This window comes from Amycolatopsis sp. NPDC049253 (assembly GCF_040678995.1).
GTDB lineage: Bacteria > Actinomycetota > Actinomycetes > Mycobacteriales > Pseudonocardiaceae > Amycolatopsis.
This window is the reverse complement of record NZ_JBFAQX010000016.1, coordinates 1-192343: the sequence shown is the minus strand read 5'-3', so window position 1 is coordinate 192343 and position 192343 is coordinate 1. Positions and strand designations below refer to the sequence as shown.

At 70.5% G+C, this 192343-nt stretch carries 189 protein-coding genes and 4 pseudogenes; 109 read left to right on the top strand and 84 right to left on the bottom strand.

Annotation, left to right across the window (positions count from 1 at the left end):
* Positions 1 to 165 precede the first annotated feature (165 nt).
* Both AB0K15_RS30920 and AB0K15_RS30915 read left to right on the top strand, forming a co-directional pair.
* A pseudogene (locus tag AB0K15_RS30920) lies at positions 166 to 558 on the top strand (PGPGW domain-containing protein); the annotation flags it as partial.
* 634 nt (positions 559 to 1192) lie between these two features.
* On the top strand, positions 1193 to 1864 hold the full coding sequence (locus AB0K15_RS30915) for a TetR family transcriptional regulator (protein WP_364058193.1): 672 nt from the start codon (positions 1193 to 1195) through the stop codon (positions 1862 to 1864).
* Here the strand turns inward: AB0K15_RS30915 and AB0K15_RS30910 are convergent.
* The 5 genes from AB0K15_RS30910 to AB0K15_RS30890 form a co-directional block, all read right to left on the bottom strand.
* On the bottom strand, positions 1812 to 2504 hold the full coding sequence (locus tag AB0K15_RS30910) for an epimerase (RefSeq protein WP_364058190.1): 693 nt from the start codon (positions 2502 to 2504) through the stop codon (positions 1812 to 1814). The two genes, AB0K15_RS30915 and AB0K15_RS30910, sit on opposite strands and share 53 nt — an antisense overlap.
* Positions 2501 to 2899 (bottom strand): carboxymuconolactone decarboxylase family protein, encoded by a 399-nt coding sequence (locus AB0K15_RS30905; protein ID WP_364058187.1) that lies wholly within the window; start codon positions 2897 to 2899, stop codon positions 2501 to 2503. The genes AB0K15_RS30910 and AB0K15_RS30905 overlap by 4 nt, the downstream gene beginning before the upstream one ends.
* Before the next feature lie 45 nt (positions 2900 to 2944).
* Positions 2945 to 4702, bottom strand: coding sequence for a sugar-binding domain-containing protein (locus AB0K15_RS30900; protein ID WP_364058184.1), 1758 nt, complete (start codon positions 4700 to 4702; stop codon positions 2945 to 2947).
* Positions 4703 to 4765: 63 nt separating this feature from the next.
* Positions 4766 to 5371, bottom strand: coding sequence for a LysE family transporter (locus AB0K15_RS30895; protein WP_364058208.1), 606 nt, complete (start codon positions 5369 to 5371; stop codon positions 4766 to 4768).
* A gap of 228 nt (positions 5372 to 5599) precedes the next feature.
* Positions 5600 to 6748 (bottom strand): AAA family ATPase, encoded by a 1149-nt coding sequence (locus AB0K15_RS30890; RefSeq protein WP_364058181.1) that lies wholly within the window; start codon positions 6746 to 6748, stop codon positions 5600 to 5602.
* 485 nt (positions 6749 to 7233) lie between these two features.
* On the opposite strand from AB0K15_RS30890, the gene AB0K15_RS30885 reads away from it, so the two are divergent.
* From AB0K15_RS30885 to AB0K15_RS30850, 8 genes are all read left to right on the top strand, one after another.
* Positions 7234 to 9309 carry a fibronectin type III domain-containing protein gene (locus AB0K15_RS30885; RefSeq protein ID WP_364058178.1) on the top strand — a complete coding sequence of 692 codons (2076 nt, stop codon included), beginning with the start codon at positions 7234 to 7236 and terminating at the stop codon, positions 9307 to 9309.
* A gap of 56 nt (positions 9310 to 9365) precedes the next feature.
* Entirely contained in the window at positions 9366 to 10331 is a 966-nt protein-coding gene (locus tag AB0K15_RS30880) for a sugar ABC transporter permease (protein WP_364058175.1), read from the top strand.
* A 10-nt stretch (positions 10332 to 10341) separates the two neighbouring features.
* Positions 10342 to 11256 carry a carbohydrate ABC transporter permease gene (locus tag AB0K15_RS30875; RefSeq protein WP_364058172.1) on the top strand — a complete coding sequence of 305 codons (915 nt, stop codon included), beginning with the start codon at positions 10342 to 10344 and terminating at the stop codon, positions 11254 to 11256.
* 10 nt (positions 11257 to 11266) lie between these two features.
* Positions 11267 to 13636, top strand: coding sequence for a glycoside hydrolase family 95 protein (locus AB0K15_RS30870; RefSeq protein WP_364058169.1), 2370 nt, complete (start codon positions 11267 to 11269; stop codon positions 13634 to 13636).
* Positions 13636 to 14607, top strand: coding sequence for an alpha/beta fold hydrolase (locus AB0K15_RS30865; RefSeq protein ID WP_364058166.1), 972 nt, complete (start codon positions 13636 to 13638; stop codon positions 14605 to 14607). The genes AB0K15_RS30870 and AB0K15_RS30865 overlap by 1 nt, the downstream gene beginning before the upstream one ends.
* 109 nt (positions 14608 to 14716) lie before the next feature.
* Positions 14717 to 16078 carry a sugar ABC transporter substrate-binding protein gene (locus tag AB0K15_RS30860; RefSeq protein ID WP_364058163.1) on the top strand — a complete coding sequence of 454 codons (1362 nt, stop codon included), beginning with the start codon at positions 14717 to 14719 and terminating at the stop codon, positions 16076 to 16078.
* 27 nt (positions 16079 to 16105) lie between these two features.
* Complete coding sequence (locus AB0K15_RS30855) at positions 16106 to 18265, top strand: alpha-galactosidase (protein WP_364058160.1); 2160 nt, start codon at positions 16106 to 16108, stop codon at positions 18263 to 18265.
* Entirely contained in the window at positions 18262 to 18939 is a 678-nt protein-coding gene (locus AB0K15_RS30850; RefSeq protein ID WP_364058157.1) for a GntR family transcriptional regulator, read from the top strand. Before AB0K15_RS30855 ends, AB0K15_RS30850 begins: the two co-directional genes overlap by 4 nt.
* 69 nt (positions 18940 to 19008) lie before the next feature.
* On the opposite strand, the gene AB0K15_RS30845 is transcribed toward AB0K15_RS30850, so the two are convergent.
* A complete protein-coding gene (locus AB0K15_RS30845; protein ID WP_364058154.1) occupies positions 19009 to 19587 on the bottom strand; it encodes a snapalysin family zinc-dependent metalloprotease in 579 nt (192 codons plus the stop codon).
* Between the two features lie 142 nt (positions 19588 to 19729).
* Complete coding sequence (locus AB0K15_RS30840; RefSeq protein ID WP_364058151.1) at positions 19730 to 20218, bottom strand: helix-turn-helix domain-containing protein; 489 nt, start codon at positions 20216 to 20218, stop codon at positions 19730 to 19732.
* Positions 20219 to 20318: 100 nt separating this feature from the next.
* On the opposite strand from AB0K15_RS30840, the gene AB0K15_RS30835 reads away from it, so the two are divergent.
* The gene (locus AB0K15_RS30835; RefSeq protein WP_364058148.1) at positions 20319 to 21023 is read left to right on the top strand and encodes an SDR family oxidoreductase; all 705 of its coding nucleotides are present in this window, start codon (positions 20319 to 20321) and stop codon (positions 21021 to 21023) included.
* 374 nt (positions 21024 to 21397) lie between these two features.
* Here AB0K15_RS30835 and AB0K15_RS30830 read toward each other — a convergent pair whose 3' ends face one another.
* From AB0K15_RS30830 to AB0K15_RS30820, 3 genes are read right to left on the bottom strand one after another with little or no spacing between them, the layout of a single operon-like run.
* The gene (locus AB0K15_RS30830) at positions 21398 to 23899 is read right to left on the bottom strand and encodes a hypothetical protein (RefSeq protein WP_364058145.1); all 2502 of its coding nucleotides are present in this window, start codon (positions 23897 to 23899) and stop codon (positions 21398 to 21400) included.
* Positions 23896 to 24213 (bottom strand): type VII secretion target, encoded by a 318-nt coding sequence (locus AB0K15_RS30825; protein ID WP_364058142.1) that lies wholly within the window; start codon positions 24211 to 24213, stop codon positions 23896 to 23898. The genes AB0K15_RS30830 and AB0K15_RS30825 overlap by 4 nt, the downstream gene beginning before the upstream one ends.
* Before the next feature lie 16 nt (positions 24214 to 24229).
* Entirely contained in the window at positions 24230 to 24898 is a 669-nt protein-coding gene (locus tag AB0K15_RS30820; protein ID WP_364058138.1) for a YbaB/EbfC family nucleoid-associated protein, read from the bottom strand.
* A 116-nt stretch (positions 24899 to 25014) separates the two neighbouring features.
* On the opposite strand from AB0K15_RS30820, the gene AB0K15_RS30815 reads away from it, so the two are divergent.
* The 5 genes from AB0K15_RS30815 to AB0K15_RS30795 all read left to right on the top strand — a co-directional run bounded on the left by AB0K15_RS30815 (position 25015) and on the right by AB0K15_RS30795 (position 28731).
* Positions 25015 to 25641 (top strand): TetR/AcrR family transcriptional regulator, encoded by a 627-nt coding sequence (locus AB0K15_RS30815; RefSeq protein ID WP_364058135.1) that lies wholly within the window; start codon positions 25015 to 25017, stop codon positions 25639 to 25641.
* 155 nt (positions 25642 to 25796) lie between these two features.
* Positions 25797 to 27035: a cytochrome P450 gene (locus AB0K15_RS30810; RefSeq protein WP_364058132.1), complete on the top strand. Its 1239-nt coding sequence runs from the start codon at positions 25797 to 25799 to the stop codon at positions 27033 to 27035.
* Between the two features lie 24 nt (positions 27036 to 27059).
* Positions 27060 to 27254, top strand: coding sequence for a ferredoxin (locus AB0K15_RS30805; RefSeq protein WP_285970096.1), 195 nt, complete (start codon positions 27060 to 27062; stop codon positions 27252 to 27254).
* Positions 27255 to 27379: 125 nt separating this feature from the next.
* Positions 27380 to 27901 carry a hypothetical protein gene (locus AB0K15_RS30800; protein WP_364058129.1) on the top strand — a complete coding sequence of 174 codons (522 nt, stop codon included), beginning with the start codon at positions 27380 to 27382 and terminating at the stop codon, positions 27899 to 27901.
* A 44-nt stretch (positions 27902 to 27945) separates the two neighbouring features.
* Positions 27946 to 28731, top strand: a complete 786-nt coding sequence (locus tag AB0K15_RS30795) for a TetR/AcrR family transcriptional regulator C-terminal domain-containing protein (protein WP_364058126.1) — start codon at positions 27946 to 27948, stop codon at positions 28729 to 28731.
* 1 nt (position 28732) lies between these two features.
* Here the strand turns inward: AB0K15_RS30795 and AB0K15_RS30790 are convergent, their stop codons facing one another.
* The 7 genes from AB0K15_RS30790 to AB0K15_RS30760 all read right to left on the bottom strand — a co-directional run bounded on the left by AB0K15_RS30790 (position 28733) and on the right by AB0K15_RS30760 (position 36453).
* The gene (locus tag AB0K15_RS30790) at positions 28733 to 29482 is read right to left on the bottom strand and encodes a class I SAM-dependent methyltransferase (protein WP_364058123.1); all 750 of its coding nucleotides are present in this window, start codon (positions 29480 to 29482) and stop codon (positions 28733 to 28735) included.
* 10 nt (positions 29483 to 29492) lie between these two features.
* The gene (locus AB0K15_RS30785) at positions 29493 to 29729 is read right to left on the bottom strand and encodes a ferrous iron transport protein A (protein WP_364058120.1); all 237 of its coding nucleotides are present in this window, start codon (positions 29727 to 29729) and stop codon (positions 29493 to 29495) included.
* Positions 29726 to 29950 (bottom strand): glutaredoxin domain-containing protein, encoded by a 225-nt coding sequence (locus tag AB0K15_RS30780; RefSeq protein ID WP_364058117.1) that lies wholly within the window; start codon positions 29948 to 29950, stop codon positions 29726 to 29728. Before AB0K15_RS30780 ends, AB0K15_RS30785 begins: the two co-directional genes overlap by 4 nt.
* Complete coding sequence (locus AB0K15_RS30775) at positions 29947 to 32067, bottom strand: phage holin family protein (RefSeq protein WP_364058114.1); 2121 nt, start codon at positions 32065 to 32067, stop codon at positions 29947 to 29949. Before AB0K15_RS30775 ends, AB0K15_RS30780 begins: the two co-directional genes overlap by 4 nt.
* Complete coding sequence (locus AB0K15_RS30770; protein WP_364058111.1) at positions 32064 to 32657, bottom strand: VTT domain-containing protein; 594 nt, start codon at positions 32655 to 32657, stop codon at positions 32064 to 32066. The genes AB0K15_RS30775 and AB0K15_RS30770 overlap by 4 nt, the downstream gene beginning before the upstream one ends.
* A complete protein-coding gene (locus AB0K15_RS30765) occupies positions 32654 to 33442 on the bottom strand; it encodes an MBL fold metallo-hydrolase (protein ID WP_364058108.1) in 789 nt (262 codons plus the stop codon). The genes AB0K15_RS30770 and AB0K15_RS30765 overlap by 4 nt, the downstream gene beginning before the upstream one ends.
* A 776-nt stretch (positions 33443 to 34218) precedes the next feature.
* A complete protein-coding gene (locus AB0K15_RS30760) occupies positions 34219 to 36453 on the bottom strand; it encodes a family 2 encapsulin nanocompartment cargo protein terpene cyclase (RefSeq protein WP_364058105.1) in 2235 nt (744 codons plus the stop codon).
* 252 nt (positions 36454 to 36705) lie between these two features.
* Between AB0K15_RS30760 and AB0K15_RS30755 the strand changes: the two genes are divergently transcribed.
* Entirely contained in the window at positions 36706 to 37017 is a 312-nt protein-coding gene (locus AB0K15_RS30755; protein WP_364058102.1) for a GNAT family N-acetyltransferase, read from the top strand.
* 12 nt (positions 37018 to 37029) lie between these two features.
* Here AB0K15_RS30755 and AB0K15_RS30750 read toward each other — a convergent pair whose 3' ends face one another.
* Complete coding sequence (locus tag AB0K15_RS30750; RefSeq protein WP_364058099.1) at positions 37030 to 37464, bottom strand: SRPBCC family protein; 435 nt, start codon at positions 37462 to 37464, stop codon at positions 37030 to 37032.
* Positions 37465 to 37737: 273 nt separating this feature from the next.
* Here AB0K15_RS30750 and AB0K15_RS30745 point away from each other — a divergent pair, with 273 nt between their 5' ends.
* The 4 genes from AB0K15_RS30745 (at position 37738) to AB0K15_RS30730 (ending at position 41489) form a co-directional block, all read left to right on the top strand.
* The gene (locus AB0K15_RS30745; RefSeq protein WP_364058096.1) at positions 37738 to 38754 is read left to right on the top strand and encodes a S1 family peptidase; all 1017 of its coding nucleotides are present in this window, start codon (positions 37738 to 37740) and stop codon (positions 38752 to 38754) included.
* 69 nt (positions 38755 to 38823) lie between these two features.
* Positions 38824 to 39678, top strand: coding sequence for a hypothetical protein (locus tag AB0K15_RS30740; protein WP_364058093.1), 855 nt, complete (start codon positions 38824 to 38826; stop codon positions 39676 to 39678).
* 34 nt (positions 39679 to 39712) lie between these two features.
* The gene (locus AB0K15_RS30735; protein WP_364058090.1) at positions 39713 to 40681 is read left to right on the top strand and encodes a zinc-binding dehydrogenase; all 969 of its coding nucleotides are present in this window, start codon (positions 39713 to 39715) and stop codon (positions 40679 to 40681) included.
* A gap of 52 nt (positions 40682 to 40733) precedes the next feature.
* Entirely contained in the window at positions 40734 to 41489 is a 756-nt protein-coding gene (locus AB0K15_RS30730) for an SDR family oxidoreductase (protein ID WP_364058087.1), read from the top strand.
* On the opposite strand, the gene AB0K15_RS30725 is transcribed toward AB0K15_RS30730, so the two are convergent.
* The 6 genes from AB0K15_RS30725 to AB0K15_RS30700 form a co-directional block, all read right to left on the bottom strand.
* Positions 41486 to 41902, bottom strand: a complete 417-nt coding sequence (locus AB0K15_RS30725) for a VOC family protein (protein ID WP_364058085.1) — start codon at positions 41900 to 41902, stop codon at positions 41486 to 41488. The two genes, AB0K15_RS30730 and AB0K15_RS30725, sit on opposite strands and share 4 nt — an antisense overlap.
* A gap of 74 nt (positions 41903 to 41976) precedes the next feature.
* Positions 41977 to 42393, bottom strand: a complete 417-nt coding sequence (locus AB0K15_RS30720) for a hypothetical protein (protein ID WP_364058082.1) — start codon at positions 42391 to 42393, stop codon at positions 41977 to 41979.
* On the bottom strand, positions 42393 to 43211 hold the full coding sequence (locus AB0K15_RS30715; protein ID WP_364058079.1) for a heavy metal-binding domain-containing protein: 819 nt from the start codon (positions 43209 to 43211) through the stop codon (positions 42393 to 42395). The genes AB0K15_RS30720 and AB0K15_RS30715 overlap by 1 nt, the downstream gene beginning before the upstream one ends.
* Before the next feature lie 10 nt (positions 43212 to 43221).
* Entirely contained in the window at positions 43222 to 44022 is an 801-nt protein-coding gene (locus AB0K15_RS30710; RefSeq protein WP_364058076.1) for a heavy metal-binding domain-containing protein, read from the bottom strand.
* A gap of 100 nt (positions 44023 to 44122) precedes the next feature.
* Positions 44123 to 45361: a GGDEF domain-containing protein gene (locus AB0K15_RS30705; RefSeq protein ID WP_364058073.1), complete on the bottom strand. Its 1239-nt coding sequence runs from the start codon at positions 45359 to 45361 to the stop codon at positions 44123 to 44125.
* 1143 nt (positions 45362 to 46504) lie between these two features.
* Positions 46505 to 47707 (bottom strand): MFS transporter, encoded by a 1203-nt coding sequence (locus tag AB0K15_RS30700; RefSeq protein WP_364058070.1) that lies wholly within the window; start codon positions 47705 to 47707, stop codon positions 46505 to 46507.
* Positions 47708 to 47879: 172 nt separating this feature from the next.
* Between AB0K15_RS30700 and AB0K15_RS30695 the strand changes: the two genes are divergently transcribed.
* Positions 47880 to 49373: a serine/threonine-protein kinase gene (locus AB0K15_RS30695; protein WP_364058067.1), complete on the top strand. Its 1494-nt coding sequence runs from the start codon at positions 47880 to 47882 to the stop codon at positions 49371 to 49373.
* A 4-nt stretch (positions 49374 to 49377) separates the two neighbouring features.
* Here AB0K15_RS30695 and AB0K15_RS30690 read toward each other — a convergent pair whose 3' ends face one another.
* Both AB0K15_RS30690 and AB0K15_RS30685 read right to left on the bottom strand, forming a co-directional pair.
* Positions 49378 to 50019 (bottom strand): HAD family hydrolase, encoded by a 642-nt coding sequence (locus tag AB0K15_RS30690; RefSeq protein WP_364058064.1) that lies wholly within the window; start codon positions 50017 to 50019, stop codon positions 49378 to 49380.
* An 82-nt stretch (positions 50020 to 50101) separates the two neighbouring features.
* Positions 50102 to 51022 (bottom strand): SDR family NAD(P)-dependent oxidoreductase, encoded by a 921-nt coding sequence (locus AB0K15_RS30685; RefSeq protein ID WP_364058061.1) that lies wholly within the window; start codon positions 51020 to 51022, stop codon positions 50102 to 50104.
* 112 nt (positions 51023 to 51134) lie between these two features.
* Between AB0K15_RS30685 and AB0K15_RS30680 the strand changes: the two genes are divergently transcribed.
* From AB0K15_RS30680 to AB0K15_RS30650, 7 genes are all read left to right on the top strand, one after another.
* Positions 51135 to 51695 carry a helix-turn-helix domain-containing protein gene (locus AB0K15_RS30680; protein ID WP_364058058.1) on the top strand — a complete coding sequence of 187 codons (561 nt, stop codon included), beginning with the start codon at positions 51135 to 51137 and terminating at the stop codon, positions 51693 to 51695.
* A gap of 53 nt (positions 51696 to 51748) precedes the next feature.
* The gene (locus AB0K15_RS30675; RefSeq protein ID WP_364058205.1) at positions 51749 to 52435 is read left to right on the top strand and encodes a HEAT repeat domain-containing protein; all 687 of its coding nucleotides are present in this window, start codon (positions 51749 to 51751) and stop codon (positions 52433 to 52435) included.
* Positions 52422 to 53417 (top strand): HEAT repeat domain-containing protein, encoded by a 996-nt coding sequence (locus AB0K15_RS30670; protein WP_364058055.1) that lies wholly within the window; start codon positions 52422 to 52424, stop codon positions 53415 to 53417. The genes AB0K15_RS30675 and AB0K15_RS30670 overlap by 14 nt, the downstream gene beginning before the upstream one ends.
* Positions 53418 to 53652: 235 nt before the next feature.
* Positions 53653 to 53910 (top strand): hypothetical protein, encoded by a 258-nt coding sequence (locus tag AB0K15_RS30665; protein ID WP_364058052.1) that lies wholly within the window; start codon positions 53653 to 53655, stop codon positions 53908 to 53910.
* 10 nt (positions 53911 to 53920) lie between these two features.
* Positions 53921 to 54286, top strand: a complete 366-nt coding sequence (locus tag AB0K15_RS30660; RefSeq protein WP_364058049.1) for a hypothetical protein — start codon at positions 53921 to 53923, stop codon at positions 54284 to 54286.
* A 126-nt stretch (positions 54287 to 54412) separates the two neighbouring features.
* Positions 54413 to 55609 carry a DNA polymerase IV gene (gene dinB / locus AB0K15_RS30655; RefSeq protein ID WP_364058046.1) on the top strand — a complete coding sequence of 399 codons (1197 nt, stop codon included), beginning with the start codon at positions 54413 to 54415 and terminating at the stop codon, positions 55607 to 55609.
* 219 nt (positions 55610 to 55828) lie between these two features.
* Positions 55829 to 56638, top strand: a complete 810-nt coding sequence (locus AB0K15_RS30650; RefSeq protein ID WP_364058043.1) for a hypothetical protein — start codon at positions 55829 to 55831, stop codon at positions 56636 to 56638.
* A gap of 212 nt (positions 56639 to 56850) precedes the next feature.
* Here the strand turns inward: AB0K15_RS30650 and AB0K15_RS30645 are convergent, their stop codons facing one another.
* Positions 56851 to 57219, bottom strand: a complete 369-nt coding sequence (locus tag AB0K15_RS30645) for a VOC family protein (protein ID WP_364058040.1) — start codon at positions 57217 to 57219, stop codon at positions 56851 to 56853.
* Positions 57220 to 57281: 62 nt separating this feature from the next.
* Between AB0K15_RS30645 and AB0K15_RS30640 the strand changes: the two genes are divergently transcribed.
* Entirely contained in the window at positions 57282 to 57725 is a 444-nt protein-coding gene (locus AB0K15_RS30640; protein WP_364058037.1) for a MarR family transcriptional regulator, read from the top strand.
* 66 nt (positions 57726 to 57791) lie between these two features.
* On the opposite strand, the gene AB0K15_RS30635 is transcribed toward AB0K15_RS30640, so the two are convergent.
* The 4 genes from AB0K15_RS30635 to AB0K15_RS30620 all read right to left on the bottom strand — a co-directional run bounded on the left by AB0K15_RS30635 (position 57792) and on the right by AB0K15_RS30620 (position 63740).
* Positions 57792 to 60419, bottom strand: a complete 2628-nt coding sequence (locus AB0K15_RS30635; protein WP_364058035.1) for a PKD domain-containing protein — start codon at positions 60417 to 60419, stop codon at positions 57792 to 57794.
* A 117-nt stretch (positions 60420 to 60536) separates the two neighbouring features.
* Positions 60537 to 61748 carry a monodechloroaminopyrrolnitrin synthase PrnB family protein gene (locus AB0K15_RS30630; protein WP_364058032.1) on the bottom strand — a complete coding sequence of 404 codons (1212 nt, stop codon included), beginning with the start codon at positions 61746 to 61748 and terminating at the stop codon, positions 60537 to 60539.
* A gap of 22 nt (positions 61749 to 61770) precedes the next feature.
* Positions 61771 to 62169: a DUF742 domain-containing protein gene (locus AB0K15_RS30625; protein WP_364058029.1), complete on the bottom strand. Its 399-nt coding sequence runs from the start codon at positions 62167 to 62169 to the stop codon at positions 61771 to 61773.
* Between the two features lie 170 nt (positions 62170 to 62339).
* Positions 62340 to 63740: a sugar porter family MFS transporter gene (locus tag AB0K15_RS30620; protein WP_364058026.1), complete on the bottom strand. Its 1401-nt coding sequence runs from the start codon at positions 63738 to 63740 to the stop codon at positions 62340 to 62342.
* A 358-nt stretch (positions 63741 to 64098) separates the two neighbouring features.
* Between AB0K15_RS30620 and AB0K15_RS30615 the strand changes: the two genes are divergently transcribed.
* The 3 genes from AB0K15_RS30615 (at position 64099) to AB0K15_RS30605 (ending at position 66598) form a co-directional block, all read left to right on the top strand.
* Positions 64099 to 64398 (top strand): type VII secretion target, encoded by a 300-nt coding sequence (locus AB0K15_RS30615; protein WP_364058023.1) that lies wholly within the window; start codon positions 64099 to 64101, stop codon positions 64396 to 64398.
* Complete coding sequence (locus AB0K15_RS30610; RefSeq protein WP_364058020.1) at positions 64395 to 65981, top strand: alpha/beta hydrolase; 1587 nt, start codon at positions 64395 to 64397, stop codon at positions 65979 to 65981. The genes AB0K15_RS30615 and AB0K15_RS30610 overlap by 4 nt, the downstream gene beginning before the upstream one ends.
* A gap of 71 nt (positions 65982 to 66052) precedes the next feature.
* Positions 66053 to 66598 carry a hypothetical protein gene (locus tag AB0K15_RS30605; RefSeq protein ID WP_364058017.1) on the top strand — a complete coding sequence of 182 codons (546 nt, stop codon included), beginning with the start codon at positions 66053 to 66055 and terminating at the stop codon, positions 66596 to 66598.
* Position 66599: 1 nt separating this feature from the next.
* On the opposite strand, the gene AB0K15_RS30600 is transcribed toward AB0K15_RS30605, so the two are convergent.
* Entirely contained in the window at positions 66600 to 67370 is a 771-nt protein-coding gene (locus AB0K15_RS30600; protein ID WP_364058014.1) for an SDR family oxidoreductase, read from the bottom strand.
* Between the two features lie 85 nt (positions 67371 to 67455).
* Between AB0K15_RS30600 and AB0K15_RS30595 the strand changes: the two genes are divergently transcribed.
* The 3 genes from AB0K15_RS30595 (at position 67456) to AB0K15_RS30585 (ending at position 69364) form a co-directional block, all read left to right on the top strand.
* Positions 67456 to 68049 carry a TetR/AcrR family transcriptional regulator gene (locus AB0K15_RS30595; RefSeq protein ID WP_364058011.1) on the top strand — a complete coding sequence of 198 codons (594 nt, stop codon included), beginning with the start codon at positions 67456 to 67458 and terminating at the stop codon, positions 68047 to 68049.
* A 44-nt stretch (positions 68050 to 68093) separates the two neighbouring features.
* On the top strand, positions 68094 to 68408 hold the full coding sequence (locus AB0K15_RS30590; RefSeq protein WP_364058008.1) for a metalloregulator ArsR/SmtB family transcription factor: 315 nt from the start codon (positions 68094 to 68096) through the stop codon (positions 68406 to 68408).
* A 68-nt stretch (positions 68409 to 68476) separates the two neighbouring features.
* Positions 68477 to 69364: a TIGR03620 family F420-dependent LLM class oxidoreductase gene (locus AB0K15_RS30585; protein ID WP_364058005.1), complete on the top strand. Its 888-nt coding sequence runs from the start codon at positions 68477 to 68479 to the stop codon at positions 69362 to 69364.
* A 563-nt stretch (positions 69365 to 69927) separates the two neighbouring features.
* Here the strand turns inward: AB0K15_RS30585 and AB0K15_RS30580 are convergent.
* Positions 69928 to 70488, bottom strand: coding sequence for a YceI family protein (locus tag AB0K15_RS30580; protein ID WP_364058002.1), 561 nt, complete (start codon positions 70486 to 70488; stop codon positions 69928 to 69930).
* Positions 70489 to 70597: 109 nt separating this feature from the next.
* On the opposite strand from AB0K15_RS30580, the gene AB0K15_RS30575 reads away from it, so the two are divergent.
* From AB0K15_RS30575 to AB0K15_RS30565, 3 genes are all read left to right on the top strand, one after another.
* Positions 70598 to 71077 (top strand): MarR family transcriptional regulator, encoded by a 480-nt coding sequence (locus tag AB0K15_RS30575; RefSeq protein WP_364057999.1) that lies wholly within the window; start codon positions 70598 to 70600, stop codon positions 71075 to 71077.
* 28 nt (positions 71078 to 71105) lie between these two features.
* Positions 71106 to 72098 (top strand): glutathione S-transferase C-terminal domain-containing protein, encoded by a 993-nt coding sequence (locus AB0K15_RS30570; protein WP_364057996.1) that lies wholly within the window; start codon positions 71106 to 71108, stop codon positions 72096 to 72098.
* A gap of 107 nt (positions 72099 to 72205) precedes the next feature.
* Positions 72206 to 73120, top strand: coding sequence for a DJ-1/PfpI family protein (locus tag AB0K15_RS30565; RefSeq protein ID WP_364057993.1), 915 nt, complete (start codon positions 72206 to 72208; stop codon positions 73118 to 73120).
* A 70-nt stretch (positions 73121 to 73190) separates the two neighbouring features.
* On the opposite strand, the gene AB0K15_RS30560 is transcribed toward AB0K15_RS30565, so the two are convergent.
* From AB0K15_RS30560 to AB0K15_RS30550, 3 genes are all read right to left on the bottom strand, one after another.
* Positions 73191 to 73937 carry an SDR family oxidoreductase gene (locus tag AB0K15_RS30560; protein ID WP_364057990.1) on the bottom strand — a complete coding sequence of 249 codons (747 nt, stop codon included), beginning with the start codon at positions 73935 to 73937 and terminating at the stop codon, positions 73191 to 73193.
* A gap of 108 nt (positions 73938 to 74045) precedes the next feature.
* Positions 74046 to 74930 (bottom strand): LysR family transcriptional regulator, encoded by an 885-nt coding sequence (locus AB0K15_RS30555; RefSeq protein WP_364057987.1) that lies wholly within the window; start codon positions 74928 to 74930, stop codon positions 74046 to 74048.
* Between the two features lie 719 nt (positions 74931 to 75649).
* Positions 75650 to 78739, bottom strand: coding sequence for a BTAD domain-containing putative transcriptional regulator (locus tag AB0K15_RS30550; RefSeq protein WP_364057985.1), 3090 nt, complete (start codon positions 78737 to 78739; stop codon positions 75650 to 75652).
* A gap of 447 nt (positions 78740 to 79186) precedes the next feature.
* Here AB0K15_RS30550 and AB0K15_RS30545 point away from each other — a divergent pair, with 447 nt between their 5' ends.
* From AB0K15_RS30545 to AB0K15_RS30535, 3 genes are all read left to right on the top strand, one after another.
* Positions 79187 to 79807, top strand: coding sequence for a hypothetical protein (locus AB0K15_RS30545; RefSeq protein ID WP_364057982.1), 621 nt, complete (start codon positions 79187 to 79189; stop codon positions 79805 to 79807).
* Positions 79808 to 79878: 71 nt separating this feature from the next.
* Positions 79879 to 80436, top strand: coding sequence for a hypothetical protein (locus AB0K15_RS30540; protein WP_364057979.1), 558 nt, complete (start codon positions 79879 to 79881; stop codon positions 80434 to 80436).
* On the top strand, positions 80433 to 81419 hold the full coding sequence (locus AB0K15_RS30535) for a hypothetical protein (protein WP_364057976.1): 987 nt from the start codon (positions 80433 to 80435) through the stop codon (positions 81417 to 81419). Before AB0K15_RS30540 ends, AB0K15_RS30535 begins: the two co-directional genes overlap by 4 nt.
* Positions 81420 to 81429: 10 nt before the next feature.
* Here AB0K15_RS30535 and AB0K15_RS30530 read toward each other — a convergent pair whose 3' ends face one another.
* Genes AB0K15_RS30530 through AB0K15_RS30520 form a run of 3 tightly spaced genes read right to left on the bottom strand, consistent with a single transcriptional unit; the run spans position 81430 to position 82834 of the window.
* On the bottom strand, positions 81430 to 81834 hold the full coding sequence (locus AB0K15_RS30530) for a VOC family protein (RefSeq protein WP_364057973.1): 405 nt from the start codon (positions 81832 to 81834) through the stop codon (positions 81430 to 81432).
* A gap of 9 nt (positions 81835 to 81843) precedes the next feature.
* A complete protein-coding gene (locus AB0K15_RS30525) occupies positions 81844 to 82293 on the bottom strand; it encodes a helix-turn-helix transcriptional regulator (protein WP_364057970.1) in 450 nt (149 codons plus the stop codon).
* Positions 82294 to 82312: 19 nt separating this feature from the next.
* Positions 82313 to 82834 carry an N-acetyltransferase family protein gene (locus AB0K15_RS30520; protein WP_364057967.1) on the bottom strand — a complete coding sequence of 174 codons (522 nt, stop codon included), beginning with the start codon at positions 82832 to 82834 and terminating at the stop codon, positions 82313 to 82315.
* 43 nt (positions 82835 to 82877) lie between these two features.
* Between AB0K15_RS30520 and AB0K15_RS30515 the strand changes: the two genes are divergently transcribed.
* Complete coding sequence (locus AB0K15_RS30515; RefSeq protein WP_364057964.1) at positions 82878 to 83432, top strand: XRE family transcriptional regulator; 555 nt, start codon at positions 82878 to 82880, stop codon at positions 83430 to 83432.
* A 40-nt stretch (positions 83433 to 83472) separates the two neighbouring features.
* Entirely contained in the window at positions 83473 to 84090 is a 618-nt protein-coding gene (locus AB0K15_RS30510; protein ID WP_364057961.1) for a hypothetical protein, read from the top strand.
* Positions 84091 to 84270: 180 nt separating this feature from the next.
* Here AB0K15_RS30510 and AB0K15_RS30505 read toward each other — a convergent pair whose 3' ends face one another.
* From AB0K15_RS30505 to AB0K15_RS30490, 4 genes are all read right to left on the bottom strand, one after another.
* Entirely contained in the window at positions 84271 to 85260 is a 990-nt protein-coding gene (locus AB0K15_RS30505; protein WP_364057958.1) for an LLM class F420-dependent oxidoreductase, read from the bottom strand.
* Between the two features lie 54 nt (positions 85261 to 85314).
* A complete protein-coding gene (ligD, locus tag AB0K15_RS30500) occupies positions 85315 to 86901 on the bottom strand; it encodes a non-homologous end-joining DNA ligase (RefSeq protein WP_364057955.1) in 1587 nt (528 codons plus the stop codon).
* 37 nt (positions 86902 to 86938) lie between these two features.
* Positions 86939 to 88690, bottom strand: a complete 1752-nt coding sequence (ctaD, locus tag AB0K15_RS30495; RefSeq protein WP_364057952.1) for a cytochrome c oxidase subunit I — start codon at positions 88688 to 88690, stop codon at positions 86939 to 86941.
* 90 nt (positions 88691 to 88780) lie between these two features.
* Positions 88781 to 89305, bottom strand: a complete 525-nt coding sequence (locus AB0K15_RS30490; RefSeq protein WP_364057949.1) for a MarR family winged helix-turn-helix transcriptional regulator — start codon at positions 89303 to 89305, stop codon at positions 88781 to 88783.
* 84 nt (positions 89306 to 89389) lie between these two features.
* Between AB0K15_RS30490 and AB0K15_RS30485 the strand changes: the two genes are divergently transcribed.
* Positions 89390 to 90031: an NAD(P)H-dependent oxidoreductase gene (locus tag AB0K15_RS30485; RefSeq protein ID WP_364057946.1), complete on the top strand. Its 642-nt coding sequence runs from the start codon at positions 89390 to 89392 to the stop codon at positions 90029 to 90031.
* 152 nt (positions 90032 to 90183) lie between these two features.
* Positions 90184 to 90660, top strand: a complete 477-nt coding sequence (locus tag AB0K15_RS30480; RefSeq protein ID WP_364057943.1) for an MEKHLA domain-containing protein — start codon at positions 90184 to 90186, stop codon at positions 90658 to 90660.
* Positions 90661 to 91052: 392 nt separating this feature from the next.
* Here the strand turns inward: AB0K15_RS30480 and AB0K15_RS30475 are convergent, their stop codons facing one another.
* Positions 91053 to 91583 (bottom strand): GNAT family N-acetyltransferase, encoded by a 531-nt coding sequence (locus tag AB0K15_RS30475; protein WP_364057940.1) that lies wholly within the window; start codon positions 91581 to 91583, stop codon positions 91053 to 91055.
* A gap of 136 nt (positions 91584 to 91719) precedes the next feature.
* Between AB0K15_RS30475 and AB0K15_RS30470 the strand changes: the two genes are divergently transcribed.
* Together AB0K15_RS30470 and AB0K15_RS30465 are read left to right on the top strand one after the other, a co-directional pair.
* The gene (locus tag AB0K15_RS30470) at positions 91720 to 92316 is read left to right on the top strand and encodes a hypothetical protein (RefSeq protein WP_364057937.1); all 597 of its coding nucleotides are present in this window, start codon (positions 91720 to 91722) and stop codon (positions 92314 to 92316) included.
* Positions 92317 to 92335: 19 nt separating this feature from the next.
* Positions 92336 to 92692, top strand: a complete 357-nt coding sequence (locus AB0K15_RS30465) for an arsenate reductase family protein (RefSeq protein ID WP_364058202.1) — start codon at positions 92336 to 92338, stop codon at positions 92690 to 92692.
* 199 nt (positions 92693 to 92891) lie between these two features.
* On the opposite strand, the gene AB0K15_RS30460 is transcribed toward AB0K15_RS30465, so the two are convergent.
* Positions 92892 to 93593 (bottom strand): TetR family transcriptional regulator, encoded by a 702-nt coding sequence (locus tag AB0K15_RS30460; protein WP_364057934.1) that lies wholly within the window; start codon positions 93591 to 93593, stop codon positions 92892 to 92894.
* Between the two features lie 97 nt (positions 93594 to 93690).
* On the opposite strand from AB0K15_RS30460, the gene AB0K15_RS30455 reads away from it, so the two are divergent.
* Both AB0K15_RS30455 and AB0K15_RS30450 read left to right on the top strand, forming a co-directional pair.
* Positions 93691 to 94833, top strand: a complete 1143-nt coding sequence (locus AB0K15_RS30455; RefSeq protein ID WP_364057931.1) for an FAD-dependent monooxygenase — start codon at positions 93691 to 93693, stop codon at positions 94831 to 94833.
* 96 nt (positions 94834 to 94929) lie between these two features.
* Entirely contained in the window at positions 94930 to 95835 is a 906-nt protein-coding gene (locus tag AB0K15_RS30450) for an aminoglycoside phosphotransferase family protein (RefSeq protein WP_364057928.1), read from the top strand.
* A gap of 442 nt (positions 95836 to 96277) precedes the next feature.
* Here the strand turns inward: AB0K15_RS30450 and AB0K15_RS30445 are convergent, their stop codons facing one another.
* The 5 genes from AB0K15_RS30445 to AB0K15_RS30425 form a co-directional block, all read right to left on the bottom strand.
* Positions 96278 to 98146: a glycosyltransferase family 2 protein gene (locus AB0K15_RS30445; protein WP_364057926.1), complete on the bottom strand. Its 1869-nt coding sequence runs from the start codon at positions 98144 to 98146 to the stop codon at positions 96278 to 96280.
* The gene (locus AB0K15_RS30440; protein ID WP_364057923.1) at positions 98143 to 99108 is read right to left on the bottom strand and encodes a glycosyl hydrolase family 18 protein; all 966 of its coding nucleotides are present in this window, start codon (positions 99106 to 99108) and stop codon (positions 98143 to 98145) included. The genes AB0K15_RS30445 and AB0K15_RS30440 overlap by 4 nt, the downstream gene beginning before the upstream one ends.
* A 107-nt stretch (positions 99109 to 99215) precedes the next feature.
* The gene (locus AB0K15_RS30435; protein ID WP_364057920.1) at positions 99216 to 100199 is read right to left on the bottom strand and encodes an NAD-dependent epimerase/dehydratase family protein; all 984 of its coding nucleotides are present in this window, start codon (positions 100197 to 100199) and stop codon (positions 99216 to 99218) included.
* A gap of 28 nt (positions 100200 to 100227) precedes the next feature.
* Positions 100228 to 101511, bottom strand: coding sequence for a nucleotide sugar dehydrogenase (locus tag AB0K15_RS30430; protein ID WP_364057917.1), 1284 nt, complete (start codon positions 101509 to 101511; stop codon positions 100228 to 100230).
* 5 nt (positions 101512 to 101516) lie between these two features.
* A complete protein-coding gene (locus AB0K15_RS30425) occupies positions 101517 to 102209 on the bottom strand; it encodes a response regulator transcription factor (RefSeq protein WP_364057914.1) in 693 nt (230 codons plus the stop codon).
* Between the two features lie 180 nt (positions 102210 to 102389).
* Here AB0K15_RS30425 and AB0K15_RS30420 point away from each other — a divergent pair, with 180 nt between their 5' ends.
* The 6 genes and pseudogenes from AB0K15_RS30420 (at position 102390) to AB0K15_RS30395 (ending at position 107014) form a co-directional block, all read left to right on the top strand.
* A complete protein-coding gene (locus AB0K15_RS30420; RefSeq protein ID WP_364057911.1) occupies positions 102390 to 103907 on the top strand; it encodes a polysaccharide deacetylase family protein in 1518 nt (505 codons plus the stop codon).
* On the top strand, positions 103900 to 104751 hold the full coding sequence (locus AB0K15_RS30415) for a hypothetical protein (RefSeq protein WP_364057908.1): 852 nt from the start codon (positions 103900 to 103902) through the stop codon (positions 104749 to 104751). Before AB0K15_RS30420 ends, AB0K15_RS30415 begins: the two co-directional genes overlap by 8 nt.
* Before the next feature lie 102 nt (positions 104752 to 104853).
* Entirely contained in the window at positions 104854 to 105486 is a 633-nt protein-coding gene (locus AB0K15_RS30410; protein WP_364057905.1) for an ATP-binding protein, read from the top strand.
* Positions 105483 to 106151: a response regulator transcription factor gene (locus AB0K15_RS30405; protein WP_364057902.1), complete on the top strand. Its 669-nt coding sequence runs from the start codon at positions 105483 to 105485 to the stop codon at positions 106149 to 106151. The genes AB0K15_RS30410 and AB0K15_RS30405 overlap by 4 nt, the downstream gene beginning before the upstream one ends.
* 424 nt (positions 106152 to 106575) lie before the next feature.
* Positions 106576 to 106668: pseudogene (locus tag AB0K15_RS30400) on the top strand (hypothetical protein); the annotation flags it as partial.
* 61 nt (positions 106669 to 106729) lie between these two features.
* Positions 106730 to 107014 (top strand): hypothetical protein, encoded by a 285-nt coding sequence (locus AB0K15_RS30395; RefSeq protein WP_364058211.1) that lies wholly within the window; start codon positions 106730 to 106732, stop codon positions 107012 to 107014.
* Positions 107015 to 107092: 78 nt separating this feature from the next.
* On the opposite strand, the gene AB0K15_RS30390 is transcribed toward AB0K15_RS30395, so the two are convergent.
* A complete protein-coding gene (locus AB0K15_RS30390) occupies positions 107093 to 108667 on the bottom strand; it encodes a hypothetical protein (protein ID WP_364057899.1) in 1575 nt (524 codons plus the stop codon).
* A gap of 259 nt (positions 108668 to 108926) precedes the next feature.
* Here AB0K15_RS30390 and AB0K15_RS30385 point away from each other — a divergent pair, with 259 nt between their 5' ends.
* Entirely contained in the window at positions 108927 to 109757 is an 831-nt protein-coding gene (locus tag AB0K15_RS30385) for an alpha/beta hydrolase (RefSeq protein ID WP_364057896.1), read from the top strand.
* 45 nt (positions 109758 to 109802) lie between these two features.
* On the opposite strand, the gene AB0K15_RS30380 is transcribed toward AB0K15_RS30385, so the two are convergent.
* The gene (locus AB0K15_RS30380; protein ID WP_364057893.1) at positions 109803 to 110399 is read right to left on the bottom strand and encodes a TetR/AcrR family transcriptional regulator; all 597 of its coding nucleotides are present in this window, start codon (positions 110397 to 110399) and stop codon (positions 109803 to 109805) included.
* 126 nt (positions 110400 to 110525) lie between these two features.
* Here AB0K15_RS30380 and AB0K15_RS30375 point away from each other — a divergent pair, with 126 nt between their 5' ends.
* The 6 genes from AB0K15_RS30375 to AB0K15_RS30350 all read left to right on the top strand — a co-directional run bounded on the left by AB0K15_RS30375 (position 110526) and on the right by AB0K15_RS30350 (position 118484).
* Entirely contained in the window at positions 110526 to 111269 is a 744-nt protein-coding gene (locus tag AB0K15_RS30375; protein WP_364057890.1) for an SDR family oxidoreductase, read from the top strand.
* A gap of 17 nt (positions 111270 to 111286) precedes the next feature.
* On the top strand, positions 111287 to 112753 hold the full coding sequence (locus tag AB0K15_RS30370) for an AMP-binding protein (protein ID WP_364057887.1): 1467 nt from the start codon (positions 111287 to 111289) through the stop codon (positions 112751 to 112753).
* Positions 112743 to 114197, top strand: coding sequence for an NAD(P)/FAD-dependent oxidoreductase (locus tag AB0K15_RS30365; protein ID WP_364057884.1), 1455 nt, complete (start codon positions 112743 to 112745; stop codon positions 114195 to 114197). The genes AB0K15_RS30370 and AB0K15_RS30365 overlap by 11 nt, the downstream gene beginning before the upstream one ends.
* Positions 114198 to 114413: 216 nt before the next feature.
* On the top strand, positions 114414 to 116441 hold the full coding sequence (locus AB0K15_RS30360; protein WP_364057881.1) for a hypothetical protein: 2028 nt from the start codon (positions 114414 to 114416) through the stop codon (positions 116439 to 116441).
* A 14-nt stretch (positions 116442 to 116455) separates the two neighbouring features.
* Positions 116456 to 117586, top strand: coding sequence for a S8 family serine peptidase (locus tag AB0K15_RS30355; protein ID WP_364057878.1), 1131 nt, complete (start codon positions 116456 to 116458; stop codon positions 117584 to 117586).
* A 178-nt stretch (positions 117587 to 117764) separates the two neighbouring features.
* The gene (locus AB0K15_RS30350) at positions 117765 to 118484 is read left to right on the top strand and encodes an alpha/beta hydrolase (protein ID WP_364057875.1); all 720 of its coding nucleotides are present in this window, start codon (positions 117765 to 117767) and stop codon (positions 118482 to 118484) included.
* Here AB0K15_RS30350 and AB0K15_RS30345 read toward each other — a convergent pair.
* Positions 118459 to 119223, bottom strand: coding sequence for a methyltransferase domain-containing protein (locus AB0K15_RS30345; RefSeq protein WP_364057872.1), 765 nt, complete (start codon positions 119221 to 119223; stop codon positions 118459 to 118461). The two genes, AB0K15_RS30350 and AB0K15_RS30345, sit on opposite strands and share 26 nt — an antisense overlap.
* 83 nt (positions 119224 to 119306) lie before the next feature.
* On the opposite strand from AB0K15_RS30345, the gene AB0K15_RS30340 reads away from it, so the two are divergent.
* From AB0K15_RS30340 to AB0K15_RS30320, 5 genes are read left to right on the top strand one after another with little or no spacing between them, the layout of a single operon-like run.
* The gene (locus AB0K15_RS30340; protein ID WP_364057869.1) at positions 119307 to 120041 is read left to right on the top strand and encodes an acetoacetate decarboxylase; all 735 of its coding nucleotides are present in this window, start codon (positions 119307 to 119309) and stop codon (positions 120039 to 120041) included.
* Between the two features lie 9 nt (positions 120042 to 120050).
* Positions 120051 to 120971 (top strand): 3-hydroxyacyl-CoA dehydrogenase NAD-binding domain-containing protein, encoded by a 921-nt coding sequence (locus AB0K15_RS30335; RefSeq protein ID WP_364057866.1) that lies wholly within the window; start codon positions 120051 to 120053, stop codon positions 120969 to 120971.
* Entirely contained in the window at positions 120968 to 122473 is a 1506-nt protein-coding gene (locus tag AB0K15_RS30330; protein WP_364057863.1) for a CoA transferase, read from the top strand. Before AB0K15_RS30335 ends, AB0K15_RS30330 begins: the two co-directional genes overlap by 4 nt.
* Positions 122474 to 122475: 2 nt before the next feature.
* Complete coding sequence (locus AB0K15_RS30325; protein ID WP_364057860.1) at positions 122476 to 123774, top strand: aldehyde dehydrogenase family protein; 1299 nt, start codon at positions 122476 to 122478, stop codon at positions 123772 to 123774.
* 42 nt (positions 123775 to 123816) lie between these two features.
* On the top strand, positions 123817 to 124626 hold the full coding sequence (locus AB0K15_RS30320) for a hypothetical protein (RefSeq protein ID WP_364057857.1): 810 nt from the start codon (positions 123817 to 123819) through the stop codon (positions 124624 to 124626).
* Positions 124627 to 124640: 14 nt separating this feature from the next.
* Here the strand turns inward: AB0K15_RS30320 and dhaL are convergent, their stop codons facing one another.
* Positions 124641 to 125231 carry a dihydroxyacetone kinase subunit DhaL gene (dhaL, locus tag AB0K15_RS30315; protein WP_364057854.1) on the bottom strand — a complete coding sequence of 197 codons (591 nt, stop codon included), beginning with the start codon at positions 125229 to 125231 and terminating at the stop codon, positions 124641 to 124643.
* An 11-nt stretch (positions 125232 to 125242) separates the two neighbouring features.
* A complete protein-coding gene (locus tag AB0K15_RS30310; RefSeq protein ID WP_364057851.1) occupies positions 125243 to 126238 on the bottom strand; it encodes a dihydroxyacetone kinase subunit DhaK in 996 nt (331 codons plus the stop codon).
* A gap of 121 nt (positions 126239 to 126359) precedes the next feature.
* On the opposite strand from AB0K15_RS30310, the gene AB0K15_RS30305 reads away from it, so the two are divergent.
* Positions 126360 to 127112 carry an IclR family transcriptional regulator gene (locus tag AB0K15_RS30305; RefSeq protein ID WP_364057848.1) on the top strand — a complete coding sequence of 251 codons (753 nt, stop codon included), beginning with the start codon at positions 126360 to 126362 and terminating at the stop codon, positions 127110 to 127112.
* Between the two features lie 4 nt (positions 127113 to 127116).
* Here the strand turns inward: AB0K15_RS30305 and AB0K15_RS30300 are convergent, their stop codons facing one another.
* Positions 127117 to 127473, bottom strand: coding sequence for a hypothetical protein (locus AB0K15_RS30300; protein WP_364057845.1), 357 nt, complete (start codon positions 127471 to 127473; stop codon positions 127117 to 127119).
* A gap of 227 nt (positions 127474 to 127700) precedes the next feature.
* On the opposite strand from AB0K15_RS30300, the gene AB0K15_RS30295 reads away from it, so the two are divergent.
* The 6 genes from AB0K15_RS30295 to AB0K15_RS30270 all read left to right on the top strand — a co-directional run bounded on the left by AB0K15_RS30295 (position 127701) and on the right by AB0K15_RS30270 (position 134464).
* Positions 127701 to 129188, top strand: coding sequence for an alkaline phosphatase family protein (locus AB0K15_RS30295; protein WP_364057842.1), 1488 nt, complete (start codon positions 127701 to 127703; stop codon positions 129186 to 129188).
* A 285-nt stretch (positions 129189 to 129473) separates the two neighbouring features.
* Positions 129474 to 131093, top strand: a complete 1620-nt coding sequence (locus AB0K15_RS30290; protein ID WP_364057840.1) for an ABC-F family ATP-binding cassette domain-containing protein — start codon at positions 129474 to 129476, stop codon at positions 131091 to 131093.
* A 109-nt stretch (positions 131094 to 131202) separates the two neighbouring features.
* Complete coding sequence (locus AB0K15_RS30285; protein WP_364057837.1) at positions 131203 to 131637, top strand: hypothetical protein; 435 nt, start codon at positions 131203 to 131205, stop codon at positions 131635 to 131637.
* Between the two features lie 25 nt (positions 131638 to 131662).
* Positions 131663 to 132769, top strand: a complete 1107-nt coding sequence (locus AB0K15_RS30280) for a sensor histidine kinase (RefSeq protein ID WP_364057834.1) — start codon at positions 131663 to 131665, stop codon at positions 132767 to 132769.
* A complete protein-coding gene (locus AB0K15_RS30275) occupies positions 132766 to 133374 on the top strand; it encodes a response regulator transcription factor (protein ID WP_364057831.1) in 609 nt (202 codons plus the stop codon). Before AB0K15_RS30280 ends, AB0K15_RS30275 begins: the two co-directional genes overlap by 4 nt.
* Positions 133375 to 133489: 115 nt before the next feature.
* Positions 133490 to 134464, top strand: a complete 975-nt coding sequence (locus tag AB0K15_RS30270) for an NmrA/HSCARG family protein (protein ID WP_364057828.1) — start codon at positions 133490 to 133492, stop codon at positions 134462 to 134464.
* Between the two features lie 58 nt (positions 134465 to 134522).
* Here the strand turns inward: AB0K15_RS30270 and AB0K15_RS30265 are convergent, their stop codons facing one another.
* The 3 genes from AB0K15_RS30265 to AB0K15_RS30255 are packed head-to-tail and all read right to left on the bottom strand — an operon-like array spanning position 134523 to position 136484.
* On the bottom strand, positions 134523 to 135311 hold the full coding sequence (locus AB0K15_RS30265) for a MerR family transcriptional regulator (protein ID WP_364057825.1): 789 nt from the start codon (positions 135309 to 135311) through the stop codon (positions 134523 to 134525).
* Between the two features lie 14 nt (positions 135312 to 135325).
* Positions 135326 to 135814: a VOC family protein gene (locus AB0K15_RS30260; RefSeq protein ID WP_364057822.1), complete on the bottom strand. Its 489-nt coding sequence runs from the start codon at positions 135812 to 135814 to the stop codon at positions 135326 to 135328.
* A gap of 34 nt (positions 135815 to 135848) precedes the next feature.
* Positions 135849 to 136484, bottom strand: coding sequence for a zinc-binding dehydrogenase (locus tag AB0K15_RS30255; protein ID WP_364057819.1), 636 nt, complete (start codon positions 136482 to 136484; stop codon positions 135849 to 135851).
* Between the two features lie 538 nt (positions 136485 to 137022).
* Between AB0K15_RS30255 and AB0K15_RS30250 the strand changes: the two genes are divergently transcribed.
* From AB0K15_RS30250 to AB0K15_RS30240, 3 genes are all read left to right on the top strand, one after another.
* Positions 137023 to 138330, top strand: a complete 1308-nt coding sequence (locus tag AB0K15_RS30250; RefSeq protein WP_364057816.1) for a Bcr/CflA family multidrug efflux MFS transporter — start codon at positions 137023 to 137025, stop codon at positions 138328 to 138330.
* Between the two features lie 111 nt (positions 138331 to 138441).
* Positions 138442 to 143514 carry an RHS repeat-associated core domain-containing protein gene (locus AB0K15_RS30245; RefSeq protein WP_364057813.1) on the top strand — a complete coding sequence of 1691 codons (5073 nt, stop codon included), beginning with the start codon at positions 138442 to 138444 and terminating at the stop codon, positions 143512 to 143514.
* A 44-nt stretch (positions 143515 to 143558) separates the two neighbouring features.
* Positions 143559 to 144104, top strand: coding sequence for a type VII secretion system-associated protein (locus AB0K15_RS30240; protein WP_364057810.1), 546 nt, complete (start codon positions 143559 to 143561; stop codon positions 144102 to 144104).
* 18 nt (positions 144105 to 144122) lie between these two features.
* Here the strand turns inward: AB0K15_RS30240 and AB0K15_RS30235 are convergent, their stop codons facing one another.
* Positions 144123 to 144980 (bottom strand): sigma-70 family RNA polymerase sigma factor, encoded by an 858-nt coding sequence (locus tag AB0K15_RS30235; RefSeq protein ID WP_364058199.1) that lies wholly within the window; start codon positions 144978 to 144980, stop codon positions 144123 to 144125.
* A 64-nt stretch (positions 144981 to 145044) separates the two neighbouring features.
* Here AB0K15_RS30235 and AB0K15_RS30230 point away from each other — a divergent pair, with 64 nt between their 5' ends.
* Positions 145045 to 145518: a nuclear transport factor 2 family protein gene (locus tag AB0K15_RS30230; protein WP_364057807.1), complete on the top strand. Its 474-nt coding sequence runs from the start codon at positions 145045 to 145047 to the stop codon at positions 145516 to 145518.
* Here AB0K15_RS30230 and AB0K15_RS30225 read toward each other — a convergent pair.
* The gene (locus tag AB0K15_RS30225) at positions 145510 to 145965 is read right to left on the bottom strand and encodes a hypothetical protein (protein ID WP_364057805.1); all 456 of its coding nucleotides are present in this window, start codon (positions 145963 to 145965) and stop codon (positions 145510 to 145512) included. The genes AB0K15_RS30230 and AB0K15_RS30225 overlap by 9 nt on opposite strands.
* Before the next feature lie 173 nt (positions 145966 to 146138).
* Between AB0K15_RS30225 and wrbA the strand changes: the two genes are divergently transcribed.
* Complete coding sequence (gene wrbA, locus AB0K15_RS30220) at positions 146139 to 146789, top strand: NAD(P)H:quinone oxidoreductase (RefSeq protein WP_364057802.1); 651 nt, start codon at positions 146139 to 146141, stop codon at positions 146787 to 146789.
* Positions 146790 to 146805: 16 nt separating this feature from the next.
* Here wrbA and AB0K15_RS30215 read toward each other — a convergent pair whose 3' ends face one another.
* Complete coding sequence (locus AB0K15_RS30215) at positions 146806 to 148164, bottom strand: MFS transporter (RefSeq protein ID WP_364057799.1); 1359 nt, start codon at positions 148162 to 148164, stop codon at positions 146806 to 146808.
* Positions 148130 to 148954, bottom strand: a complete 825-nt coding sequence (locus tag AB0K15_RS30210) for a MurR/RpiR family transcriptional regulator (RefSeq protein ID WP_364057796.1) — start codon at positions 148952 to 148954, stop codon at positions 148130 to 148132. The genes AB0K15_RS30215 and AB0K15_RS30210 overlap by 35 nt, the downstream gene beginning before the upstream one ends.
* 83 nt (positions 148955 to 149037) lie before the next feature.
* Between AB0K15_RS30210 and AB0K15_RS30205 the strand changes: the two genes are divergently transcribed.
* The 3 genes from AB0K15_RS30205 to AB0K15_RS30195 all read left to right on the top strand — a co-directional run bounded on the left by AB0K15_RS30205 (position 149038) and on the right by AB0K15_RS30195 (position 152469).
* Positions 149038 to 150489 (top strand): aromatic amino acid ammonia-lyase, encoded by a 1452-nt coding sequence (locus AB0K15_RS30205; RefSeq protein WP_364057793.1) that lies wholly within the window; start codon positions 149038 to 149040, stop codon positions 150487 to 150489.
* On the top strand, positions 150486 to 151007 hold the full coding sequence (locus AB0K15_RS30200) for a hypothetical protein (RefSeq protein WP_364057790.1): 522 nt from the start codon (positions 150486 to 150488) through the stop codon (positions 151005 to 151007). The genes AB0K15_RS30205 and AB0K15_RS30200 overlap by 4 nt, the downstream gene beginning before the upstream one ends.
* Before the next feature lie 322 nt (positions 151008 to 151329).
* A complete protein-coding gene (locus tag AB0K15_RS30195; protein WP_364057787.1) occupies positions 151330 to 152469 on the top strand; it encodes a hypothetical protein in 1140 nt (379 codons plus the stop codon).
* Between the two features lie 55 nt (positions 152470 to 152524).
* On the opposite strand, the gene AB0K15_RS30190 is transcribed toward AB0K15_RS30195, so the two are convergent.
* Positions 152525 to 153283, bottom strand: coding sequence for an IclR family transcriptional regulator (locus AB0K15_RS30190; protein ID WP_364057784.1), 759 nt, complete (start codon positions 153281 to 153283; stop codon positions 152525 to 152527).
* A 142-nt stretch (positions 153284 to 153425) separates the two neighbouring features.
* Here AB0K15_RS30190 and AB0K15_RS30185 point away from each other — a divergent pair, with 142 nt between their 5' ends.
* Both AB0K15_RS30185 and AB0K15_RS30180 read left to right on the top strand, forming a co-directional pair.
* Entirely contained in the window at positions 153426 to 154136 is a 711-nt protein-coding gene (locus AB0K15_RS30185) for a CoA transferase subunit A (protein WP_364058196.1), read from the top strand.
* The gene (locus AB0K15_RS30180; RefSeq protein WP_364057781.1) at positions 154133 to 154759 is read left to right on the top strand and encodes a CoA transferase subunit B; all 627 of its coding nucleotides are present in this window, start codon (positions 154133 to 154135) and stop codon (positions 154757 to 154759) included. Before AB0K15_RS30185 ends, AB0K15_RS30180 begins: the two co-directional genes overlap by 4 nt.
* A gap of 65 nt (positions 154760 to 154824) precedes the next feature.
* On the opposite strand, the gene AB0K15_RS30175 is transcribed toward AB0K15_RS30180, so the two are convergent.
* Together AB0K15_RS30175 and AB0K15_RS30170 are read right to left on the bottom strand one after the other, a co-directional pair.
* Positions 154825 to 155091 (bottom strand): hypothetical protein, encoded by a 267-nt coding sequence (locus AB0K15_RS30175; RefSeq protein ID WP_364057778.1) that lies wholly within the window; start codon positions 155089 to 155091, stop codon positions 154825 to 154827.
* A gap of 133 nt (positions 155092 to 155224) precedes the next feature.
* Complete coding sequence (locus tag AB0K15_RS30170) at positions 155225 to 155350, bottom strand: hypothetical protein (RefSeq protein WP_364057775.1); 126 nt, start codon at positions 155348 to 155350, stop codon at positions 155225 to 155227.
* Between the two features lie 118 nt (positions 155351 to 155468).
* On the opposite strand from AB0K15_RS30170, the gene AB0K15_RS30165 reads away from it, so the two are divergent.
* Complete coding sequence (locus AB0K15_RS30165; RefSeq protein WP_364057772.1) at positions 155469 to 155834, top strand: glyoxalase; 366 nt, start codon at positions 155469 to 155471, stop codon at positions 155832 to 155834.
* Between the two features lie 15 nt (positions 155835 to 155849).
* Here the strand turns inward: AB0K15_RS30165 and AB0K15_RS30160 are convergent, their stop codons facing one another.
* A complete protein-coding gene (locus AB0K15_RS30160; protein WP_364057769.1) occupies positions 155850 to 156326 on the bottom strand; it encodes a TetR/AcrR family transcriptional regulator in 477 nt (158 codons plus the stop codon).
* Positions 156327 to 156335: 9 nt separating this feature from the next.
* Between AB0K15_RS30160 and AB0K15_RS30155 the strand changes: the two genes are divergently transcribed.
* On the top strand, positions 156336 to 156668 hold the full coding sequence (locus AB0K15_RS30155; RefSeq protein ID WP_364057766.1) for a hypothetical protein: 333 nt from the start codon (positions 156336 to 156338) through the stop codon (positions 156666 to 156668).
* A 38-nt stretch (positions 156669 to 156706) separates the two neighbouring features.
* Here AB0K15_RS30155 and AB0K15_RS30150 read toward each other — a convergent pair whose 3' ends face one another.
* The 3 genes from AB0K15_RS30150 to AB0K15_RS30140 are packed head-to-tail and all read right to left on the bottom strand — an operon-like array spanning position 156707 to position 160358.
* Complete coding sequence (locus AB0K15_RS30150; RefSeq protein WP_364057763.1) at positions 156707 to 157471, bottom strand: citryl-CoA lyase; 765 nt, start codon at positions 157469 to 157471, stop codon at positions 156707 to 156709.
* Between the two features lie 21 nt (positions 157472 to 157492).
* Positions 157493 to 159010, bottom strand: a complete 1518-nt coding sequence (locus tag AB0K15_RS30145) for an AMP-binding protein (RefSeq protein ID WP_364057760.1) — start codon at positions 159008 to 159010, stop codon at positions 157493 to 157495.
* 13 nt (positions 159011 to 159023) lie between these two features.
* On the bottom strand, positions 159024 to 160358 hold the full coding sequence (locus AB0K15_RS30140) for an MFS transporter (protein ID WP_364057757.1): 1335 nt from the start codon (positions 160356 to 160358) through the stop codon (positions 159024 to 159026).
* A gap of 98 nt (positions 160359 to 160456) precedes the next feature.
* On the opposite strand from AB0K15_RS30140, the gene AB0K15_RS30135 reads away from it, so the two are divergent.
* The 3 genes from AB0K15_RS30135 to AB0K15_RS30125 all read left to right on the top strand — a co-directional run bounded on the left by AB0K15_RS30135 (position 160457) and on the right by AB0K15_RS30125 (position 162928).
* On the top strand, positions 160457 to 161251 hold the full coding sequence (locus tag AB0K15_RS30135) for an IclR family transcriptional regulator C-terminal domain-containing protein (protein ID WP_364057754.1): 795 nt from the start codon (positions 160457 to 160459) through the stop codon (positions 161249 to 161251).
* A 13-nt stretch (positions 161252 to 161264) separates the two neighbouring features.
* Complete coding sequence (locus AB0K15_RS30130) at positions 161265 to 161513, top strand: hypothetical protein (RefSeq protein WP_364057751.1); 249 nt, start codon at positions 161265 to 161267, stop codon at positions 161511 to 161513.
* A 266-nt stretch (positions 161514 to 161779) separates the two neighbouring features.
* Entirely contained in the window at positions 161780 to 162928 is a 1149-nt protein-coding gene (locus AB0K15_RS30125) for a hypothetical protein (protein WP_364057748.1), read from the top strand.
* Positions 162929 to 162956: 28 nt separating this feature from the next.
* Here the strand turns inward: AB0K15_RS30125 and AB0K15_RS30120 are convergent, their stop codons facing one another.
* Both AB0K15_RS30120 and AB0K15_RS30115 read right to left on the bottom strand, forming a co-directional pair.
* Positions 162957 to 163538: a dihydrofolate reductase family protein gene (locus AB0K15_RS30120; protein ID WP_364057745.1), complete on the bottom strand. Its 582-nt coding sequence runs from the start codon at positions 163536 to 163538 to the stop codon at positions 162957 to 162959.
* Between the two features lie 308 nt (positions 163539 to 163846).
* Positions 163847 to 164710 (bottom strand): LysR family transcriptional regulator, encoded by an 864-nt coding sequence (locus tag AB0K15_RS30115; protein WP_364057742.1) that lies wholly within the window; start codon positions 164708 to 164710, stop codon positions 163847 to 163849.
* Positions 164711 to 164879: 169 nt separating this feature from the next.
* Between AB0K15_RS30115 and AB0K15_RS30110 the strand changes: the two genes are divergently transcribed.
* A complete protein-coding gene (locus AB0K15_RS30110; protein WP_364057739.1) occupies positions 164880 to 165917 on the top strand; it encodes a polysaccharide deacetylase in 1038 nt (345 codons plus the stop codon).
* A 178-nt stretch (positions 165918 to 166095) separates the two neighbouring features.
* Here the strand turns inward: AB0K15_RS30110 and AB0K15_RS30105 are convergent, their stop codons facing one another.
* A complete protein-coding gene (locus tag AB0K15_RS30105; RefSeq protein WP_364057736.1) occupies positions 166096 to 166281 on the bottom strand; it encodes a hypothetical protein in 186 nt (61 codons plus the stop codon).
* A 159-nt stretch (positions 166282 to 166440) separates the two neighbouring features.
* On the opposite strand from AB0K15_RS30105, the gene AB0K15_RS30100 reads away from it, so the two are divergent.
* Positions 166441 to 166569, top strand: a complete 129-nt coding sequence (locus tag AB0K15_RS30100) for a hypothetical protein (protein ID WP_364057733.1) — start codon at positions 166441 to 166443, stop codon at positions 166567 to 166569.
* Between the two features lie 54 nt (positions 166570 to 166623).
* Here the strand turns inward: AB0K15_RS30100 and rox are convergent, their stop codons facing one another.
* From rox to AB0K15_RS30085, 3 genes are all read right to left on the bottom strand, one after another.
* Complete coding sequence (rox, locus tag AB0K15_RS30095) at positions 166624 to 168039, bottom strand: rifampin monooxygenase (RefSeq protein ID WP_364057730.1); 1416 nt, start codon at positions 168037 to 168039, stop codon at positions 166624 to 166626.
* Between the two features lie 190 nt (positions 168040 to 168229).
* Complete coding sequence (locus tag AB0K15_RS30090; protein ID WP_364057727.1) at positions 168230 to 168832, bottom strand: response regulator transcription factor; 603 nt, start codon at positions 168830 to 168832, stop codon at positions 168230 to 168232.
* Positions 168829 to 169962, bottom strand: coding sequence for a histidine kinase (locus tag AB0K15_RS30085; RefSeq protein WP_364057724.1), 1134 nt, complete (start codon positions 169960 to 169962; stop codon positions 168829 to 168831). The genes AB0K15_RS30090 and AB0K15_RS30085 overlap by 4 nt, the downstream gene beginning before the upstream one ends.
* 166 nt (positions 169963 to 170128) lie before the next feature.
* Between AB0K15_RS30085 and AB0K15_RS30080 the strand changes: the two genes are divergently transcribed.
* The 5 genes and pseudogenes from AB0K15_RS30080 (at position 170129) to AB0K15_RS30060 (ending at position 174037) form a co-directional block, all read left to right on the top strand.
* Entirely contained in the window at positions 170129 to 171013 is an 885-nt protein-coding gene (locus AB0K15_RS30080; RefSeq protein ID WP_364057721.1) for an ABC transporter ATP-binding protein, read from the top strand.
* A gap of 24 nt (positions 171014 to 171037) precedes the next feature.
* Entirely contained in the window at positions 171038 to 171757 is a 720-nt protein-coding gene (locus tag AB0K15_RS30075) for an ABC transporter permease (RefSeq protein WP_364057718.1), read from the top strand.
* 28 nt (positions 171758 to 171785) lie between these two features.
* Positions 171786 to 173300 carry an alpha/beta hydrolase gene (locus AB0K15_RS30070; RefSeq protein WP_364057715.1) on the top strand — a complete coding sequence of 505 codons (1515 nt, stop codon included), beginning with the start codon at positions 171786 to 171788 and terminating at the stop codon, positions 173298 to 173300.
* A gap of 132 nt (positions 173301 to 173432) precedes the next feature.
* Positions 173433 to 173552: pseudogene (locus AB0K15_RS30065) on the top strand (dihydrofolate reductase); the annotation flags it as partial.
* A 308-nt stretch (positions 173553 to 173860) separates the two neighbouring features.
* Positions 173861 to 174037, top strand: coding sequence for a hypothetical protein (locus AB0K15_RS30060; protein ID WP_364057712.1), 177 nt, complete (start codon positions 173861 to 173863; stop codon positions 174035 to 174037).
* Positions 174038 to 174248: 211 nt separating this feature from the next.
* Here AB0K15_RS30060 and AB0K15_RS30055 read toward each other — a convergent pair whose 3' ends face one another.
* A complete protein-coding gene (locus AB0K15_RS30055) occupies positions 174249 to 174731 on the bottom strand; it encodes a MarR family transcriptional regulator (protein WP_364057709.1) in 483 nt (160 codons plus the stop codon).
* Positions 174732 to 174857: 126 nt separating this feature from the next.
* On the opposite strand from AB0K15_RS30055, the gene AB0K15_RS30050 reads away from it, so the two are divergent.
* On the top strand, positions 174858 to 175301 hold the full coding sequence (locus AB0K15_RS30050) for a nitroreductase family deazaflavin-dependent oxidoreductase (RefSeq protein ID WP_364057706.1): 444 nt from the start codon (positions 174858 to 174860) through the stop codon (positions 175299 to 175301).
* Positions 175302 to 175473: 172 nt separating this feature from the next.
* Here the strand turns inward: AB0K15_RS30050 and AB0K15_RS30045 are convergent, their stop codons facing one another.
* A complete protein-coding gene (locus AB0K15_RS30045; protein ID WP_364057703.1) occupies positions 175474 to 175881 on the bottom strand; it encodes a VOC family protein in 408 nt (135 codons plus the stop codon).
* Positions 175882 to 176304: 423 nt separating this feature from the next.
* Here AB0K15_RS30045 and AB0K15_RS30040 point away from each other — a divergent pair, with 423 nt between their 5' ends.
* Both AB0K15_RS30040 and ligA read left to right on the top strand, forming a co-directional pair.
* Positions 176305 to 176871, top strand: a complete 567-nt coding sequence (locus AB0K15_RS30040) for a hypothetical protein (protein ID WP_364057700.1) — start codon at positions 176305 to 176307, stop codon at positions 176869 to 176871.
* A gap of 268 nt (positions 176872 to 177139) precedes the next feature.
* A complete protein-coding gene (gene ligA, locus AB0K15_RS30035) occupies positions 177140 to 179131 on the top strand; it encodes an NAD-dependent DNA ligase LigA (RefSeq protein WP_364057697.1) in 1992 nt (663 codons plus the stop codon).
* Here the strand turns inward: ligA and AB0K15_RS30030 are convergent.
* Positions 179128 to 180099, bottom strand: a complete 972-nt coding sequence (locus tag AB0K15_RS30030; RefSeq protein WP_364057694.1) for a hypothetical protein — start codon at positions 180097 to 180099, stop codon at positions 179128 to 179130. The two genes, ligA and AB0K15_RS30030, sit on opposite strands and share 4 nt — an antisense overlap.
* Positions 180100 to 180322: 223 nt before the next feature.
* Between AB0K15_RS30030 and AB0K15_RS30025 the strand changes: the two genes are divergently transcribed.
* The gene (locus tag AB0K15_RS30025; RefSeq protein WP_364057691.1) at positions 180323 to 181267 is read left to right on the top strand and encodes a 5,10-methylenetetrahydrofolate reductase; all 945 of its coding nucleotides are present in this window, start codon (positions 180323 to 180325) and stop codon (positions 181265 to 181267) included.
* Between the two features lie 35 nt (positions 181268 to 181302).
* Here AB0K15_RS30025 and AB0K15_RS30020 read toward each other — a convergent pair whose 3' ends face one another.
* Positions 181303 to 182556, bottom strand: a complete 1254-nt coding sequence (locus tag AB0K15_RS30020) for a helix-turn-helix transcriptional regulator (RefSeq protein ID WP_364057688.1) — start codon at positions 182554 to 182556, stop codon at positions 181303 to 181305.
* 152 nt (positions 182557 to 182708) lie between these two features.
* On the opposite strand from AB0K15_RS30020, the gene AB0K15_RS30015 reads away from it, so the two are divergent.
* From AB0K15_RS30015 to AB0K15_RS30005, 3 genes are all read left to right on the top strand, one after another.
* Entirely contained in the window at positions 182709 to 183794 is a 1086-nt protein-coding gene (locus AB0K15_RS30015) for an S-(hydroxymethyl)mycothiol dehydrogenase (RefSeq protein ID WP_364057685.1), read from the top strand.
* A complete protein-coding gene (locus AB0K15_RS30010; protein WP_364057682.1) occupies positions 183791 to 184423 on the top strand; it encodes an MBL fold metallo-hydrolase in 633 nt (210 codons plus the stop codon). Before AB0K15_RS30015 ends, AB0K15_RS30010 begins: the two co-directional genes overlap by 4 nt.
* A 112-nt stretch (positions 184424 to 184535) precedes the next feature.
* Complete coding sequence (locus AB0K15_RS30005) at positions 184536 to 185165, top strand: DUF5134 domain-containing protein (protein WP_364057679.1); 630 nt, start codon at positions 184536 to 184538, stop codon at positions 185163 to 185165.
* A gap of 12 nt (positions 185166 to 185177) precedes the next feature.
* On the opposite strand, the gene AB0K15_RS30000 is transcribed toward AB0K15_RS30005, so the two are convergent.
* Positions 185178 to 186536, bottom strand: coding sequence for an MFS transporter (locus AB0K15_RS30000; RefSeq protein WP_364057676.1), 1359 nt, complete (start codon positions 186534 to 186536; stop codon positions 185178 to 185180).
* A 612-nt stretch (positions 186537 to 187148) separates the two neighbouring features.
* Here AB0K15_RS30000 and AB0K15_RS29995 point away from each other — a divergent pair.
* Positions 187149 to 187328: a hypothetical protein gene (locus tag AB0K15_RS29995; RefSeq protein WP_364057673.1), complete on the top strand. Its 180-nt coding sequence runs from the start codon at positions 187149 to 187151 to the stop codon at positions 187326 to 187328.
* 97 nt (positions 187329 to 187425) lie between these two features.
* Here AB0K15_RS29995 and AB0K15_RS29990 read toward each other — a convergent pair whose 3' ends face one another.
* Positions 187426 to 188022, bottom strand: a complete 597-nt coding sequence (locus tag AB0K15_RS29990; RefSeq protein ID WP_364057671.1) for a TetR/AcrR family transcriptional regulator — start codon at positions 188020 to 188022, stop codon at positions 187426 to 187428.
* A gap of 108 nt (positions 188023 to 188130) precedes the next feature.
* On the opposite strand from AB0K15_RS29990, the gene AB0K15_RS29985 reads away from it, so the two are divergent.
* Positions 188131 to 189012, top strand: coding sequence for an SDR family oxidoreductase (locus AB0K15_RS29985; RefSeq protein ID WP_364057668.1), 882 nt, complete (start codon positions 188131 to 188133; stop codon positions 189010 to 189012).
* Here AB0K15_RS29985 and AB0K15_RS29980 read toward each other — a convergent pair.
* Complete coding sequence (locus AB0K15_RS29980) at positions 189000 to 189452, bottom strand: hypothetical protein (RefSeq protein ID WP_364057665.1); 453 nt, start codon at positions 189450 to 189452, stop codon at positions 189000 to 189002. The genes AB0K15_RS29985 and AB0K15_RS29980 overlap by 13 nt on opposite strands.
* A gap of 583 nt (positions 189453 to 190035) precedes the next feature.
* On the opposite strand from AB0K15_RS29980, the gene AB0K15_RS29975 reads away from it, so the two are divergent.
* The 3 genes and pseudogenes from AB0K15_RS29975 to AB0K15_RS29965 all read left to right on the top strand — a co-directional run.
* On the top strand, positions 190036 to 190407 hold the full coding sequence (locus AB0K15_RS29975) for a DUF5684 domain-containing protein (protein ID WP_364057662.1): 372 nt from the start codon (positions 190036 to 190038) through the stop codon (positions 190405 to 190407).
* 313 nt (positions 190408 to 190720) lie between these two features.
* Positions 190721 to 190948 (top strand): hypothetical protein, encoded by a 228-nt coding sequence (locus tag AB0K15_RS29970; protein WP_364057659.1) that lies wholly within the window; start codon positions 190721 to 190723, stop codon positions 190946 to 190948.
* A 344-nt stretch (positions 190949 to 191292) separates the two neighbouring features.
* A pseudogene (locus tag AB0K15_RS29965) lies at positions 191293 to 191454 on the top strand (TetR/AcrR family transcriptional regulator); the annotation flags it as partial.
* Between the two features lie 196 nt (positions 191455 to 191650).
* On the opposite strand, the gene AB0K15_RS29960 reads toward AB0K15_RS29965, so the two are convergent.
* Positions 191651 to 192145 (bottom strand): hypothetical protein, encoded by a 495-nt coding sequence (locus AB0K15_RS29960; RefSeq protein ID WP_364057656.1) that lies wholly within the window; start codon positions 192143 to 192145, stop codon positions 191651 to 191653.
* Between the last annotated feature and the right edge of the window lie 198 nt (positions 192146 to 192343).

Here is a 192343-nt window from a genome sequence, read left to right as displayed (position 1 = left end):
GCCGGCGCGCCCCCCCGCCGCCCGGCGCGCCCCCCCCCGCCCCCCCCCCCCGCCGCCCGCCCGGCCCCCCCCCCCCCGCCGCCCCCCCCCCCCCCCGTCCGGAGTTTCTCCGGGCGTCCGGTCCGTGAGCCAGGCACACTGGCTGAAACGGACAGAGGGGGCCGCGTGGAACTCGGCAAACCGGTGAAGCAGGCGATGGCCGCGGTGGCGGGCGGCTTGCTGTTCCTCGTCGGGGTCGCGTTGCTGGTGCTGCCGGGACCCGGGTTGCTGCTGGTGCTCGCGGGACTGGTGGTGCTGGCCTCGCAGTTCCCGGCGCTGGAACGGTTCGTCGACCCGGTGCGCACCCGAGCGATGAAGGCCGCCGAGGACAGCGTGGCCTCGCCGCTGCGGATCGCCGGCTCGGTGCTCGCCGGCCTGGCGCTCTTCGCCGCCGGCATCGTGTGGGGCACGGTCGACTGGCTGCCGTTCAGCGGCTGGAGCACCGGGTCGAGCATCATTCTCTCCGGGGTCATCCTGTTCGCCCTGCTGATCTGGAGCTACCGGCGGGTCAAGTCCCGTGAGGGGGAGGCGCGTACGGCCCCCGCCGGGCAGAATCCGGGTATGACCACTTCGGACTCCTCGCAGGTGCCGGCCGCGATCCGGCAGTTCGTGGACGCCACCAACAAGGCCGACGCCGAGAGCTTCGTCGACGCCTTCACCTCCGACGCGTTCCTCGAGGACTGGGGCCGCAAGTTCCACGGCCACGAAGGCGTGCTGAGCTGGAACGAAACCGACAACATCGGGGTCGGGGCGAACTTCACGGTGAAGGGCATCAAGCCCGGCACGGGCGCGGACAACTACGTCCTCACGCTCGGCGTGAAGAGCAACCGCTTCAACGGCACGGGCACGATGACGATCGACCTGCGCGACGGCAAGATCGCCAGCCTCGTCATCTCCTGACCCGCTGTTACCAATTCGACCAAAAGCAGGCAGACCCCGGGCACCACGTGACCGTTGCTACGCAAGCCGCCAAGCCGTGACTGTGGTCGGATTGGTAACGAATGGCACGGCACCCTGGGCTCGCGGACGTTCGGGAAGCCGGACGTCGGCGAGTTCGTGGGAGTTGGACCACGGAGTTCGGCGCAAGAGGACGCTGGTTCCTTGCGGCCTTCCCGGCGGGTTAACAGACTGCTGGGCTGCTAACCTCGGGCCCGTGAGCACGGGTTTCCAGCGCGCCCGCCGTCCCGAGCAGGTCGAGGCCCGGCGCGCCACGATCCTCGCGACGGCCACGGCGATGCTGCGCGAACGGCCGGTCGCCGACATCAGCCTGCGTGAGCTCAGCGACCGCGTCGGTCTCGCGAAGTCCAATGTGCTGCGCTACTTCGACAGCCGCGAAGCGATCTTCCTCGAGGTGCTCGACGACGTGTGGCGGCGGTGGCTGGACGTCGCCGCGCGGGCGCTCACCGTCGTGTCGGTCGACGGCCCCGGCTTCGTGCGCGAGGAACGCGTGGCCGTGACGATCGCCCGCACGCTGCAGGAAGACCGGCTGCTGTGCGAGCTGGTCAGCTCCATGACGTCGGTGCTGGAGCGCAACATCTCCGTGGACACCGCGCGCAGCTTCAAACACCGCGCTGCCGCCAACCTCGACCGGCTGGCGGGGTTGGTGCGCGACCAGGTCCCGGAACTCTCACCAGCCGGAGCCGGGCACTTCGCGGGCGCGGTGTTCGTGATCGTCGCCGGCCTGTGGCCCTACGCCAACCCGACCGAGGCCGTCGCCACGGCCAGCGCGGAAATGGGCGTGGCGCCGGGCGTCGACCTGTTCGCGGAGAACCTCACCGAGGGCCTGGCGAACCTCCTGGCCGGTCTCGTCGCCCGGCGTCGTTGAGGTCGCGCGACTCCAGGATTCGCCGGGGGTAGCCCTCGGCGGCGACCGAGATCATCGCGCGCCCGAGCACCTCGGTCGTGATGAACATCGCCGGGAATCGTTGGAGCAGTGGGAAAATCGGTGTCGTGACGCGGTAGATCCCGCGGTACAGCGGCGTTTTCGACGTGATGCCGTGCTGCGGCTGGATGAAGCCCGGCCGGAACGCGTACGCGTCGAGCGGCAGCCGGGCCACCGCGTTTTCCGTGGCGCCCTTCACCCGCGCCCACCGCACGCGGCCGCGTTCCGTGCTGTCGGTGCCGGCGCCCGAGACGTAGATGAAGGTCGCGTCCGGCCGCGCGGTCGAATAGGTGCGGGCGACGGAAAGCGTGAGCCCGTAGGTGATCCGCTCGTACTCCTGCGCCGGCATCCCGGCCGAGGAGACGCCGAGGCAGAAGAAGCACGCGTCGTACTCCGCGAGCTCGTCGACGTGCGGACTCAGGTCGTCGAGGTCGCCGGGCACCAGCTCGGTCACCTTCGGGTGCCGGGTGCCGGTCGCCGTCCGCCCGACCGTGAGCACCCGCTCCACGCGGTCGTCGAGCAGGCACTCCCGCAGCGCGCCCTGGCCGACCATCCCGGTCGCCCCGAACAGCACGACCTTCACGCTTCACGCACCGGCAGCAGCCCGCGCTCGCCGAAGACCTTCTTCGCCACGGCGGTCGCGTTGAGCGCCTTCGGGAACCCGCAGTACCCGGCCGACTGCAGCAGCGCCTCGACGATCTCCGCGGGCGTCAGGCCGACGTTCAGCGCCGTCCCGATGTGCAGCTCCAGCTGCGGCTCGCACCCGCCCATGGCGGTCAGCATGCCGATCGTCAGCAGCTGCCGGTCCCGCGGTCCGAGCGCCGGCCGTGAGTAGATCTCCCCGAAGCCCCACGACACGATCTGCCGCGCCAGCTCGGGCGCGACGTCGCCCAGCCCGTCCAGCACCTTCTGGGCGCTTCCTTCGTTCACGGCGTTCATCGTCTCGAGGCCGAGTGCGTAACGCTCTTCTTCGGTCATGCTCCGACCGTATGGGATCAGGCGTGGGGAAGGCTGGCGAACGGGTCATCGGATCGCCGCGGATCGCATCGCGAGGTTCGCCCTCCTGGCCACCGCGAAGTCGAGCTTGCGGACCCGGCGGTCGTAGGTGAGGAAGCCGTTGACCTCCTTCTCGACGTCCGTGAGCTGCGTGTAGACGGCGGCGGACAGGCCGCGGCGGACCTCGGTGGCCAGCTGCTGCTGGAGCTGGACGTAACGCCTGGTCAGGGCCGCGCTGTCGGGTTCCAGTTCGTAGGCGAAGCTGCCGGACGGGTCGAACTCGTGGCCGCGGACCTTCAGGCCCAGGCCGCCGTATTCGCCTTCGACGGTGGCGCGGACCGGGTCCGGCGGTGGGGTGCCGGGGCCGGGGTAGGTGTGGTCGTCGCGGAGGTCGCCGTGGCCGGTGTCGGGTTGGGAGCGGCAGCAGTTGACGCCGGATTCGGCGTCGACGAGGCGCGTGGGGTCCCAGGCGGCTATCTCGTTGGCGACGCTGGCGACGTCGAAGTCGCCCCAGCCCTCGTTGAAGGGGACCCACGTGACGATGGAGGGGAACGAGCGGTGCTGGTCGATCACGCGGTACAGCTCGGACTCGAAGTTCGCCCGGGCCTGCGGGGTCGGCGTGACGTTCTCCGTCATCGCCGGCATGTCCTGCCAGACGAGGAGGCCGAGGCGGTCGGCGTGGTAGTACCAGCGGTCGGGCTCGACCTTGAGGTGCTTGCGGACCATCGTGAAACCGAGCGCTTTTTCCTGCTGCAGGTCGAATTCCAGGGCGGCGTCGGTGGGGGCGGTGTAGAGGCCGTCGGGCCAGAAGCCCTGGTCGAGCGGGCCGAGCTGGACGAACGGCTTGCCGTTGAGGAGGATGCGGTGGTTTTCGACCTCGACGGACCGCAGGCCGAGGTAGGAGCCGACGGTGTCTCCTGTGGACAGTGTGACGCGGAGGTCGTAGAGGAACGGGTCGTCGGGTGACCACAGGCGCGGGTGGGGGAGGGTGATCGTGGTGGGGTGGCCGGCGGTGCCTTCGGCCCGGGCGACGACGCGGCCGTGGTCGGAGGCGGTGGCCCGGAAGGGCGTGCCGTCGGCGCCCTGGACGGTGAGGGTGACCTCGCCGGTGGTGGTGTTCGAAGTGGTGTCCACTCGCGTGATGCGCACGGGTGCCACGGGTTCGAGCCAGACCGTCTGCCAGATTCCGGACGACGGGGTGTAGAAGACCCCGGCACCTGGCGCGCGTTGTTTGCCGAGCGGCTGCCCGTTGCCGGTCGTGTCGGTGACGCCGACGACGAGTTCCTGCGGGCCGGTGGTCAGGGCGTCGGTGAGGTCGGCGGTGAAGGAGTCGTAGCCGCCCGTGTGGTGGGCGACCTCGTGGCCGTTGACGAAGACGGTGGTGTCGTAGTCGACCGCCTGGAAGTGAAGCAGGATCCGTTGCGAGCGCCAGGTTTCCGGGACGTCGAAGGTACGGCGGTACCACATCCGCGTCTCGTGGCGCATGATGCCGGACAGCGCCGATTCGACGGGGTACGGAACGAGGATCCGTTCACCGAGCTGCCGTCCGAAGGGCGGCTCGGCGGTGCGGGCCGGCTCGAATTCCCAGACGCCGTTGAGGTTCTGCCATTGGTCGCGCGTCAGCTGCGGGCGCGGGTACTCGGGCAGCGCGTTGGTGGGCGAGACGGTGTCTGTCCACGGTGTACTCAACGGTGGCGTCTGCCGGTGCCACTGCGGCTGCGCGACGGGCGTCACCCCGGAAAGTCCGAACAGCAGCACCGCGAGAACTACGGCAGGACGCACCATCGTCGGAACCTCCGGGTCACTTGATGATCATCTCTACCGGCTGCCGGCGCGGATGTAAATCGCTCACTCAGGCAAGACCAGCCGGACGGCCAGTACGACGATCACGACACTCGACACCAGCGCGGTCCCCAACCGCCCGCGACGGCCGGCGAGCACGCGGCCCAGCAGCACGCCACCGCCCGCGAGCAGCAGCTGCCAGCTCGCCGACGCGACGAACGCGGCCAGCGCGAACACGGCACCCGCCGCCGTGCCGCCGACCACGAGGGCCGTGAAGTACACGATGGTCGCCGGGTTCAGCAGGGTGAGGCCGAGGAAACTCACGTACGCGCGTCCTGGACCGGGCGGCGCGGCCTCGGCTTCGGGCGTCTCACCGGCGCGGTACCTCCGCCACCCGCCCACCGCGGTGTGCGTGGCGAGCGCCACGAGCACCACCACGGACGCCCACCGCAACGGCCCCGCCACCGGCGCCAGCACCGGTGCGAGCGCCGCCCCACCGCTTACCGCGACGACGCCATACACCCCATCCGCAGTGGCCACCCCGAGCGCCGCCGCCGCGGCGACCCGCGGCGACGTCCGTGCCGCCAGCCCCACGAGCACCGCCCCGACCGCCCCCACCGGCACGGCGATCCCGTACCCCGCGAGAGCCCCGGCGACGACCGCCGACGTCACGACCGCGCCCGGCCGCACCCCCGTGGCGCGCACTGCTGCCCACGCCGCACCCGAACGGGGGCGATCAGCGTGGCGCGCGGTGCGGTGGTTGTGGTCATGCCGGGAAGCCTGACTGTGGACGGGGTGGTGGGCAACCGATTTTCGCCGCGCAGGGCCACGGCGGCACTGGCGCCTGAAAGGTGCGCGGAGTCGGAGATTGTTCCCGGGTGGGTTTCCGTGGCCGCCGCTTCACCGCTTCGGCCAGTGCCACGAAGGCCGATCCAGGCGAACCTGTCCGGAAAGGACAGTCGCGCCGAAGTCCTTTTCCAGTTCCAGCAAGGCCGCGCCCGTGGAGTCCAGGGCACGGACCAGTGGCTGGGAGTGCGACACCACCACCAGCTGCGTGCGGCGGGCTGCCCGGGTGATCAGCGCCGCCAGGGCCGGCAGGAGTTCCGGGTGCAGGCTCGTCTCGGGTTCGTTCAGGACCAGCAACTCCGGCGGCCGTGGGCTCAGCAACGCGGCGACCCACAGCAGATACCGCAACGTCCCGTCCGAAAGCTCGGCCGCCGTAAGGGGGCGGAGCAGCCCGTGCTGCTGAAACCGCAGCTCGAACCGACCGTCAGCCGAAGTGATGTCCACCGAGGCGCGAGGGAAGGCATCCTGAACGGCGGACTCCAGCGCCGCGGTGTCACCAGATTCCTGGATCGTGCGCAGCGCTGCCGCGAGGTCGGCGCCGTCGTGGTCGAGGACAGGGGTGCGGGTGCCGATGCGGGACTCGCGGGCCGGGGCGGTGGCGTCGGTGCGGAAGTGGTCGTAGAACCGCCACGCGCGGACGCGTTCGCGCAGCAACAGGAGCTCCGGGGCGGGGAACGAGCTCAGCATGCTGTCCGACAGCCCGATGGACCGCGGTTCGGACGGCCACGCGCCGGCCGAGTCGCGGACGCGCAAGGTCGGGCCCGCGCGATCGGCGAGCAGGGTGCGCGGGGACAACGCCGGGCCGGACCACACGCATTCGCGCTTGAACTCGGGGTCGAGGGAGAACATCGACGAGCTCGGGATCGGCAGACCCAGGTCCAGGGCGTAGCCGAACTCGTCGCCCGAGAAGCCCAGCCGCAGGCCGACCGGCTGGGTGCGGCGGGTGCCCTGCACGGGAGAGCGGCCGGAACGGACCGCGCGCCCGATGGCCTCCGGGCCGGCCCACAGCGTGGAGGGCAGGCCGCCTTCGCGGGCCAAAGCCGCGACGGCGCCGTTGTGCGCGGCGTCGGCCAGCAGGCGCAGGGCGCGGTAGAGGCTCGACTTTCCGCTCCCGTTCGCGCCGGTCACCACCGTCAGCTCCGACAGTGGCAGCACCAGATCACGCAACGACCGGTAGTTCTCCACGGCAAGGGTTTTCAGCACCCGGCCGACGCTATCCGCCGCCACCGACAGATAACGATCGTGACTACGAAGCGCCGGACCCCGGGTGCTCTCACCTGCGGCTCTCACCGTCAGTTGTCAAATTAATTCTGCCCGTGTTCGTGGCCACTGGACGCGGAGCCGTATTCGTCAGATCTTTGTCCCCGGCCTCGTTGACACCGCCGAAGCGCGAGGTAAGAATCTCGTTTCACATATCCTATAGGATCTTTGGTTCGGAAGAGGTGTCTGTGGTGGCAGCAGGGCGAAAGGACGGTGTCCCGGCACGCGGGACGGCGTTCCGTCGCTCCCTCGCACCAAGAGCCTCTTCGAGACGGACACCGTCAACGGGTGCCTTTCCGCGCCAGGACCTCCGATGTCTGGGTGCGTACAGCGACTGAAGCCCAACCCCCGAAGTGGCTGAAGTCAGCAGGAACGCCGGGCGGCGCGCGGGCCGTCCGGTGCCAAGGTCCGACCTCAAAGGAGTGGTCATGGTTGTCAGGCCAACATCGGGCAAAACCGGGAGACGGAAGTTCGCCGTGCTCGCCGGGATCGCCGCCTCGGTGCTGACGCTTTCGGCGATCCAGATCCCCGCCACCGCCGCACCGGCGGCTCCCACCCAGGACGCCGCCGCCCCGAACAACGCCGGCACCCAGATCGCCCAGAAGCCCTACCTGGGCTGGAGCAGCTGGAGCCTCGAGTCCACGAACTACCCCGGCGTGAACCCGACCGGCGGCGGCAGCTGGCTCAACGAAGAGCACGTGCTGCAGCAGGCCGACATCCTGGCGGCGAAGTTCAAGCAGCACGGCTACGAGTACGTGAACATCGACGCCGGCTGGGTCGGCTCCTTCGACCAGTACGGCCGCCCGGTCGTCGACGCGAAGAAGTTCCCCGACGGCATGAAGTACGTCGCGGACTACGTGCACAAGAAGGGCCTCAAGCTCGGCTCCTACCTCGCGGTCGGCCTGGACCTCAAGGCCTACAACGACGGCAACTCGCCGATCTTCGGCACCACCGACTGCCACACGCGCGACCTCGTCTACCCCGACCTGCGCCAGACCAGCGGGTGGGACAACCAGTCGTACCAGATCAACTTCGCCAGCCCCTGCGCCCAGGCCTACATCCAGTCCGAGGCCGACGTGCTCGCCGGCTGGGGCGTCGACTTCCTCAAGCTCGACGGCGTCGGCCCGGGTTCGTTCAAGGGTGACGCGGCGCACGACAACACCCCCGACGTGAAGGCGTGGTCCGCCGCGCTCAAGAAGACCGGCCGGCCCATGCAGTTCGTGCTGTCGTGGTCCCTGTCGCACAACCAGATCGACACCTGGAAGGCCAACTCCAACGGCTGGCGCATCGACACCGACGTCGAGTGCTACTGCGACACCCTCGTCACCTGGAACAACTCGGTGAAGGGCCGCTGGAACGACGTCGTGCAGTACATCCCCGACGCGGGCCCGGGCCACTGGAACAACCTCGACTCCCTCGACGTCGGCAGCGGCAAGATGGACGGGATCACCGAGGCCGAGCGCCAGAGCTACATGACGCTGTGGGCCATCGAAGCCGCGCCGCTCTACCTGGGTGACGACCTCACTCAGCTCGACGACTACGGCACCAAGCTGCTCACCAACGACGAGGTCATCGCCGTGGACCAGGCCGGCGTGCCGGCCAAGCCCGTGAGCCAGAAGAGCGACCAGCAGGTCTGGTACGCCCGCAACGCCGACGGCAGCTACACCGTAGCGCTGTTCAACCTCGGCTCGGCCCCGGCGTCGGTCACCGCGAACTTCGGCGACTTCGGCCTCACCGGCGCGGCCAAGGCCCGTGACCTCTGGAGCCACCAGGAGCTGGGGCTGAGCAACGGTTCCTTCACCGCGACCCTGCCCGTCCACGGCTCGAAGCTGCTGCGCCTGACCCCGGTCAACCCGGTGCAGGTCTCGGCTCCCGCCGTGGTCCACGGCACGGCCTCGACCCCGACCAGCGTCTCGCTGGCCTGGGACGGTTCGGCGAGCAAGCTCGCCCCGGTGACCGGCTACGACGTGTTCGCCGGCGGCCGCAAGGTCGCTTCCGCCACCGGCACCAGCACGACCGTCAACGGCCTCAAGCCCTCGACGTCGTACACCTTCACGGTGGTCGCCCACGACCGCCTCGGCCGCAGCTCCGCCGCGAGCACCGCGGTGTCCTACGTGACGCCCGCGGCTTCCGGCCCGGTCGTCTACGAGGCGGAGAACGGCAGCCCCGGCGGCGGCGCGACGGTGTACGACTGCGCCTGCTCCGGCGGCAAGAAGGTCGGCTACATCGGCGGCAGCGGCTTGCTGACCATGAACAACATCAAGGTCGCCGCCGAAGGCACGTACCTGGTGAAGCTCGGTTACGTCGACGGTGACACCAGCCGCTCGGCCGTGGTCACGGTCAACGGCAGCTCGTTCCGGCTGCCGGCGCCGGGCACGAACGACAACGACTGGAACACCGCACGCACGATCACGGTGCCGATCTACCTGATGGCCGGCAACAACCAGGTCATCTTCGGCAACCCGAGCGACAGCGTGTTCGACGTGGACCAGCTGACCGCCTGACAACCCCGTGGGTGGCGGTGAAAGCCGCCACCCACGGACACGAGTGAGGAGACGCCGTGGTGGTGACCACGCACAACAACAGCCTTCCCGTGCGAGGCGCCACTGCGGCGTCCCGGGTGGACAGACCGCGCAGGACCCGGCCCGGTGCGGCCGCGCACCGGCACGACGCCAAGATCGCGTGGCTGCTGGTGCTGCCCGCCATCCTCGGGTTCGGCGTGTTCTTCGCCTACCCGACCCTCCGCGGCATCTACCTGAGCTTCACCGAGTTCCACGTGCTGTCCGCTCCGAAGTGGATCGGCCTGACCAACTTCACCGAGCTCATCGCCGACGGCGTGTTCTGGAAGTCGCTGCTCGTCACGATCTACTTCGTGGTGCTGTCGGTGGTGCTGGGCATGCTGGTGTCGCTGCTGACCGCCGTGATCCTGCACCGGCTTTCGGCCTCCACGACCGTGCGCGGCCTGATGATCCTGCCGTTCCTGATCTCCGGTGTGGTCACGGCCCTCACGTGGTCGCTGATGCTCGACCCGAGCCTCGGCATCCTCAACGTGCTGATCACCAAGATCTTCGGCCACCCCGTGCTGTTCCTCGGCTCCGGTGGCTGGGCGGTGCCGACGCTGGCGGCGATCAACGTGTGGAAGTCCATGGGCTACAACGCGGTGCTGATCTTCGCGGGCCTGCAGACGATCCCGGCCACGATCTACGAGGCCGGCCGCATCGACGGCGCGAGCGAGGTGCAGATGTTCCGCCGGCTCACGATCCCGCTGCTGCGCCCGATCCTCGTGATGGTCGTGATCCTCACGGTGATCAGCTCGTTCCAGATCTTCGACATCGTGGCCGTGACCACGCAGGGCGGGCCGGAGAACGCGTCCAACGTGCTGCAGATGTACATCTACAACAAGGCGTTCCGCCAGTTCGACTTCGGCTACGCGGCCACGATGTCGCTGGCGTTGTTCGTCCTCCTCATAGCCATCACGTTCACACAGCTGCGCATGGCGCGCGCCAACGAATCCGACACGAACTAGGGCAGGGGACATGGTTACGCTGACTCGACCGGCACCCGCCCGCGCACGCAAGCACGTGTCCGTGGGCCGGATCCTCGCCTGGGCCTACGTCGTGGTGATCCTGCTGATCACGATCTTCCCGTTCTACTGGATGCTGCGCACCGCGCTGTCGAACAACTACGCGCTCTCCACCGACCCGTCGTCGTTCTTCCCGGTCGACTTCACCTTCGGCGCGTTCAAGCGCGCGCTCGGGCTGGCGTCACCGGCGGAAGCCGCGGCGCAGGGCGGGTCCGGCGCGTCGCTCGGCCTGACGCTGGCGCTGCGCAACTCGATCATCTACGCGGCCCTGCTCACCGTCTGCACGGTGTTCTTCTCCGCCATCGCGGCCTACGCCTTCGCGCGGCTGCACTGGCGCGGGCGCAACACCGTGTTCTCGGTCCTGCTGACCGCGCTGATGGTGCCGCAGGTGCTCACGCTGCTGCCGAACTTCGTGCTGGTGAAGGACCTGGGCCTGCTCAACACCTTCGCGGGCCTGGTGCTGCCCAACGCGTTCTTCTCGGCGTTCAACATCTTCTTCCTGCGCCAGTTCATGCTCGGGCTCTCCACGGAGATCGAGGAAGCCGCGATCATCGACGGTGCCGGACCGCTGCGCGTGTGCTTCCGGATCGTGCTGCCGATGTGCTCGGCACCGATCGCGACGCTCGCGTTGCTGACCTTCATCAACACCTGGAACGACTACTTCTGGCCCCTGCTCGTTTCCACCGACACGTCCACGAGCCCGCTGACGCTCGCGCTGGCGGTGTTCAAGCAGTCGTCGCCACAGGAAGCGCTCGACTGGTCGGGTCTGATGGCCGCGACCATCATCGCCGCGCTGCCGATGTTGCTCGTGTTCATGGTGTTCGGCAGGCGGATCGTGAACTCCATCGGGTTCACCGGGCTCAAGTGAGAGAACTGCTGTGACGAACGAAGATCTGTGCCTCGGCTGGGCCGCGCCCGCCCTCGAGTGGACCGAGGCGAGCCCTGTGGGCAACGGCCGGCTCGGCGCGATGGTGTTCGGCGGCGCCGGCCGCAGCCGCGTGCAGCTCAACGACGCGACGGTCTGGTCCGGCACTCCCGCCGGCCCGGTCGACGCGCTGGCGGACGTCGTTGCCGCCGGTGCCGGGCCGCGGCGGCTGGCGGAGGTCCGCGATGCGGTGCGGGCGCGGGACTACCGGCGGGCCGAAGCGCTGCTGATGTCGTTCGAAGGGCCGTACAGCCAGGAGTTCCTGCCGTGGGGCGATGTCTGGGTGACGCTGCCGGGCGGCGAAAGCGACGGCCGTCAGCTCAACCTGGCCAACGGCGTGGTCACTGAGCGGTTGTCGCTCGGCGAGACCACTGTGGATCGTTCGGTGTGGGCGAGCCGGCCCGCCGGCGCGCTGGTGGTGTCGCTGACGGCGTCGGCGCCCACCGACCTCGGCGTGGAGCTGAGCACGCCGCTGCGTGAGGTGACGCGGCTCGTCGAAGCCAGCGGCATCACGCTCGGGATCGAGCTGCCGGTGGACGGCGCGCCGAAGCACGAACCGGAGGTCGCCGAGCCGCTGCGGTACGCCGACCGGGCGCGGCCCGGCTACGACCCATTCGGCGCGCTCGCTCTGCGGGTCGACACCGACGGCCTGGTGTCCACCGTGGCCGGTGGGCTCAGCGTGACCGGTGCGACCCGGTTGCTGCTCACGGTGTCCAGCTCGACGAACGCCGCCGACGTCTGGACGGGCACGGCACCCCGTTCCCGCGAACGCCACCAGGCCGTGGCCGCCGGAACCGCCGCGATCGCGCTGGCCGAAGGCGCCGACGAGCTGCTGCGCGCGCACGAAGCCGACCTCCGGCCGTTGCTCGCGGCGGCGAGCCTGCAGTTCGGGCACCACCGCGCCGGCACCTACGACGTGGCCGCCGACGTCTTGTCCGGAAAGGACGAGCAGCTCACCGCCACGGTCATGTTCGCCTACGGCCGCTATCTGCTGGCCACGTCGTCCCGGCCGGGTGCGCCGCCCGCGAACCTGCAGGGCATCTGGAACGAAGAGCTCCGCCCGGCGTGGTCGTCGAACTACACGGTGAACATCAACACCGAGATGAACTATTGGGCCGCCGAGACGACCGGGCTCGGCGAATGCCACACGCCGCTGTTCGACCTGCTGGGCAAGCTCGCCGTGACCGGCGCCGACGTCGCGCGTGAGCTCTACGGCGCCCGGGGCTGGGTCACGCACCACAACACCGACCCGTGGGGCTGGGCGCTCCCGGTGGGCATGGGCCACGGCAACCCGTCGTGGGCGATCTGGCAGATGGGTGGAGCCTGGCTCGTCCAGCACGCCTGGGACCACTACGACTTCACCCGCGACACCGCGTTCCTGCGCGAGACGGCGTGGCCGCTGCTCAAGGGCTGCGCCGAGTTCTGCCTCGACTGGCTCACCGAGGGCCCGGACGGTTTCCTCGACACGATCCCGTCGACGTCGCCGGAGAACCTGTTCGTCTCGGCGGCGGGCGAGCCCGAGTCGCTGACCTGGTCTGTTGCGATGGACACGGCGCTGATCAGTGCGGTCTTCTCGCGCACGCTCGCCGCGGCCGAAGCGCTCGGCATCGAGCACCCGGTGACGGCCGAGATCACCGCCGCGGCGCCGCGCCTGCGCCCGCTGCGCGTGACCGCCGGTGGCTGGCTCGCGGAGTGGGCCGAGGATCTGCCCGAGCAGGACCCGAAGCACCGGCACATGTCGCAGATGATCGCCGTGTACCCGCTCGGCCAGATCACCGCCGGCACGGAGCTCGGCGCGGCCGCGACCGCCTTGATGGATCGCCGCGGCCCGGGGGCGATGGGCTGGTCGTGGGCCTGGAAGATCGCGCTGCGCGCGCGCCTCGGCGACGGCGACACCGCGCGCTCGCTCCTGTCCGAGGCGACGCAGCCGTTCACCGGTGACCGTCACCGCGACGCGCCTGTGGACGGCTCCGAGTGGGGCGGGCTGCTGCCCAACCTGTTCAGCACTCACCCGCCGTTCCAGATCGACGGCAACTACGGCTTCCCGGCCGGGCTGGCGGAGCTCGTGGTGCAGAGCCACACGGGCGCGATCGACCTGCTGCCCGCGCTTCCCTCGGCTTGGCCGGACGGTGCCGCGCGAGGGCTGCGGGCCCGGGGCGGGCTGGCGGTGGACGTCACCTGGCGGGCCGGGAAGGTCGTGTCGGCGAGCGTGACGCGGCTGTCCGGCGAGACCGGCGACGACGTCGTGGTCCGGTGGCCGGGCGGCGGCACGACGCTCAAGGTCGCCACCGGTGAAGTGTTCGAACTGGACGGTGAGCTCTGATGTTGACCGATCTGCCGCTGGCGCAGCTGCGTACCTACACCAGCTCGTACCAAGCCCCGGGGGACTTCGACGACTTCTGGCGGGAAACCCTCGCGGAAGCGGAGAAGTACGAACTCGACGTGACCGTGACGCCGGTCGGGACCGCGCTGCGGACGCTCGACGTGTTCGAGGTGACCTACGCCGGCTTCGGCGGCCACCCCATCCACGCCTGGCTGCGCGTGCCCAGGAACCAGCCCGGTCCGCTGCCCGCCGTCGTGCAGTTCCACGGCTACAGCAGTGGCCGCGGCAGCGCGCTCGAAGAGCTGGTCTGGGCCTCCGCGGGTTACGCGCAGCTGCAGGTCGACGTCCGCGGCCAGGGCGGCGCCCACGCGGGCGGCACCACCGGCGACCCGGTGGGCAGCGGCCCGTCGTACCCGGGGTTCCTGACCCGCGGAATCGAAAGCCGGGAAACGTACTTCTACCGCCGCGTGTTCACCGACGCCGCCCGGGCGGTGCAGGCCGCGCGGGCGCTCGACGTCGTCGACCCGGACCGGGTCGCGGTGGCGGGCAACAGCCAGGGCGGCGGGATCGCGCTGGCCGCGGCGGCGCTCGTGCCCGACGTCGCGGCGCTCTACGCGCAGGCGCCGTTCCTGTGCGACCTCCGACGGGCCTCGCTGATCGCGGGCAGACCGCCGTACACCGAGCTCGCCGGTTACCTGGCCGCACAACGGCACCAGGTCGAGCGGACGTTCGAGGTGCTGTCCTATTTCGACGGTGTCGGCTTCGCGAGCCGCGCCACCGCCCCGGCGCACTTCTCGATCGGGCTGATGGACGACATCGTCCCGCCGTCGACGGTTTTCGGCGCCTACAACGCCTATCGCGGCCCGAAGCACCTCGACGTGTGGGAGTACAACGGGCACGAGTCCGGCGGGGGCCAAGACCTGGAGAACGTGCTCGCCACGTTCGCGCCGCTGCTCAACCCGGGCAGCTGAAATCACCTTTTCGGAAGCTGCTGGTTATCCGCGGTTTTCGGATTCCGCAGTTTCGGATTCCACAGTGGAGTGGAGAAGCGTCCCGAGTGGCGCGGAAGCGAGGAAACCCATGAAGATCCGCACTTGGGCCGCCACCGGGCTGGTGGCGGTGCTCGGAGCAGCACTGGCCGGCTGCGGCGGTGGCTCGGCCGATGCCGGCGGCAACACCGTGAACTGGTGGACCTGGGACGACCACCAGGCCGCCGCCTACCAGGTGTGCGCAGACGCCTTCCAGAAAGCCAACCCCGGCACCACGGTGAAGATCTCCCAGTACACCGTGGCCGACTACTTCACGAAGCTCACCGCGGGCTTCGTCGCGGGTACCGCGCCCGACGCGTTCCAGGACAGCGTGCAGTACCTGCAGGCCTACGCGAGCCAGCACCAGCTGCTGCCGCTCGACGACTACCTCAAGAAGGACAACTTCGACCTCAAGAAGTTCTCCGTGGGCGTCGACTCGTGGAAGTTCACCGACGGCAAGCAGTACGGCCTGCCGCTCGACTGGGCGTCGGCCGGTCTCTACTACAACACCGACGCCCTCACCAAGGCCGGCTACACCCCCGCCGACGTGCAGAACCTCAGCTGGAACCCCGACGACGGCGGCACGTTCGACAAGATGGTGGCGCACCTGACCGTCGACAAGTTGGGCGTGCGCGGCGACCAGCCGGGCTTCGACAAGAACAACGTCGCCACCTACGGCATGGGCCAGCTCGCGGCGAAGGACTTCATCGGGCAGGTGACCTTCAGCGCGTTCGCCTCGACGCTGGGCTGGCGCCTCGGCGACAAGCCGGAATGGCCGACGAAGTTCAACTACAGCGACCCGCGGTTCGTCAAGACCGTGAACTACATCCGCACGCTGACCGACCGCGGCCTCGCGCCGAAGATCGGCACGTTCACCACCGGCGGCGGCCAGGCCACCGTCAGCGACGCCGACCTGATCGGCTCGGGCAAGGTCGCCATGGAGCTCTCGGGTTCCTGGTCCGCGCCGAGCTTCGCGAAGCTGCCGGGGGTCAAGATCGGGATCGCCGCGCCGCCCACCGGGCCCGACGGCAAGACCCGCGCGCTGACGTCGAACTCCAACGGCAACACGATCTGGGCCGGCACGAAGAACCCCGACCTGACCTGGAAGTGGGTCTCGTACATGGGTTCGCAGGAGTGCCAGACGGCCGCGTCGAAGACCGGCACGTTCTTCCCGTCGATCCCGGCCTCGATGGACGCGGCCACCGCGGCCATGAAGCCGCAGGGCGTGGACCTGTCGGTGTTCACGGCGATGCTGAAGAACGGCTCGCTCTACCCGGCCGAGGTGTACGCCAACGGTGCCGCGGTGCAGGCCGCGGAGGAGCCGCTGCTCGAGTCGTTCTACTCGCACAACCGCAACGACGACGTGTTCCCCGAGATGGAGAAGCAGAGCGTTTCGCTGCTCGCCAAGAACTAGGAACGCCCGGGAGTCAGGAGTGAGGACATGTCCAGCCCTACGGTGGTCGGCCTGCGGGCCGCCGGCACGAGTTTCGCCGTGGAACTCGGCCGGCCGGTGCCGCGCGTGCTGCACTGGGGCGCCGACCTCGGCGAGCTGTCCGAAGTGGACGCCGAGGCGCTGCGGCTGACCGCCGGGGGCGCGGTGCTCAACAACGCGCCCGATGTGCCCCGCCCGTTTTCCGTGTGGCCCACGGAAGCCCAGATGTGGTCCGGCACCCCCGCGGTGTCGGGCCACACCGCCGGCCGCGGCGCGGTGCCGCGGCCGGTGCTGCGGGACTTTTCCCAGGACGGCGGTGCGCTGACGCTGGAGCTCACCGACGCGTCGTCCGGGCTGGACGTGGAGCTGACCTACCGGCTGGCCCCTTCCGGGGTGCTGGAGGTCGCCACCACGGTGACCCGCCACGCGGACGCGGGCGCCGAACCGTACGACCTCGCCGGGGTGGTGGCCGTGCTGCCACTGCCCCGGCGAGCGGCGGAAGTGCTCGACTTCACGGGCAAGTGGTGCCGCGAACGCAGCCCGCAGCGGCTGCCGCTGTCGTTCGGCGGCCACGTGCGCGAAGTGCGCCGAGGCAAGCCGGGCGCGGACTCGCCGTACCTGCTGACGGTCGGCGAGCCCGGGTTTTCCTTCGCCTCAGGGGAAGTCTGGGGTATGCATGTGGCGTGGAGCGGCGACCAGAAGTGGTTCGCCGAGCAGCTGCCCGAAGGCGCCGGCGTGCACGCGAGCGTGCTCGGCGGAGGTGAGCTGCTGCGGCCCGGCGAGGTGCGGCTGGCGGCGGGGGAGTCGTACGTGGCGCCCGTGGTGTGTTTCGCCTGGTCGGACGAAGGCCTCGACGGGCTCGCCGCGCGGTTCCACGCGTACCACCGCGCGCGGGCCACGCACACGGGCAAACCGCGGCCGCTGACGTTGAACACGTGGGAGGCCGTGTACTTCGAGCACGACCTCGACCGCCTGCTGGAGCTCACCGAGCTGGCCGCGAAGGTCGGCGTGGAACGGCTCGTGCTCGACGACGGCTGGTTCCGCGGGCGCCGCGACGACACCGCGGGCCTCGGCGACTGGACCGTCGACCGTGCCGTGTGGCCGCAGGGCCTCACGCCGCTGGTGGAACGCGTGCACGCGCTGGGGATGGAGTTCGGGCTGTGGGTCGAACCGGAGATGGTGAACCTCGACTCCGACACCGCCCGGGAACACCCTTCGTGGATTCTCGGACCCGTTGATCTGGGCGCGCCCTCGCGCAACCAGTACGCGCTCAACATCGCGCACCCCGAGGCCTACCGGTACCTGCTCGAATCGCTCGACGCGCTGGTGGGCGAGTACGGCGTCGACTACCTCAAATGGGACCACAACCGCGAGCTGCACGAGGCGTACGACCGGGTCACGGGCCGCGCCGGCTCGCGCGCGCAGACGCTCGCGCTGTACCGGCTGCTCGACGAGCTGCGCGAACGCCACCCGTTGCTCGAGATCGAAAGTTGTGCGAGCGGCGGCGGTCGCGTCGACCTGGGAATCCTGGGCCGCGCCGACCGCGTGTGGGCGTCGGACTGCATCGACCCGCTCGAACGGCAGGCGATCCAGCGCTGGACCGCGCAGCTGATCCCGCCGGAGGTGATCGGCTCGCACGTCGGCGCCGAGCGCAGCCACACGACCGCGCGCGTGACGGACCTGTCGTTCCGGCTGGTCACGGCGTTGTTCGGCCACGCGGGGATCGAGGCCGACCTCACGCGCAGCGCGCCGGAGGAGCTCGCGGCGTTCACGGCGTGGGCACAGCTGTACCAGGAGTTCCGGCCACTGCTGCACGGCGGGCGCGTGGTTCGCGCGGACCTGGCGGACGCCGACGCCTACCTGCACGGCGTGGTTTCGGAGACGCGTGCGTTGTTCTGCTGGGCGCGGTTGGCGACGGGGGCGGCGGGACAGCCCGGACGCGTGCGGCTGCCGGGACTGGACCCGGCGCGGCGGTATCGCGTGCGGGTGCGAACTGAAGCCGGACTGCCGTCGTTGCGAGAGGTCGCGGCGCCGGAGTGGTTCACGAGGGCGGTCGAGGGGCCGGTGGAACTGCCGGGTGCCGTGCTGGTGGCGGCGGGCCTGCCGATGCCCGTGCTCGACCCGGCGCAGGCCCTGCTGCTGGATCTCTCCACTGTGGACCGGTCGTGAAGCCGGGCGCGGAGCGCGGGCTCGTCGCGCTGCCGGCCCGGCAGGTGCTCGCCGACGGCGTCTACGAGCAGCTCCGCGCCCTCATCATGAACGACGGCATCGCGCCCGGCGCCCGCGTGAACATCGACGAGATCGCGCGGGAGCTGGGCGTCTCGGGCACACCGGTGCGGGAAGCGTTGGCGCGCCTGGAATCCGAGGAGCTGGTGAGCCGCCTGCCGTTGCGCGGCTACCGGGTGACCGAGCTGCTGACGCGCCGCGAGGTCGACGACATGTACTCGCTGCGGATGCTGCTGGAGCCGCCGAGCGCCGGGCTGGCCGCGAAGGTGATGTCGGACGGGCATTCGGCGGCGTTGCGCGCGGAGCTGGCGACGTGCCCCGCCGCGCCCGCGCACGACGCGTACAGCGACTACAAGGCGCTGACCGCGCACGACGCGCGGCTGCACGAGCTGGTGCTGCGCATCGCGGGCAACGCGGCGGTGGAGCAGGCGTTCGCGCGCACCCACTGCCACCTGCACTTCTTCCGGCTCAACTACAACCAGCCGTTCGGCGAGCAGACGATCTCGGAGCACCGCGCCATCGTCGAGGCCCTCGTGTCGGGCAGCGCGGTGGCGGCGCGCAGGGCGATGGCCGCGCACCTGGAAGTGGCGCGCGACCGGCTGTTGTCCCGCATGTGACGCCCCCGATGTGGCGTTCGGTGCATCGACCGCTCCGAACGCCGCATCGGGGTGCTTGAAGCAGCAGGGTCAGTGGGTCAGGACGGGCAGCGTCTCGTAGATGCGCTGCTGCGGTCCGCCGGCGCCCAGCGTGCGGAAACCGTTGGCCCACAGGGAGTTCACGCGGGAGCGTTCCTGCGCGTTGGGGTTGGCGTTGGTGCACGACGGGCCGGGGCCGCCGCCGGACATCAGCTCGGAGCACGGGCCGGAGTAGTGGTCGGGCAGGCCGAGCACGTGGCCGGTCTCGTGGGCCGCGATGCGGGTGTTGTCGTACTGGCGGGCCTGGGTGTAGTCGATGAAAACGGTGCCGGTGCCGTGGCCGTCGCTCTGGGCGTAGGAGCCGCGCGGGTCGTTGCCCTCGACGTAGCGCAGCGAGGCCCCGGAGGAGCGTTCGACCAGCTTGACGTTGGTGACCGAGCGGTTCCAGTTGGCCGCGCCGGCGTTGATCGCCGCGCGGAAGGTCGGCGCGCCGGAGGTGCTGTAGTACACCGTGGCGACGGCTGCGGCCTGGTCGGTCGCGGCCGTGGCGGCGGTGGCCGTGCCCGCGACGAGCGGGGCGGCGGCGACGGCCAGCGCGATGGCGCCGGACAGCAAGAACTTCCTCGACATCGGAAAGCTCCTCGGGTGGGTGAGGGGAGTTTTGCCTGATTTGCGCGCGCTGCGCCGAATCTAGGCAATCACGCCCTGTTTGTGACCCGACTTTCGTACTGTCCGGAAAGTGGTGATTTACCAACACCATCCACGGGTTGACTCAGGCGATGGGTTCAGCCAGTGGGACCTGCTCGTGCGTGTCCTTCTCGAGGCGGCGCAGCTGCGCCCGGTCCACCTCGCCGCCGCAGTGGTCGCACTTCTCGCCGGGGCGGGTGAGCTCGCCGCACGGGGTGTGGACCAGCGTCATCGGCTCGCCCGGAGCGGGGGAGCTCGTGTATGTGTCGCCCCACGCGCCGAGCGCGTGGATAACCGGCAGTGTGGCGGCGCCGGCCTCGGTGAGGCGGTACTCGTCGCGGGTGCGGCCGCCGTCGCGGTAGGGGACGCGGGTCATCAGGCCGGTCTCGACCATCCGCGCGAGCCGTGAGGACAGCACGTTGTCCGCGATGCCGAGACGGCTGCGGAACTCGTCGAAGCGCGTGGTGCCCGCGTGGGCGTCGCGCAGGATCACCAGCGTCCACGGCTCGCCGAGCACGTCGGCGCCGCGGGCGATGGGGCAGGGCGTGCCTTCCCAGCTTGAACGTCGACCCATGGATTCCTCCCGTGCTGGCTTGCTTGAAGCAAGTTTAACCCGTATGGTCGGTGGCGGCTAACTTGCAGATAGCAAGTCAGGTGTGTTGGGAGTGGTTTTGATGGAGATCAAGGGTGCTGTCGCGCTGGTGACGGGCGCTAACCGCGGGCTGGGCCGGGAGCTGGCCGCCGCTTTGCTGGAGCGCGGGGCGGCGAAGGTCTACGCCGCCGTGCGCCGTCCGGAATCAGTCGATCTGCCGGGTGTCGTGCCGATTGCGGTGGACGTCACAGACCCTGCTTCGATCCGCGCGGCCGCCGAAGCGGCCGGCGACGTGACGCTGCTGATCAACAACGCCGGAGTCTCCACGGGCGCGTCGTTCCTCGACGGTTCGCTCGAAGACGTCCGGCTGGAGATGGAGACGCACTACTTCGGCCCGCTGCAGACGGCGCGCGCCTTCGCTCCCGTGCTGGCCCGCAACGGCGGCGGCGCGATCCTGAACATCCTTTCGGTGCTGTCGTGGTTCACCGCCCCCCACGTCAACGCGTACTCCGCGGGCAAAGCGGCGGGCCTCCAGCTGACCAACGGCCTGCGCCTCGCCCTGCACGACCAGGGCACGCTCGTCGCGGCCCTGCACGTCGGCTACATGGACACGGACATGGCGGCGGACATCACGGCCCCCAAGTCGGCCCCGGCGTCGATCGCCGCGCTGGCTCTGGACGGCATCGAGAAGGGTGAGTTCGAGATCGTCGCGGACGACGTCAGCCGTGCCGTGCGCGCGAGCCTGTCGGGCGACATCGCGGGGCAGTACCCGCAGCTGGTTTCCTGACTTTCGGTTCGCCTCGGCGGTTTTCCTTCGGCAGCCTTGCCGTCGATCCATGGCGGGTTCGTAGCCGGCCCTTTTGGTGGGCGGCTGGTGGGTACCGGCCGGTTGCCGCGGTGGCAGGGCGCTTCTCGGCGGCTAGGTGGTCTGGCGATGCGGTGTGCCGAGTGGTCCGGTCGGATGGGTCGCGCGGTGTCGTTGGTGTGTGGGCGATGTGCCGAGTGTTCCGGTCGGGTGGCTCGTGCCTTGTCGTTGGTGTGTGGGCGATGTGCCGAGTGGTCCGGTCGGGTGGCTCGCGCGGTGTCGTTGGTGTGCGGGCGAAACACCGCGCCCCTGGCGGCCTTGTGGGCTGCCAGGGGCGCGGTGGTTTTCGTGGCGGGTTAGTGGCCGCCGTCTGCTGGGGGCTGGTCGCCGCCGTCGGCGTTGGCGTTGGCCCAGCCGGTTTCGGCTGTTTTCTGGATGTCGAGCATCTGCTTCATGATCTCCTGGCCGCCCTTGACCGGCCACGCCCACATTTCCTTGGCGCTGTCGGAGTCGGCGACCCACTGCTTCAGGATGGAGAAGGCCTGCGGGTGGTTCGCCTTGAGCTGGTTCTCGAGGTACTTGTACTTGGCGTAGGCCTCCGGCTGGTGCTGCTTCAGCCAGTCCTCGTGCGCCTTCGTCCACGGGGTCTTGGGCGGCTGGTTGGCCGGCGGCGTGGTGGCGTCGTCTCCGTGGTGGCTCGCCGGCGGGGTGCCGTCGTCGCCGTGGTGGCTGCGGCCTGGGGGCGTGCCGTCGCCGCCGTGGTGACTGGCGGGCGGGGCTGCGTCGTCTCCGTGGTGGCTGCCTTGGGTGCCGCCGTGGCTGTTGTCGGAGGCGGCGGCGTCTCCGTGGTGGCTGCCCTGGGTGCCGCCCGCCGAGGCTGCGTCGTCGCCTGAGTGGGTGCCCGGCTGCGGGGTGGCCGCGTCGTCGCCCGCGTGAGTGCCCGGCGGGGGCACGTCGTCCTTGGGCGGCACGGGCGGCGGCACGTCATCGCCCGAGTGGCTACTCGGCGGCGGCGTCGCGGCGTCGTCACCGGCGTGTGAGGCCGGCGGAGGCGTGGCGGCATCGTCGCCGGAGTGCGTTGCCGGGGGTGGGGCGTCGTCCTTCGGTGGGACGGGTGGCGGGACATCGTCGCCCGTGTGGCTGGCGGGTGGAGGAACGTCGTCCTTGGGCGGTACCGGCGGCGGCACGTCGTCACTGGCGTGGGAAGCCGGGGGAGGCGTGGCGGCATCGTCGCCCGCGTGGCTTGCGGGCGGAGGCGTGGCGGTGTCGTCGCCGGAGTGCGTTGCCGGGGGTGGGGCGTCATCCTTCGGTGGGACGGGCGGTGGCACGTCGTCGCCCGGGTGGCTTGCGGGCGGGGGCGTGGCTGCGTCGTCGGTGTGGCTTGCGGGCGGCGGGACGTCGTCCTTCGGTGGGACCGGCGGCGGGACGTCGTCGCCGGCGTGGGAAGCCGGGGGAGGGGTGGCGGCGTCGTCGCCGGCGTGGGTGCCGCTGCCGGAGCCGTTGCCAGATCCGGATCCAGTGCCCGAGCCGCTGCTGCCGGCCGGAGGGGGGACGTCGTCCTTCGGGGGCACGGGTGGCGGCGCGTCGTCACCGGCGTGTGAGGCCGGCGGAGGCGTGGCTGCGTCGTCGCCGGTGTGGGTCGAGGGCGGAGGCGTGGCGGCGTCGTCGCCGGCGTGGGTGCTGCTGCCCGAACCCGAGCCAGAACCACTACCCGAGCCCGAGCCAGACCCCGAGCCACTACCCGGGCCCGAGCCAGAGCCCGAGCCACTACCCGGGCCCGAGCCAGAGCCCGAGCCAGAGCCCGAACCGCTACCCGAGCCAGAGCCAGAGCCAGAGCCCGAGCCACTACCCGAGCCCGAGCCCGAGCCAGAACCCGACCCGCTGCCACCCGCAGGCGGAGGCACGTCATCCTTCGGCGGCACCGGCGGCGGAGTGGCCGCATCATCGCCACTGTGCGCGCCGGAAGATCCTGCGCCGCCGCCGGAGCCGCCGCGGGTGGGGGCTGGGGTCAGGGGGATGTCGTCGCCGGCGTGGGTGCTGCCGGTGGCGCCGCCGGCGCCCGGCCGGGTCTTGAGGCCCTTGACGATGGTGCCGATGCGCGCGGCCGAGCGGGTGGCCTGCGCGACGACCGCCGCCAGTTTCGCGCCGAGCGAGGTGGCGGTGAGCGTCGCCTGCGTGACGCACCACCCGACGCCCGCGACGATGGACGCGCCGAACGTCGGGATGGCGGCGGCCAAGGCGATCAGCATCGTGGAGATCATGTCGCCCAGCACCGTGGTGATGAGGTCGCGGAACAGACCCCGCACGGCGGCGATGATGGCCATGTTCGTCTGGATCAGGTACGCCACGATGTCGGTGCCGTGGGCCTTGCTGTCCAGGTCGGCGGCGAGCTCCTGCATGCGCTGCCGGAACGTGTCGGCGGCGTTGCCCTGCCACTCCTTGATGTCACCATCCAAAGAGGACTTCTGGTCATCGCCGATCTGCCGGATGGTCTCGGCGATCGTGTGCACTTCCTGGCTCAGCAGCTGGATCTGATCCGGGTCGCCCATCAGCATGTCGAGCGGCTCGCGCAGGAAGCTCACGTGCTCGATCAGCCAGCCGAGCCCGGCGGAGATCAGGCTGCCCAGCGGGTTGAGCGCGAACTTCACCGTGTCCACGGCCGAAGCCACCACGCCGAGCCCGATCGAGACGCCCAGGGCCGCCTTGTCGGAGTCGTCGGCGGTCTTCATGTCTTCGCAGCTCTTGATCAGGAACGAGTACGAGTCGAGGAATCCCGCGCCGGAGAACTTGTTGGAGTCGGTGATCACCACCCCGGCGCCGAAGTCGGGCTTGGCGTTCGGGTCGAACGTCGTGGTCACGTCGGGGTCCCCGCTGTCGTGATGGCCTGCGCGTGGTTGGTTTCCGTGGTGCGGTACTGGTCCGCGGCCGTGCGCGTGTTGTTCGCCTGGTCCGTGATCGCCTTCGCGGCGCCGTTGACCTGGTCGTGCAGCACCCCGAGCGCGATGCGCGTCGGGATCCCCAGCACCTGCCCGACGACCACGCCGAACGCGTTGATGTCGCCGCCGTTGACCTCTTGGATGCGGTTGGCCGCGGCCGTCACCTTGCCGCCGCGGTCGTCCAGCCCACTCGCGTACGTCGTCAGCACGTCGGGTTCGACGGTGTACCCGTCCATCAGCGCATCTCCCTCGTCACCACGGCTGCATCTCGTCGTCGTCGCCGTCCATGCGGCGGCGGTGCGGGCCCGACTGCGGCCTCGGCTGCTGGTCCGGCCGCGGCTGCGGCGGCGCGGGCGGACCCGGCTGCGGAGCCGGCGGAACGGGAGGAGCAGGCGGCATCCGCGGCGGCACGGAAGGAGGCGCCTGCCGTGGCATGGGCGGAACCTGCGGCGGCATTCCGGGCTGCGGCGGCATCCCCCCGACGGGCGGCGTCCGCGGCGGCGCGGGCGGCGGAGTGCGGTCCTCGGCCTCGGGCTCACCGGGCTGGCGCGGCGCGTCCTGCGCCTCGTCCTCCTCGGGTTCCGGTGCGGGCAGGAAGGACCGGACCACGTCCATCATCTCGGTGCCGCCGGCCAGTGGCTCGAGCGCGTCGGCGACCTCGCGCGACACCTGTCGCTGGGCCTTGCCGTAGGTCTCCATGATGGCCGCGGTGAGCTGCGCCCCACCGGACGAACGCAGCGCCCGGTCGTCGATGTGCAGGTTCTTCAGTGCGCCGTTGGGGGTGACGGTGACCGTGACCAGGCCGTCCGACGAGCGGGCCTTGCCTTCGGCCTCAGTGAGCTTTTCTTGCAACGCAACGCTTTTCGCACGCATTTCGTCCACGCGCCGCTGGAAGTCGTCCAGCCACTCCTGCTCGTCCACCGGGAAAAAAATATCGAGATGTCCGGCCTGCCGGGGTGAACCACAGATGACGGGTCGACGACGAAACGAGGCGGCCCATCCGACGCCCGGGCAGGTCAAGCGGTAAGAATGGGCACGTGCCGGAAGAAGTCGAGGTCAGCGCCGGGCGCACCCGGAACAGGTGGGGCGAGGGCGACCGGCTGCGCGGGGAGATCCTCGACGCGGCCAGCCGGCTGCTGTCCGAACTCGGCGGTGAAGACGGTCTGACGATCCGCGGCGTCGCCCGCGCCGTCGGCATCGCGCCGGCGAGCATCTACCAGCACTTCACGGACCGCTCGGCACTCGTCGCGGGCCTGCTCGACTACGAGTTCGCGCGGCTGCGCGCCGCGATGGAAGCGGCCGAGGCGAGCGAAGACCCGGCGGACGTCGTCGGCCGCGTACGCGCGCTGATCCACGCGTACTGCCGCTTCGCCATGGACAACCCCGGCCACCACCGGCTGATGATGGCCAACGGCGCCACCCGCGCGACACCCGACGCGTACCCGAAGGGACCGTTGCCCGACCTCATCGAACTGCTCACGACCGGCTTCGCGCGGTGCGACGCCGCGGGCTTCTCGCTCAGAGTGCCCGCCGAGCGGGCCGGTGTGATCGCGTTCGTCGGCGCCCACGGCCGCGTCGCGCTGTTCCACAACTCGCCCGCGCGGGGCGGTGCCGACTCCGTCATGCCGTTCGTCGACGAGCTCATCTCGCTCGTTTTCGTCTGAGCCCCGGGCGTTTTCTCCCGTTTCCCCCCGGCTGGTCTCGGCCGTCCCGGTGATCTTGTCCACGAAGGTGGCCAACCTTCCACCAGATTGCCTAACATGTGTTCAGTAAGTATCCGAACAATCGTTTGGTAACTCTCCGTAGGAGGGGATTGTCGATGACGGAGGCCCTCTCGTCCTCGTCGCAAGCCGTTTCGGACGCACGTGAGCCCGAGTTCCCGATGTCGCGCGGGCGCTGCCCGTTCGACCCGCCGCCCGAGCTCGAACGGCGGCTGCACGACGAGCCGGTGTCCCGCGTCCGGATCTGGGACGGCAGCGAGCCCTGGCTGTTCACGCGCTACGAAGACGTCCGCGCGCTGCTTCGCGACTCGCGCGTCAGCGCCGACACCGACCTGCCGGGCTACCCGCCGCAGTCGCCGGGCGTCGCGGCGCGGCGCAAGCGCGCCAAGGCGTTCATCAGCATGGACGACCCCGACCACGCCAGTCAGCGGCGGATGCTGACCGCCGACTTCATGGTCAAGAAGGTGGAGCGCCTGCGCCCGCGCATCCAGAAGATCGTCGACGAGCTGATCGACGACATGCTGGCCGGGCCGAAGCCCGCGGACCTCGTGCAGGCCTTCGCGCTGCCCCTGCCGTCGCTGGTGATCTGCGAGCTGCTCGGCGTGCCGTATGAAGACCGCGCGCTGTTCCACCGCCTCAGCAAGGTGCTGATCTCGCAGGAGGCCACGCCGCAGCAGTCGCTGGACGCCGTCGAGGAACTGCTGGCCTACCTCAGCCGGCTGGTGGAGCAGAAGCTGAAGGACCCGGGCGACGACGTGCTGAGCCGGCTCGCGACCGAGCAGGTGGCCGCCGGGACCATGACGGCCGACGACGTCGCGGCGATGGGCCAGCTGCTGCTCGTGGCCGGCCACGAGACCACGGCCAACATGATCGCGCTCGGCACCGTGGCGCTGCTGGAGCACCCGGAGCAGCTCGACCTCGTCCGCGACGGTGACGCGGCGCTGATCGCCAACGCCGTGGAAGAGCTGCTGCGCTACCTCACGATCGTCCACACGGGACGTCGGCGCGTCGCCTTGGCGGACATGGAGATCGCGGGGCAGCGGATCCGCAAGGGCGACGGCCTCATCGCCGCTTCGGACGTCGCCAACCGCGATGCCGAGGCCTTCCCCGACCCGGACAAGCTCGACGTGACGCGCAAGGCCCGCCACCACGTGGCGTTCGGTTACGGCGTGCACCAGTGCCTCGGGCAGCCGCTCGCGCGCGTGGAGCTGCAAGTGGTCTACAGCACGCTCTACCGGCGGATCCCGACGCTCAAGCTGGCGGCGCCGTTGGCGGAGCTGGACTTCAAGCACGACATGCTGGTCTACGGCGTGCACTCGCTGCCGGTGACCTGGTGAAACCCTCGCGAAAGGACTGTTGAGATGAAGGTGGTCATCGACCAGGACCGATGCGTCGGCGCGGGCCAGTGCGTGCTCGCGGCGCCCGAGGTGTTCGACCAGCGCGAGGACGACGGCATCGTCGTGCTGCTCGACGAGAACCCGCCCGAGGAGCTGCACGACCAGGTCCGCGAGGCGGCACAGATCTGTCCCGCGCTGGCGATCGAGCTGGCGGGGTAGTTCCGGTCCATTGTGGAACCGGCCGGGCGCCACACGGTGGTGTGACGCCCGACCGGGGAATGTCGTGGTCGGCGCGGCGCTGGCTAGGGTGACTCGTCCTGGTCGCCGGGGAAGGGAAACCCGCCGTGTCGCTCCGCCGTCTCGTGTCCGTGCTGATCGCCGCGCCGGCCCTGCTCGCGGCGGCCGCCGTGCCCGCCTCGGCGTCCATCGCGCCGATCCCGCCGTCGCCGCTGCGGTGCGCCGCGGTCGGTGACGTCGCGGCCAAGCTGGACTCCCGCGTCGAGGCCATCGTCGCCGAGATGGGCGCCAACCCGAATGCCACGGCGAACCCGGTGGCCACGGCGTTCAACGACGCCACCGCCGGCCTGCCCGCCGCGCCGGCCACCGGCTGCGCCACCGACTCGGCCGCGGCCGACACCGTCGTGCACTCGGTCTTCACCTACGTGCGCGCCGTGAACCGCTTCTCACCCACGCTGACGCCGACGATCAGCCTCGTCGTCGACCCGAGCGTGAGCAACTTCGTGTACGCCGTGCAGACCGCGTCTCCGGGCACCTACACCGACACCTCGCGCGCCATCACGCCGGAAATGCGCGGCGAGCTGCTGCAGGGCAAGTACGTGCTGACGGTCACTGCGCTCGGCTTCTGACCCGGCTTTATGCTGTAAGGAGTCGCCGTCACAGGGGGTTCCTCGTGGTCGTCTTCGCCGGGCAAGGAGACGCCCGCCGCTCGATGGAGCTCCTGTGGCGCAAGGACGTCGCGCCTCGTGGCGGCGGGCCGGGGCCCAAGCCCGGGCTGAGCGTGGACGCCATCGTCGCGGCGGCCGTGGAGATCGCCGACGCCTCGGGAATGGGCGCGCTGTCCATGCGGGCGGTGGGTGAGCGGCTGGGCCGGACGGCGATGGCGCTGTACACCTACGTGCCGGGCAAGACCGAGCTCATCGACCTCATGTACGACCAGACCCTGACCGAGCTGCGCGACGACCACGACCTGTCCGGCGGCTGGCGCCCGGCGGTGGTCGCACTGGCGCGGGAGCTCTGGGACTTCCACCTGCGCCACCCCTGGCTGCTGCAGGTTTCCTACGCCCGGCCGGTGCTGGGGCCGGGGGAGTTCCGCATGCAGCAGCTGGTGTTGCGGGTCCTCTTCGCGACCGGTCTGCCCGCCGCGCGGGTGCGGTGGATCGTCGGCGCCTTGCTCAACACGGTCCGCGGTTCGGTGCAGATCGCCGCCGAATCACGCCAGGTCTCCCGCGAGACCGGACTGTCCGAAGAGGACTGGTGGTCCTCGCGGGCCGCAGTGCTGGGGGAGCTGGTGCCGGACTTGGTTTCGCGGTATCCGCTGGTGGGGCAGCTGGGTTCCGAGCAGTCGTCGGTTCCGTCGGAGGAGCCCTACCTCGAACGAGAGGCCCGGCTGAGCCTGGAGTCGGGCCTGGACCTCCTCCTGGACGGCATCGAGGCGGCTGTCGCCCGGGAGAGCTGATTCAGGGCTTGCGAGCCTCGATCAGGAACCGTGTGGTGGTGGCGACGAAAGGGCCGTCCTGCAGGCGGTCGTGGAGGGCGCGCAGCTGGGGCAGGTAGGCCTCGACCGTGAAGCCCGGGACCATCCAGATCACCTTGCGCAGGAAGTAGATCACCGCACCGACGTCGAAGAACTCGGTGCGCAGTTCTTCGAAGCGCAGGTCGACGACGTGCAGGCCGGCGCGTTCGGCGGCGGCGCGGGCGAGGTCGGGGTGGCGGCCGCCCCGGACGGCAGGTGGCTGCGGGCCCAGGAAGTGTTCCACGAGCTCGAAGACGCTGGCCGGGCCGACTTGCTGCGACAGGTACGTGCCGCCGGGGCGGAGGACGCGGGCGATTTCGGCCCACCACACGGTGACGGGGTGGCGGCTGATGACCAGGTCGAACGAGCCCGCCAGGAACGGCAGGGGCGGCTCGTCGGTGTCGGCGACGACGGTCGCGCCGCGGGGGTGCAGCAAGGCAGCCGCTTTGGCCAGGTTCGGGGGCCACGATTCCGTGGCGACGGTGAGCGGCGGCAACGCGGGAACTCCGGCGAGGACTTCGCCTCCGCCGGTTTGGATGTCCAAAGCGGACTGGACGTGGGCGAGCCGGGTGCCGATCAGGCGTTGGTAGCCCCAGGACGGGCGCTGCTCGCTGGCGCGGCCGTCGAGCCAGGAGAAATCCCAGCCCGCCACGGAAACGGACGTTGCCTCAGCCACCAGCTCGTCGAAAGACACGCACCGATCGTCACAAATCGCCGGGCGGCGGGCCACTCGATTTCGGGCGGCGGCGCGCCGGCGCGGGTGGCACGGGCTTGGCGGCGACCACCGCGTCCAGCGGCACCACCACGAGGCCGCGTCTCGTTTCCACCGTGCAGGAAGAAGAATCGCGGTCCCGCAGCTCCCCGAGGGCGTCGGTGAAGCCGCCCTCGACGCGGTAGCGGACCACGACGCGGGTGCCCAGCGGCAGGTCCAGCAGGATCACAGGCGCGCCGCGAGTTCGTCGTCCGACGGTTCCACCAGGTGGGTGCCGTCGGCGAAGACGATGGTCGGGATGCGGCGCGCGCCTTCCTGCAGGGAGCGCACCAGTTCGTCGGCGGCGGGGTCCGCCTCGACGTCCACGTAGTCGTACGCCACGCCGCGGGAGTCGAGCAGCGCTCGGCTGCGTTTGACGTCCGGGCACCAGCTCGCGCCGTACACGATCATGAAGCCACCTCCGAAACAGCGACCGACGCCGACGAAGCCGGCTCACCGTGGCCCAGGAACGTCAGCCAGTCCTTGAAAACATGGTGCACCGCTTCCGCGCCGACGGGTTCGCCGGGCGCCGGGAACGACCGCGGGTGCAGGATGAAGCCGCGCTGCTGCGGGCCGCCGAGGGCGCCGTGCGACCCGACGTGCCGCTCGAACGGCGACGACTGGTCCGACTCCGGGTCGTAGCGGCTGTTGATCATGATGTCCGCGCAGTGCGGGAACGTGTCGACGCGCTTCACCAGCTCGTCGGCGTACGGGCCGTAGTCCGCCAGCGGGTCCTCGCCGATGACGACGCCCGTCGCGAGGCGCTTCAAGCCGTCGCGCCCGAGGACGACGGGGCCGAACTCCGAGCTGTGCACCAGCATGAACCCGACGCCGTCGTGGTCGACCAGCGTCGGCAGCAGGTCCGGGTACTCGCGCTCGATCGTCTCCAGGTTCACGCGGCCCTCGTGCTCGGTGAACGACACCATCGCGAGGTGCCCGGACACCACGCAGACCACGCCGGGCGCCACGCGCGTGACCTCACCGGGCGAGCCGCTCGTGGTGCGCGGCCGGTTTTCGGCGCACTCGGCGTCTTCGACGCGCGAGCGCAGCCGGCGCGCGATCAGGCCGCCGGTGGTGGTCGCCTCGGCGAGCGCCGCGTTGACCTGCCAGCTCTCGGCCTGCCGGCGTTTGCCGTGCTCGGCCACGGGCGCGCCGCCGCAGAGGCGGCCGACCAGGGCTTCCATGGTCTCGCCGAAGCGGTCGACGAACGCCTGACCCTGGGTCTGGCCGTGGTCCGACAGCCCGACGATGTGGTAGCGCCGCGGCGCGATGCGGCTCGTGCGCAGCAGCCGCGCGAACTGCTGGTCGATCGAGCGCAGTACCTCCAGCGTGTCGAAGCGCTCGATGCCGGAGTGGTGCGCGACCTCGTCGTAGCCGAGGAAGTCCGCGTACACCACGGGCCGGCCCGCGAGCATGTCGCCGATGATCGCGGAGACGACCACGTCGCGCGCGATCACCGTGGTGCCCGGGCGCGCGAGCGGGTAGAAGCCGCCACGCGGGATCCGCGGCACCACGCCGGCGCGGCGCTGCTTGGCGGCCGCGGACAGCTCCCGGAAGACGTCGATGAGGGCGACGCCGAACGTCCGCAGCACGTTGACCGGGTTCGCGAAGTACGCGCGGTAGCCGGCGCCGACGGAGTCGTGGCGCGGGCCGCGGACCTTGCGCGGCACGAGGACCGGGATGGAGCTCATCGTGAGGCTCACGTGCTCGGCGTCGCCGGAGAACAGGTTGCCGTGGCTGGCACCGTCGCCCGCGAGCAGGCCGCGCCCGTTGGTGTGGCGCCGCTCGATCTCGGCGGCGTCGCTCGGGTGCGCGCACGCCATCACGTGGTCGCGGTCCTTCTCGTACCAGCGGAACCCGAGGATGTCGTGGTTGGAGCCGTGGAGGATGCCGCACACGCTGGCGCCGGTTTGCGAGCTCCAGTCGGTGTGCCAGCGCGTGAGCGAATGCGTACCTTCCTGCAGCCACGCGGCGAACGTCGGCATGTCCCCGTCCCGGACGGCGCGGCGCACGGTGTCGTAGCCCAGCCCGTCGATCTGCAGGAAGACGACGCCGGGTGGCTCCTCGGCGAGGTCCGCACCGGGCGCGTGCTTGCGCCGGCGGCGCGCCGCGCGGCGGAAGAAGATCTCGTCCTCGTCCACGGCGAGCGCGCTCGAGATCAGCGCGCCGACGGCCGACATCACCACCGTGATGATCACCGCCGTCCCGAACCCGGACAGCTCGACACCCGGCACGGCCTGCAGGATCGCCAACGTGGCCGCGCCCAGCAGCAGGTACGTGCCCACCCCGAGCGTGAAGTACGCGATCGGCCACGCGACCCGCACGACCCACGGCCACACCACGGACGTGAGCAGCCCGAGGATCAGCGCGCACACGGTGGGCTGCCACCACGACCGCATGCTGAACCCGTCGAGCCACATGTCGAGCAGCCGCAACGCGCCCGTCACCGCGGCCCACACCAGCACCACGCGGGCGACGACCCGGCCGCCGCCCAGCAGGCGTCCCTTCGACGGAGCGGGTGTCGTCACTGATGTCCTCCAGTCCGTTCGGCCGCCCGCGCGCGCAGTTTGCTGATCACCGTCAACAACACGGTCACCAGCAGCACGAGCACGGTGGCCAGCAGCGTGGCGATCAACGGCGAATCGAAGATGCCGCCGCTCAGGATGCCGAGCAGAGAATAGGCAACCGCCCACAACACGCAGGCCACGAGCCCCGCCGGCAGCAGCTTGCGCCACGGGTACCCCAACGTCCCGGCGGCCAGCAGCACCGGGATACGCCCGGCCGGCACCAGCCTGCCGATCACGACCAACTGCCAGCCCCGGCGCGCGAACTGCTCCCGCCCCTTGGCCAGCCGCTCGGCCTGCTGGCGCTTCTCCACCCACCGCAGCAACGGCTCACTCCCGAGCCGGGGCACCGCGAACGTCAGCACGTCCCCGAGATAAGCGCCGGCAATCGCCAGCACGATGACCAACGGCAGCGACAGATGATCCGTCGTCGTCGCGACGGCCGCCGCCGCCCCGACGAGCGCTCCCGTCGGCACGATCGGGATCACCGACCCCAGCAGGACCCCGCCGAACAGCGCCGGGTAGCCGATCGCCGACGGGTCCGCCCAGTTCACGCCCGTTCCTCGGGGGCGGGCAAGGTCACTTCGGCGCCGGGCCGCGTGATCAGGACGTCCGTCGGCAGGCCCGCTTCGACCACGTGCTCGGCGAACGTCTCCGGCGGTTCCACGAGGAGCTTCCTCATCTGCTTCGTCAGGTGGATCCCGGGCACGGCCAACGTGCCCCAATGGACCGGCACAACCGCCGCGGCCTTCACCAGCCCCGCCGCGACGGCGGCCCGCTCGGGCGTGAGGTGCCCGGGGCCGAGGTTGGGGCCCCAGCCCCACACGGGGAGCAGCGCCACGTCCACTGGGCCGAGTTGCTTCATACCTTCGAAGAGGTCCGTGTCTCCGGCCGAGTAGACGCTGGTGCCGCCCGCTTCGAGCAGGTGCCCGAGCGCTGGGCTCTGCGGCCCATGGGTGAGCCGCGGTCCCCAACGGTGCCCGGAGTGGACGGCCTCCGTCGCGGTGATCCGAAGGTCGCCGTCGCGAATAGTTTCCCCAGGCGCGATCTCTTCGACATTGCGGACTCCACGCTTCCCCAACCACGCGCCCGCACCCCTCGGCACGACGATCCGCGCCTCGCCGAGCATCCGGAGCGAGGGAAGGTGCAGGTGGTCGCCATGCAGGTGAGAGACCAGGACCGTGTCCACTCCTGCCCAAGCCGACGAGTCGGGCAGCGGGACCACCCGCGTCAACGGCCCCACCCGCTTCGTGAGCACCGGGTCCGTCAGCACCACCCGCCCACCGAGCTCCACTCGCGTCGTCGCGTGGCCGAGGAAGTGCAGGTTCAAGCCTCTCACGCCTCGAGTATCACCTGATGAGGGCGAAAACGCCCGGAGGAGTGGCGGGTTGCACCCTGATCGGGTTGACCTTGGGCACCCCTACCACCTGGCGGACGCGGCTCGACCACCTGCGAAGACCCCCGGAGGGACGGGGCCCCGATTCGGCCAACGATCACCTTCCCACCGTCACGCAACCCGACCATTCAGTGGACGCATCGGCCCGGCGGCCAGCCATCTGCGCAGTGGTCACCGATCGGCAGACACGATTCCCAACCCGACCATTCAGTGGACGCATCGGCCCGGCGGCCAGCCATCTGCGCAGTGGTCACCGATCGGCAGACACGATTCCCAACCCAACCCCCCCAACAAAGCCGTCGGTTTCTCCGGCTAACCTTCCCCCGGCCGGCCCCCGGCGAAGCACTTTCTTCTACGGGACTTGCTTTGTGTCAAGGTACTCTTTCCAGCCTTGACACAAAGCAAGTCCCGTAGAACCATTGAGCGCAGCGGGGGCTAGCCATCTGCATCTTATTTTGATCTTTAATCTTTAAAGATCAAAAGACAAAAACATGACCCAGGAATGACTCCCCGAAGTTTCAATTGTCACGAAGGCTCGGGGTAGCTTGTCAAGGCGGGAAAGAGTACCTTGACAAGCTACCCCGAGCCGTGTGGGTTCACCTTCGTCGGGACCGGCCGGGGAAGGGTCGGGGGGCTGGTTGAAGAGAAGCCAGGTTGGGTAGACCCGCTGTCCGCCAGGGAGATGGGTTTGACCGGCGGAAAGTGGGGGTTCGGCGCGGTTACCTGGCGGCCGGGAGGATGGACGAGATGCGCAGTGCGCCTGTCCCGAGCCCTGTCGGGCCTGTCGAGAAGGCAGGTGTGGCGGGTGCATCTTCCGGCATGCCGGGGCGGCGGCGGATTTCCTCTTCCGTGTACCTGGCGCAATCCTCGTGCCAGTTCAGGATTCCCGCCATCCAGTCCTTCAACTCATCCGCGTAGGCCGTTAGTGCGGCGCGGACGTCGTCGTCGAGGGAGAAGTCCGAGAACAGGCCTGGCAGGCCGACCTCGACGGCGTGTTCGAATTCTTTCATTCGGGCGGTCATGAGGTCGTTGACGATCTCGAATGCCGTTTGCTCGTCCACATCCAGGAAGTTGCGTACCACCAGCACCGAGTTGTGGAGCTCGCCCTCGTACTGGATCTCCTTCTTGTACGAGAAAACATCGTTCAGCAGGCACGCGTAGTCCATGGCCGAGTGTTCGATGGCCTGAATCGTCCGGGTGCGGTAGATCTCCGGTGGTACCGAGCGCCCGTGGGAAATGCGGGACAGGCTCATGGTCAGGTCCGAGCCGAAGGTCTTGCGCCGCATCTCGACGTAGTCGATCGGGTCCGGGATTCGGTTCTCGGCCTGGTTGGCCAGTTCCCAGAGCCAGCTTTCGCACATGTCGACGACTGACTTGCGGAAGGCGCGGCGCGCTTCCGGGCTCATCGGGCCGGCGGTCCGCAGCCAGAGGTCGGCGAGGCCGGTCTCCAGTGAGCCCTCGGGGACGGGCATGGGCTCGTCCTCCAGGGGCATGAAGAGCTTGAAGCGTTCCGTCGCGACCTTCGCCGCAGCGAGGTTCCGGGTGGCGCCGAAGACCACCGGGTAATAGTCGTCCCCGTAAGTGCCCCAGGCCAGCCAAGCGCTGGTCAGGTCCAGTTGCTCGGGGGAAGCGTCCGGGTGGATGCCGGCCGAGCACAGGGGGAGGTCCATGGCCCGCATCTTGTGCTCGTCCCAGACCACGCCGTCGAGGAAGCCCATGGAGGTGCACCACTCGGCCAGGTGGTCGCGGGCGGCGGCCAGGTGGGGGCTCAGGCGGAGGTCGAACGGCATGTAGATCTCGGGCCGGACGATGGGGCCCACGATCTCGTGCGGCTGGTGGGAGAAGGACCGCAAACGCCGGGGTGCGGTGGCCACCAGCGAGGAGAAGATCCGTGCGGCCGAGGTGCCCAAACCCGTGGGGCCGCCCAGCAACTCGGGGCCGCCGCGGGAGTCGAGGGCGCCTTCGTTCATGTAGCGGCTGGAACGCAGGTGCCATTCGTGGCCGCCGGACTGCCAGTCCTGCAGGCCCTTGACGTAGGCGAAGGTCTCGGCGCGGCCGGACGGATCGACGGCGTGCTCGTCGAAGAGGGCCGGCACCTCGGTGAGGGCGGTGTGTTCGAACTGGTGCAGCCGGGACGTGAGGAGGTCGTTGACGGCGTCGGCGGCTTCCTGGGTGGTGCAGCCGAGGAACTTCTCGAACACCAACACGCCGTTGGAGAGCTCGCCTTCGTCTTCGACCTCGCGCTGGTAAGAAAACAGGTCATTGCGGAGGTGGACGGCGTCGGCGAAGCAGTCGCGCAGGACTTCCATGGGACGGGAGGCGGCGATGGCGTCGGGCACTTCGGCGTGGACCGAGTGTTCGATGAGGTTCGCGGACCAGGGCGCGCCGCCGACCTTGCGGCGCATCTCGATGTACTCGATGGGGTTGGAGACGCGGCCCTCGTTGATGTTGGCGAGTTCCCACAGGGATTCGTCGAGCAGGTTGCGCGTGCTTTCGACGAACCGGCGGCGCCAGCCCTCCGAACGGTGCGGGACGGTGCGGTTCCACAGATCCTCGAGCCCGCGCTCCACGGGGTTCTCCGCGGTCGCCGTGATGGCGCCCGTGACCGGCATGAACAGGGCGATGCGGTCGAGGTAGGCGCGGGCGCTGTCGATGTCGCCGGTGCGCTTGAACAGCTCCAGGAAGTGGTCGTCGAAGTAGAAGACCCAGACGTACCAGTCGGTGATGAGGTCGAGCTCTGTCGCTCCGGCGTCCGGGTGGGTGTAGGCGCACAGGAGCGCGTAGTCGTGGGAGTCGAAGTCGTGCTCGTCCCAGATCACGGTGCCGTGCTGGGGGACGTCGATCATGTCCATCGTGTACGCCCACGCCTTGCTGTGCTCCCGCGCACCGTCGAGGTGCGGGTTCAGCCGGGCCGGGTAGGGCATGTAGAACTCGGGCAGAGCGAACGGCTGCACAGCGCGGTCCTGGCCTTCCCAGTGGTGGTCACCGACCCAGAGAATCAACCAAACGCGCCCGGCGCCCCGGAAGGTCCGCGCGGGCGTTCCACCCGATCGCCCGCACCGTGTCGCCCGGGCGGCCCAGCCCGGATCACGCCTGAGTCGTTTCCCGGGCCGCCGCGTCATTCTTCGGTGAAGATCAACGCACGCCGGGAAGTACGGCAGGCTGTCCGGCGTTCACCACAATGTCCAGACTTCGAGGAGCGACGAATGAGCGATGAGATCCGCGTGGTCCGCAACGACGAGAAGCACCGTTACGAGGTGTACGCGGACGACCAGCTGGCCGGATTCACGCAGTACCTCCTGCGCGGCGACCAGACGGTGTTCACCCACACCGAGATCGACAAGGCCTTCGGCGGCCGCGGCCTCGGCACCACGCTGGCCACCTACGCGCTCGACGACGTCGTGGCCAACGGCGGGGTGATCGTGCCGGTTTGCCCGTTCATCGCGGCGTTCCTGCGCAAGCACACCGGTTACGAGGACCACGTCCAGTGGCCGGAAGGGACTTCCGCCGCGCAGTAGTCCTTTGTGGACTCAGCCGAGCCGCTCGGCGAGGACGCCCGCGCGGGCGAGCTGCACCGCGCGGGCTCGTGAAGCGGCGAAGCGAAGCAGGCCCGGTGGCGTGTGCAGCCGCAGCGTGTCCGTGACGCGCGTGCCGCCGCCGTCGGGCTCGAGGTCGAACCGGTAACCCATCCGCACGCCGCCGGGCGACACCACGTCGCCGTGCACGGCCGCCGAGCCGGTGGTGCGGAGCGTGACGACGATCGGGTTGTCGTGGCGCAGGAAACCGAAGAAGCGGAACCGCTCCACCGCGGTGTACCGCGTCAGCCCCTCTTCCCTCGCGACATCGCGCACCTCCACCACCAGTGGTGACAAGCCGACGTAGTTCGACGGCTCCGCCAGGTGGGCGACGACGTCCGCGGGCGGTGCGGCCACGGTGAACGTGTGGCTCAGCTCGGTGTCGGGCACGGGCCGACCTTAACCGGAAGTCCCGCCCCGTGATTGCCTCGTGGCGCCCAGCGGGTAACCCATCCCAGTGAACGGTGCGGTCGCACGGCTGTTCGGCCTAGCGGACCTGCGCCGAACGGGCGTGGGCAGTCCGTTTTGCCCGGATGAATTGGTTATTAACCAACCTTCGTCGGTAGTGCGTTGGTTGCCTGGCAACAAAAGTGTGAGGAGTCCCACCGTGGTCGCGCGAGCCGTTCGCGCAGGATCCGTCCAGCTCAACTGGAGGAAGATTCGATGACTTCCCGGAAAACGTTCGTCGCCGGTTTCACCGTGTTCTCGGCGGCGGCGCTCACCGCCGGCCTTTGCGTGAACGCCGCTTCGGCCAGCCCGCTCGCCTTCGCGCAGATGCAGGCCCAGGCCATCACCCAGGCGACGCAGGTCGTCGACAGCCTCGGCCTGTCGGGCGGTGGCATCTACCTCGACAACGGCAAGGCCATCGTCAACGTCACCGATGCGGCCGCCCAGCAGAAGGCCGAGGCCGCCGGCTTCGCCACGAAGCTGGTGAAGCACAGCTTCGCCGCGCTGACCAACGCCAAGAACTCCCTCGACGCCGTGAAGAACGTGCCGCAGACCGCGTGGGGCATCGACACCAAGAACAACCAGGTCGTCGTGAAGATCTACGACGCGGCCTCGAAGGCCACCGTCGACAAGGTCACCGCGGCCGCCGCGAAGCTGGGCGACTCCGCCCGCATCGAGCACCGCGCCGGCAAGCTGTCGACCTACATCGCCGACGGCGACTCGATCAACAACGGCCAGTTCACCTGCTCGCTGGGCTTCAACGTCACCCGTGGCGGCGAGCCGATGATGCTCACGGCCGGCCACTGCACCAACGAGGGCGGCACCTGGTCGGGCGGCGACGTCTCCGGCGCCCGCGTGGTGGAGAGCGACTGCCCGGGTGCGGACTCCGGTCTGCTGACCCGCCCGAACGGCTCGGGTGACGGCGCCATCAACACCGGCCAGACCATCAGCAGCGCCGGGACGCCGACCGTCGGCGAGCAGATCCAGAAGCAGGGCCAGACCACCGGCGGCGGCAGCGGCGAGGTCACCTCGGTCGACGAGTCCGTGAACTTCGACGTCGGCGTGCTCAACCACGAGTTCGGCACCACCGCGCACACCGACCACGGTGACTCGGGCGGCCCGGCGTACGACGGCTCGAAGGGCCTCGGCACCCTGTCCGGCGGCGACACCGTGACCAGCTACTTCTACCCGCTCACCCTCGAGCTGCAGTCCTACGGGCTCGAGCTCGCCTGACAACCGCTCTGCGGAAGGCCCCTCCACTCATCGGGTGGAGGGGCCCTCCGCGTGCGTACGCTGACCGCCATGGAGCCGAATTCGAGCCTGGCCAGGCGGTTCTGGGTCGCGCTGGAGCCGCTGCACGCCATCGTCTACTTCGCGCCCGAGCCTTCCGCCGCGGCGAAGGAAGCGGGGTTGCGGGGCTGGTGGATGGGCTACTTCGCGGGCCGCGCGGCGCCGCTGGGCCCGATCGGCCCGGGGCCGGTCACGTCGATGTTCTACGGCTTCGCGCCCGCGATGGTCGCGCGCGCCCTGCCCGACGCGTGGACGTTCGCGAAGCCGGAAGACGTGCTCCAGAGCCGGATTCTCGCGGTGGAAGCCGCTTTGGCGCGGTTGCTGCCGCCGGGTTCCGCGGTCGACGAACTGACCGGGCTGCTCGAACGCGCCGTCGCCGGCTGCCGGTTCGACGGCCGTCCGCTCGCCGCCGCGTGGGCCTCGGCCGACCGTCCCGACCGTCCGCTCGCCCACCTCTGGCTCGCCACCTGCGCCCTGCGGGAACACCGCGGCGACGGCCACGTGCTCGCCGGCGTCTCCGCCGGGCTGTCCGGCCTCGACGCGAGCCTCACCCACATCGCCGCCGGCGCCACGACCCGCGAGATCGTCCAACGCGCCCGTGGCTGGACCGACGAGGAATGGGCCGGCTCGACGGCCCGCCTGCTTTCCCGCGGCCTGCTCGACTCCGCCGGCCGCCTCACGGCGAGCGGTGCCGCCGTCCGCCGTGACGTCGAGGAGATGACCGACCGCCTGGCCACCGACCCGCTCGACGCACTCGGCCCGGACGCCGTGGATCGCGTGCTGGAGCTGGCCGAACCCCTCAGCCGCGCGATCGTCGACGCGGGCGGCCTGCCGATCCCGAACCCGATGGGCGCCGTCCGGCCGTGAGAACCGGGGCCTCAGCGCTGGTAGCTTCGCCTGAGTGAAGGCTGCGTTCGTCGAGAAGCCCGGCCCGGTCGAGGAAATCCGCTTCGGCGAGCTCCCCGATCCCGTGCCGGCGCTCGGTGAGGTGCTCGTCGACGTCGTCGCGAGCAGCGTGAATCCCGTGGACACGTTCGTGCGCAACGGGATGTGGCCGGTGCCGGGGCCGTGGCCGCTCGTGCTGGGGCGCGATTTCGTCGGCCACGTCGTGGACTCGGCGAACGGGTTCGCGGCCGGGGAAACGGTGTGGGGCAACAGCCTCGGGCACGGCGGACGGCAGGGTGCGGCGGCCGAGCGCGTTGCCGTCGCGGCGGATCGGTTGTACCGGCTGCCCGCGGGAGTGGATCCGTTCGACGCGGTCGCCGCGGTGCACCCCGCGGCCACGGCGTACCTGGCGTTGTTCACGCACGGTGGGCTGCGGGCCGGGCAGACCGTGCTGGTCGTCGGTGGCGGTGGCAACGTCGGGACCGCGTTGATCGAGCTCGCCGCCGCGGCGGGTGCGCGCGTGGTGGCGACGGCGTCGGTGGCGGATCTGGACCACTGCGTGACTCGCGGTGCCGATGTGGCGCTGGACTACCGCAAGACCGAGCTGCCGGACGGCATCGACCTCTACGTGGACACCTCCGGCACCAACGACCTCGAATCCGCCGTGGCGCACCTGGCGTTCCGCGGCCGGATCGTGCTGCTCGCGGGGCCGCGCAGCCGGCCGGTGCTGCCCGCCGGCGAGTTGTACCTGAACGACCAGTCCGTGGTCGGGTTCGTCATCTCCCGGGCGACGGCCGCCGAACTGGCCGACGCGGCGGCGGCGCTGAACGAGCGCTTCGCCGCCGGTGGCCTGCGCCCGCGCGCGGTGGAGCGGGTGCCGCTCGCCGAAGCCGCCGACGCGCACGGCCGCATGGAACGTGGTGAGCTGCACGGGCGCCGGATCGTGCTCGTCGTGCGAAACGTCGGAGATCCTGTCGATTCCTGAGCACCTCGTTCGACGCACGGGTGGAAGCAGAAGCCCGACGAACGGAGAGCCCATGCTGCTCGAAGGAAAGAACGCAGTGGTCTACGGCGGTGGCGGAGCGATCGGCGGCGCCATCGCGCGCGCGTTCGCCGAGGAGGGCGCACGCGTCTTCCTCGCCGGCCGCACCCGCGCCAAGCTCGACAAGGTCGCCGACGAGATCCGCGCGGCGGGCGGGCGCGCCGAGGTCGAAGAGCTCGACGTCCTGGACGAGCAGGCCGTCGACGAGCACGCCGACGCCGTGGTCGCGGCCGGCGGCAGCCTCGACATCTCGGTCAACGCCATCACCCACGGCGACGTGCAGGGCACCCCGCTGCTGGACATGTCCCTGGCCGACTACGAACAACCCGTCGTCACCGCCGTGCGCACGACGTTCCTCACCATGCGCGCGGCCGGCCGCCACATGAAGCGCCAGGGCGGCGGCGTTGTGCTCGTCTTCGGCGGTGACGGGGACCCCGTGCGCACCCATCCGGTCGGCGGCCTGCAGGTGGCGTTCGCCGCGCTCGAGGCCATGCGCCGGCAGCTCGCCGCGGAGCTGGGCGGCTACGGCGTCCGCACCGTCACCCTGCGGTCCGGTGGCGTGCCCGAATCGCTCCCCGCGGATTTCGCGCACGCCGAGCTGGTCACGGACGAGATCGCGAAGACCACCATGCTCGGCCGGCCCGCGACGCTCGCGGACGTCGGCGCGGTGGCCGCGTTCGTGGCCTCCGATCGCGCCCGCACCATGACCGCCGCGACGGCCAACATCAGCTGCGGCGCACTCGTGGATTAGCCCTTGCCCCGTGCCGAGATCTGCTGCACGGCCCAGGCGTTGCCGTCGGGGTCGGAGAAGTGGAAGAAGCCGATGTTGTCGAGGTCCTCGGGCCGGCCCGTGGCCGGGTCGGGCCCGAGGAGCTGGATCTCGCTGACGTCGACGCCGCCCGCGAGCAGCGTCTCGCGGGCGCGCGGCAGGTCGGCGACCACGAGCTGCAGGCCCTTGAGTGAGCCGGGCGGCATCGGGGGCACCACGCCCTCGCCGACGACGATCGAGCACCCGGAGCCCTGCGGGGTCAGCTGCACGACGCGGGCGTTGGGCCCGACCACGGTGTCGTGGTCGACGTTGAAGCCGCACTGCTCGGCGTAGAACGTCTTGGCGCGGTCCACATCGGACACGGGAACGATGACGACCTCGAGTGTCCAGTCCATCCCCGAGTTCTAATCGGGCAAACCAGGCGGGTCAAGGTTCGGCGGTTCAACCACGCCGGTCACAAAGGCCGGGGTCAGCTGCCGAGGAATCGAGCCAGCGCTTCGCGCGCCTTCGCGTCCCGGGAAGCCAGCGCCTGCAGCTCCTCGGCGAGTACCGTCACCCACTCCTCGACGTCGGTGTCCCGGCGGCTGATCACGACCCCGCGCACCACCTGGCGAATCTCGCCCGTGACCCCGCCGGACCGCCCGGCCGTGAGCACGAGCAGCTGGTGCGGCGTCGACACGCGCACCTCCACCGGCTGCCCGAGCCGCCCTGCCACGCGGTCGGCGAAGCTGCGCCGGCGGTCGATCTCGACCATGCCCGGCGGGAGGGCGTCGCCGAGGGTCTCGGACAGCACGCGCGTGTAGGACTCGACGTCGGCGCGATCGGCGCGCAGGGCGGCCACCAGGAGGTGGAACTCGCCGGCCGGGCCGAGCTCTGACCCGGACATCAGTCGGTGAGGGGCAGCACGAGCTGCGGTTTGGTGATGCGGTGGTCGGGGCGCAGTGGCTTCACGGCGGTGCCGATGGCGAAGAACTCCGTCGTGTGCCCGCCCCATCGATGCGGCAGTGACAGCAACTGCACCCCCACGATGCCTTCGGCGTGCAGCTGCTCGGCCTCGGCCTGCATGCGTGACATCGCCAGCTCACGCGCGTCGTAGAGGGCCTCGGTGTACTGCGGGATCTCCACGTTCTGCCCGATGTTGCTCATCGCCTGGCGGAAGCGCTGGTGCGCGATGTGGTAGACGCACGTGCCCATCACCATGCCCAGCGGCGCGTACCCAGCCTGCACGAGCGTCCAGAAGTCCTGGCCGGACAGGTCGGACGTGAACGGCTTGCCGGTGTTGTTGCGCCACTCGCCGGGTTCGTCGGCCTTCACGGCGGTGCCCACGGCGATGAACTCCGCCAGGTCGCTGCCGAACTCCTTGAACTCGATCTCCAGGCGAACGGCGACGATCCCGTCGGCGCCCAGCAGGTCGGCCTCGGTCTCCATGCGCGTCATCGCGAGCTCGCGCGCGTGGTACATCGCGGCCGACAGGCGGTCCATCTCCTGGTTCTTGCTCCAGCGTCCCATTTGGAACCCGACGTGGTAGATGCTCGACCCGAGCACCAGGCCCAGCGGGCGGAAGCCGGCCTCGCGCACGAGCAGGAACTCATTCACGCTCAAGTCGGACGTGAACAGGCTCGTCGCCTGCCCCGGCCGCATCTCGGCGAGCCGGCGCATCGCATCCTCGGGGATGTGCTGCGCGGCGGGGTCCGTGGTCGTCACAGGGCCTCCTTCAAACTCGGTTGAGCGGCAGGATGGTGAGCGCGGACGTGGGCGCGGCGTCGCCGCTGTGGAACCGGGCGATGGCGGTGCCGAACACGCTCGCCACCCCGGCCACGGCCACCTCGCCCAGCTGCCACGTGTCGAGCGACATCCGCGACACGATCGCCCCGTCGGCGCCGGTGGTCTGCACGGTCTTGCGGAACTGGCTGCGCGCGTCGGCCCGCACCTCGGTGACGAGCCGGGTGTGGGCGTCGACCTCGACGTTCCCGGCCCACATCGTGGTCTGGTACTGCATGTTGTAGTCGAACGTGGTGTGCGCCGAGATGCCGATCGCGACGGCCGCGGGCACCCAGCCGGCCTGCATCAGCTTGCCGACGTCCTGGCCCGGCAGCTCGGTGGTGAACAGGCGCCCGGGGCGTTGCCGCGTCTCGGCGCGCACCGCCGTGCCGAGCGCCACGAACTCCTGCATGGTCTCGTCGAGCCGCGTGACGGACGTGGTGATGCCGAGGACCCCGTCCGCTCCGATCGCCTCGGCCTCCAGCCGCAGCCGGTCCAGCGCGATGCGGTAACCCTGGCGGAGCGCGTCGGCGTAGATGGCGGCCTGCTGGTTGGGCGTGATGCCGAAGCCGGAGGTCCAGCCGAGGCGCTCGACGACGCACCCCATGACCTCCCCCACGGGGGTGAATCCGGCGACTTCCGCGCCGACCGCGCCGGGGACGCTCAGCAACGAGGTGCGCAGGCCGGACGAAGCGAACCGGTCGACGCGCGCCCGCGCGACCGGCGGCAGTCCACGGCCATCCCAGTCGGGCACTCGGACCTCCTCGCGGGCCTCGGCGCGGCCCTCAGCGTCCATCGTGGCACGCGGGGCAGGCGAAGTCGGAACGAGAAGGCGGGGTTGTCCGGAACGTCCTTCAGTGTGTGGCGAGCTCCACGCGGTTGCGGCCCGCCTGCTTCGCCCGGTAGAGGGCGGTGTCGGTGGCGACCAGCACGTCGTCGACGCCCGTGAGGTGCTCGGCCGGGTACAGCGCGCAGCCGATCGACACGGTCAGGTCGCTGATCACCGTGTCGCGCTCGGGCAGGGGCACGACGACCTGCGGGATGCGCCGGCGGATGCGGTCGGCGAGCTGGCCGAGGTGCTCCATCGTCGGCACGTTGGGCAGCACGATCGCGAACTCCTCACCGCCCCAGCGGCCGCAGATGTCCTGGTCGCGCACCTCGCTGCGCAGCGCGACGGCGATCTCGCGCAGCACGACGTCGCCCGTCGGGTGGCCGTAGGTGTCGTTGATGGCCTTGAAGTGGTCGAGGTCGAGCAGCAGCACGCCGACGGTCCCGTTGCCCGTGCGGGCCCGCTCGAGGTACTGCTCGGCCAGCGTGCGCCACCAGCGCTTGGTGGCCAGGCCCGTGGTCACGTCGGTGCGCGCGTCGCGCTGGAACTGCGCGAGCAGCAGGCCGCGGTGCAGCGCCACCAGCGCCACGACCACGCCGGTGAGCACCAGCGGGTTGGCCAGCAGGAGCAGCGCCGCGGTGACCAGGCCGAGGCCGATCGCACCGGCTTCCAGCAGCTGGTCGCCGAAGCCGGAGAACAGGTCCGACAGCGAGCGCGGCGGGCTCGAGAGCGCGATGGCCACCATCACCAGCGCCGTGTTGATGGCCCAGCGCAGGGCGGCCGCGAAGATGATGACGACCAGGTCGGTGAGGCCGGGCAGGAAGCCCGCCGCCGGCACGCCGGGGTAGTGGTGCATGCCCAGCGCGAGCACGGCGACCGCCGCCTGCGTGCCGCACAGCACCGACGCGGCGGAGAAGATCCAGCGGTGGGGGAGCACGGGCCGTTCGCGCGGCCAGACGCGCCACCACGCCACCGCGTACGTGAACACGACCATCGCCGTGGCCAGCACGGCCGGCAGCGCCACCACCGCCGCGATGCTCCACACGGCCTTGGTGTCGACGTACGCGACCGTCGGCGCGCGGTTGTACTCGCGCTGGCGCTCGATGTGGCGCGTGGCCTCGATGGCGGCGGCCGCGCACACGGCCAGCACGCCGAAGCGGATCAGGTCCTGCTGGTGCACCGGCACGAGCCACGCCGTGCTCACCGACGCCAGGATCGCCAGGAAGTTGACGAGGAGCACATAAATGCGGACATACGAGGGCAACCGCCAAAGGCGCCAGCCCGTGAACCATCCGGCAGACCGGTTTGCTCGTCCGCGCACTCTTCACCTCACCCGGTTGGCTTCTACCGTAAACGACGGGGCGCGCCGTGTGCCGCCCGTGGTCCGGACTATGGGACCTGGCCGGGGAATTTCGCCCGGACAGCCCAGCGCCCGGCCCGCGCGAAGGGGAGGTGACCACTGAGCGTAGTGGTGGCCCGACACGATTCCTTGGCGTACCTGGGAATCCGCGGTCTCCGGCCACTGAAGCCACTGACGTGCGACAACCACGATCGGTGACCGGCGGGCTCCGCGAAACCGCCGGTCGGCGCGGCCCTGGCGGGGAGGTGACGACGGTGCGCGACAACAACTGGACGATCTCGGCTTGAGTGGTCTGGACCGTTGAGCTCGACCTGAGGTCGAGAGTTGCGGGTGTTTTCGGTGCGGTCTGTGGGAGGAGGTGTCCACGGTGCAGGACAACAACTGGTGAGTGCCGAACTGTTGGCGAACTGCGACGCGGAAAGGAGGTCCGGCGATGCGGGACAACAACTGGTGACGGCCGAAGTCCGCTGAACAGCCGAGGTGAAAGGGGGTAGAGCCGTGCGTGACAACAACTGGTGACCGACGAGCTCGGCGAAGCGCCGGCAGGGAAGGAGGTTTCGGAGATGCGTGACAACAACTGGGCCCGCTGAGGCCCTGCTGAGGTCCTGAGGTCAGACCAACGAACACGGCGAGCGGGAGAGGAGCAGCAGGTGCGTGACAACAACTGGACTCGCTGAGGCGAGTGGTCAACGTCCGTGACGAGTCGAGAGGAGCGCCAGGTGCGCGACAACAACTGGACCTGCTGAACCCCGCCGGCGACCCCGACGAGCCCGAGAGGAGAAGCCCGTGCGTGACAACAACTGGACCCGCTGAACCCCGCCCGCAACCGCGACGACCCCGACCAGCCGAGAGGAGCGCCAGGTGCGCGACAACAACTGGACTTGCTGAGACGAAGCCCGGCGGACACCCGACGAGGGGGTGAAAGGCATGCGTGACAACAACTGGACGTGAGTCCTGCCCGCGAGAGAGCCCGACCGTGCACGAGAACCACGAGCACCACGAGAACCACGAGGAGGTGGGCCGGTCATCGGACGTGAGCCGTGAGGTTCAGGACGTGGCAGGTGGCGTGGCCCCGTCGAGAGGACTTCGACGGGGCCACGCCGCGCGCAGCCACGCCGTGGCGGCGAGGGCGGCGACCGTCGCACCGGCGACGGCCGCGACGGCCACCACGGTCGTGGGCGCGAGCACCTGGGTGAGCGCTCCGGCGGCCGCGATGGCCAGGCCCTGCGACGCCCGCAGTGCCGCGATCGCGACGCCGATCACCTGGCCGCGCTGCTCGGGCGGGGCGGCCAGGCTGTACTGCACCTGCGTGATCAAGTCGTGTGCGGAAAACATCCCGGACAACGTCCACAAAACCACCATCACGACGAGCCCGGGCGTCCAGCCCGTCGGCAGCAGCACGAGGCTGGTCGCGACGGCGAGCGGCCCGAGCAGCCGCGCCTGACGCACGCGCGGCACCCGGCTGAGCAGCACCGCGCCGAGCAGCGACCCGACGGGGTTGGCGATGAGCAGCCACGCCAGCACCCCCGTGCCGCCGAGCTGCGCGGCGATCGGCACGGCCAGGCCTTCGGGCACCACGTAGAACCCGCTGCAGCACGCGATCGCCAGCAACGACCGCAGCCGCCGGTCTCGCCCGACCAGCCGGCAGCCCGCGACGAGCGAAGCCCACTGGGAAGCCGCCGCGGGAGCCCGCCCGGCCACGTCGACCGGGTGCGGTCCCAGCCCCCACCGCAGCGCGAGCGCCGACACGGCGAACGTCACCGCGTCCACCGCCAGCGCGCCCGTCACGCCGAGCCACGCGACCACCGCCGCGCCGGCGCCGAAGCCGACCACGAGCGCCGCCTGGTAGGTCGAGGACAGCATCGCCTGGCCGACCGGCAGCCGGTCCGGCCCGAGGATGTCCGGCAGCACGGCCTGCCGCGCCGCCTGGAACGGCCCCGCCGCCAGCTGCACCACCACCAGCAGCGCCGCCGCGACCGGCCACGGCAGTCCCGGAATCGCCATCACGGCGACGAGCCCGGCCCGCAGCACGTCGGCCACCACGAGCACCGTGCGGCGCGGGAACCGGTCGGCCAGGCCGCCGAGCGCGCCGCCGAGCAGATCGGGCAGGTAGGTCAGCGCGTAGGTGAGCGCCGCCCAGCCCGCGGATTCGGTACGGTCGAACACGAGGACCGTGAGCGCGACACGAGCCAGTTGATCACCGGCGACCGACAGCACGTGCGCGAGCCACAGGGCCCGGAATTCGGTCACGCCGAACACGTTTCGGAATGACGGGGCCTCGGCGCTCATATGATCAGAGTGTCCCGGTTCGGCCACGCGGAGCAACCCCCGCGCCCACCGGTGGGTCGTAGGGACACCCGGGCGAGCGCCGTGAAAAACTTGGCGATCGCCGTCCGTGAACGTCGCACTGAGGGGTTTTTCGTTGACCGAGGAGAGCCGGCAGATCGCCGGTCGCTACCAGCTCGTCGAGCTCATCGGCAGCGGCGCCATGGGCATGGTCTGGCGCGGTGAGGACAAGATCCTCGGCCGCGTCGTCGCGGTGAAAGAACTCCTCATGCCGATGAACCAGGGCGAGGAGAAAGTCGCTGAGGCGAAGAGCCGCGCCATGCGCGAGGCCCGGATCGCCGCGCGCCTGCAGCACCCCAACGCCATCTCCGTGTTCAACGTGGTCGAGTACGAGGACCGACCGTGGCTGATCATGGAGTACCTGCCTTCGCGCAGCCTCTCGGCGAAGCTGCACGACGACGGCCCGCTGAGCGTCGACGAGGTCATCCCCATCGCCGTGCAGCTGGCCGGAGTGCTGGCCGCCGCGCACCGCGCCGGCATCGTGCACCGCGACGTGAAACCGGGCAACGTCCTGCTCGGCGAAGACGGCACCGTCAAGGTCACCGACTTCGGCATCTCCCGCGCGGTCGGCGACGTCACGCTGACGGCGACGGGCGAAATCTCCGGTACGCCCGCGTTCCTGGCACCCGAAGTCGCGCGCGGCGAGGAAGCCATGTTCGCCTCCGACGTCTTCGCCCTCGGCGCCACGCTCTACATGGCGGTGGAGGGCGCGCCGCCGTTCGGCACGGCGGACAACGCGATCGCCCTGCTGTACCGCGTGTCCAGCGGTTCGATCAACCCGCCGAAGCAGGCGGGGAAGCTGGAGCCGCTGCTGCTCAAGCTGCTGGAGCTCAAGCCCGAGGACCGGCCGTCGATGGCCGAGGTGCTCACCGAGCTGCGCGAGCTCGACGGCGGCGTCACGCCCGTCGCGGCGGTGCCGATCCCGCTGACGGTCCCGGCGCCGCTCCCGGCCGCTCCGGCTCCGGCCGTCGCTCCGACGACTCCCGCCCCGCCGCCCGTCGACCGAAGACGGCGCTCGATGGTCCTCGCCGGCCTCGGCGCCGTGCTCGTGGTGGTCGTCGTCGTGGTGATCGTGCTGGTGAACCGCAACAACGGCACGACCCCGACCGCCGGTGGCGCGTCTCCGGTGGTCAACTCGTCGTCCGCGAACTCCCCGGCGCCGACCACGAACCCGCCGACGACGCCGGCGACACCGCCGCCTTCGAGCACCCCGTCGGCACCCAGCAGCCCGCCGTCTTCACCGACGACGTCGAGCAGTTCGGTCAACTCGCCGCAGTCCATGGAGGCCGCGCTGACGAACTACTTCTCGCTCATCCCCGGCGACCTGCAACAGGGCTTCGGCCTGCTCACGGACAACTTCAAAGCCGCCAAGCACCAGACCTTCGCCACCTACCAGAACTTCTGGGACGACTACAGATCAGCGCGCGCGAGCAACGTGAAGTCGATCGGCCCGGACATGCTCAGCGCCGACATCACCTACGTGTCCGCCGGCGGGGCCAGCCAGACCAACCACCACACGTACCACATGGTCAACGACAACGGAGTCTGGAAGATCGACTCCGAGAGCTGATCGCTCACTCCAGCAGCAGTTCGATGGCCCCGGCAGCGTCGGCGACGACGTGGTCCGGGGCCTTTTCGTCCCCGCTCCACACGCGCCCGCGATCGACCCACACCGTGTGCAGCCCGGCGGCCCGGCCGCCGGCGACGTCGGTCTCCTCGCCGTCGCCGACCATCCAGCCGTCGCGCAACGGCGCCTCGCAGCGTTCCGCCGCGATCTCGAACAGCCGCCGGTCCGGCTTGGCGACGCCTTCGTGCTCCGAGATCGCCCACCCGTCCACGAGCCCCGCGACGCCCGTGCACAGCAGGGTGGCGAGCTGCTGCTCGGCGTTGCCGTTGGTCACCACGCCGATCCGCCAGCCCGCGGCCCGCAACCGCGGCAGGCCGGCCAGCACGCCCGGCGCGGCGGGGATCAGCGCCGGGTGCCGCTGCCGGTACGACTCGAGCAGCTCCGCGCCGGTGTCCCGCAGGGCGAACCGGTCGCGCACGGCTTTGAAGAAGACGTCGCGCGGCGCGAGCCCGTCCTGGTCGGCGGACGCGAGCCAGGCGGCGTCGTCGGGCGTCAGGCGGTGTTCGGCGCAGAACTCCCAGATCCAGCGCCGGAACCCCTCCGCCCGGTCGACGAGGGTGTTGTCGAGGTCGAACAGCACAAGCCGCACCGAACGACCCTAAGCAGACACCGCGCGCACCCGCACGCTGATCAAGCCCGAACGACCCGAGCGGCGCAGGCCGACCGTCGGGTCAGTGCGCGAGCAGCTCCAGGGAGACCTCCCACAGCAGCGTCGCCGCTTCGGGGTCGAGCGCGTGGGCCGCGACGCCGTCGCGCGACGGTGGGACGTGGGGCTCGGCTTCGTTGTTGTCCTCGAAGTAGCGGCCGCCGACGCCGGCCAGCAGGGGAGACGCGGCGAGCAGCACCGAGGTCGAGGCGCCCTGCTCGGTGGTCTTCCACGGGTACGTCTTGGCGATCGTGGCGAACTCGGCGTCATCGGCCTGGTGGCGCTGCAGGTTGGTGCGGATGCCGCCGGGCATGAGGGCGTTGGCGGTGATGCCGTCGGCGGCCCAGCGCCGCGTGGCCTCGACGGCGAAGAGCACGTTCGCGGACTTCGACTGGCCGTAGGCGGACCACGGGTCGTACTCGCGGCGCTCGAAGTGGATGTCGTCGAAGACGACGCCCGAGCGCAGGTGGGCGCTGGAGCTCACGGCCACGATCCGCGCGTCGCCGGCTTGCGCGAGGGCGTCGTGCAAGCCGAGCGCGAGGCCGAAGTGGCCGAGGTGGTTGGTGGCGAACTGGTGCTCCCAGCCTTCCGGCGTGCGGTTGAGCGGTTCGGCCATCACGCCCGCGTTGTTCACGAGGATGTGGAGCGGGCCCTGCCAGTCGCTCGTGAGCTTGGCGACGGAGTCGCGGTCGGCCAGTTCGAGGTGCTTGACGTCGACCGCCGCGTTGCCCGTGGCCGCCGTGATCGCCGCGGCGGTGCGATGCCCGGCCTCGGTGTTGCGGACGGCCAGCGTGACCTCGGCCCCGGCCTGCGCGAGCGCGCGGGCCGTCTCGACGCCGATGCCGGACGCGGCCCCGGTCACGATCGCGCGGCGGCCGGTGAGGTCCACGCCCGCGCTGACGTCGGCGGCGGTGGATTCCCTGGTGAACGGGGTGGTGATGCGCATGGCTTTCCTGTTCTGCACTCGATACGGAGGAACCTCCGGTTGAGTTCGACATTAACCGGAGGGTCCTCCGCTCGCAAGTATGCTTGAGTTGACGAGACGGAAGGGGTGAGAGGTGACCAAGCCATTGCGCGCGGACGCGCGGCGCAACCGCGACCTCCTGCTCGCGTCCGCGGTGCGGTTGTTCTCCGAGAAAGGCCTCGATGCCACGCTCGACGCGATCGCCAAGGACGCGGGCGTCGGCATCGGCACGCTGTACCGCCACTTCCCGACGCGCGAGGCCCTGATCGAGGCCGCGTACCGCAACGAGCTGGACCAGCTCTGCGACGCCGGCCCGGCGCTGCTGCGGGAGCTGCCGGCCGATCAGGCGTTGCGCACGTGGATGGACCGCTTCGTGGACTACATGACCACGAAGATCGGCATGTCCGACGCCTTGCGCGCCGTGATCGCCTCCGGTGGCGACCCGTACGCCCACAGCCGCGACCGCCTGAACTCCACCATCGAGCAGCTGGTCTCCCCGCTGATCGCCGCCGGCACCCTCCGCGGCGACGTCCTCGTGGACGACGTCCTCATCGGACTCAGCGGCATCGCACTGGCGGCCGGCGAGCCTTCGCAACGCGAGCAGGCGGGGCGGCTGCTCGACCTGCTGGTGGACGGCCTCCGCTTCCGCGGCTGAACCTCCGCCCTTGACCTTGACATCGTGACAAGGTCTTCACTGGGTTGCAGGAGGTGGTCCCGATCAACACGCCACACAAGAACCCCGACCTGCTCCAAGCGCTGGGCGCCGGCAACTCGTCGGTGCGGCTGCGGGCGGCGCTGGCGGCCGGCACGGACGCCGACCCCGGGCTGCTCGAAACGCTCGTGGCGCGGTGCGCGGTGGAGCCGGACTTCTTCGTGCGCGACATGCTGACGTGGGCGTTGACCCGGCTGCCGGAGGAGCTCACCGTGCCCAGGCTCGTCGTGGAGCTGCGCTCCGAGGGCGCCCAGGCGCGGAGCCAGGCGTTGCACACGTTGTCCAAGATCGGCGACGGGAGTGTCTGGCCCGAGATCACGCGCTCGTTGCTGCGGGACGCGGACGACGAGGTCGCGCGCAGCGCGTGGCGGGCGGCCGTCGTGCTCGTGCCCGAGGTGGGAAAGCCCGCATTGGCCGAGGAACTGGCGGCGCAGCTCGGACGTGGGGACCGGAGCCTGAAGCTGAGCCTGAGCCGGGCGCTGGTCGCGCTCGGGGACGGGATCGAGCCGGTGCTGGGGAAGGCGCTGGCGAGTGCCGACCCGGTGGTGCGGGCCCACGCCCGCGCGACGGAACGGCTGCTGCGCGACCCGGAGGCGGCGTTCGACCCGGCCGTCGACGAGGCGAAGCGGATGGCTGCGCTCGGACCGGAACGCGCGGCGGAGGTGGCCGGTGCTGATCGGTGAGGTGGCGCGCCGCTCGGGGGTGAGTGCCCGGATGCTCCGGCACTACGACACCCTCGGGCTGGTGCGTCCCACCGGCCGCACCGTCGGCGGCTACCGCGAGTACTCCGCCGAGGACATCCGGCGGATCTTCCACGTGGAAAGCCTGCGGTCGCTGGGGTTGTCGCTGCGCGAGATCGGCCGCGCGCTGGAGGATCCGGCGTTCGCACCGTCCACATTGGTCGGTGAGCTGATCCGGCGGACCGAAGACCGGCTGAAGCGCGAGCAGGAGCTGCTGGAGCGGCTGCGGCGGGTCGACGCGTCGGCGCCGCCCGGTTGGCAGGACGTCCTGCGCCTGGTCGAGCTGTTGCACGGGCTCGACTCGCCGGATGCCGCGCGCCGGCAGCAGGCCGCGCTGGCTCCGGCGGAAGAGGTGCCGGCGGAGCTGCTGGCGGAGGCCGTGCTCGCCGAACCCGACCAGAACGTCGCGGGCGCGTTGCGGTGGGCACTCGCGCGGGCGGGTGGCGACGCGCTGGCGAGCCTGGCGGCGGGCGTGCGTTCCGCCGACGTCGAAGTCCGGCGGCGCGCGGTCCGGGCGATTGCTTCGCTGCCGGGGGAGGACGCGTCGGCGGTGCTTCGTGAGGCGCTCGGGGACTCGGACCCGACCGTGCGGACGCGGGCCGCTTTGGCGTTGGGCGGCCGTGGTTTTCCCGAGGCCGTGCCGACGCTCGTCGCCATGGTCGTGGACGGTCCCAACGACGTCGAAGCGGCCGAGGTCCTGGGCGAGCTGTCGCTGGAGGCCTCGTGTGCCGGCCCGATCAAGGCCGCCCTGGCCGACGAGCTCGCCGCCCACACGCCGGATTCGGCCGTGCGGATCCGGCTGACGCAGGCACTTGCCGAACTGCCGGCGGCCGAAGATCTCCTTCAGCAGCTGACCCGGGACGGCGACCCGGCCGTCGCCCTCGTCGCCTCGGCTCTCGCGCGAATGCGGCGAGCCGGCAGCTGATCTCCGTCCGGGCCGGCGATGCCCACCTGGTGCGGTGATCCTGACCGCTCGAAGGTTGATCAAGGACCGCTGCGGGCGCGGCTGCGCGCGACCCGGTTCGCGCCGGACCCGGACAACGAGGACGAGAAGTACGGGCTCTCCACCGCGTACCTGCGGGGCCTGGTCGAGCAGTGGGCGGAGTTCGACCTACGGCGCCCTGGTCGCCGCCCAGATCACCCACCGGAACCCGGACGCGGTGGCCGGCCTGCACCTCGGCGTGCCCGCGCCGTTGCCCGCTTTCCAGGGCGACCGCTACTGGGACATCACCGGTGGCGCGCCGGTACCCGAGGACGCCTCACCCGAGCTGCGGCACGACCTGAGCATGTTCGTCGAGACACTCGCGTCACACGGGGCCGTGCACACCCTGCGACGCGCAGACCCTCACCCACGGGCTCAACGACTCGCCGGCCGGCATGCTCGCCTGAATCCTCAAGCGGTGGAAGAGCTGGAGTGACCAGTCCCAGGTGTTCGAGGACGTCTTCCCGGCCGACCACATCCTCACCAACGCGACGATCTACTGGGTCACCCAGAGCATCGGCTCCTCGATCCGCGCATACCAGAACGTCCACCTCTACCCCGAGCCCGAAGCGGACTGGACCACCCCGGGGGTCATCGTGCCGACCAGCTTCACCTTCCACCTCGGCGACCACGCCTCTCCGGGCATCGACACCGCGGAACAGTACGAAGCCGCGATCCGGCACGGCACCACCGAGATCTACGCCGACCTGCGTGAGGCCAACGTCCACCGGCGGGGCGGTCACTTCGGCCCGTGGGACAACCCCGGGGCCTGGACCCACGACCTTCGCCGAACATTCCGCCCACTTCGCTGAGCGGAGTGGCATCGCGGCCCGGCCCGCGACGACGACCGTGGACAGCGCGGGGACAGCCTCCGATGGCGCATGCTGGTCCGTTCGGGTGTCAAGGGGGCCGATTTTGTCGGTGCTCGATGCGAACATGTGTTCGTGTCGACCGAAGGCCCCATCCTCCACGCCGACCTCGACGCGTTCTACGCGTCGGTCGAGCAGCGCGACGACCCGCGTCTGCGCGGCCGGCCCGTGATCGTCGGGGGCGGGGTGGTGCTGGCGGCGAGTTACGAGGCGAAGCGGCTGGGCGTGCGCACGGCCATGGGCGGTGCGCAGGCCCTGCGGTTGTGCCCGCACGCCGTGGTGGTGCCGCCGCGGATGGCGGCGTACAGCGCGGCGAGCAAGGCCGTGTTCGAGGTCTTCCGTGACACGACGCCGGTCGTGGAGGGGCTGTCGATCGACGAGGCGTTCCTCGACGTCGGCGGGCTGCGGCGCATCGCGGGCAGCCCGTCGGAGATCGCGCGGCGGCTGCGCGCGGAGGTGCTGGCGCGTGTCGGGCTGCCGATCACGGTGGGGGTGGCACGCACGAAGTTCCTCGCGAAGGTGGCCAGCGCGGTGGCGAAGCCGGACGGGTTGCTGGTCGTGCCGCCCGAGGGGGAGCTGGAGTTCCTGCACCCCTTGCCGGTGGAGCGGCTGTGGGGCGTGGGGAAGGTGACGTCGGAAAAGCTGCGCTCCCGCGGGATCCGCACCGTGCGGCAGGTGGCGGAGCTGCCGGAGGTGGACCTGGTGTCGATGCTCGGGCGGGGTGCCGGCCATCACCTCCACGCGCTGTCGCACGGTCTGGACCCACGTCCGGTGCAGGCCGGGCGGCGTCGGCGGTCCATGGGGTCGCAGCGGGCTCTGGGGCGGCGTCGGCGGTCGATGGCGGAGCTGGACGAGCTGCTGGTGTCCATTGTGGACCGGCTGGCGCGGCGGCTGCGGTCGGCGTCTCGGCTCACCCGGACGGTGGTGCTGCGCATGCGGTTCGCCGACTTCACCCGGGCCACGCGGTCGCGGACGCTGGTCGAGGCCACCGACCACACCGAGACGTTGCTGGCCGCGGCGCGGAAGTTGTTGGTGGAGGCCCAATCGCTGGTCTACGACCGCGGGCTCACCCTGCTGGGGATCTCGTTCTCGAACCTCACGCCGCACGGGTCGGTGCAGCTGGTGCTGCCGTTCGAGATCGAGGACGGGGTGGCCGTCGACACGGCCGTCGACGGGATCCGCGACCGGTTCGGGAGCGCCGCGATCACGCGCGGGTCGCTGCTGGGGCACGACCCCGGGATCTCGGTGCCGCTGCTGCCTGACTGATCTCCACCGGCCGCCGGGTGAATCGGGTGAATAACTCACTGTGGATCAGCGCCGAGTGCTCTGAATGGCCCTGTAACGAACGAAGGGCTTCGGGCGACGGAGGGGCAGCTACGTTTTCCCGAGTCTTCCCGAAAATGCCAGAGCGGTACCCCTCGGACGAAATAGTGAGAAAGCATGGACAAGCAAAGACGCCGGCGTGGTATCACCATTCTCTCAGTGGTGGCGGCCTCCGCCGCGACGCTGTTCGTGGCGCCCGGCGCGGCGCTCGCGGCTCCGCCCAGCAGCGCGATCGACGTGAGCCCGACGAGCCTGCAGCGCGGTGAGACCTTCACGGTCACCGAGACGCTGTACAACACGCAGGACTTCGTCGTCACCGGCGCCAAGGCCGCGCTGTACGGCAAGGAGACGCCGATCACCGACGTCGCCGACGTGGTGTCCTGCAACGTCGCGTGCGGTGTGCTCGGCAGCAGCCTCCGCGCGACCGTCGGCGACCTCGCGCCGAGCCAGAGCGCCACGGTCACCTTCACCCTCAAGGTGAAGGACACCGCCCCGACCGGCTCGGTCACCCTGCAGGACCAGTTCGTCGGCGACAACTTCGCGTTCGAGACCCTCGACGGCCCGGCCATCAGCATCACCCCGGCCACCGACTCCGCCGACGTCGCCGTGTCGCTGACCGCCGCGCCCACGGGCGTGCTCAGCTCGGAGATCACGTACACGATCACCGCGAAGAACAGCGGCCCGGCCACCGCCACCGGCGTGAAGCTCCAGGCGACGCTGCCCAGCGGCCTGCAGTACTCGAAGTCCTCCAGCTGCACGGCTTCCGGCCGTACGGTCGCCTGCAACGTCGCGTCCCTGCCCTCGGGCTCCTCGGCCAAGGCGAGCTTCACGGCCCGCGCCGGCCTCCTGACCCTCGGCACGCTCACCACGACGGCCCAGCGCCAGGCGAGCTCCCCGACGGACCCCAACGCGGCCAACGACAAGGCGTCGCGCTCCTGCCACGCCGTCACCAGCCTGCTCATCAGCTGCTGACCCGCCCCCGCGAACCGGCCCGGCACCCCTTCCCATGGGTGCCGGGCCGCTTCACGTTACGCGGGTTAATGCACCGGTGGACTTTTTTCCGCACTCACCCGATCGGGTCGACAAGACATTTTCCACGCGGTCTGTCCACCCTGCCGGGATAACAATTCATCCGCGGCGCTCTTTCGCTCGTCGCATTCGTCCGAATGGGTTTCTTCGGGGAATCAGGCGCGGTCGTGGAGAGTGACCTGGTAGCCGTCGGGGTCGGCGAAGGTGAAGGTCCGGCCGAAGGGGCCGTCGATCGGCGCGGAGACGATCGGGTGACCGTCGGCGACGAGAGCGTCGTGAATGGCCTGGACGTCCGTGGCGTGGAGCCAGATGGCGGCGCCGATGCCGGGCTGGGCGACGGATGCGAGATCGGTGCCGGGAACGACGTCGCGGAGTGCGAACGCGATCGGCTTCGTCTCGAAGACGACGGCGTGCGGAGGTCCGGCCGGCGAGCGGACGAGGCCGAGGTACTGCTCGTAGAACGCCTGCGAAGCGCCGAGGTTGCGCGCTTGGAGCGAGATGAAGTCGGGGCCGGTGGCGGGCATGATGACGCTCCTTCTTTCGTGTCAGTCTTCTGACACGCGCCAACCTATGTCAGAATGCTGACATGAGTCAAGACGGCGTCGATCTGGACAAGTCCCTGGGCTACCTGCTGAAGGAGGCGTCGAGCGCCCTGCGCGCAGCCATGGAAGAGGTGCTGCGGCCGCTCGGGATGACGGTGACGCACTACTCCTGCCTCGAGCTGCTGGCTCAACGACCGGGCTTGTCGAACTCGGAGCTCGCGCGGGGCGCGTTCGTGACCCGGCAGTCGATGAACGTGCTGCTTCAGGCCCTGGAACGAGAGGGCCACGTGACCAGGCCGGCGGAGGCGCCCGTCGGGAAGGTTCTTCCTGCGCGGCTCACGCCTCGCGGCCGGCGGAAACTCGAGAAGGCGACCGTGGCGGTCCGGTCCGTCGAGGTCAGAATGCTGGCCGGTCTGACCGAGACCGAGCAGTCAGGCGCGTTCCGGATCCTGCAGAGCATGATCCATTCCCTGCGCGGCGGCAGCTGAACTTCGAGCGGTCACACAGAACGACGTGGTGCCGCGGCTGAACCTCTGCCGCGGCACCACGCGCCGTCAGAAGCCCATCCGGCAGCCCGACAGCACGATCTCCTGGCCGAGCAGCGTCACGACCCGCACGGCGTACTGCGCGAGCTGGCCGTTCGGCCCGGTGACCGTCTCGTTGAGGTGCACGGTCGCCACCCCGGGGATGCCGATGGTGACCGGGCCGGTGCCGATCGGCCGGCCGTTCAGCGTGCCCACGCGGGAAGACCCGTGCAGGCCGGTCTCGTCGGCGACGCAGGACGTCTGGATGTCCTTCAGTGAGATCACGCCACCCAGCAGCGAAGCGCCGGAGACGAGGGCGCCCGCGTTCGTGCGGCCGGAAGCCGCGTCGAGGGTGCAGTCGGCGTGGAGGGCCTGAACGGAGGCCAGCCCGAGCACGTTCAGCGAAGCCGTGGTGTGGTCGCTGTTCGGAGGGCAGCCGGCGAGCGGCGTCTTGCTGACGTTGATCAGGCCGCTCGCGCTGAGCGACCACGCCTCGGCCCGGACGTATGACACGATCTTGACCACGGCGGTGGCCGCGCCACCGTCGTCGTCGGTCACGGTGACCAGCACGTTGTGCGCGCCGACGCCGGTGAAGGCGTGCGAAGCGGTGCAGGTGCCCGAACCCGGCGTCTCGGCAACGGCGCCCGTGGCCACCGGCGAACCGTCGCCGAAGTCGACCGTGCAGGTGTGCGTGTCGTGCGTGCCGACGTCGGTGAACCCAGCGGTGACGCCGACGGACGCACCACGCAGCACGAGCTGCCCGTCGGGCGGCGACGAGATGCTCACGTGCGGCGCGACGTTCGTCAGCGTCAGCGTGGTCGTCTTCAGCACGGCCGGGTGGAGGCTATCGTCGGCCGAGAGCGTCAGCGTCCACACCCCGTCGTCGTCACAGGTCACCGTGGTGGACAACGCGGCGGGATCCCCGAAGACACAGGAAGTTCCACCGTCCACACCGGACTGCGGAGTCGCGTTCCAGTGCGTGGCCAGCGACGGGCCGTCCGGATCGGACACCGAACCGGCCAGCGCAACCGCCGTGCCCTCCTGGCCCGCGTACGGGCCACCGGCCACGACCACCGGCGGATCGTTCACGATGATCCGCACGATCGCCGTCGCCGCGCCACCGTCGTCATCGGTCACGCGCACCAGCACGTTGTACGTGCCCGAAACCGTGTACGCGTGCGAAGCCGTGCAGGTGCCCGAGCCCGGGGTCTCCGAGACCGAACCCGTCACGAGCGGTGAACCGTCCGCGTAGTCGACGGTGCACGTGTGCGTGTCGTTCTTGCCGACGTCGGTGAACGGCGCGGTCACCGCCACCGCGGCCCCGTGGTCGAACACCGCGTCGGTGGCCGGCGACGAGATGCTCACGTGCGGCGCGACGTTCGTCAGCGTCAGCGTCGTCGTGCGCGCCACCGGCGGGTTGATGCGGTCGTCGGCGGTCAGGGTGAGGGTCCAGGTGCCGTCGTCATCGCAGGTCACGGTCGTGTTCAGCGCTGCCGCGTCGCCGAACGAGCACGTCGCACCCGCGTCGACACCCGCGCCCGGCGCGATGCTCCAGTGCCGCGAACCGGCCGGGCCGTCGGGATCGGTGACCGTGCCGGCCAGCGACACCGCGGTGCCCTCCTGACCCGCGTACGGGCCACCGGCCGCCACCACCGGCGGCGCGTTCACGATCACGTGCGTGCAGTCGGCCACGGTGCCCGGGCCGCCGCCGTCGGTGCCGTGCGCGGTCACGCACAGCTCGTGGCGCCCCGGCGCGAGGTTGCCCGTGGCCACGGAATAGGTGACGGAGGCCGGACCCGTGCGGGGCAGCCCGGGGTTCACGTTCGTCACGGGGGTCGCGCCGCCGCCGTCGACCGACAGCGTCAGCGCGCTGAGCTGCGAGTCGATCACGCCTGGGAGCACGTTGGGCAGGTTGGCGGGGTCGGGCACGGCGGTGCAGGTGCCGCCGGTGAGGTCGGCGATGGCCTGCAGGCTCGCCGGGTACGAGGTCCCGGCGCAGCTCGCCCCGGCGCCGACGGCGAACGTGTAGTACGTGACGCTCGCGGGCACGGAGCTCAGCGGCGGCCGCACGTCACCGCCCGCGATGCCGTCGGAGAGGAAGACCACGATCTTGCGGTTCTCGGTCTGCGCGTTCGTCACGGTCGTCGCGGCGTTGATCCCGGCGACGTAGTCCGTGCCGCTCGGGAAGCTCTTCGCGGTGAACTTGCCGACTCCGCCGATGACGGCCGAATCGAGCACCTCGTTGATGTCGCGGGTGCCGTTGCCGTTGTCGTCGGCGGTCGGGGTGGTCAGGGGCTGGTCGCCGGCCGCGGGACGCACGTCGGCGGCGGCGCCACCGGTGCCGAACACAGCCGCGCCGACGCTGCCGATCACGGTGTTCGGGGCCGCCGCGTCGTTGTTGAGCGCCTTGGCCGCCGCGATCTCGCAGCCCAGCACGGTGGTGTTCGCGCAGCCGGAGCCGGTGCTGCCGGACACGTCGAGCACGTAGGTGAGCCCGGTGTCCTTCACCGCCGCGCCGGTGCCCACCGACGCGGTGCCGGTGACGGTCGCGGGTCCCTGGGGGATCACGGTGTTCTCGGCCGGCCCGGTCACGGTGACCGCGATGCTCGTCCCGCCCGGCAGGTTCCCGGTCACGGCCGCGGCCGGTAGCGCACTCATGGCAAGAGCCGTCACGGCCAGCGTTGCGGCGCCGGCCCACATTCTCGGTCTCAAGGCTTCACTTCCCTTTCGTCGATCGGGATCAACGGTGGGAAAGTCGCCGCCGGACCTGCGGAGTTACTCGGCCGATGCGGTGAGTGACGCAGGGTGGCCGTCACCGGTTCCGGCCGAAACCAGTTCCCGGAGCCGGTCGAGGTCTTTTCGAGCGGACGGTTTTCCGGGCCGGTCGCGCGCCGAACGCAGATCCGCCAGGTACGAAAGACCGGAAACCACGACCTCCAATGGCGGACCGCTCGCGGTGAGCTCCGAAATCCGTTCCGGCGGCGCCGTTTTCGCGGGTTCGACGAGGAACGGCAAAACGAGCTTGTGGTGGTGATAGGTGTACGCGGCACCGTGGGCGCGGCACACCGCGAGGAACAGTTCCGCGTTCCGGCTCAGCTGCGGGTCCGGCGAAGTCTCGGCTTCCCGGAGGAATCGCGTGAGCAGTGATTCCTCGTCGCGGATCGCCCGCAGCCGCACCTGGTCCTCGGGGGTCACGTACGGGTTCTTCTCCACCACCACGTTCTGGTAGAAGGGATCCCGTGTGGTCACCAGTCCCAGCAGGACGTCGAGCTCGTTGATCGCGGAGAAGTCACCGGCGTTCGCGCCGCGGTATTCGGCGTTGCCCACGCGGTACGTTTTGAAATACGGCCGCACGTTGAAGAAGAACCGCTCCACGTCCAGCGTCTTCGAGAGCGTCCGGTTGAACTGCAGCACGTCTTCCAGCGCCGCCCGCGCCGTCTCCAGCAAATACGCCGAAAGCGGGCTCGACACCCCGATCGGAACGACGCGGCGAACGGCCTCGGCCGCGCGTTGGTAAGCGAAGACGGCCAGCCCGTTGTTGGTCAGGAAAACAGCCTCGTCCTCGAGTGAAGTGAAGGTCTGGAACTGTCCGCCACTGGCCGGGTTGTACATCGCCTGGTGCGCGAAAACGAATCGCGGCGCCACACCCAGCGAGGACCCGAGCAACGATGCCAGCGCCCAGGCGGACGACAGCTGCCCGGCACCCGGCGCAACCGATTCGTGCCTCCGGCAGGCAGCGAGGTGGTAGCCCACCATCCCGAGAAGCTGGTACTTCTCCCGCTCTACCACGGGTAGCGCGCCCTCGTCGAGGATGCGGCCGATCAGGTGGTGGCCTTCGGCGACGATGGCGCGCTTGAGCTCGTCCAGCTCGGGACGGCCGTCGAGGACCTCGCGCCGCTCGGCGAAGTACGCCTCTTCCAGCGGGGTGTTGTACTCGACGAACTCGTTCCTGATCCACCGGTCGAACCGGGCCACGGAAGTCGTCACCGCGCCGAGGATATCCGCGGTGCTACAGCCGGTCGAGCCCGCCGAGCATGCGGCCGAGCACCTGTGTGCGGGCTTGGGCGTCGTACGCGCCGACCGGCGGGTGGGCGTAGAGCAGCTCTTCGCCGACCAGTTCCTCGACGAGCTCGCGCGCGGTGCCGATCGAGAGGTTGAGGTACGCCGACAGCTCGGCGACCGACACCGTGGACACGCACAGCTCGCACGCGCTGCCGTAGGGCTCCCGCAGCAAGCGGCTCAGCCGGCGGCCCAGCTCGGTGGTCGAGACCAGTGTCTCCAGCGCGAGCTCCTGGCTGACGGGCGCGGGTGTGCTGGTGCGCGCGTACGGCCGCACGAGCGGCAGGTCGCCGGGTTCGGCGGGATCGGACACGCGGTGCCGGCCCGGTGTCCCGTCCGGCTCGGTCATGCCGCCACCTCCTCACGCTCTGGTGGCAGTACAGCACCGTGATCACCGTCGTGCCAACTCCGCGCGGCAAATTCTGTCCGAAGTGGACCTGAAGCGGACCTGAAGACGACGGCGGCCGGGGGGGGGGGGGGGCCCCCCCCCCCCCCCCCCGGCCGTCCGGGTGGAGGTGATCAGGCCGCTTCGGCCTTGGCGCGCGCCTTGTGGCGCCCGCGCAGGTCGAGCTCGATCTGCTCGAGCGTGCGGCCCTTGGTCTCGGGGACCAGCCACTTGGTGAGGCCGAACAGCACGACGTTGATCCCCGCGAACAGGAACATCGAACCGCCGAGCCCCAGCGCCCCGGGATCGGAGATGATCGGGAAGATCGCGCTGATGATGCCGGTGGCGGCCCACAGCACCACACTGCTGATGCCCATGCCCGCCGCGCGGACCTTGAGCGGGAACACCTCGGCCATCATGACCCACACGACCGCGCCCCAGCCGAGCTCGTAGCCCACCAGGTAGAGCACCATCGCGACGAGCATCAGGATGCCCTTGGTGGTCACGTCGTCCACCTCGATCACGATGAACCCGGCCGCGACGAGCGTGATGACCATGAGCACGTTGCCGATCAGCAGCAGCGGCTTGCGGCCCCAGCGGTCGACGACGAACACCACCCACGCGGTGAACAGGAACTTCGTGACACCCAGCAGCACACCGGACAGCAGCGCCGCCTGGGTGGCGAAGCCGAGGCCGATCAGCATGGTCGGGAAGTACGCGTTGACCGCGTTGACACCGCTGAACTGCTGGCCGACGGCGAGCAGCAGAGCCACGATCAGCATCGGGCGCACCATCGGCGCCCACAGGTCGCGGAAGCGCGTCTTGGCCGATTCGGTGTCGAGGCGGATGACCTCGCGGATGGTGCTGATCTCCTCGTCGACGTTCACCGAGGTGCCGTGCGAGCTCTTGAGCACCGAGCGCGCCTGCTCCTCCTGGCCGTTGGCGACCAGCCACCGCGGCGTCTCGGGCAGGAAGATCAGGCCCACGAGCAGGATCACGGCCGGCACGACGGCGCCGGCGAACATCAGCCGCCAGTTGCCGGACGGGCCGAGGCCGTAGCTCACGAGGAACGCGATCAGGATGCCGAGCACGATGAAGATCTGGTTGAGCGCACCCATGGCACCGCGCTGGCGGGCCGGGGCCAGCTCGGACAGATAGGTCGGCACCGTGGACGAGGACAGTCCGATGCCGACGCCGATCACGAGCCGCGAGATGATCAGCAGCGCGAAGCTCGGCGACGCGCTCGCCGCGATCGTGCCGATGATGACGATGACCGCGGCCACCATGATCGTGCGACGCCGGCCCACCTTCTCGTTCATCCGCGAGGAGAAGATGGCACCGATGATCGCGCCGACCGACAGGCTGGCGGTGATCACGCCCTTGTCCCACCCGGTCAGGTTCCAGGTCTTGCCGATGAACGGCAGCACACCCGAAATGACACCGAGGTCGTAACCGAACAGGATGCCGCCGAGGGCACCGAAGAAGTACAACGTGGTCCTGTTGATGGGCCGCCGCGCCGCGGCTGTCTGTGTCATAACCGAGCCGTCTCTTTCCGGTGCTGGCCGGCCGGTGCGGTTCGCCGGTGGGGACCAGCGCCGTCGGCCGAACATGGTGGGTCTCGAATAGCCGGTTTTTCCCTGGCAGGGCGCCGGACGCGTTCCGGCGAACTTCGCCGTACACCGTCACACGCGGCCCATCCGTGGGCAATACACCGGCTGATAACTATTCAGTCACGTGACTGGCATTCACATATGTGGACAAGGTAAGTGCGAAAGTGCGCAGGTCAGGCGCAGTGGTACAGACAATCCGGATTTCCGGGGTTGTCTCGGAACCGCGCGCATACGCCGTTCGTCGTACGGTGTCGTCTGGTCACCTGGGGAAGACGAGGTACGCATGGGTGCGGGGTTCGAAGTCGTTCCGGCGACGGTGAGCGAGGCGGCGGGGCACGCCCACCGCGCGGCCGCGACCGTGCGTCCGGTGGACCTGGCCGGCCCGCTCAGCGGGATCGCGACCGGAATGCCGGGCGGCACGAGCGTGACCGCGGCGGCGCAGCTGAGCGATGTCTGGCACGAGGCCGTGCCGCAGTGGGCGACCGACACGGACGCGTACGGCGAGCAGCTCGACGACGCCGCGCGCGGCTACCGCGGCACCGAGCAGCAGGCCGCGGACGACGTGAACGGGGCGGGCCGGTGATCACCTGGGGCGATGTGCGGAGCTGGAACGCCGGGGCGATCGGCACGGTGGCCGATCTGCTGAACCAACGCTGCGAGCAGCTCCTGGCCGCCGACGGCGACGTCGAAGGCATGTCTCGCCTCGACGGCTGGACCGGTGACGCCGCGACAGCCGCGCGGGCTCGGGGCACCGCGTTGACCACGAGGCTCGAACAGCTCGTGGCCGAGGCTTCGGCCGTTCGACGTGGGGCACACGAGACGCAGCTGGCCGTGGAACGGATCACCGCCGACGTCCGCGACACCGACGATTTGGCTTCGCACAACGGGTTCGCGATCGACGACGGCGGCTGGGTCACCACCGTGCCGGGTCCGGGAGCGGCACCCGACGAGCGGATCCGGGTCGAGCTCACCGACCGGGTCGAGCTCACCGACCGGATCGAGCAGATCCTGCGCCAGGCCACCGACGTCGACGCCGATTTCGCCGGCATCCTCACGCGTGCCGCGCGCGGCGAGATCACCGACCAGGGCGCCACAACGCTCGCGCAGGCGGCCGACGCCGGCACCGCCCAGAGCGGCCTGTCGACCATCGGCCCGCCGCAGGGTGGCACGCCCGGCGACAACCGCGCGTGGTGGGACAGCCTGTCGGCCACGGCGCAGGGCACGATCCTGCGCGACAACCCAGACCTCGTGCGCAACCTCGACGGCGTCCCGGTGAAGGACCGCGACGCCGCCAACCGCGTTGTCCTGCAACGGGAAATGACCCGGCTGCGGAACGATCCGAGTGACGACGCCAAGGCGAAGCTGCGCGGGCTCACCGATATCGACAACCGCCTGAACGCCACCGGCCCCGGCAAACCGCAGGCGTACCTGGTCCAGCTCGACACCAGCGGCGACGGCAAAGCCGTGGTCGCCGCGGGAAATCCCGACACCGCAACGGATGTCGCGACGTACGTGCCCGGCACCGGCAGTGAGCTCTCGAAGATCGGCGGCGACCTCGGGCGCTCGGACAAGATGTGGCAGTCGGCGACGATGGCGGGCTCGCCCTCGCCGTCCGTGATCACCTGGGTCGGCTACGACGCGCCGGACGAACTGTGGGACGCGGCCGGCGAAAGCTATGCCGACCACGGAAAAGCCGACCTCTCGAAGTTCGAGGAAGGCGTGCGCGCGTCGCACGACGGCGCGCCTTCGCACAACACCGTGCTCGGCCACAGCTACGGCACCACCGTGGTCGGCCACGCCGCGCGCGACGGTGGCCTCGACGCCGACGAGCTCGTGTTCGTCGCGAGCCCGGGCGTCGGCGTCGACCACGCCAACCAGCTGCACCTCGACGGCGTGCCGCAGGACCAGGTGGCGCAGCACGTGCACTCCACCGTCGCCGAGCACGACATGATCAAGATCACCAACGTCGGCGTCGCCGGCCACGACCCGCTGGGCCCGAGTCCGACGGGCTCGGACTTCGGCGGCCAGGTCTTCGACTCCGCACCCGGCACCAAGGGCCCGTGGTACGAGGGCGGGCTTTCCGGTGCGGCGCACAGCCAGTACTGGGAGGACAACAACCCCTCGCTGCGCAGCTTCGGCCGCATCATCGCGGGGAAGCCGGGGTGAGCGCCCGTCGCGTCCTCGTCGCGCTGACTGTCCTGCTGACCTGCGTCGCCTGCTCCCCCGGAGGTGGGGCCATGGAAACCACGATGACCGAGAAACAAGCCCACGACCGGGTCGAGGACTACGTGCGCGCCGCGTTCGAGGCGTTGCCGGGCAAGCCGTCGCGCACGTTGTTCTCGCAGAACCGCTCCGAGTGCACCGACCCGACCGACGACGGCCCGCGCGGACGGTTCGAGATCTCGGTGACCTACGAGATCACCGGCGTGCAGGTGGCGGCGTTCGGCGAGCACTTCGACGCCGTGGTCACCTGGTGGCGGGCGCACGGCTTCACCGTCGTCACCGATCGGCGGCCGGCCGACCAGTACGTGTTCGCGCGCAACGCTTCCGACAGCTTCGACATGTCGATCCAGGCCAACGAGCTCGGCAAGCTGTACCTGGGGGCGACCTCGCCGTGCGTGTGGCCGAACGGGGTGCCGGAAGCCGCGGGGGAGCCTCCGGAAACCGTCGTTGCCGCGGCGCCTGAGCCTGAGCCGAAACCGCAGCCGCGTCCTCGGCGTGCGGCGGTGGACGACGAGGACTTCGGCGAGACGAACTGGTCGGACGGCGGCACGGCCTTCTGACTCAGGCGGACCGCACGGCCGAATAACCACCGTCGACGCTGAGCGTGGTGCCGTGGATGTTCAGCGCGTCGTCGCTCGCCAGGAACAGCACGGCGTTCGCGATCTCCTCCGGCCGGCTCGCGCGGCGCGAGGGGACGGTCGCCAGCATCGGCCGCAGGTGCTCGAGCGCTTCGTCCGCACCCGCGATGCGCTCGGTGAGCGTGGGCCCGGGCGCGACGGTGTTCACGCGCACGCCCGACGGTCCGTACTCGGCGGCCCACGACTTGGTCAGCGAGTGCACGGCGGCCTTCGTGGTGCTGTAGAGGGCGGAGCCGGCCATGCCGTCGAGGCCGTTGATGGAGCCGAGGTTCACGATCGCGCCGCTGCCGCGCGCGGTCATGCCCGGTGCGAGCAGGCCGGTGAGCAGCATGGGCGCCTTGATGTTCACGGCGAGCCCGGCGTCGATGAGCTCTTCGGCCAGATCGACGGTGGGCGACGGCCAGATCAGCAGGGCGGCGTTGTTGACGAGGATGTCGAGCGCCCCGCCGGCTGCCCCTTCGGCGGCTTCGGCGAGCTCGCGCACGGCGGCGCCGGTGGTGAGGTCGGCACGCAGGAACGTGGCGCGGCCGCCTTCTTCGGCGATGCCGGCGGTCACCTTCTCGCCGCGTTCGGCATCGCGCCCGCTCACCAGCACGTGAGCGCCCTCGGCGGCGAACGCGCGCGCGATGGCGACGCCGATCCCGCCCGTCGAGCCGGTGACGAGTGCGGTGCGGCCTTCGAAACGTGAGTTCACGGTGGGTCTTCCTTTCCCGGGATGGACTGGCGGGTTCAACCGTGCCCGCGCTAAATTGGACCGGCAAGTCCAGAAAGGTGTACCCGTGACCCAGACACTCACCGCCAAGGGCGCCGCCACCCGGCAGCGCATCGTCGAGGGCGCTGCCGAGGAGATCCGCGAACGCGGTGTGTTCGACACCACGCTCGACGACGTCCGGGCGCGGACCGGCACCAGCAAAAGCCAGCTGTTCCACTACTTCCCGGACGGCAAGGAGCAGCTGTTGCTGGCCGTCGCCGAGTTCGAGGCCGAGTGCGTGCTGGGTTCGCAGCAGCCCTACCTCGGCGCGCTGCACACGTGGGAGGCGTGGCAGTCGTGGCGCGACACCGTGGTGGCGCACTACACCGAGCAGGGGCAGTTCTGCCCGCTCAACGTCGTGATGTCGCAGGTGGGCCGCAGCACCCCGGGTGCGCAGGCGGTGTCGACGCGGCTGGTGGAGCGCTGGCTCGCCGAGCTCGCCGCGGGCATCCGCCACCTGCAGGCGGCCGGCGAGGTCGGGGCGTCGGTCGACCCCTCGCGGGCGGCGTCGGCGCTGCTGGCCGGACTGCAGGGTGGCGTGGTGATGCTGCTGTCCACGGGGTCCTCGGCGCACCTGGAGGCCGCGCTGGACATGGCGATCGAGAGCCTGCGGCGGAGCTAGTTTCGGATCGGGATACCGCGAAACGTGCGCGGTATCCTGGGGTTGTGGAAACAGTCGCGGATCCCGAGGTCGTCCGGGCGTTGCGCGCGCTGGCCAACCCCGTGCGGCTGCAGCTGCTCGCCTGGCTGCGCGAGCCCGCGCGGCACTTCCCGCTCGACGGCGGCGTGCTCGACGTCGGTGTGTGCGTGAGCCACATCCAGGCGAAGGCGGGCCTGGCGCAGTCGACGGTGTCGGCGTACCTCGCGGAGCTGGAGCGCGCGGGCCTGGTGCGGTCCACGCGGGTGGGGAAGTGGACGCACTACCGGCGCGACGAGGAGCGGATCGCCTCGCTGGTTTCCGTGCTGGGGCGGACGTTGTAGGTCTCGTGTGGGTTCGGCCGGCGCTTCCTGGTTGCGCTTCATATCGTAATTCTGCGATACTTCGATGTGTGACTCGACGAGATGCCGTGGACGGGCTGGGGAAGTTCGGGATCTGGACGTTCGACTTCGAACACCAGCCCGCTGGTTTGATGCGAGATTCAGTGCAGGAGCTGGAAGAACAGGGCTGGCGCGCGATCTGGGTCCCGGAGCTGCTGGGCCGCGAAGCCCTGACGCACGCGGGTTTCCTGCTCGCCGCGACTTCGCGGATGCACGTCGTCAACGGCATCGCGCAGATCTGGTCCCGCCAGGCGCGGTGGACCCAAGGCGCCGCCCACCTGCTCGCCGACGCCTATCCCGGCCGCCACGTCCTCGGCCTCGGCTACGGCGGCGCTTCCCGGCCGGACGTCAAGCCGCTGGCCGCCATGGCCGCGTACCTCGACGAGATGGACGCCGTGGAAAGCCCGAACCCCGCTCCAGCGTCGCCGATCCGCCGCATCCTGGCCGCTTACGGACCCAAGATGCTGGAACTGGCCCGCGACCGCGCTTCCGGCGCCCACGCCTACCACGTCACCGTCGACCACACCGCGCAAGCACGCGAGATCCTCGGCCCCGAAGCCTTCCTGGGCGTCGAGCACGCCGTCCTCTTCGAACGCGATCCCTCGACGGCCCGCGCCACCGCGCGGGACCACCTCGCGCGCTACCTGACGTCGAAGTACAACGTCGCCAAGTTCCGCCGCCTCGGCTACTCCGAAGCCGAAATCTCCCACGGCGGCTCCGACCGCCTCATCGACGCGCTCGTCTTCTGGGGCGACGTCGACACCGTCGCGGACAAGCTCCGCGGCCACCTCGACGCCGGTGCCGACCACGTCGGCATCCAGGTCATCGGCGCCCCACCGGGCACCTCGGCGATGCCACACTGGCGCCGCCTCGGCGAGGTGCTGTTGCCGGAGAACTGAGCCCAGAAACGCCGACGGGCCGGCTCGCCGCGGTCGCGCGAGCGGGGTGCTTGCCTCACTTGGCTACGGCGTTGCTCACTTCGCCTCGACGGTAAGGGCAAGGGACCGATCGCCGTCCGGGTGCGGCGCGGTCCGGCCTCGCCCCGCGGCCGAGGGTGCTGACTGCACCGGTGCAGCCTCGGCCATGCCTCTGCCTCTGCCTCGGCGAGGTGCTGCTGCCGGACAACTGGGCTCGAAACGTCAGCGGGCCGGCTCGTCGCCGTTGCACATGTCGCGGTGAGCTGCGCTCGGCGGGCGGCCGGCGCGAATCGGTGGGCAGCCCCCTTTGGCGCGCCCGGCACCTGCTGTGGGAGGACTCCCCCGCAGGGGCCGATGGGCCACCTCATCGCCGTTGCGGGCGCCGTGTCGAGCGGCCTCGTCCCGCGGGTCACTCCGCCGCCACCTCGGTCGCGGCACTGGCGTCCACGCCGAAACGGCCCCGGAGAGGCCGACGGGCCGGCTCATCGACCGAAGTCGGTGAGCCGGCCCTGCGCGACCCGGTTACCCGGGGTCTGAGACGAGGTTCAGGCGTTCTTGATCGCCGAGACCTCGAACTCGAGGGTGACCTTGTCGGACACCAGCACGCCGCCGGTCTCGAGCGCGGCGTTCCAGGTGATGCCGTAGTCCTTGCGGGAGATGGTGGTGGAGCCCTCGAAGCCGACACGGTCGTTGCCGAACGGGTCCTTCGCCGAGCCCTCGAACTCGAAGGGGATGGTGATGGACTTGGCAACGCCCTTGATGGTGAGGTCGCCGGTCACGTCAAAGCTGGTGTCGCCGGTCTGGGTGATGCCGGTGGACACGAAGGTGATCTGCGGGTACTCGTCCATCGAGAGGAAGTCGTTGCCGCGGATGTGCCCGTCGCGGTCGGCGTTGCGGGTGTCGATGCTGTGCGCCTGGATGGTGACCTTGGCGGTCGAGTTCGCCGGGTTCTCACCGTCGACGGTGAAGGCGCCGTCGAACTCGTTGAACGCGCCGCGGACCTTCGTCACCATCGCGTGGCGGGCGACGAAGCCGATGCGGCTGTGGGCGGCGTCGATCGTGTACTCGCCGGTCAGCTGGGGGTAAGTGGTGGTCGCGCTGGTCATGGGATCTCTTCCTTCGGGTTCGCTCCCCCAACCACTTGGTTGAGGGCTCAACAAGACTCTAGCCCACATAACCTGATTGCGCGAGCAAGTATTCCGGTAGACTGCCCATATGGTGGACAGAGTGCCGTTGAGCAGGGAAGAAGAGGCCGTGTGGCGGCCCTTGACGCGGATCATCACCGTGTTGCCGCGCGTGCTGGAAGACCACTTCGTGAACGAGACCGGCATCTCGATGACGGACTACACCGTGCTCGTGTCCCTGTCGGAGGCCGAGGAGGGGTGGCTGCGGCTGTCCGACCTGGCCAAGGCCACGGCGCTCTCGCTCAGCCGCATCAGCCGCGTCGTCGACAGCCTGGTCAAGCGCGGCCTGGTGGAGAAGGTCAAGTGCGAGAGCGACGGCCGCGCGGCCAACGCGTCGCTCACCGAATCGGGCCGTTCGAAGCTCGCGGGGGCCTACCCGGGGCACCTCGCGCGCGTACGGTCACACCTGTTCGACCACCTGACCCCCGAAGAGATCCGCGGCGCGGGCCCGATCCTCGCGCGGGTGGCCGCGGCGCTGGAGCCGGACGGCGCCCAGCCGTGTCCCGAGTGACCTGCAACCCTTCGACGAAAGTGGTGACATGACCGCCGACAAGGGCGAGTTCAAGCGCGACCAGAACTACCTCGCCGACCGCATCACCGCCGACGGCCGCGACGGCTGGCCGGTGGAGCCCGGCCGCTACCGCCTGGTGATCGCCCGCGCCTGCCCGTGGGCCAACCGCGCGTCGATCGTGCGCCGGCTGCTGGGCCTCGAGGACGTGCTGTCCATGGGCATCTGCGGGCCGACGCACGACCAGCGCAGCTGGACGTTCGACCTCGACCCCGGCGGGCGTGACCCGGTGCTGGGCATCGAGCGCCTGCAGGAGGCCTTCTTCAAGCGCGACCCGCAGTACCCGCGCGGCATCACGGTGCCGGCGATCGTCGACGTGCCCACCGGCCAGGTCGTGACCAACGACTTCAAGCAGATGACGCTCGACCTGTCGCTGGAATGGCGCGCCTACCACCGCGAAGGCGCACCCGACCTGTACCCGGAACCCCTGCGTGACGAGATCGACGACGTCGCCGACAAGGTGTTCCACGACGTGAACAACGGCGTCTACAAGGCCGGTTTCGCCGGCTCGCAGGAGGCGTACGAGAAGGCGTACAACGCGCTCTTCGCCCGGCTCGACTGGCTGTCCGAGCGCCTCGCGACCCAGCGCTACCTCGTCGGCGACACCATCACCGAGGCCGACGTGCGCCTGTTTACCACGCTCGTCCGCTTCGACGCGGTGTACCACGGCCACTTCAAGTGCAACCGCGAGAAGCTCACCGAGATGCCGGTGCTCTGGGCATACACGCGCGACCTGTTCCAGACTCCCGGCTTCGGCGACACGATCGACTTCGACCAGGTCAAGGAGCACTACTACGTGGTGCACCGCTCCATCAACCCGACCGGCATCATCCCCGCCGGACCCGACCTGTCGGGCTGGCTGACGCCGCACGGCCGCGAGGAGCTGGGCGGCCGGCCGTTCGGCGACGGAACCCCGCCGGGACCGCCGATCGAAAGCGAGAAGGTGCCTTCGCCGGCGGCGTGACGCGTTCGCCACTGCTGGGCCCACGAGGGCAGCACCCTTACCCGAGGTCCCCCGGACCTGCGCTGATGCCGCCGGTCCGGGGGACGCCCGCGGGTAGCGTCGCGCTCATGACGAGGGTGGTGTTCCTGCTCGCACCTCAGGCGTACCTGCTGGACATCGCGGGCGCGGCCGACGTGTTCCTCGCCGCGCGCTCGCTGGGCCTGCCCTACGAGCTGGCCTACTTCGCCGAGGAAGCCGACGTGCCCACCGCCGAGGGACTGCCGGTGCGCGCCTCGACCCACGCTCCCGTTCTCGGCCGCGACGACATCCTCGTGGTCCCGGGCGGCGCCGGCTTCACCCCGGGCGTCGCGCCCGCCATGCCGCGCGGGCTCGACCTGCTGCGACTCCACCACTCGGCGGGTGGCCTCGTCGCGAGCGTCTGCGCGGGCACCGTCGCCCTGGCCGAGGCGGGCCTGCTCGACGGCCGCCGCTGCACCACCCACCACGACCTCCAGGACGACCTCGCCCTGCGCTACCCGGCCACCACCGTGGTCCGCGACGTGCTCTACGTCGTCGACGGCCGCGTCGCCTCGTCCGCCGGCATGGCCAGCGGCATCGACCTGGCGCTGCACCTCGTCGCCACCGCCCACGGCCCCGGCGTCGCGGGCCGCATCGCGCGTTCGCTCGTCTTCTACGCGCGCCGCAACGGCCAGCAGCCCGTCACCGGCCTCCTCCGTCACCGCAACCACCTGTCCGATCTGGTGCACCGCGTGCAGGACCTGATCGAAACGCGCTACGCGGAACCCCTGCGGCTTTCGTCCCTGGCGCGGGAACTGGGCTGCAGCGAACGGACGGTCACGCGGCATTTCCTCGACGCCGTGGGCATGACTCCGTTGCGCTATCAGCAAACGCTGCGGCTGGAACACGCCGAGCACCTGCTGGCCGACGGATCGAGCATCGAGGCGGCGGCCCGTAGCGCGGGCTTCGCGGATTCGCGGTCACTGCGGTCGCTGCGGAAGTCGAAAGAACTGCAGCACCAGTAGGTCTCGTCCCCGGTGGATCGAGGGGAGTGCCGGCGCTCGGTCAGCGCCGGCTCACCCACCCGAGAGTTCGTTACACCGCAACCCGTCCGCCGTCCACCGGCAGCACCGCGCCGTGGATGAAGCTCGCGCCACCGGTCACCAGGAACACGATCGCCGCCGCGATCTCGTCCGGGCCGGCGGGACGGCCGGCGGGGGCGAGCGACGCCAGCTGGTCCAGGCTTTCGCCCATCACGGCCGTGCCTTCGGTGCGCGTCGGGCCGGGGCTGACGGCGTTCACGCGCACGCCGCGCGGGCCGAATTCCGCGGACCACGACTTCGTCAGCAGCTCGAGCGCCGCCTTGCTGGAGCCGTAGAGGCCCATGCCCGCGGCGCCGAACTCGGCGACCATGGTCGACACGTTCACGATCGACCCCGCACCGCGCGTGGCCATCGCCGGCGCGAGGGCCGCGACAAGGAAGTACGGCGCTTTCACGTTCAGCGAGTACACCGCGTCGAAGTCCTGCTCCGACGTGTCCTCGGTGGGGCCGAAGGGAAACACGCCGGCGCTGTTCACCAGCACGTCCACGCGTCCCGTCACCGCGAGGGCGCGCGAAGCGAGGTCTTGCGCCGAAGCCGCGTCGGCCAGGTCGGAGGCCAGGAACGCGGCCTGCCCGCCCTCGGCGACGATCTCCTTCACCACCTGCTCACCACGGCCGGCGTCGCGACCGCTCACCAGCACGTGGGCGCCCAGCTTCGCCAGCGCCACCGCCGTCGCGCGCCCGATGCCGCTCGTCGCGCCCGTGATCAGAGCCGTGGTTCCCGACAGTTCTGCCGTCATTTCAGTCACTTCTCCCGAGTCCGGCCGCGCCGTGGTGCGCAGCCGCCTCGTTCAAGCGAAACGGGCCGACCAGCCTTCCGACCTGGCGATTCGCCTCGCTTATGACCCCTATAAGACGTCCAGTGCCGCCACCAGATACCCGAGGTCACGCCGATGCGACGACGCCGGCCACACCGCCCACGTCCGTCTCACGAGCGGGGATCCCAGCAGCGGACACCACGCCAGGTGCTCGGGCACGGGCTGCGTCCAGTTCGGCGGCGCGAGCGTGAACGCGCCACCCGCGCTCACGGCGGCGAACTTGAGCTCGGAGATCAGCGAGTGCCCGGCCGTCGGATCGGGGCCGATGTCGAGCCCGTGCGACCGGAAGATCGCGGTCACCTCGTCGTACCACGCCGGGCTGCCCTCCCGCGCGAACCCGATCCACTCCAGCCCGACCAGCGCGTCGAGCCGGATCCCGTCGGACCCGCCCAGCTTGTCGGCCTGCTCCTTCGACAGCAGCACACCCAGCTTCTCCTCCAGCACCGGCATCGCGTCGAGCTCCGGCCCCACCGGCCGCTCGCGCACGAGGCCCAGCTCGAGCTCGCCCTTCTGCAACAGCTCGAACTGCCCGGTCGTCGACGCGTGCACCACCTGCACCCTCGTGCCCGGAAGCGCCCCGGCCAGATCCGCCAGCGCCCGCGATATCAAATCCGGCGGCAACTCCAACGGAATCCCGACACGCAACAAACTCCCCGACGCATGCCGCGTCACCGCCGCCACCGCCTGGTCATGCCGCGCCAGCACCGCGCGCGCCTCACCCGCCAACGTCACCCCCGCCTCGGTGGGCTGCACCCCAGCGTTGCTCCGGACCAGCAACTGCACCCCCAACTGCCGCTCCAGCGCCTGCACCGTCTGCGACACCGCCGGCTGGCTCACGTGCAACCGCCGCGCCGCCGCCGACAGCCCACCCTCCTCGACGACGGCGACGAACGCCCGCATCTCCCGAATCTCCATGGTGGCCATCGCACCATGGCCGTCTATGGGGGTTGGCCGGAGAGTCTTGGCGCCCGGGGCCCGTTTGGGGGCGCTTGATGGCTTAGCTCTCCTCGGCCCCCTGGCGACCATCTGCCCAACGGTCACCTCCCCACCGCCACGCAACCCGACCACCCACCGGACGCACCGGGACGGCGGCCACCCATCTGCCCATTGGCCACCGATCGGCAGACGCGACTCTCAACCCGACCACCCTCCGGACGCACCGATCCAACGGCCAGCCATCTGCCCAATGGTCACCGATCGGCAGACACGACTCTCAACCCAACCCCCCAACAAAGCCGTCGGTTTCTCCGGCTAACCTTCCCCCGGCCGGCCCCCGTAGAACCATTGAGCGCAGCGGGGGCTAGCCATCTGCATCTTCTTTGATCTTTAATCTTTAAAAGATCAAAAGACAAAAACATGACCCAGGAATGACTCCCCGAAGTTTCAATTGTCACGACGGCTCGGGGTAGCTTGTCAAGGCGGGAAAGAGTACCTTGACAAGCTACCCCGAGCCGTGTGGGTTCACCTTCGTCGGGGGCCGGCCGGGGAAGGGTCGGGGGGGTGTGGTTGAGGAGATCTTGAGTTGGGTGCACCCGCCGTCTGTTGGGGAGATGGGTTTGGCCGGCGGACGGTGGGTGGCTGGTCGTGCGTGGGGGCTTATTGCATATCGGGGGGTGACCGGTGTGCCTGGGGTATTACTCGAGAACCGAGAAGGTCATTGCCGCCAGTTCCTCCATGTTCATCGGTGCCGCATCATTGTCCACTGTGATCAGTTGGCCCAGTCGTACGGCATCGGGTGAGCTGTGGTCTAATCCGCCGCTCAGTTCGTGTGCCGTCTTCAGTAGATGTGCTGCGTCCTTTGCTCGGTTGGTGCGAAGAGCGTGATCCGCGATGCCCGCAACCACTTGCGACAAATACATCGCGTCGCCCGTTGTGGTGGTCAGGTCGAAAGCGGTTCGGCGCTGGGTTGCTGCTGCGGGGAGGTTGCCGTTGTCTGCGGCCACGAATGCGCGGGACTGGGCCATCATTGCTCGGAACACGGGATGTAGCGGGAGGTGCTGAACCAGGGCCTCGGCCTGATCGAAGAATCGCATCGCGGCAGCGGAGTCGCCGCGCCAGCGGGCCAGGTCGCCCTTGGCGTGGGCGAGGCCGGCGAGGGCATCGGGGGAGACCGCGGCGGCGGCGTCGCGGTCGGCGGACGCGAGGGCGGCTGCGGCGGAGGCAGGGTCGCCCATCAGCCAGAGGAGGTGGGCTTGGCGGCCCCAGATGTGGAGGACGTCGTCGAGTGTGCCGATTTCCGTGAGGACGTCGATGGCTTCGGCGTAGTGGTCGACGGCTCGGTGGAGTTCGCCGTTGCGGGCGATGATTTCGGCGAGGCTGCTCAGGGCGAGGGAGCGGCCCCAGCGTTCGCCGGTGAGGCGGAACAGACGCACGGATTCTTCGAGGTCGGTTTGGGTGGAGGCGCGGCCGTGGCTGGTGTTGAACTGCAGGCGGGCGCGAGTGAGGCGGGCGTGGGCGCGGAGCCAGGGATCCTCGTCGGCCAGGAGGGTGTCCAAAGTGTCCAGACGTGGGGGTGCGTCGGTGGGGGTGCTGGACAACAGCTGTTCGAGCGGGACCATGAAGCGGAGTGCGGGGTGGGCGCGGGGGCCGCCTTCCGTCAGTTCCAAGGCGGTGTGGATCCTGGACTCGGCGGAATGGTCGTCGGCCAAACCGGCCGTGGAGAAGAGGACGCAGAGGGCGTTGGCGGAGGCACGGTCCTCGTTGTCCACCTTGCCGGGGACGGCGAGGGCGGCGACGGTCAGTTCCATGCCTTCGGCGCGGTGGCCGCGGAGGAGCCAGTACCAGCCGGAGGCGACGACGAGGCGGATCGCCGTCGCCGCGTCGCCCGCCGTGATGGCGGAGCGGACGGCGGCCGTGAGGTTGCCGTGGTCGGCGGTGAGGCGGGCGAGCCATTCGAGCTGTTCGGCGCGGCGCAGGTGGGGGTCGGCAGCTTCGGCGAGCTGGGCGAACCAGGTGGCGTGGGCGCGTCGCAGCAAGTCGCGTTCGTCGGCTTCGGTGAGGCGTTCGAGGGCGTAGGCCTTGATGGTTTCGAGCATGGTGTAGCGCGGTTCGGGGGTGTCGGAGACGACGAGGAGCGACTTGTCGACAAGGGCGGTGAGCAGGTCGGGAGCGTCCTCGGTGCCGCAGACCGCGGCGGCGGCTTCGGAGGTGGCGCCGCCGGAGAAGACGGCGAGGCGGCGGAGCAGGGTGCGCTCGGCGTCGGACAGGAGTTCCCAGCTCCAGTCGACGACGGCGCGCAGGGTGCGGTGCCGGGGCAGCGCGGTGCGGCTGCCGGCGGTCAGGAGGCGGAAGCGGTCGTCGAGGCGGGCGGCCAGCTGGGCGACGGTGAGGGAGCGCAGGCGCGCGGCGGCCAGTTCGACGGCCAGGGGCATGCCGTCGAGGGCCCGGCAGATGCGGGTGACGGCATCGACGGTGGAGGCGTCCACCTCGAAGCCCGGGCGCACCGCTGCGGCGCGGTCCGCGAGGAGGCGCACGGAAGCGCAGGTCATGGCTTCGGCGGCGCTCGCGTCCTGCGGTGGCAAGGCCAGCGGTTCCACCGGCCACAGCGCTTCCCCCGTGACGGCGAGCGGTTCGCGGCTCGTGGCGACGATGCGCAGGCGCGGGCATTCGCCGAGGAGACGTTCGGCCAGTTCGGCGGCGGCGTCGACGACGTGTTCGCAGTTGTCCAGCACCAGCAGGGCTTCGCGGCCGCGCAGGGCGCCGACGGCCCGGTCGATCGGCGAGCCGCCGGTGGCCAGGCCGAGCTGCCCCTGTTCTCGCAGACCGAGGGTGGTGAGCACGGTCTGGGTGACGTCGGCGCCGTCGGTGATCGGGGCGAGTTCGACGAGCCAGACGTCACCCGGCGTGCGGTCGAGCAGCGTGCGGGCGGTTTCGGTGGCCAGGCGCGTTTTGCCGGCGCCGCCCGGTCCCGTGAGCGTCGTCAGGCGGTATTCGGCGACGAGCTTGGCGACCTGGGCGACGTCGGCGTCGCGGCCGACGAAGCTCGTGAGGCCGGCGCGCAGGTTGTTGCGCGGCTCCTCGTGACTGTCCACAGGGGAGTCACGCAGGATTGCCGTGTGCAGGGCGGAAAGCTGTGCCGACGGGTCCGTGCCGAGCTCCTCGGCGAGGGCCTTGCGGAGGCGTTCGTAGACGGTCAGCGCATCGGCGGGCCGCCCGGCTGCGCACAGGGCGCGCATGAGGGCTGCGGCGAGGCGTTCGCGCAACGGGTGTTCCGCCAGGAGGGTGGCGAGCTCCGCGGCCAGTTCCTCGCCGCCGCCTGACCGCACCGCTGCCTCGGCGTGGTCCTCCGCCGCGCCCAGCCGCAGCTCGGTGAGCCGCGCGAGCGGGGCGTGGAAATAAGCGCCGTCGGCTTGAACGGGACCCCGCCACAGAGCCAGTGCCTCCCGCAGCTGCGTGACGGCCTCCGCATCGCCCGCGTGCCGCGCCTTCGCGACGAGCTCCTCGAACCGCGTCGCGTCCACGCTCGCCGAAAGCCGGTACCCCGCCGACGTCGACTCCAGCGTCACCCCGGCCTTGCGCAGCCGCGAAACGAGCGCCTGCAACGCGTTGGCCGTCGCCGGCGGGTGCTCGCCCCACACCGCGTCGATCAGCCGGGCCGCCGAAACCTCCCGGCCGGGCTCCAGCGCCAGCGCGCTCAGCAGCGCCCGCAGCCGCGCACCCGCGACCTCGACGAGCGCGCCGTCGTCCGTCCGGACCTCCAGGGGGCCCAGCAAGCTGATCCGCACCGCTCGATTCTGCCCGCTCCGCGCCCGCGCCACCTCGGGGAGATCCCCGGAGTTCGATCGGGTGTTGGGCCTTGCCGCGCAGACTCGCTCGGAATCACTCGGATGGCGGTGATCGGGTGTCGATTCGCGGGTTGTGCAGCTGATTCGGTTGTTGAGAACTCGCCCAACAGTCCCGATTTGTCCGCTCGACGGCAGTCTTGACCAGAGTTGTCCACATCCACCTCGAGTTGTGGATAACTCCGCCCTCCGACTGGGTGGACCACGGGTTTTGCCGGGGGTGGCCTATATGCTGGACAAGGGCACGCTCCCCCGGAGAGGGCGGGGGTCTGCCTGGCGGCGGAGGGGCCCCTGGGCGCAAAGTTCGGCGGCTGGGTGCGGCGCCAGGCTCGTCGAGAATTACGCTCGCGATGTGGGTAACTTACGTTTTGTGAGATTTCGAGGACGAGGATGAGTTACCCGCCGCAGCCGGGTGGGCCGTATCCGCAGCAGCAGCCGTACCCGCAACAGCAGCAGCCCTACCCCCAGCAGCCGTACCCGCAACAGCAGCAGCCCTACCCCCAGCAGCCGTACCCGCAACAGCAGCGGGCCCAACCGGGCTACCCGCCACCCGGCTACCCGCCACCACCACAGAAACCGAAGAAGCGGAACCTCCTCTGGCTCTGGATCACCCTCGGCGTCGTCGTGGTGCTGGCGGCCGGCGTCGCGATCACGGGTTTCGTCGCGCCCGGGTTCTTCCTGAACAAGAACCACCCCGTCGGCGCCGCGAGCACCCTGCTTGAGCCGCAGTTCATGAACGAGCTGCTCGGCAAGCTCAACGCCCACGACCTCGCCGGAGCCGCCGCCTATGTGTGCGAGTCGGCGGACGAGAGTCCGGCCTCGCTGGTGAACGGGCATTTCGCGGACCCGAACGTGGGCAATTACCGCGTCCGGGAGGTCGAGCCGCTGCACGAGATCACGCAGTTCGTGGACGTCAACTCCGACTATCCCGGAAACCCGTTGCCGTACCGCGCCACGTTCGTGCTGCGCAAGGGGCCCGACGGCGGGTTCTGTCTCTTCGGCGTCATCTGACCGGCGGCGACACTCCACGGCAAGCCGCGTCGTTCCCGGAGGTTGGCGCGGTTCGTACCTACAGTGGCCGGGTGACTACGCCAGCGCAGCACAAGCGCGAGCAGGCGACGGCACGCGTCGCCCGGGTGCAGGAATCCATGCGGGCGCGGCTGGGTGCCCTGCCGGAAGCCGGGGACGAGCGGACGCGTGCGCTCGACAGCCTGGTCGACGCGGCGGAGGACCTGCTGCGCACGGAGCACGAGGTGGAGATCGCGACCGAGCAGGTGCGCGCGGCGAAGCTCGAGGCGCGGCGCGCCGGCGCGCAGCGGCTGTCGCTGTACCTGGCGGCGGCGCCCGTCGCGGTGGGGATGGTCGTCGGCGCGCTGATGCTGTTCGGCGGCATCAGCGCGGTGTGGGTCCTGTTCGCGCTGCCGCTGCTCGGCGCCGGGCTGCGGATCGCGCTCGGGTCGCTCGGGCCGACGCCCCTGATGGTCGACCGGCGCCTGCGCGCCGCGTACACGGGGGCGGCCGCGGCGGGGCTCACGGCCGCGGCGCTGCTGGTCCCGGGCGCCGTGCGGACGATCCTGGTGGTGCTCGCCGCGGTCGCGACCGTGGTCACCGTCGTGTTCCTGGTGCAGGAGGTCCGATGACCTACTCCGAGTACTACCCCGACACCGAGTACTACCCCGAAGGCGAGGAGGAAACGGGCAGCGAGTTCGACGCGCTGTCCGACACCGTCGACGGCATGCAGGAAACCGTCGTCGACCTCGAGTCGCGCACCGGGCGCGAGCTGACCGAGCTGCGCGAGACGTTCGAGTCCTTCTCCGATGCCCAAGCCCGCCACGAGTCCCGCCTCGACCTGGCCACGCGCCAGCTCGAACGGCTGCGCCAGCGCCTGCAGCTGCTCGAACGCGCGGTGCGCGTCTCGGAGAAGGTGCCGGTGGTGGACCTCGACGACGTCGGGCCCGCGTTGCGCAAGCTCGCCGCCGACGCCGAACGTCGCCACGCGCTGGCCGCGCAGCTGATGACGGCCAACCAGCGCCGTCCGTACGAAGAGGACATCGCGCGGCTGCCGCAGGCGCGCGAAGCGTTGGCAGAGAGCGAAAACGCGCTCATCAACGTGCTCGCCATCCTCGCCACCACCCAGCCCGGCGACGAGAACCGCGGCAGCGCGCCGGCACGACTGTCCGAAGTGGTCGCCCGTCGCCGCGGTGTCCTCGACCGTCAGCTGCCCGCCGCCCTCAAGGACGCCGAGGCCGCGCAGCAGGTGCTGACCGCCGACGACGTCACGCGCACCCGCGTGCTGCCCCAGATCGAGAAGTCCGAACGCGACTGGGAAGAGCTGCACTCCAAGCTGCGCGAGCGCATCACCGACGCGATCGGCTCCAGCGCGCTGTTGCCCGTGTGGTTCACGCACGCGTTCGGCGTGGCCCCGCCGTCCGGGGCGGCGGGGGACCGGTGGATCCGCGCGGCGACGTCGGCGCTGGCCTACCGCGTGACCCACGGCGTGACCGACCAGGCGCTGCCGCTGGGCGAGCCCCCGGCCGACGACACCGACTGGACCCAGCCGCAGTGGTCCTGGCGCGCCCGGCTCGAGCAGGACATCGAGGACCTCGACATCAGCGGGGACTGACGGCGGCTGCTTACGCCTGCGCGATCCGCACCAGGTTCCCCGCCGGGTCGCGCACGGCGGCGTCGCGCACGCCCCAGAACTGGTCGGTCGGCTCCTGCAGCACCTCGGCCCCGGGCGCGGCGGCGACCTTGGCGAACGTCTCGTCGAGGTTGTCGGTGCGCAGGTTGATCGTGCCGAGCTCACCCTTCGCGAGCAGCTCGGCCACGGTGTCGCCGTCGGCCTTGGAGCGGCCGGCGTGCGGCTGCGACAGCACGATCTCGATGTCGGGCTGGGTTTCGGTGGTGAGGGTGACCCAGCGGAAGCCGTCGTTGGCGACCTCGTTGCGCACCTTGAACCCCAGCGTGTCTCTGTAGAACGCGACGGCCGCGTCGGGATCGTCGACGGTCACGTGCACGGCGGCGATGGAAACAGTCATGCCGTGAGGTTATGCGGGCGCGCCGACGGACGCTTCTCCAAAACTGCTCTGCCGTGGCGCGCCGCCGGTCTTGCGCGGGCGCGACGCCACCATCGTCTGGCACGGCGGCACCGCGGCGACGTGCTCGTGGTCGCGCGCGCGGTAGGCCGAGGGCGTGTCGCCGACGAGCTCGGTGAACCGCGCCGAAAACGACCCCAGGCTCGTACACCCGACGGCGAAGCACGCTTCGGTGACGGTGAGACCGTTGCGCAGCAGGGTCTTGGCGCGTTCGATGCGGCGAGTCATGAGGTAGGAGTATGGGGTCTCGGAGTACGCCTCGCGGAAGCGGCGGCTGAAATGCGCCGTCGACATCAGCGCCGTGCGGGCGAGCGCGGGCACGTCGAGGGGTTCGGCGTACTCGCGGTCCATCCGGTCACGGGCCCGGCGCAGTCTGCGCAGCTCGTCGAGGTCGGCGCTCATGGGCTCCATTCTGCACTGCTCAGCGTGGTTCCTCCGGCGGTTCGTTCGAATCGGGCACGAGTGAGCGCTGCGCCCACGCCACGTCCCGCCACGCTCCGTGTTTCCACCCGATGCGCCGGTACGTGCCCACGGGCTCGAACCCCAGTGCCCGGTGCAGGCCTTCGCTGGGCTCGTTCGGCAGAGTCATCCCCGCGACGGCCGTCCGGAACCCGCGCTCGGCGAGACGGGCGAAGAGTGCTTCGTACAGCGCGCGGCCCCCACCCGTGCGTCGCCGCCCCAGCTCCAGGTACACGCTCACCTCACACGACCAGCGGTAGGCGGCGCGCTCCTTGAACGGCCCGCCGTACGCGTACCCGGCCACGTGCCCGTCGATCTCCAGCACCAGCCACGCGTGCGTCTTCGCGGCGCGCCTGATGCGCTCCGCCATCTCCGCGCCCGTCGGCGGCTCCGTCTCGAAGGTGATCGTCGTGTCGCGCACGTACGGTGCGTAGATCTCCGCGCACGCTTCGGCGTCGCGCTCGTCGGCGTCTCGGATCAGCATGGTTCACTATAGTAGCGGACTTTGGCTGTTATAGTGTCACCTTGTGACGGACCCCCTGTCAGCCTCCCTGGCCGCGACCTTGCGCGACGCCCGCCTCGCCCACGACCTCTCCGCCGGCACTCTGGCCGAACGCTCGGGCGTCTCGCGCGCCATGATCGGCAAGATCGAACGCGGTGAGGCCCAGCCCACGGCCGTGCTGCTCAGCCGGCTCGCGTCCGCGCTGGGCCTGACCCTGTCGGAACTCGTCGCGCGCGCCGAGGCGGGTTCCGACCGTCGCCTGATGCGGGCCGCGGATCAACCGACGTGGACCGACCCGGTCACCGGGTACGTGCGCCGCGCCGTCTCACCACCGGGTTCCACGGAACTCGTCGAGGTCTCCCTGCCGGCCGGGGCGTCGGTGGGTTTTCCGGCGGATTCGTACGCGTTCGCGGACCACCAGATCTGGGTCTTGTCGGGCCACCTCCGCTTCGTCGAGGGCGCCACCGTGCACGAACTCGACGCGGGGGACTGCTTGCAGCTGGGCCGCCCCGCGCCGTGCACCTATGTCAACCCGACCCCCGATGCTTGCCGGTACCTGGTCGTGCTGACGAAACGCTGAGCCCCTCTTTACCGATATGGTCTGCGTTCTGGGGGGACACATGACCAACACACTGACCCGAGGCCGCATCGGCGCGGGCGAAGCCCTGGCCGCCGCCGGCCTGCTTTCCGGCGCCTTCGCGGCGTTCGCGTACTACAACGAAGGCCTCCGCCTTCTCGCGCACGCCTTCGTGCTGTGGATCGTGCTGGTGGTCGCCGTCTCCGCCGGTCGCGGTCCGCGCCGTGCGTACGTCCGCACCGTCGCCGCCCTGCTGCCGGCCGTGGTGGCGTTCTACGTCGGCAAGAAAGTCATGTACGGTCTGAAATACCCGGGCATGCCGTACTCGATCGACACCCAGACCGTGGTGCTGTGGTGCTTCCTGGCCGTCCTCGCCGGAACCCTCGGCCTGGCCTTCCGCTTCGTCGGCGCCCCGACCCGCGCCGGCACCCTCGCGACGGCCGCCGCCGTGGGCCTCCTCCTCGCGGACGCCGCCCGCGAATGGCTCCACCGCGGTTCGGCGGCCCTCGCGGTGGCGACTCTGCTCGCTCTTGGCGTGGTGCTGGGTCTGGGGGTGCGTTCCCTGCGGCAGCTGGGGTTTGTGGCTTTGTGGGTGGTGCCGTTCGCCTTGGCTGCCGCGGTGTTGGTGGCTGTGCCCGACCTTCTCGAGTCGCTGGTCTGACTTCTGCGATCCTCGCGAGCTCTGCCACGCGGATCATCCGAAAACATCAACGGACTGCCGCGTCAAGATTTCCCCAGGGCACTGATCTCGCCGCCGGTACCCCACAAGCATGATCCCGAAGCCCGTCCACAAAAAAACCGGCCGGCACCCCGATGGGCACCGGCCGGTGAAACGAAAAGCTCAGCTGAGCTCCGGGACCACCTTCGACGTGAACAGCTCGACGCCCGACCGGTCGTACGCGGCTTCGAGGAAGTTGGCGATGGTGTAGGTCATGCCGAGACCTTCGAGTTCCTTCAGGCGCTCGACGATCTGCTCCGGGGTCCCCACGAGGGGCCCGTTGTGGTAGCTGGCGACGGTGGACTCCAGGACGTCCGCGGGCAGGTGCGGCTCGTAGTGCGAGCGGACCCACGCCAGGCGGTCCTGCACCTCCTTCTCGGTCTCGCCGATCACGACGTTGTAGTTGGCCGAGCGGACGATCTTGCCGAAGTCCGTGCCGACGTCCTTGCAGTGTGCTTCGAGTACCGACGACTTGTGCTTGAAGCCCTCGACGTCGCCGGCGAAGTTGGTGTACTGGGCGTACTTCGCGGCCGTGCGAAGGGTCTTCTTCTCGCCGCCGCCGGCGATCCAGAGCGGGATTCCGCCGTCCTGAAGGGGAAGCGGGCGGGAGATCGCGCCGTCGACCTGGTAGTGCTTGCCGTTCAGCGTGGCTTTGCCCTCGGTCCACAGCTGGCGCATGATCTGCACGCCCTCGTCGAGCATGGCGAGGCGGTCACCGGCGCTGGGGAAGCCGTAGCCGTACGCGAGCCACTCGTGCTCGTACCAGCCGGCGCCGATGCCCATCTCCACGCGGCCGCCGGAGATCACGTCGATCGTGGCCGCGACCTTCGCGAGGTACGCCGGGTTGCGGTACCCCATGCAGGTGCACATCTGGCCGAGCCGCACGCGCGAAGTCGCGGCGCCGTAAGCCGCCATCAGGCTCCACGCCTCGTGCGTGGCTTCCACGTCGCTCGGGACGGGAACGGTGTGGAAGTGGTCGAAGACCCAAATGGACTCATAGGGGCCCTCGTCGGCGAACCGCGCGAGGCCGAGCATGGTGTCCCAGTGGTCGGCCGGGTCGATACCGACGAGGTCGTGACGCCAGCCCTGGGGAACGAACAATCCGAATCGCATGGCCCCGACCCTAGGCCTGGAGCGCACTCCAGGTGCAGCTGAACCGGTGATAATTCACAGTTTCGGCAGCTTCTGCTCCACACCCAGCAACGCCGAGAACGGATCACCGACGGTCTCGACTCGGTCGAGGACTGTCCGAATCGTCCAGTGATCGGGAGTGAGATCCGGATCGTCGAGCTCCTCCCACCGCAGCGGCACCGAAACCGGCGCGCCCGGCCGGGGGCGGACGCTGTAGGGCGCGACGAGCGTCTTGTTCAGCACGTTCTGCGTGTAGTCCAGCCGCGCCTTGCCCCCGCGGCGGTCCTTGTGCCACGCCCAGCTCACGAGGTCGGGCAGCGTCCGCCCGATCGTCTTCGACACGGTCTCGGCCCACTTGCGCGTTTCCGCATACGTGTAGCGCGGTTCCACGGGCACCCACACCTGGATCCCGCGCTGTCCCGTGACCTTCGGCAGCCCGATCAGCCCGAGGTGCTCCAAAGCCGTGCGGTGCAGGCGGGCCAGCGCGAGCACGTCGTCGAACGAGGTCTCCGGGCCGGGGTCGATGTCGAACAGCGTCCACGTCGGGTGCTCGACGTCCTCGATCCGCGACGTCCACGCGTGCAGCTCGAGCGCGCCGAAGTTCGCCAGCCACGCCAGGTCGGCGACGCCTTCGGGCACGAGGTACTGCTGCACGTCGTCGGGGTCGGCTTCCTCGTAGTGCCAGCGGTGCAGCCACTTCGGCGCGTGGTCGGGCACTTCCTTGTGCCAGAAGCCGGGTTTCTCGATGCCGCCGGGGAACCGGTGCGTGTTGAGCGCGCGGTTCACGAGGTAGGGCAGCATCGTCGGGCCGATGCGCGTGTAGTACCGGATGAGGTCGCGTTTGGTGATGGGGTCTTCGCCGTCGCGGCCGGGGACCAGCACCTTGTCGAGGTTGGTCAGCGCCAGCTTCTGCCCCGCGACGGCCCAGCTGCCGCGCGCGTCCAGCTCGTCGAGGGCGTTCAGCTCCGCGGGAGACGCGGGGGTGAACTCGGGCGTGAGCCGCACCTCCGCCTCGGCCGCGGGCAGGTCGCCGCGCCAGAGGGCCGGGGGCGCGGCCTTGATCTCGTCGTTGGTCAGGCCGCTCTTCACCGACTTCGGGTGATCCTCGGCGTCCCAGCCGGCGGTGGCGTGGTCGTCCTGCTTGTGCAGCAGCAGCCACTGCTTCCCGTCGCCGTCGCGGCTGGGGTGGATCAGCACGAAGCGGCCGGCGAGCTTCTCGCCGAACAGGTCGAAGTGCAGGTTGCCGTCGGCGAGCGCCTGCTCCGGGTCGTCGGTGTCGACCGCCTCCCAGGTGCCGCGGTCCCACACGATCACGTCGCCGCCGCCGTACTCGCCGTGCGGGATCACGCCCTCGAAGTCGGCGTACTCGAGCGGGTGGTCCTCCACGTGCACGGCCATGCGCCGCACCTTCGGATCCAGCGTCGGGCCCTTCGGCACGGCCCAGCTGATGAGCACGCCGCCCAGCTCCAGGCGCAGGTCGTAGTGCCGGCGGCGGGCGCGGTGGCGTTGCACGACGAAGCGGTTTCCCGGCGTGGTGGCCGCGTCGCCGCCCGCGGGCTCGGCCGTGCGCTGGAAGTCGCGCATCTCGCGGTACTTCTTGAGCCGCTCCGCCGCAGAGTCCATGGTCCGCCCTCCTCAAGGCAGCGTAGGACACTTTCGGTCAGCGAGCTTGGTCCTCGGGTGGGGTCAGTGCCTCGGACGCCGCCTGGCTCGGCGTCGCGCGGTGGCGGCCGCTGCGGCGCACGTGGCCCTCGTCGCGCAGGCGCTCGATCATGTGCGGGTAGTGCAGCTCGAACGCCGGCCGTTCGGAGCGGATGCGGGGCAGCTCGAGGAAGTTGTGGCGCGGTGGCGGGCACGTCGTCGCCCACTCCAGCGAATTGCCGTAGCCCCACGGATCGTCGGTCTCGACGCGTTCGCCGAAGCGGTAGGTCTTGACCACGTTCCAGATGAACGGCAGCACCGACGCCCCCAGGATGAACGACCCGATCGTGGAGATCGTCTGCATGAGGGTGAACCCGTCGGTGGGCAGGTAGTCGGCGTAGCGGCGGGGCATGCCGGCGTCGCCGAGCCAGTGCTGGATGAGGAACGTGATGTGGAAGCCGATGAACGTCGTCCAGAAATGCCACTTGGCCAGCGGTTCGTCGAGCACGCGGCCGGTGATCTTGGGGAACCAGAAGTAGATGCCGGCGAACGTGGCGAACACGATGGTGCCGAACAGCACGTAGTGGAAGTGTGCGACGACGAAGTAGCTGTCGTGCACGTGGAAATCGAGCGCGGGCGCGGCCAGGATGACGCCGGTGAGCCCGCCGAGCAGGAACGTGACGAGGAACCCGATCGACCACAGCATCGGCGATTCGAACGTCAGCTGTCCCTTCCACATCGTGCCGATCCAGTTGAAGAACTTGATCCCGGTGGGCACGGCGATGAGGAACGTCATGAACGAGAAGAACGGCAGCAGCACGGCGCCGGTCGCGAACATGTGGTGCGCCCAGACGGTGGCGCTCAGGCCGGTGATGGCGATCGTCGCGAACACCATCGTCCGGTAGCCGAAGAGCGGTTTCCGGCTGAAGACGGGGATGATCTCCGTGACGATGCCGAAGTACGGCAGCGCGACGATGTAGACCTCCGGGTGCCCGAAGAACCAGAACAGGTGCTGCCACAGGATGGCGCCGCCGTTGGCCGGGTCGAAGACGTGCGCGCCGATGTGTCTGTCGGCGAGCAGCCCGAACAGCGCGGCCGTGAGGATCGGGAACGCGAGCAGGATCAGCACGCCGGTGAGCAGGATGTTCCAGGTGAAGATGGGCATCCGCCACATCGTCATGCCGGGGCAGCGCAACGTGACGATCGTCGTCACCATGTTCACCGCGCCCAGAATCGTGCCGAGCCCCGAGACGATCAGCCCGGTGATCCACAGGTCACCGCCGATGCCCGGCGAGTGGATGGCGTCGGACAGCGGTGTGTACGCGGTCCAGCCGAAGTCGGGTGGGCCGCCGGGCGTGAGATAGCTGCTGATCACGATCAGGCCGCCGAACAGGTACAGCCAGTAGGAGAACGCGTTCAGCCGCGGGAACGCCACGTCGGGCGACCCGATCTGCAGCGGCACGATGAAGTTGGCGAAACCGAAGAGGTTCGGGGTCGCGTAGAGCAGCAGCATGATCGTGCCGTGCATGGTGAACAGCTGGTTGTACTGCTCCGGTGACAGGAACTGCATGCCGGGCTGGGCGAGCTCCGTGCGCATCAGCAGCGCGGTGAGGCCGCCGATGAGGAAGAACGCGAACGACGTCGAGAGGTAGAGGACACCGATCGTCTTGTGGTCCGTCGTGCGGGCGATCTTCAGGATCTGCCCGCCCTTCGGCCCCCGCCACGCCGGCCGCAGCGGAACCGGAACGGGCCTGGTCACGGTGTCGGCCATCGATCCTCCCCTCAGGGCGTACCCATTGTGGGCGCGGTCAGGAGGATGGGGCGGGGCCGGTTTTTCAACGCGCTTTCGGTGCGCGGTGCGCTACCTCTGCAGCGGCCTGTCGTCGTCCGCAACGCAGGCCTGCACGCGGGTGCGGACGGAGTCGTCGGCGGCGACGCAGGCTTCGGCCTCCGTGGTGGCGGTGGCCTGCTGGAGGAGGCTGTAGAGCTGCTCGCGCTGCTCGACGCTCAGGGCGCAGAGCACCTCGTCTTCCACGGCGGCCATCGCGAATTCGGCCTTGGCGAGCTTCTTCGCGCCGACGTCGGTGAGCTCCACCACGTGCCGGCGGCGGTCTTCGGGGGAGCGGCGGCGTTCGATGAGGTTGTCGGCCTCGAGGTCGTTGAGCAGGCCTACGAGGTTGGTGCTGTCGATGCCGAGCGTGGCGGCCAGGGCCTGCTGGGTGCTGCTGCCGTGGTCGCGCAGCACGGTGAGCGTGAGCAGGTGGCGGGGGCGCAGGTTCATGGGCGTCAGCACCGATTCCGCCCGCGTGCGCACGCGGCGCGAGAGGTGGTCGAGCAGGGCGCCGCACCGGTGGGGCGGCTGGTTGACGACCGGGAGCGAGGCCATGCGTCCAGTATACGAGAACTCACGAGTCGTCCGTGTGCTATAAATGGTTTGCCCTACACAAACGATCTATGGACGGCGAACGAGATGCCTCATCTTCTCCACATCGACTCCAGCATCAACGGCGACCGCTCGGTCAGCCGAGCGCTCAGCGCCCGCGCTGCCGCCGCGTGGCGGGCCGCCCACCCCGACGGCACCGTCACCTACCGCGACCTGGGCGCCAACCCGATCCCGCACCTCGACGCCGCGTCCGGTCTGGCCCGCGTCGTGCCTGCCGAGCAGCGCACGCCGGAGCAGAACGAGTCGTGGAAGCTCACCGAGGAGCTCGTCGGCGAGGTCATCGAGGCGTCCACGGTGCTGCTCGGCCTGCCCCTGTACAACTACGGCGCCCCGAGCGTCGTGAAGGCCTGGGTCGACCACCTGATCGCGCCCGGCCTCGCCTTCGACCCGGCCACGGGCACCGGCCTGCTCGACGGCCGCGAGTTCCTCGTCCTCGCCTCCCGCGGCGGTGGCTACGGCGAAGGCACCCCGCGCTTCGGCTGGGACCACGCCGAGTCCTGGCTCCCGCACGGCCTGGCGATCACCGGCATCGAGCCGCGGTTCATCGCCGCGGAGCTGACCCTCGCGGACACCAACCCGGCGATGGCCGACCTGCGCGGCCTGGCGGCCGAGAGCATGACGGCGGCCGAGCGCGAGATCGACGAGCTCTGGACCCCGGTCAACGCGTAGCCCGCCGGGCTTTCCGGCTGGACGACTCGCCACGGTCCCGAGGGGGAGGCCGTGGCGAGTTTTCTCTTCGGCCGGGAGTCCATAGTGGACCCGGGGGTGAAGTCGATCACCCGCACCGCGAGGGATCATGGCGGCGGGCGTAACTTGAGGCCATGTCGCTTGGCGCCGGGTTGCCGGACTCCGGGTCGTCGCCGCTTGATGCCGCCTTCGCCCGGCTTCTCGTGGACAGCTACCGCCGCGTGGTCGGCACACCCCTGATCGGCGCCACGCTGGACGCCGCCCGCCACCTCTACGCGGAGGCCCCCTTCGGCCTCCTGGCCCACGACACCGCCGACGACCCCCGCTTCACCTATGCCAACCTTGTCGCCCAGCACGCGTTCGAACGCGACTGGACCGAGCTCCGCGGCATGCCCTCACGCCTCTCCGCCGAACCGGCCCGCCAAGAAGACCGCGACGCCCTCGTCCACGCCGTCGCCACCCACGGCTTCGTGAGCGGCTACCGCGGCCGGCGCATCGCCAAATCGGGCCGCCGCTTCTGGATCGAAGACGTGACAATGTGGAACCTCATCGACGACACCGGCGTGAAGCACGGACAGGCCGCCATGTTCGCGCGCATCACGGCCGCCTGACCCCCGCTTGTCAGCCCGTCCTGGAGGCTCGCTCGCGGCCACTTTTTCCATGCTGTTCGCCCGGAATTCACCACCGGAGCGCGGTCGTGCGCGCCTGCGGGTTGGCGCGCGGGAACGCCTCCGCACCGCCGAACGGCGCGCGGGAGCGCTCCGGGCCCGTCGGTTGGCGCCTGACGGCGCCGCCGCCGCGGCGCTGGGCTTGCGCGTCGAATCGCTTTGGCACCGCCGAACGGCGCGCGGGAGCGCTCCAGCCCCGTCGGATGGTGCCTGACCGCGGCCCCCGCGGCGCTGGGTCGGCGTGCGGGAACGCTGCCGCCCGTCGGCTTGGCGCAGGCGCGGGTGCACGAGCGCGTTGCCACTCTGTCGAGTGGGCGCGCGGGAGTGCGGCCCTGCTAGATGATGTCGCTGTGGCGGATGCGGTACACCTGCAGCCGCAGGTCGTAGTACTTCGTCGTTTCGCCGACCCACTGCATGCCGAGGCGCTTGGCGGTCGCGATGGCGCGCGTGTTGGAGGGCCGCGCCACGGCGAAGAGCTCCTCGGTGTCCTGCGTGAACGCCCACTCGATCAGCGACCGCGCCGATTCCGTCGCGTAGCCCTGGCCCCAGGCGTCCGGGTGCAGCTGCCAGCTCAGCTCCAGATCCTCCTGGAACGGCGGCAGCAGCCGGATCCCGAGCCCGCCCACGACGGCGCCGTCCGACGTGCGCTCCACGGCCCAGCGCCCGCGCGGCGGGGCCAGGTTCGGCTGGGCTTCCTGCCACGCTTGCAGCACCGAGCGCATCGCGGCGACGTCGGTGACGCGGTCCATCGCGGGCGTCAGCCAGTGGGTGACCTCGTCCGTGCCGTAGATGCGGAACGCGGCTTCGGCGTCGTCGATCGACCAGTCCCGGATCACGAGGCGGTCGGTGGCCAGAGGCATGTCCATGGCTGAACGGTACGCCGAAACGCCCCTCCACCGGCGGGTGATCCGTGGCACCCGCCGTGACTCGCGGGATTTCGTCCTAGTGGCCTCCTGACTCCATCGTCATAGCTTCCTCACAACCTCCTGCCACTCTCACGGCGTGCGTTCATCCATTTCCCTTCTCGTCGCCGGCGCCGCGTTCGTCCTGCTCAGCGCCTGCTCCGGCTCGCCCGCCACCCCGCAGGTCGCCACGCTGGACACCGGCAGCGCCTCCGCAGGTGCCCCCGCCTCGTCGGCCACCACGGCCGACTCCGACGCCGGACGCCCGCAGCTGCGTCTCGACAGCTCGCCCGAGGAGAAACAGTCCTACTGGGACGCCTACGACTCCTGCCTCCGCACCAACGGCCACGCCGTCCTCGATGGACGGCACTCCGGCCCGGTCGGCGGCCCGGGCAGCCCGCCCGCCCTCGACATGAACGACGACAGCCCCCAGTCGAAGAAAGCCGAGGCGGCCTGCAAGGGAAAGCTGCCACTGCAGCCGCCCGAGCTTTCCCCGCGGACCAACCCGAAGTTCAACGACCAGTTCCACGCCATGGTCAAGTGCATGACCGACAAGGGCGCCCACGTGCACGTGGCCCCCGACACCAGCGTCGACGCCGACGGCCTCACCTGGCAGATCGACGACGGGTCGTCCGACACCTACGACAGCCTCGACAAGCTCGCCGACCAGTGCCAGCTGCAGGCGTTCGCGAAGTAGGTCGCGTACGGTGACCCTCGTGGAAATCTGGGTCAACCCGCGTTGCTCGAAGTGCCGCTCGGCCGTGTCGCTCCTCGACGAGGCCGGCGCCACCTACACCGTGCGCCGGTACCTCGAGGACCCGCCGACCCCGGCCGAGCTCGAGGCCGTGCTGGACCGGCTCGGGCTCGACCCGTGGGACATCACGCGCACCGGCGAGAAGGTCGCCACCGAGCTCGGCCTGAAGTCATGGCCGCGCACGCCCGCCGACCGCGCCCGCTGGATCGAAGCACTGGCGGCGAACCCCGTGCTCATCCAGCGCCCGATCGTCACGGCCGACGACGGCACCACAGTCGTCGCTCGTGACGAGGAGACGGTCCGGTCCGTCCTGGGCTGACGCCTCGCCTCGCGTAGGTGGTCTGCTTGTTCCATTCGCCTCCTGGTGTGGTCGTGCTGCTGTTCTCTCGGTGCTGCTGTCTCAGATCTGTCGCGCCGGTGCCGTCGTGTGCCGTGTTCTCTGGTGCTTGTGAAGGTCTGTTCGTTGAGTTCGCCGCGTCGAAGGTGTCTCAAAAGTATCATAAAGCGTCTCAATAATGCTAGCTCTTGAGATGGCGGTACACGGTCGCCCGGGAAACGCCCAGCTCACTGGCGATCTTGGCGGCCGAGAACCCCTGGTCGTGCAGCTTGCGGCACATCACGAGCAGGTTGCCGGTCATCACGGTCGGCCGGCCGCGCCCGGTGTGGGCGCCGGGTTCGTCGAACAGGCGGTGGACGCCGTCGAGTACGGCCGCGCGCAATTGCTCGACCGGGCGGTCGGCGTAGAGGACCACTGGGTCGCTCAGCATGGCGATGGCTTGCGAGGCGCGGATGTCCAGGTTGAGGTCGGCGTCCGGGCCGGCCACGATCCGGTTCGCGCGCAGCATGCTGTCGCGGAAGCGGTCGAACACCGACTGGGACGCGGTCAGCCCCAGGTCACGCAGGTTGAGCCGCAGCAGATCGCGGTGCCGTAGCCAGACGTCGAGCAGGCCTTCGAAGATCGCCTCGCGGGCCGCTTGCCGATCCGCGCCCAGGGCCTCCGCCTCGTTGACGGTGGCTTCCAGGTCGACGAGCATGGGCTCGGCCATCGCGGCCATGATCTCGGCCTTGCCCGGGAAGTGGTAGAGGACCGCGGTCTTGGTGACGCCGACCCGTTCGGCGATCTCCCGCACGGAGGTCGCGTGGTAGCCGTTCGAGGCGAACAGGTCCATGGCGACCTGCAGGATGCGCGCGCGGGTGTCGGGCGGCACGACTTCGTTCATGCGGTCGAATCTACCTCCTTGCCTGACCGGTGGACAGGCGTGTACCGTCGATCCTGACCGGCGGTCAGGGGGCCGCGGTGAGAGGGGATGACGGATCATGACCACCAAGACAGTGCTGATCTCCGGTGCGGGCGTCGCGGGGCCCACGCTCGCCTACTGGCTGGCGCGCGCGGGCTACCGGCCGACCGTGGTGGAGCGCGCAGCGGGACTGCGATCGAGCGGCAGCCCGGTGGACGTCCGCGGGCCGGCCGTCGAGGTCACGCGGAAGATGGGGCTCACCGAGCAGCTGCGGGAAGCGGCCACCTCGGTCAGGGGCATGAGGTTCGTGAACGACCGGGGGAAAAGTGTCGGTCGGGTGGCGATGGGCGACGGCGGTGGCACCGACGTCGAGCTGACGCGCACCGACCTCGCGCGCATCCTGTACGAGGCGAGCGCCGGCGACGCGGAATACGTGTTCCACGACTCCGTGGCCGGGCTCGCGCAGGACGAGGGCGGGGTCGACGTCACCTTCGAGCACGGCTCGCCGCGGCGGTTCGACCTGGTGGTGGGCACCGACGGCCTGCACTCCGGTGTGCGCAGGCTGGCCTTCGGCCCGGAGGTGACGTTCGTGGAGCACATGGGTGTGTACGTGGCAACCATGCCGCTCGCCGCGCCGGTGCCCGACCGGAGCGAGATCGTCATGTACAACTCGCCGGGCCGTGCGGTGGCGGTGCATCCGTCGCGGGAGCGCGGCATCGTGGCGTTCATGTTCCGCCACGCGGCGGTGCCGGGCTTCGACTACCGCGACACGGAGCTGCACAAGCGGTTGCTGGAGACCGCGTACGCCGGGGCGGGGTGGCGGGTGTCGGAACTGCTCGACCAGGTGCGTGCTGCCGGCGACCTGTACCTCGATTCCGTTTCGCGGGTGCGGTTGCCGAGCTGGGCCGCGGGTCGGGTCGTGCTTGCGGGCGACGCGGCGTCGTGTGTCTCGTTGTTCGGCGACGGGTCCACGCTGGCGATGTCCGGCGCGTACACACTGGCCACCGAGCTGGGCGCGACGCCGGAGGATCCGGCGGCGGCGTTCCGGCGTTATGAGGCGACGCACCGGAAGCTGGTGAATCCGAGGCAGCGCAACGTTCCTGTGGCGGCCGCGATGCTCATTCCCGCCACCCGGGCGGGAATGGCGGTGCGCAACTTCGGGACGCGGTTGGCGCCGTTGGTCAACGCCGCGCAGAAGCTGGCCCTGGCGAAGAGCGCGTGACTGGGCGGGCCATGGTGGGAGAGGGGGTGATCGGAATTCGGTGGACAGCGGGTGAGCCGGTGGTTTGGATCTGAGCCATCGACCCGGGGAGGCCTGTTGACCGCAGGGGACATGTCGTCCGATGAAGTGACGATCACGGTGGAAATGGTGCGGCGGCTGGTCGCCGGGCAATTTCCGGAGTGGGCCGAGCTTCCGGTCGTGCCGGTGCCGTCGCCGGGGGTGGACAACGCCACCTATCGGCTGGGCGACACGATGTCCGTGCGGCTGCCGCGGTTCGCGCGGTGGGAAGGACAGGTCGCGCGGGAGCAGCGCTGGCTGCCGCGCCTCGGGCCGCGCCTGCCGTTGACGGTTCCGGTGCCGTTGGCGCAGGGGGAGGCGACTGCGGAGTATCCGTTCCCGTGGTCGGTCTACCGGTGGCTCGACGGGCGGCGTCCCGACCCGGGGCAGCTCGCGGACCTCGGCGCGGCGGCTGCGGACCTCGCCGAGTTCTTCCTTGCGCTGCAGACGATCGACACCGCCGGCGGTCCGCCGCCCGAGTGGAGCAACGGCTTCCGCGGGGTCGGCATGGGCGACGAGCGAGACTCGGCCGTGGTGGAGTCGCGGGTGCGCCCGTGGCTTGCCGCGCTGGAGGGTCGCATCGACACGGCCGCCGCCACGGCACTGTTCGACGCGGCGCTGACGGCGCCCGCGTGGGACCGTCCGCCGGTGTGGGTGCACGGCGACCCCGCGCCCGGCAACCTCCTCGCCCGCGACGGCCGCCTCACCGCGGTCATCGACTTCGGCACCCTCGCGATCGGCGACCCGGCCGTCGACCTGATCGCGGCGTGGACCCTGCTCGACGGCCCGTCCCGCGCGGTCTTCCGCACCAAGCTCGCCGTGGACGACGCGACGTGGGCCCGCGGCCGAGCCTGGGCCCTGACGGCGCTGCTGCCTGACCCGAGCCGCTCCGCTACCGCCGCCGCCACCGCGCGGCTGGATGAACTGCTCGCCGACCTGGGGTAGCGGCCCCCGCCCACGGCCGGTGAGGTGCGCGGGTGGGCATCGCTTGGCTACCAGGAGGAACTTGGCTGCTCGGGGTCCCGCAGGCCTCGCATTCACTGGGCTGACGCGCGCCGCAGCACGGCCTTGTTCGGGATTTGGCGGTTCGGCCGCGTCACGGGCGCAATTGGTTGCCTGCTGGCGCGGCGGCCCAGGCCGCAGGTGGCGGGGCTGCGCATCCGCTGGGCGGGCTTGAGCTGCACCCGTGCTCGGGCTCGGCTGGTTCGGCTGAGTCGGCTGGCAGCCGGTGACTGGCCGATGGGCAGCCGGGATACGCAGGTGGCCAGGCGGCGCATCCGCTGATCTGGCTTGCGGCGCTGTGTGGCCTTGCCCGTGCGGTGGCGGATGGGCTCTCGGCCTGCCCAGGTGGGGCCGGCCGAGAGCCGCCGCTGCAGCGAGGGAGGAGTTAGCTGACTTTTTCGCGCGAGAAGGGGTCGGGGGGCCAGTCCGGGGGCCACTCGGGTGGCCAGGCCGGTTCGGCGTCGGGTGTGGGGGATGGGTCGGAGGTGGTCGGAGGAAGCGAGGGGAGGGTTCGGCTGGCGGCGTTGCTGTGGGAGGGGCGGGAGGTTTCGCTGGGGGAGAGGCTGGCGCCGTTGCTGTGGGACGGGCGGGAGGTTTCGCTAGGGGAGAGGCCGGAGCCGTTGCTGTGGGACAGGCGGGAGGCTTCGCTGGGGGAGGGGACGGTGGGGCTCGAGCTGCTGTGCTGAGTGGGGAGGTTGCGGGGGAAGGGGGACGGGAGTCGGCGAGTGTTGTCGCCGGAACCGAGGTCGGTTCTCGCGGTCAGGCCGGTGTCCGCGGTCAAGCCGGTAGCCGTGGGCACTCCGGCGCTCGCAGCAACACCCGCTCCGGAGCCGACTCCCGCTCCGGAGCCGACTCCCGCGCCGGAGCCGACTCCCGCGCCGGAGCCGACTCCCGCGCCGGAACCGACACCCGCGCCCGAACCGACGCGGACACCCGAACCCACGCCGACGCCGATTGTGGTGAGGTCGGGGGTTGCGGGGATGTCGGTGCCGCGGCGGGTGGGGCTTTGCCAGCGGCCGGAACCGTCGCGCCAGGCTTGGGGGAGGGTCCAGAGGGCGATGCAGGCGTCGAGGCAGCGGAGGGGGAGGTAGAGCGGCGCCATGAGCAGGTAGCGGGCGCGGCGTTCCGTGAGGACGACGGCGAGGGTGAGGAGGAGGTCCGGCACGAGGATGCCGAAGGCGATGGTCGGGAGGTTGACGTAGTGGCCGATGGCCAGGGTCACGTCGCCGGCGACGGGGACGGACAGGAAGCCGGGGATGAGGGCCAGCAGGAGCAGCACGACCATCAGCGGCAGCAAGGCCATGAAGAGGCTGGCGAGAACGAGTTCCAGCACGTACAGCCCCAGCATGAAGCTGAACAGGTCGGCGTGCGGGCGGAAGCGGCGGACGCTTTGCCAGAAGCCGAGTGCCCAGCGGCGTGTCTGGCGGACGTAGTCGCGGAAGGCGTCCGGGTCCTGGGTGACGGCGATGGCCTTCAACGAGAACCCCACTTTGCCGAGGCGTTTGCGGTAGACCTCGAACGTCATGTTGAAGTCCTCGATCACCAGGCCCGGTGGGTTGATGTCGATGAGCGGCAACGCTTCCGCGCGGTACAGGCTGGCGAAGCCGGGGACGATGAGGGTCGCGTTGGTGCGGCGCCAGGTTTGGCCGAACTTGAGAAGGCGTTGCAGCAGCGCGTAAATGCGTGCGCGGTGCGCGGTGAACAGGAACGCCAGGAAGCCGCGGCGGGAGGCGGACCAGTCGGTGGCGGCGCAGCCGGCGACGGCGACCACGTCGGGGTCGTCGAACTGCGGGAGGGCGGCGTCGAAGTAGCCCGGAGCGAGGCGGGTGTCGGCGTCGAGCAGCAGCACGGCGTCGTAGCGGGTGGCGAGGGAGAAGTGGCGCACGCCTTCCTCCAGTGCGCCTGCCTTGCCGACGTTGCTGGGCGTCTCGGTGACGTTCACGCCGCACGCGAGGGCGAGCTCGACGGTGCGGTCGGTGGAACCGTCGGACACGACGTGGACGTTCGACGCCGGCACGAGGTGGGTGATGGCGGCCAGCGACTCGCCGATCACCACCTCCTCGTTGTGCGCGGCCATGAGCACGGCGACGCGCGAACGGTGCACGCGGGCGGGCCGCGCGCGGGGCGCCGGTGACGGCCGCGGCGGCTGTGGCGGCCGCACGCGGTTTTCGAGTGCGCGCGCCAGACCGGCGGTGCCCCACAGGGTGAAGTTCACCCCGAAGACGAAAATGGCCAGCAGCCACAGGGGGATCATCGTGCCTCCGCCGGAGTCCAGTAGGTGTCGAGCTTGGACCAGACGAGGTCGTCCTCCGTGCCGAAGAGCCAGAGGTACACCCCGCCGATGCCGAATTGCCGGGCGTGGGTGAACTTGATCGACGCGCTATAGGCGTTTTCGAACCACACGTCGTGGCGCTCGCCGGCGGCGTCGATGTAGGAAAAGTGGGGCGATTCGCTGAACCCGTCCCACTCGACGGGCACGCCGAACTCCCGCGACCGCCCGTAGGCCTGCACCCACGTGACCGGCACGGCGTTGTGGCCCACCCAGTCGTAGCCGTACATGGGCACGCCCAGCACGATCTTCGAGCGCGGGATCTGCGACGTCGCATACGTCAGCACGTCGCGGACCCAGCCCTCGGGCGCGATCGGGCCCGGCGCGGACGTCTGCCAGTGGTAGTCGTACGCCATCAGCCGCACCTGGTCGACCGCGCGGCCCAGTGCGGCGTAGTCCTGCGCTCGGTTGCGCTCGTCGTACCCGGCGTCGGTCGTCTTCGCGAACACGTCCACCGACAGGCGTTTCCCGTTGGCGTGCAAAGCATCCGCCAGCCGGGTGACGAACGCCGTGAACGCGGCGCGGTCGGTCGAGCGCAGCTCCTCGTAGTCGATGTCCACACCCGAGAAGTCCTCCTGCACGACCAGCGCCACGATGTCCGAGACGTGCCGCGCGGTCGCCGCCGGATCGTGGAGGATGGTCTGCACGATCTGCGGGTGCCAGCGCCCCTCGGTGACGTTCGCGATCGTCGGCGTGATCTCCACTCCCGTGGCCCGCAGCCGGGCGAGATCGTCCGTGCGCTGCGACTGCGCCACGAGCCGGCCCTGCGCGTCGAGGCCGTAGAGCCACGGCGACGCCTCCGTGACCTGCGACTCGTGCTCCTGGACGGTCGAGGTTCCCCCGGCCAGGTTCCAGTAGGGGAGCGACGCGATCGTGTGCGGTTGCACGGCCGCGCGCGCTCCTCCGTCTCGCAACAACGTCAGGACCAGGAGCTCACAGACGAGAAGCACGGCGACCCGGCCGCGGTGACGCGACCGGGACCTCCGGTGCGTCCTCAACTCGCGACGGCGGCCCGCAGCTGCGTCCGCCGGTCGTCGATGACCGCGGCGATGGTCTCCCGCAGGCTGTGCGCCGCGCGGAACCCGACCTGCTGCGCCGCCCGCGCGCAGTTCGGCACCCTCCGCTGCATGTCTTCGTACCCCGCGCCGTACGCCTCCTGGTAGGGCACCTTCACGATGGAGCTTTCGGACGCGGTGGCCGCGATCACCAGTTCCGCCAGCTCCTCGATGGTCACCTGCTCGGGGCTGCCGAGGTTGTAGACGGTGCCGTGCGCCGATTCGTCGTCGAGCAGCGCCACGAGCGCGGGCACCACGTCGAGCACGTGGCAGAAGCACCGCGTTTGCCGGCCCGTGCCGAACACCGTCAGCGGCTGCCCGTTCAGCGCCTGGTCCACGAACCGCGGCACCACCATCCCGTAGCGGCCGCGCTGGCGCGGGCCGACGGTGTTGAACAGCCGCACCAGCACCGTCCGCACGCCGAGCTCGCTGCCGTAGAGGTGGGTGAACGTCTCGTCGAGCGCCTTCGCCTCGGCGTAGGACCAGCGGTTCTTCAACGGCGACCCCACCACGCGGTCGTCTTCCTCCTTCAGCCCGATCGAGGTGTTCTTGCCGTACACCTCGCTGGTCGAGGTCACGAGGATGCGCGCGTCGTGGCGCAGCGCCGCGTCGAGCACGACCTCGGTGCCCAGCAGGTTGGTGCGCAGGCTGTCGAGCGTCTTCTGCATGATCGTGAACACGCCGACGGCCGCAGCCAGGTGGTAGATCTGCTCGACCCCCTCCATGCACGACTCGACGGCGGCCGGATCACACACGGAACCGCGCACGATCCGCAGCCGCGGGTCGCCGGCGACGGCCGCGAGGTTCTGCTCGGTGCCGGTGCTGAAGTCGTCCAGCACCACCACTTCGCGGTCCTCGCCGAGCAGCCGCTCGGTCAGGTGGGAACCGATGAACCCGGCCCCGCCGGTCACCAAGCACCGCATCAGTACGCCCTTTCGGTAGACGAGAGATTCAGACCAGTTCGCGGTGGGTGGCCGCGTCGAACGTGTAGGTGGCGTCGAGCACCAAGGGGCAGTGCTCGATCCAGTCGTAGGACAGTCCGGGGTGGATGGTGTGGATCAGCACGAGGTCGAAGTCCGTGCCGTGCGGGTCGGGGTTGCTCTGGAACGAGCGCCCGCCCAGCTTCAGCTCCGGCACGAGCGGGTCGTGGTACTCGACCTTCGCCCCGCCGGCCGCCAGCCGCTCGATGATCTCCAGCGCGGACGACTCGCGCAGGTCGCGCACACCCGGCTTGTACGTCACGCCCACCACCACGATCCGCGCGCCCGCGACCCCGCGGCCGGCGGCGGAGAGCGTGGCCGTGACGCGGTCGGCGACCTGGCCGGGCCGGTGCGCGATCGAGGTCATGGCCTGGCTGATCAACGGCGCGTTGCCGTGGGCCTCGCGCAGCTGCCACAGCAGGTAGTGCGGGTCGCACGGGATGCAGTGCCCGCCGACGCCGGGACCGGGGTAGAAACTCATGAACCCGTACGGTTTCGTGGCGGCCGCGCGCGTCACCTCGATCGGGTCGAGCTCCAGCGTCGAGCAGATGCCGGCGAACTCGTTGGCCAGTGCGATGTTCACCGCGCGGAACGAGTTCTCATACAGCTTCGTCAGCTCCGCCGCTTCGGCCGAGGAGACTTCGTGCACGAGCGGCGTCAGCTTCTCCAGCACGCGCCGGGCGTGGTCGGTGCACGCCGGCGTGCAGCCGCCGACGACGCGGGGCGTGCTCTGCTGCGTGTGCTCGGCGACGCCGGGGTCGATGCGCTCGGGGCTGAAGGCCACGAACACGTCCTCGCCGATCACGAGACCGCGGCCGCGCAACGGTTCGACGAGCATCTCGCGCGTCGTTCCCACGTAACTGGTGGAGGTGAGGATGAGCGTCTGCCCGGGGCGGGCGTACTCGACCACCGATCGGCACGCCGCTCGCAGCGGGCCCAGATCCGGTGTCAGGTAGCGGTCCAGCGGGGTCGGGACGCAGATGATCACCGCGTCGGCCTCGGCGAGCCGCGCGGGGTCGCCCGTGAGGTCGAACCGGCCGTCCCGGCGGGCCAGGGCGAGGCGCGCGAGGTCGGCCTCGACGAGGTCGGGCTCACCGGCCAGGATCGACTCGCGCCGGTCGGCGCTGGTGTCGAGACCCAGCACTCGCGCACCGTCGGCGTGCAGGCCCAGCGCGGTCGGCAGACCCACGTAGCCCATGCCGACGATGGCGACGGAGATGAGGCCCTCGGTCTCACTGAGGGGGGATTCGGCCATGAGTGTCAAGGGATTTCCCCTTTCCATTTCGGCGCCTCGCCGTGGGGCTCGATGCCGGCAGCTCGGGCGATCTTGACGACTTCCAGTCCACTGTGGACTTTCAGCTTGCGGAACAGGTTGCGGGTGTGCGTGCGCACGGTGTTGCGGGAAAGCTGGAGCCGAGCCGCGATCTGGTCGCTGCGGTCGCCGTCGACCATCGCCACCAGCACTTCGCGTTCACGCTCGCTCAGCACGTCGAGAGGGCTCGAAGCCCGCCGGTGCGGGGTGGCGCCGTCGCGGCGCAGCCGGTCGAACAGCACGGCCAGCAGCTCCGGCGGGTACCACGCGTGCCCGGCGCGAGCGCCGCGCACGCGGTCCAGCAGGTCTTCGAGCGAACTTTCCTTGGGGATCCAGGTGTCGATCCCCGCGTGGGCAGCGCACACCGCGAGGTCTCGGTCCCGGCTCGCGGTGAGGGCGACGAAGCGGGCCCTGGGCGCCGCTTCGCGCCAGATGCGGATCCGCTCACGCACGTCGGTGAGCGACTCCAGCTCCACGGTCACCACGTCCGGCTGCTGCGTGATGAGCGCGGAGCGCAGCGTGGGATCGGAGGTGGCGCGCGTGCCGACCACCCTGATCCACGGCACTGCGGCGAGGCTCGACGTCAGCACGTCGGCCACCATGCGGTGGTCCTCGATCAGGAACAGGCGGGTGATGTCCACGCCGCACAGCAAACAGGCCCCGAAACCGGTTGTCCTCAGTCAGCTGTGCGAAAGACGGCTCATACAGATGACGGAGATCCGGCATCTGCGGTAGGCGGGCTCGTCCCTTATGGGGATCCGGGTGCCGGGCGCGGACCATACGGTCAGCTGAGGTATCCCCGATCATTTTGGTGGCCACCCATGGAAAGAAGAACGCGGAAACACCGCAAGGCCCGCAAGGGATTCGATTTCCGGCGGGCACGCACGCGGCTCGCGGTTTGCGCGGCCGCGCTGCTGTGCGTGCTGCCCGCGTTGGTAGTGGGCGGTTCCACAGCGGGTGCGTCGCTGGCGCGGCCGCTGGGCGTCGTTCTCACCTTCGACGACGGCAACGCGGATCAGATGAGCGCGCTGCCGATCCTGCAGAAGTACAACATGAAGGGCACGTTCTACATCATCAGCGGTTCGGTCGGGGCGCCCAACTACCTGACGCAGGCGAACCTGCAGACGATCAAGGGCGCCGGGCACGAAATCGGCGGGCACACCGTGTCGCACCCCGACCTGACGACGGTGCCCGCGGACGAGGCCAAGCGCCAGATCTGCAACGACCGCGCCGCGCTGGCCGGCATGGGCTTCTCCGTAACGAGCTTCGCCTATCCGTACGCGTCGGTGAACACGGCCGTGGCGAACACCGCCAGGACGTGCGGCTACAACAGCGCTCGCGGTCTCGGTGACCTGGCGTCGGCGCACGGTTGTGCCGGCTGTCCCGCCGCCGAGACGACCAGACCAGCCGATCCCTACCAGCTGCGGGCCCTCGACCAGGACGACAACACCTGGACCCTGGCCCAGATGCAGAGCGTGGTCACCGCGGCCGAGCGCAACGGCGGCCTGCTCACCTTCACCTTCCACCACATCTGCGACGGCACCGGGTGCGACGAGCTGTCGATCTCCACCACGCGGCTCGACCAGTTCCTCTCGTGGCTGAACGCACGCAAGAGCGTGGGCACGACCGTGAAGACGATGAACCAGGCCATCGGCGGCACGGTGAAGCCGATCGTCACGGCGCCGGCGTCGACGAACACCACGCTCGCGAACACGTCGCTGGAGAGCTCGACCAGCGGCACCGGTTTCCCCGACTGCTTCATGCCGGGTGGTTACGGCGCCAACACGCCGACGTGGACGAGAACCACGGACAAGCACACGGGCACGTACGCGCAGAGACTCGACGTCAGCAACTACACCGACGGTGACGCGAAGCTGCTGCCGACCTTCGACCTCGGCGCCTGTACACCGAAGGTGACCGCGGGTGGTACCTACACCCTCGGCGTCTGGTACAAGTCCACAGCGATCACGCAGTTCTCGCTGTATTACCGCAACACGCAGGGTTTCTGGACCTACTGGACGTCCGGACCATGGCTCGCGGCGGCGCCGAACTGGACGCAGGCCACGTTCACCACTCCGGCGGCGCCCGCGGGTGCGGTCGGGATGAGCTTCGGCCTCGCGCTCATCGCCAACGGATCGGTGACGACGGACGACTACTCGTTCGCCACGGGTTCCGGTGCGGCAGCGGCGGCCGCCATCAAGGCGTCCACCACGAGTCCGCAGCGGTTCAGCGTGACCAGCCGCAACTCGCTGAAGGCCGGCACGTTCGGCCGCAACGCGAAGCCGCTGGTCCCGTCGCAGCCGGGTCAGGTCATCGCTCCCGTGGAGCCCGGTGACTGACGCCCGTTCGCCGTCGGTGCCCGGCGCTCGCCGCCGGGCACCGACCCGGATCAGACACGCGGTGTGGGGTCTGGCGGCCGTACTGACCACCGCGTCCTGCACCGGCGCGCCCGTCCACTCCCCTGGGGCGGGCGCGCCGGCGGACCCGCCCTCGGCCGCCCCGGTCGTCCCGCCTTCAGCTCCCTCGTCCTACCCCTGGCACACGAGCATCGTGGCGACCACGTTCTGGGTCGGCGAGATCTTCGACCCGAGCGCCGAGGACGGCAGCCAGGTCGAGTCCGCCTACGACGACCGGTGGTTCGACCACTACGGCGGCTGCGACGGCGTGGTCACCGCCGGAAAGTGCGACACCGAACCGCGCACGGTGGCCAACGGGTTCTTTCCCACGCGCATGACGCCGCGGGAGAACCCGTTCTACCTCGACCTCCCTTTCGACGATGTGGGAGACGAGGTGGCAAATCGCCAACGCGCCGCCGTGGTTCCGTGGGCATCTGACGAACGCTATTCCGCACGGGTTTCCGATCGGGGCTTCAGCCTCTTGAAAAATCGCTGGGTACGCATCCGCCACGCGGGCAAGGTCTGTTACGGACAGATCCAGGACGCGGGCCCAGGCCGCTACGACGACGCGAAGTACGTGTTCGGCACGGACGACGCCCGGCCGGCGAATGATCGGTTCAACGGTGCCGGGATGGACGTCTCACCTGCGCTGAACGGATGCCTCGGATTCACCGAGCTCAACGGGGAGAACGATCGGGTCGACTGGCAGTTCGTCGACGACTCCGCGGTGCCGCCGGGACCGTGGAAGATCATCGTCACCACAAGGGGTGTCACGCACGAGAGCTGATTCCCGCCTATTCGCCGATGCCTGGGTTATGCGGAAGTAACGTCCCCAAGATCGCGGACGACTCCCTTCGGTCGGGGAAAGGTAAAGGCGAGGGAAAAAGCCATGGAAACCGTGCCGGAACGCCGGGCGGCCACCGGGCGCCGCAGCGAGGATCGGACCGTTCAAGCTCTGTGGGGAGTGTTGCACGATCTCGGCCACGAGATCACGACGTTGGCCTACCTGGTCGAGTCGGAGCTCGAAGACGTGGCCGGCGTGGAGCTGATCGGTGAGCAGGTTTCGCGGTTGCGCACACTGGTCTCCCACGCGCTGGCAGCCGAGACGCACGAGGAAATCGTGCCGCTGCGGCCGTTGCTGGCGCAGCTGGTGAAGCTGGCCGATCGGGTCAGTGAGCCTTCGGTGGTGCTCGCGGACGGAGCGGCCGCCGCCGTCCGCGCGGACGGCACGGTGCTGTGGCGGATCCTCGCCAACGTGCTGGGCAACGCGGTGCGTGCCGCGGGGCCCGACGGTCACGTACGTGTCGAGCTCACCGCGAACTCGCCCGTCACCGTGTCGATCACGGACGACGGGCCCGGGTTCGGGCGTATCCCACCGGGTACGGCGTCGCTCGGCCTGGTCACGGTCGCGCACCTCGCCGAGGAGTCGGGTGCGCAGGCCCTGGTCGGTCCGGGTGAACCGGAGGGCACGTGCGTGCGGATCGTCTTCCCCAGCCGCCTGAGTGAAGGGGAGCACGAATGACGAGCATCGTCCTGGGTGACGACCACAAGGTTTTTCTCGAAGCACTGGCCGGGCTGCTGGAGCGGCACGGGATGCGGGTGGTGGGCACCGCCCGCACGCTCGCGGAAGTGGTGGACACGGTGCGCGAAACGCGCCCGGACGTCTGCCTGCTCGACCGCAACTTCGGCGCCGGCCCCGTGGAGGACGGCGTCGCGGCGACGCTCGCCGCGAGCCCGGGCACCAAGGTCGTCATGCTCACGGCGAGCCCCGGCAACGGCGCGGTCGCCGACGCCCTGCGCTCCGGCGCGGCCGGCTACGTGCACAAGACGTGCGGTGTGGAGCACCTGATCAACGCCATCGACCGCGTGATCGCCGGCGAAACCCTCGTGGACGTCCCCGTGCGCACCTCGGTGCCCGCGGCGGACCGCTCGCGGGAGATCGACCTGCGCGAACGCTTCCTCACCAGCCGCGAACGCCAGTGCCTCGCGATGCTCATCGACGGCGACACGACGGAGACGATGGCGCGCCGCCTGGGCGTGTCCACGGCGACGGTGCGCAGCCACGTGCAGGGGGTGCTGGTGAAGCTCGGGGTCCACTCGCGGCTGGAGGCGGCCGCGCTGGCGGTGCGGCACGCGCTGGTGCCGGCGGCGTCGGCGACTTCGGGGTTCGAGGCGAGGCTCGGTTAAGTCCATCGCCGCCACGCCGGCGCGAGTCCGGCAGGTGCTGCGGATGGTTGCGGGGTGCTGCAGGTGCGTCGCGGTCTCAAGGACTGCGACGCACCTGCGCGTTCGCGGCATCACCGCCGTGAACCCTCGAACGCGCAGACCAGGGGTCGAACGCCGCCAACGCCGCGCTGGCCCCTCCTCGCGTCGCCCCTTCGGCTGGATCGTGCCCGCGTTGCCGGCGAGAGTAAACATCATATCTATGACCGGCTCGCCCTCAGGTGCACGCCTCGATTGATCTGGTTAATCAGGCTTCATGGGGGTGTTTTAGCCAGTGTTGCCCTGTTTTGAGCCTAGTCCTGCTGGAAAGATCAGATTTTTCTAGGCTTCCTGGCGCGCTGGTGCCATATGCGGTCCCGCATAGACCTGATCTATTCGGGAGTCCGCGATGAACGAGAAGTACCGCTCCGGCTACGAGCTGGTCGCCGAGCGACTTCTCGGCTACATCGCCGAGCACGATCTGCGGGCGGGCGACCGGTTGCCGACGGAGGCGGGGCTGGCCGAAATCCTCGGCGCCAGCCGCAACGTCACGCGCCAAGCCGGTGGCCGGACTGGTGGCGTTCTTCAGCTTCGTGGGCAACTGGAACAACTTCTCCCTGCCCTACCTGGTGCTGCCGAGCAGCGACCAGTTCCCGCTGCAAGTCGGGCTGAACCAGCTCCTGTCGTCGACGCCGTCGTTCAACCCGGTCGCCGGGGCCGGCCTCGACATCACGAGCCCCGAGCTGGTGTTTGCGATCGTGGTCGCGATCCTGCCGGTGCTGGTGGTGTTTCTGTTCTCGCAGAAGGCGCTGGTGTCGGGCATGCTGGCCGGCGCCACCAAGGAGTGAGGTTCAGCCGCTTGACGGGTGCCCGGCCGGCCGTGAAGCCCGGGGGCCACTCGCGGCCCGGCTGGGTCCTTTGCAGATCTAGCCGGGCAGCTGGCTCCGGAGCCGATCGAGCCACCGGTCGACGGTGAGCTCGTACCGCCCGGGGTCGTTCAGCGGGGCGGCGTCGGCGACCGCGGCGTTCACGTGGTCGCGCACCGTGCCCGCCCACTCGGGCAGCACCCACACGGTCTGGAAGTAGTCGGCGCGCATCCGCACGACGGCGACCTCCTGGTACCCGGCGGTGACCTCGCGGTTGCGCACGCCGTAGCGGGACTCGGAGATCTGCGGCGCGCCCGACGTGATGATCAGGACGGTCGGGCGGGCCTTCAGGATGACCTCGGTCGGATCGGTGCCGCGGGAGATCTGCGCGTCGTTGAGACCGATGTAGTCGATGGCCTGCCAGTCGCTGTAGTAGGGGATGGCGCCGGCGTCGCCCACGGCCAGCGTGCGCGCCTCGGCCGGCACGTCGGCCGCGCCGAGGCCCTTGCCGATCGCGACGTGCGCGCGCTGCAGGTCGGGACCGTAGTTCGCAATCGTGCCCAGGTCGGGCGCCGTCGCGCCGGCCACGGCCGACCAGCCGATGGCGACGGCTCCGGCCAGCGCCGTCAGCCACCGCCCGCCCAGCGCGGCCGCGCCCAGGCCCGCGCCGAGGCAGAGCACCGGCACGCCGTGGTCGGCGAAGCGGTCGAGGTAGTCCATCGTCGGCCCGGACACCGCGTAGGTCACGTAGGTCAGCACGACGGTGGCCACCAGCAGCCCGCCCGCCGCGCGGGTGGCGCGGCGGAGCAGGAGTGACAGCGTCAGCACGAGCAGGGGCAGCAGGAGCCAGAACGTGTGCTCCGTCCACATCCGGCCGGACGCGAGGTCGCCGAACTTGACGTAGAACGTGTTGGGCAGCAGCTGCCCGTAGTACTGCCAGCGCCACACGAAATACCCGGCGCCGACCACGGCCGCTCCTGCCGTCCACCACCACGTCGCCCGGCTGCGCCGCGTCGTCCACAGCCAGACGGCCACGGTCGGCAGCGCGGCCAGCACGCCGTCGGGGCGCAGAGTGCCGAGCACCAGCAAGAGCAAAGGCGGTTCCCAGGGGTGCACGCGCTCGCCGTCGAGCACGCGCAGCCCCAGCACCACCCCGCGCAGGAGCACGGCCGCGAACACGGCCGTCTCGAGGCCGCTCGTGATGTGGAAGTACGTCGGCAGGAAGACCACGTACGCGCCGCCTGCCACCAGAGCGCCGGCGAGTCCGCCCCGGCGGTGGCCGGTCGTCACCAGCATCAGCAGCGTGAGCACGCCGAAGACCAGTGAGGTCACCTTCGTGAACAGCGGCAGTGCGAGTCCCAGCCACGAGCCGAGCCCCGACCACAGCACCCAGGAGAAGTCGGTGAAGCCCTCCACGCGCGGGCCGGTCACGTTCCACACCGGGCCGTGACCGGCGGCGAGGTTGGCGGCGTAGCGGAAGCTGATGAACGCGTCGTCGATGGTGAAGAACCAAGCCGACCAGGCGCCGGCGAGGAACAGCACGAGCAGGCCGAGGCCGGTGAAGACGAGCGCGCGGCGGCGCGGCCGGGCGGCTTCGACGCGCCCGGCTGCTGCGGACGTGGACGTGATGGTCATGACGAACCCCGTGGTTGGACGAACCTGTGACCTCGACGGAGCGGCAACTTTAGCCGAGTTGCCCGGATGCTCCCACGATTGGCCCATGTGTCGGGCTCGTCTTACGTGTCTGAATCCGTCGCCGGTCCCCGTCGTCGGCGGGCGGCTTCGATATTCCAGTTCTTACGATGATCTTTCACGCACTGCGCACAACTTGATTGCGCACAATTTAGTTGTAGTGTTCAGATCAAGCGAAGCCCGAACTTCCGAGGAGCAAGAGATGCGCACACGTACTCGCCTGGCCCGGATCGCCGCCGCGACCGCCGCGTTGGCTGCCGCCGCCGTGTTCGTGGCGGTGCCGTCGTCGGCCGCGCCGCAGCAGGCCGACCACCACGCGCCGGCGAAGGCGAAGCCGACGATCGTGCTCGTGCACGGCGCGTTCGCCGACACGTCGAGCTGGAACGGCGAGGTCACGCGGCTCGAGCAGCGCGGCTACCAGGTGATCGCCGCCGCCAACCCGCTGCGCGGGGTCGCGTCCGACGCGGCCTCCATCAAGGCACTGGTCGACAGCGTCGACGGACCGGTCGTGCTGGTCGGGCACTCCTACGGCGGCTCCGTGATCACCAGCGCCGCGCTGAACGACCCCAAGGTGCAGGCGCTCGTCTACATCGCGGGCTTCATCCCGGACCAGGGCGAGTCCGCGCTCGGCCTGACGAACAAGTTCCCGGGCAGCACGCTCGGCGACACGCTGCAGCAGGTCACCCTTCCCGGCGGTGAGACCGACCTCTACGTGAAGCAGGACCTCTTCCCGAAGCAGTTCGCGGCCGACGTCCCGCCGGTGCAGGCCCGGCAGATGGCCGCCGGCCAGCGTCCGGTCGCCGCGTCCGCGCTGAGCGAGCCGTCGGGTGCGCCCGCGTGGACCAACATCCCGGTGTGGGACCTGATCCCGACCGGTGACAAGAACATCCCGCCGGCCGCGCAGAAGTGGATGGCCGAGCGCGCCCACGCCCACACCGTCCTCGTGCCGGGTGCCTCGCACGCCGTGCTGGTCTCGCGCCCCGACAAGGTCACGGACATCATCGTGAGCGCCGCGAACGCGACCACCAAGTAAGCCCGGTCCGAAACACAGCCCCGGCCACCTCGGCCGGGGCTGTTTTCACTGTTCGATCAGCCGCTCGACCAGCGCGGTGTACTGCGCCACGACCATGTCGCGCGTCAGGCGGCCGGACGGGGCGAACCACTCGCGCACGCCGTTGAGCATGTCGAGCACGGCCATCGTGGTCACGGCGACGTCGTCGATCCGGAACTCGCCGGCGGCGACGCCCTCGGTCAGGACATCGCGGAACGCGTCGTGGTACGCGGTCTGCAGCTTGATCCCCTCGGCCTGCTGGGCGGGGTCGAGCGCGTAGCGGATGGGGTTGCCGACCAGCAGTTCCGGACGCCGGTCGTCGCTCAGTTCGAGGTGCAGCCGCACGACCCGCCGCACGCGTTCGCGGGGCGACAGGGACTCGTCGCGCAGCACGGGTACGGTCGCAGCCACGAAGTCGGTCATGAACCGCGACACGATCGCGTGCAGCACTTCCTGCTTGTTCGTGAAGTGGTGATACATCGTCGAGGACGAGATGCCCACGGCGTCGGCCAGGTCGCGGATCGACGTGGCGCTGTAGCCGCGCTCGTGAAACAGCTCACTCGCGCGTTCGAGGATCAGGGCCCGGAGATCGGATCCCTCGTCGAGTGACTTCTTCCTGGCCACGGCCCTCCGTCCGGTGAAGAGATGGGGTACGAACGTGCGCCGATCGTACGATCGACAAGTTGACGGGGCGAACGCAACCTGGCTAACCTTGGTGTCGATCAAACGATCGACACGGACAGGGATCTCATGACCGAACCCGACTGGTCGACCCTGCCGCGGCCGGGCAGCCGCGTGGTGGTCACCGGCGCCGCCGGCGGTCTCGGCCGGGCGCTCGTCGCCGCGTTGACGCAGGTCGGCGCCCGCGTGGTCGGGATAGACCGCGTTGCGGCCGAGCCTGAGCACCTCGTCGCCGAACTCACCGACGAAACCGCCGCCGCCCGGGCCGTCGCCGACGCCGTCGAACGGCTCGGTGGGCTCGACGCCGTGATCGGCGCAGCCGGGATCGTCGACACCGTCCACCGCGCGAGCACCTTCCCGCTCGACGCGTTCCGGTCCGATGTGGACGCCAACCTCGTCGCCCAGTTCGTCCTCGCCCGCGCGGCCTACCCGGCGTTGAAGGACTCCGCCGGCTCGATCGTGTTCCTCTCCTCCGTCGCGGCCGAAGACGGCTTGCCCGGACAGGCGGCGTACGCGGCGGCGAAGGCCGGTGTGCTCGGCTTGACGCGCTCGCTCGCCGCGGAGTGGGGCGGCGACGGCGTGCGGGTGAACGCCGTCGAGCCCGGTCTCTTCGCGACGCCCAAGGTGCTCGCGATGCCCGAATCGGCCCGCGAGCGCCTGCTCGCCGGCGTGCCGATGGGTCGCGTGGCGTCGCTGGGCGAGGTCGTCGGCTCGGTCCTCTACCTGTTGTCCCCGGCCGCGGGTTACACCACGGGCCAGGCGCTGCGCCTCGACGGCGGCTCCGGGCTCACCCGCGGTGGTTTCTACCGCTGAGCACCCAGGAGATCCCCGTGCCCGCCAGAACCCTGCCCGCCATGCTGCTCGACGTCGCCGAAAGACACGGCCCGGGCGAAGCTCTCGTCGACGGCGAGACCCGCATCTCCCACGCCGACATGGTGCGCCGGTCCGCCGTGGTCGCCACGCGGCTGGGCGAGCTCGGCGTGGAGCCCGGCGATCGTGTGGCGATCCTGCTGCCCAATGGCTGGCAGTACGCCGTGAGCTACTTCGGCGTGCAGCTCGCCGGCGCCATCGGCGTGCTCGTGAACACGCGCTTCGCCCAGCCGGAGATCGAGCACGTGCTCACCGATTCCGGCGCGAAGCTCGTGATCACCGACCGCGACCTGCCGGGTGCCGTCGACGCCGCCGCGCTCACGACCGACACCGGCGAAACCGCCGACCCCGCCGCGCAGCCGGGTCAGCGAAGTGCGCCCGGCGACGTCGCGCACCTGCTCTACACCTCCGGCACCACCGGCCGCCCCAAGGGCGCGATGCAGACGCACGCCAACCTGATGTTCAACGCCGGCACCGTCCGCGAACGCCTCGGCGCCGCCCCGGGCGAACGCACGCTCGTGGCCGCGCCGATGTTCCACGCCACCGCGATCGTGTCGCAGTTCATCGGCTTCCTGGCCAACGGCGCGTGCTGCGTCTTCACACCAGCGTTCAAGGCGGAGACCACGGTGGCGCTCATGGCGTCGGAGCGCATCACGTTCTTCGCGGGCGTCGCGGCGATGCTGCGGCTGATCCTGCTGAAGGCCGAGGACGCGGGCGCGGACCTGTCGTCGCTGCGGCTGTTCGTGATGGGCGGCTCGCCGGTGCCGGAGCCGTTCCCCGCGCAGGTGAAGGAGCAGCTGCCGGATCTGGTGCTGGGCAACGTCTGGGGCCTCACGGAAGGCACGTCGATCGTCACCTTCACCGCCGGCGCGGAGTACCTGAGCCACGCGTGGAGCGTCGGCCCGGTCGTCGACGGCGTGGAGGTCGCGATCGCCCTGCCCGGCGAGCCGCCGCGCGACCTGCGTGACACCGTCGGCGAGCTGTGCGTGCGCGGACCCGTGGTGGCCGCGGGCTACTGGGGCAACCCGGAGGCCACCGCGTCGACCTTCGTGGACGGTTGGCTGCACACCGGTGACGTCGGCTCGATCGACGGCGAGGGCTTCGTCCGCGTGCTCGACCGGCTCAAGGACATGATCATCCGCGGCGGCGAGAACATCTACAGCCTCGAGGTGGAGAGCGCGCTCGCGCAGCACCCCGACGTGGCGGAAGTCGCCGTGGTGGGCGTGCCCGACCCGATCTTCGACGAGCGCGTGCGCGCGGTGGTCGTGCCGCGGCCCGGGCGGACGCCGAGCGAGGAAAGCCTGCGCGAGCACGCGGTGAAGCTGCTGGCCGACTTCAAGGTGCCCGTGGAGTGGCGGTTCGTGACGGAGTTGCCGCGCAACCCGTCGGGCAAGGTCCTCAAACGGGAGCTCTCGGATGACGGCTGAGCACGTCGACGTCGTCGTGATCGGCGCGGGCTTCAGCGGCCTGGGCATCGCGGCGCGGCTGGACAAGGCCGGCTTCCGCTCGTTCCGCGTCCTCGAAGCGGCCGACGACCTCGGCGGCACCTGGCGCGACAACACCTATCCCGGGTGCGGCTGCGACATCCCCTCGCCGCTGTACTCGTACTCGTTCGCGCAGAAACCCGACTGGAGCCGGATGTTCGCCGGTCAGCCGGAGATCCTGCAGTACCTGCACGACGTCGCGCGCCGGCGCGGGCTGCTCGACCGGCTGCGCTTCGGGCAACGCGTCACGCGCGCGGCGTGGGACGAGGGCGCCGGGCGCTGGGACGTGGCCACAGCGACGGGGGAGACCTACCGCGCGCGGTTCGTCGTGTCGGCCGTCGGTCCGCTGCACCACCCGTCGTATCCGGAACTGCCCGGCGTGGAGTCGTTCCACGGCGAGGTGTTCCACTCCGCGCGGTGGCGCCACGACGTGGACCTGACCGGCAAACGCGTGGCCGTGATCGGCACGGGGGCGAGCGCGATCCAGTTCGTGCCGGCGATCGTCGACCGGGTCGCCGCGCTCACGGTGTTCCAGCGGACGCCGCCGTGGATCGTGCCGAAGGCCGACCGCGCGTTCGACGCCCGGCACAAGTTCTGGGCGCGCTGGTTCCCCCCGTTCCGGTGGTACGTGCGCGACCGGCTGTACTGGGTCCACGAGCGCCGCGCGGTCGGGTTCGTCGCCGACCCGGCCGCGATGGAACAGACGGCCGGCCTCGCGAAACGCCTGCTGCGCGACCAGGTGCCCGACGAGGAACTGCGCGCGCGGCTCACACCCGACTACACCGTCGGCTGCAAACGCCTGCTCATCTCCAGCGCGTGGTACCCGGCGCTGACGAAGCCGCACGTCGACGTCCGCTCCGGTGGGGTCTCGTCGGTTCGTCCCGACGCCGTCGTGGCCGCCGACGGGGTGGCGGTACCGGCCGACGTAATCATTTACGGCACTGGTTTCGACCCTCAGCACACCATCCGGTTCGAGGTCGAAGGTCGCGACGGCCGCACGCTCGCCGACGCGTGGAGCAAGGGCAACGAGGCCTACCTGGGCACGACCGTCGCCGGGTTCCCCAACCTGTTCCTCATGATCGGCCCGAACACCGGTCTGGGCCACAACTCCCAGGTGTTCATGATCGAGGCGCAAGCGTCCTATGTGGTCGCCGCGCTGCGCCGCCTCCGGCGCGCCAAGGCGTTCGAGGTGCGGGCCGAGGTGCAGAACGCGTTCAACGACTGGCTCGACTCGCGGATGGCCGCCACCGTCTGGCAGACCGGCGGCTGCCGCAGCTGGTACCTGGACCCGAAGTCCGGCCGCAACACCGTGCTGTGGCCGGCGGGCACCGTGGAGTTCTGGCGGCGAACCAGGCACTTCCGCGCTTCGGACTACGCGGTGACCTGAGCGTTGGGCCGAACGGACCAATTCGAAACGGCGGTGGAACCTCCGCCGGGCCCTTCACGTAGGTAGCGGGTGATCCGTTCCCTGCTGGAGGTGTGTGTGCGTAAACCTTTGACCGTGCTGGGGGTCGTGGCGCTCGTCGCGACAGGGGCAGGGGTCGCGGCGGCAGCGCCGCAAGTGACGCGACAGCAAGCAGAACAACCACATGACAGAACGGCGTTGCTCATCACCGGCGACGTCGTCACGGTCCACGACCTCGGCGATGGTCGCGAAGGCTACGACGTGGTCCCGGCCGCCGCCAAGGGGCCCGCGAGGTCGTTGGTGCATCTGGAACTCGGCGGGCGCAACTACGAAATCCCGGCGACTGCGGTGCCCTACTTGGGCAAGGGCCTGGACCTCGGCCTGTTCGACGTCGACACAGCCGCGACCGATCACGTGACCACGGCGACGCGCATCTTCGACCGCGCGGCCGCGCAGAACTTCGGGGCACAACTGGCGAAGCAGTACGCGACCGACCGTGCGCTCGGCAGCTTCGGCGGCCGCGGCCTGTTCGCCGGCGGTGGGACCTACGGCACTTCGGCGCCGGCGAGGAAACAGCCGCGCACGGTGCTGAACACCCTGACGCTCGCGGCGAACGAGGCGGACGGCACGCCGTCTGACACCGGGGTCGCGTTCCTCACGAACACCGACGACTCGACCTTGCTCGACAGCAACGAGTCGGTCAACTACTTCTACGCCGGCACCGCCAAGTACAGCGTGCCGGCGGGGAACTACAGCGCCATCAGCGTCTTCTTCACCACCGCGGCCGACGGCACGGTCACCGGGGTGCGTGAGGTGGTGGACCCCGAGTTCGTGGTGAAGGGCGACAAGACCGTGCGCATGGACGCCGCGAAGGCGTCGAGCAAAGTCACCTGGGTCACGCCGCGCCCGGCGCTGCTCGACGACAACGGCTTCCTCGTCCGCCGCGCCGCGACGACCGGCCCCGCCTTCAGCCTCGACTACGACGCCGGGCCCGGTGTGCCCATGTGGATCTCGCCGGTGGCGAAGCCCGTGCAGACCGGCGCGCTGCAGACCTACCCGTACGCGCGGCTCGTGTCGCCGCCCAGCTCCGGCACGCCGTACGAGTACTGGCTGCAGAAGGCGAGCATCGGCTCCATCCCGAAGCAGAGCTACACCGTGACCAGCGCCGACCTCGCCACGCTCGACACCTCCCACTACGCCGAACAGGAGTCGATCGGCCGCCTGCAGCGCAGCGGCCTGTTCGCCTTCGAGGACGGCGGTGGCCGGCCCGGAGTGCCGATCGACCTGCCGCGGCACCAGATCGACTACGTTTCCGCCGCTCCCGACCTGCTGTGGTTCGGCGGCACGGCCAAGTTCGTCAGCCAGGCCGGCAGCTGGGTCGGCGGCCAGCTCGTGACCGGCGAGGTCTACCGCGGCGGCCAGACCGCGACGGAGAGCTATGGCAAGTTCCCGCTGCACACCGCGGAGGCGGTCGCGGTCGGGACGCCGATCAAGGGCTCCACCCACGTGGCTCCGGGTGCGGTGCGCGCGGGCGACGACGTCTCGATCGCCCTCATCCCGTTGTCCGACAACCAGCCCGGTCATGCGGGCGGACTGCGCGGTGGCCCGAACGACACCGTGTCCGGTCACTACACGCTGACGCAGGACGGCACGATCGTGGCGCAGGGCGTGCCGGGTGACCAGGTCCAGTTCACGCAGGCCGTGAGCCCCGAGCCGGCGACGCTGGGGCTGACCGTGGACGCCGCGCGCAGCGGGCCGATGTTCTCCTTGTCGACCGCGACCCGCACCGAGTGGACGTGGCGCTCGCAGCACGTCGAGGGCGCTGCCCTGCCGGCACCGCTGCAGTGCTCGGTGGCGCGCGGAGCCGATCCCGGCGCGGTGTGCCAGGCGGAACCCCTGCTCATGCCGGGCTACGACGTCGTCGGCCTCGGCCTCGACGGCTCCACGGCTTCCGGTCCGCAGTCGCTCGACGTCAGCTTCGCTCACGTGCAGACGTCCGCGGGGAGCGCGGTCTCCGCGGCGACGGTGCAGTTCTCCACCGACGGCGGGGCGACGTGGCAGGACGCCACCGTCACCCCGGGCGCGGACGGCGCGTTCCACGCGGCCTACTCCGTGGTCCCCGGCGATTTCCGGGGAACGGTCGTGGCCCTGCGGGTCACCGCCGCCGACGCCGGGGGCAGCACCGTCGCCGAGACGATCACCGACGCCTACCGCGTGAACTTCTGAGGGGAGTGCCCACTGTGTTCAGCAAGGTCTTCACCGCCGCGGTGATCGTGGGGGCGGCGCTCACCGCCGTCACGGGCACGGCAGGTGCCGCGACCGCTCCCCGAGCGGCTTGCGGCGCCGTCGGGCCGACGATGGCGCGCTGCCTGACGAGCTACGCCACGGCCGATGCCCCGGACGGCTGGGGTGCGACCGACCTCGCGGCCGCCTACCGCCTGCCCGCCGAACCGGGGCCGGGTGACCTCGTGGCGATCTCCATCGCCTACGACTCGCCGACCCTGGAGCAGGACCTCGCCACCTACCGCGCGCAGTACGGGCTGCCACCGTGCACTTCGGACACCGGCTGCTTCCGCAGGGTGAACCAGCGCGGCGATGCGGCTCCGCTGCCCGGGCCGAACTTCGGCTGGAACCTGGAGTCCACACTGGACGTGTCGATGGTTTCGGCGGCGTGCCCGTCGTGCCGGATCCTCGTGGTGGAAGGCGACAGTCCGCTGTTCCCGGATCTGGCCGCCACGGAGGACACCGCCGTGCGGCTGGGTGCGAAGATCGTGACCAACAGCTACGGGGGGCGGGAGAATGGGTACTCGCTCTCCTACGCGAGCAGCTACCAGCACCCCGGCGTGACCACCGTCGTGTCCTCGGGTGACGACGGGTTCACCGCCGCCAGCTATCCGGCGGTGCTGCCGGACGCCGTGGCCGTCGGTGGCACGATGCTGAGCCGCGACTCGTCCGACCGCGCCTTCGCGGAGTCGGCGTGGCTCTCCGGAGGCAGCGGCTGTTCGGCGTACGTCGCGAAACCGGCGTGGCAGCGGGATCCGCACTGTCGCAACCGGACGGTCGCCGACGTTTCGGCGGTCGCCGAGCAGCTGTCGATCTATTTCACCGACGCGGGTGGCTGGGCGACGGCGAACGGCACGAGCGCCTCGGCACCGTTCGTCGCCGGTCTGATCGCGCGGGCCGGGCACGCGGGTACCACGACGGCCGCCACCCTGTACGCCGGTGAGGGGCACTTCTTCGACGTCACCGACGGCTCCAACGACCGGGTCTCGGGCGGCGCCAAGTGCGGCGGTGACTATCTGTGTGTCGCCGCGTCCGGGTACGACGCGCCCACGGGCGTCGGCACCCCGGACGGGCTCGCCGGCCTGTAGCGCGAAAAAAGATTTGCCCAGCGGACGCCGGGGTCGCTAGTGTCCGCTCGACTGCGATTCGGCTTGAGGAGGTGGTACCCGTGTTCAGTGGATCGATGTGGGTGCTCCCCCTCAGTTTCGTGGTCGGGCGGTAGGTGTCGCCGGGAGCGCCATGAGCACTTCCGAAAGGCGGCATGCCATGTACTTCACTTCCGAAACCTCGGCCGACGGTCTCGTCGAACGCGAATTCACCGTCGGCGAGGTCCCCGGCGTCCTCTGGACCCCCTCGGCGGGTCCCGGCCCGCTCGTGCTCCTCGGGCACGGCGGTGGCAACCACAAGAAGCACCCGGCCATGACCGGCCGGGGCGGGCTGCTCGTCGCGGCCGGGTTCTCCGTGGCCGTGCTCGACGCACCGGCCCACGGCGACCGGCCCCGCTCGGCGGACGACGACCGCGAGATCGCCCTCATGCAGCAGGCGATGGCGACGGGCGAGCCCGTGGGCCCGATCGTCGAGCGCTACAACGGCGACCTCGCCGCGCGTGCCGTGCCCGAATGGCAGGCGGCGCTCGACGCGTTGCAGGACGAGGTGCCCGGCCCCGTCGGTTACTGGGGCATCAACATGGGCACGGCGATCGGCGTTCCGCTGATCGCGGTCGAACCCCGTATCAAGGCCGCGGCGCTCGGCCAGTTCTGGCCGTCGACGCTGGTCGACCTGGCGAAGCGGATCACCATCCCGATCGAGTTCGCCGTGCAGTGGGACGACGAGCACATCCCGCGGGAAGACGCGCTCGCGCTGTTCGACGCCTTCGCCTCACCGGAGAAGACGTTGCACGCCAACGCGGGCAAGCACAAGCAGCTCCCGCGGTTCGAGGCGGCCAGCGCTGTCCGCTTCTTCAGCCGGCACCTCGGCACGCCGTGACCAGCCACGCGCGGGAGCCGAGCCACACCCCGTCGGAACTCCGGTGGGCGGCCATGACCTCGCGCAGCCGGTCGAGTGCGCGCTCGGTCCCGGCGTCGTCGAGCTGAGCCAGCGCGTCACCGACCAGGCGCAACGGCCGCACCGCGTCGACGGCGGCAGCGGGGTCCGGGCCGTACCACAGCGGTTCGGCGAGGTCAGTGAAGCGCAGGTCGGTGAACCCCGCCGTGGTCAGCACGTCGCTGACCACGGCGGGGTCGCCGAGCGAGAACGGGCTCTCGTCCGGCGCCGCCGGATTTCCGACGGCCCGGCTGATTTCGGACAGCCACTCCTGCCGGTCGCCGCGCTGCCACACGAGCTGCACCAGCCGCGCGCCCGGCCGCAGCGCGCGTCCGAGATGGGTGAACGCGGCCACCGGATCGGCGAAGAACATCGTGCCGAAGCGGCTGAACGCCAGGGTGAACCTGGCGGGCGGAAAATCGTGCACCTGCGCGTCGGCCTGCTCGAACCGCACATTGGCGACGTCCGCGGCGAGCCGGCGCGCCACCTCCAGCCGGGCCGCGGAGACGTCGATGCCCAGGGCGCTTCCGCGGATCGCCAGCCGGGCGGCTTCGCACGTCGTGGTGCCGGCGCCGCAGCCGATGTCGAGCACGGTGTCGTCCGGCCCCACGGCGACGGCCTCACGCAGCCAAGGCTGATAGCGGCGCATCTCGGCGTCGTAGTCGAAAGCGGGCGCGGGCATGGCGCCCATCTTGCCCGTCATCGAGATGCGGCAGGGGAAAGGCGCAGGTAGATTGCGGTTCGTGATCTTGCGGGAAGTCGCTCATGCGTGAGGACGAGGTCCTCGCCCAGCTCACCACGCCCCTGGCCGCGCCGGCTTTTCCGCGCGGGCCCTACCGGTTCACCGACCGCGAATACCTGAACATCACCTACCGGACAGACCCGGCGGCGTTGCGGGCGCTCGTGCCGGAACCGCTGGTCGTCGACGAGCCGCTGGTGCGGTTCGAGGTGATGCGCATGCCCGACGTGACCGGCCTCGGCGACTACACGGAGTCCGGCCAGGTCGCGATGGTGCGCCACGGCGACGAGGCCGGCGAGTTCACCCTCGGCATGTACGTGGACAGCCTGCCCGCGATCGCGAGCGGTCGCGAGGTCGCCGCGTATCCGAAGAAGCTCGGCAAACCCCGGCTGTACACGGATTCCGACACCCTCGTCGGCTCGCTCGACTACGGCTCGATCCAGGTTGCGCTCGCCACGATGGGGTACAAGCACCGCACCCTCGACGAAGCTCAGGCGCGTGCGGAGCTGACGGCGCCGACGTTCATGCTCAAGATCGTGCCCGGCTACGACGGCCGGCCGCGCATCTGCGAGCTGGCGCGCAGCCGGATCAGCGACGTGACGATCAAGGGCGCCTGGACCGGGCCCGCACGGCTGCACCTCGTGGCCCACGCGCTGGCGCCGCTGGCCGACCTGCCGGTGCTGGAGATCGTGTCGGCCAGCCACCTCCTGACCGACCTCACGCTCGGCCGGCTCGCGGTCGTGCACGACTACCTGGCTTGAGGGGAAACCATGAAGGCGACCATCGTCGGCGGCGGGGTCATCGGCGTGTCGTGGGCCGGGCTGATGGCCTCGCGCGGCCTGGCCGTGACGGTCAGCGACCCGGCGCCGGGCATCGAGGACACCGTGCGCGCCGGGCTCGAAGAGCTGAAACCGGCGTTGCGGGAGCTCGGGTTGCCCGATCGCGACTGGGCGGTGAGCTTCGAGCCGGACCTGGCCACGGCCGTCGCCGAGGCCGACGTGGTGCAGGAGAACGGCCCTGAACGACTCGACCTCAAGCACCGGATCTTCAGCACCATCGAAGCCCACGCACCGGCCCACGCGTTGCTGCTCACGTCCACGTCGGGCATTCCCGCCACGGACATCGCCACGGCCTTGGCACAGCCGGAACGGCTCGTGGTGGGGCACCCGTTCAACCCGCCGCACCTGATCCCGCTGGTGGAGGTCGTGCCGGGGGAGCAGACGTCGGCGGAGAACGTGGCGCGGGCCGTCGAGTTCTACGAAAGCCTGGGCAAGAAGCCGATCGTGCTGGCGAAGGAGGTGCCCGGGTTCGTCGCGAACCGGTTGCAGGCCGCGATCTTCCGCGAGTGCGTGCACCTCGTCGCCGAGGGCGTGGTCACCGAGCAGCAGCTCGACGAGGTGGTCACGTCCTCGCTCGGGCAGCGGTGGGCGGTGAGCGGGCCGTTCCTGAGCTTCCACCTCGGCGGCGGGGCCGGCGGGCTGCCGCACTTCCTCGAACACCTGGGCCCGGGCCTGCGGAAACGCTGGGGTCAGCTGGGTACGCCGGACCTCGACGAACCGACTGTCGCGTTGCTGAGCGCCCAGTCGCGGGACTTCGGCGGCACGATCGACGAGCTGGCCAAGGCTCGGGACGAGAAGCAGATCGCCGTGATGAGGGCGCTGGGGACCACGCCGGGACAGGAGCAGCGATGACCGTCACTGACCGGATCCGCGAAGCCCTCGCCAACCCCATCCGTTCCGAGGCCGACGACCGGTTCGACATCCACGCCGCGCTGGCCGAGGTGCTCGCCGACGCCGATCTGTCCGAAAAGGACTGCGGTGGCAGCGTCGAGTTCTTCGGCGCGGACCCGATCGTGCCGAGCGCGGTACGGCTGGGCGCGGCGCCGGCGATCGGGCTCGTCGCGAAGTCCGTGGCACTGGCGGCGTTGTGGCGCCACCGCGGTGGGCCGGGGCAGGACATCAGCATGGACGTGCGCACGGCGCCGCACCGGCTGTGCCCGTTCTACGACAAGAAATGGGAGCTGATCAACGGGCTGCCGCCGACCAACACGGCCGACCCGGGCAGCCCGTTCACGCTCAAGTTCTACCGCGCCGGCGACGGCCGCTGGGTGATGCCGCTCAACATCTACCCCAAGCTGAAGTCCGCTGCGCTCAAGCTCCTGCGCACCTACGACGACGAGCCCGCCGTGGCCAACGCCGTCGCCCGCTGGAGCGCCCTCGACCTGGAGGAGGCCGGCGCCGACGCGGGGCTCGTGATGCCGATGGTGCGCAGCACGGAGGAGTTCCTCGAGACGCGCCAGTACCGCGACGTGCTGGCCGGCCTGCCGTTGATCGAGATCGAGAAGATCGGCGACTCCGATCCCGAACCGCTGCCCGAGGGCGCTCGCCAGCCGCTCGACGGCGTTCGTGCGCTCGGGATGGGGCACGTGATCGCCGGCGCCGCCATCGGCCGTGCGCTGGCACAGCACGGCGCCGACGCGCTCAACCTGTGGCGCCCCACCGAGTGGGAAAACCCGGTGACGTACTCGACGGCGAACGTCGGCGTCCGATCGGCCACAGTGGACTACCTGCGCGACAGGACGGCGCTGGCGAAGGTGCACGAGCTGCTGCGGGGCGCGGATGTGTTCTACGCCAACCGCCGGCCGGGTCTGGTCGCCGGGCTCGGGTTGTCCGCCCAGCGCGCCGCGGAGCTGCGGCCCGGGATCATCCACACGACGGTGTCACTGCACGGCGAGCGCGGGCCGTGGGCGCAGCGCGTGGGTTTCGACCAGACGGCGGGATGTGTCGCCGGGATGATGACGCTGGAGGGCTCGCCGGATCAGCCCGTGCTGCCGCACATCGGCGTGGTCAACGACTACCTGGTGCCGTGGCTTGCCACCACCGGGATCTGCGCGGCGTTGATGCGCCGGGCGACCGAAGGCGGCAGCTACCGCGTGCACATCTCGCTGACGCGCATCGCGTTGTGGATCATCAGCCTGGGCGTGTTCGACAAGGAGTACGCGCGCACGGTCGCGGGCACCGGCGAGCTGCACGCGTACGTCGACCCGGAGACGTTCACGGCCGAGACGCCGCTGGGGCTCTACCAGGGCGTGACCGACCAGGTGCGGATGTCGGAGACGCCGGGTCGGTTCTCGACGATCCTGGTGCCGCTCGGGTCCGGGCGCGCCGAGTGGCTGCCGCGGTTAGGGTCGTGATCATGATCCCGGACCTCGTTTCCCGCCTGCGCAAGTCGTTCGCTTCCGGCCGCACCAAGCCGCTGTCGTGGCGGCGCGAGCAGCTCGGCGCGTTGAAGCGGATGCTGCTGGAGCAGGAGGACGACTTCCTCGCCGCCCTGCACACCGACCTCGCGAAGAATGCCACCGAGGCCCGGCGCACGGAGCTGATGTTCATCGTCAACGAGGTCGACGACACCCTTGAGCACCTCGACGAGTGGCTCGCGCCGCAGCCCGCCGGGCTGCCGGAGCGCCTGCTGCCGGCCGAGGGCCGCGTCGTGCGGGAGCCGCTGGGTGTCGCGCTGATCATCGGGCCGTGGAACTACCCGCTGCACCTCGCGCTGGCACCGCTGGTCGGGGTGCTGGCCGCGGGCAATGCCGCCGTCGTGAAGCCGAGTGAGCTTTCGCCGACGGTGTCGGCCGCCATCGCGCGCCACGTGCCGGCGTACCTCGACCCCGAGGCCGTGGCCGTGGTGGAGGGCGCGATCCCGGAGACGACGGAGCTGCTGGAGCAGCACTTCGACCACATCTTCTACACGGGCAACGGCGTCGTCGGGCGGATCGTGATGACGGCCGCGGCGAAGCACCTCACACCCGTGGCGCTGGAGCTGGGCGGCAAGAGCCCGGTGATCGTGGACACCGACGTCGACCTGAAGGTGGTCGCGCAGCGGATCGTGGACACGAAGTTCATGAACGCCGGCCAGACCTGCGTCGCGCCCGACTACGTGCTCGCGATCGGCGACACGGCGGCGCGCCTCGAACCCCTGCTGACCGAGGCGCTGCGGGCGAAGTTCGGCGACGACCCGGCCGCGAGCCCCGCCTACGGGCGGATCGTGAACACCCGGCACTTCGACCGCCTGGCGAAGCTGCTCGCCGGCGGGCGCGTGGTCACGGGCGGCCAGACCGACCGCGACGCCAAGTTCATCGCGCCGACCGTGCTCGCCGAGGTCGCGCCGGACGCGCCCGTGATGGGCGAGGAGATCTTCGGGCCGATCCTGCCGGTGCTGGCGGTCCCGGCTCTGGATGACGCCATCACTTTCATCACGGGCCGCGACAAACCGTTGGCGCTGTACGCGTTCACCGGGTCCGAAGAGGTCAAACAGCGCATCCTCACCGAAACCTCCTCGGGCGCGGTGACGTTCGGCATGCCGGTGCTGCACCTCGTCGCGCCGGAACTCCCGTTCGGCGGCGTCGGCGAGAGCGGCATGGGGCGCTACCACGGGAAGTACTCCATCGACACGTTCAGCAACCTCAAGGCGGTGCTCGACAAGCCGCTGTTCTGAGGACTCGGTGGAATCCTCCGAGGGCGGCTACGATCCTGGATCATGAGCCACCCAGGGGGTCAGCAACCGCAGGGTTATCCGCAAGGTCAGCAGGGGTACCCGGCGGGGTATCCGCAGCAGCAGGGGTACCCGGCGCCGGGTCAGCCGCAGCCGGGTTACCCGCAGCAGCAGGTGCCGCCGGGTTCTCCGCAGCCGCAAGGGCAACCTGGCTATCCGCACCAGGGTCAGCCGGGGCAGCCCGGCTACCCGCAGCCCCTCCCGCAGCAGTGGGGCGCGCCGCAGCAGCAGTTCTCCCCGCAGCCGCAGGGTTTCCCCCAGCAGCCGGGCCCGGCGGCCGGCCCGCTGACCCAGCCCGGCCTCGGCGCGATCCCGGCCGGGCTGGGCGTGGTGCTGGAGCTCGTCGCCCTCTTCGGCGTCTCGTGGATCACGTTCACCAACGGCACCCAGTCGGTGACGATGTCCTTCCTCGACCTCGTCAAGGCCGCCAGCGACAACGCCGCCGCGTCCGGCTTCGCGGCGACCTACGTACAGTTCCTCGCCTTCATCATCACCGCCGCCACCGCCTTGTCGGTGCTGCCGTGGACACTCGGGGCACTCCGGGCGAAGCGTTCGGCGTTCCTGCTGAGCGGCATCCGCAGCCGTGAACTCACGCGTGCCGACTTCTGGTGGTACCGCACGGTCTTCAGCGGCCGAGCGGCCGTCATGCTGATCTTCCACGCCGCCGGCATCGCCACCCTCTACTGGGGCAACTTCTCCTCCCTGGGCCTCGGGCCGATCCTCCTCCTCGTCGGGGCCCTCCTGGTCGTCGCGGGCGCGGTCATGGGCCCACGCCAGGGCCCGGCCATGCCCTGACCTTCCACAGAGGACTAGGCGGCCGCTTCGAAGAACAAGGCGACCGTGAGAGCGCCCGGGTCCGTGACCCCGCGGGCGTTCTCGCCGACGTAGCTGGCGCGGCCGCGCTTGGCCAGGAGCTGGGAGGTCGACGCGGCGCCCGCGTGGGCGGCATCGGCGGCGCGGCGCAGGGCGGCAGGCAGGGACTCGGCGCGTTTCGCGGCGTCGGACAGGGCCGAAGCGGCCGGGGCCATCGCGTCGACCATGGTCTTGTGGCCGACTTCGGCCTTGCCGAGGCGTTGGACGACGGCGAGGCCGCCGCCGGCCGCGGCGGCCAGCGAAGCCGTGGTCAGCGACGAGGACCGCGAGAACTCGCGGAACCACATGCCGAACAGCGGGCCGCTCGTGCCGCCCGTGTCGAGGAAGCCGTCGGAGACCGCGGTGAAGACGGCGTCCGGGGCGGTCGACGTGACGGAGCCCAGGTTGGCCGAAGCGCGGCGCAGGGCGGCGCGCAGGTTAGTGCCGAAGTCGCCGTCGCCGGCGCGGCGGTCGAGGTCGGTGAGCTCGGCCGAGCGGTCGGCGACGGTGGCGACGAAGTTCTCGATCCAGGTGCGGGCGTCGATCACGGTGGTTCTCCTCACCAGGTCAGAGCGGGCGTGCGGACGGGGGCATCCCAGAGCTCGAGCAGATCCGGGGCGGCGCGCAACAGTGTGATGGAGCAGCCGCGCATGTCGAGCGCCGTCACGTAGGAGCCGACCAGGGCGCGGGCGACTTCCACGCCGATCCCGCGCAGGTGGGCCACCAGGTCGCGGTGCGCGGCCGCCAGTTCGAGGCCGTGGGTGGCGCCGAGACCGTTGACGATCGCGATCACCTCGTCGCCGGCCGTCAGGTCGAGCGCGGCGGCGATCGGCGCGGCCAGCGACGCCACCAGCTCACGCACGGGCGCGAACGGGCGCCGCTCGATGCCGTGCTCGCCGTGGATGCCGACGCCGAACTCCACCTCGTCGTCGGCCAGCTCGAACGACGGCCGCGACTCGCCCGGGTGCGTGCACGCGGCGAGCGCCACCGCGAGGGTCCGCGCCGAGCCGGCGACCCGCGTCGCCAGCGCCACCAGCTCGTCGAGCGAAGCCCCACGCTCGGCCGCCGCCCCGCAGATCTTCTCGACGGCCACGACGGCCGCCGTCCCACGCCGACCCGGGCCTTCGGTGCCCTCGGTGGCCAGGTCGTCGTCCACCAGCACGGTCCGCACGTCGAGGCCGTCCTCGGCGGCCAGCTCGGCCGCGATGCCGAAGTTGAGCACGTCACCGGTGTAGTTCTTCACGATCAGCAGCACCCCGCGCCCGCGGTCGGCCGCCCGGATCGCGGCGCGGATCTGGAACGCCGTGGGGCTGGCGAACACCGCGCCCGGCACCGCGGCGTCGAGCATCCCGGCGCCGACGAACCCCGTGTGCAGTGGCTCGTGGCCCGATCCGCCGCCCGAGACCAGCGCGACCTTCGGCTCACCGGGCTCGGCGCGGACCAGGTACGCGGGCTGCGCATGGTGCCTGACCAGCGAAGGATGCCCGGCCGCGAGGCCTCTGAGGGCCTCCGCGACCAGGTCGTCGGGATCGTTCACCAGCTGTCGCACGGCCATTGTGCTCACCCCAGTTGTTCGTCATCGTCGACTTTCATTCGACATTGTCGAATGTGTGACGCACCATACGAGGCGGGCTCGCTGTTGTAAAGTGCAGCGGGTCCCCGGAAGAGGTGTCGCGATGATCCAGGCCGTCGACCGGGCCGTTCGTGTCCTCGCGATCCTGCAGGGCGCGCGCAGTGTGCCGCTCTCCGACCTCGCCGCGCGGCTCGGGCTGGCACCGTCCACAGTGCACGGCATCGTGAAGACGTTGCAGGCCAATGGAATGGTCGTGCAGGAAGCCGGCTCCGCCCGGTATCGCCTCGGCCCGGTGGTGCTGCGGCTCGGCAACGCCTACCTCGGCAGCCTCGAGCTGCGCTCACGAGCGTTCGCCTGGTCGGCCGAGCTGGCGCGGCGCACGGGCTGCGCGGTGCGGGCCGGCGTGCCGCTGCCCGGCGAGGTGATGATCGTGCACCACGAACCGCGCCCCGACGGCTCGCGCCAGATGTCCGAGGTCGGTTTCGTCGTCCCGGCCCACGCGACGGCCCTGGGCAAGGCGGTGCTCGCGTTCACCCCGGACGCCGACCCGGGTGAGCTGCGCAGCATGACCGACGCGACGGTCACCGACAGCGAAACCCTGCGCGCGCAGCTCGACGAGGTCCGCCGCGATGCCGTGGCCGCCGAGGAGGAGGAGGCCGTGCTCGGCGAGTGCGGTCTGGCCGCTCCGATCTTCGACACCGCCGACGCCGTGGCCGGCGCGATCGGCGTGGTGGTGCCGGTGGCCGACTGGCCGGTGGCCGACGCCGTGCGCACTGCCGTGGCGGAAACCGCACGCACGATCTCCCGCGAGCTCGGCGCGAGCCGCTGGCCGGTGCCGGTCGGCCCGGTGAACTGAGTCGTCAGGCCGGCGCCGGCACCAAGGTGGTGTGCTGCCCGTTGAGCCCGTCGTTCATCACGAGCGCGCACGCCACCACGGTGCCCAGCCAGACGGCCGACACGGGGAGGTCCGGCCGGGGGACCACCGGGTAGAGCACGGGGGTGAACGTGTTCCCGCCGTTGCCGACCGTGGACGCGTGGACGTGGTTCAGGTACCGGATCCCAGTGGTGCGGTCGAGCAGCGCCGGGTGCCGGAAGGCCTCGCTCATGTCGAACCCGCGGCGCTTCTTCTCCGGGCGTGTGTCCGCGAACTCCGTCACCTCGGCGATGTGGCCGACCGGGATCGGCGCGGGGTAGTTCACCGCGATCGTGCGATTCACACCGGCACCCTGGCAACGGCCGGCGGTTCCGCTGACGGGAAAAATAACGCTCCACTGTGGACGCATCCTACGTCTGGTTCCACCGCTTCGTCCGGAAATCGAGTTGCGCACGTCACTGCGCCACGTCGAGTTCCGCGGAAGTTCAGCCACTGCTCATCAACTCCTGGGCGAACGGCTCACCGCGACGGACGAGTGTTCCCCCTGGCTCCCACCCCGAAAGGACCTCGATGACCGAGAACACCGACCAGGGCAACGGTTTCACGCGCCGACGCCTCCTGGGTTCCGCGGCCGCCGCGGGCGGTCTCGCCGCCGCCGCGATGGCACTGCCGGCGAACGTCCGCAAGGCGATCGCGTCCCCCGCGCCGAAGAACGGCCGGATCTCCGACCTCAAGCACGTCGTCATGCTGATGCAGGAGAACCGCAGCTTCGACCACTACTACGGCACGCTGTCCGGCGTCCGCGGCTTCGGCGACCCCCACGCCGCGCGCCAGTCGGACGGCAGCTCGGTTTTCTACCAGAAGGACGCGAAGAACCCCAAGGGTTACCTGCTGCCGTACCACCTGGACACGAAGTCGACCGCCGCGCAGGCGATCCCGTCGACGAGCCACGAGTGGGCCGTGCAGCACCAGGCCTGGAACGGCGGCAAGAACGACCAGTGGCTGCCCGCCCACCGCGCCGCCGACGGCGAGACCAACGGCCAGTACACCATGGGGTACTTCACGCGTGAGGACATCCCGTTCCAGTACGCGCTGGCCGACGCGTTCACGATCCTCGACTCCTACCACTGCTCGGTGCTCGGCCCCACGGGCCCGAACCGCCACATGTGGATGGCGGGCACGATCGACGCCGAGGGCGAGTTCGGTGGCCCGTCGCTCACCACCGGCGCGCCCAACGGCCAGTACTCGTTCAAGACCTACCCCGAGCGCCTCACCGAGGCCGGCGTGAGCTGGAAGATCTACCACCAGCCGGGTTCGGTCACCGGGTTCGCCGCGATCCAGCACATCGCCCAGTACTTCAACGCGAAGCCGGGCGACGACCTGTTCGAGAAGGCCATGAACCCGCAGCCGCTCGGCCAGTTCGAGTACGACGCGGCCCACGACCAGCTGCCCACCGTGAGCTGGATCCTGCCGCCGGCGGGCTTCGACGAGCACCCGGCCGGCCTGCCCGCGGCGGGCGCGACCTTCGTCGCCGGCAAGATCGACGCCATCGCGGCCAACCCCGACGTGTGGGCCAAGACGGCGTTCATCCTGTCCTACGACGAGAACGACGGCCTGTTCGACCACGTCGTGCCGCCGACCCCGAAGCCCGGCACCCCGGGTGAGTTCGTGTTCAAGACGTCGGTGACCGGTGTCGACGGCGCCGGCCTGCCCACCGGCCTCGGCTTCCGCGTGCCGTGCATCATCGTGTCGCCGTGGACCGTCGGTGGCTGGGTCTGCTCGGAGCTGTCCGACCACACTTCGCAGCTGCGGCTGCTGGAGCTCGTGACCGGCGTGCGCGAAACCAACATCACCGACTGGCGCCGCCGCACCGTGGGCGACCTCACCTCGGCGTTCCGCTTCCACGACGCCACGAAGCACGCGCCGACGCTGCCCGACACCACGGGCCAGTACAACCTCGCGCAGTACGAGGTCAGCCAGTTCAAGCTGCCGCCCATCCCGACCACGCAGCAGAGCTTCCCCCACCAGGAGCCCGGCCACCGGCCGAAGACCTCCTGACCTCGGCGTTCGTCACCCGTCCGTCCATTCGCGACGGACGGGTGACGGCGCACGCGGCTCTCGGCTGATAACATCGCGGGGAATGTGCAGGACGAGTTTCCAGGGAGCTGACCACCGTGATGGTGGCTGAGGACGACATCTCCGGGTGAATCCGGCGACGACAGCGGTGCGCTCGGTGGTTTTCGACACCGCGGCGACACCGCACTTTGTCGTCTCCTCTTGAAACCCTGCCCAGTCGTTCTCCGGGCGGCTCACGCACGCCCGCTGCATCCTGAGAGTCCTGCCATGTCCAAGACCTCTGTCGTCTGTTCCGGCCTGTCCTTTTCCTGGACCGACGGCACCCCCGTCTTCGAAGACCTGTCCTTCACGCTCGGGCCGGGTCGCACCGGCCTCGTCGCGCCCAACGGCGCCGGCAAGAGCACCCTGCTCAAGCTCATCGCCGGGGAGCTCCACCCGCTCGCCGGTTCGGTGACCGCCGAGGGCGTGCTCGGTTACCTGCCGCAGACGCTGCCGCTGGCCGGTGAGCCGACCGTGGCCGAAGTGCTGGAGATCGCGCCGATCGTGCGCGCGCTCGCGGCCATCGAAGGCGGTGACGCGAGCGAAGAGCACTTCGCGACGGTCGGCAGCGACTGGGACGTCGAGGAGCGCGCCCGCGCGGAGCTCGACCGCCTCGGGCTCGGCGACGTCGCGCTCGACCGCCGGCTCGACACGCTCAGCGGCGGCCAGATCGTGTCGCTCGGTCTCGCCGCGCAGCTGCTGAAACAGCCCGACGTGCTGCTGCTCGACGAGCCCACCAACAACCTCGACCGCGGCTCCCGGCGCCGTCTGCACGCCGTGCTCGGCGACTGGAAGGGCACGCTCGTGCTGGTCAGCCACGACCGGGACCTGCTCGACCGCATGGACCGGATCGCGGAGCTGGACCACGGTTCGCTGCGGATGTTCGGCGGCAGCTTCACCGAGTACGAGGCGGCGAAGCAGGCCGCGCGCGAGGTTGCGGAGAAGAACGTGCGCGCGGCCGAGCAGGAGGTCAAGCGCGAGAAACGCGAGCTTCAGCAGGCCCGCGAACGCGCGGCGCGGCGGGCGTCCACCGGCGCCCGCACCGGCTCCGACATCCCGCGCATCGCGCTCGGCAACATCAAGCGGCGCGCGGAATCGTCGGCCGGCAGGGCCAACGACATGCACTCGCAGCGGCTCGGTGCCGCGAAGGCCCGCCTCGACGAGGCCGACCGGGCCGCCCGCGAGGACGACACGATCGCGCTGGAGCTGCCCGACACCGCTGTGCCGGCCGGGCGCACGGTGTTCCACGGCGAGCGCCTGCGCGTGCGTGAGCTGTTCGCCGGCGAAGGCGCGACGCTGGCGATCCGCGGGCCGGAGCGGATCGCGTTGATCGGCGCCAACGGAGTCGGCAAGTCGACATTGCTGCGGCTGGTCGCGGGCCTCCTCGAAGCCGACAGCGGGCTGCTGACCAAGGCCGAGGGCCGCGTCGCGTACCTCTCGCAGCGCCTCGACCTGCTCGACGACGACCGCACCGTGGCGGAGAACCTGCGCGCGGCCGCGCCGCAGCTGCCCGAGGCCGACTTGATGAACCTGCTCGCGCGCTTCCTCTTCCGCGGGCCGCGGGCGCACCTGCCGGTCGGCGTGCTCTCCGGTGGCGAACGGCTGCGGGCGACGCTGGTGTGCGTGCTGTGCGCGGAGCCGGCGCCGCAGCTGCTCCTGCTCGACGAACCCACGAACAACCTCGACCTCGCGAGCGTGGCGCAGCTCACCGGCGCGCTCAACGCGTACCAGGGCGCGTTCGTGGTCGTGAGCCACGACGACCGCTTCCTCGCCGAGCTGGGCATCGGCCGCTGGCTCAGGCTGGCTGAGGGCAAGCTGACGGAAACGGGGCCGCCGTCGGATTCCTGACAAATGTCATGGGCGGTTGATGCGCCGGCTCACTGCTGCGAGCCGGCGCACTCGCCCAGCATGGGTGGAGCACAAGGGGCGACCTCCACTCAGTCCGGAAAGGACAGTCATGAACGCTGGATCCGCAGCCGTGTCCCACGAAAACCTCAACCACCCGCGCAGCCTCTCGGCCTTCCGCACCACGAGACTGCTCGTCACCGCCTACCTCACGCTCAGCGTGCTCACCGTCGGAGCGGTGGTCCTGCTGCGGAACAACTCCGCGATGGTCACCGAGGCCGTGTGGGTGCGGACGGTGATCGTCGTGGCCAGCGCTCTGCTCACGTTGTCCTTCACCCTCCGGACGAGCAAGGGCTCACGCCGCGCCTACCTGCGGCTGCGGCTGGTCACCGCGATCATGCTGGTGGCGCTGGTCGTCATCGCGGCGCTGCCCGGCGCGTTCCCGGTCTGGCTGCGAGCCGAGCAAGGCGTGTGCGCGCTGCTCCTGCTGGGCGTGGTGCTGATCGTCAACGGGCGGCACGTCCGCTCGTTGTTCGCGCGGGCCTGACCGGGATCCCGGTAGCGTGCCCGACGTGGACGACAACGCCGATCGCTGGGTGCTCGGGCGGCGCCGGTTCGTGCTCGACGCGGGCATGCTCGTGTACCCGGCGGTGACCGTGGCCGGCCTGGTGCCGCGCGGCGGCACCACCGCGGTGGTGGGGTGCGTGCTCGTGGGGTTGTTCAGCTGCTGCTACGTGGTGGCCACGATCGCCGCGGACCGTATGGCCCCGCGGCTGTTCTGGTGGTCACTGGGCGCGCAGGCGGTGCTGTTCCTGGCCGCGTTGCCCTTCGCCCAAGCCGACGCGTTTTTCCTGGCCGCGGTCGTCGTGGCGTTTCTGATGCGGCTGCTGCGCGGCCGGGCGGCGGTGGCGGTGCTCCTGGGGGCCGGGCTGGCGGCGATCGTCGTGCCGCCGGCCGTGCGGCCGTGGCACTCCGGGCCGGCGTGGGCGCAGGCCATCGCGCTCGTGTTCACCGCCCTGATGGTCTACGCCTTCTCCGAGGCGGTCCGTAGCAACCGCGCGCTGGTCGAGGCTCGCGCGGAGGTCGAGCGGCTCGCGGCCGAGGCCGAGCGCACCCGCATCGCCCGCGACCTGCACGATCTGCTCGGCCACTCGCTCACCGCGATCACGGTGAAGAGCAATCTCGCCCGCCGGCTCGGGGCGACGGACGCGGAACGCGCGTTCGAGGAGATCGGGGAGGTCGAACGCCTCTCCCGGCAGGCGCTCGCCGACGTACGCGCGGCCGTGTCGGGCAGCACCGAGGTGACGCTCGCCGGGGAGCTGGCCCGAGGGCGGGAACTGCTGCGCGCCTCGGGTGTCACGGCCGACCTGCCCACCGCGTCGGACGTGGTCGACGGCGCCCACCAGGAGCTGTTCGGCTGGGTCGTGCGGGAAGGGCTGACCAACGTCGCGCGCCACGCTCGCGCCACGAGTTGCACCGTGAGGATTTCGGCTTCGGAGGTGGAAGTGCGCGACGACGGGGTGGGTGCGGTGGCTACTCCGGGCAACGGCCTGGACGGGCTGCGCTCGCGTGTCGCGGAGGCCGGTGGCCGGATGGAGGCCGGGCCGGTGCAGCCGCGGGGGTGGCGGCTGTGCGTGTCGATGCACGCTCCGCGGCCGAAGAACGGAGCGCCGGCATGACGATCCGCCTGCTGCTCGCCGACGACCAGGCCCTCGTGCGCCAGGCGTTGTGCGCCCTGCTGGAGCTGGAGGACGACTTCGCGGTCGTCGCGTCGGTCGGCCGCGGTGACCTGGTCGTGGACGCGGCGCTGGCGGAACAGCCGGACGTCGCGTTGCTGGACATCGAGATGCCGGGCCTCGACGGACTGGCCGCGGCGGCCGTGCTCGCCAAGAAGGCGCCGGGCTGTCGCGTGGTCATCCTGACCACGTTCGGGCGCGCGGGCTACCTGCGGCGCGCGATGGAGGCGGGTGCCGTCGGGTTCGTGGTGAAGGACGCGCCGGCCGAGACGCTGGCCGACGCGATCCGCCGCGTGGTCGCCGGTGAGCGCGTGGTCGATCCGGCGCTGGCCGTCGCGACGCTGGCGGCGGGGGAGTCGCCGCTCACGGCGCGCGAGCGCGACGTGCTGATCGCCGCCCGGTCGGGAGCCTCGGTGGCCGAGATCGCGGCCACGCTGTACCTGTCGGAGGGCACGGTGCGCAACTACCTGTCGGCGGCGATCGCCAAGACGGGGACGCGCAACCGGATGGAAGCGCTGCGGGTCGCCGACGAGCGCGGCTGGCTCTGACCGGCTGTGCCGTCCCCCGCCGTGGGTACCCACGGTGTGGCGAGGTGCCGTCCGGAAAAGAGGGACAACCTGGAACTCGTTCGGGAAACATCCGACGAGAGAGGCAGGAAACCCGATGACCGACAAGAAGATCATTGCCGTGGTGGGGGCGACCGGTTCGCAGGGCGGTGGTCTGGCCCGTGCGATCCTCGACGACCCGCAGGGACCGTTCAGCCTTCGCGCGCTGACCCGTGACGTCGACTCCCCGGCGGCCAAGGAGCTGGCGGCGCGCGGCGCGGAGGTCGTGGCGGCCGATCTCGACGACGAGGCCAGTGTGCTGCGCGCGTTCGATGGCGCTTATGGCGCGTACGTGGTCACGAACTTCTGGGTCCAGCGCACCCCCGAGGAGGAGGCGGCGCGCACGCGGGCGCAGATGGAGCTCGACCAGGCGGAGATCGCCGCGCGTGCCGCGAAGAAGACCGGCCTGAAGCACGTGGTCTGGTCCACCCTGGAGGACACGCGGCCGCACTTCGAGCACCAAGGCCTGGAGCTGCCGACGCTGCTCGAGAAGTACACGGTGCCCCACTTCGATGCCAAAGGCGAGGGCAACCGGTTCTTCACCGAGCAGGGCGTGCCCACGACCTTCCTGGAGACGACGTTCTACTACGAGTCGTTCCTGAAGGGGCAAGGCGTGCACCGCGGCGCCGACGGCAAGCTCGCGCTCACCAACCCGATGGGCGACTCCGTGATGGCACTCGTCGCGTCGGAGGACATCGGCCGCACGGCTTACGGCATCTTCCTCGCGGGCCCGACGTACATCGGCCGCACCGTCGGCCTCGCCGGCGCGCACTACACGGGCGTCCAGCTGGCGGAGCTGTTCACGAAGGTGCTGGGCGAGGAGGTCGTCTACCGGCCGCAGACCCACGACGAGGTCCGCGCCGGTGGTTACCCGGGCGCCGTCGAGATCGGCAACATGTACCAGTTCTACGCCGACGCCGCCGACTCGTTCGTCGAGTCCCGCGACCTCGAGCGCGTGCGCCGCATCAACCCGCGGCTGAAGTCGCTGGAGGAGTGGCTGCGGGAGCACAAGTCGGAGCTCGTGACCGACTGACGCGGGTTCCGGGTCACCGTGCGGCGTCGTCGGGGGATGGCGCACGGTGACCCGATTTCTAGTCCCAGGCGGCGGTTTCCGGGTCGACACCGTGGGCCGCGGCGTTCGCGTTGATCACCTCGCGCAGCCACGGCGCCAGGTCCGGTGAGAACCCGCCGTAGTAGCCCGCGAAACCCTCGTCCTCCGCCAGCAGCCGCCCGAGGCAGACGTGGCGGGCGTGGGGGCAGTCGAAGTACGTGGTCATGGCCGCGCGGTGGCGTTCGGCCAGTGCGTTGGCCTCGGGGGAGCCCGGGGTGACGCCGGTCCGGTGCGCGGTCGCCAGGTCCGCGTTCAGGTTTTCCACCCGGGCGGCGACTTCCTGCCAGTCGGCCGGGCTCAGCGCGGCGGCGCGTTCGGCGTACTGGGTCCACTGAGGACTGTCGCCCCAGCGGGTCTCGGCTTCGCCGACCCATTCCGGGCGCCAGTCGGAGCCGAAGATCTCCACCTGCTGTTCGGGTGTGAGCTGGATGCCGGTCTTCGCGGCCGCCAGCATGCGGTCGACGGCCGACACCATCGTCTGCAGGTGGGAGATCCGATCGACGAGCTCGGTGCGCTGGCGTCGCAGGTGCTCGCGGGCGTCGACGGCCGGGTCGTCGAGGAGCCGGCCGATCTCCGCGAGCGGGAAACCCAGCTCGCGGTACACGAGGACCCGGTGCACCCGGGCGATGTCGTCGCCCGAGTACACCCGGTACCCCGCATACGTGCGCTCGCTCGCGCGCACGAGACCGATCGCGTCCCAGTGGTGCAGCGTCTTCACACTGACCCCGACGAGTGCCGCCGCTCGGCCGACGGTGAGGCCTTCGCTCATCGGACCAGTGTGGCTCACCCGCGCGGAACGTCGATCCCGACGGCGCGCAGCTCCTCGCCCTGGGCGCTGTCCGGGTCGATCGGCCGGGCGGCGGTGAACACGATCCGCACCCGTTCGGGGGACTCGATGGTGAGCTCGACGGAGTTCCACGGCTTCTCCTCCGGTGCGCTCGTGCAACCCGGCCGCAGCTCCTCGCACCGCGCGGCGACTTCGTCGATCTGGGAGAGGACGCACGAGAAGCTGATGGCCGGCGCGGAGCCGGGCCCGACTTCGCCCGGCACGAGCAGCACGTCCTGGAACGCCCATCGCCGCAGGTGGGTGATCCGGCCCGGAATGGAGAACAGGTCGATGAACCCGAGGCCGCGCAACCAGAAGTCCTTGGACTCCTCGAGGTCGGCCGTCGGGATGATCGGGAACATGGGCATGCCGTAGATGCCGCGGTAGGGCTCCGGCGCGATCGCGTCGAGGGCCGGCATCGGGACGGGGCTGGTGTATTCGTTCACGCCTTCGATGCTCGACCCTCCTGCGACGTCAGGGTCAAGGCCGAAGCAGCACCCGGATCGGGTCGCCGTCGTGCTCGCGCAGGCGCCGCACACCCTCGGCGGCTTCCTCCAGCGGCAGGATCGCGCTCACGGAACCTGACACGTCCAGCCGCCCGCGGGCGACCAGCTCCACCAGGTCGGACAGGTGCTTCATGCGGTAACCGAGGTGCCCGACGACGGTGTGGCGCCGCCGCACGAAGTTCAGCTCGGGCCCCAGGTCCAGCTCGTCGGCGGACAGCCCGACGAGCACCAGCCGGCCGCGGTGGCCGAGCGCGCGGTCGGCCTGCTCGACGCTGGCGCCCCGGCCGACGCAGTCGAACGCGACGTCGAGCCCGTGGCCACCGGTGATCTCCGCGAGCTGGTCGGGGGTCGCTTCATCGAGCGGGTCGAGCGCGAAGTCGGCGCCGAGGCCGAGCGCGCGTTCGCGGGCCGCTGGCAGCGGGTCGAGCGCCACGATCGGCGACGCGCCGCAGATGCGCGCGAGCTGCACCAGGTGCGTGCCCAGCCCGCCGAGACCCCAGATGCCCACGGCCTCCGCGGGGCGCAGCCCGGCCGTGTCGACCGCGCCGTACGGGGTCGACACCGCGTCGGCCAGCACCGCCGCCTGCTCCAGCGGCACGTGCTCCGGCACGCCGACCAGCGTCGTCGCGGGCGTGACGACGTACTCTCGCGTCCGCGATGGCGACCAACGAGCACCACCACCTCCGTGCGCGCGCCGCCAGGTCGCGCCCGAGCGGCCGGTTGAGCACCAGGTGCGCGAGGCGGCCCCACCCGCAGGTCGCACGTACGGACTGAACGTCCGCAAAAACCGACAGTGCGTCCAGCCCTGGTGTCGTGCTTCACCCGAGCCCCGCGAACGGTCCCAGGAGCCCCACGAGCACCAGCAACTCTCGCGACGATCCGCCGCGCCGCCCTTCCCGGCCCCGAGGGCAGTGAATCCACCACCGAGCCGCCTGGCCACGGCAGCGGCTCCCCGCGTGGGCGATCCGTCGTATGCGAACTGTCTATTGTGGACGTTTCTGGCAGGTGAATACCGGATTACCTTGTCGTAGCGGGGCAGCCACGAGGCGTCACGCGAAGAAGGGCGCGGTGTGATCTGGGCTGGATGTCGGAATAGGTGAGTGCTGTTCGTCGTAGGAGTGAGGTGGCTACCGACTGAGGGAGATGCTGTGACGAACAGACTGGAAGCCGCACCCGGCGCGGGAGTGTCCGCTGGGGGCGGACAGCTCAAGCTGGTGCTGATCCTGGGTGTCCTCGTGGCACTCGGCCCGCTGTCCATCGACATGTACCTGCCCGCGCTGCCGACCATCGCGCAGGACCTGCTGACTTCCGAGTCCACGATCCAGCTGACGCTGACCGGCACGGTGCTCGGGCTCGCGCTCGGGCAGCTGCTGGTCGGGCCGCTGTCCGACGCGTTCGGCCGGCGAATCCCGCTCATCACCGGCAGCCTGATCCACGTCGGCGCCTCGCTGCTGTGCCTGGTGGCGCCGAACGTGGAGCTGCTCACCGGCGCGCGCATCCTGCAGGGCCTCGGCGCCTCCGCGGGCGCGGTGCTGGCGCTGGCCGTGGTGCGTGACCTCTACACCGACCGCAACGCCGCGAAGCTGCTCTCGCGCCTGATCCTCGTGATGGGTGTGTCGCCGGTGCTCGCGCCGACGCTCGGCAGTGCCCTGCTGAGCTGGACGGAGTGGCGTGGCGTGTTCGTGGTGCTCGCCGTGATCGGGCTCGCGAGCGCGATCGCCGCGGCGCTGGCCCTGCCGGAGACGCTGCCGAAGCAGCGCCGTCAGCCGTGGGAGTTCAAGGCGACGGTCCGCTCGTACCGCGGGCTGCTCACCGACCGCTCGTTCATCGGCCTGGTGATCGTGGCCGGCCTCGCGATGGCCGGGCTGTTCGCGTTCATCAGCGGCGGCTCGTTCGTCTTCCAGCAGGAGTTCGGTCTCAACCAGCAGCAGTTCGGCCTGCTCTTCGGCGCCAGCGCGATCTGGCTGATCGCCGCGACGCAGGTCAACGCGCGGCTGATGAACCGGTACGAGCCGGCCCAGGTGCTGCTCGTCGCGAGCGTGGCGGCCGTCGTGGCCGCGGCGGTTCTGCTGGTCACGGCGCTCACCGGCTTCGGCGGGATGTTCGGCGTCGCGGTGCCGGTGTGGGCGGTGCTGTTCTTCGCCGGCCTGATCCTGCCCAACGCGCCCGCGGTTGCCCTGAACTCCCACGGGGACAACGCCGGCACCGCGGCGTCCCTGCTGGGTGCGGTGCAGTTCGGCATCGGCGCGGCCGTGTCGCCGGTCGTGGGCCTGATCGGCAACAACGCGGCCGCCATGGCGACCGTGATGTTCAGCGGCATCCTATTGGCGGGTGTGGTCCTGTGGGTTGTCGCCCGACCGTGGCAGCTCGCCGTTCCGGGTGACCCGGCCGGCGACGAGCGAGTGACCGGGCCGGAGACCGTACCCACGGCTGTGGCCTGCGCCGACGCCGTCTGACCGGCTCGTGTTCTGCCCACTCGGTCAGGTGGTCGGTACCGAAGGGGCAGCAACGAGTCAATCCCCCATCGCGGGAGCGATCGGTCTTCGGGGCGCTGCTAGCTTGACCCGGTGAGTAATCCGTTGATCGCGCAGACGCAGGACTCCACCAAGGCGTATTCGGGTATTTCGCTCCTGGAGACCGCGAACGATCTGTCGACGGCCATCGAGTCGGGTGACTGGGCGTCGGTGGCGATGGGCGCGGTCGGCACGGCACTGGACGCGCTGTCGATGGCGATGGACCCGTTCGGGGCGATCCTGGCGGCCGGCGTCTCCTGGCTGATGGAGCACGTCGGCCCGCTCAAGGACGCGCTCAACGCGTTGACCGGCAACGCGGATCAGATCAAGGCGCAGTCGGAGACCTGGGCGAACGTCGCCAAGGAACTGGGCAGCGTCTCCTCGGACCTGACCGACGCGATCAACGCCGACCTGCAGTCGTGGTCCGGATCCGCCTCGGACGCCTACCGGCAGCGGGGGCAGGACCTGGCGACGTCGCTGCAATCGGCGCAGAAAGGCTGTGAAGGCGCCTCGTCCGGGGTGAAGACCGCCGGTGAGGTCGTGGCCGCGGTCCGCACCCTGGTGCGCGACATCATCTCCGAGCTGGTCGGCCACATGATCAGCTGGGCACTGCAGGTCGTGTTCACCCTCGGCATCGGGCTGGCCTGGGTCGTCCCGCAGGTCGTCAGCGCGGTCGCGAAAACCGCCTCACAGATCACCGGCCTGGTCACGAAACTGGTGAAAGCGCTCAAGGCGCTGGTGCCGCTGCTGAAGAAGGCCGGGACGCTGTTCGAGGACGCCGGGAAGGCGTTCAAAGGCCTCAAGGGCGGCAAGATCGCCCCGCCGCCCAAGACCAAAGACCTCTCCGGCACCCCCAAGGCCCCACCCGGCAAGACCCCCGGCGGCGACGGCGGCGGCGCCCCCAAGGGCGGCGGCTACGAAGGCACACCCAAGGACTACACACCCCCACCGGGCAAATCCAGCGGCGACGACACCACCACGGCCTCCGGTTACACCGGCGACGCCAAGGACTACACCCCCCCACCCGGCAAATCCAGCGGCGACGACTCCACCACGGCCTCCGGGTACAGCGGCGACGCCAAGGACTACACCCCACCGCCGGGATCCAAGAGCGGCGACGACACCACCCACACCTCCAGCGCCGGCGGTGGCGGCTCCACCGGCGGTGGCGGCACCCCACTGCCGGCGAAGAGCGACCCGCCCCCGCTCAACACCGATCCCGACCCGGTGCCGGCGGGCGGTGGTGGCGGCACCCCGAAGGGTGGCACGCCCAAGAGCACTCCGCCGTCGAACAAGCCGGGCAACCCGCGCGACACCTCGGTCGACAAGGACAGCCGCGTGTGCGCGTCGGACCCCGTCGACGTCGCCACGGGCGAGATGATCCTCGACCAGACCGATCTGGTGCTGCCGCTGGACCTCGAGCTCTCGATCGAGCGCACGCACGTCTCCTCCTACCGCGCCGGCCGGTGGTTCGGCCGCTCCTGGGCGTCCACAGTGGACCAGCGCCTGGAGGTCGACGCCGAGGACGTCTGCTACTTCTCACCCGACGGCATGGTGCTCGTGTACCCGCTGCCGGCGCCGGGCACCACGGTCCTGCCGGTGGAGGGGCCGCGGCTGCCGCTGACCCGGCGCCTCGACGGCGGCTACGTTCTCGAAGAACCGTTGCGGGGCACCAGCCTTCGCTTCGACCCGGTGATGGGAGAGGCGCCCGGCGTGCTGCCGCTCACGGCGGTGGCCGGGGCCGGGCAGCGGTTCGACGTCGACTACGACCGGACGGGACGGCCGACGCGGATCCGCCACTCCGACGGGTACGAGGTCGCCTTCACGGTGACGCGCGACCGGATCACCGCGATGTCGGTGGTGAACCCCGTCTCGGGCGAGAGCGTGCTGGTCACCCGCTACGGCTACGACACCGACGGCCGGCTCACCCAGGTCGTGAACTCCTCGGGCCGCCCGATGCTGTTCGACTACGACACCCAGGGCCGCGTCACGGGCTGGCAGGATCGCACCGGAACCTGGTACCGCTACGTCTACGACGCGGCCGGCCGCTGCGTGAAGACGGTGGGGGACAAGGGTTTCCGCGACGGCACCTTCGCCTACGACCGCGAGCGCCTCGTCACCGTCTACACCGACTCGCTCGGTCACCGCACCGAGTACCACCTCAACGAGGCCAACCAGGTCGTGCGGGAGGTCGACGCGGCGGGTCACGCCACGGTGTCCACTTGGGACCGTTACGACCGGCTGCTCATGCGCACCGACAAGCTCGGGCGCACCACGTCCTACGAATACGACGACGCCGGCGCGCTGAGCCGCGTGATCCGGCCCGACGGCAGCGTCGTGCAGGTCGCGCTGCGCGGCGGCACGGTGGCCGCCATCGCCGTGCGCGACGGCGAGCGCACCTGGACCCGCACCTACGACGAGCCGCTCGACCCGTTCTCGGCCCGCCTCGGCGTGGCGGGGGAGTTCCGCCCCGAGGGTGTCGGCAGCGCGGCCGTGCTGCCCGACGCCGTCGCGGAAGCCGAGCGGACCACGAAGGGGTACGTCCCCGACCTGCTCGGGCGGCCGGCGCTCGTCGACACGCCCGGCGGGCAGGTGCGGCTCGACTGGACGGTCGAGGGCCTGCGGGCCGCGCGCACCGGCCCCGCCGGCGGGCGCGAGCAGTGGTCCTACGACGGCGAGGGCAACGACGTCGCCCACGTCAGCGAGACCGGCGCCGTCACGCGGCGCGAGTACGGCCCGTTCGACGTGGTCGTCGCCGAGGTCGACGAGGCCGGTGGGCGCACGACGTACGCGTACGACACCGAGCTGCGCCTGCTGGCGGTGACCAACCCGCTCGGCCTGACCTGGCGCTACGTCTACGACCACGCGGGCCGCGTCACCGAGGAACGTGACTTCGACGGCCGCACGCTGCGGTTCGAGTACGACGCCGCCGGACAGCTCACCCGCGCGTTCAACGGACTCGGCGAGCTCACGGAGCTCACCTACGACACGCTCGGCAACATCGTCGCGCGGCGCGCGTCCCACGGGCTCACCACGTACTCCTACGACCCCGTCGGCCGGCTGCGCCGCGCGGAGAACGCCGACGCGGTCATCGAGTACGACCGCGACGACCGCGGCCGCGTCATCGCCCAGACGACCAACGGCCGCACCACCACGTTCTCCTACGCACCGGACGGCACCCGAGTCACCCGGCGCACACCGTCCGGAGTGGACAGTTCGTGGTCCTTCGGCGACCGGGGCGCTCCGGTCGGCCTCGCCGGCGGGGGTCACGTGCTCGCCTTCGAGCGCGACCCAGCGGGCAAGGAGACGGGCCGCTCCCTGGACGGCACCGTTGTGCTGACCCAGGCGTACGACGCCGAGCAGCGCCTCACCGCGCAGGAAGGCCCAAGCCTGCGTCGGCGCTACGCCTACCGCGCCGACGGCCACCTCGTCCGCACCGCCGACAGCTTGTCCGGCACCGCGGAATTCCGGCTCGACCCGGCCGGCCGTGTCGTCGAAGCGATCGCGGCCGACCGGCGCGAGGGCTTCCGCTACGACGCGGCGGGCAACATCGTCTTCAGCGGGGTGGCGGGACCGGCGGCGCCGGAAAGCGGCCCCCGTGCCTACGTGGGCAACACCCTGACCTCGGCGGGCGCGATCTCGTACCGCCACGACGCGCAGGGCCGGGTCGTCCAGCGCCGCGTCGGCGAGCTCGTGTGGAGCTACGGCTGGGACGGCCAGGACCGGCTGACGGGCGTGACCACCCCGGACGGCACGCGGTGGCGTTACCGCTACGACCCCGTCGGCCGGCGCATCGCCAAGCAGCGGTTCGGGCCGGGCGGCGAGATCACCGAGCAGGTCGAGTTCGTGTGGGACGGCGGGAAGCTCGTGGAGGAGTCGCACCGGCTCGCCGACGGGACCACCCGCGTGCGCACGTGGGACTACGACCCGGACACCGACGCGCCGGTGGCCCAGCACGAGAGCACCGGCGGCGTCCGGCTGTTCCACACCATCGTGACCGACCCCGTCGGACGGCCCGCCGAGCTGCTCGACGCCGAGGGCCGGCCGGTCTGGTCGGGCCGCGCCACGGTATGGGGCCGGGACCTGCCGGGCAGCGGCGGCGCGACGGCGACCCCGCTGCGTTTCCCCGGCCAGTACCTCGACGCGGAAACCGGGCTGCACTACAACGTCTATCGCTACTACGACCCCGCCGCGGGCCGCTACGTCAGCCAGGACCCCCTGGGCCTCGCGCCCGCGCCCAACCCGGCGGCGTATGTGAGCAACCCGCTGCGCGTCGCCGACCCGCTGGGGCTGGCGCCGACGAGCTGCAAGTCCGGAGGCGGCACCGGCACCACGTCGAGCCGGGCGGGCAGCACCGACGAACCCGCCCACGTCGGCGACACCGGCAGCACTCCGAACCCGTCGCGATCGGCGTCGCCGGAGCCCGGGCCGTCGCACACCTCGGGTGACGCCGGGCCGTCGCACTCCGCGGCCGACGGGAAGAAACACCAGGACACGCCGGACTTTTCGCACAACCCGGGGCCGGACAAGACGCCGAAGTACGTCTACCACGGTTCGGGCGCGCCGCCGGACGTCATCTTCAAGCACGGCCTGACGTCCGACGCGATCAGGCAGGGTGCGGGCCCGAAGGGACCGAACTACGACATCGCCGGGCACCAGCACCGGTCGTACGGTTCCGGAAGTGGTTACGTGTCGACGTCGGGCGACATCGAGACCGGGTACCAGTTCGTGCCGCAGAAGGTCGGCGGGGAGATCACGCAATCGACCAAGACCGGGTTCTGGGGCAAGTCCGAGGACACGATGTTCTTCAAGCACGAGGGTTACATCTACGAGATCGAAACCGATCCCGGGAAAATGGTCCACTTGCCCTCGCACCCGGACCACGTGCCCACCATGGACGGCCAGAACGAATGGGCCGCCGTCGACCACATCCCGGGTTCGCAGATCTCCGGCGCGTACAAGGTCGAGGGGTACTACAACGTCGGCGCCGGGCAGCCGGGCGCGCACCCGAGCATCATCTATCCGAACGATCACAAGCTCGTGCCCCAACTCCAATACCAGCCGAACAAGGACTTCGTACCGAAGCCCCAGGACCCGCCGCCTCCGCCCGTGCCGCCCAAGGACTGAGCACACCGAGCTAGCCTGAGCCTGACTACGGATCGGAGAAAGTTGTGGATACCACCCCGGACCCGCTGCCCGCGGAGCTGCGCGAGCGCGCGCGGCAGTCGCCGGACAGCTGGCTCTACGTGGTGGACCCGGCGATGGAAGGGGCCGAGAACGTGCCGGGCGCCGCGATCGCCGGCGCCTACCGGGTCGACGAGCGCGGCGAGGTCGCCGGTGACTTCATCCCCAACCCGGACTACCGCCCGAGCACGCTGGCGCTGGGCATCCCCCGGCCCACCAACGATCTCGAGGCCGCGCTGCAGGCGGTCATCACGGGCACCGGCGACAACGACGGCGTCCAATCGGCATTGGTCGACGCCACGGTCTACGTGGTGACCGAACCGGACCGACCGGTGGTCGTGCAGCCGTCCGAAGACGGTGAGGTCGTGCCCGCCTACACCTCCGAGGGTTACCTGCCCGAACCGCGGCCCGGCCAGGAGTTCCGGCCGGTGCCGGTGCGTGAGCTCGCGGCCGAGCTGGCGACCCGGGACCTGTTGCTCAACCCGGGCAGCGCGCTCAAGGTGCAGGTGCCGGGCGCCGGCCTGGCCGGCTGACGCGGCACGACTTCAGCGTCACAGGTTCAGCTGCGCGAGCCGTTCCGGGTCGGCGAGGATGTTGATCTCGACGATCCGCCCGGCGCGCACGGTCGGGCAGAACACCGACATCGGCTTGCCGTCCACGAGCGCGACCAGGCCGGCCGCGCCGTTGACGAGCACGGGCCGGCTTTCGGCGCCGAGCTGCTCGAAGAGCACGGCCTGGCCGGCCACGGCGGCTGCGCCGCGAATGAGCCGCGAGCCGCCCGCGACGCCGGTGTCGGCGCGGAGCACGACGTCCGGGTCGAGGACCGCGAGCAAAGCGTCGAAGTCGCCTGAGCGGGAGGCGGCCAGGAACGCGTCGATCACCTCGCGTTGCGCGGCGACATCGGCGTCCGGCAGTGCGGCGCCCCGGACGCGGCGGCGCGCCCTGCTGGCCAGCTGCGCAGCGGTGGCGGGAGTGCGTCCCACGATCGGCGCGATCTCGGCGAAGGGCACGCCGAACAGGTCGTGCAGCACGAACGCGAGGCGCTCGGCCGGCGACAGCGTCTCCAGCACCACGAGCAGCGCGAGCCCGACGGAATCGGCGAGCACGGCCTGCTCGGCCGGATCCGGGTCCGCCGCCGCGACGATCGTGTCCGGCACGTGCGTCTCCAGCGGCTCCTCGCGCCGGGACTTGCGGGAGCGCAGCACGTCGAGGCACACGCGGCTGACGACCGTGGTCAGCCAGCCGCCGAGGTTCACCACGCCGCCCGTGTCGGCGCGCGAAAGCCGCAGCCAGGCCTCCTGCACGGCGTCCTCGGCCTCGCTCACCGACCCCAGCATCCGGTAGGCGACCCCGCGCAGGTGGTCGCGATGCGCCTCGAACTGCTCCACCAGAACTGCGTCCACTGTCAGGTTCCTCCGTCGTGGTCCGTCAGAGCGTTGACGGACCACGGACGAGGAATGTGACAGGAGAACCATGACCGACTTCCAGGCCATCGCCGACCGCGTCGAGCTCGGCGCGCTGTGCGCGGAGTTCACCGACGCCGGGATGACGCACGACTACGACCGTCTCGCCTCGCTCTTCACCGAAGACGGCCTGCTGCGCATCCCCGAAGGCGGCATCGAGCTGGCGAGCCGCGCCGAGATCCGCCGCGGCATCGAACGGGCCCGGGACCTGTGGGAGTACTTCCTGCAGACCGTGCACCCGGGCTCGATCCGCCTCCACGGCGACACCGCCACCGGGCGCGCCTACATCGTGGAGTTCGGGCGGCTGCGCGACGGCAGCTCGCACCTCAACCACTCCGTGTACCACGACAGCTACCGGCGCACGGCCGACGGCTGGAAGTTCACCGAGCGCGTGTACGAGATGTACTACGTCGACAGCACCCCGCTCACGGGAAAGGCCTCACCCGCGCTGGGTGAGGTCTCGCCCGCGGTGCGCTCAGAGTGAGGGTTCGGGCTCCGAGGAGTGGGCGATCACCGCCCAGATCACGAGCACGTCCATCGCGATCACGATCAGCCCCCACGCCGGGGCGGCCGAGATGAACGCGAGCATCGCCAGTGCGTTGAACCCGGCCAGGATCACCACGACGACCTTCGCCCAGCCGGCGCCGCTGAACAGGGCGGCGCCGGCGGCGGCCGCGAGCGCGCCGACGATGAGGTGCAGCCAGCCCCAGCCGGTGAGGTTCAGCACGAGGTAACCACCGGGCGCGGCCACGTAGTAGTTGTTCTTGAACAGCGCCACGAGCCCGATGATGATGTTGAAGAAACCGGCCAGCATCGCGATCGTGGCGGCGAACGCGGTCCACCCGTTCGCCGCGCGCGGTTCGGCGAAGCCCGGCCTCGCCGAGTCCATCGCCCGCGGGTCCGTTCCCTGCATCCGGATGTAGTCAGACATAGCCGTGCCTCTCGTCGGATTCCCGTCGCCCCACGGTGGACCGGCCCCGCACGGGAGTCCTCGCCCGTGCGGGATGAGGTGGGCGTCACGTTGGTGAGTTTCGGACAATATCTCATATGAAACTGTATCGAGTGATACGATTGTGCGGGCCGGAACAGTGAGGGGAGCGGGTCATGTCCGAAGCGTGCTGCCGGATCGCCGTCGTCTACTACTCCGCGACCGGGACGGTGTTCGCGCTGGCGGAGGCCGTGCGCGAGGGTGCTTTGGCGGCCGGGGCCCAGGTGCGGCTGCGGCGCGTCGAGGAGATCGCGCCGGCGAGCGCGATCTCCCGCAACCGCGACTGGCGCGAGCACCTGGCCGCTACCAGACACGTTCCCGTTGCCACGCACGAAGATCTGCTCTGGGCCGACGGGGTCGTGTTCGGCACGCCCGCGCGGTTCGGCAACGTCGCGAGCCAGCTCAAGCAGTTCTTCGACACGCTGACCGGGCTGTGGGCGCGCGACCAGCTCGTGGGCAAGGTCTACAGCCCGTTCACCTCGAGCGCCTCGGCCCACGGCGGGCAGGAGACGACGCTGCTCGCGCTCTACAACTCCGTTTACCACTTCGGCGGTGTGCTCGTGCCGCCCGGTTTCAAGGGTCACGCCAACGACTCGGGCGGAAACCCTTACGGCGCAAGCCACATCACGGGCGAGGACGGCTCGATCGCCGTCGACGAGCCGGCGCTGGCCGCGGCCCGCGCGCAGGGTCACCGCGTGGCGACCATGGCCGCGGCGTTGAAAACCGGCCTCGCGCAGCCCCGGCTCGCGGCCGAGGCTGCGCGGTAGCTCGGTCCGCGGCAGGTCAGTCCATCGTCGCGTTCTTCGTCTCCGGCGCCCACCGCAGCGAGACGACCAGGCCGCCCACCAGCACCAGCGTGAGGATCAGCATGGTGGGGGAGAAGCCGATGCCGTCGAGGGCCAGGGGCAGCAGGAAGGTGCCGATGGCCGAGCCGGCGCGGCTGAGGCCGTTGAGCAGGCCGACGCCGGAGCTGCGCAGGTCGGTCGGGAACAGTTCCGGCGGGTAGACCTGGTCGAGGTTCACGGCGGCCGACATGGTGAACGTGAACACCAGGAACAGCGGGAAGAGCAACGCCGTGGGCGCGTCGGGCCAGATCGCCATCGGCGCCATGGTCGCGATGAGGACCACGAACGACCAGATCGTGAGGCCGCGCCGCGACATCTTCGCCACCAGCCACCAGCCACCAGCCACCAGCCACAGGCCGCCGAGGCTGCCGGCGAGCAGGAACAGGTTCAGCAGGCCGTCGCTGGTCGTGTCCTCCTCGCCGACGCCCATCTTCAGCAGCACCAGCGGCAGGAACGTGTAGATGGCGAAGTACGGCACCACCTGGGCGTTGTAGAAGATCGTGCCGAACGCCGTGTTGCGCCAGTAGTTCTTGCCGAACAGCTCGCGGTAGCGCACGCGCCGCGCCGAGACGTGGTTGCGCACGAGCTCCTCGAACGCCTCGACGTCGCCGCGCAGCCGCTCGACGACCGCCCGGGCCTGGTCGGCGCGGCCCTGCGACAGCAACCACCGCGGCGACTCCGGCACACCGATGCGCAGCAGCACCACGGCGATCGCGGGGATGCAGCTCGACGCGAGCAGCCAGCGCCACGACTCGCCGCCGAGGCTCACGACGTAGTTGCCGAGGAAGAACGCCGCGACGTAGCCGACGGTCCACAGCACCGTGAGCGAAGCCAGCAGCCCGCCGCGGTACTTGCGCGGCACGAACTCCGCCACGAGCGTCGGCCCGAGTGCGTAGTCGGCGCCGATCCCGATGCCGATCAGCAGTCTCATGATGAACAGCTGCGTCGGGCTGGTCACGAAGAACTCGGCGGCCGACGCGACGGCGATCAGCAGGAAGTCCACTGCGTACAGACGCTGCCGGCCGATCTTGTCCGCCGCCCAGCCGACGACGATGCTGCCGAGGAAGATCCCGATCAGCGCCGACGCGCCGAGCAGCCCCTCCCACACCGTGCCGAACCCGAGCTGCGCCGCGATCACGGGCAGGGCGATGCTGATGATGCCGAGCTCGTAGCCGTCGGAGTAGTTGGCGCAGAAGGTCAGCGCGGTGATGCGGATGTGGAAGCGGTTGAGCGGGACGTCGTCGAACGCCGTTGCCCCTGCCTCACTCGGGGAGGAAGAGGTCTTGCTCTGCGGCATAGTCTTCGAAGCCTTGCAGTCGTTGCCGGGCCAAGGCGCCGGCCGCGTCGGCCATCGCCTCGACCAGCGCCACGGTCAGGGAGGCGACCGCGGCGTGGGAGTCGAACACGAACTCGGAGGCGACGCCCGCGCTCAGCGCGTCGTCGGCGAGCGGGGTGAGCGCCGAGACGGGCCGGTCCGTGATCAGGAGGGTGCGCAGGCCCAGTGCACGAGCCTGCTCGAGGGCCGCGGCGCTCTCGCGGGGGTAGCGGGGGAGCGCGACGAGGACGAGCGTCCGGGCGCCACACCGATGGGCGTGGCGCAGGGCGTCGCCGAAGACGCTGCCGGGGTCCGTGAGCAGGCGGACGTCCGGGTGGATCTTGGTGGCGAGGTAGGCGAACGACGCAGCCTGCGCGGCCGAGACGCGGTAACCGGCGACGACGAGCGGCACGGAGTCCATGAGACTCGCGGCGATCGTTCTGAGGCGCGTGTCGTCGGCCAGCTGCGCGCGCAGTGCCGAGAGGTTGCGCAGGTCGGCGTCGATGGCGGCCTGGAACTTGTTGCCGCCGCACTCCGGTTCGGGCTCGGCCGCGGCCTCACGCAGGTAGCGGCGGAACCCGGCGTAGCCGTCGAAGCCGAGCAACGCGACGAATCGCGTGACCGACGGCTGGCTGACCTGCGCGTACTCCGCGAGCTCGCCGCTGGTGAGCGCCGCCGCCTCGGCCGCGTGGTCGGTGAGGTAGCTGGCGATGCGCCGCTGCGCCGGAGTCAGCCGGTGGGCGGTGAGCAGCTCGTGCAGCGACCGGGACAACCCGGGCCTCCCTTGCCAGCGGAGCGAATGAATAGTTTCATGTCACCATAGAAATGAATGAAAACTTGTCAAGAGGGGTGGCGATGACCGACTCCAGCCGCATCGAGATCAGCGGGTCCGGCCTCCGCTGCGCCGACGTGGTCCGCGTGGCTCGGCGCAGCGCGTGGACGGAGCTGGCGCCCGAAGCCGTGACCGGCGCCGCGGCGAGCTACGAGCTGGCGGTGGAGCTGGGCGCCAAACGCGCGGTGTACGGCCGCACGACCGGCGTCGGCGCGAACCGGCACACGGTCGTCGATCCGGAGTCGGCCGACCACCACGGGTTGCGCTTGCTGCGCAGTCACGCCGGCGGGACGGGCGAGCCGCTGGCGGACGAGGTCGTGCGTGCCGTGATGGCGATCCGGCTCAACCAGCTGGCGGCCGGTGGCAGTGGCGTGCACCCGCGTCTGCTGCGGGCGTTGGAGACCGCGCTGCGAGTCGGGGCTCTGCCTCTGGTGCACTCGCGCGGCGCCATCGGCACCGGCGACCTGACCGCGTTGGCCGAGGTCGCTCTGACCCTGGCCGGCGAGCTCCCGTGGGCCGCCGGGGACCTCGACCCGCTGCCGATCAGCCCCGGTGACGCGCTCGCGTTCATCTCCAGCAACGCCGCCACCCTCGCCGAGGCCGTCCTGGCGTGGCACGACCTGCGCCGGCTGCTGTCGGCTTCCCACGTGGTGACGGCGTTGACCTTCTGCGCCCTCGGCGGCTCCGCCGAGGCCTACTCGGCGCGCGTCCACGCCGCCCGTCCCCATCCCGGCGCCGTGTTCTGCGCCGCCGAGCTGCGCCGGCTGCTCCTCGAAGGCGACGAGGTCGTGGAGGGCCGCCGCCTGCAGGACCCGTTCGGCCTGCGCGCTTTCCCCCAGGTCCAGGGCCCGGCCCTCGACGCGGCGGCCTCGGTGGAGCGGGTCCTGGACATCGACGTCAACGCCGCGGCCGAGAACCCGCTGATCGACGTGGAGACCCAGCAGGCCTACCACCACGGCCAGTTCTCGACCGCCCACGTCGCCCTGGCGTTCGACCACCTGCGCGCCGCGCTGCACCACGTCGCCGAGCTGTCCACGGCCCGCCTCGGCGACCTCGTGGAACCGGATCTGAGCGGCCTGCCCCCGTTTCTCGCCCAGGGCCCCGCTGGAAGCTCCGGAATCATGATCTTGGAATACGTCGCCCACGACGCACTGGGCACCCTCCGCCATGCCGCGTCCCCCGTGACGCTCGGCACCGCGGTCATCTCCCGCGGCCTGGAGGACCACGCGAGCTTCTCCACACACGCCGTCCGCAGCACGGTCGCCGCGACCGCCTCCTACCGCACCGTCTTGGCCTGCGAACTCCTCGCCGCCGTGCGCGCCCTGCGCCTCTCCGGGGTCGCCCTGCCGGACACCCCGCTGCGCGAAGCCTTCCGCCTCGCGGAGGGCACCCTGCCCTACCTCGCGGAGGACCACCCGCTGAGCGCCGAGATCAGCCTGGCCGAACGTCTGCTGGACCGGCTGGCCATGCTGTGACGCCCTTCCAAACCCGGCTGACGGCACTCGCGAGGCGGCTCGGCGCCGAACCCGGCGACCTCGACGACGGACATGCCCGGTGGGCCGTGTACCTCGAGGCGGTCGGCCGGGCCGAGGAATGGCCGGTGGTGCCGGACCTCATCGCGGACCAGCCGGACCTGCCACTGGCCGCCGCGGTCGTCGTGAGGGCGTTGGAGGTTCTGCCGGAGGCCCGGCGGGCGGACTTCGTGGCGGCCCTCCCTGAAGGGCCCAGTCGCGAGTACGCCGCGACCCGGGCGCGTGAGCTCGTCGTCCTCGAACTCCTGGCCGCGGGCAGCGGCCCGGAGTTCGACACACGGTGGACGAACTGGCTGCAGCTGCGGGTGGCCCACCACGATCAGCGTGGCGAAGACGCTCGAAGCGCTGAGCACGAGCGGCGCCACCAGACGCATCCGGAACGCGGCGGCGCGGCGACTGCGAGTTGCCCGCGGAGCCGGTTCCTGAATCCGCGGCCGGCCGATCCGATCCGCATCACGTGAAAAGCCCGCCGTTCTCCCCGAGACCCGGCGCACCCAGTGTCCGAAAAGGATTGTCCGACCGCGGCGCGCGGCCGGTGGGCGTCGGGCGGGGCCTGGGGTGTGCCCGAACGTCATCGCCGGTGGTGGCGTTCTTGAGATGACCCGGGGTGCTGGTTAGCCTGGCCGCACCCGAGGCACGTGGACGGCCCGTCGGTGGTCGCGGTGCGGCGTTGCGGGGGCCGGGAACGTCGACGGCGAGCGCGGTTTTGCGGAGGACGAGCATGGACCTGCAGCCCAGGCGACAGGCGCGCGGGCTCGCGACCGACGGAGAGCACGGCTCGCGGTGAGCGGCAGAGCCGAAGGCGCCGGCCGGGCCGGTACCGCGGAAGCAGCACCCCACCCGGCGATCAGCCGTCGCGAACGGCATCGCAGAGCCGACCCGACCGGGCCCGGCACGTCGCGCTGGGCCCGGCAGCCGGGGCTCGGCCTGGCGGGACTCGTGCCGGTGGTTGTGGTCGCGGTGCTGATCGCCGTGGGGGCCGGGGGTGCGGAGCCGTCGCTGCTGGTGCTGGCGCCGATCGTGACGTTCGCGCTGCCGGTGGTCTCGATGATCGCGTTCTGGTGGGAGGACTGGCCGGGCACGCGGCTCGGGCCGGACTGGGCGGGCTGGGCGGACCTGGCGCTCATCGCGGCGGGCGGGATCGCGCTCACGTTCTTCGGCCAGGCCGTGGTGGGCCACCTGTCGTTCGCGGCGATCTTCGACCCGACGCCGGAGCGGCTGGAGCTGAGCACGTTCCCCGTGACGATGCCGCTCGCGGGCGCGGCGTTCGTGGTGATGCTCCAGCTGACGCTGGTGAGCGAACACTGGCCGCTGCGGCTGTGGCTCAAGCCCATCCCGGGCGGGATCTGCGCGGTGGTGCTGTCGTGGGCGATCTCGATCCTGCTGTACGCGCTGCTGCTCGGCGGAACCCCGTTCCGGGGCGGCGGCCGCGGCCTGCTCGACCCCGGTGTGTTCGGCGCGGTGCTCACGTTCATCGGCGTGTGGCAGGTGCTGCTGTTCGTGATGTGGCGCGGCTGGCCGTTCCACCACTTGCGAACGCAGTGGGTGCGGTTCGTCTGCGCGAACGTCGCGACGATCGGCGCCGGCATCCTCACCTACGTGGTGCTGCGGGAGCTGCCCGTCCCGACGTTGTCCACGCTCGCCGGCGACTTCGTGGCCGCGGGGCTCGTGGTCGGCATGCTCTTCGAAGACGCCCTGCCGGCCCACTGGCCCGCGTGGCTCGAACGAACCGTGTCCCTGCTGCTGACGCTGGCCCTCGCCGCGGTGCTGCACGTCGCGCTCCTGGCGCTGGCCGAAGGACTGCACTGGGACCGCGGCACGCCGATCGGCTGGGTCGGCCACGTCACCCTCAACGCCCTCGGGGTGTCGGTGATCCTGCACGTCGCGATCGGCCGCCGCTGGCCGCTCGCGCGCAAGAGCTGACTCGGGCGAGAGAGACGCTCGGGTCATGATCCACTGTGGACAATCGTGCCGGAGCCTACGCCGACGAGAGTTTCCGGGTCAGCGCATGGGCTTCACGCAGCAGCAGCGCACCCAGCTCGGTGAGCCGGTCCGGCGGGAAGCGGAATTCCACGCCCGTCAGCGAAAGCGCCCACGCGGGCGCGCCTGAGCGGCCGAATACCGCGGCGGCCAGGCCCCAGCTGCCCTCGACGACCAGGCCCGGGTTGAGTGAATAGCCCGTCTCCCGGGTGCGCGCGATGCGGGCGCGGAGCTCGTCGGCACGGTGCGCCGCGCCCCATTTCTCGGTCAGGTCGACGCGGCCGAGGTACTCGTCGATGTCGCGGTCGGGCAGGAAGGACAGCACAACCAGCCCCGCCGAGACGACGCCGAGAGGGAAGCGGGCGCCCTCGTACAGGACGAACGAGCGGATCGGGAAGCTGCCGTCCTCGCGGAGCAGGCACACCGTTTCGTCGCCGCGCCGAGCGGAGAAGAACGCGCTCTCACCGGTGGCCTCGGCCAGCCGGTGGACACTCGCGCGGGCGTGCTCGGTCACGTCGTAGCGCTGGGCGGCGACCTCACCGAGCAGGTACAGCTCCGGGCCCAGGTGCCACTGCCCGGTGCGCTGGTCGCGGTCCACGAACCCCTCGTCGCCCAGCGCGGTGAGCAGGCGGTGCGCGGTCGGGCGGGCCAGGCCGGCGGCGCGGGCGACCTCGGTGGTGGTCGAGCCCTGCCCGTGGGACAGCGCGCGCAGCACCGCGGCCGCGCGGCCGACGAGGTGGTCCGGGGCGCTGGTCATGTCCGCAGCTTACGTTCACTGAGTGAACGCCGCCATCGACCGGTGACCGCCGAGCGAAAGACCCTTGCGCCAGCGTTGACCAGGCACAATCGCATGCCCTTGAGTGACCGCGTCCGATCATTCAGTGGACGGGAGGAACACCTTGCCGACGATCTACCCCAGCGCCGCCGAAGCACTGGCGGAAGTGCTCACCGACGGCGCCACCCTCGCCGTGGGCGGGTTCGGCCTGAGCGGCAACCCGACGGACCTCATCGAGGCCGTGCGCGACTCCGGCGTGCGCGACCTGACCGTGGTGTCCAACAACATGGGCGTCGACGGCCAGGGCCTCGGATTCCTGCTCGAGAACCACCAGGTGTCCAAAGTGGTCGCTTCCTACGTCGGCGAGAACAAGCTCTTCGCCCGCCAGTTCCTCGACGGCGAGCTCGACGTGGAGCTCGTCCCGCAGGGCACCCTCGCCGAACGCCTGCGCGCCGGCGGGTCCGGCATTCCCGCGTTCTACACGCCGACGGGTGTCGGCACCCCGGTGGCCGAGGGCAAGCCCCACGCCGAGTTCGACGGCCGGACCTACGTGCTCGAACGCGGCATCGTCGCCGATGTGTCACTGGTCCACGCCCACACGGCCGACCGGGCCGGCAACCTCACCTACCGCCTGGCCGCCCGCAACTTCAACCCGCTCGTCGCGGCCTGCGGGCGCGTCTGCCTCACCGAAGCGGAGATCCTGCTCGACGGCTTCGCCGACCCGGAGAACGTGATGACGCCGGGTGTGTTCGTCCAGCGGCTCGTCCTCGCGAGGCCACGGGAAAAGGCCATCGAGAAACGCACCGTCCGTCCGAAGGAGGTGGCCCACGCATGAGCTGGACCCGCGACGAAATGGCCGCCATCGCCGCCCGCGAACTGCGCGACGGCGACTACGTGAACCTCGGCATCGGCATCCCGACCCTGGTCGCCAACCACGTGCCCGACGACGTCCACGTCACGCTGCAGAGCGAAAACGGCATCCTCGGCCTGGGCCCGTTCCCGGTCGAGGGCGAGGAGGACGCCGACCTCATCAACGCCGGCAAGCAGACCGTCACGGTGGCGCCGGGCGCGAGCTTCTTCGATTCGGCCACGTCGTTCGCCATGATCCGCGGCGGCCACATCGACCTGGCGCTGCTGGGCGCGTTGCAGGTCGCGGCCAACGGGGACCTCGCCAACTGGAGCGTGCCCGGCACGCTCGTCAAGGGCATGGGCGGCGCGATGGACCTGGTCGCAGGCGCGAAACGCGTGGTCGTGCTGACCGATCACGTCACGAAGGACGGCGAGCCGAAACTGGTGTCGCGCTGCACGCTCCCGCTGACCGGCACCGGTGTGGTCGACCGCGTCATCACCGACCTCGCGGTTCTCGATGTCACCCCGGACGGCCTGCAGCTGGTCGAGGTCGCGCCGGGGGAGGACGCGGCCGGGGTCCGCGCGCGGACCGGTGCTCCGGTGGCGTGAGGCGGTCCGGAGCCTTCGGCAGATCCATCGCGGCCGGACGCCCCGGCGGCACGGTGCCGCAGCCGTCAGAAGGCCAGCGACACCGGGTACGCCGCCGCGAGCAGCACGATCACCACACCGTTGAGGATCCGGTAGTCGCGCAGGATGCCGATGAACTCGCGGATCGTGGCGCTGGGCACCTGCGTCTCGTCGGCGCCCTGACCGCCGGACGTCACGAGCGTGGGCGCCGCCCTGCGGCGGCCGCAGCAGCCCGTACCCGCGGAGCACAACACGAACGCGGCGAACGCGAGGCTCGGGTAACCGAGCACAATGGACACACTGATGATGACCACCACGCGGGCGCGAAGGCGAACATCGCCGGCCCCACGAGCAGCGACAGCAGGTTGCCCCCTCGCGGCGCACCATCTGCAGCCCGTTGAGCACCAGGAACGTCGTGCACCGCGGGGATGTCCAGCAACGCGAAGATCACGCCGATCGCGAGGAACAGCAGCCCGCCAGCAACAGCACGCCGTTCAGCAACCGCTGCCGCTCGATGCGGAAGCTGATCGCGAAGCCGGCGAAGAACGGGATCGACGTCAGCAGGTAGGCCACGCTCAGAACATAAAACGCTCATGGCCGGGCCGGCGGCCCGAGCGGCTTCCCGTTCGCGTGAACCGCACGGGTTTCCGGTCACCTCCGGCGAGGGACGCCGCCGGGTAACCTCGGTGCTGTGATCCATCACGTGCAAGTGGCTTGCCCGGCCGGGTCGGAGGACGCGCAGCGCGCCTTCTACACCGGGGTGCTCGGCTGGCCCGAGCTGCCGAAACCGCCGCTGCTCGCCCGGCGCGGCGGGTGCTGGTTCCGCGTGCCCGGCGTCGGTGGGCCGGACGGGGAGCTGCACGTCGGCGTCGAAGAAGACTTCCGGCCCGCGGCCAAGGCGCACCCGGCGTTCGTGGTCGACGTGGACGCCACGGCGGAGGCGGTGGCGGCCGCTGGGCACCGGGTGGTGTGGGCGGATCCGGCGGAGATCCCCGGACGGCGCCGGTTCCACACGTTCGACGCGGTGGGCAACCGCATCGAGTTCCTGGAAGGCTGACGCGGCCCTCGGCGGTTACGCCTTGCCGGGCTTGGCGCTCGGCGTTTCGCAGAACTTCAGGAACATCGCCACCCCGGACTCGATCACGTCCGGCGAACCGGGCGGCACGCACAGCGCGTACAGCCGGCTCACCGCGGCGGCCGGGTCGGGAATCCGGATCCCCGGCAGCGCGCGCACCGCGGTTTCGAGCACTCGGCGCAGCTCCGCGGGCACGCGGCCTAACCACGCGGCGGTGTCCTCGGGGAATCGCTTCGCCTCCGCCTCCAGCACGGAGTGCAGGTTGACCATCGCGGGTGACGTCAGCACGTCGACGCACGCTTCGCACAGCTCGCGCAGATCGAACTCGCCGGACGACAGCCTGCGCGCCGCCGCCACGGCCTCGTCGAGCTGCTCGGTGATCACCGTGCGGAGGAGGGCTTCCTTGCTCGTGAAATGGCTGTAGATGGTCACTTTCGACACGCCGGCGCGCTCGGCGATCTCGTCGAGGCTCACGCGGAACCCGTGCTCGGCGAAGGCCGCGCGGACCACGGCGTCGCGCTTGCCCTGCTGCGGCGCCGGCTCGGCCACGGCGCCCCGGCGTCCGGCGGTGCCGAACGCGAGATCGAGGGCGCCGGCTACACGGACATGTCGGAACTGCGGGACCGCAAGTACTTCAAGTCCATCTACGTCCGGTCCCCGGGCGGCGCGCTGTTCGAGCTCGCCGTGACGCACAACGAGGGCGGCTGGGACTGCGACGAGTCGCCGCAGGAGATCGGTAAGCGCTTCCAGCTGCCGGAGCAGTTCGAGGCCCGCCGCGACGAGATCCTCGGCCGGCTGGAACCGATCGACATCTGAGGGCGACGGGGCCGGGCACGCGCCCGGCCCCGTGCCGCTCACTCGTGGTGGCGGGTCGCGGCCTCGTCGACCTCACGCCAGATGGCCGGTGCCGTCGGCCTGCGGATCTCCTCCAGCACGTGGCCGACGAGGCCGACGGCCCGCGCCATCACGCCGATACCCCGCGCCGCCCGCCAGTCGATGCCCAGCCGCGACGCGATGGCGCCGATCGCGCCGGTGACGTTGACCGGGAGCTCCTTGCCCAGCGCGATTCCGGCCTGGCGTGCGACTTCCCGGATCAACGCGACCTCCGGCCCGGTGAGGCCGGCCTCGTCGAGCAGGGTGAACAGCCGCTCCGCCCGCGGGTCGAGCGGCTTGTGGATGGGGTGGCCGATGCCGGGGATGAGTGTCTTCGCGGCGACGAACCGGTCGACGATCACAGCGGCCTCCGCGGCGAGGTCGCCTTCGAGGTCCGCCTCCTGCACGTACCGTGCGGCCCCTTCGATCGAGCCGACGAACGTCGTCCCGAGCCCGAGCAGCCCGGCCGCGACCGCGCTCTGCAGGGAGTCCGGCGCGCCGTAGTGGGTCAGGCGCGAGGCGATGGCGCTCGGGGTCATGCCGTGTTCGACCAGGCTGACGGTCAGCGCGTTGAACACACTGGACTCGCCGGGCGTCGGCAGGCGGCCCGTGAGCTCCAGGAACCCCATGTCGCCCAGGTTGACCTTGCCCACGAGGTCGTCGACCAGGTCGTGGCCGAACACCGTGATGCTCTTCGACGTGCTCCAGCTGATGTCGGAGCGGAACTCCGGTGAATCACCCAACATGCGTGTCCCTTCCTTCGACGCTCAGGCCTGCTTCTCGAGCTCGCTGCGGACGACCTTCCCCGACGCGTTGCGCGGCAACGTTTCCGGTGCCACGAAACGGATCTCGCGCGGCCGCTTGTACTTGGCCAGCCGTTCGCCGCACAGCTCGATCAGCTCTTCCGCGGTCAGGGTCTCGCTCGCGCGCGCCACGAACGCGATCGGCACCTCACCCCACGTCGGATCGGCGCGGCGGACGACAACGGCTTCGAGCACCTCGGGATGGCGCAGCAGGGCCCGCTCGATCTCGGCGGGGTAGATGTTCTCGCCGCCGCTCTTGATCAGGTACTTCGCGCGATCGACGAAATCCAGCGTGCCGTCAGGGTTGCGCACGAACACGTCGCCGAGGTGGAACCAGCCGCCGCGGAAGTCGTGCGCGGTGGTGGCCGGGTCGTTCCAGTAACCGCTGAACACCGTGGGCCCGCGCATGCAGATCTCGCCGGGTTCGCCGTCGGCGACGTCGTGGTCGTCCGGGTCGACGAGCCGGATTTCACAGTAGCCACTCTGCACTTTGGACAGTGACCTCGGTTCCACGCCGACGGCGAGCGCGTCGCCCGAAGCCGGCGGACACCCGGTTTCGGTGGTGCCGAAGGTGTTCGCGAACGGCGCGTCGAGCAGCGCGGTGATCTCGGCGATCTCGTCCGGGCCGATGAGGTCCGGCATCACCCCGCACAGGCGCACCCCGGCGGGCGTGACCTGCTTGTCCCGCAGGACGTCCGCGAAGCGCCGGACGGTACCGGGCATGAGCAGCAGCCACCCGAGCCGTTCGGTGGCCACGACGTGGGCGAGCTCGGCCGCGTCGAACCCGTCGACGACCACGACCTTGCCGCCGCTGATGAGCGTGCTCACGGAGTTGTCGAACGCGCCCATGTGACTCAGCGGCGACCAGGCGGCGAACGCGTCGTCACCCGCGAGCCGGTATTCCGCGCGGGTGGCGGAGCTGCGCGCGATCTCTGCGCGGTGGCTGATGGCCGCGCCCTTCGGCACGCCGGTGGTGCCGCTGGTGTAGATGATGATCAGGACGTCTTCCGGCTGCGCCGCCGACGGCTCGGCCCACGGGGTCGTCGCCGCGAGTTCCGCCTCGAACTCCGAGCCGAGCAGCAGCCGCGGCCGGGAGCCCAGTGGTGCGGCGAACTTCTCGTCGGCTCGCGGTGACGTCACCAGCACCGTGGGTTCGACGAGATCGAGGCAGGCCACGAGCTCGTCCGCGCCCGCCCGTAGGCCGGGGCACGCGACGATCGCGCCCAGCAGCGCCACGGCGAGCGTGATCTCCAGGTACTCGGTGCGGTTCTCCGAAACCAGCGCCACCCGGTCGCCGCGCCGCACGCCCCGGCTCGCCAGCAGCGCGGCGATGCGCCGGCTGCGTTCGGCCAGCTCGCCATAGGTCACCTGCCGCTCGCCGGCCTGCAGCGCGACGCGGCCGGGGTGGGTCCGGGCGCGGTCTTCGAAGAGCGTGCCCACCGTGCTGCCGGCGGCGTCGAGCACGAGGTTTCCCGTTGTCATGCGCGGTTCCCGTTCAGATCAGGGCCGAACCGGTGCGGCCGGACTCGGTGACGACGTCTTCGGCTTCGTGGTGCGAGCGCACCAGCAGCACTCCGACGATGCCGATCAAGCTCGTCAGCGCCATCCAGCCGGCGATCGCCCACGGGCTGCCGTGCAGCCAGCCCAGCAACGCCGTGGCGATCAGCGGCGCGAGGCCACCACCCACCACGGTGCCGCCTTCGCGGCCGACGGAGATCGCGCTGTAGCGGCTGCGCGTGCTGAACAGCCCGGCGAAGTAGCCGGCCTGGATGGCGTCGGTCGCCGCGCCCGCCCCCGCGATGCCGACCGTGACGGCGATGATCACCGGCGCGACGCCCTTGCTGTCCACGAGCAGGAAGAACGGAAACGCGAACACGGCCTGGAAGAGCAGGGCCACGATCATCACGCGGCCGAAACCGAAGCGGTCGCCGAGGTGGCCGTAGACCGGGCAGAGCACGCACGCGACGGCCGCGCCGATGACCGTCGCCCACAGGATCTGCGACTTGCCGAGGCCGAGCTGCGTGGTCGCGTAGGTGAGGATGAAAACGGAGACGATGTTGAACGTGGCGTTCTGGCCCACGCGCATGAGGAAGATCGCGAGCATGTTGCGCGGCTGCTTGAACGCCTTGACCAGCGGCGCGCGTTCCTGGTCCCCGGCCTGCTTGATGCGGGCGAACTCGCGCGTCTCCGGCAGGCCCTTGCGCACCCACAGGCCCACGCCGACAAGGATGACGCTGAGCAGGAACGGGATGCGCCAAGCCCACGACAGCAGCTGGTCGTTGTTCACCAGGGCGCCGATCACGACGTAGACGACCGACGCGAGGATCAGCCCCGCGAACACCGCGCTGGACAGGAACCCGCCCCAGAACCCGGGCCGGCTGCTGCCGTTCTCCTTGGTCAGCAGCGCGGCGCCGCCCCACTCGCCGCCGGTGCCGATGCCCTGCACGATCCGCAGCACCACCAGCAGGATCGGGGCCAGCGCGCCGATCTGCCCGTACGTGGGCAGCAGGCCGACCGCCAGCGTCGCCAGGCCCATGGCCAGCAGCGTGATGACCAGCGCGTTCTTACGCCCGATGCGGTCGCCGACGTGCCCGAAGATCGCCCCGCCGAGCGGCCGGGCGACGAACCCGGTGGCGAACGTGGCGAACGACAGCAGCGAGCCGTTGAGCGAGCTGGCCGACGGGAAGAACAGGCTCGGGAAGATCAACGCGGAAGCCGTGCCGTAGAGGAAGAAGTCGTACCACTCGACCACGGTGCCGAACGTCGCGGCGATGGTCGCCCGTCTGGTCAGGTGTGCCGACTGTTCGCTGTCAGGGCTGTTGGTTCGCACGCCGAGCCTCCTCGTTGAGCCGGAGCAGTGCTAGAATTTCGCCTAGCGAATATTTTTCCGCTAGGCGGTAAACGGAGATTAGGAAGGGCATCGCGACGATGTCAAGCGCGGACAAGGAACAGTTCGTCACCTCGCTGGCCAGGGGATTGACGGTGCTTCGGGCGTTCGGGCCCGATCAGCCCGAAATGTCCCTGAGTCAGGTCGCCGCCGCCACGGGCCTCAGTCCGGCCGCCGCGCGCCGCTTCCTGCTCACCCTCGTGGAGCTCGGCTACCTCGCGCAGGTCGACAAGCGGTTCGTCCTCACGCCGCGCGTGCTGGAGCTCTCGGCGGGCTACACGCGCGCGATGAACCTGAGCAGCCTGGCGCAGCCGCTGCTGCAGCGCGTCCGCGACGAAACCGGCGACAGCGTGTCGTTGACGGCCCTGGCCGGCACGGACATCCTCCACGTCTGCCACGTGCAGACGGACCGGTTGATGCGCTTCGCGATCACGCCGGGCGCCCGGGTGCCGGCGTACGTGAGCGCCTCCGGCCGCGCGATCCTGGCGCACGAGCGCCCGGCCGTGGTCGATGCTTTCTTCGCCACCGCCACGCTCGCCCCGCGGACGGCCTCCACGATCACCTCCGCCGAGTCCCTGCGCGATTCGCTGGCCCAGGCCCGCCGCGACGGCTACGCGGTGGTCGTCGACGAGCTCGACGTCGGCATCACCGCACTGGGCTGCCCGGTGTTCGGCGGCTCGGTCGTCGCGGGCGTCAGTTGCTCGACGGTTTCCGGATATCTGCCGGTGCCGGAGTTCGTGGCCACGCGGCTGCCGCTGCTGAAAGAACTCGCCGCGCGGCTGGGGGAAGCGTTCGAGCGATTTCCGGCGTTGTTGCACTCATTCGAAATGCAGTGAGAAGGGGAGTTCGATGGTGTCGACGAGCAGGGGATTGGCTGCGCGGGATCTGCTCGAATTCGGGGAAGAGGCCGCGGCCGAATGGGTCTGCTCGTGCAGCGAAGGCGACTTCATGAAGGTGTGCGCCGCCGCGGACTGGCTCTTCTCGCACGGCCCGACGTCACCATCGGGTGCCAGCATGATCGTCGCTCGGGCGATCGCCGTGGCCGCGCCGTCGACGCCCACGGCTGGCGCGTCGCACTCCGCCAAAGGTTTCCGCTGACCGGAGACGTCACCACCTCCAGCCGGAATCGCCGTAGCCCGAAAAGGTTGTGTCCCCGTCCCGTTTTCCCCTGCCTGGCCCAGCACTTTCGTCGGTCTTTGTCGACGACCGGCCGGGACCTAGTACTTTCGGCCAGGCGAACCCGCCGAATGGTGTAGGCCATCCCGGGGGTCTTCGGGTGATGTCCGTTTCGGGGCCTGAGTCCGTCCTAGGGTGATCTTGCTTCTCGATCTTGATCCCGGTCTTTTCTCAGGAGGGGAACACCTGTGCCCAAACTTCCACGCACGCTCAGCAGAACTCTGGCCGCGGCGGGCACGCTGTGCGCGCTCACGGTGGCCCCGGCCGTGCCGGCGTTCGCGGCCGAACCGGCGCCGTCGACGGTCGAGCAGGACGTGACGCAGCTGTACCAGAACGTCGTGGACCTGTACAACGGCATTCCCGCGAGCGCGCGGGCCGGCGTCGACTCGTTGATCGACTCGCCGATCGACCACATCGGCCAGAAGCAGGGCCACGCGAAGCAGAAGCCGGCCGCGGACTGCACCGAGGGCGCGCTGCTCACGTATGCGAACCAGCTCGCCTCGCAGCTCACGCCGGTCGAGGGGCAGGCCTTCGACGCGCTTTCCGCGCTCGGCCAGCTCTACGCGCAGGGCGTCGCCACCGACAAGCAGCCGCAGGTGTTCGGCACCGACGGGCAGTACACCGCGCGCGCCACCTCGGCGATTTCGAAGCTGCGCGGGTTCTGGGACATCGAGAGCTGGAACGTGCAGCTCGTCGCCTGGAAGGGCACCGACCTCGGCAGCCCGACGAAGATGGCGCAGACCTTCGGCCTCGGCCTCGCCCCGGCTCGCGTGAAGGACGCGGCCGCGCTCGCCAACAAGGTGCTCTTCGAGCTTCCGGTGCTGCAGGGCGGCCGCAACCCGCTGCTGACGCTCAACGCGTTCTCCGCGCCCGCCGACAGCTTCGGCGGCAAGCGCGTGATGCTCGGCGACGGCATCCTCGACACCACCAACCTGCTCGGCTTCGACGACGTCGCGGTGGAAGCGGTGCTGGGCCACGAATACGGCCACCAGGTCGACTTCGCCCACGACAACTTCCCGCGCAACGAGTCCGGCGAGATGGGCCCCGACGCGTACGGCGGCTACTTCGTCGCGCACGCCAAGGGTGAGGCGTGGGACGCCCGCACCCAGCAGGAAGTCACCTACCTCAACGCCTCCATCGGCGACTGCCAGCACAGCCACGGCACCCCCGACCAGCGCAAGGCCGCGGGCGCGTGGGGCGAGAAGCAGGCCACGAGCCAGGGCAACCCGAACAAGATCGTCCCCTCCGCGACGATGATCACCAAGTTCCAGAAGGAATACCCGAAGCTCGTCCCGCCGGCCACCGACCAGTCTCAGCTGGCCGCCGCGCACAGCTGATTTCCTGACCCCAGCGGGCCGTCTCCGTTCAACGGGGGCGGCCCGCGACGGCATAACGCAGGTGCGTGACGTCCCGATCGGTCAACTGCCGCACCTGCCGCAGCTCGACGTGAGTGTCGTCGAACAGCCGCCGCCCACCGCCCAGCACCACCGGGACGAGGTGGATCTCCAGCTCGTCCAGTAAACCCGCGCGCAGCAACGCCTGCGCCGCACCCGCCCCGTGCACCAGCACTGCCCGCCCACCCGCGGCAGCCCGCGCTTCGGCCACGCACGCGCCGACGTCGGTGAAGAACCGCGCGCTGCCCGGCGGCTGGTCGTCGGGATCGACGTGGTGGGTGAGGACGTTGATCGCCACGCCGTCGTGGTGATCGCCCTGCCACCGCCCGGCCAGCTCGAACGTCCGCCGCCCCGAGATCACCGCGCCGGTCGCCATGGCCTCCTGGAAGATCCGGCCGCTGGCGCCGTCGCCGTGGCGGTCGTCGAGCCAGTTGAACAGCCTTCCGCCGCCCTCCCCGAGCTCCTGCCCGGGCCGGTCGTCGGGCCCGGTGATGAACCCGTCGAGCGACATCGACATGTACAGCCTGATCGGACCGTTCGTCTCGTGGGCCATGGGGATTCTCCTCGCGTCGCTCCGGTGCGGTCACGAGTACATCGAACGGCGTTTCCCGAAATCGACACGCGCCCTGATTCAGCTCTCACACAGCTGAATCCCAGCAAAATTCTGCGTTGGACTCGCTGACCCGGCCGGGCGAATACTCGACGGCGTGGACACCGAGACCACGGACCTCGTCCGCCTGCTGCGGCGCTTCGGCGTGCGCGCGCTGGCGTTGGCGGCGGTCGCGGCGCTCGTGGGCTATACGACGGTGGCGATGGCGCTCGCGCTCGTCGGCTGCGGGCTGCTGTTCGCCCGCCCCAAGATCACGAAAGCAGGTGCGCCAGAAGGGCCCGCGCCGCCGGGTTCGCCGGAGCCGGACCCCGGCCCGCCAGGTGGATCGCGCGGGTGAAGGTGGGTTGCTCGATCCGCGCGAACGGCAGGCCGGACCGCTCGGCCACCGGCTCGGGCACGATGCTGACGCCGAGCCCGGCGGCGATGAGCTCCACCAGCAGCGGCATGTGCGTGGCCTCGCAGACGCGGTTCTGCCGCAGCCCGGCGTCGGCGAAGCGGCGCGCGACCATGGCCTGGATCCCGCTGCCGCTGAAGTCCAGGAACGGCTCGTCGTCGAGCTCCGCGAGGCGCACGCGGCGGCGCCGGCCGAGGCGGTGGCCGGGGTGGCACAGCAGCACCAGCTGCTGGCTCCACCGCGCGAAACTGCTCAGCTCGTCGGTCAGCGGTTCCTCGCCCGCGAGGAACGACAGGTCCAGCTCACCGCTGGCGACCGCGGCCGCCAGATCGGGCACCAAACCCTCGCGCACGTGGATGCGCACGCCCGGGTACCGCGTGCGGAACACGCCGAGCTCGGCCGGCAGGTCCACGACCGTCAGGGTCTGGATGGTCCCGATCGACACGCGTCCGCTCGCCAGCCCCGCGACGGCCGCCACCTCGCCCCGCGCGGCCACCACGTCGGCGACGATCCGGTGCGCCGCCGGCACCAGCGCGCGCCCCGCCTCGGTCAGCTCGACCCGCCGTGTGGTCCGCTCGAACAGCGGCGTGCCCAGCTCGCCCTCGAGCTTGCGGATCGACGCGCTCAGCGCCGACTGCACCACGTGCACCTCCTGCGCGGCCGCGGTGAAACTCCCGCACCGCACGACCGCGAGGAAGTGCTCGACCTGCCTCAGCTCCATTCAGCGATCGTAGTGCTCAATCACCGGGCAACGATCACCGAATAGTCAGCCGGCGGAAGAATAGATCCCGGGCCGTGCACCGCGCGGTCAATGCCGGGTTTCGGTCATCTGCGCAGGTAGAGTCCCGCGCCGGGGACAGGGCGGCACGATGGCGCGGCCCAGCAGGGCAGTGATCAGGCGGAGAAGAACGGTCCTCGCGCTGAACGTGGCGCTGGCCCTGACCTTGCTGGCATTGCTGGTCTTCGACGACGCCCCCGCCCAGGAAGGCGGCGGCGCGAGCCCGCCCAACGCAGCCGGGCGGCCACCGGCTTGGCTGCACAAGCTGAGACCGGGCCAGAAACCCCCGCAGTTCGTCCTCTTTTCCTTCGACGGCGCCGGATCCCACGAGCACTGGCAGCGCGTCCTTCCGCTGGCCAAGTCCGTGAACGCCCACTTCAGCGGTTTCCTCTCCGGCATCTACCTGTTGACCAACGACCAACGCGACCAGTACCAGGGCCCCGGCCACCGTCCCGGCAAGGCGTCCATCGGTTTCGGCGGGTCGGACGCGGACGTTCGCACGCTCGTCGCCGACCTCAACACCGCCGTGGCCCAGGGCCAGGAAATCGGCACGCACTACAACGGTCACTTCTGCACCGGCGCCGAACCGAGCGTCGGGCATTGGACGACCGCCGCGTGGGGCGACGAGCTGGCGCAGTTCTTCCAGTTCGTCGACCAAGCGCGCGCCCAGCGCGGCCTGAACGTCGACCCGGCGACCATCCGGGGCGGCCGCACGCCGTGCCTCGAAGGCGACTGGAACCAGGCCTTGCCCGCGATGCGCGCGGCCGGCCTGCGCTACGACTCCAGCCAGTCGTCGGAGGGCGTGCGCTGGCCCGAGCAGCGCGACGGCATCTGGGAGTTCTGGATGCCGTACGTGAAAGTGCCCGCCCTGAACAAAAAAGTGATCATGATGGACTACAACCTGTGGTTCCAGCTCAACCACGCCCGCAACGACGCCACGCGCACCGCCGAGTTCCGCGCGGACACGCCGGCGACCTACCGCGGCGCGTACCAGGCCGCGTTCGGCGGGAACCGCGCGCCGCTGGTCGTGGCCAACCACTTCAACGACTGGGCCGGCGGCGCGTTCGCGAAGGCGACCGAAGACTTCATGGGCGAGGTGTGCACCAAGCCGGAAACGATCTGCGCCACCTACAGCGAAGTGATCCGGTGACTGGAACTCCAGGATCCGGCAGTGCTCGGCCAACTGCGGCAGGCGCCGCCCGCGCAACCCTGAAGGTGCCCACCTCCTGGTGTCCATCGCCGGGATCCTCGTGCAGGCCGCTCGATCCCGGCCGCGACGACTCGGCCCGCCCGCGCCAAATTTCACCACACGCTGGTGTGCAACGGAATCACGCGCTAGCTCTCCCCGTGGCGGCGGCGTCGCCGAGGTTCCGCGTGGTGATCGGCGGGCCGATCACCACCTCGCCGTGGCTGTACTTCTGCGGCAAGTGGTCGACGCCCGCGGCGATGGACGACCGGTACCACGACCGTGCGCACACGGCCGTGCAGAACAAGGCGCACCGGACGTGGTTCAAGTCGGTGTACCTGCGCCAGTGGCGGCTTCCCGCAGAAGGCGAGGAGATCCAGGGCCGTGTGTTCTCCGAGATCGCCCTCGCGCGCCAGTCCCCTCTGCCGGAAGCCGAAGCCGCGCGGGTGCCGGCGGAGCTGGCCGAAAGCCTGCCCGGGGTTTCGGTGTGCGGCCGTTCGAGACCGTGGTCGGCGAGTTCGCGGCGCAGCGCTACCTGCCGATCTTCCACGCCCCGGGCGAACGCGAGGGCGTCACCCTGGACGGCTTCCGGCGTGGTTGGGGCAGCGAGGCCTGATCGCGCCGACGCGGCCGGCAGCGCGAAGAACGCCGGCCGCGTCGAATCCCGAAATCAGGCGCCGAACCACCGCGAAAGCCGGGTCTCCAGCTCCTGCTGGTCGTCACCGAGCCACACCACGTGCCCGTCGGGTCGCAGCAGCACGGCGGGCGCGTCCAGCTCCTCGCTGACCTCGACGACGTGGTCCACGCGATCCGCCCAGCCCGCCACCGAAAGCGCGCCGGTCTGGTCGAGCAGCAGCCCGCGCCCGGCGTGCATCAGACCGTAGAGCGGGCCGCGCTTCAGGTTCACGTTGCGCAGCCGCCGGCCGAGCAGGTCGGGGCCGGCGCCGAAGTCGTAGCGGATCCCGATCGCGGTGACCTTCTCGATCAGGAACCGCCGCACCTGTTCGAAGTCCATCAGCTCCGACACGAGCCGGCGCACGGCCTGCGGACCCGGCTCCAGCGACATCAGCTCGGCCTGCGCGCGCGTGTTGTTCAGGACGGACGCGGCCACCGGGTGCCGCTCGGTCTCGTAGGTGTCCAGCAGGTCGTGCGGCGCCCAGCCGCGGACCGCGGCCGCGAGCTTCCAGCCGAGGTTGAACGCGTCCTGGATGCCGAGGTTGAGCCCCTGCCCGCCCATCGGCGGGTGGATGTGCGCCGCGTCGCCGGCCAGCAGCACGCGGCCGGAGCGGTAGCGCTCGGCCAGGCGGGTGGCGTCGCCGAAGCGCGACAGCCAGTGCGGCGAGTGCATGCCGAAGTCGGTTCCGGCGGTCGCGCGGGTCGCCTCCCGAAGCTCCTCCAGCGTCGGCGGGCGCGTGCGGTCCCCGGCCACTTCGAGGGCGGGCGTGACGAGCCGATAGCCCCCGGTCTCCAGCGGGCCGGCGCCGAACCCGAGCTGGGTCTTGCGGACTTCCGTCATCACGGCGAGCACCTCGTCGGCGGGAGCCGTCAGCTCCACCTCGCCGAGCAGCCACTCCTGCCGCGACGGGTCGCCGGGGAACGCGATCCCGAGCAGCTTGCGCACGGTGCTGCGGCCGCCGTCGCAGCCGACGAGGTAACGCGCTCGCAGCTGCGAGCCGTCGGCCAGCTCCGCCGTCACGCCTTCGTCGTCCTGGCTCAGCCCGACGACCTCGTTGCCGTACCGCAGGTCGGTGCCCACCTCGAGTGCGTGCTCCCTCAGCAGCCGCTCGACGACGGTCTGCGCCACGCCGAGCGTGTGCGGGGACGCGGTGTCCAGGTTCGGCGGGATCGGCTTGGCGATGCCCGCGAATCCCCCGATCGGGTAGGTCGTGCCGACCTCCAGGAACCGCTCCAGCAGCCCGCGCTGGTCCAGCACCTCCAGGCTGCGCGTGTGCAGGCCCAGCCCGCGCACGATCTTGCTCGGCTCGGCGTCGCGCTCCAGCACGACCACGTCCCGGCCCTGCAGCCGCAGCTCGGATGCCAGCATCACGCCGGTCGGCCCGCCACCGGCGATGAGCACATCGATCACGAAAACTTCCCCCGCTTCACTTTCGACTCCGGGCCGGACAACCCCGGGGTCCGGCCACGGTGGACGATTGTGCGCCGTCACCGGGGTCTTGCCGCAAGCCCCGGGGTGCGGTATATGTTGGAAGTGGCAGGAGAGGTATTTCCTGCCTTTCTTTGTGTCCGGGCCTGGTTGTCCCCAGTGGACGGACGCGCTAGAGCCAGTCGTGCTCGCGGGCGTATCGGGCCGCTTCGTGCCGCGTCCGGGTCTGCGTCTTCTGCATGGCGTTCGACAGGTAGTTGCGCACGGTGCCCTCGGCCAGGTGCAGCTGCGCCGCGATGTCGGCCACGGAGAACCCCTCACGAGTGGCGCGCAGCACGTCGACCTCGCGATCGGTCAGCGGGTTGTCGTCCACCACGGCCAGCGCGGAGACGTCCGGGTCGATCCAGCGTTTGCCCTCGTGCAGCGTCTTGATCACCGACGTGATGTGCGCCGGCTCGGCCGATTTGCTCACGAACCCCTGCACGCCCAGCTTCAGCGCCTTGCGCAGCACGCCCGGCCGCGCGTGGCGCGTCAGCATCAGGATCACCTGGTCCGGCAGCGTGCGGCGGATTTCGGCGACGGCGCCGAGACCGTCCACAGTGGGCATTTCGAGGTCGATCACGAGCACGTCGGGCCGGTGCTCCAGCGTCGCCCGCACGGCATCCGCGCCGTCCTCCGCCTCGGCGAGCACGGTGATCTCGCCTTCGAGCGGCAGCAACGCGGCGAGCGCCTTGCGCAGCAGGGCTTCGTCGTCGGCCAGGACCACGGTGGTCATCGGGCCTCCCGCGGCTTCACCGGGAACCGCGCGGCCGTGAGGAACCGGCCGGCCCCCTGTTCCACCCGCAGCTCGCCCCCGTCTTCGGCCAGGCGCTGCCGCAGCGTCGCGAGGCCGTTGAGGTCGGGCGGCTCGGCCTCGGGCACGCCGTCGTTGACGATGGAGATCCCCGATTCCGTGAGCGTGATGCGCACCTGCCGGGCCTGGGCGTGGCGCAGGATGTTGGTGGTCGTCTCGCGCAGGACCTGGCCGAGCAGCTCGCCGGCCCGGGCGTCGACCTCGGCCTCGCGGTCCACGCGCACGTGGATGCCGGCGGCCTCGAAGAGGTTCTTCGCGTTCTCCAACTCGGCGGACAGGTTGAGGCGGCGCTGCGCGTACGCGAGCTCCCGGGTCTCCACGATCGTGTCGCCGACCAGCGTGTGCACCTCCCGCAGCTCCTGGCCCGCGCGGTCGACGTTGCTGTGCAGCAGCTTCTCGGCCAGCGCGACCTTCAGCTTCACCACGTGCAGCGTATGGCCCTGGATGTCGTGCAGGTCGCTCGCGAAGCGCATGCGCTCGCGGATCACGGCCAGCTCGGCGTCGCGTTCACGGGACTGCTCGAGCTCCGCCACCAGGTCGTAGAACCGCTGGCTGGCGAACATGAACACGGTCGAGATCACGACGGCGAACGTCGGGATCGCGACGTACTGCACCAGCCGGCCGCCGGGGTTGCCGGGGAACGCCAGCAGGTTCGTCGCGCCGACCGCGGCGACGAGCACGACGAGCCCGAAGAACGCCGGCAGGCGGTAGCGGGGGAGCGGCGGGATCAGGAACGAACCGACGAGCGACAGGCCGTAGAACGCGCCGGTGTTGTCGGTCAGTGCCCCGACCAGCCACATGACGGCGGTCAGGACCAGGCAGGGGACCGCGACGCGGACGAAGTCGCCCGCCGTCCAGCGTTCGGCCGTCGCGAGGGCGGCCAGCACCCCGACGGTCAGGATCACCACGTGCAGCCAGGTGTGCGAGGTGAACACCACCAGCACCACCCCGACGACGGCGAGCGGCGGCACGGTCGTGATCAGGTTCAGCCTGCGCACCCGTTCCTGGATGGCCCCGCCGCCCCAGGTCGTCCTGCGCGCCGCGGGATTCACCGGGTGTCCTCCATCCGACGCCGAACAGCGCTTTCGCCCCAGCATGCCCCAGGCCCGGCGGTGCCACCAGTGACGCCACGTCATGCCCCGGGGGCCAGGAACGTCATGGTCAAGTGGTGACGCGGCCGCACTGCCGGCGGCGGCCGAACCCGGCTGAGATCGGACCATGTCCACGACACCCGTCATCGACGTCGATCGCCTCAACCTCACCTACGGCGATTTCCAGGCCGTGAAGGACCTTTCGTTCCAAGTGGAACGCGGGGAGCTGTACGCGCTCCTCGGCACCAACGGCGCCGGGAAGACCTCGACGCTGGAGACCGTCGAAGGCCACCGCGTGCCCAGCTCGGGCGCCGTGCGCGTCTTCGGGAAGAGCCCGCGCGACCGCGGCGAAGTGCGGCCGCGCATGGGGATCATGCTGCAGGAGAGCGGATTTTCGCCGGACCTGACGGTGCGGGAGTCCGTGCGGCTGATCGGGTCGCTCACGCAACGCGCCGACCGGGTCGAGCGCGTGCTCGGCGTCGTCGACCTCGAGCGCAAGGCCGGAACCAAGGTCTCGCAGCTCTCCGGTGGTGAGAAGCGCCGGCTCGACTTCGCGACGGCCGTGTTCGGCACGCCGGAGCTGATCTTCCTGGACGAGCCCACGACCGGCCTCGACATCCAGTCGCGCGACGCCCTCTGGACCGCCGTCGACCGGCTGCGCGAAGACGGCTCGACCATCGTGCTCACCACGCACTACCTCGAAGAAGCCCAGCAACGCGCCGACCGCATCGGGTTCATGCACCGCGGCACCCTCCACCGCGAGGGCACCGTCGCCGAGCTCACCCGGACGCTGCCCGCCACCATCCACTTCGGACTTCCGCGCGACGCACCGGCTCCGCCGCTGCACGCCACGCGCGAGCCCGACGGCCGGTTCCTCATCGAGACCTTCGGCCTGCAGAAGGACCTCCACACGCTGCTGGGCTGGGCCCAGGACCACGCGGTGGAGCTGCGCGACCTCCAAGCCGGCCCGACCCGGCTCGACGACGTCTTCCGTGCCCTCGGCAGCTCGTGAACCCTTGAGAGAAGGACGTTTCCCATGCTTTCCATCGCACGCGGAGAGCTGATCCAGCTCTTCCGCAACCGGCTGGTGCTCGTGACCGCCGTCGTCCTGCCGGTGGCGCTCAGCGCGTTTCTGGTCAACCGGCACGAGATGTTCGCCGACCTCGGCAGCCTCGGCTACATCGCCGCGCTGGTCCTGTTCTTCGTGGTCGCGATCGGCCTGTACACGACCACGGTGACCACGTTCGCGTCCCGCCGCCAGAACCTGTTCCTCAAACGCCTGCGCTCCACCGCGGCGGGTGACGCCGGCATCCTCGCCGGGCTGCTGGTGCCGATCACCGTGCTCACGCTGGTGCAGCTCACCGTGATCCTCGGCGTGCTGGCCGCGGTGGCCGGCAAGCCGAGCAACCCGGTGCTGCTGGTGGTCGCCGTCGTCGCCACGGTGGTCATGATGCTCGCGCTGGGCCTCGCCACGGCCGGCCTCACCAACTCGCCCGAGCACGCCCAGGTGACCACCCTGCCGGTGACCATCGGCGTGATCGGGGTGGCCGGCTGGGTGGGCGTGAGCGGCACGGAGCACCTCACGCTGCTCAAGCGCCTGCTGCCCGGCGGCTCGGCCACGGAACTCGTGCTCGACGCCTGGAACGGCGGCGTGCCCGTGGCCCGCTCCCTGATCCTGCTCGCGCCCACGCTCGCCTGGGTGATCGTCGCGATCGCCCTGGCCACGCGGCTGTTCCGCTGGGAGCCGCGCCGATGATCCGCCCGATGAAACGAGGGAACCGAAAGTGCTGAGGAAATCCGTGATCCTTGCCGTGGTCGCCGGGGCGGTGGTGTCGCTGGCGGCGCCGGCGTCAGCTTCCGGGTCTACTGTGGACTTGGGTGCGTGCCCGGCCGAGGTGGCTTCGCCGGAGTTGCGGTGCGCGTCCGTCGAAGTGCCGCTCGACTACCGGCACCCGGACGCGGCGAAGATCCACGTCGAGATCTCGCGCCTGCCCAGCAAGGACCCGGCGAAACGGCGCGGGGTACTGGTGTTCAACCCCGGCGGGCCGGGCGGGCCCGGCCTCGACTTCCCACTGGAGTGGGCGCGTGCGGGGATGTCGACGAGCGTGCTCGCCGAGTACGACCTCATCGGCTTCGACCCGCGGGGCATCGGCTACAGCACGCCCGTGAGCTGCAACCTGACCGACGCGCAGCTGCCGATCTTCCCGAAGTACGCCTACGACTCCGCGGACGTCACGAAGGCCGCCGCGGCCGCCGAGCAGGTGGCGCAGCAGTGTGCGACTTCGAAGTCCGCGCCGCTGCTGCCGTTCCTGACCACGGCGAACACCGCCCGTGACCTGGACCGGATCCGGGAGGCGTTGGGGGAGCAGAAGATCTCGTACTACGGTGCTTCCTACGGCACCTACCTTGGCGGCGTGTACTCCACGTTGTTCCCCTCGCGGACCGACCGCATCGTGCTCGACAGCATCACCGGCCCGGGCGGCCTCGACCTCGCGGCGGCACGGCGTTTCGGCGAGGGCATGGAGCAGCGTTTCCCGGACTTCGCGAAGTGGGCCGCGGCGCGCAACGCGACCTACGGCCTCGGCGCCACGCCCGCGGAGGTGACGGCGACGTATCACCGCCTCGCCACCCGGCTCGACCGGCAGCCCCTCGGGACGCTGGACGGCTCGGTGTTCCGGCAGAGCAGTTTCTCCCTGGTGTACAGCAACTCCAGCTTCCCCACGCTGGCGCAGCTGTGGCAGGGCCTGCAGCGCGGGGAGGCCGGCCCGCTGCCCGCGCCCGAGGGCGGGGAAACCGATCTGCAGAGCCAGAAGAGCACCATGATCTCCGTGGTCTGCGGCGACAACGCGTGGCCACGCTCGATCGACACCTACCAGCGCAACGTCGCGACGGACCGAGTCCGGCACCCGCTGTTCGGCGCCGGGGTGGCGAACGTCTGGCCGTGCGCCTCCTGGCCCGGCGCGCCGCTCGAGAAGCCGGTGCGGTTCAGCGACCAGGGCCCGTCGAACCTGCTGCTGGTCAACAACACGCGCGACCCGGGCACGCCGCTGTCCGGCGCGCTGGAGACCCGGCGCCTCTTCGGCGACCGCGCACGCATGGTCACCGTCGACCAGGGCGGCCACGGCGTCTGGCTGCCGACGCTCAACGCCTGCGGCTACAACGCCGTGACCCGGTTCCTGGTGGACGGCACCCGCCCGGCGGCCGACACGTTCTGCGGCGCGGAAACGGCTTCGGCGCGCCAGGTGAACGCGTCGCAGGCCGAGGCTGTTGCGAAGGTCCAGGCGCGGTTGGCCGAGTAGCTTCGCCGGGGCCTTCGACGCGGTCGGCCCTGGCCCGCCCGGCCGGTGCCGCCACGGCGTTTTCCGCGGCGGCACCGGCCTTGAGCTGGGCAGAATGGGCGGCCCCGGACCGAAGGAGACCGACACGGGCGCGACTGGTACTTCGACGGCGACACGCCGAGCCGGACGTTCGACGGCTTCAAGCTCAGCGAACCGGGCACCCGTTCCTTCGATGCGCTGTCCTCCTGGCTCGGCGCCGTCGTCGCCGGACGAGCTCCCGGCGCCGGGCGTGGACCCACCTGCAGTACGAGGTCCTTCGCCTGGCCCGGATCCGTCGCGCGGGTCAGTGTCTGCGGCGGAATACCTCCGCGCCGTATCCGGCGGTCAGGTGGCAGCGATCGGGCACGCGCCGGCGTTGGCGGGGTCGATGGCGTGGGAGATCCTCTGGGACCTGATCCTCGGATTCGTGCTGCCCGCCTGGTGCAGCCGGTGGTGCGCAAGTCCCCGATCGCGCGGCTGCTGGGCGACGACCGGCCGCGGACGCTGGCGGTGTCTTCACTGCTGGGCGCGGCTTCGTCGTCATGCTCCTACGCGGCCGTGGCGCCGGTCCGGACCCTGCCGGGCAGGACGGCGTTTCGTGGAACTGCACGACGTGGCTCGACCTCGTCGTCCTGCTGCTCGCGGGCCTGCTGGTCGTCCGGTTCGTCTGGACCGGCGGCCGCTCGGTGCTGCGGATGGTGGGCGGCGCCCCGGTGTGAGCCGGTGTGGCGCAGGACACGTGCCGTTTCGATCTTCCGGGCCACGGGTAGCTGATCTCTCGGGTGCCGGGGGGGCCCTGAAGACCACGCGCAAGGAGGGAGTGCCGGCGGAACGCGATTCCGCCGGCACTTTCGTTTGCGGGGTCGGCCCGGGACGACGACCGGCCGGCTGACGCCGAGGCCGGGATCCACCTCGGCCGTGGGCCGCGCCTCACCGCGCCAGTTCCTCCGCGGAATCCTCCCCGGCCGTGGACGTCCTGCGGAGAAAGTCGGCGATCACTTCGAGCTCCGCGTCGGTGTACCGGTCGCAGAGGTCGTCCATGCGCGTGTTCATGCCGGAGAAGACCTGGAACAGCTCGGCGTTGCGCTCGCGCACCCCGCGCAGCGTCACGGCGCGGCGATCGGCCGATTCGGGGTCGCGCTCGCGGACGATCCACCCGCCCTTCTGCAGGCGGTCCAGGATGCCGGTCAGTGTCGCGGGGTGCAGCCCGGAGCGGCGCGCCAGCTCGGTCGGCGACAACGGGCCGTGGCGGTTGATGAAGTCGAGGCAGGTCCAGTCGACGTCGCGCAGCTCCACGCGGCTGCCGAAGCGCCGGTTGAGCAGCGACAGCTGGATGTTCAGGTCGCGGACGGCGTCCTTGACCGATGTCGTCAGCTGCCTGCGCCGCCGCGCCGTGGCCCGGTCTGGGCTCATGCCGCCGCCCCCTCGTGGTTCGTATGGAATCCGTAGGGTATCGCGTCCGGGGCGGTGCGGGCGCTCCTATGATGTACGCGTTCGATATTATATCTTTCTCGTAGAACTTGAGATACGATCGGCGGCATGACCTCAGACAGCTACCGCCGGATGACCAACGCCATCAACAAGATCATTGTCGGACTGCAGCGCGGGGGAATCGCGTTCGGGCCGATGCAGCTGCTCACCGTGAAAGGCCGGCGCACCGGGCAGCCGCGCACGTTCCCCATCGCCGTCAACGAACTCGGCGGCGGCCGCTACATCTTCCAGGCCTTCCCGAAAGCGGCCTGGGTCGCCAACGCGCGCGCCGCGGACACCGTCACGCTCACCAGAGGCCGGAAAACCTCGACGGCGCGGCTGGTCGAGGTCCCGGTGGAGGACCGGCGACCGCTGCTGCGCCAACTGGTCGCGACGAGCCCCGCGAGCGTCGGCAAACGCTTCGTGACGACCGGGCTGGCCGGGGCCGCCTCACCGGACGCCGTCGCCGAGTCGGCCGACCGGATCGCGGTGTTCCGCGTCGAACCCGCCTGAACGTTCCTGCGCGCCGGGGGTTGAGCGAGCCGGTTGGTCTGTCCGAAAAGGATGGACCACCCGGCTCGCTCACGCGTCGACGACAGCCGCGGCGCGCTGGGCCGCTTCACATCCGGTGACCCCGGCTCCCGGTCCGCGCGGCCAGTGTCGCCGGCTCCGCTCGGGCGCGCGCCTACCGTGACACGGCAGCGAACTTCGCGACGGCCTCCTCGGTGACCGGTGTGAAAATGTTGACGAGATTCCCGTCGGGGTCGCGGAACAGCAAGGCGCGATTCCCCCACGGCATCGTCGTCGGCGGGGTCACCACTTCCTCCAGCCACTCGCTCAGCTCGGCGTATCGCGCGTCCACGTCGTCCACGATGAACTCGACGATCACCGACCGGTTCTTCCCGGCCTCCGCCGATCCGGCCGCGAACAGCCCGACCGTGCGCGTACTCCCGATCGCCAGCGTGCACGACGGGAATCCGACCTCGGCGAAGTCGGGCGTACTCCACCTCGCCGCGTGTCCGCTGACCCGCTCGTAGAACGCGACGAGCCGCCCGACGTCGCCGGTGATGATCCGTAGGGACGCGAAGTTCACTGGGTTTCCTTCCTGCTGCTTTCAGACCGGTCCGACGCTAGAACCGATCGCGGACAGCTCCGGTCCTCGTTCGCGAACGTCGTCCGCCGCGCCCAGGACCCGTGATCACGATCTTCGCGACCTACGGCGACCGGTGTGAAAACTCCGGCTTTGTGGCGCTCACCGGCGCTGAGCGCGCACCCGCCTCCTGCGCACGGATGCCTTCCGTGTCCTGCGGATCCGCCGCGATCCCGAGCATCCACGCGGCCGCGCTCGCGCACTTCGGCCGTCTCCTCGATCGACCTCGACCAGGGACCCGGCAACGTACCGTGATCCGACGGCGTCCACATCGCGCCCAGAGGGGGCCGACATGGCACTCACCACCGCGGGCACGACCACCCGCCTCAGGCCGACGACCGGCGTCCTCTTCCGGAGGTGCCGGCCATGACGCGCAACCCGTTTTTTGCTACGTGGGTGCTCTGGACGGTCGGGTTCCTCGCCTTCCCCCTCGGCGGCGTTGCGGGCGGCGCCGTCGTCGGCCGGGTCGACAGTCCGCTGGCCGCGCTGTTCGGCGGTGCGGTGACCGGGCTGGTCGTCGGCACCGGCCAGGCCCTCGTCAGCCGCCGGCGGCTCGACCCGCTGCGCTGGATCCCCGCCACCACCCTCGGCATGGGCGCGGGCCTGTTCGTCGGCGCGGCCGCCGTCGACTACGGGACTTCCCTGTCCGACCTCGCGGTCATGGGCGCCTTCACCGGCGTGATCCTGGGCGGCGCGCAGCTGGCCGCCCTGCCCCGCGGCGCGCGCCACCGCTGGGCCTGGGCCGTGGCGACGCCCGTGCTGTGGTGCCTGGGCTGGGTCATCACCACCTCGGCGGGCATCAAGGTGGACGAGCAGTTCACGATCTTCGGCTCGGCGGGCGCCGTGACGGTCTCGGCGCTGTCGGGGCTGCTCCTGCACTGGCTTCTGCCGTACCGGCGGGGTGTCTCCGTGAAACGGGTCAAGATCGGCTGAAGGTCCTTAATGGACTCAGGGCCGGGTACGGATCGCGCCCGAGCCGGGCGGCGACCACGATGCCGTCCGCTGGGCGAAAGCCTGGGTCTTGCACGGCGGGAAGCTCGACAGCGACCGCACGCTGCCGCCTGCCGGCCACACTGTGTGCACCGAACACGACCTGGCCGGGTACTGACGCGCACGGCCCCCTCCTCCGGCGAAAAATCACCCGGCCCGTGACCAGCCACGGCCTCACTTCTGTCGGTGTCCCCCGGTAGCGTCCTCAGCCGTGGATGCTCGGAAGCGGATTCAGGAACTCGCCGATCAGATCGTGGTGCTGCGCGACGCGTACTACCGGGGCTCGCCGGTGGTGGCGGACGCGGAGTACGACGTGGTCGAGGACGAGTTGCGGGGGTTGATCGAGGCCAACCCCGCATTGGCGCCCGACCCGAACCCGCTGGAGCAGGTGGGCGCACCGGCGGTGTTGCACGCGCCGATCCGGCATTCGCGGCCCATGTTGTCGTTGGAGAAGGCGACGAAGCCCGAGCAGGTGGCGGCGTTCTTCGACCGGTTCCCCGGGCAGCCCGTCGTGGTCATGCCCAAGCTGGACGGCCTGTCGCTGGCGCTCGTCTACGAGCAGGGGCGCCTGGCCCGAGCGGTCACGCGCGGCGACGGGACGACCGGAGACGACGTGACCGTCCTCGTCCGGGCCCTGACCGACGGCGTGCCCGACAAGGTCGACGCGCCCGGCCGGGTCGAGGTCCGCGGGGAGGCGGTGATGCTGCGGTCCACGTTCGCGGCCTACAACACCGCCCATCCCGACAAGCCGCTGATCAATCCGCGCAACGCCGCCGCCGGCACCCTGCGCGCGAAGGACCCGGCGACGGTCGCGGAGCGGCGCCTGCGGTTCTTCGCCTTCGACCTGGACACCGATCCCGACAGCGCGGACACCGACCTCGCCCGCGCGCTCCAGACGCTCGGCTTCACCGCCGCCGACATGCGCCGCTGCGCCGACGCCGAGGCCGCGCAGGCGGTGATCACCAAGATCGAGCAGCAGCGCAACGACCTCGACTACGACCTCGACGGCGCCGTCCTGCGCCTGGCCGACCGCGACGCGTATGCGGCCGCCGGCACGCGTTCGAGCTCACCGCGGGGCGCGCTGGCGTTCAAGTTCGCCGCCGAGGAGAAGACGACGGTGCTGTCCGATGTGGTCTGGGATGTCGGCAAGACGGGCAAGATCGCCCCGGTCGCGTGGCTCGAACCGGTGTTCGTGGGCGGCACGACGGTCACCCGCGCGACCCTGGCCAACCAAGAGGTCATCCGGGCCCGCGGCATCAAGATCGGTGACACTGTGCTGGTGCGCCGCGCCGGCGACGTGATCCCGTTCGTGGCCGGCGTGCTCGACGCGTCGAAACGCACGGGTGCGGAGCGGGAGATCGTTCCACCCACCCGGTGCCCGTCGTGCGAGCAGCCGCTGACCGAGCAGGGCAACAGCCGGGAACTGTTCTGCACCAACGTCGCCTGTCCCGCCCAGACCGTTCGGCGGCTGATCCACTGGGCCTCACGCGCGGCCGCGGACATCGACGCCATCGGCGGGGTGTGGATCGAACGGCTGGCCGAGATGGGCATCCTGGAGCACCCGTCCGACTTCTACCGGCTGACCAAGGAACAGCTCCTCGAATTCGACCGCATCGGCGAGGTCTCGGCCACGCGCATGATCGAGTCGATCGACGCCAGCCGCCGCGTCGGTCTGCGCCGCGCCCTGATCGGGCTGGCGATCCCGATGGCGTCGGAGGGCACTGCGGCCCGGCTGTGCCGCGCGGGCTTCGGCTCGCTGGAGGCGGTCGCCGAGGCGGGTGAAGACGGGCTCGTGGCGGTCGAGGACATCGGCCCGAAGGTCGCCGCGTCGCTGATCGAGCACCTCACGCGGCTGCGGCCCGAACTCGAACGGCTGCGCGAGCGCGGCGTCTCGCTCGACGTCCTTGAGGAAGACCTCCCGCCGGTCGTGGCCGCCGGCGCGCCACTCGCCGACAAGACCGTGGTGATCACCGGCGGGATCAGTGACCCGCGGTCGGGCGAGAAAGTCCCCCGCCCGACCTTCCAGCGGCTGTGCGAACAGGCCGGCGCCACCACCGCTTCGTCGGTTTCGGCCAGCACCGACCTGCTCATCACCGGTGCCGACGTCGGCGCGAGCAAGCTCACGAAGGCGGAGAAACTCGGTGTCGAGGTCGTCGATCAGGGTGTGATCTGGCGACAGCTGATCGAGGCCGGGGTCGTCTAGCCGGGGGTGCCGTGGCAGTTGTCCAGCGTGGGCATCGGCTTGCTCGGGTCGAACCGGCCGGGCTCGGGGGACACGGACGTGGCGAAGTAGTCGTGGTCACTGAACGCGGGTGTGAGCTTCTCGTCATTCGTGCACGCGACGCTGTCGAAGTACGAGCTGAACTTGTCCACCCACAGCCCGCGGCTCGACGCCTGCCAGTGCGATCCGCTGCGCACCGTGTAGTCGGCGTCGACGCGGACGAAGGGGTCCAGGTCGCCCGGGCCGGAGACCGGGTGGTCGCCGGGGTCGAACGCGTAGGCCACGACGTAGGAAGCGTGGATCAGCAGCTCACCGGCCTTGCCCGGCTTCACAGTCAGCGCCCCGGTCATGCGCGGGGAGACGGGCAGCAGGTGATAGCCGTCCGCCAGGTAGATCACGTAACCCTCGGGGTGGGCCTTGACGTCCGGCCTCGCGTCCGGCGCGACCAGCGCGGCGTACTTGGCCGGGTTGTGGCGATCGAGCGTGTCCGGGTCGAACTGCGCCACGGTGATCGCCTGCTTCACCTGGTCTTCGGCCTGCCCGACCTGCTTCGCCGAGAACGCGCCCACTTTGGCCGCCGCCGGCACGGTCAGCCCCGCGATCCCCTCGGGCCAGTTCTGCGCCGGGGTGTTGTCGAACGGCCGCGTCAGGTCGACGTGCCCTTGGTCCGGCAGGTCGGTCGGCGCGGCCTCCGTCGTCGCCACCGATTCCGACGCCGGCGCGCCGACGACCGCATCGGTGCTCTGCTCGGCCGTCGACTTCCCCCACACGTAGAGCCCGACTCCCGCTCCCGCCACGACGACCACCACCGCCGCCGAGGTCGTCAACCGCTTGCGCCACCTCGCCCGGCCGCGGCTGCGCCGCAGATCGACCCACGCCTCCTTCTCGGCGTGCCGCCGCCAGTCCGGGTCCATCAGGTCCGGATGGTTCTCGATGTCGTACTCGTCCACTGTGTACCACCCAACCTCGTTGTCCCCGCCGCAAAACATCGGCCGCCGACGCCGGTCGTTACGGCCCGAGGAGTACGAGACGGCAACGTTTCGGACACGCCTCACCGCGCGGCCTCGGCCACTGTGGACACTGCTGTTCCCGAGCGCGCGGCTCGCTGCCCGGCCGACGTGCCCACGAGGGCATTACCTGCTGTCCGACGGCCGAGCTGCTAGCTTCCGCGTCATGGTGGACCACAGCGACAGCACGCCTCTCCGGACGTTGGTGACCGACGCCGGCAGGGAGATCCTGCTGTTCGGCATCACGCCGCCCCGCCTGAGCACCGATCCCGCGCGGATCCGGGAGATCACCGCGGCGACGTTGGCGCGGCTCGACACCCTGGAGGTGGACGGCCTGGCGCTGTACGACATCGACGACGAGAGTGACCGCAACCCGGCGGAGCGGCCGTTCCCCTACCTGCCGACGCTTGATCCCGCCGTCTACCACGCGGAATACCTGGGCGAGTGGGACCGTCCGGCGGTCGTCTACCGCTGCGTCGGCAAGTACAGCGAGGCGCAGTTGCGGACCTGGCTGCAGACGGCCGACGCGGACCGGGTGCTCACCGTGTTCGTCGGCGCGTCTTCGAAGGACAAGCAGGTGCGGACCCGTCTGTCGCCGGCGCAGGCGCTGCGCCGGGACGTCCGTCCGGATCTGCCGCTCGGCGGTGTCGCCATCACCGAACGCCCCGACGAGCACCTGCGGCTGATCGCCAAGCAGCAGGCCGGCTGCGAGTACTTCATTTCGCAGGTGATCTACAGCTCCGACGCGGCGAAGAGCATGGTCTCGGACTACTTCTACGCCTGCCGCGAGCGGCACCTGGAACCGAAGCCCGTCCTGTTCACGCTCTCGGTGTGCGGCTCGGTCAAGACACTGGCCTTCCTCAAGTGGCTCGGTGTCCACGTCCCCCGCTGGCTGGAGAACTCCCTGCGCCACGCCGACGACACACTGGCCGAATCCTCCGCGCACTGCCTGGCGACCGCCCGCGACCTGATCGCGTTCTGCCGCAGGCTCGGTCTGCCTTTCGGCTTCCTGGTGGAAAGCGTGTCCATCCGCAAGTCCGAGATCGAGGCCTCGGTCGCCCTCGCGGGCGAGCTGAGCGGGCTGCTCGAACGGGGCCGGAAATCCGGCTGACGCGGACCGGGCTTGCCCGGCTCCGTCGCGCGCCGTCAGTCGGCAGTCGCGATTCCCGCAGCCAGCGCCAGCGCGGCAGCCTCCCCGCGCGAGCTCACGTCCAGCTTCTTCAGCACCCCCGCGACGTGGAACTTCACCGTGCTCTCCGTGATGCCGAGAGCCTCGGCGATGGACTTGTTCCGTTGCCCTCTCGACACGAGGCGCAGCACTTCCAGCTCGCGGCGGTTGAGGGCGGACAGCAGGGCGTCGTCGGGTTGGTCCGAGGCGGGCTCGAACGGGACGGCGATGGCGACCCGGCTGCCCCAGCCGGGGACGGCGTCGACCTCGACGGTCGCGCCGAGGGTTTTCGCGCGGCCGTCGAGCTGGCGCCGGAGGCCGGCGGCGTCGAGGTGGCCGGATTCGCGGTCGCGGATGTCGAGGTAAAGCGTGGTGGTGTCGGTCGACCAGGCGATCCGCAGGCGGGTCAGGTCGGGCTGGGTGGTGAAAGCCAGCACGGTCGTGCAGGTCATGGCGCGGGCCGCGTGGGCGATTTCGCCGGGCAGCGGGTGCGCGTCTTTCGGCGGGGCGACGAACTCCAGCTCCGCGTCGTGGTGGCGGAGCATCTGCCGGACTTCCCGGCGGAGCCTGGCGAACGCGCTGTGGGCCGGCTCTTCGGACAGGGCCAGGTCGGACGTCTGCGCCGAGCGCAGGGCCACCAGCGCGGCCGACGCGGCGTCGGTCGCGGCGAGGCGGGCGTGGTGGTCGTCCAGGCGGGTGGAGCGCAGCGCGGTCAGGACCGTGACGAGCGCGGTTTCGTGGGCCGCGGCCATTTCGGCGATCGTGCGCGCCCGTTCGGTCGAGGCCGCGCGGGACTCGGCCAGGTAGTCCGGGCTGGCTTGTGCGACCTGCTGGCGGATGGAGGTCGCGACGATCCCGAACAACGCGCCCAGCAGCGCCGGCTGCGGGCACCGCGCCCGTGGGGACCGCGGGACGAGGACGAGCAGGGTGCCGCCGGCGTCAAGCGCGGCCCAGACGGTGCGGTCGGTGCCGCCCAGCTCGGCATGCGTGGTCAGCTGGCTGTCGTGCGGCACGGTGGCTTTGAGCTGCTCTAGCTCGGCGATGGTGATCTTCTCCGTGACCGCCGTGGCACCGGCGACCTTGCGCGGACGCCCGGTGCACTCGAGAGTGAAGATCACGAGCGCCTGGTGCGGCCAGCGGTCGGCGAGGAACCGCGAGAACCGCGCGGCGATCTCGCGCAGCGGGCCCTCGACGACCTCCCGCAGCTCGGTCAGCTCGTCGGGGTCGGACACCGGGATCACGATAACGACCACCGGCCCTGGCCGGAAGACCAGGTTTCCCTCGACCAACGACCAGGTCGCAGCCGCGGTCACCCGTTTTAGGGTCGCGTGAGGCATGCGTTGCCACGCATGCCTCGGCCGGTGACCAACGGAGGTTTCAGGGAATGCCACAGCAGGTGCGCGGGGTGATCGCCCGGTCGAAGGGCGCGGCGGTCGAGCTGACCGACATCGTGGTCCCGGACCCCGGCCCCGGTGAAGTGGTCGTCGCGATCGCAGCGTGCGGTGTCTGCCACACCGACCTGACCTACCGCGAAGGTGGCATCAACGACGAGTTCCCGTTCCTGCTCGGCCACGAGGCCGCAGGCACGGTGGAAAGCGTCGGTGCCGGCGTGGAGTCCGTGGAGCCGGGGGACTTCGTCGTCCTCAACTGGCGCGCGGTCTGCGGGCAGTGCCGGGCGTGCAAACGCGGCCGCCCCCAGTACTGTTTCAACACGTTCAACGCGACGCAGCGCATGACGCTGACCGACGGCACCGAGCTGACCCCGGCGCTGGGCATCGGCGCGTTCGCGGACAAGACCCTCGTGCACGCCGGGCAGTGCACGAAGGTGGACCCGACCGTGGACCCGGCGGTCGCCGGCCTGCTCGGCTGCGGCGTGATGGCCGGGCTCGGCGCCGCGGTCAACACCGGCGGCGTCGGCCGCGGCGACTCCGTGGCGGTCATCGGCTGCGGGGGAGTGGGCGACGCCGCGATCGCCGGCGCCCGCCTCGCCGGGGCGACGACGATCATCGCCGTGGACCGCGACGACCGGAAGCTCGCCTGGGCGCGCGACCTCGGCGCGACGCACACGGTCAACGCCGCGGACACCGACGCGGTCGCCGCCGTCCAGGAGCTCACCGGCGGCTTCGGCGCCGACGTGGTGATCGACGCGGTCGGGCGCCCCGAGACGTGGCAGCAGGCGTTCTACGCGCGCGACCTGGCCGGCACCGTGGTGCTCGTCGGCGTCCCGACGCCGGACATGCGGCTGGAGATGCCGCTGCTGGACTTCTTCGCCCGCGGCGGCTCGCTGAAGTCCTCCTGGTACGGCGATTGCCTGCCGGAGCGCGACTTCCCGATGCTGATCGATCTGCACCGCCAGGGCCGGCTGCCCCTGGACAAGTTCGTCACCGAGCGGATCTCCCTCGACGACGTCGAAAAGGCCTTCCACACCATGCACGCGGGCGAGGTGCTGCGGTCGGTGGTGATCCTGTGAGCGGCGCCTTCCGCATCGACCGCGTCGTCACGTCGGGCGTGTTCGAGCTCGACGGTGGCACGTGGGACGTCGACAACAACGTCTGGCTCGTCGGTGACGACGACGAGGTCGTGGTCGTGGACGCCGCGCACGACGAGAAGGCGATCACCGAGGCGGTCGGCGGCCGCAACGTCGTCGGCATCGTGTGCACCCACGGCCACAACGACCACGTCACCGTCGCCCCGCAGCTGGGCGATCACCTCCACGCGCCGGTGCTGCTGCACCCGGCCGACCGGGAGCTGTGGGAGCTGACCCATCCCGGACAGCGGTTCTGGCGCGCCGAGGACGGCGAACGGATCGCGGTCGCGGGCACGGCACTGGAGTTCATCCACACGCCGGGGCATTCACCCGGCTCGATCTGCCTGTACCTGCCCGAGGCCGGCACCCTGTTCACCGGTGACACGCTGTTCGCCGGCGGACCGGGCGCGACCGGCCGCTCGTTCTCGGACTTCCCGACGATCATCTCGTCCATCCGGGAGCGCCTGCTGGTCCTGCCCGAGGGCACTCGAGTCCACACCGGACACGGCGACGGCACGTCGGTCGGCGAGGAATCACCGCACCTGGACGAGTGGATCGCCCGCGGTCACTGAGCGAGCCGGGCGTCGCGGGCGCAGGTTGACCCCCTTCGGGTTCGAACCCATCATGGGCAGAACCGTCGACCGGGCAGCGCGGAAACCGCTCGCCTGATCGTCCAGCCGACCTGTGGAGGCGCCGTGGCCAAGGCGAGAGCTTTTCGCCGTCTGCGCGGCTGAGCGCGTGCACGGGATCGCCGTCGGCCGCCTTCCCTGGCGGGGCGTCGTCGGACATTCCTTGCACGCGCTCATGGCTCTCGCGATGGCGTTGATGGCCTGGCCGCGCGGTGCCGGCCTTCCGTCGACGGGGCCTTTGGTGTTCTTCCTGCTGGCGGCGGTGTGGTTCGTGGTCGCCGCGGTGCGGACTGAGGAGCACCGCCGGTCGAACGCCTACCACGCTCTGATGATGCTCGCGATGGCCTGGATGTACGCGGTGATGACCGACGGTCTGTTACCGGCTCCGGTTGCTGCCGCCGGTGTGGGCGGCCATCACGGTTCTTCGATGCCCGCCGTGCACATGTCCGGCATGCACAGGCTCATGGTGGACACCGCGCCCGCCCTGACCAGCGCGCCACCGCTCGTCACGGGACTCGACTGGCTGCTCACCAGCGGTTCCGCCGTCGCCGGCGCCTGGTGGCTCTCGGAGCTCGTCGCGCGGCGCCGCACCAAGCCACCCGCATCGAGGCGCGCCCAGCTCACCATCGCCACCCAGGCGTTGATGGCCGCGGGCATGGCCATGATGTCCGCCGCGATGATGTAGCTCCGGTGCCGCCTACGACTCCTTTGTGGAGCTGGCGTTCCGTTCCGGCACCGCTGACGTCCGTGGCCGGGCGCCCAGCGCGATGGTGACGACGGCGCCGGCGACCATGCACGCCCCGACGACCCACAGGCCCGTGCGCTGGGTGCCGGTCAGGTCACGCAGCCAGCCGGTGATGTACGGCGCCGCGAAGCCGGAGATGTTGCCCAGGGAGTTGATCAGTGCGATCCCTCCGGCGGCGGCCGCGCCGGCGAGGAAGTTCGAGGGCAGCGCCCAGAACGTCGGCAGCGCGCAGCACACGCCGACGGCGCAGATCGTCACGGCAACCATCGCGGCGTAGGGGTTGCCGAGGTACAGCGCGATCGGGATGGCGGCGCCGCCGACCAGCATCGGCAGTGCCACGTGCCAGGTGCGCTCGCCGGTGCGGTCGCCGTGGCGCGCCCAGAACACCATCACCACCGCGCCGATCACGTACGGGATCGCGTTGACCAGCCCGGACTGGACCACGGTCAGCTTCGTGCCGAACTGGGCGCCGAACCCGGCGATGATCGTCGGCAGGAAGAAGCCGAGCGCGTACAACCCGTAGGCGACAGCGAAGTACACGAACGCCAGCGCGAGGATCCGCGGGTGGGTGAGTGCCTTCTTCAGCGGCCAGTGGTGCTCGGCAACGGTCGCCTTCCGTTCGTTTTCCAGCTCGGTCACGAGCCACTGCCGTTCGTCCGCGGCGAGCCACTTCGCGTCTTCCGGCTTGTCGGTGAGCCAGAACCAGGTCGCGAAGGCTAGCAGGATCGCCGGGACACCCTCGACCAGGAACATGAATCGCCAGCCTTCGAGGCCGAACACCCCGTGTCCGCCGACGATCAGCAGGCTGGAGAGCGTGGACCCGATGGCGGAGGAGACCGGCACGGCGACCATGAACAGCGCCACGGCCTTCGCGCGCTGCGCGGCGGGGAACCAGTACGTGAGGTACAGGATGATGCCCGGGAAGAAGCCCGCTTCGGCGACGCCGAGCAGGAATCGTAGGATGATCAGCGTCGTCGCGTTGGGCACGAAGGCCAGCACCGTGGCGAGGACACCCCAGGTGATCATGATCCGCGCCAGCCAGCGCCGGGCGCCGAACCGGTGCAACGCGAGGTTGCTCGGCACTTCGAGGATGAGATAGCCGAGGAAAAAGATGCCGGAGACGAAGCCGAACGCCGTGGCCGTCAGGCCGAGGGCCGTGTTCATCCCGTTGGGCCCGGCGAAGCCGATGTTCACGCGGTCCAGGTAGTTCACGAAGTACAGCAGGGCCAGGAACGGCATGATCCGCACCGCCACCTTGGCGAGCACACGATCACCGGGCACGCTGGTCACCCTCGACACGGGCAGTCCCATCCTCTCGTTTCCGATGGCGCTCCTCGGCAGCACGGAGAAGCCGCCACCCCCCCGGTCCTGCGAGCGCACGTCGGCGCGGGCCGTTGCCGCGGCACCCTCGGAACTTGGGCGAATTCCGGGCCAATTCGGGCGACCGTAGCACAACGAGCCCTGCCGGCGACTGTCGACAGCGAGGACCTGGTGCCGTGAGCTGAACGGTTTGGACAAGCGAAGAGAAGCCACTTTCGGCGAACTGCCCGACACCGGGTACCGGCTACTGGTTCAGGCGCAGTCGCGACAAAACCGGCCCGTTGAAGATGCTCGTGCGCGACCGCGAAATTCGAGATGCTGTGCCCTGGAACCGAGCCGACGTTGTCCATCGCTTCTGCCAACACAGGAGGACGGCGGGAGTTTCCTGAAGCCAGCGCTGGCGCATGGACCTGAATCCGTGACCGCAGCGGTTCGAGCGGGTGAAGCCCTCTTGGCTACACCCATCGGAAGGCTTGGCTGTGCCCACCGCCCCTGGCGCCGCTGCACCACCGGCACCGTGATCTCTCCCGCCGTGTCTCCGGCTTGCGCAGCCGTCGGCCACACGGCGATCGATCCATTGTGGAGTGTCGAGAAAGGATTCCGATGCGCCGTCTCACTGTGCTCTACCGCCCGCTGGCCCCGGAGCACTTCCGCGAATGCTGCGTCACCACCCACCTCCCTCTGGTCGCGAAACTCCCCGGCCTGCTCCGATTCGATGTCCACCAAGCCGTCATCGGCCTGAGCTGGTCGCTCATCTGCCTGGACAAACTCATGCTGAACTGACGCCTGAGAGCGTGGTTGAGATCTTGGTCGGCGGGGCGGATGGGTCTCGGGAACCCGAGTGCTCCCGTTCGGTCTCAGGCTGGGTCCAGGAGCAGGTTCATGTCTTCGTGGTCGTTGGGTTTCGGAGGAGTCCGGCGCGGTCGCGGATCGCTTCGAGGGCTGTCGCGGCGTGGGATGAGAACGGTTCTGCGGGCTCGCCGGTGTTGATCCATTCGCGGAGGCCGGCGCTGAATGCCAGGATCAGCATCTCGGCGGCGAGGCGCGCGGTGAGCTCATCGACGCCGCGGTCCGCGAGCGCGTCGGCGGCCGCGGTCGTGGTCCGTGCGATCTTCAGCAACCCCCGCTCCTGCACGTCCATGTTCGCGTCGGCGATCCGGCGCCGCGCGACGGCCCTGGGGCGCTGATCGGCTGTCATCCTCGCGTCCGCCGCGTGCAAGGCGGACAGGAGACAGGTGGGCACGTCTGCTTCCGCCGGTGCGGAGCGGATCGCGTCGGAGAACAGGGTGGCGAGCTCGTCCTCTCGGCCGAAGAGGATCTCGCGCTTGTCGGCGAAGTGCCGGAAGAAGGTCGCGCGATTCAGGCCCGCGCGCTCGGCGATCTGCGCCACCGTCGTGTTCTCGTATCCCTGAGCTGAGAACAGCTCGAGCGCCGCATCCTCCAGTCGCTCACGCGCATCCGGGGCCCATCTGCTCATGCTCACACGATAACCGATGCGACAGCATCGCATCACCCCATTGACGCGACTGCGTCGCATCACGTAGCTTCGATGCGACACAGTCGCATCACGTGCAGGGAGTATCACATGCGCATCTTCGTCACCGGCGCCTCCGGCTGGATCGGATCCTCAGTTGTCCCCGAGCTCATCCACGCCGGCCACCAGGTCATCGGCCTCGCCCGTTCCGACACCGCCGCCGCCGCGATCGAGCAGCTGGGCGCCGAAGCCCGCCGTGGCGGCCTCGAGGACCTCGACACCCTCCGAGACGCGGCGAAAGAGAGTGACGGCGTCATCCACCTCGCCTACGCCCACGAACTCGGGCAGATCGGCGGTGCCCCGGCCGATGCCGCCGCCATCGACACGTTCACCAGCGCGCTCGCCGGCACCGACAAACCGCTGCTCGTCACCGGCGCGACCATCACCGTGCCGGGGCGAGCCGCCACCGAGCGCGACGCACTGGTGCCAGAGGGACCCATCGCCGCGCGCATCAAGAACATGCAGGCCGCCCTCGCCGCCGCCGATCGCGGCGTCCGCGCAAGCCTCGTCATGATCCCGCGATCCGCACACGGCAAGGGCGAGCAACACGGCTTCATCCCCCAGCTCACCGCCCGGGCAAGGACAACCGGAGTCTCCGCGTACGTGGGCGACGGAATGAACCGCTGGCCCGCCGTGCACGTCAAGGACGCCGCGACCCTGTACCGGCTCGCGATCGAAAAAGCGCCCGCAGGATCGGTCCTGCACGCCGTCGGCGACGAGGGAGTCGCCTTCCGCGCCATCGCCGAAGCCATCGCGCGCGGCGTCGGCGTGCCCGCCCAGTCCCGCCCCGCAGAGGAGTTCGGCATGCCCCTCGGAGCCCTCCTGGGCACCGACATGCCCGCCTCCAGCACCATCACCCGGCAACTGCTCGGGTGGACACCGACACACCCCGGCCTCATCGCCGACCTCGAAGCGGGGCACTACTTCGCGTGACGACCCACACCCGGAGGAGCTGTCCGCCGGATACCCGTCCGCACCAGCGCCACGACCTGACGGCTCAGGGGCAGCCGTGTTCCTCGTGGGTGGTGGCGATGCTGGGCGTAGGCGGTCGGGAATCCTGACCCCGGCACGGTTTGCGCGGCGTCGTCGAGGCTCATCTTCTGACAGTTCGGCGTGGCCGTGAGGTGTTCGAAGAATTTCGTTTCCGTGTAGGTCGATGTAGCGACTTGTTGCGGGGTGCCCCACCCCACCGACGGTCGTTGCTGAAACAACCCGACCGAGTCGCGGTCGCCGTAGTACACGTTGCGCAGGCTGGATTCCTGCATAGCGGCGGCGATCGCGACCACCCAGCCCTGCTCGGGTACGCCCATCTGCTTGCCGACCGCGACGACGATGGCGGCGTTGCACCTATGTTCGGCGGTGAAGCCCGCCACTGTGCCGAGCGTGCACGACGCGCTCGCCGACTACTGCGCACGCTGGAGCGCTGGACCGGACACGCTGACCGAAGACGCCGGTGTGATCGGTGACTGCCCCACTCACGTCACCGATGTCTACCGCGGAATCGATCAGTCCGCCGCCGGCCGTCGGCTCCGCGATCGATCTTGGTCCCGGTGATCGGCTGCGATTGAGGAGAACGTGTTGCGTGGTCGGCCATGCGCCGCCGCCCGACGAGCAGTACTGCCGACCGGATTACCTACCCACGTTGCAAGACGCGGCACTAGCTCAACCTCCCCAGTGCGAGTAAGCCTCGGGCCATCACACGAAAAAGAGGGACAATGTACCTGCGCCGGGAGCAGCTCATCGAGCCGGGATCCCACTGGGTAGCGGCGGGCAAAGCTACCCGTAAGAACGCGCAGCCCCGGAACGGGCAGCACGGCAGTGCCGGACATTGATCGCTATCGTGCCACCGAACGCCTCGAATACCCCCGAAATCAACCTGCGCGCAGCACGTCGAATCGCGTCGGGAGTCGCAGTCGGCCACGAGGCACGATCCCCATCAGAAGAAAGCAGCAATCGATGAATTCCAGTTTCACCTCGGCTGTCGGCGTCGTCGGGGCACTGCTCGCGATCGTCAGTCTCTGGCGCATTTTCAGCAAGGCGGGCGCGGCCGGTTGGAAGGCCATCATCCCCTTCTACAACATCTACACGCTCCTCAAGATCGTCGGCAGGCCCGGCTGGTGGCTCGTGCTGTACATCATTCCGCTGGTCAATGTCGTCGTCCACGCCATCGTCTCGATCGACCTCGCCCGCAGCTTCGGCAAGGGTAAGGCGTTCGGCCTCATCGGACTGTGGCTGTTCAGCCTCATCGGCTTCCTGATCCTCGCGTTCGGCAGCGCCCAGTACACCCGCGCAAACCGGCAGGACACCGCCGCACCGGCGCTGGTCTGACGAAACCACCTGTTCCGCTGGGCTCGTCGAGTCCGAACCGGTTCCCGGTGCTGCGGCAGTGTGGATCGCCCAGCCGTAGCACCGGGACCGACCGGAGCACGGGCTCGTCAGCTGCACCGCACCTGGGGTGCCGGTCAACTCTCCACTGGATACCACCGACCGGGGTGCCCCGCGAACCGGCAGTCGTTGTCTGGCAATGCTTCGGTCACCCGGACCCGACAGAAGTGTGGTCTACCAACGAACCGCAAGCTTGATCAAGGAAACGGCAGCGCGACCGCGCCGGCGCCGCTGGTGATGTTCGGTGGTGCCGGCGGTGATCGCCGTTGTCCTCACCGCGGCCGGCCTGAGCGTGTACCTGGCGGACCGCGCACAGAGTCAGTCGCAGGAAACGATGGAAAACCAGAGCCAGGTCGACCGCGTGGATATTCTGTTCTTGGCGCAGAAACTCGACCCGGCGAGTAGGTGCCGCTGTCCAATTGGCGTGATCATGGACTACCCGTTCGACAGCTACACCATCGACTTCGCAAAGCCATTTTCGTGATTCGCGATTTGCCGCAATAGCGCTTGTCGGTACTGGTAACGTATGGAGTTACTCGCCCGACGGGGGCTTCGAATGGCGACAAACAGTCTCGTTCTTCTGTGCAGACGACGCGGTCTCCGCGCCGAACCTCTACAACCACGTCACGTCGAAGCAGGCTCTTCTCTACCGGATCATGGACGTGGCGATGGACCGTGCCTTGGTCGCCCTCGACGGCGTGACCGACCTGGCGGACCAGCTGCGGCGCGCCACCGAGGTGACGGTGCTGGTCTTTCTCGAGAACCCCGCCGAGGTCACGGTCTGCAACAGCGAGATCCGCAACCTGGAGACACCGCTGCGCGCAAGGCCGGTTCGATGTGCCCGAGCCGCGGGTCGCCTCGTTCGCGATCCTGGAGATGGGCAACAACGCGAAGGCGTGGTTCCACCCGGACGGCCACTACACCGCGGCCGAAGTGGCGGCGCTCTACGGCACCTTCGCGCTGCGGATCGTCGGGTACCGGCTCCCGTAGCGGCGTTCGGTGGGGGATGACGATGGGCCGGCCGGAGGACTTCCCGATCGCGGGGGTCTACACCGCGACGATGTGGTCAACGCAGTTGCCGAGCTCGGGAAGAACATGCCCGAAGACGGCAAGATCGCCGCGGCGCGCGAGTACCTGGACACCCGGCGCACGAACGACGTTCTCGTGAAACGTGAACTGACCGCCCTCACGAGCTGGGCTGCACCGGCGGCGTGTACGGGGGCGGGTTCTCGGCCGGGTTGGGCAGTGCCGTCGGGGTGGTCACCGGTTCGTCGGACGGGCCGGTGTTGCCCGTTTTCGTGCCGTTCTGCGGAATGATGCCCGGCCCGGTCACCTGGCCTTGGGGCCGCGGGTTCAGCGGCTGCTGGTAGACACGGTCGCGGATCCGGTCCGACGGCGCCTCGTCCCGGGTCGACGCGTGCGTTTTGACCGCGGGCGCGGTCGCGACGTGAACGCGGGGCGCGGCTGCCGACGAAACGCCCGGCGGAACAGACGAACTCGGCACTGCCGGGGGAAGCGCCGCCGGGTCGGGCGCGGCCGTGACCGGCTTCGGGGCGGCGACTGGGGACACGGGCGCGACCAGCGGTGCGGCTTGCCCACCGCTCAGTTCCATCACCACGGCGACCACCGCGCCACCCACGACAAAAGCGCAGGCCGCGAGGACCAGTTCTCTTCGACGCACGATCGGGAATCCAACCGCCCGCCGTGCTGCCGCGTCAACGCCTGTGCGCAACCGTGACCTCGAAACCGTCTCAGGTGATGGCGAGGATTTTCCGTGCCGCATAGATCTCCTGACGGCGCGCGGACATTCCGGTGGAGACCGCGATCCGCCGCGGCCGCGCCGTTTCGGCGACCGGGATCCGCACGGTCAGCACACCGG

What these genes read in the sequence shown, in the direction of transcription:
- AB0K15_RS30745 (WP_364058096.1), top strand. Translation starts at nt 37,738, where the DNA reads ATGACTTCCCGGAAAACGTTCGTCGCCGGTTTCACCGTGTTCTCGGCG.
- AB0K15_RS30080 (WP_364057721.1), top strand. Translation starts at nt 170,129, where the DNA reads ATGTCCACGACACCCGTCATCGACGTCGATCGCCTCAACCTCACCTAC.
- AB0K15_RS30335 (WP_364057866.1), top strand. Translation starts at nt 120,051, where the DNA reads ATGAAGGCGACCATCGTCGGCGGCGGGGTCATCGGCGTGTCGTGGGCC.
- AB0K15_RS30780 (WP_364058117.1), bottom strand. Translation starts at nt 29,950, where the DNA reads ATGATCGTGTACGGCGCGAGCTGGTGCCCGGACGTCAAACGCAGCCGA.
- AB0K15_RS30435 (WP_364057920.1), bottom strand. Translation starts at nt 100,199, where the DNA reads ATGCGGTGCTTGGTGACCGGCGGGGCCGGGTTCATCGGTTCCCACCTG.
- AB0K15_RS30605 (WP_364058017.1), top strand. Translation starts at nt 66,053, where the DNA reads ATGGAAACCACGATGACCGAGAAACAAGCCCACGACCGGGTCGAGGAC.
- AB0K15_RS30730 (WP_364058087.1), top strand. Translation starts at nt 40,734, where the DNA reads ATGCTGCTCGAAGGAAAGAACGCAGTGGTCTACGGCGGTGGCGGAGCG.
- AB0K15_RS30000 (WP_364057676.1), bottom strand. Translation starts at nt 186,536, where the DNA reads ATGGGACTGCCCGTGTCGAGGGTGACCAGCGTGCCCGGTGATCGTGTG.
- AB0K15_RS30410 (WP_364057905.1), top strand. Translation starts at nt 104,854, where the DNA reads ATGGAAACCGTGCCGGAACGCCGGGCGGCCACCGGGCGCCGCAGCGAG.
- AB0K15_RS30825 (WP_364058142.1), bottom strand. Translation starts at nt 24,213, where the DNA reads ATGGACGGGTACACCGTCGAACCCGACGTGCTGACGACGTACGCGAGT.
- AB0K15_RS30900 (WP_364058184.1), bottom strand. Translation starts at nt 4,702, where the DNA reads ATGGTGCGTCCTGCCGTAGTTCTCGCGGTGCTGCTGTTCGGACTTTCC.
- AB0K15_RS30050 (WP_364057706.1), top strand. Translation starts at nt 174,858, where the DNA reads ATGACCTCAGACAGCTACCGCCGGATGACCAACGCCATCAACAAGATC.
- AB0K15_RS30885 (WP_364058178.1), top strand. Translation starts at nt 7,234, where the DNA reads ATGGTTGTCAGGCCAACATCGGGCAAAACCGGGAGACGGAAGTTCGCC.
- AB0K15_RS30060 (WP_364057712.1), top strand. Translation starts at nt 173,861, where the DNA reads ATGCTCCTACGCGGCCGTGGCGCCGGTCCGGACCCTGCCGGGCAGGAC.
- AB0K15_RS30490 (WP_364057949.1), bottom strand. Translation starts at nt 89,305, where the DNA reads ATGGCCTCGCTCCCGGTCGTCAACCAGCCGCCCCACCGGTGCGGCGCC.
- AB0K15_RS30115 (WP_364057742.1), bottom strand. Translation starts at nt 164,710, where the DNA reads ATGGAGCTGAGGCAGGTCGAGCACTTCCTCGCGGTCGTGCGGTGCGGG.
- ligD (WP_364057955.1), bottom strand. Translation starts at nt 86,901, where the DNA reads ATGGACTCTGCGGCGGAGCGGCTCAAGAAGTACCGCGAGATGCGCGAC.
- AB0K15_RS30180 (WP_364057781.1), top strand. Translation starts at nt 154,133, where the DNA reads ATGAGCTGGACCCGCGACGAAATGGCCGCCATCGCCGCCCGCGAACTG.
- AB0K15_RS30310 (WP_364057851.1), bottom strand. Translation starts at nt 126,238, where the DNA reads ATGGCCGTGCGACAGCTGGTGAACGATCCCGACGACCTGGTCGCGGAG.
- AB0K15_RS30225 (WP_364057805.1), bottom strand. Translation starts at nt 145,965, where the DNA reads ATGTCTGACTACATCCGGATGCAGGGAACGGACCCGCGGGCGATGGAC.
- AB0K15_RS30275 (WP_364057831.1), top strand. Translation starts at nt 132,766, where the DNA reads ATGACGATCCGCCTGCTGCTCGCCGACGACCAGGCCCTCGTGCGCCAG.
- AB0K15_RS30135 (WP_364057754.1), top strand. Translation starts at nt 160,457, where the DNA reads ATGTCAAGCGCGGACAAGGAACAGTTCGTCACCTCGCTGGCCAGGGGA.
- AB0K15_RS30075 (WP_364057718.1), top strand. Translation starts at nt 171,038, where the DNA reads ATGCTTTCCATCGCACGCGGAGAGCTGATCCAGCTCTTCCGCAACCGG.
- AB0K15_RS30685 (WP_364058061.1), bottom strand. Translation starts at nt 51,022, where the DNA reads ATGCGCATCACCACCCCGTTCACCAGGGAATCCACCGCCGCCGACGTC.
- AB0K15_RS30580 (WP_364058002.1), bottom strand. Translation starts at nt 70,488, where the DNA reads ATGACCAGCGCGACCACCACTTACCCCCAGCTGACCGGCGAGTACACG.
- AB0K15_RS30325 (WP_364057860.1), top strand. Translation starts at nt 122,476, where the DNA reads ATGATCCCGGACCTCGTTTCCCGCCTGCGCAAGTCGTTCGCTTCCGGC.
- AB0K15_RS30430 (WP_364057917.1), bottom strand. Translation starts at nt 101,511, where the DNA reads ATGGCCGAATCCCCCCTCAGTGAGACCGAGGGCCTCATCTCCGTCGCC.
- AB0K15_RS30455 (WP_364057931.1), top strand. Translation starts at nt 93,691, where the DNA reads ATGACCACCAAGACAGTGCTGATCTCCGGTGCGGGCGTCGCGGGGCCC.
- AB0K15_RS30145 (WP_364057760.1), bottom strand. Translation starts at nt 159,010, where the DNA reads ATGACAACGGGAAACCTCGTGCTCGACGCCGCCGGCAGCACGGTGGGC.
- AB0K15_RS30475 (WP_364057940.1), bottom strand. Translation starts at nt 91,583, where the DNA reads ATGGACATGCCTCTGGCCACCGACCGCCTCGTGATCCGGGACTGGTCG.
- AB0K15_RS30290 (WP_364057840.1), top strand. Translation starts at nt 129,474, where the DNA reads ATGTCCAAGACCTCTGTCGTCTGTTCCGGCCTGTCCTTTTCCTGGACC.
- AB0K15_RS30320 (WP_364057857.1), top strand. Translation starts at nt 123,817, where the DNA reads ATGAGCCACCCAGGGGGTCAGCAACCGCAGGGTTATCCGCAAGGTCAG.
- AB0K15_RS30625 (WP_364058029.1), bottom strand. Translation starts at nt 62,169, where the DNA reads ATGACCGAGCCGGACGGGACACCGGGCCGGCACCGCGTGTCCGATCCC.
- ctaD (WP_364057952.1), bottom strand. Translation starts at nt 88,690, where the DNA reads ATGGCCGACACCGTGACCAGGCCCGTTCCGGTTCCGCTGCGGCCGGCG.
- AB0K15_RS30845 (WP_364058154.1), bottom strand. Translation starts at nt 19,587, where the DNA reads ATGTCGAGGAAGTTCTTGCTGTCCGGCGCCATCGCGCTGGCCGTCGCC.
- AB0K15_RS30040 (WP_364057700.1), top strand. Translation starts at nt 176,305, where the DNA reads ATGACGCGCAACCCGTTTTTTGCTACGTGGGTGCTCTGGACGGTCGGG.
- AB0K15_RS29985 (WP_364057668.1), top strand. Translation starts at nt 188,131, where the DNA reads ATGCGCATCTTCGTCACCGGCGCCTCCGGCTGGATCGGATCCTCAGTT.
- AB0K15_RS30855 (WP_364058160.1), top strand. Translation starts at nt 16,106, where the DNA reads ATGTCCAGCCCTACGGTGGTCGGCCTGCGGGCCGCCGGCACGAGTTTC.
- AB0K15_RS30375 (WP_364057890.1), top strand. Translation starts at nt 110,526, where the DNA reads ATGACCGAACCCGACTGGTCGACCCTGCCGCGGCCGGGCAGCCGCGTG.
- AB0K15_RS30265 (WP_364057825.1), bottom strand. Translation starts at nt 135,311, where the DNA reads ATGAGCGAAGGCCTCACCGTCGGCCGAGCGGCGGCACTCGTCGGGGTC.
- wrbA (WP_364057802.1), top strand. Translation starts at nt 146,139, where the DNA reads ATGTCCGAAGCGTGCTGCCGGATCGCCGTCGTCTACTACTCCGCGACC.
- AB0K15_RS30270 (WP_364057828.1), top strand. Translation starts at nt 133,490, where the DNA reads ATGACCGACAAGAAGATCATTGCCGTGGTGGGGGCGACCGGTTCGCAG.
- AB0K15_RS30565 (WP_364057993.1), top strand. Translation starts at nt 72,206, where the DNA reads ATGACGAGGGTGGTGTTCCTGCTCGCACCTCAGGCGTACCTGCTGGAC.
- AB0K15_RS30755 (WP_364058102.1), top strand. Translation starts at nt 36,706, where the DNA reads ATGAGCGATGAGATCCGCGTGGTCCGCAACGACGAGAAGCACCGTTAC.
- AB0K15_RS30390 (WP_364057899.1), bottom strand. Translation starts at nt 108,667, where the DNA reads ATGACCATCACGTCCACGTCCGCAGCAGCCGGGCGCGTCGAAGCCGCC.
- AB0K15_RS30215 (WP_364057799.1), bottom strand. Translation starts at nt 148,164, where the DNA reads ATGCCGCAGAGCAAGACCTCTTCCTCCCCGAGTGAGGCAGGGGCAACG.
- AB0K15_RS30835 (WP_364058148.1), top strand. Translation starts at nt 20,319, where the DNA reads ATGGAGATCAAGGGTGCTGTCGCGCTGGTGACGGGCGCTAACCGCGGG.
- AB0K15_RS30385 (WP_364057896.1), top strand. Translation starts at nt 108,927, where the DNA reads ATGCGCACACGTACTCGCCTGGCCCGGATCGCCGCCGCGACCGCCGCG.
- AB0K15_RS30860 (WP_364058163.1), top strand. Translation starts at nt 14,717, where the DNA reads ATGAAGATCCGCACTTGGGCCGCCACCGGGCTGGTGGCGGTGCTCGGA.
- AB0K15_RS30480 (WP_364057943.1), top strand. Translation starts at nt 90,184, where the DNA reads ATGTCGCTTGGCGCCGGGTTGCCGGACTCCGGGTCGTCGCCGCTTGAT.
- AB0K15_RS30120 (WP_364057745.1), bottom strand. Translation starts at nt 163,538, where the DNA reads ATGGCCCACGAGACGAACGGTCCGATCAGGCTGTACATGTCGATGTCG.
- AB0K15_RS30905 (WP_364058187.1), bottom strand. Translation starts at nt 2,899, where the DNA reads ATGACCGAAGAAGAGCGTTACGCACTCGGCCTCGAGACGATGAACGCC.
- AB0K15_RS30230 (WP_364057807.1), top strand. Translation starts at nt 145,045, where the DNA reads ATGACCGACTTCCAGGCCATCGCCGACCGCGTCGAGCTCGGCGCGCTG.
- AB0K15_RS30570 (WP_364057996.1), top strand. Translation starts at nt 71,106, where the DNA reads ATGACCGCCGACAAGGGCGAGTTCAAGCGCGACCAGAACTACCTCGCC.
- AB0K15_RS29975 (WP_364057662.1), top strand. Translation starts at nt 190,036, where the DNA reads ATGAATTCCAGTTTCACCTCGGCTGTCGGCGTCGTCGGGGCACTGCTC.
- AB0K15_RS30620 (WP_364058026.1), bottom strand. Translation starts at nt 63,740, where the DNA reads ATGACACAGACAGCCGCGGCGCGGCGGCCCATCAACAGGACCACGTTG.
- AB0K15_RS30420 (WP_364057911.1), top strand. Translation starts at nt 102,390, where the DNA reads ATGGAAAGAAGAACGCGGAAACACCGCAAGGCCCGCAAGGGATTCGAT.
- AB0K15_RS30615 (WP_364058023.1), top strand. Translation starts at nt 64,099, where the DNA reads ATGGGTGCGGGGTTCGAAGTCGTTCCGGCGACGGTGAGCGAGGCGGCG.
- AB0K15_RS30445 (WP_364057926.1), bottom strand. Translation starts at nt 98,146, where the DNA reads ATGATCCCCCTGTGGCTGCTGGCCATTTTCGTCTTCGGGGTGAACTTC.
- AB0K15_RS30340 (WP_364057869.1), top strand. Translation starts at nt 119,307, where the DNA reads ATGCGTGAGGACGAGGTCCTCGCCCAGCTCACCACGCCCCTGGCCGCG.
- AB0K15_RS30130 (WP_364057751.1), top strand. Translation starts at nt 161,265, where the DNA reads ATGGTGTCGACGAGCAGGGGATTGGCTGCGCGGGATCTGCTCGAATTC.
- AB0K15_RS30150 (WP_364057763.1), bottom strand. Translation starts at nt 157,471, where the DNA reads ATGTTGGGTGATTCACCGGAGTTCCGCTCCGACATCAGCTGGAGCACG.
- AB0K15_RS30635 (WP_364058035.1), bottom strand. Translation starts at nt 60,419, where the DNA reads ATGAGTGCGCTACCGGCCGCGGCCGTGACCGGGAACCTGCCGGGCGGG.
- AB0K15_RS30720 (WP_364058082.1), bottom strand. Translation starts at nt 42,393, where the DNA reads ATGTCCGGGTCAGAGCTCGGCCCGGCCGGCGAGTTCCACCTCCTGGTG.
- AB0K15_RS30575 (WP_364057999.1), top strand. Translation starts at nt 70,598, where the DNA reads ATGGTGGACAGAGTGCCGTTGAGCAGGGAAGAAGAGGCCGTGTGGCGG.
- AB0K15_RS30555 (WP_364057987.1), bottom strand. Translation starts at nt 74,930, where the DNA reads ATGGAGATTCGGGAGATGCGGGCGTTCGTCGCCGTCGTCGAGGAGGGT.
- AB0K15_RS30510 (WP_364057961.1), top strand. Translation starts at nt 83,473, where the DNA reads ATGACCAACACACTGACCCGAGGCCGCATCGGCGCGGGCGAAGCCCTG.
- AB0K15_RS29990 (WP_364057671.1), bottom strand. Translation starts at nt 188,022, where the DNA reads ATGAGCAGATGGGCCCCGGATGCGCGTGAGCGACTGGAGGATGCGGCG.
- AB0K15_RS29995 (WP_364057673.1), top strand. Translation starts at nt 187,149, where the DNA reads ATGCGCCGTCTCACTGTGCTCTACCGCCCGCTGGCCCCGGAGCACTTC.
- AB0K15_RS30090 (WP_364057727.1), bottom strand. Translation starts at nt 168,832, where the DNA reads ATGACCACCGTGGTCCTGGCCGACGACGAAGCCCTGCTGCGCAAGGCG.
- AB0K15_RS30015 (WP_364057685.1), top strand. Translation starts at nt 182,709, where the DNA reads ATGCCACAGCAGGTGCGCGGGGTGATCGCCCGGTCGAAGGGCGCGGCG.
- AB0K15_RS30810 (WP_364058132.1), top strand. Translation starts at nt 25,797, where the DNA reads ATGACGGAGGCCCTCTCGTCCTCGTCGCAAGCCGTTTCGGACGCACGT.
- AB0K15_RS30025 (WP_364057691.1), top strand. Translation starts at nt 180,323, where the DNA reads ATGGTGGACCACAGCGACAGCACGCCTCTCCGGACGTTGGTGACCGAC.
- AB0K15_RS30530 (WP_364057973.1), bottom strand. Translation starts at nt 81,834, where the DNA reads ATGACTGTTTCCATCGCCGCCGTGCACGTGACCGTCGACGATCCCGAC.
- AB0K15_RS30405 (WP_364057902.1), top strand. Translation starts at nt 105,483, where the DNA reads ATGACGAGCATCGTCCTGGGTGACGACCACAAGGTTTTTCTCGAAGCA.
- AB0K15_RS30725 (WP_364058085.1), bottom strand. Translation starts at nt 41,902, where the DNA reads ATGGACTGGACACTCGAGGTCGTCATCGTTCCCGTGTCCGATGTGGAC.
- AB0K15_RS30640 (WP_364058037.1), top strand. Translation starts at nt 57,282, where the DNA reads ATGAGTCAAGACGGCGTCGATCTGGACAAGTCCCTGGGCTACCTGCTG.
- AB0K15_RS30525 (WP_364057970.1), bottom strand. Translation starts at nt 82,293, where the DNA reads ATGAGCGCCGACCTCGACGAGCTGCGCAGACTGCGCCGGGCCCGTGAC.
- AB0K15_RS30285 (WP_364057837.1), top strand. Translation starts at nt 131,203, where the DNA reads ATGAACGCTGGATCCGCAGCCGTGTCCCACGAAAACCTCAACCACCCG.
- AB0K15_RS30505 (WP_364057958.1), bottom strand. Translation starts at nt 85,260, where the DNA reads ATGCGATTCGGATTGTTCGTTCCCCAGGGCTGGCGTCACGACCTCGTC.
- AB0K15_RS30055 (WP_364057709.1), bottom strand. Translation starts at nt 174,731, where the DNA reads ATGAGCCCAGACCGGGCCACGGCGCGGCGGCGCAGGCAGCTGACGACA.
- AB0K15_RS30345 (WP_364057872.1), bottom strand. Translation starts at nt 119,223, where the DNA reads ATGCCCGCGCCCGCTTTCGACTACGACGCCGAGATGCGCCGCTATCAG.
- AB0K15_RS30365 (WP_364057884.1), top strand. Translation starts at nt 112,743, where the DNA reads ATGACGGCTGAGCACGTCGACGTCGTCGTGATCGGCGCGGGCTTCAGC.
- AB0K15_RS30350 (WP_364057875.1), top strand. Translation starts at nt 117,765, where the DNA reads ATGTACTTCACTTCCGAAACCTCGGCCGACGGTCTCGTCGAACGCGAA.
- AB0K15_RS30545 (WP_364057982.1), top strand. Translation starts at nt 79,187, where the DNA reads ATGAGTTACCCGCCGCAGCCGGGTGGGCCGTATCCGCAGCAGCAGCCG.
- AB0K15_RS30865 (WP_364058166.1), top strand. Translation starts at nt 13,636, where the DNA reads ATGTTGACCGATCTGCCGCTGGCGCAGCTGCGTACCTACACCAGCTCG.
- AB0K15_RS30295 (WP_364057842.1), top strand. Translation starts at nt 127,701, where the DNA reads ATGACCGAGAACACCGACCAGGGCAACGGTTTCACGCGCCGACGCCTC.
- AB0K15_RS30485 (WP_364057946.1), top strand. Translation starts at nt 89,390, where the DNA reads ATGCCTCATCTTCTCCACATCGACTCCAGCATCAACGGCGACCGCTCG.
- AB0K15_RS30535 (WP_364057976.1), top strand. Translation starts at nt 80,433, where the DNA reads ATGACCTACTCCGAGTACTACCCCGACACCGAGTACTACCCCGAAGGC.
- AB0K15_RS30205 (WP_364057793.1), top strand. Translation starts at nt 149,038, where the DNA reads ATGACCGACTCCAGCCGCATCGAGATCAGCGGGTCCGGCCTCCGCTGC.
- AB0K15_RS30520 (WP_364057967.1), bottom strand. Translation starts at nt 82,834, where the DNA reads ATGCTGATCCGAGACGCCGACGAGCGCGACGCCGAAGCGTGCGCGGAG.
- AB0K15_RS30305 (WP_364057848.1), top strand. Translation starts at nt 126,360, where the DNA reads ATGATCCAGGCCGTCGACCGGGCCGTTCGTGTCCTCGCGATCCTGCAG.
- AB0K15_RS30840 (WP_364058151.1), bottom strand. Translation starts at nt 20,218, where the DNA reads ATGGGTCGACGTTCAAGCTGGGAAGGCACGCCCTGCCCCATCGCCCGC.
- AB0K15_RS30560 (WP_364057990.1), bottom strand. Translation starts at nt 73,937, where the DNA reads ATGACGGCAGAACTGTCGGGAACCACGGCTCTGATCACGGGCGCGACG.
- AB0K15_RS30875 (WP_364058172.1), top strand. Translation starts at nt 10,342, where the DNA reads ATGGTTACGCTGACTCGACCGGCACCCGCCCGCGCACGCAAGCACGTG.
- AB0K15_RS30330 (WP_364057863.1), top strand. Translation starts at nt 120,968, where the DNA reads ATGACCGTCACTGACCGGATCCGCGAAGCCCTCGCCAACCCCATCCGT.
- AB0K15_RS30645 (WP_364058040.1), bottom strand. Translation starts at nt 57,219, where the DNA reads ATGCCCGCCACCGGCCCCGACTTCATCTCGCTCCAAGCGCGCAACCTC.
- AB0K15_RS30805 (WP_285970096.1), top strand. Translation starts at nt 27,060, where the DNA reads ATGAAGGTGGTCATCGACCAGGACCGATGCGTCGGCGCGGGCCAGTGC.
- AB0K15_RS30740 (WP_364058093.1), top strand. Translation starts at nt 38,824, where the DNA reads ATGGAGCCGAATTCGAGCCTGGCCAGGCGGTTCTGGGTCGCGCTGGAG.
- AB0K15_RS30460 (WP_364057934.1), bottom strand. Translation starts at nt 93,593, where the DNA reads ATGAACGAAGTCGTGCCGCCCGACACCCGCGCGCGCATCCTGCAGGTC.
- AB0K15_RS30190 (WP_364057784.1), bottom strand. Translation starts at nt 153,283, where the DNA reads ATGACCAGCGCCCCGGACCACCTCGTCGGCCGCGCGGCCGCGGTGCTG.